The 230,686-nt window shown below is 50.0% G+C and carries 203 protein-coding genes and 1 tRNA gene (2 of these 204 cut by a window edge); 105 read left to right on the forward strand and 99 right to left on the reverse strand.

Going from position 1 to position 230,686, the window contains the following annotated elements; all coding sequences use genetic code 11:
• Positions 1-209: the beginning of an NADP-dependent malic enzyme gene (locus BMZ51_RS06285; RefSeq protein WP_068004602.1), read on the reverse strand. It extends 2,074 nt beyond the left edge of the window; the window shows 209 of its 2,283 coding nt (coding positions 1-209); the start codon lies at positions 207-209; its stop codon lies off the left edge, out of view.
• A gap of 139 nt (positions 210-348) precedes the next feature.
• On the opposite strand from BMZ51_RS06285, the gene mutS reads away from it, so the two are divergent.
• On the forward strand, positions 349-3,087 hold the full coding sequence (gene mutS, locus BMZ51_RS06290) for a DNA mismatch repair protein MutS (protein WP_068004601.1): 2,739 nt from the start codon (positions 349-351) through the stop codon (positions 3,085-3,087).
• 526 nt (positions 3,088-3,613) lie between these two features.
• On the opposite strand, the gene BMZ51_RS06295 is transcribed toward mutS, so the two are convergent.
• Positions 3,614-4,435 carry a DODA-type extradiol aromatic ring-opening family dioxygenase gene (locus BMZ51_RS06295; RefSeq protein ID WP_068004897.1) on the reverse strand — a complete coding sequence of 274 codons (822 nt, stop codon included), beginning with the start codon at positions 4,433-4,435 and terminating at the stop codon, positions 3,614-3,616.
• Positions 4,436-4,646: 211 nt separating this feature from the next.
• Between BMZ51_RS06295 and dut the strand changes: the two genes are divergently transcribed.
• The 3 genes from dut to cysK all read left to right on the forward strand — a co-directional run bounded on the left by dut (position 4,647) and on the right by cysK (position 6,998).
• Complete coding sequence (dut, locus tag BMZ51_RS06300) at positions 4,647-5,093, forward strand: dUTP diphosphatase (protein WP_420848478.1); 447 nt, start codon at positions 4,647-4,649, stop codon at positions 5,091-5,093.
• Positions 5,094-5,109: 16 nt separating this feature from the next.
• The gene (locus tag BMZ51_RS06305; RefSeq protein WP_068004899.1) at positions 5,110-5,787 is read left to right on the forward strand and encodes an HAD family hydrolase; all 678 of its coding nucleotides are present in this window, start codon (positions 5,110-5,112) and stop codon (positions 5,785-5,787) included.
• A 245-nt stretch (positions 5,788-6,032) separates the two neighbouring features.
• The gene (cysK, locus tag BMZ51_RS06310; RefSeq protein WP_068004900.1) at positions 6,033-6,998 is read left to right on the forward strand and encodes a cysteine synthase A; all 966 of its coding nucleotides are present in this window, start codon (positions 6,033-6,035) and stop codon (positions 6,996-6,998) included.
• 86 nt (positions 6,999-7,084) lie between these two features.
• Here cysK and BMZ51_RS06315 read toward each other — a convergent pair whose 3' ends face one another.
• The 10 genes from BMZ51_RS06315 to BMZ51_RS06360 form a co-directional block, all read right to left on the reverse strand.
• Positions 7,085-8,410: a bifunctional folylpolyglutamate synthase/dihydrofolate synthase gene (locus BMZ51_RS06315; protein ID WP_068004902.1), complete on the reverse strand. Its 1,326-nt coding sequence runs from the start codon at positions 8,408-8,410 to the stop codon at positions 7,085-7,087.
• Positions 8,411-8,513: 103 nt separating this feature from the next.
• The gene (gene accD, locus BMZ51_RS06320) at positions 8,514-9,434 is read right to left on the reverse strand and encodes an acetyl-CoA carboxylase, carboxyltransferase subunit beta (protein WP_068004903.1); all 921 of its coding nucleotides are present in this window, start codon (positions 9,432-9,434) and stop codon (positions 8,514-8,516) included.
• 71 nt (positions 9,435-9,505) lie between these two features.
• The gene (trpA, locus tag BMZ51_RS06325) at positions 9,506-10,336 is read right to left on the reverse strand and encodes a tryptophan synthase subunit alpha (RefSeq protein WP_068004905.1); all 831 of its coding nucleotides are present in this window, start codon (positions 10,334-10,336) and stop codon (positions 9,506-9,508) included.
• Positions 10,337-10,647: 311 nt separating this feature from the next.
• A complete protein-coding gene (gene trpS / locus BMZ51_RS06330; RefSeq protein WP_068004906.1) occupies positions 10,648-11,733 on the reverse strand; it encodes a tryptophan--tRNA ligase in 1,086 nt (361 codons plus the stop codon).
• A 163-nt stretch (positions 11,734-11,896) separates the two neighbouring features.
• The gene (gene murJ / locus BMZ51_RS06335; RefSeq protein WP_068004908.1) at positions 11,897-13,450 is read right to left on the reverse strand and encodes a murein biosynthesis integral membrane protein MurJ; all 1,554 of its coding nucleotides are present in this window, start codon (positions 13,448-13,450) and stop codon (positions 11,897-11,899) included.
• Between the two features lie 23 nt (positions 13,451-13,473).
• Entirely contained in the window at positions 13,474-16,284 is a 2,811-nt protein-coding gene (locus tag BMZ51_RS06340; RefSeq protein ID WP_068004910.1) for a [protein-PII] uridylyltransferase, read from the reverse strand.
• A 58-nt stretch (positions 16,285-16,342) separates the two neighbouring features.
• Positions 16,343-16,714 carry a helix-turn-helix domain-containing protein gene (locus tag BMZ51_RS06345; RefSeq protein ID WP_068004913.1) on the reverse strand — a complete coding sequence of 124 codons (372 nt, stop codon included), beginning with the start codon at positions 16,712-16,714 and terminating at the stop codon, positions 16,343-16,345.
• A gap of 18 nt (positions 16,715-16,732) precedes the next feature.
• Positions 16,733-17,413: a Smr/MutS family protein gene (locus BMZ51_RS06350; protein ID WP_068004915.1), complete on the reverse strand. Its 681-nt coding sequence runs from the start codon at positions 17,411-17,413 to the stop codon at positions 16,733-16,735.
• A gap of 26 nt (positions 17,414-17,439) precedes the next feature.
• Positions 17,440-18,540: a murein transglycosylase A gene (gene mltA / locus BMZ51_RS06355; RefSeq protein WP_208979329.1), complete on the reverse strand. Its 1,101-nt coding sequence runs from the start codon at positions 18,538-18,540 to the stop codon at positions 17,440-17,442.
• Complete coding sequence (locus BMZ51_RS06360) at positions 18,537-19,283, reverse strand: Tim44/TimA family putative adaptor protein (protein ID WP_068004917.1); 747 nt, start codon at positions 19,281-19,283, stop codon at positions 18,537-18,539. Before BMZ51_RS06360 ends, mltA begins: the two co-directional genes overlap by 4 nt.
• 269 nt (positions 19,284-19,552) lie before the next feature.
• On the opposite strand from BMZ51_RS06360, the gene BMZ51_RS06365 reads away from it, so the two are divergent.
• The 5 genes from BMZ51_RS06365 (at position 19,553) to polA (ending at position 25,858) form a co-directional block, all read left to right on the forward strand.
• A complete protein-coding gene (locus tag BMZ51_RS06365; RefSeq protein WP_244271369.1) occupies positions 19,553-20,107 on the forward strand; it encodes an FxsA family protein in 555 nt (184 codons plus the stop codon).
• Between the two features lie 188 nt (positions 20,108-20,295).
• The gene (locus tag BMZ51_RS06370; RefSeq protein ID WP_068004919.1) at positions 20,296-21,342 is read left to right on the forward strand and encodes an acyltransferase family protein; all 1,047 of its coding nucleotides are present in this window, start codon (positions 20,296-20,298) and stop codon (positions 21,340-21,342) included.
• Between the two features lie 247 nt (positions 21,343-21,589).
• Positions 21,590-22,366 (forward strand): DUF2092 domain-containing protein, encoded by a 777-nt coding sequence (locus BMZ51_RS06375; protein WP_068004920.1) that lies wholly within the window; start codon positions 21,590-21,592, stop codon positions 22,364-22,366.
• On the forward strand, positions 22,363-22,845 hold the full coding sequence (locus BMZ51_RS06380; RefSeq protein WP_068004921.1) for a hypothetical protein: 483 nt from the start codon (positions 22,363-22,365) through the stop codon (positions 22,843-22,845). Before BMZ51_RS06375 ends, BMZ51_RS06380 begins: the two co-directional genes overlap by 4 nt.
• Before the next feature lie 70 nt (positions 22,846-22,915).
• On the forward strand, positions 22,916-25,858 hold the full coding sequence (gene polA, locus BMZ51_RS06385) for a DNA polymerase I (RefSeq protein WP_068004923.1): 2,943 nt from the start codon (positions 22,916-22,918) through the stop codon (positions 25,856-25,858).
• Between the two features lie 451 nt (positions 25,859-26,309).
• Here polA and BMZ51_RS06390 read toward each other — a convergent pair whose 3' ends face one another.
• Entirely contained in the window at positions 26,310-27,095 is a 786-nt protein-coding gene (locus tag BMZ51_RS06390) for a protein NO VEIN domain-containing protein (protein ID WP_161941212.1), read from the reverse strand.
• A 213-nt stretch (positions 27,096-27,308) separates the two neighbouring features.
• On the reverse strand, positions 27,309-29,117 hold the full coding sequence (locus BMZ51_RS06395; RefSeq protein ID WP_068004926.1) for a M2 family metallopeptidase: 1,809 nt from the start codon (positions 29,115-29,117) through the stop codon (positions 27,309-27,311).
• Between the two features lie 199 nt (positions 29,118-29,316).
• Here BMZ51_RS06395 and BMZ51_RS06400 point away from each other — a divergent pair, with 199 nt between their 5' ends.
• Together BMZ51_RS06400 and wrbA are read left to right on the forward strand one after the other, a co-directional pair.
• A complete protein-coding gene (locus tag BMZ51_RS06400) occupies positions 29,317-29,820 on the forward strand; it encodes a GNAT family N-acetyltransferase (RefSeq protein ID WP_068004928.1) in 504 nt (167 codons plus the stop codon).
• A 134-nt stretch (positions 29,821-29,954) separates the two neighbouring features.
• Positions 29,955-30,551 carry an NAD(P)H:quinone oxidoreductase gene (gene wrbA / locus BMZ51_RS06405; protein WP_068004930.1) on the forward strand — a complete coding sequence of 199 codons (597 nt, stop codon included), beginning with the start codon at positions 29,955-29,957 and terminating at the stop codon, positions 30,549-30,551.
• 37 nt (positions 30,552-30,588) lie between these two features.
• On the opposite strand, the gene BMZ51_RS06410 is transcribed toward wrbA, so the two are convergent.
• Both BMZ51_RS06410 and hrcA read right to left on the reverse strand, forming a co-directional pair.
• Complete coding sequence (locus tag BMZ51_RS06410) at positions 30,589-31,407, reverse strand: HesA/MoeB/ThiF family protein (protein WP_068004932.1); 819 nt, start codon at positions 31,405-31,407, stop codon at positions 30,589-30,591.
• A gap of 16 nt (positions 31,408-31,423) precedes the next feature.
• Positions 31,424-32,491, reverse strand: coding sequence for a heat-inducible transcriptional repressor HrcA (gene hrcA / locus BMZ51_RS06415; RefSeq protein WP_068005265.1), 1,068 nt, complete (start codon positions 32,489-32,491; stop codon positions 31,424-31,426).
• 209 nt (positions 32,492-32,700) lie between these two features.
• On the opposite strand from hrcA, the gene rph reads away from it, so the two are divergent.
• From rph to BMZ51_RS06450, 6 genes are all read left to right on the forward strand, one after another.
• A complete protein-coding gene (gene rph, locus BMZ51_RS06420; RefSeq protein WP_074881877.1) occupies positions 32,701-33,420 on the forward strand; it encodes a ribonuclease PH in 720 nt (239 codons plus the stop codon).
• Positions 33,420-34,061: an RdgB/HAM1 family non-canonical purine NTP pyrophosphatase gene (gene rdgB / locus BMZ51_RS06425; RefSeq protein ID WP_068004933.1), complete on the forward strand. Its 642-nt coding sequence runs from the start codon at positions 33,420-33,422 to the stop codon at positions 34,059-34,061. Before rph ends, rdgB begins: the two co-directional genes overlap by 1 nt.
• Before the next feature lie 23 nt (positions 34,062-34,084).
• Positions 34,085-35,248, forward strand: a complete 1,164-nt coding sequence (gene hemW / locus BMZ51_RS06430) for a radical SAM family heme chaperone HemW (protein WP_068004936.1) — start codon at positions 34,085-34,087, stop codon at positions 35,246-35,248.
• A 331-nt stretch (positions 35,249-35,579) separates the two neighbouring features.
• Positions 35,580-37,139 (forward strand): polyhydroxyalkanoate depolymerase, encoded by a 1,560-nt coding sequence (gene phaZ / locus BMZ51_RS06440; RefSeq protein ID WP_074881881.1) that lies wholly within the window; start codon positions 35,580-35,582, stop codon positions 37,137-37,139.
• Between the two features lie 107 nt (positions 37,140-37,246).
• Positions 37,247-37,660, forward strand: a complete 414-nt coding sequence (locus tag BMZ51_RS06445; protein ID WP_068004945.1) for a DUF2852 domain-containing protein — start codon at positions 37,247-37,249, stop codon at positions 37,658-37,660.
• Positions 37,661-37,825: 165 nt separating this feature from the next.
• Entirely contained in the window at positions 37,826-38,569 is a 744-nt protein-coding gene (locus tag BMZ51_RS06450) for a M48 family metallopeptidase (protein WP_068004948.1), read from the forward strand.
• A gap of 37 nt (positions 38,570-38,606) precedes the next feature.
• Here BMZ51_RS06450 and BMZ51_RS06455 read toward each other — a convergent pair whose 3' ends face one another.
• The 7 genes from BMZ51_RS06455 to rsmI all read right to left on the reverse strand — a co-directional run bounded on the left by BMZ51_RS06455 (position 38,607) and on the right by rsmI (position 48,902).
• Positions 38,607-41,009: a transglycosylase domain-containing protein gene (locus BMZ51_RS06455; protein WP_244271370.1), complete on the reverse strand. Its 2,403-nt coding sequence runs from the start codon at positions 41,007-41,009 to the stop codon at positions 38,607-38,609.
• Positions 41,010-41,288: 279 nt separating this feature from the next.
• Positions 41,289-42,131, reverse strand: coding sequence for a l-ornithine N(alpha)-acyltransferase (gene olsB / locus BMZ51_RS06460; RefSeq protein ID WP_139201357.1), 843 nt, complete (start codon positions 42,129-42,131; stop codon positions 41,289-41,291).
• Positions 42,132-42,490: 359 nt separating this feature from the next.
• Positions 42,491-44,737 (reverse strand): PAS domain-containing hybrid sensor histidine kinase/response regulator, encoded by a 2,247-nt coding sequence (locus tag BMZ51_RS06465; RefSeq protein WP_208979332.1) that lies wholly within the window; start codon positions 44,735-44,737, stop codon positions 42,491-42,493.
• Positions 44,738-44,802: 65 nt separating this feature from the next.
• The gene (locus BMZ51_RS06470) at positions 44,803-46,329 is read right to left on the reverse strand and encodes a YifB family Mg chelatase-like AAA ATPase (protein WP_068004949.1); all 1,527 of its coding nucleotides are present in this window, start codon (positions 46,327-46,329) and stop codon (positions 44,803-44,805) included.
• Between the two features lie 177 nt (positions 46,330-46,506).
• Positions 46,507-47,490, reverse strand: a complete 984-nt coding sequence (gshB, locus tag BMZ51_RS06475; protein WP_074881884.1) for a glutathione synthase — start codon at positions 47,488-47,490, stop codon at positions 46,507-46,509.
• 115 nt (positions 47,491-47,605) lie between these two features.
• Positions 47,606-48,016, reverse strand: coding sequence for a YraN family protein (locus BMZ51_RS06480; RefSeq protein ID WP_082825598.1), 411 nt, complete (start codon positions 48,014-48,016; stop codon positions 47,606-47,608).
• Positions 47,979-48,902 carry a 16S rRNA (cytidine(1402)-2'-O)-methyltransferase gene (gene rsmI, locus BMZ51_RS06485; RefSeq protein ID WP_068004950.1) on the reverse strand — a complete coding sequence of 308 codons (924 nt, stop codon included), beginning with the start codon at positions 48,900-48,902 and terminating at the stop codon, positions 47,979-47,981. Before rsmI ends, BMZ51_RS06480 begins: the two co-directional genes overlap by 38 nt.
• 260 nt (positions 48,903-49,162) lie before the next feature.
• On the opposite strand from rsmI, the gene BMZ51_RS06490 reads away from it, so the two are divergent.
• From BMZ51_RS06490 to coaBC, 3 genes are all read left to right on the forward strand, one after another.
• Positions 49,163-50,395 carry a penicillin-binding protein activator gene (locus BMZ51_RS06490; RefSeq protein ID WP_068004951.1) on the forward strand — a complete coding sequence of 411 codons (1,233 nt, stop codon included), beginning with the start codon at positions 49,163-49,165 and terminating at the stop codon, positions 50,393-50,395.
• A gap of 157 nt (positions 50,396-50,552) precedes the next feature.
• A complete protein-coding gene (locus BMZ51_RS06495) occupies positions 50,553-50,918 on the forward strand; it encodes a VOC family protein (RefSeq protein WP_068004952.1) in 366 nt (121 codons plus the stop codon).
• Between the two features lie 148 nt (positions 50,919-51,066).
• Positions 51,067-52,269, forward strand: a complete 1,203-nt coding sequence (gene coaBC, locus BMZ51_RS06500; RefSeq protein WP_068004953.1) for a bifunctional phosphopantothenoylcysteine decarboxylase/phosphopantothenate--cysteine ligase CoaBC — start codon at positions 51,067-51,069, stop codon at positions 52,267-52,269.
• 56 nt (positions 52,270-52,325) lie between these two features.
• On the opposite strand, the gene BMZ51_RS06505 is transcribed toward coaBC, so the two are convergent.
• The 4 genes from BMZ51_RS06505 to BMZ51_RS06520 all read right to left on the reverse strand — a co-directional run bounded on the left by BMZ51_RS06505 (position 52,326) and on the right by BMZ51_RS06520 (position 57,261).
• Entirely contained in the window at positions 52,326-53,975 is a 1,650-nt protein-coding gene (locus BMZ51_RS06505) for a GMC family oxidoreductase (RefSeq protein ID WP_068004955.1), read from the reverse strand.
• A 253-nt stretch (positions 53,976-54,228) separates the two neighbouring features.
• Complete coding sequence (locus BMZ51_RS06510; RefSeq protein ID WP_068004957.1) at positions 54,229-54,729, reverse strand: MmcB family DNA repair protein; 501 nt, start codon at positions 54,727-54,729, stop codon at positions 54,229-54,231.
• 74 nt (positions 54,730-54,803) lie between these two features.
• A complete protein-coding gene (locus tag BMZ51_RS06515; protein ID WP_068004959.1) occupies positions 54,804-55,877 on the reverse strand; it encodes a hypothetical protein in 1,074 nt (357 codons plus the stop codon).
• 19 nt (positions 55,878-55,896) lie between these two features.
• The gene (locus BMZ51_RS06520) at positions 55,897-57,261 is read right to left on the reverse strand and encodes a DEAD/DEAH box helicase (protein ID WP_068004961.1); all 1,365 of its coding nucleotides are present in this window, start codon (positions 57,259-57,261) and stop codon (positions 55,897-55,899) included.
• Between the two features lie 332 nt (positions 57,262-57,593).
• Between BMZ51_RS06520 and BMZ51_RS06525 the strand changes: the two genes are divergently transcribed.
• Positions 57,594-57,911, forward strand: coding sequence for an ArsR/SmtB family transcription factor (locus tag BMZ51_RS06525; protein ID WP_068004963.1), 318 nt, complete (start codon positions 57,594-57,596; stop codon positions 57,909-57,911).
• Between the two features lie 10 nt (positions 57,912-57,921).
• Here BMZ51_RS06525 and BMZ51_RS06530 read toward each other — a convergent pair whose 3' ends face one another.
• Positions 57,922-59,925, reverse strand: a complete 2,004-nt coding sequence (locus tag BMZ51_RS06530) for a bifunctional DedA family/phosphatase PAP2 family protein (RefSeq protein ID WP_068004966.1) — start codon at positions 59,923-59,925, stop codon at positions 57,922-57,924.
• 323 nt (positions 59,926-60,248) lie between these two features.
• Here BMZ51_RS06530 and pap point away from each other — a divergent pair, with 323 nt between their 5' ends.
• The gene (gene pap / locus BMZ51_RS06535) at positions 60,249-61,757 is read left to right on the forward strand and encodes a polyphosphate:AMP phosphotransferase (RefSeq protein ID WP_068004968.1); all 1,509 of its coding nucleotides are present in this window, start codon (positions 60,249-60,251) and stop codon (positions 61,755-61,757) included.
• Between the two features lie 117 nt (positions 61,758-61,874).
• Here pap and BMZ51_RS06540 read toward each other — a convergent pair whose 3' ends face one another.
• Positions 61,875-62,858: an aldo/keto reductase gene (locus BMZ51_RS06540; protein ID WP_068004970.1), complete on the reverse strand. Its 984-nt coding sequence runs from the start codon at positions 62,856-62,858 to the stop codon at positions 61,875-61,877.
• Between the two features lie 55 nt (positions 62,859-62,913).
• On the opposite strand from BMZ51_RS06540, the gene BMZ51_RS06545 reads away from it, so the two are divergent.
• Positions 62,914-63,864: a LysR family transcriptional regulator gene (locus tag BMZ51_RS06545; protein WP_208979333.1), complete on the forward strand. Its 951-nt coding sequence runs from the start codon at positions 62,914-62,916 to the stop codon at positions 63,862-63,864.
• 48 nt (positions 63,865-63,912) lie between these two features.
• Here the strand turns inward: BMZ51_RS06545 and BMZ51_RS06550 are convergent, their stop codons facing one another.
• The 3 genes from BMZ51_RS06550 to amaB all read right to left on the reverse strand — a co-directional run bounded on the left by BMZ51_RS06550 (position 63,913) and on the right by amaB (position 67,973).
• Positions 63,913-65,097: an NAD(P)/FAD-dependent oxidoreductase gene (locus tag BMZ51_RS06550; protein WP_068004974.1), complete on the reverse strand. Its 1,185-nt coding sequence runs from the start codon at positions 65,095-65,097 to the stop codon at positions 63,913-63,915.
• A 125-nt stretch (positions 65,098-65,222) separates the two neighbouring features.
• Positions 65,223-66,422 (reverse strand): acyl-CoA dehydrogenase, encoded by a 1,200-nt coding sequence (locus tag BMZ51_RS06555; protein ID WP_068004975.1) that lies wholly within the window; start codon positions 66,420-66,422, stop codon positions 65,223-65,225.
• A 12-nt stretch (positions 66,423-66,434) separates the two neighbouring features.
• On the reverse strand, positions 66,435-67,973 hold the full coding sequence (gene amaB, locus BMZ51_RS06560) for an L-piperidine-6-carboxylate dehydrogenase (RefSeq protein ID WP_068004977.1): 1,539 nt from the start codon (positions 67,971-67,973) through the stop codon (positions 66,435-66,437).
• A 309-nt stretch (positions 67,974-68,282) separates the two neighbouring features.
• Here amaB and BMZ51_RS06565 point away from each other — a divergent pair, with 309 nt between their 5' ends.
• Complete coding sequence (locus tag BMZ51_RS06565) at positions 68,283-69,206, forward strand: LysR substrate-binding domain-containing protein (RefSeq protein WP_068004978.1); 924 nt, start codon at positions 68,283-68,285, stop codon at positions 69,204-69,206.
• Between the two features lie 106 nt (positions 69,207-69,312).
• Here BMZ51_RS06565 and BMZ51_RS06570 read toward each other — a convergent pair whose 3' ends face one another.
• Both BMZ51_RS06570 and BMZ51_RS06575 read right to left on the reverse strand, forming a co-directional pair.
• Positions 69,313-69,750 (reverse strand): PaaI family thioesterase, encoded by a 438-nt coding sequence (locus tag BMZ51_RS06570; protein WP_068004980.1) that lies wholly within the window; start codon positions 69,748-69,750, stop codon positions 69,313-69,315.
• A 38-nt stretch (positions 69,751-69,788) separates the two neighbouring features.
• Positions 69,789-70,643, reverse strand: a complete 855-nt coding sequence (locus BMZ51_RS06575) for a GNAT family N-acetyltransferase (protein ID WP_068005281.1) — start codon at positions 70,641-70,643, stop codon at positions 69,789-69,791.
• A 232-nt stretch (positions 70,644-70,875) separates the two neighbouring features.
• Between BMZ51_RS06575 and mtnA the strand changes: the two genes are divergently transcribed.
• The 10 genes from mtnA (at position 70,876) to gyrB (ending at position 83,009) form a co-directional block, all read left to right on the forward strand.
• A complete protein-coding gene (mtnA, locus tag BMZ51_RS06580) occupies positions 70,876-71,982 on the forward strand; it encodes an S-methyl-5-thioribose-1-phosphate isomerase (protein WP_068004982.1) in 1,107 nt (368 codons plus the stop codon).
• Positions 71,983-72,072: 90 nt separating this feature from the next.
• A complete protein-coding gene (locus BMZ51_RS06585) occupies positions 72,073-72,846 on the forward strand; it encodes an enoyl-CoA hydratase (RefSeq protein ID WP_068004984.1) in 774 nt (257 codons plus the stop codon).
• 178 nt (positions 72,847-73,024) lie between these two features.
• On the forward strand, positions 73,025-73,291 hold the full coding sequence (rpsT, locus tag BMZ51_RS06590) for a 30S ribosomal protein S20 (RefSeq protein WP_068004985.1): 267 nt from the start codon (positions 73,025-73,027) through the stop codon (positions 73,289-73,291).
• Between the two features lie 679 nt (positions 73,292-73,970).
• A complete protein-coding gene (locus BMZ51_RS06595) occupies positions 73,971-74,405 on the forward strand; it encodes a rhodanese-like domain-containing protein (RefSeq protein WP_068004987.1) in 435 nt (144 codons plus the stop codon).
• A 177-nt stretch (positions 74,406-74,582) separates the two neighbouring features.
• Positions 74,583-76,052 carry a chromosomal replication initiator protein DnaA gene (dnaA, locus tag BMZ51_RS06600; protein ID WP_068004989.1) on the forward strand — a complete coding sequence of 490 codons (1,470 nt, stop codon included), beginning with the start codon at positions 74,583-74,585 and terminating at the stop codon, positions 76,050-76,052.
• A 256-nt stretch (positions 76,053-76,308) separates the two neighbouring features.
• Positions 76,309-77,427, forward strand: coding sequence for a DNA polymerase III subunit beta (gene dnaN / locus BMZ51_RS06605; RefSeq protein WP_068004991.1), 1,119 nt, complete (start codon positions 76,309-76,311; stop codon positions 77,425-77,427).
• A 64-nt stretch (positions 77,428-77,491) separates the two neighbouring features.
• Positions 77,492-78,622 (forward strand): DNA replication/repair protein RecF, encoded by a 1,131-nt coding sequence (gene recF / locus BMZ51_RS06610; protein ID WP_068004994.1) that lies wholly within the window; start codon positions 77,492-77,494, stop codon positions 78,620-78,622.
• Between the two features lie 277 nt (positions 78,623-78,899).
• Complete coding sequence (locus BMZ51_RS06615) at positions 78,900-79,532, forward strand: LysE family translocator (RefSeq protein WP_068004996.1); 633 nt, start codon at positions 78,900-78,902, stop codon at positions 79,530-79,532.
• 13 nt (positions 79,533-79,545) lie between these two features.
• A complete protein-coding gene (locus BMZ51_RS06620; protein ID WP_068004999.1) occupies positions 79,546-80,166 on the forward strand; it encodes a LysE family translocator in 621 nt (206 codons plus the stop codon).
• A gap of 389 nt (positions 80,167-80,555) precedes the next feature.
• On the forward strand, positions 80,556-83,009 hold the full coding sequence (gene gyrB / locus BMZ51_RS06625; protein WP_068005001.1) for a DNA topoisomerase (ATP-hydrolyzing) subunit B: 2,454 nt from the start codon (positions 80,556-80,558) through the stop codon (positions 83,007-83,009).
• Positions 83,010-83,273: 264 nt separating this feature from the next.
• Here gyrB and BMZ51_RS06630 read toward each other — a convergent pair whose 3' ends face one another.
• The 6 genes from BMZ51_RS06630 to betI form a co-directional block, all read right to left on the reverse strand.
• On the reverse strand, positions 83,274-83,990 hold the full coding sequence (locus BMZ51_RS06630) for a GntR family transcriptional regulator (RefSeq protein ID WP_068005003.1): 717 nt from the start codon (positions 83,988-83,990) through the stop codon (positions 83,274-83,276).
• A 365-nt stretch (positions 83,991-84,355) separates the two neighbouring features.
• Positions 84,356-84,793: a PaaI family thioesterase gene (locus BMZ51_RS06635; RefSeq protein ID WP_068005005.1), complete on the reverse strand. Its 438-nt coding sequence runs from the start codon at positions 84,791-84,793 to the stop codon at positions 84,356-84,358.
• Positions 84,794-84,826: 33 nt separating this feature from the next.
• Positions 84,827-85,231, reverse strand: coding sequence for a MarR family winged helix-turn-helix transcriptional regulator (locus BMZ51_RS06640; protein WP_068005007.1), 405 nt, complete (start codon positions 85,229-85,231; stop codon positions 84,827-84,829).
• Positions 85,232-85,781: 550 nt separating this feature from the next.
• Positions 85,782-87,278 (reverse strand): betaine-aldehyde dehydrogenase, encoded by a 1,497-nt coding sequence (betB, locus tag BMZ51_RS06650; RefSeq protein ID WP_068005283.1) that lies wholly within the window; start codon positions 87,276-87,278, stop codon positions 85,782-85,784.
• A 15-nt stretch (positions 87,279-87,293) separates the two neighbouring features.
• Positions 87,294-88,943 carry a choline dehydrogenase gene (gene betA / locus BMZ51_RS06655; protein WP_068005009.1) on the reverse strand — a complete coding sequence of 550 codons (1,650 nt, stop codon included), beginning with the start codon at positions 88,941-88,943 and terminating at the stop codon, positions 87,294-87,296.
• A gap of 37 nt (positions 88,944-88,980) precedes the next feature.
• Positions 88,981-89,580: a transcriptional regulator BetI gene (gene betI, locus BMZ51_RS06660; protein ID WP_068005011.1), complete on the reverse strand. Its 600-nt coding sequence runs from the start codon at positions 89,578-89,580 to the stop codon at positions 88,981-88,983.
• A 272-nt stretch (positions 89,581-89,852) separates the two neighbouring features.
• Here betI and BMZ51_RS06665 point away from each other — a divergent pair, with 272 nt between their 5' ends.
• The 6 genes from BMZ51_RS06665 (at position 89,853) to BMZ51_RS06690 (ending at position 96,256) form a co-directional block, all read left to right on the forward strand.
• Positions 89,853-90,809, forward strand: a complete 957-nt coding sequence (locus BMZ51_RS06665) for a choline ABC transporter substrate-binding protein (protein WP_139201347.1) — start codon at positions 89,853-89,855, stop codon at positions 90,807-90,809.
• Positions 90,810-90,923: 114 nt separating this feature from the next.
• Positions 90,924-91,772, forward strand: a complete 849-nt coding sequence (gene choW, locus BMZ51_RS06670; protein ID WP_068005013.1) for a choline ABC transporter permease subunit — start codon at positions 90,924-90,926, stop codon at positions 91,770-91,772.
• A complete protein-coding gene (choV, locus tag BMZ51_RS06675) occupies positions 91,769-92,812 on the forward strand; it encodes a choline ABC transporter ATP-binding protein (protein WP_068005015.1) in 1,044 nt (347 codons plus the stop codon). The genes choW and choV overlap by 4 nt, the downstream gene beginning before the upstream one ends.
• Positions 92,813-92,986: 174 nt before the next feature.
• Positions 92,987-94,147 (forward strand): DUF898 family protein, encoded by a 1,161-nt coding sequence (locus tag BMZ51_RS06680; RefSeq protein WP_068005017.1) that lies wholly within the window; start codon positions 92,987-92,989, stop codon positions 94,145-94,147.
• A 2-nt stretch (positions 94,148-94,149) separates the two neighbouring features.
• A complete protein-coding gene (locus tag BMZ51_RS06685) occupies positions 94,150-95,268 on the forward strand; it encodes a M48 family metallopeptidase (protein ID WP_068005019.1) in 1,119 nt (372 codons plus the stop codon).
• Between the two features lie 115 nt (positions 95,269-95,383).
• Positions 95,384-96,256, forward strand: coding sequence for an N-formylglutamate amidohydrolase (locus BMZ51_RS06690; protein ID WP_208979334.1), 873 nt, complete (start codon positions 95,384-95,386; stop codon positions 96,254-96,256).
• A 55-nt stretch (positions 96,257-96,311) separates the two neighbouring features.
• On the opposite strand, the gene fabF is transcribed toward BMZ51_RS06690, so the two are convergent.
• The 3 genes from fabF to BMZ51_RS06705 form a co-directional block, all read right to left on the reverse strand.
• Complete coding sequence (fabF, locus tag BMZ51_RS06695) at positions 96,312-97,586, reverse strand: beta-ketoacyl-ACP synthase II (protein WP_068005023.1); 1,275 nt, start codon at positions 97,584-97,586, stop codon at positions 96,312-96,314.
• 842 nt (positions 97,587-98,428) lie between these two features.
• On the reverse strand, positions 98,429-99,598 hold the full coding sequence (locus tag BMZ51_RS06700) for a glycosyltransferase (RefSeq protein ID WP_068005025.1): 1,170 nt from the start codon (positions 99,596-99,598) through the stop codon (positions 98,429-98,431).
• A gap of 565 nt (positions 99,599-100,163) precedes the next feature.
• Positions 100,164-101,291: a CPBP family glutamic-type intramembrane protease gene (locus BMZ51_RS06705; RefSeq protein WP_161941213.1), complete on the reverse strand. Its 1,128-nt coding sequence runs from the start codon at positions 101,289-101,291 to the stop codon at positions 100,164-100,166.
• Positions 101,292-101,830: 539 nt separating this feature from the next.
• Between BMZ51_RS06705 and BMZ51_RS06710 the strand changes: the two genes are divergently transcribed.
• Positions 101,831-102,718: an ABC transporter six-transmembrane domain-containing protein gene (locus BMZ51_RS06710; RefSeq protein WP_068005030.1), complete on the forward strand. Its 888-nt coding sequence runs from the start codon at positions 101,831-101,833 to the stop codon at positions 102,716-102,718.
• Between the two features lie 82 nt (positions 102,719-102,800).
• Here BMZ51_RS06710 and BMZ51_RS06715 read toward each other — a convergent pair whose 3' ends face one another.
• Positions 102,801-103,379, reverse strand: coding sequence for a TetR/AcrR family transcriptional regulator (locus tag BMZ51_RS06715; protein WP_068005032.1), 579 nt, complete (start codon positions 103,377-103,379; stop codon positions 102,801-102,803).
• A gap of 172 nt (positions 103,380-103,551) precedes the next feature.
• Here BMZ51_RS06715 and BMZ51_RS06720 point away from each other — a divergent pair, with 172 nt between their 5' ends.
• A complete protein-coding gene (locus BMZ51_RS06720) occupies positions 103,552-104,682 on the forward strand; it encodes an efflux RND transporter periplasmic adaptor subunit (protein WP_068005034.1) in 1,131 nt (376 codons plus the stop codon).
• Between the two features lie 3 nt (positions 104,683-104,685).
• Positions 104,686-107,901: an efflux RND transporter permease subunit gene (locus BMZ51_RS06725; RefSeq protein WP_068005036.1), complete on the forward strand. Its 3,216-nt coding sequence runs from the start codon at positions 104,686-104,688 to the stop codon at positions 107,899-107,901.
• Positions 107,902-108,104: 203 nt separating this feature from the next.
• Here the strand turns inward: BMZ51_RS06725 and BMZ51_RS24840 are convergent, their stop codons facing one another.
• On the reverse strand, positions 108,105-108,356 hold the full coding sequence (locus BMZ51_RS24840; RefSeq protein ID WP_139201348.1) for an EamA family transporter: 252 nt from the start codon (positions 108,354-108,356) through the stop codon (positions 108,105-108,107).
• A 203-nt stretch (positions 108,357-108,559) separates the two neighbouring features.
• Positions 108,560-109,258, reverse strand: coding sequence for a helix-turn-helix transcriptional regulator (locus BMZ51_RS06735; RefSeq protein WP_068005039.1), 699 nt, complete (start codon positions 109,256-109,258; stop codon positions 108,560-108,562).
• Between the two features lie 55 nt (positions 109,259-109,313).
• On the opposite strand from BMZ51_RS06735, the gene BMZ51_RS06740 reads away from it, so the two are divergent.
• Positions 109,314-109,679 (forward strand): VOC family protein, encoded by a 366-nt coding sequence (locus tag BMZ51_RS06740; RefSeq protein ID WP_068005041.1) that lies wholly within the window; start codon positions 109,314-109,316, stop codon positions 109,677-109,679.
• A gap of 717 nt (positions 109,680-110,396) precedes the next feature.
• On the opposite strand, the gene BMZ51_RS06745 is transcribed toward BMZ51_RS06740, so the two are convergent.
• Positions 110,397-111,461 (reverse strand): tyrosine-type recombinase/integrase, encoded by a 1,065-nt coding sequence (locus BMZ51_RS06745; RefSeq protein WP_068005044.1) that lies wholly within the window; start codon positions 111,459-111,461, stop codon positions 110,397-110,399.
• A 329-nt stretch (positions 111,462-111,790) separates the two neighbouring features.
• Here BMZ51_RS06745 and BMZ51_RS06750 point away from each other — a divergent pair, with 329 nt between their 5' ends.
• The 4 genes from BMZ51_RS06750 (at position 111,791) to BMZ51_RS06770 (ending at position 115,585) form a co-directional block, all read left to right on the forward strand.
• On the forward strand, positions 111,791-112,216 hold the full coding sequence (locus BMZ51_RS06750; RefSeq protein ID WP_161941215.1) for a helix-turn-helix domain-containing protein: 426 nt from the start codon (positions 111,791-111,793) through the stop codon (positions 112,214-112,216).
• Positions 112,217-112,727: 511 nt separating this feature from the next.
• Positions 112,728-113,441 carry a restriction endonuclease gene (locus BMZ51_RS06760; protein ID WP_068005049.1) on the forward strand — a complete coding sequence of 238 codons (714 nt, stop codon included), beginning with the start codon at positions 112,728-112,730 and terminating at the stop codon, positions 113,439-113,441.
• A 145-nt stretch (positions 113,442-113,586) separates the two neighbouring features.
• A complete protein-coding gene (locus BMZ51_RS06765) occupies positions 113,587-114,627 on the forward strand; it encodes a thymidylate synthase (protein WP_068005053.1) in 1,041 nt (346 codons plus the stop codon).
• A gap of 16 nt (positions 114,628-114,643) precedes the next feature.
• Entirely contained in the window at positions 114,644-115,585 is a 942-nt protein-coding gene (locus tag BMZ51_RS06770) for an alpha-glutamyl/putrescinyl thymine pyrophosphorylase clade 3 protein (RefSeq protein ID WP_068005054.1), read from the forward strand.
• Here BMZ51_RS06770 and BMZ51_RS06775 read toward each other — a convergent pair.
• The 10 genes from BMZ51_RS06775 to BMZ51_RS06825 form a co-directional block, all read right to left on the reverse strand.
• Positions 115,582-116,691, reverse strand: coding sequence for an ImmA/IrrE family metallo-endopeptidase (locus BMZ51_RS06775; protein WP_068005060.1), 1,110 nt, complete (start codon positions 116,689-116,691; stop codon positions 115,582-115,584). The genes BMZ51_RS06770 and BMZ51_RS06775 overlap by 4 nt on opposite strands.
• A gap of 548 nt (positions 116,692-117,239) precedes the next feature.
• Positions 117,240-118,379 carry a MobF family relaxase gene (gene mobF / locus BMZ51_RS06780; RefSeq protein ID WP_068005063.1) on the reverse strand — a complete coding sequence of 380 codons (1,140 nt, stop codon included), beginning with the start codon at positions 118,377-118,379 and terminating at the stop codon, positions 117,240-117,242.
• A gap of 12 nt (positions 118,380-118,391) precedes the next feature.
• Complete coding sequence (locus BMZ51_RS06785) at positions 118,392-120,200, reverse strand: type IV secretion system DNA-binding domain-containing protein (protein WP_068005064.1); 1,809 nt, start codon at positions 120,198-120,200, stop codon at positions 118,392-118,394.
• Entirely contained in the window at positions 120,201-120,500 is a 300-nt protein-coding gene (locus BMZ51_RS06790; RefSeq protein ID WP_068005066.1) for a hypothetical protein, read from the reverse strand.
• Positions 120,497-121,597 (reverse strand): helix-turn-helix domain-containing protein, encoded by a 1,101-nt coding sequence (locus tag BMZ51_RS06795; protein ID WP_068005067.1) that lies wholly within the window; start codon positions 121,595-121,597, stop codon positions 120,497-120,499. Before BMZ51_RS06795 ends, BMZ51_RS06790 begins: the two co-directional genes overlap by 4 nt.
• A 256-nt stretch (positions 121,598-121,853) precedes the next feature.
• Positions 121,854-121,930, reverse strand: a tRNA-Arg gene (locus tag BMZ51_RS06805).
• Between the two features lie 111 nt (positions 121,931-122,041).
• Positions 122,042-123,214 (reverse strand): DUF1513 domain-containing protein, encoded by a 1,173-nt coding sequence (locus BMZ51_RS06810; RefSeq protein ID WP_068005071.1) that lies wholly within the window; start codon positions 123,212-123,214, stop codon positions 122,042-122,044.
• Complete coding sequence (locus tag BMZ51_RS06815; RefSeq protein ID WP_068005072.1) at positions 123,195-124,292, reverse strand: imelysin family protein; 1,098 nt, start codon at positions 124,290-124,292, stop codon at positions 123,195-123,197. Before BMZ51_RS06815 ends, BMZ51_RS06810 begins: the two co-directional genes overlap by 20 nt.
• Positions 124,292-125,836 (reverse strand): di-heme oxidoreductase family protein, encoded by a 1,545-nt coding sequence (locus tag BMZ51_RS06820; protein ID WP_068005074.1) that lies wholly within the window; start codon positions 125,834-125,836, stop codon positions 124,292-124,294. Before BMZ51_RS06820 ends, BMZ51_RS06815 begins: the two co-directional genes overlap by 1 nt.
• Positions 125,837-125,966: 130 nt before the next feature.
• Entirely contained in the window at positions 125,967-127,235 is a 1,269-nt protein-coding gene (locus tag BMZ51_RS06825; protein ID WP_068005075.1) for an imelysin family protein, read from the reverse strand.
• 434 nt (positions 127,236-127,669) lie between these two features.
• Between BMZ51_RS06825 and BMZ51_RS06830 the strand changes: the two genes are divergently transcribed.
• Together BMZ51_RS06830 and BMZ51_RS06835 are read left to right on the forward strand one after the other, a co-directional pair.
• Positions 127,670-129,520: a glycerophosphodiester phosphodiesterase gene (locus BMZ51_RS06830; protein ID WP_068005078.1), complete on the forward strand. Its 1,851-nt coding sequence runs from the start codon at positions 127,670-127,672 to the stop codon at positions 129,518-129,520.
• Between the two features lie 25 nt (positions 129,521-129,545).
• Positions 129,546-129,944 (forward strand): hypothetical protein, encoded by a 399-nt coding sequence (locus tag BMZ51_RS06835; protein ID WP_068005079.1) that lies wholly within the window; start codon positions 129,546-129,548, stop codon positions 129,942-129,944.
• Positions 129,945-129,980: 36 nt separating this feature from the next.
• On the opposite strand, the gene BMZ51_RS23880 is transcribed toward BMZ51_RS06835, so the two are convergent.
• The 10 genes from BMZ51_RS23880 to mutM form a co-directional block, all read right to left on the reverse strand.
• Entirely contained in the window at positions 129,981-130,172 is a 192-nt protein-coding gene (locus tag BMZ51_RS23880) for a hypothetical protein (protein WP_139201349.1), read from the reverse strand.
• An 80-nt stretch (positions 130,173-130,252) separates the two neighbouring features.
• Complete coding sequence (locus BMZ51_RS06840; protein ID WP_068005081.1) at positions 130,253-131,110, reverse strand: carbohydrate ABC transporter permease; 858 nt, start codon at positions 131,108-131,110, stop codon at positions 130,253-130,255.
• A complete protein-coding gene (locus BMZ51_RS06845) occupies positions 131,107-131,985 on the reverse strand; it encodes a carbohydrate ABC transporter permease (protein WP_068005082.1) in 879 nt (292 codons plus the stop codon). The genes BMZ51_RS06840 and BMZ51_RS06845 overlap by 4 nt, the downstream gene beginning before the upstream one ends.
• 74 nt (positions 131,986-132,059) lie before the next feature.
• Positions 132,060-133,349 (reverse strand): ABC transporter substrate-binding protein, encoded by a 1,290-nt coding sequence (locus BMZ51_RS06850; RefSeq protein WP_068005084.1) that lies wholly within the window; start codon positions 133,347-133,349, stop codon positions 132,060-132,062.
• Between the two features lie 62 nt (positions 133,350-133,411).
• Positions 133,412-134,503 (reverse strand): ABC transporter ATP-binding protein, encoded by a 1,092-nt coding sequence (locus BMZ51_RS06855; RefSeq protein WP_068005085.1) that lies wholly within the window; start codon positions 134,501-134,503, stop codon positions 133,412-133,414.
• Positions 134,500-135,282, reverse strand: coding sequence for a DeoR/GlpR family DNA-binding transcription regulator (locus BMZ51_RS06860; protein WP_175485000.1), 783 nt, complete (start codon positions 135,280-135,282; stop codon positions 134,500-134,502). The genes BMZ51_RS06855 and BMZ51_RS06860 overlap by 4 nt, the downstream gene beginning before the upstream one ends.
• A 199-nt stretch (positions 135,283-135,481) precedes the next feature.
• A complete protein-coding gene (locus BMZ51_RS06865) occupies positions 135,482-136,126 on the reverse strand; it encodes a GntR family transcriptional regulator (protein WP_068005089.1) in 645 nt (214 codons plus the stop codon).
• A gap of 168 nt (positions 136,127-136,294) precedes the next feature.
• The gene (gndA, locus tag BMZ51_RS06870) at positions 136,295-137,722 is read right to left on the reverse strand and encodes an NADP-dependent phosphogluconate dehydrogenase (RefSeq protein WP_068005090.1); all 1,428 of its coding nucleotides are present in this window, start codon (positions 137,720-137,722) and stop codon (positions 136,295-136,297) included.
• A 198-nt stretch (positions 137,723-137,920) separates the two neighbouring features.
• Positions 137,921-138,865, reverse strand: a complete 945-nt coding sequence (locus BMZ51_RS06875) for an L-lactate dehydrogenase (RefSeq protein ID WP_068005092.1) — start codon at positions 138,863-138,865, stop codon at positions 137,921-137,923.
• Positions 138,866-138,989: 124 nt separating this feature from the next.
• Positions 138,990-139,892: a bifunctional DNA-formamidopyrimidine glycosylase/DNA-(apurinic or apyrimidinic site) lyase gene (gene mutM / locus BMZ51_RS06880; protein ID WP_068005093.1), complete on the reverse strand. Its 903-nt coding sequence runs from the start codon at positions 139,890-139,892 to the stop codon at positions 138,990-138,992.
• A gap of 108 nt (positions 139,893-140,000) precedes the next feature.
• On the opposite strand from mutM, the gene ubiE reads away from it, so the two are divergent.
• The 3 genes from ubiE (at position 140,001) to BMZ51_RS06895 (ending at position 143,351) form a co-directional block, all read left to right on the forward strand.
• The gene (ubiE, locus tag BMZ51_RS06885) at positions 140,001-140,804 is read left to right on the forward strand and encodes a bifunctional demethylmenaquinone methyltransferase/2-methoxy-6-polyprenyl-1,4-benzoquinol methylase UbiE (RefSeq protein ID WP_068005095.1); all 804 of its coding nucleotides are present in this window, start codon (positions 140,001-140,003) and stop codon (positions 140,802-140,804) included.
• Between the two features lie 6 nt (positions 140,805-140,810).
• The gene (gene ubiB / locus BMZ51_RS06890) at positions 140,811-142,394 is read left to right on the forward strand and encodes a 2-polyprenylphenol 6-hydroxylase (protein WP_068005097.1); all 1,584 of its coding nucleotides are present in this window, start codon (positions 140,811-140,813) and stop codon (positions 142,392-142,394) included.
• A 294-nt stretch (positions 142,395-142,688) separates the two neighbouring features.
• The gene (locus BMZ51_RS06895; RefSeq protein ID WP_068005098.1) at positions 142,689-143,351 is read left to right on the forward strand and encodes a TetR/AcrR family transcriptional regulator; all 663 of its coding nucleotides are present in this window, start codon (positions 142,689-142,691) and stop codon (positions 143,349-143,351) included.
• A gap of 19 nt (positions 143,352-143,370) precedes the next feature.
• On the opposite strand, the gene BMZ51_RS06900 is transcribed toward BMZ51_RS06895, so the two are convergent.
• Complete coding sequence (locus BMZ51_RS06900; RefSeq protein ID WP_068005100.1) at positions 143,371-143,991, reverse strand: alpha-ketoglutarate-dependent dioxygenase AlkB family protein; 621 nt, start codon at positions 143,989-143,991, stop codon at positions 143,371-143,373.
• Positions 143,992-144,126: 135 nt separating this feature from the next.
• Between BMZ51_RS06900 and BMZ51_RS06905 the strand changes: the two genes are divergently transcribed.
• From BMZ51_RS06905 to pnp, 30 genes are all read left to right on the forward strand, one after another.
• Positions 144,127-145,620, forward strand: a complete 1,494-nt coding sequence (locus BMZ51_RS06905; RefSeq protein ID WP_068005101.1) for an FMN-binding glutamate synthase family protein — start codon at positions 144,127-144,129, stop codon at positions 145,618-145,620.
• 291 nt (positions 145,621-145,911) lie between these two features.
• The gene (dnaK, locus tag BMZ51_RS06910) at positions 145,912-147,825 is read left to right on the forward strand and encodes a molecular chaperone DnaK (protein WP_068005104.1); all 1,914 of its coding nucleotides are present in this window, start codon (positions 145,912-145,914) and stop codon (positions 147,823-147,825) included.
• Between the two features lie 350 nt (positions 147,826-148,175).
• On the forward strand, positions 148,176-149,306 hold the full coding sequence (dnaJ, locus tag BMZ51_RS06915) for a molecular chaperone DnaJ (RefSeq protein ID WP_068005106.1): 1,131 nt from the start codon (positions 148,176-148,178) through the stop codon (positions 149,304-149,306).
• 66 nt (positions 149,307-149,372) lie between these two features.
• The gene (locus tag BMZ51_RS06920) at positions 149,373-149,978 is read left to right on the forward strand and encodes a class I SAM-dependent methyltransferase (protein WP_074881888.1); all 606 of its coding nucleotides are present in this window, start codon (positions 149,373-149,375) and stop codon (positions 149,976-149,978) included.
• 162 nt (positions 149,979-150,140) lie between these two features.
• On the forward strand, positions 150,141-150,731 hold the full coding sequence (locus tag BMZ51_RS06925) for an NADPH-dependent FMN reductase (RefSeq protein WP_068005108.1): 591 nt from the start codon (positions 150,141-150,143) through the stop codon (positions 150,729-150,731).
• A gap of 123 nt (positions 150,732-150,854) precedes the next feature.
• Positions 150,855-151,403, forward strand: coding sequence for an ATP-dependent protease subunit HslV (hslV, locus tag BMZ51_RS06930; protein ID WP_068005109.1), 549 nt, complete (start codon positions 150,855-150,857; stop codon positions 151,401-151,403).
• 145 nt (positions 151,404-151,548) lie between these two features.
• On the forward strand, positions 151,549-152,610 hold the full coding sequence (locus tag BMZ51_RS06935) for a hypothetical protein (RefSeq protein ID WP_068005111.1): 1,062 nt from the start codon (positions 151,549-151,551) through the stop codon (positions 152,608-152,610).
• 11 nt (positions 152,611-152,621) lie between these two features.
• The gene (gene hslU, locus BMZ51_RS06940; RefSeq protein ID WP_068005113.1) at positions 152,622-153,926 is read left to right on the forward strand and encodes an ATP-dependent protease ATPase subunit HslU; all 1,305 of its coding nucleotides are present in this window, start codon (positions 152,622-152,624) and stop codon (positions 153,924-153,926) included.
• 93 nt (positions 153,927-154,019) lie between these two features.
• A complete protein-coding gene (locus tag BMZ51_RS06945; protein ID WP_068005289.1) occupies positions 154,020-154,514 on the forward strand; it encodes a universal stress protein in 495 nt (164 codons plus the stop codon).
• Positions 154,515-154,629: 115 nt separating this feature from the next.
• Complete coding sequence (locus BMZ51_RS06950; RefSeq protein WP_068005115.1) at positions 154,630-155,190, forward strand: NifU family protein; 561 nt, start codon at positions 154,630-154,632, stop codon at positions 155,188-155,190.
• Between the two features lie 131 nt (positions 155,191-155,321).
• The gene (gene tsaB / locus BMZ51_RS06955; protein WP_068005116.1) at positions 155,322-156,002 is read left to right on the forward strand and encodes a tRNA (adenosine(37)-N6)-threonylcarbamoyltransferase complex dimerization subunit type 1 TsaB; all 681 of its coding nucleotides are present in this window, start codon (positions 155,322-155,324) and stop codon (positions 156,000-156,002) included.
• Positions 155,999-156,472, forward strand: a complete 474-nt coding sequence (rimI, locus tag BMZ51_RS06960; RefSeq protein WP_068005118.1) for a ribosomal protein S18-alanine N-acetyltransferase — start codon at positions 155,999-156,001, stop codon at positions 156,470-156,472. The genes tsaB and rimI overlap by 4 nt, the downstream gene beginning before the upstream one ends.
• A gap of 151 nt (positions 156,473-156,623) precedes the next feature.
• Entirely contained in the window at positions 156,624-157,049 is a 426-nt protein-coding gene (locus BMZ51_RS06965) for a Fur family transcriptional regulator (RefSeq protein WP_068005291.1), read from the forward strand.
• 9 nt (positions 157,050-157,058) lie between these two features.
• The gene (gene olsA / locus BMZ51_RS06970) at positions 157,059-157,874 is read left to right on the forward strand and encodes a lyso-ornithine lipid O-acyltransferase (RefSeq protein WP_068005119.1); all 816 of its coding nucleotides are present in this window, start codon (positions 157,059-157,061) and stop codon (positions 157,872-157,874) included.
• 156 nt (positions 157,875-158,030) lie between these two features.
• Entirely contained in the window at positions 158,031-159,443 is a 1,413-nt protein-coding gene (gene miaB, locus BMZ51_RS06975; RefSeq protein WP_068005294.1) for a tRNA (N6-isopentenyl adenosine(37)-C2)-methylthiotransferase MiaB, read from the forward strand.
• 48 nt (positions 159,444-159,491) lie between these two features.
• A complete protein-coding gene (locus tag BMZ51_RS06980; protein WP_420848480.1) occupies positions 159,492-160,583 on the forward strand; it encodes a PhoH family protein in 1,092 nt (363 codons plus the stop codon).
• A 9-nt stretch (positions 160,584-160,592) separates the two neighbouring features.
• Complete coding sequence (ybeY, locus tag BMZ51_RS06985) at positions 160,593-161,105, forward strand: rRNA maturation RNase YbeY (RefSeq protein ID WP_068005123.1); 513 nt, start codon at positions 160,593-160,595, stop codon at positions 161,103-161,105.
• A 42-nt stretch (positions 161,106-161,147) separates the two neighbouring features.
• Positions 161,148-162,308: a CBS domain-containing protein gene (locus tag BMZ51_RS06990; RefSeq protein WP_068005125.1), complete on the forward strand. Its 1,161-nt coding sequence runs from the start codon at positions 161,148-161,150 to the stop codon at positions 162,306-162,308.
• A gap of 45 nt (positions 162,309-162,353) precedes the next feature.
• Positions 162,354-163,961 (forward strand): apolipoprotein N-acyltransferase, encoded by a 1,608-nt coding sequence (lnt, locus tag BMZ51_RS06995; protein WP_068005126.1) that lies wholly within the window; start codon positions 162,354-162,356, stop codon positions 163,959-163,961.
• A gap of 235 nt (positions 163,962-164,196) precedes the next feature.
• The gene (locus BMZ51_RS07000) at positions 164,197-164,607 is read left to right on the forward strand and encodes a helix-turn-helix domain-containing protein (protein WP_175485005.1); all 411 of its coding nucleotides are present in this window, start codon (positions 164,197-164,199) and stop codon (positions 164,605-164,607) included.
• A 147-nt stretch (positions 164,608-164,754) separates the two neighbouring features.
• Positions 164,755-165,939, forward strand: coding sequence for a methionine adenosyltransferase (gene metK / locus BMZ51_RS07005; RefSeq protein ID WP_068005130.1), 1,185 nt, complete (start codon positions 164,755-164,757; stop codon positions 165,937-165,939).
• A gap of 66 nt (positions 165,940-166,005) precedes the next feature.
• Positions 166,006-166,707: a tRNA (guanosine(46)-N7)-methyltransferase TrmB gene (trmB, locus tag BMZ51_RS07010; protein WP_068005132.1), complete on the forward strand. Its 702-nt coding sequence runs from the start codon at positions 166,006-166,008 to the stop codon at positions 166,705-166,707.
• Positions 166,708-166,920: 213 nt separating this feature from the next.
• Entirely contained in the window at positions 166,921-167,541 is a 621-nt protein-coding gene (rimP, locus tag BMZ51_RS07015; RefSeq protein WP_208979336.1) for a ribosome maturation factor RimP, read from the forward strand.
• A 118-nt stretch (positions 167,542-167,659) separates the two neighbouring features.
• Positions 167,660-169,378 carry a transcription termination factor NusA gene (gene nusA / locus BMZ51_RS07020; protein WP_068005133.1) on the forward strand — a complete coding sequence of 573 codons (1,719 nt, stop codon included), beginning with the start codon at positions 167,660-167,662 and terminating at the stop codon, positions 169,376-169,378.
• Positions 169,379-169,508: 130 nt separating this feature from the next.
• On the forward strand, positions 169,509-170,156 hold the full coding sequence (locus BMZ51_RS07025; protein ID WP_074881891.1) for an RNA-binding protein: 648 nt from the start codon (positions 169,509-169,511) through the stop codon (positions 170,154-170,156).
• A 7-nt stretch (positions 170,157-170,163) separates the two neighbouring features.
• A complete protein-coding gene (infB, locus tag BMZ51_RS07030; RefSeq protein WP_068005137.1) occupies positions 170,164-173,172 on the forward strand; it encodes a translation initiation factor IF-2 in 3,009 nt (1,002 codons plus the stop codon).
• Positions 173,173-173,272: 100 nt separating this feature from the next.
• Positions 173,273-173,707 (forward strand): 30S ribosome-binding factor RbfA, encoded by a 435-nt coding sequence (gene rbfA, locus BMZ51_RS07035; RefSeq protein ID WP_068005139.1) that lies wholly within the window; start codon positions 173,273-173,275, stop codon positions 173,705-173,707.
• A 53-nt stretch (positions 173,708-173,760) separates the two neighbouring features.
• On the forward strand, positions 173,761-174,738 hold the full coding sequence (truB, locus tag BMZ51_RS07040; RefSeq protein WP_068005141.1) for a tRNA pseudouridine(55) synthase TruB: 978 nt from the start codon (positions 173,761-173,763) through the stop codon (positions 174,736-174,738).
• Between the two features lie 348 nt (positions 174,739-175,086).
• The gene (gene rpsO, locus BMZ51_RS07045; RefSeq protein WP_068005143.1) at positions 175,087-175,356 is read left to right on the forward strand and encodes a 30S ribosomal protein S15; all 270 of its coding nucleotides are present in this window, start codon (positions 175,087-175,089) and stop codon (positions 175,354-175,356) included.
• A gap of 323 nt (positions 175,357-175,679) precedes the next feature.
• Positions 175,680-177,818 carry a polyribonucleotide nucleotidyltransferase gene (pnp, locus tag BMZ51_RS07055; protein ID WP_068005147.1) on the forward strand — a complete coding sequence of 713 codons (2,139 nt, stop codon included), beginning with the start codon at positions 175,680-175,682 and terminating at the stop codon, positions 177,816-177,818.
• Positions 177,819-178,457: 639 nt separating this feature from the next.
• Here the strand turns inward: pnp and BMZ51_RS07060 are convergent.
• Positions 178,458-179,348: a DMT family transporter gene (locus BMZ51_RS07060; protein ID WP_068005149.1), complete on the reverse strand. Its 891-nt coding sequence runs from the start codon at positions 179,346-179,348 to the stop codon at positions 178,458-178,460.
• 294 nt (positions 179,349-179,642) lie between these two features.
• On the opposite strand from BMZ51_RS07060, the gene dapB reads away from it, so the two are divergent.
• The 5 genes from dapB to BMZ51_RS07085 all read left to right on the forward strand — a co-directional run bounded on the left by dapB (position 179,643) and on the right by BMZ51_RS07085 (position 183,741).
• Positions 179,643-180,458 (forward strand): 4-hydroxy-tetrahydrodipicolinate reductase, encoded by an 816-nt coding sequence (gene dapB, locus BMZ51_RS07065; RefSeq protein ID WP_068005151.1) that lies wholly within the window; start codon positions 179,643-179,645, stop codon positions 180,456-180,458.
• A 113-nt stretch (positions 180,459-180,571) separates the two neighbouring features.
• Positions 180,572-181,198 (forward strand): 2,3-bisphosphoglycerate-dependent phosphoglycerate mutase, encoded by a 627-nt coding sequence (locus BMZ51_RS07070; protein ID WP_068005152.1) that lies wholly within the window; start codon positions 180,572-180,574, stop codon positions 181,196-181,198.
• 481 nt (positions 181,199-181,679) lie between these two features.
• On the forward strand, positions 181,680-182,417 hold the full coding sequence (locus tag BMZ51_RS07075; protein WP_208979337.1) for a hypothetical protein: 738 nt from the start codon (positions 181,680-181,682) through the stop codon (positions 182,415-182,417).
• A gap of 18 nt (positions 182,418-182,435) precedes the next feature.
• Positions 182,436-182,987 (forward strand): pyridoxamine 5'-phosphate oxidase family protein, encoded by a 552-nt coding sequence (locus tag BMZ51_RS07080; RefSeq protein ID WP_068005156.1) that lies wholly within the window; start codon positions 182,436-182,438, stop codon positions 182,985-182,987.
• A gap of 91 nt (positions 182,988-183,078) precedes the next feature.
• Positions 183,079-183,741 (forward strand): 2,3-bisphosphoglycerate-dependent phosphoglycerate mutase, encoded by a 663-nt coding sequence (locus BMZ51_RS07085; protein ID WP_074881894.1) that lies wholly within the window; start codon positions 183,079-183,081, stop codon positions 183,739-183,741.
• Here the strand turns inward: BMZ51_RS07085 and BMZ51_RS07090 are convergent.
• Both BMZ51_RS07090 and BMZ51_RS07095 read right to left on the reverse strand, forming a co-directional pair.
• Positions 183,731-184,735, reverse strand: a complete 1,005-nt coding sequence (locus BMZ51_RS07090; RefSeq protein WP_068005158.1) for an adenosine kinase — start codon at positions 184,733-184,735, stop codon at positions 183,731-183,733. The genes BMZ51_RS07085 and BMZ51_RS07090 overlap by 11 nt on opposite strands.
• 84 nt (positions 184,736-184,819) lie before the next feature.
• Positions 184,820-185,710 (reverse strand): prephenate dehydratase, encoded by an 891-nt coding sequence (locus BMZ51_RS07095; RefSeq protein WP_068005160.1) that lies wholly within the window; start codon positions 185,708-185,710, stop codon positions 184,820-184,822.
• Positions 185,711-186,267: 557 nt separating this feature from the next.
• Between BMZ51_RS07095 and BMZ51_RS07100 the strand changes: the two genes are divergently transcribed.
• From BMZ51_RS07100 to BMZ51_RS07125, 6 genes are all read left to right on the forward strand, one after another.
• Positions 186,268-186,816, forward strand: a complete 549-nt coding sequence (locus BMZ51_RS07100) for a c-type cytochrome (RefSeq protein WP_068005161.1) — start codon at positions 186,268-186,270, stop codon at positions 186,814-186,816.
• 310 nt (positions 186,817-187,126) lie between these two features.
• Positions 187,127-188,959 (forward strand): extracellular solute-binding protein, encoded by a 1,833-nt coding sequence (locus tag BMZ51_RS07105; protein ID WP_082825604.1) that lies wholly within the window; start codon positions 187,127-187,129, stop codon positions 188,957-188,959.
• A complete protein-coding gene (locus BMZ51_RS07110) occupies positions 188,959-190,830 on the forward strand; it encodes an ABC transporter substrate-binding protein (RefSeq protein ID WP_068005163.1) in 1,872 nt (623 codons plus the stop codon). The genes BMZ51_RS07105 and BMZ51_RS07110 overlap by 1 nt, the downstream gene beginning before the upstream one ends.
• Before the next feature lie 15 nt (positions 190,831-190,845).
• Positions 190,846-191,955: a microcin C ABC transporter permease YejB gene (locus tag BMZ51_RS07115; RefSeq protein ID WP_068005165.1), complete on the forward strand. Its 1,110-nt coding sequence runs from the start codon at positions 190,846-190,848 to the stop codon at positions 191,953-191,955.
• Positions 191,956-191,961: 6 nt separating this feature from the next.
• Entirely contained in the window at positions 191,962-193,146 is a 1,185-nt protein-coding gene (locus BMZ51_RS07120) for an ABC transporter permease (RefSeq protein WP_068005167.1), read from the forward strand.
• A gap of 17 nt (positions 193,147-193,163) precedes the next feature.
• The gene (locus BMZ51_RS07125; protein ID WP_068005168.1) at positions 193,164-194,798 is read left to right on the forward strand and encodes an ABC transporter ATP-binding protein; all 1,635 of its coding nucleotides are present in this window, start codon (positions 193,164-193,166) and stop codon (positions 194,796-194,798) included.
• A gap of 102 nt (positions 194,799-194,900) precedes the next feature.
• On the opposite strand, the gene BMZ51_RS07130 is transcribed toward BMZ51_RS07125, so the two are convergent.
• From BMZ51_RS07130 to BMZ51_RS07160, 7 genes are all read right to left on the reverse strand, one after another.
• A complete protein-coding gene (locus BMZ51_RS07130) occupies positions 194,901-195,233 on the reverse strand; it encodes a hypothetical protein (RefSeq protein WP_068005170.1) in 333 nt (110 codons plus the stop codon).
• A 153-nt stretch (positions 195,234-195,386) separates the two neighbouring features.
• Complete coding sequence (locus BMZ51_RS07135; RefSeq protein ID WP_068005176.1) at positions 195,387-195,848, reverse strand: methyltransferase family protein; 462 nt, start codon at positions 195,846-195,848, stop codon at positions 195,387-195,389.
• Positions 195,849-195,891: 43 nt separating this feature from the next.
• Entirely contained in the window at positions 195,892-196,503 is a 612-nt protein-coding gene (locus tag BMZ51_RS07140; RefSeq protein ID WP_068005181.1) for a LysE family translocator, read from the reverse strand.
• A gap of 127 nt (positions 196,504-196,630) precedes the next feature.
• Entirely contained in the window at positions 196,631-198,166 is a 1,536-nt protein-coding gene (gene ftsY, locus BMZ51_RS07145; RefSeq protein WP_068005183.1) for a signal recognition particle-docking protein FtsY, read from the reverse strand.
• Positions 198,167-198,196: 30 nt separating this feature from the next.
• Positions 198,197-199,465: a tRNA (N(6)-L-threonylcarbamoyladenosine(37)-C(2))-methylthiotransferase MtaB gene (mtaB, locus tag BMZ51_RS07150; protein ID WP_068005185.1), complete on the reverse strand. Its 1,269-nt coding sequence runs from the start codon at positions 199,463-199,465 to the stop codon at positions 198,197-198,199.
• Positions 199,462-200,367: a diaminopimelate epimerase gene (gene dapF / locus BMZ51_RS07155; protein WP_068005187.1), complete on the reverse strand. Its 906-nt coding sequence runs from the start codon at positions 200,365-200,367 to the stop codon at positions 199,462-199,464. Before dapF ends, mtaB begins: the two co-directional genes overlap by 4 nt.
• A 151-nt stretch (positions 200,368-200,518) precedes the next feature.
• Positions 200,519-201,091 carry a L,D-transpeptidase family protein gene (locus tag BMZ51_RS07160; protein ID WP_074881897.1) on the reverse strand — a complete coding sequence of 191 codons (573 nt, stop codon included), beginning with the start codon at positions 201,089-201,091 and terminating at the stop codon, positions 200,519-200,521.
• Between the two features lie 198 nt (positions 201,092-201,289).
• Between BMZ51_RS07160 and BMZ51_RS07165 the strand changes: the two genes are divergently transcribed.
• Both BMZ51_RS07165 and BMZ51_RS07170 read left to right on the forward strand, forming a co-directional pair.
• Positions 201,290-201,973, forward strand: coding sequence for a response regulator transcription factor (locus BMZ51_RS07165; RefSeq protein ID WP_068005189.1), 684 nt, complete (start codon positions 201,290-201,292; stop codon positions 201,971-201,973).
• Positions 201,974-201,998: 25 nt separating this feature from the next.
• Positions 201,999-202,505, forward strand: a complete 507-nt coding sequence (locus BMZ51_RS07170; protein ID WP_068005191.1) for a cyclic nucleotide-binding domain-containing protein — start codon at positions 201,999-202,001, stop codon at positions 202,503-202,505.
• On the opposite strand, the gene BMZ51_RS07175 is transcribed toward BMZ51_RS07170, so the two are convergent.
• Positions 202,502-202,972, reverse strand: a complete 471-nt coding sequence (locus BMZ51_RS07175; protein WP_074881900.1) for an Lrp/AsnC family transcriptional regulator — start codon at positions 202,970-202,972, stop codon at positions 202,502-202,504. The genes BMZ51_RS07170 and BMZ51_RS07175 overlap by 4 nt on opposite strands.
• A gap of 90 nt (positions 202,973-203,062) precedes the next feature.
• On the opposite strand from BMZ51_RS07175, the gene BMZ51_RS07180 reads away from it, so the two are divergent.
• Positions 203,063-203,686, forward strand: a complete 624-nt coding sequence (locus tag BMZ51_RS07180) for a LysE family translocator (RefSeq protein WP_068005193.1) — start codon at positions 203,063-203,065, stop codon at positions 203,684-203,686.
• Positions 203,687-203,751: 65 nt separating this feature from the next.
• Here the strand turns inward: BMZ51_RS07180 and leuD are convergent, their stop codons facing one another.
• Together leuD and argC are read right to left on the reverse strand one after the other, a co-directional pair.
• On the reverse strand, positions 203,752-204,357 hold the full coding sequence (gene leuD, locus BMZ51_RS07185; protein WP_068005197.1) for a 3-isopropylmalate dehydratase small subunit: 606 nt from the start codon (positions 204,355-204,357) through the stop codon (positions 203,752-203,754).
• A gap of 44 nt (positions 204,358-204,401) precedes the next feature.
• The gene (gene argC, locus BMZ51_RS07190) at positions 204,402-205,349 is read right to left on the reverse strand and encodes an N-acetyl-gamma-glutamyl-phosphate reductase (RefSeq protein ID WP_068005199.1); all 948 of its coding nucleotides are present in this window, start codon (positions 205,347-205,349) and stop codon (positions 204,402-204,404) included.
• Positions 205,350-205,706: 357 nt separating this feature from the next.
• On the opposite strand from argC, the gene BMZ51_RS07195 reads away from it, so the two are divergent.
• A complete protein-coding gene (locus BMZ51_RS07195) occupies positions 205,707-210,515 on the forward strand; it encodes an NAD-glutamate dehydrogenase (protein ID WP_068005201.1) in 4,809 nt (1,602 codons plus the stop codon).
• Between the two features lie 126 nt (positions 210,516-210,641).
• Here the strand turns inward: BMZ51_RS07195 and BMZ51_RS07200 are convergent, their stop codons facing one another.
• The 9 genes from BMZ51_RS07200 to hisB all read right to left on the reverse strand — a co-directional run bounded on the left by BMZ51_RS07200 (position 210,642) and on the right by hisB (position 217,561).
• Complete coding sequence (locus BMZ51_RS07200; RefSeq protein WP_068005203.1) at positions 210,642-211,403, reverse strand: GNAT family N-acetyltransferase; 762 nt, start codon at positions 211,401-211,403, stop codon at positions 210,642-210,644.
• Positions 211,404-211,543: 140 nt separating this feature from the next.
• Positions 211,544-212,506 (reverse strand): hypothetical protein, encoded by a 963-nt coding sequence (locus tag BMZ51_RS07205; protein ID WP_068005205.1) that lies wholly within the window; start codon positions 212,504-212,506, stop codon positions 211,544-211,546.
• Between the two features lie 328 nt (positions 212,507-212,834).
• Positions 212,835-213,800 (reverse strand): type I pantothenate kinase, encoded by a 966-nt coding sequence (gene coaA / locus BMZ51_RS07210; RefSeq protein ID WP_068005207.1) that lies wholly within the window; start codon positions 213,798-213,800, stop codon positions 212,835-212,837.
• 54 nt (positions 213,801-213,854) lie between these two features.
• Positions 213,855-214,178, reverse strand: a complete 324-nt coding sequence (locus tag BMZ51_RS07215) for a phosphoribosyl-ATP diphosphatase (RefSeq protein ID WP_068005210.1) — start codon at positions 214,176-214,178, stop codon at positions 213,855-213,857.
• A 54-nt stretch (positions 214,179-214,232) separates the two neighbouring features.
• On the reverse strand, positions 214,233-215,012 hold the full coding sequence (gene hisF, locus BMZ51_RS07220) for an imidazole glycerol phosphate synthase subunit HisF (RefSeq protein ID WP_068005213.1): 780 nt from the start codon (positions 215,010-215,012) through the stop codon (positions 214,233-214,235).
• Positions 215,009-215,752, reverse strand: a complete 744-nt coding sequence (gene hisA / locus BMZ51_RS07225) for a 1-(5-phosphoribosyl)-5-[(5-phosphoribosylamino)methylideneamino]imidazole-4-carboxamide isomerase (protein WP_068005215.1) — start codon at positions 215,750-215,752, stop codon at positions 215,009-215,011. Before hisA ends, hisF begins: the two co-directional genes overlap by 4 nt.
• 41 nt (positions 215,753-215,793) lie before the next feature.
• A complete protein-coding gene (gene hisH / locus BMZ51_RS07230) occupies positions 215,794-216,447 on the reverse strand; it encodes an imidazole glycerol phosphate synthase subunit HisH (protein WP_068005218.1) in 654 nt (217 codons plus the stop codon).
• Between the two features lie 13 nt (positions 216,448-216,460).
• The gene (locus BMZ51_RS07235) at positions 216,461-216,934 is read right to left on the reverse strand and encodes a DUF2628 domain-containing protein (RefSeq protein ID WP_068005220.1); all 474 of its coding nucleotides are present in this window, start codon (positions 216,932-216,934) and stop codon (positions 216,461-216,463) included.
• Between the two features lie 33 nt (positions 216,935-216,967).
• Entirely contained in the window at positions 216,968-217,561 is a 594-nt protein-coding gene (hisB, locus tag BMZ51_RS07240; RefSeq protein WP_068005222.1) for an imidazoleglycerol-phosphate dehydratase HisB, read from the reverse strand.
• Between the two features lie 203 nt (positions 217,562-217,764).
• On the opposite strand from hisB, the gene pyrF reads away from it, so the two are divergent.
• The 3 genes from pyrF (at position 217,765) to BMZ51_RS07255 (ending at position 219,843) form a co-directional block, all read left to right on the forward strand.
• A complete protein-coding gene (gene pyrF, locus BMZ51_RS07245) occupies positions 217,765-218,481 on the forward strand; it encodes an orotidine-5'-phosphate decarboxylase (RefSeq protein ID WP_068005224.1) in 717 nt (238 codons plus the stop codon).
• Positions 218,482-218,631: 150 nt separating this feature from the next.
• Positions 218,632-219,300 carry a pyroglutamyl-peptidase I gene (gene pcp, locus BMZ51_RS07250; protein ID WP_068005225.1) on the forward strand — a complete coding sequence of 223 codons (669 nt, stop codon included), beginning with the start codon at positions 218,632-218,634 and terminating at the stop codon, positions 219,298-219,300.
• Positions 219,301-219,426: 126 nt separating this feature from the next.
• A complete protein-coding gene (locus tag BMZ51_RS07255) occupies positions 219,427-219,843 on the forward strand; it encodes a hypothetical protein (protein ID WP_139201350.1) in 417 nt (138 codons plus the stop codon).
• A gap of 19 nt (positions 219,844-219,862) precedes the next feature.
• Here the strand turns inward: BMZ51_RS07255 and BMZ51_RS07260 are convergent, their stop codons facing one another.
• Positions 219,863-220,801, reverse strand: coding sequence for an alpha/beta hydrolase family protein (locus tag BMZ51_RS07260; RefSeq protein WP_068005228.1), 939 nt, complete (start codon positions 220,799-220,801; stop codon positions 219,863-219,865).
• Between the two features lie 303 nt (positions 220,802-221,104).
• Between BMZ51_RS07260 and BMZ51_RS07265 the strand changes: the two genes are divergently transcribed.
• The gene (locus BMZ51_RS07265) at positions 221,105-221,614 is read left to right on the forward strand and encodes a DUF2867 domain-containing protein (protein WP_068005235.1); all 510 of its coding nucleotides are present in this window, start codon (positions 221,105-221,107) and stop codon (positions 221,612-221,614) included.
• A 173-nt stretch (positions 221,615-221,787) separates the two neighbouring features.
• Here BMZ51_RS07265 and rsgA read toward each other — a convergent pair whose 3' ends face one another.
• From rsgA to secB, 5 genes are all read right to left on the reverse strand, one after another.
• Positions 221,788-222,828, reverse strand: coding sequence for a ribosome small subunit-dependent GTPase A (gene rsgA, locus BMZ51_RS07270; protein WP_068005237.1), 1,041 nt, complete (start codon positions 222,826-222,828; stop codon positions 221,788-221,790).
• 244 nt (positions 222,829-223,072) lie between these two features.
• On the reverse strand, positions 223,073-223,873 hold the full coding sequence (locus BMZ51_RS07275) for a protein-L-isoaspartate O-methyltransferase (RefSeq protein ID WP_068005239.1): 801 nt from the start codon (positions 223,871-223,873) through the stop codon (positions 223,073-223,075).
• 206 nt (positions 223,874-224,079) lie between these two features.
• Positions 224,080-224,511 (reverse strand): lipocalin/fatty acid-binding family protein, encoded by a 432-nt coding sequence (locus BMZ51_RS07280; protein WP_208979340.1) that lies wholly within the window; start codon positions 224,509-224,511, stop codon positions 224,080-224,082.
• Between the two features lie 26 nt (positions 224,512-224,537).
• Complete coding sequence (locus BMZ51_RS07285; protein WP_068005245.1) at positions 224,538-224,984, reverse strand: hypothetical protein; 447 nt, start codon at positions 224,982-224,984, stop codon at positions 224,538-224,540.
• Positions 224,985-225,149: 165 nt separating this feature from the next.
• Complete coding sequence (gene secB / locus BMZ51_RS07290) at positions 225,150-225,656, reverse strand: protein-export chaperone SecB (RefSeq protein ID WP_068005246.1); 507 nt, start codon at positions 225,654-225,656, stop codon at positions 225,150-225,152.
• A 231-nt stretch (positions 225,657-225,887) separates the two neighbouring features.
• On the opposite strand from secB, the gene BMZ51_RS07295 reads away from it, so the two are divergent.
• Together BMZ51_RS07295 and BMZ51_RS07300 are read left to right on the forward strand one after the other, a co-directional pair.
• Positions 225,888-227,243: an ActS/PrrB/RegB family redox-sensitive histidine kinase gene (locus tag BMZ51_RS07295; RefSeq protein ID WP_068005247.1), complete on the forward strand. Its 1,356-nt coding sequence runs from the start codon at positions 225,888-225,890 to the stop codon at positions 227,241-227,243.
• A gap of 131 nt (positions 227,244-227,374) precedes the next feature.
• Positions 227,375-227,920 (forward strand): ActR/PrrA/RegA family redox response regulator transcription factor, encoded by a 546-nt coding sequence (locus tag BMZ51_RS07300; RefSeq protein ID WP_068005252.1) that lies wholly within the window; start codon positions 227,375-227,377, stop codon positions 227,918-227,920.
• An 87-nt stretch (positions 227,921-228,007) separates the two neighbouring features.
• On the opposite strand, the gene BMZ51_RS07305 is transcribed toward BMZ51_RS07300, so the two are convergent.
• Positions 228,008-228,646 carry a septation protein A gene (locus BMZ51_RS07305; protein WP_068005253.1) on the reverse strand — a complete coding sequence of 213 codons (639 nt, stop codon included), beginning with the start codon at positions 228,644-228,646 and terminating at the stop codon, positions 228,008-228,010.
• 280 nt (positions 228,647-228,926) lie between these two features.
• Here BMZ51_RS07305 and BMZ51_RS07310 point away from each other — a divergent pair, with 280 nt between their 5' ends.
• A complete protein-coding gene (locus tag BMZ51_RS07310) occupies positions 228,927-229,379 on the forward strand; it encodes a DUF1499 domain-containing protein (RefSeq protein ID WP_068005255.1) in 453 nt (150 codons plus the stop codon).
• A gap of 204 nt (positions 229,380-229,583) precedes the next feature.
• Here BMZ51_RS07310 and BMZ51_RS07315 read toward each other — a convergent pair whose 3' ends face one another.
• Positions 229,584-230,291, reverse strand: coding sequence for a class I SAM-dependent DNA methyltransferase (locus tag BMZ51_RS07315; protein ID WP_068005256.1), 708 nt, complete (start codon positions 230,289-230,291; stop codon positions 229,584-229,586).
• A 176-nt stretch (positions 230,292-230,467) separates the two neighbouring features.
• Positions 230,468-230,686, reverse strand: the 3' end of a protein-coding gene (locus BMZ51_RS07320; RefSeq protein WP_068005257.1) for a GNAT family N-acetyltransferase. The gene runs 303 nt beyond the window's last position; the window shows 219 of its 522 coding nt (coding positions 304-522); the start codon falls outside the window, past its right edge; its stop codon occupies positions 230,468-230,470.

The following is a 230,686-nucleotide window of genomic DNA, read 5'->3' on the forward strand; positions in this document are numbered from 1 at the left end:
TAGTCGTAGGCTCGGCTTGGGTCTTCTGCAATTGCCAGCACTGGTACAGCAACACCAGGAGAATAGGCCAAGCTCAGGTCACGTTGAGTAGCCATTGGCTTGGTTGGAGAAATCTCAAGCTTGCCTGGCTTTCCCTCCTGGTGAAAGTTCAGCGCGTCCTGATCAGTGAAGCTGACCTGAGAGCTTGCTGTTTTATCCGTGGTTGGCATATGAAAAATTCCTCACCCTTATGTGCAGCGTTCTTTTCAAATATGGTTGGTTGACATTATCCCCGTAAATTCACGTTCTCAAGCGATGAACTAAACTGAACGGGTGAAACACATAGAACCATTTGCTAGTGTCTGCGCCATGACTACTGCAGATATTGAAAAGCCTTCCTCAGCTAAAGGCCGCGTCACACCCATGATGGCGCAATATATTGAAATCAAGACAGCCAACCCGGACAGTCTTCTATTCTACAGAATGGGTGACTTTTACGAGCTGTTTTTTGAAGACGCCGAAATTGCGTCCCGTTCGCTTGGCATTACGCTGACCAAACGTGGCAAGCATGATGGTGAAGACATTCCCATGTGTGGCGTTCCTGTTCATGCAGCTGATGACTATCTGCAAAAGCTGATTGGTCTGGGACATCGTGTCTCTGTTTGTGAACAGATGGAAGACCCGGCAGAGGCCAAAAAACGCGGTTCAAAATCTGTGGTCCGTCGAGATGTTGTCCGTTTGGTAACGCCCGGCACAATCACTGAAGACCGTCTTCTGGATGCAAAGCGGAACAACTTCCTTGCCTCATTGGCCCGCGTAAAAGGGGGCAGCAACTCGCACGGCAATACCTACGGCCTTGCCTGGATTGATATGTCGACCGGCACATTTCGCGTTGCCGAGAGTGATGATGTCCGCCTTGCAGCGGCTCTTGCACGCATTGACCCTTCAGAGCTGGTGCTGGCAGATGCCCTGTTGCAAGAGACCGAGCTTCGAGCGACAGTCGAAGGACTTGGCGCTGCTCTTTCTCCCGTTCCTCGTACATTCTTTGACGGTGCAACGGCCCAAGACCGTCTTTCCTCTTACTTTTCAGTTGGAACACTGGACGGTTTTGCAAACTACACGCGTGCAGAGCTGATTGCCGCCAGTGGTATTCTTGCCTACATCGATAAAACCCAGCTGGGTGAGCGCCCTCCTCTGGAACCTCCCGTTAAAGAAGCTGCTGCTGGTCAGCTGCTGATTGACCCTGCCACCCGTGCAAACCTGGAACTTACCCGCACGCTCTCCGGTGAGCGACGTGGCAGTCTTCTGTCTGCCATTGATAAAACAGTCACAGGTGCAGGCTCTCGCTTGCTTGCAAGCCGCCTTGCTGGCCCGCTCACGGACCCGCAGCAGATCTCACAGCGTCAAGATACGATTGCGTTTTTTGCTTCCGATACTATGCAACGCGAAGATATCCGCAGCCTGCTGAAATCCGCTCCAGACATGTCGCGGGCGTTGTCGCGTCTGGCGGTTGATCGCGGCGGCCCACGAGATTTGCAGTCCATTGCTTTTGCGATGACCTCGGCCCGTGAAATTGCTGGGTTGCTGGCTTCCGGCGGTGCATATCCTCAGGAAATTGCCGATACCGTCCAGCGTTTGGAGCAAGCTCCGCATGCGCTGGGTGAAAAGCTGATGCAGGCGATTGCTGAAGAACCTCCTCTCCTAAAGCGGGATGGAGGGTTTGTTGCACCGAGCTATCACGCTGATTTGGATGAGCTAAAATCGTTGCGCGACCAAAGCCGCAAAGTGATTGCTCAAATGCAAGCTGACCTTTCGGCAGAGCTTGGCATTCGTTCCTTGAAGATCAAGCACAACAATGTGCTGGGTTGGTTCATGGAAGCCCCGACAGCACAATGCGATCCGATGAAGGATGACCCAGCGCGGTTTATCCATCGCCAGAGCATGGCTGGAGCGATGCGCTTCACCACCACAGAACTGGCTGATTTGGAGAGCAAAATTTCAAGTGCGGGCGAACGCGCGCTGGCAATTGAGCTGGAAATCTTCAACGAGTTGACCAAAGCTGTGGTTGAAGCAGGCGCACACATCAAGTCCGCTGCAGAGGCCCTGGCTGTTTTGGATGTTTCTACATCCCTTGCAGTGCTGGCAGAGGCTGAAAACTACATACGTCCGGTTGTTGATGAAGGTCTCGCCTTTACTATCGAAGGTGGGCGCCATCCTGTTGTTGAGCAAGCCCTGCGTAAATCTGGTGAACCGTTTGTAGCCAATAATGCAAACCTTGGACCGCTGGAAAGCTTTGAAAACGGCCAGATCTGGTTGATTACGGGCCCTAACATGGCTGGTAAATCAACCTTCCTGCGCCAAAATGCATTGATCGCTGTACTTGCTCAGATGGGTAGTTTCGTTCCCGCAACGAAAGCACATATCGGCGTTGTTGACCGCCTTTTCTCCCGCGTGGGTGCAGCTGATGACCTTGCGCGTGGGCGCTCAACCTTTATGGTTGAGATGGTGGAAACAGCAGCCATTCTCAATCAGGCAACGGACCGCTCGCTTGTTATCTTGGATGAAATCGGGCGCGGAACAGCAACGTTCGATGGCCTTTCCATCGCATGGGCTGCAATCGAGCACCTGCACGAAACAAATCGTTCTCGCTCCCTCTTTGCCACCCACTACCATGAAATCACAGCGCTTTCTCAGCGCCTGGAGCGCCTCAACAACGCAACCGTGCGTGTGAAGGAATGGAAAGGCGATGTTGTCTTCCTGCATGAAATTGTGGAGGGCGCAGCGGATCGCTCCTACGGTATTCAGGTCGCAAAACTCGCCGGTCTTCCCAAGTCTGTAGTAAAGCGGGCTCAAAAGATACTCGTCCAGCTGGAAGAGCAAGACACCAATAAACCAGCCGAAAAACTGCTGGATGACTTGCCGTTATTTGCATCTTTCTCACAGCCGCTTGATACAATTCTGGAGCCGGAACAAGAGTCAGAAGGCGTTGTATCTAATGAGCTTTCAGTACTTCTGGAAGCGCTTGATCCAGATGATATGACACCGCGACAGGCACACGAAGCCTTGTATGCGCTTAAGCAAAAGCAAAAAGAACTGAGCTCGCACTGAATGAGACTGTAAACTCGTCACAAGCTATTTTAGCACCGCTGGACCTGTCCGGCGGTGTTTTCGTTTGACCCGTAAAACGGGGTGGCAAGGTGAGCAGGCAATACCTGCGCTACTTATTTAAAATAATTCTTCGGCATTGGCTGATCACCTTACCTGGGCGTTTTTGTATGAAACAAGGTCATCCCCGACAGGCATTGTGAGTAAATAACTGTTTGTGACAGTTACCTACCAGTGCCGACACCCATCAGGTTGACCAGCTTCCGCTTGGCCTCTGCACTGTTGGCTTTCAAGGGGTGTTTCAACGAACCCGCCGAAAGATACGTTACTTCTTTCAGTAGCTCCGCCCAGCTCACGCCGCACTGACGGACGGTCCGCCAGCTGCCCGTTTACGTGAGCACAGGATTTAGAATAGGGGGGCTTTGGCCCAGGGGAATAACTTTTCCCGCACTCACCCGCCTTGTTGGTTATGGTTCCCGGCTCTGCGCTTCGCTTGTCTGCGAGCACATTGGTGGAGGTCGCTGATGACTCAAGTGAGGGGGCTGGGGCGAGTTGAGCTGGTGGTTTCGGTTGGCTTATTTGCATGAAACCGGAATGCGCTCATGCTGATTGAGCGGTAGGTAAAGCTTTCGTGCAACTTTTCACCATATGCCCCCTCGCCTGCTGCACCATACGCAACCAGCAAAGGCAAAAAATGCTCGTCTGTTGGCAACGCCTTTTTGTAGTGTTTGTGATTGCTTGATGAAAGCAGCGCACAGGTTTCGCCGTTTTCTGCAAGGCGGGTAATCCATTGGTCAAATTCCAGTGCCCATGCAGGAACATCTCCGCTGTCAGCTACCTCTGAAAAGTTATGCGTCACCGCGCCACTGCCAATAATAAGAATTCCTTCTTCGCTCAGCGGTGCAAGCGCGCGTCCCAGATTGTAGCTTTCTTCGCTACCGTATGAATAAGGTAATGACACCTGTAAAACCGGAAGATCGGCTTCTGGATAAGCGAGCGATAGTGGCACCCAGGCGCCATGATCGAGCTCGCGGGTGTTGTCTTCATTAACAGTTAGACCATAGCGGGTGATGGCATCGTGCACCCGGTGTACAAGCCAGTTTGGCGTGCTTGCTGGGTACTCAATCTCATAAAGTTGGCGCGCAAAACCCCGGAAATCGTGAATGGTCTTTAAAGGCCCCGCAGATGTTATCGTCAACCGCTCTGTTTGCCAGTGAGGAGAGATCACAAGGATCGCTTTGGGCTTAGTCTCTGTATTCGCAACGGTTTTTAAAAACTGATGTGCTTGAAGCTCTGGCCTTATGACCAGGTCTGGTGCTCCATGAGGCAAAAATAGCGAGGATTGTTTCATGTGAAACGCTTTTTGTTTCGGTTTGTTTATGAAGTTCTTGTCAGATTGAGTCTATTACATCAGCGAAACCCCACCAATACAGTAAAGTTGATAGTACTGTTCACTATTTGCAGTCCAATTATAAACCATTTCGTAAATTCATGCGTCGTCATCACTGGAAGGTTTGGCCAAGCCTTGCTAGAGAGTGAGCTGATTATGAATGGGGCTCTTTATGACACCGAGACTAGAAATAACGCGTCTTTCCCACGCGGAAGGGATAGAACTGCCCGCCTACCAAACTAATGAGGCGGCAGGAATGGATTTACGTGCTGCAAACGCTGATCCAATTGAGTTAAAATCAGGAAAACGTGCGATGGTTCCAACCGGCCTTACAGTCGCTTTGCCCTCTGGCTACGAGGGGCAGGTCCGCCCTCGTTCGGGTCTGGCAGCTAAGTTTGGCGTCACCGTACTCAATACCCCGGGCACCGTAGATGCGGATTATCGTGGCGAAGTAAAAGTGATCCTCATCAACTTAGGCGAGGAGGCATTTGTGATTGAACGCGGTATGCGTATCGCACAAATGGTAGTTGCTCCTGTCACCCAAGTGCAAATTGAAGAGGTAACGGAGTTGGAAACCACTGAGCGTGGTTCTGGCGGCTTTGGCTCTACTGGATTTTAAAAAATAAGGAAGAGAAATGCGGCCGGAATTGGTGATCTTCGATTGTGATGGTGTTCTTGTCGAAACTGAAACTATAGGGAATAAAATCCTTTCTGGTTTCATGAAGGAAATCGGCCTGAACTATTCTGTATTCGATTGTTATTATCGCTTTACCGGCTGTGCCATGGAAGTCATTAAGGAAGAAGCTGAGCGTTTAAGCGGAAAAACGCTTCCAGCTGACTGGCCCACGCAGGTGCGAAAAGCCTATCTAAAAGCATTTGAAACCGGCATAGACCCAATTCCCGGTGTTATGGATGTCGTCACGCAGCTAAAAGCAGAAGGCGTTTCCTTTTGTGTCGCCTCTTCAGGCCGTTATGAAAAAATGGAAGTGACACTTGGCTCCTCAGGACTTTGGGAGACCTTTAAGGACGTGCTGTTTTCTGCGCAGGATTGCGAGAGAGGTAAACCTGCGCCAGATATCTTCCTCTATGCAGCCAAAGGTATGGGCTATAAGCCAGAAAAGTGTGCTGTGATTGAAGATAGCATCGCCGGAATTAAAGCTGCATTGGCTGCACGCATGCGCGTGTTTAATTACACCGGAGATGTTAATGCAGATATCGAGAAAGCACGTTCACTAGGTGCAGTTACATTTGGTCATATGGCAGAGTTACCAGCCCTCTTGAGTCTCAAGACGCTTGAGAATCCGCGTGCTTAAGGCGAAAACAGTTCTTTTTTGCAAAAGAGCATGCTAATTCTTGAGTCACGTAGAACAGTTTTCTTCATATTTCGGTAAATTTGCAACTCGTTTCTATTTGCTCTAAATTCCATGGTTTTTGAAACCTCGAAAACCCCCCTGACACTACCTACATTTCAGTGCAGATTTTGAAGAGTTCGAAGCTAGGTTTTGTATTGCCTCAGCCGCACTCTTACTGAAATAATGAATATTGCGAGGGAATTTCGATGAGTACTTCCAAACCAGGCCGTGGAAAAATTTACTCTTCCATCACCGAGACAATCGGGAATACACCAATCGTACGTCTGGACCGTTTGGCAAAGGCTCACGGTGTAAAAGCTAACCTGCTTGCCAAGCTTGAGTTCTTTAACCCAATCTCCAGCGTTAAGGATCGTATCGGTGTCGCCATGGTGGAAGCTATGGAAGCGGCGGGGCAGATCGTTCCAGGCAAGACAACTTTGATTGAACCAACATCAGGGAACACCGGTATTGCACTTGCATTTGTTGCAGCTGCAAAAGGCTATCGCTTGATCCTGGTTATGCCAGAAACGATGTCAATCGAACGCCGCAAAATGCTGAAGCTTCTGGGCGCTGAGCTTGAATTGACTGAAGGTCCAAAAGGAATGAAAGGCGCCATAGCGCGCGCGGAAGAGCTTCTTCAGGAAGTTACGGATTCAGTCATCCCGCAGCAATTTGAAAACCCAGCCAATCCGGAAATTCACCGCACCACGACGGCAGAAGAAATCTGGAATGATACGGATGGCAACGTGGATGTGTTTGTGTCCGGCATTGGCACCGGCGGTACCATCACTGGCACCTCACAGGTTCTGAAAAAGCGTAACCCTGACCTCCATGTTGTTGCCGTAGAGCCTGCTGACAGTCCGATTTTGTCAGGTGGCCAGCCAGGTCCGCACAAAATTCAGGGCATCGGTGCTGGTTTCGTACCGGGCATCTTAGATACTGAGGTCTATGATGAAGTGGTGACCGTTTCAAATGAGGATTCGTTTGCTCTGTCTCGCGAACTGGCAAGAACGGAAGGTGTTCCGGTTGGCATCTCTTCCGGCGCTGCGTTGAAAGCTGCAATCGAAGTTGGCAAGCGTGACGAGATGGCGGGCAAAAACATCGTCATTATCATCCCAAGCTTCGCAGAGCGTTACCTGTCGACGGCCCTGTTTGAAGGTTTGGACGCGTAGCCCTAACCAAATACCTATGAATTTAAGGGAGGCAGATGCCTCCCTTTTTTGTGTCATGATCGTTTCGAGTCTGAAACGATCAAGGATCACTGCGGAGGTGTGCCGTTCTTATCCAAAACTTCGCCAGCTAAATACAAAGAGCCACCAAACAGAACCCGAGGTGCCTCTCCCTCTTCCGTAGAACGCTGCACAACTTCCAAGATGGCGTCATCGATTGCGTCGTGCGCTGAGGCTGATAGTCCCGCTTCTCGCGCAATTTCAGCCAGCTCAACCGGAGAGCGACCCGCGCTGGAGGTTGAAAGGGGAACGCACAGCACATGCTTTGCCAGTCCTTCGAACTGCTGGAAAAAGCCCTTTGGATCCTTGGTCGTCATCATGCCCATGACCAGATAGGTCGGGCGCGATGCTTTGTCGGTCAAATCCGCAAGGAAAGAGGCAATCACTTTTGCCGCGCCCGGATTATGCCCGCCATCAACCCAAACCTCACTTTGAGCGGGAAGCTGGTCCAGCAATGCGCCCTCATATAGCGGTTGCATGCGAGCTGGCCAGTTTATGGAGCGTAGGGCCTTGTCGCAGGCAGAGCGCGCCGCTTCGCTTTCAAGCAGTCCCGCCGCCCGCAAGGCAGCCAGCGCAAGCCCTGAGTTTGCGATTTGATGGAACCCGGCAAGCTTCGGCGGTGCCAGATCCATGAGGCCAGATTCATCCTGATAGACAAGCCGCCCGCCCTCTTCCCAAGCGGAAAACTCCTGTCCCTGGATTGAGATGGGCGCCCGTTTTTGCGCCGCTTGCCTCTCAATCACACCCCTTAGAGCATCGATCTGCGTGCCGACAACGACAGGACGCCCCGGCTTGATAATTCCGGCCTTTTCAAGAGCAATGCCCTCAAGGTCATCACCAAGGAAGTTCTCATGGTCTTTGGAGATGGGAGTGATGACGCTGACCAGCGGTTCGTCGATGACATTGGTGGCATCTAAAACACCGCCAAGGCCAACTTCCAGCACGAGAAAGTCTGCAGGACTGTCAGCGAACAAACAAAAAGCAACTGCTGTCGTTGCCTCAAAAAAGGTTAGCTCATGGCCGTCATTGGCAGCCTCTACCCGCTCAATTGCAGCAAGCAATGGCGCGTCATCCACAAACCCGCCAGTATTACCCAGCCTAACGCGCTCGTTGAAACGCACAAGATGGGGAGAGGAATACACATGAACAGCCTTTCCCTGCGCTTCCAAAAGCGCTCTGACTGAGGCTCCAGTCGACCCCTTGCCATTGGTGCCGGCGATATGGAAAACAGGCGGAACGCACTTCTCAGGGCTCCCGAGTGCCGCCAGAACCCGCTTCATGCGATCAAGAGACAAATCAATCTCGTCAGGATGAAGTTTCATCAAGCGATCAAGGGCGGCATTGACTTTGTTCATTGGGTATCCGCTTTCAAATCGTGCTGGGCATCTGGATAAAGAAAAAGCCCGGCACGGTATGCCGGACTTAAAATTTAACGTGCAAGTCCTCAAGCTTAATGGCTTAGGATGTTGCAGAAACCTCGGTGCTGTCTTCTGGTGCCGCTGGTTTTTCTTCCAGCGTTGGCAGCTGCGCTTCGCGCTTCATCAAAAGGTTACACAGGTTGGAAATGGTTTCTTTCAGGTCATGACGATGCACAACCATATCGACCATCCCGTGATCACGCAGATACTCAGAACGCTGGAACCCCGGAGGGAGCTTCTCGCGGATGGTCTGCTCGATCACACGCTGCCCGGCAAAGCCGATGAGAGCATTTGGTTCAGCAATCTGCACATCACCAAGCATCGCGTAGGATGCCGTCACACCACCAGTGGTCGGGTTTGTCAAAACCACGATGTATGGAAGGCCCGCTTCGCGCAGCATCTGTACGGTTACAGTTGTGCGTGGCAGCTGCATGAGCGACAAAATACCTTCCTGCATACGAGCACCGCCAGAAGCAGCGAACATCACAAAAGGTGTTTTGTTTTCAACAGCATGTTCCATGCCGCGAATGATTGCTTCACCAGCCGCCATACCAAGTGATCCGCCCATGAAGGCGAAGTCTTGTACAGCGGTGGTCATGTCGTAGCCATTGACCTTACCGTTGGCGACAATCACAGAGTCGTCCATTTCGGTCTTGGCTTTAGCGTCTTTCAGACGATCAACATATTTGCGTTGATCGCGGAATTTCAGCGGATCCATAGCAACTTCAGGAGTCTCGATCTTGGTGAAATCACCGTTATCGAAAAAGTACTCCAGGCGCTTCTTGCTGGAGAGGCGCATATGAAAATTTGAGTTCGGCACCACCCACTGGTTTGCCTCCAAGTCGCGATGGAAGACCATCTCGCCGGATTCGGGGCATTTGATCCAAAGGTTTTCCGGTACTTCGCGCTTTTCAAGAAAGCTGCGGATTTTCGGCCGAACGACGTTGTTAATCCAGTTCACGGCAGCCGCCTGTCTCTAATTCTGATTTCAGTTTTTAATGACCATTAAAGTGATCATACGTAAAGCAATACTTATTTCCGAGCTTTTTCTACACCCACACGTAGTGAGCTCACAAGATCGGTAACAGCAGCTTGTGTCTGATTTGTGGCCTTACCATTCTCATCAAGGCTCTTGCGAATAGCCTCGACAAGGATAGACCCAACCACAACGCCATCGGCATATTTGCCAATTTCTTCAGCTTGTTCTGCGGTTTTAATGCCAAACCCAACAGCAACCGGAAGGTCACTGTGAGACTTGATAAGCTTAACTGCTTTGGAGACACTTTCTGAATCCGCAGCAGCTGCGCCAGTAACGCCAGTAACTGAAACGTAGTAAACGAAGCCTGAAGTATTCTTCAGGACAGTTGGCAGACGTTTATCGTCAGTTGTTGGGGCTGTCAGGCGGATAAAGTTTACGCCGCCTTCAATTGCCGGAATGCAGAGTTCATCATCTGCCTCGGCAGGCACATCAACAACAATAAGACCATCAACGCCAGCTTCTCGTGCTTCTTTCACAAACGCAGCGCTACCGCGCACATAAATCGGGTTGTAATAGCCCATCAGAACGATTGGTGTTTCATCGTCCTTTTTGCGGAAATCACGCACCATCTGAAGCGTTTTGTCCATCGTATGGCCATGAGCCAAAGATCGCTGGGTCGCCAGCTGGATCGGAACGCCTTCCGCCATAGGGTCGGAAAACGGCATACCAAGCTCAATAACATCACTTCCGGCTTCTGGAAGTGCATCCAAAATTGCCTGTGAAGCGGCGAGGTCAGGGTCTCCTGCCGTAATAAAGGTTACGAGCGCAGGACGTCCTTCAGCCTTGAGCTTAGAGAACTGTCGATCAATACGAGTTTCAATCATTAATCCGACCATCTGATGTATTGGGGCGTACCCGACCTATCAATCAGCAAGGATGTAGGGGTGCAACTAGCCCTCTGTCAATAAACACAGTGCAAATAGAGCATGTTTCGGGCCAATTTTCTGAGAAATAGCCAAGTGCTCCAGAGAATATCCAGCGATATAGACTCCTAAGGCCACCATTTAACCATTACGTCAAGCAATCTATTGCCTTTTTTGATCTTACCTTCGGTGCAAACAGAAGTTTGAAGAGGTACGTAAAACAGAAAAAGCCGCAGATGATCCGCGGCTCTTTCTAAAGTGGTTTGCACTGACTATGAGCTGCGGCGGCTTTCAAGAAAGCCCACGATGCGGCGAACATCATGCAGCACTGGCTCAGCAATCGCAGCAGCGCGCTCTGCACCATCGCGAAGAACAGCATCAACACTTGCTGTATCATCCATGATACGACGCATCTCGTCGGTCATCGGCGCCAGCTTTTCAACGGCCAGCTCAGAAAGCGCTGGTTTGAAGGCAGAGAACTGCTGTCCACCAAACTCAGTCAAAACGTCCGCTTTGGTACGATTAGCAAGAGCTGCATAGATACGAACAAGGTTGTCAGCTTCCGCGCGCCCTTCAAGGCCATCAACTTCACTCGGCAAGGCTTCCGGGTCTGTCTTTGCCTTTTTGATTTTCTTTGCAATTGTATCCTGATCATCGGTCAGGTTAATGCGGGAAAGATCAGAAGGATCAGACTTTGACATCTTCTTGTTGCCATCACGCAAGCTCATGATGCGGGTCGCAGGACCGGTAATCATTGGCTCTGTAACTGGGAAGTAGATCTCGTCAGGTGCTTCGTGAGTTGGCTCTGGGTTTGGAACACCAAGGCCTAGCTCTTTAATACGATCGGCAAAGTCGTTGTTAAACTTCTGCGCAATATCGCGCGTGAGCTCAAGGTGCTGCTTCTGGTCATCGCCAACCGGAACATGGGTTGCACGGTACGCCAGAATGTCCGCAGCCATCAGGTTAGGGTAAGCGAACAGCCCGACAGAAGCATTTTCCGCGTGCTTTCCTGCCTTGTCCTTAAACTGTGTCATACGCTTCAGCCAGCCCATACGAGCCACACAGTTGAAAATCCATGCAAGTTCAGCATGTTCTTTCACCTGGCTTTGGTTGAAAATGATCGACTTCTTCGGATCAACACCGGCAGCAAGGTAAGCAGCTGTGACTTCACGGGTCTGCTTCATCAGCTCGGCAGGGTCCTGCCAAACAGTGATTGCATGCATGTCAACGATGGAGAAGATAGTCGGCATCTGGTCCTGAAGCGGAACAAAGCGGACAATAGCACCGAGGTAGTTACCAAGGTGGAGGTTTCCGGTTGGTTGAACACCGGAAAAAACGCGAGGCTGAAACGCCGTCATAATAATATATCCCTAGGCTGGGGCCTGTTGGAAGGGCCAATGGGTTGCGCGCGCATAGCTTGAATGGGTGACAAACAAACTAGATCAGCTCGCGCAGATTAAGCTTGGTGGTTATGACGGCGCTTTTTAGGGAGCGCAAGAGGATTCCTGATTAGCTTGGCTTTTATCGCCGCAATTTCTGTATCTGTGCGCGAAAATCCACGGTGCCAGTCAACTGAACTAGAATTCCAAAGGAAATCAAACCGATAAGAACGAGCAAGACAAGTTCGCTGGCCCGCACGATAAAGAAGTGAGAGGTCGATAAGGGCTCCAAAACAAGAGTGCCACCGTAAACGACCACGCCCATCAGCGCGCTCGCAAGACCTAAAAGCGGAATTCTCTTTAGCAATGCGGTATCGACCACAAAGTGCCCTCTCCGCCATAGCACAAATGCCAAAAGCGAGGTGTTGACCCAGCCCGCAGCCGTTGTGCCAATTGCAATACCAACATGTTTATAGGCCGGAAATAGCAAGATAGAGAGCGTAACGTTCACCATCATTGCAACGCCCGCAAAATACATCGGTGTTTTGGTGTCTTCCCGAGCAAAAAAGCCCGGAGATAGAACCTTGTTTACCACAAATGCTGGCAAGCCAAAGGCAAACGCCATTAGTGCTAAAGCGGTCTGTTCAACCGCAGCATCAGAAAACTGACCACGCTGAAAAAGAACAGCAATCACAGTGTCTGGGATAATCACAAGCGCAACCGCAGCTGGCAATGTCAGCGCCAAGGCAAACTCCATGGCCCGGTTTTGGCTGTGATAAACCTGCGCTTCCTGACCGGAGCGAAGTTGGCGCGTCAAGCTTGGTAAAAGCACAACGCCGATTGCAATACCAACAACACCAAGTGGAAGCTGGTAAATCCGGTCTGCATAATAAAGGTATGAATTTGCACTGCTTTCTAGCGAAGCAATGATGGTGCCAACGGTAATGTTGATTTGCGTAATGCCACCAGCAATGACCCCAGGCACTCCGAGAACAAGCAGGCGCTTAACACTAGGGGTCCATCGCGGGCGCATAATAGGCACGCTGAACCCAAGCCGCTTTAACCCAATCGCAACAACGCCAAGCTGAACAACACCAGCAACTGCCACTCCGCTCACCAGCAGAACACCAGTGGTTTGATCGGGCTCCATTCCATAAATCCCAATCGCAGCCAGAACCGCTATCATGACCACATTGAGCATTACAGGCGCCAACGCAGCGGCGAGAAAACGCTGAAACGTATTTAATATTCCGCTGACGAATGCCAGCATCGACATGAACAGGAGATAGGGAAACGCAATGCGTGACATTAAAACAGTGAGGTCAAACTTTGCTGGGTCGGAATAATAGCCTGGCGCAAGCAAGTGTACGAGAAGCGGCATGAAAACTTCTGCAAGTGCAAGGATAACAATCAGAGTCCAGAACAAACCGGCTGCGATTTCACCAGCAAATTTCCGAGCCCCCTTCTCGCCGTCTTCTTCGACGGAGCGTGCAAACAAGGGGACGAAAGCGGAGTTGAATGCGCCTTCGGCAAACAACCGCCGAAACAGGTTAGGCAAACGGAATGCAACCACGAACGCATCTGCTACAGGCCCGGTCCCGACGAAGGCAGCCAGCATAACATCGCGCCCAAAACCACAGAGGCGGCTTAGCATTGTGGCGCCACCAACCGTGGCGAAGCTTCTGAAAAGGCTCATAAAAAATCAACTACCTGCAAGTTTTAAGCTCTACGACGCGAGCTCATAGGTGCTTTTTGTGGTTTTTTACCGTCAAAGGCGTTTTTTAATCTATCTCTAATGGAATCCTGCCGCCCGACATTGTGAACCTTTTGCCCCGTTAGATCCGTTATATAGAAAACGTCAACAGCCTTTTCACCAAACGTTCCTACATGCGCACTGGCAATGTTCAGGTTCAACGCAGAGATTTCTGTCGTCAGATCAGACAGTAATCCAGGGCGATCAAGGCCAGTTACTTCAAGGACCGTATAACTTTCCGACCAGGAATTACTAACAAGAACAGTTGTTTGTAACGTAAAAGCCCTAGTTCGCGCCTTGCGTTTTTTAGCTGCCGCTTTCACCTCAGGTATCGGTGAGGTTCCGCGGAGTGCCTCCTTGATCAAGCTACTGATCCGTTCGCCGCGCCGTTGCTCATCTGCATCCGCTGGCAGCTCCCGGCTGATGTAGATTGTATCAAGCGCCAAGCCGTCCTTAGTGGTGTCGATGTGCGCATCTACAATGTTGGCACCTGCTGCAAAGCAGGCCCGCGCAATCGTCGAAAGCAGGCGTGGGTGATCCGGCGCAAGAACAGTAATTTCTGTAACACCTTCAAACGCATGAGGCTCAACCGAAGTTGCAAGATGTTCTTCTTCTGCGTCCGTCATACGAATGAGGTTTGCGTGATTGATTTTGCTCTTCAGGTCAACGCGAAGCCAATAGGCGGGGTAGTGCCTGTCCAGATAACTGTCCAGCTCATCATCTCGCCAGCTCACCAGCTGCTCTGCAAGCTCTCGCTTCGCAAAATCAACATGCTGCTGTTGGCTCATGCGCCCATGGCCACCACTGAGAATGGTTTCACTCTCATAGTAAAGCGTGCGCAGCAACTGGCCCTTCCAGCCATTGAAAACACCCGGCCCAACAGCGCGGATATCTGCAACGGTGAGGATAAGAAGCAACTGCAATCGCTCAAGGCTTTGCACTTTGCGGCAGAAATCCTTGATGGTCTTTGGGTCACTCAAATCACGTGATTGGGCGACGGTGCTCATTTCTAGATGCTGCTCTATGAGCCATGCAACGGTGTCGGTTTCCGCAGGAGACAATCCAAGACGGGGGCAAACCTTGCGCGCAATCTTAGCGCCAGCGATTGAATGATCTTCTGGCCTACCTTTCGCCACATCATGCAAGAGCATTGCAACATAAAGGACTTTGCGGCTGTGAACCGATTTGATGAGGTCCGTTGCCAAGGGGTGGCTGTCGCCCCCCATTCCCCGTTCAATTTCAGAAAGCACACCAACTGACCGGATCAAATGTTCATCAACCGTGTAGTGATGGTACATGTTGAACTGCATCATCGCGACAACTTTGCGGAACTCAGGCAGGAACTGACCAAGGATAGATGACTCGTTCATTGCCCGCAAAACGGTCTCAGGGTCACTCCGGCTGGTAAGAACTTTCAAGAACAAACGGTTTGCTTGTTCATTCTTTCTGAACTCAGCTTTGATCAACCGGCGAGACTGTCGAACCATCTTCAACAGCTCTGGATGCATATCCAGATTGGTTTTGTCGATGAGATAAAAGATACGAATGAGATTGATGGGATCTTTTTCGAAGACATCTGCGTCGGCGGCAACGATACGCCCGTTTTGAACAAAGAAATCCTTGGTTCCTTTAATTGGCCTGCGCTTGTGTTTGTTGCCGGGAACAAAGCTTCCAAGGAAACGGGATATGCTTGGTGCCGACTTAACGTGCTGTTCTTCAAGCGCGGCAGCAAAAATGCGTGTCAGGTCGCCCACGTCCTTTGCAACTAGGAAGTAATGCTTCATGAACCGCTCAACAGCCCGCATGCCGGGATGGTCCAAATACCCGAGCCGATCAGCAATCTCTTTTTGCACATCAAAGCTCAAGCGTTCTTCGGGCCGGTCAGTCAGAAAATGAAGGTGACATCGCACAGCCCAAAGGAAATCCTGGCTTTTGCGGAACTGAGCCAGCACACGCCCGGAAAAAACACCCTTCTCAACGAGGCCCAGCCCGTTAGGAGCACGGTAAAAATACTTTGCGACCCAAAACAGCGTGTTCAGGTCGCGCATTCCGCCCTTGCCTTCTTTTACATTTGGCTCAACGAGATAACGCGTGGCGCCGTGACGTTCATGGCGTTCGTCACGTTCAGCCAACTTTGCTGCAATGAACTCTGACCCTGTGCCCGATACTATTTCCTTATCAAAGCGCTTGGTCAGCTCCTGAAATAAGTCTGCATCTCCCCAAACATAGCGGGCTTCGAGAACAGCTGTGCGCACCGTCATATCTTCGCGGCACTGCCTCATGGTCTCATCAAGGTTGCGTGTTGAGTGACCAACCTTAAGGCCCATATCCCACAGCATATAAAGGATGAACTCAACGACCTGATCGCCCCAGGGCGTTTGCTTGTAGGGCCACAGGAACAGCAGGTCTACATCAGAGTGCGGCCCAAGGGTCCCGCGTCCATAACCTCCAACGGCCACGACACTAATACGCTCGGATTTCGTTGGGTTTTCAACCGGGTAGACATAGGTAACGGCAAACTCGTAAATCGTCTGAATGATCAGGTCCTGAATACAGGAAAGTCGCTCGGCACACCTGCGCCCTTTCCCTTCATCCATAAGGAGCGCCTCTACCTGGGTGCGCGCTGCCTTATGTGTATCTTTCAGCTTAGTCAGGACCTCACTTCGCAATTTGAAGCTGCTGCCATCGCCGTCATACTTTTCAACCAACCCTTTGAGTTCGTTGAGAAGCGAATGAGGGTCAACAAGTTGATCCACTTTGAGTTCTTTTGGCGTCATATCAGCAGTCCACTTCAAGAGTCAGCACAGTGACCTTATAGAGCTTTGTCTGCTTCGACTAGATATTGTCGCGAGAGCTAACGACTCTTAATTGGTGAATGAGGTGCTCAAGCGATTCCTCAGATAATCCATTGATCTTGGCGGCGAGCATATTGGTCAGCTCAGTCGCCCTTGGCGTTAAACCACCAGTATCGATCGTTATCTTGGGGTCAGAAAGTTCTGCAAGCCGCTGAAGCTCCTCCGCCTCATCCCAAATGACGTTGAAATACGTGATGATACGCTGAACCATATACCAGGTTGGGGTGCCACGTTTGCCATGTTCAAGCGCACTGAGATAAGCAGAGGAGACTGAAAGGGCTTCTGCCATTTCTTTCAAAGTGATGTTCTGCTTAGCGCGCAGCTCTCTTACCTTGGCTCCAAAAGGCGTCATCTTGCTGAAATTCCTGCCTTATTTCTTGTGCTTGCGGATGCGAACATAAAGTGCACCACTGCCTCCATGCGAAACATGTGCTTGGTCGAAGCCTACCACACAGCTGCGCATGTCTGGAAGAGAAAGCCATTGCGGAACCATCCTGCGTAGAACGCCACGATCATCGCCGTAGGGACTACTATTGCTATCCATGCCTTTCCCGGTAATCACAAGCACAAGGGAATATCCAATAGCTTGAGATTGATAAATGAAGGAGGTTAGGCGTTGGTGCGCTTGGTACTGCGTCAATCCATGCAGATCGATACGCGCATCGATGTAGCCCTTCCCACCACGAACAACCTTTTTGCGCTCTTTCTTGTTAAGCGGACTCAGAGGTGGAATCGAAGGTACCACTGGTTTTGGCGGGGAGTAATCCGGCGCAGTTTTGCTATTGAAACCACGAGCCTTTTTCCCGTGAGGTGCCTTTGGTCGAAGTGGTGAAATCAGTTGTGGCTTGAGCTGGGGCTGAACCGCAGAGGCTCTTTGAGAGTGGGTCAGCTCCTGTTCCGGTTCAGATAATTGGGTCGTTTCTTCAAGCAAGTCGGCCAAACGGTCTTTGTGAAGCGGTGTCAATGTTGCTTTAACACGGGCCCACAGCTTCTCGTCTGCTTCGCTCAGTTGCTTTGATTTGGGTCGCTTTGAGCGATCACCATTCGTCATCTATCCGATCCGTCCGCAATTATTTATTATTTTGGAACAAGGAGATAGAAATCCGCACGGTGACGGATATTCCCGGCAATTGCACCTGCCTCTGCACCACTTCCAACATAGATATCTCCGCGCGCAGCCCCTTTGATTGCCGATCCAGTATCCTGCGCAACCATAAGTCTGGCGAAGTGATCTCCAGATTTGTCGTATCCCCTTAAATCACTGGAGACGAAAATTAAACTGCCATATGTGTGCAGATCATCATCAATTGCGAGTGATCGAAGGTCAGTCAATCCTGTTCCGGCGCCTCCGACGGCTGTAACCTCGGAGGTTTGCGGGGATTGTAGCTCGAAGAAGATGTAGGATTTATTGTGCCGAAAGACATCGTCGCGCTGGGATGGGTTGTTGGATAACCAGGTGCGCAGTGCATCCATTCCCATGTTTTCCGTGGAAATTGCACCCCGTGCTATAAGCAGCCGCCCAATCGCTGAATAGTCGTGGCCCGATTTTCCTGCAAATGCAAGGCGGCGTAACTCACCATTTGGCAGGCGAACGCGCGCAGAGCCTTGGATGGCTGTAAAGAATGCATCGACCGGGTCTTTCACCCAAAGAATTTCAAGGCCCATACCGTCCAACGCACCATCCATCACTTCCCCGCGTGTCGGCATGACCTTGAGGTTGTCGGGGTAGCGGTGAAGTGGGGTAGTATACTCTCCCGTGCGGATGAGCGAGCCAGCTAACTCTGGCATGTAATAGCCGGTAACAAACCCATCATCTATCACGTGATGAAACGTAAAGTTCTGTTCCAAAAAACTTTTTGCATGGACTGCTGGGCTTTTGAGTGCCTTGGCGCAAATCATGCGTAAATGTGCATCTGCGACGCCAGAGGCCTTTGTTTTCTGGGTTTGAGCGCCACTTTCCTTGCAGTGAGCCACGAATGCGGAAAGGGCCGCAGAATGATCATCTGCAGCCCATCCATCAATTTTGTTTGGATCAAATGGCTCGGAGAGCTTCACGCTTTGCATGGACCGACGATCTTTTGAGAGGGCTTTCCCAGCTGTCGCAGCAGAACATATCCCTGTCGCGATGCAGAGCGCTATAAAGAAACTCATTGCATCGCGAGAGAAAGAAAACGTCATGCAGACTCAGTTGCAACCAGCTTCCAGTTAGGGTCATTTGCAGTGGTTACACGAGCAAATGTCCAAATGTCGGTCAGATCGCTTACAGCAGTTGGATCTCCATCCACGATGCGGTTTTCAGAGTCGCGTGTTGCCGTAATCAACTGACTCTTGAAGCGAACAGTTACCTCTGCCAGATCATCCTTTTCATTGAAGATCGCTTCAACGATGTCTGCTTTGTCTATACCCACAAAAGTGGATTCAACGCGTTCGTTCCGGCTTTCACGATCATCAATCGCACCTGAGAACCCGGAGAAAACATCCGGTGAAAGCAGCTCTTGAAGTGTGTGGCGGTCACCTTGCGCAAAGGACATGAGGATGATCTCATAAGCGCTTCGCGCACCCTGAGTGAACTCGCTTGGATTAAACGATGGTTCAGCTTTCCAGATTTCACGAAGGCCGTGATTCAGGTCAGTGCCCTTTTTCGCGACCTTGTCGATTTCAGCCTCGATCTCTTCGCGTGCTTCACGCTCTGAGCGCTCAGGGTCATGGTGAGCATGTTCACTACCAGGGAGCGGAATGACGTTGTCGTCATTCTCAGGTGCCTGAGGTTTCTTTGAATCCTGTTTTTGTGAGGCAGAATACGGGTCATAAGACTGACGCTCGTTACCGGTGCGATTGCCCAACACGGAACGCAAGCGCAGAAAAATAACAACTGCCGCAATCAGGAAAATGATGTTGTAGACGTCGAATATTTCGTTCATTCCGAGTACCGACCGGTCCTTTACTCGTTGGCTGCCAAGAGCCGATGATCAAATGCTTAGATATCTAGATAAGCAGCTCTAGCGCATTTTTACAGGCTCTGTCACTAATTTAAGGTTTCTATCAGCAACATCCAGCTATTTCGTGGTCATCCCAACGCCTTTTTAAGGTTTTACCACGCAAGTATAAGCTCAAAGCAGTCATTGCAATTCAGCAAAGACAACCCACTATATGAAAGATCACTTCACAAGAGGTGATCAAGAAACAAAAATTGACCTGGACAAACGCGGACGCCATGCCTCTCGGACTTATCATTTTAGCCTGCTTCATTCTTTTGCCAACCATAGAGATCTACCTCTTTATTGAAGTTGGTAGTATCATCGGGGCAATTCCAACAATTTTGCTTACCGTCGCGTCCGCCGCAGCCGGTACATTTATGTTGCGCCAGCAAGGTCTCTCGCTCCTAATGCGCATGCGTGCAGAAATGGATGCAGGCAGAGTGCCAAGCCATGAGATGATGCACGCCGCTATGATCGTCTTTGCAGGGCTAATGCTGCTGATTCCAGGCTTCTTTACCGATGCGATCGGGCTTTTGCTGTTTATCCCTCCGCTGCGTGAGGTGATTGGCTCGTATTTGGCACGTCATGTGAAGGTACAAAACATCAACGTTAACCCCGGCTACCGTCGCCAGGACGGTACTGTGGACCTTAATGAAGATGAGTGGAGTTCATCACGTCATGGTGAAGAGGATGACCCAACTCACCCTCGCTCTAATGACCCTGAGCAGATCAGCCCGTGGACCTCTGATGATGACAAACGGCGATGATGAAAGCTACTTGTCTGTAACCAGTGGCGATTGAGTCCTCATCATTCTTGCGCCATTTTCTATCAGCGTTTGAGGTGAACGCTATCGCTGATAGAAAATAATTAAAATTTTAATTATCACTAGTAGCAATCGCTTTGAATTAACCCTATAATTGTAAAATCAACGGATATAATGGCGGGCGATAGTGAATGGTAGCGCACCAAACTTCCGATCGCGTGGATTGGGTAGATTACGCGAAAGGTTTTTGCATTTTTCTCGTAGTCATGATGCATTCTACGCTCGGGGTTGGTGAGGCAATCGGCGAGACGGGCTTTATGGGTGCAGTTGTCGCCTTCGCTAAACCCTTCCGTATGCCAGACTTCTTCATGATTTCAGGTTTGTTTTTGGCGTTGACCATTGATCGAGACTGGCGCCTGTATCTCGATCGCAAACTTGTCCATTTCTTCTACTTCTATATTCTTTGGCTGACCATTCAGTTTACCGTGAAAGCTCCATCCTTTGCAGCGCAAGCAGGTTGGGACGGCGCCCTTTCTGACTACCTTCTCGCCTTCGTGCAGCCCTTCGGAACCCTTTGGTTCATTTATGTTCTGCCTGTCTTCTTCGTAATCAGTAAAGTGCTGCACGCTTTAAAGCTGCCATGGCAGGCAACCTTACTCGTGGCCGCAGTGCTTCAGATAAGCCAAGTGCATACCGGGTCGGTCTTGATTGATGAAACTGCATCACGTTTCGTATTTTTCTTTGCCGGGTATGTGTTCGCGCAAAAGCTCTTCGTTATTGCAGATTGGGTGCGAGACAACACCGTGAAAGGGATGATGTTTTTGGCGCTCTGGTGCGCTGTAAATGGTCTTTTTGTTGGCTACGGATATGCCGACCTTCCGTTTGCCTCGCTTGCTCTGGGCAGTGTGGGTGCACTGGCCGTGATCGTTGCATCAGCATTGCTGTCCAAAGTGAAGGCGTTGAGCCTGCTGCGCTACATGGGCCAAAACTCTATCGTGATTTATCTGTCCTTCTTTTTCCCCATGGTGGTGACTCGCATGTTCCTTTTGGCCTTTGGAAATGCTCAGTACGCAGGTCTGATGTCGCTCATCATTACCTGTACAGCCACCGTTGCCCCCATAATCCTTTTTGGGATGATCAACCGTTGGGGCTATGGCCAGTTTCTGTTTTCACGGCCAGCCTGGGCTTACGTGGCAGATAAACCGATCGCAAAAACCGGCGTAATCTCAACCGCATGATTTTATAGGTCTCCAGTCTTCGCATTAGTCCGAAGAAATGCAGGCGAAGGCCTGTATCTGCAGCCTGCCCTCGGCAATCGCTAATTTTAGTGGTTGAGTTCAGAGGGTCTTTCAAGTCTTTGCATAGGCTAACAGAACATCCCCGAAGAGTGAGCATCAGTTTTCGGAGGAATACTCGCAACAGGCACAAACTGCTTTGGTGCATGTACCTTAAAAAACACGAAGCCAGGCCAGGGAATACCCACTCATGAAGCTCCGGTCACTCAAGGTTCTGCTGTTTCTTGTTGTTCTGTCCTTTGTCGGATGGCTGGATCTGCGCCCAATTCCGGCGACGGCCGAAGAGCCGGACAAGGCAAAGCAAATACTCAACCAGGTCTTGGAGAAGTTCAAAAACATTGGAGCAATGCAATTCACGGTCTACGCGAGCGAGGAGCGTATATTTAAGGACCTGGTGCCTCTGAATTTTGTTTTTGAGTATACCGTCCGTATCTTCGGTCCGGGGGACTTGAAAATTGACCTCCCGCGCCCGGACGGCCTCAGCGAAATCTATCTAGATGATGGCATCATCACCTATTTCGACAAAACCCGGAATATCTACACGCAGGGTGATTTTAGGGGGACAGCTTCAGATTTCATAACGGTATTGCAAAATGACTTCCAGTTAACCCTGCCGGGAATTGCCTTGGTAAACCCGAAGCTGGACCGGGTGGTCGAAGATATTACCACTCGGGCAATCTATGTTGGGCGCGAGGTCTTACCAATGGGCAACGCACATCACCTCGCCTTTTTCAGTGATCTGCTGGATTGGCAACTCTGGGTGTATGAAGACACCGGCCTGCCCGGGTATCTGATCATTACTTACAACAAAATTAAGGGGCTACCTCAAACGCACCTTTCTTACCGAGGCTGGGACCTGGATCCTCAGTATGAGAGTAAAGACTTTGAATTTCATCCTCCAGAGGACGCAGAACAATTTAGTCTCCCTCCCTTTCGGGGGGCAACAAACCACCGGAGTGTAGAATGAGTTACTCCACCGCAAAAAGACCTGTCCTACAAACGCTCAACTACTTGATGGTAATATCAATATTCTCATGGGCGGGCGCACTTGTCGCGTTTGCACAGGAGGTGCCGGTGCCGCCAAAAAAAGCCACCCCCGCAGCTGTTGCAGCCTGCGAAGAAGAGCACATGAAGCGTGAAGGTGTTGAAGACCTTGGCAGTTCGCAGTACAGAGAGAAAATACGAGACCTATGCAACAAATCCGTGTTGGGCGCGCCCAATGTTGAGGTTGGAAAAGAACCGGCAACCAATGATTATTATTATAGCGCTGACGGTGGTGGTTTTGTTTATGAGCTTAGTGAAGACTGTGATCAGGTTCGCATTCAAAATGAGCTGATCTTCATCTGCCCTGAAGGTAAATTCAAACCGGTCATACGCAACAATCAGTCTGGTTTTATGCCTTATGAAGAGCCGAAACCTACTGTAAAACCCAGTGAGACGCCGTAAGGCGGTTGCGATTGCTAAAACATCATTGAAAAAGGGTTAATTGCTCTTTCCTTGAGAGTGATTGACGGGCATGATCCAGCCCATGTCGACACATTCCCTTGCCCAGGCTCTCACAGAGAACGATCACCTTATCCTGATCGATGGCTCTACCTTCATTTTCCGCGCGTATCACGCGCTGCCCCCGCTCACCCGTAAACCCGATGGGTTGCCCATCGGTGCGGTTTCCGGCTTTTGCAACATGCTCTGGAAGATGATGCAGGAAGGCCCCACCAAAGAAAAAGGGGATGAGCCTACCCACTTTGCCGTGATTTTTGATAAGTCCGGCAAAACATTCCGAAATGATTTCTACCCTGAATACAAAGCTCACCGTCCGCCGCCGCCAGAAGATTTGCGCCCACAGTTTGGCTTGATCCGTCAGGCGACACGCGCCTTTGGCGTTCCTGCCATTGAGCAGCAGGGCTATGAGGCCGATGATTTGATCGCGACCTACGCACGTCAAGCCGCGGCGCAAGGCGCCCGGGTGACCATCGTTTCCGGTGATAAAGACCTGATGCAGCTCGTAACCGACAAAATCGGCATGGTTGATACCATGAAGAACAAGGTTATTGGCAAACCAGAGGTTTTTGAAAAGTTCGGCGTTGGGCCGGAAAAAGTCGTCGAAGTGCAGTCCCTTGCAGGTGATAGCGTTGATAACGTTCCTGGCGTTCCTGGCATCGGCCTGAAAACCGCTGCGTTGCTGATCAACGAGTTTGGTGATCTGGAAGCTCTGCTGGAGCAGGCTGGTACCATCAAGCAAAAGAAGCGTCGCGAAAACCTGATCGAGTTCGCTGATCAAGCCCGCGTTTCCAAGCGCCTCGTGCAGCTGGAAGAAAATGTGCCGGTGGAAACCCCGGTGGAGAATTTTTCTGTCTGTGATGTCGATGGACCGCAGGCTGTTGGCTTCCTCAAGGCGATGGGCTTAACAAGCCTCACCAAAAAAGTTGCGGACATCACCGGTGCTGTTCTGGAGAACATTGAACCAATTGAAGTCACGGTTGAAGGGTGGGAAAGCCCGGTAAAACCAGCTGCCCAAGCTGAGGATACATCCGGACAGCCTGAGGATAAAATGTGGTCCGCAGGACCTGTTGCAGAAAAGATTGCATCAGAAATATCAGCGATCCCGATAGATAGTTCCGCATACGAAACGATCTCATCCGTTGAGCGTCTTCAAGAGTGGATAGCGCAAGCCTATGAAGTTGGCTATGTGGCTGTGGATACCGAGACAGACGCCCTCAATGCTATGGAAGCTGGTCTGGTTGGTGTTTCTCTTTCCAGTGTCCCCGGCAAAGCCTGCTACATTCCACTGGCCCATGTCGATGGCGATGGTGATTTGCTGGGCGGTGGCGGCTTGCTGGAAGGGCAAATCCCGCTCAAGGACGCCATAGCACTGCTCAAACCAATGCTGGAAGACCCAGCGGTCCTCAAAATCGCACAGAACATGAAGTACGACTGGCTCGTGCTGGCGCGGTACGGTGTTGAGGTTGCCCCGTTTGATGACACCATGTTGCTCTCTTACACGCTGGATGCAGGCGTGGGCGGGAATGGCATGGATGAGCTGTCCCAGCGCTGGCTCAACCACACGCCGATTCCGTTTAAAGAAGTGTGTGGTTCAGGAAAGTCCCAGATCAGCTTTGATAAGGTGCCGTTGGAAAAAGCGACAGCCTATGCGGCTGAAGATGCGGACGTCACCTTGCGCCTTTGGGAAATTCTCAAACCACGCATCGCTGCTGAGCAGATGAGCGTTGTTTATGAACGGCTTGAGCGCCCAATGGTCGAGACTTTGGCCAAAATGGAGCGCCGCGGCATCTCCATTGACCGGCAGATGCTTTCCTTGCTCTCCGGTGATTTTGCCCAAGGCGCTGCACGGCTTGAAGCGGAAATCCATGACGTTGCGGGCGAAATCTTCAACGTTGGCTCACCTAAACAGCTTGGTGAAATCCTGTTTGGTAAAATGGGGCTTCCAGGCGGTAAAAAAACTAAGACCGGCGCATGGTCCACCTCAGCTTCTGTGCTGGATGACCTCGCTGCCCAAGGCCATGAGTTGCCGAGCAAGATCGTGGAGTGGCGTCAGCTCAGCAAGCTGAAATCCACCTACACAGATGCCCTGCCCGGTTTTATCAATCAGGAAACTGGCCGCGTCCACACCTCCTTCTCGCTGGCTGCGACCACGACGGGTCGTCTGTCATCTTCTGAGCCAAACATTCAGAACATCCCGATCCGCACAGCAGAAGGCCGCAAAATCCGTCAGGCGTTCATCGCACAAAAGGGCAAAGTGCTCATTTCTGCCGATTACAGCCAGATTGAATTGCGCGTGCTCGCTCACATGGCCGATATTCCGCAGCTCAAACAGGCGTTTGCTGATGGTCTCGACATTCACGCCATGACAGCCTCTGAAATGTTTGGTGTTCCGATTGAGGGCATGGATTCAAGCGTTCGCCGCCGAGCAAAAGCCATTAACTTCGGCATCATCTACGGCATTTCCGCGTTCGGACTGGCAAATCAGCTCAGCATTTCCCGTGGTGAAGCAGGTGACTACATCAAAACCTACTTTGAACGCTTCCCCGGCATCAAAGAGTACATGGAAGAAACCAAAAAGTTCGTCCATGCAAACGGTTACGTCGAAACTATCTTCGGTCGCCGTGCGCATTACCCTGATGTAAACACCAAGAACCCGAATATGCGTCAGTTCTATGAGCGTGCCGCTATCAACGCCCCAATTCAGGGGTCCGCAGCAGATATCATCCGCCGTGCCATGGTGCGGATGGATGAAGTGCTGGAAACGGCGGGTCTAGACGCACAAATGCTGTTGCAAGTGCACGATGAATTGATCTTCGAACTGCCAGAAGAGCAAGCTGAAGACACGAAAAAACTCGTCGTCAGCACTATGGAAAAAGCAACAGAACCAGCCCTCCAGCTCTCCGTCCCACTCAAAGTGGAAGCCGAAGCTGCAACCAACTGGGAAGAGGCGCACTAGCGTCTTTTTTCCTTCTGGGCCAAGGCACCAAGCCAAACTCCTTCATACAGATGTTATCCCGGGCAAAGCAAACCGCAGGCCCGGGATAAACGAAACGGCACCTCCAGAAATGCTCTGCGGATGTACCCTTCCACCTGCAAACCTAACGGATCCTGAACACGCCACCCACCAGTGTCATCCCGGCCCCCGAGCCGTGACCCATAAGGCGTCAACAGCACGCCCTTGCTTTCAACGGCACACACTGGGTCGCACCCTGCTCATCAATCCTGAACAAAACTATCAAGCGCAGCTCTAGGTCCCGGATCTTCGCTTCGCTCGTCCGGGATGACAGGGGAGGAACATTAGCTACTAAACTCACATCAGCCCGCACTGCTTTTGGGCTGGAGCACTGAAGTCACATAACTTTTGTGGGAGCGGCATTATCAGTTTTAGGGAAGGAAGGTCCTGCAATCTATTTGAAGGAGGCTTTGTAGATTGTTGGCGTCAGCTCAACATGATCCTCAAGTGGCACCTGCAGTTCAAACACCTTTGGATTGGTAGAGAAATCATAGACCCGCATGAGGATGTAATTATTGGGTTCCTCCGCAGCAAAGTCCACTTCGTTTTGGCTAATAAAAAATGGTGTTTCACAACCACCATTCGTTGTCTTCACTTCAATAAAGCGCTGCTTGCCATCCTCACTATACGACAAAATATCGTAACCAAGGCCGTCGCCCTGTTCCTTTGATGCCCAGATCACCTTTTCAGCAAGTGTTGTAGAACCTGCAGCATCTAAACGCTCCTTCTCAGCTTGGAGAATAAATTCTTCACCAAGCTTCCCAAGCTCGCGGTTATTTGCATCTCGCTTAGCATAATCTATAACTTGAGGTCTTCTAGTGAAGGAAGCCGTCGCTTTTGGTTTAATGGTCAATGCTTGGGGTAGCGCCGGAGGGGTATATTCAGCAGATACTTCATCTATTTCTATGAAGGACTGAGAAATATCCTCAAAACTTATCTCATTTTGATGGTTCAAAAACCGCTGCACGGCCTCAGCAAGAGAGCCCTGATAGTTCTTCGCGGGTCGAAGGCCGGTCACCCATGGGTGTTGGAGCCCTTCAAGTACAGCACTCACGTTTTGCTGCTTAAACTCGATAGCCTTGTCGGAGCGGGAAATTGATAGGGTTAAGGCTCGTCGACGAGCGGCTTTATTGAAGGCTTGACCACGAAGGTCTAGCCTCAGCATTTCAAAATAGTCCACGACGAGAAGATCATTTTCCTCATCTGTCCAATCACTTGCACTCATAAAAATCTCAAATCAAACATTGTTTAAATCAAGATTACCATATTGCAACTGCAACTATAAGTGGTTCAAGCGCCTTCCTCAAAACACAAACCCCGCCATGAAAGACGGGGTCTGATCGTATTCGGTATGGCTCAACGATAACGAGGCTTGGCAGAGTTGCCTGCCTATCTACCAGCCGCAGGAATTTCCTGAGTTTTGCTCGTCCAGGTAAGATTGGAGCGGTGCAAAGTACTCAAGGATTGCTGTTGCATCAGCTTTCCGGCTTCCGGTGAAGGCTTCCAGGCTATCTTGCCAGGGCAAAGCTGCTCCGGTTTCCAGCATCGCGTTGAATTTCTTGCCAACTTCCTTGTTGCCATAAATGGAGCAAGCTGCCAGAGGCCCTTCCCACCCTGCAAGGCGGCATGCCTCACGGTAAAACTGGAACTGGAAGATATGCGCAAGGAAGTAGCGGGTATACGGCACATTGTTTGGAATATGATACTTTGCACCAGGGTCAAACGCATCATCGCTACGGCTTATAGGGGCTGCGACGCCCTGATACTTTTCACGAAGCTCCCACCAACCCCGATTGTAATCCTTAGGAGCATACTCGCCGTTGAACACTTTCCAGCGCCACTGGTCCACCATCAACCCAAACGGCAAAAATGCGATCTTATCCAGTGCCTGTGCCAGCAAGATACTGGTGTTCACTTCCTCAGAGGCATCAGGCGGTAACAGCCCAATTTGCTTGAGGTACTTTGGGGTGATGGAAAGGCTCACCATATCGCCAATTGCCTCATGGAACCCATCATTCGGGTCATCCTGATACATAGGCGATTGCTGATTATAAGCGCGCTGGTAGAAATTGTGCCCAAGCTCGTGGTGAACGGTGTTGAAATCTTCCCCTGTTACCTCAGTACACATCTTAATGCGCAGGTCGTTCTTTCCGTCCACATTCCACGCAGACGCATGGCACTGTACATCCCGGTCCCGCGGCTCAGTGATCAAAGAACGCTCATAAAATGTCTCAGGGAGCGGGTCAAAGCCAAGCGATGTAAAGAAACCCTCAGCGGTTTGAACCATCTTGCGCGGCCCATAGTTCTGATCTTCCAGCAGCTTAGTCAGGTCGTACCCTGGCTCCGCGCCTTCCGGTGCCACAAGCGGATAAATGTTACCCCAGGATTGCGCCCACATATTACCCAGTAAATGTGCGGGAATCGGCCCATCAGAGGGTACCTTGTCGGCTCCATACTCATCCACGAGCCTGCCGCGCACATAACAGTGCAAGCTATCATAAAGCGGTTTTACCTCACCCCAAAGCCGATCCAGATCCTGCCGAAAATCATCAGGGTCCATGTCATATTTGGACCGCCACATGGAGCCGGTGTCTTTAAAGCCAAGCTCGCGGGAGCCTTGGTTGACGATTTCAACCATCTCCGAATACATGTCTTTCATTGGCGGCGAAATGGTGCGCCAGCCTTCCCATGCTTCCAGTAGCTTGTCGTAGTCGCGGCTCGTTGCCATGATTTTGCTGAGCTTTGAGAGAGAAAGTTCCTCGCCATCAACCTCATACTTGCCAGTGCCGTAAATGGTTTCCATTTCTGTATTGAGCTGGGCAAGCTGCTTGATCTTTTCAGGGTCATTTTCCGGTGCAGGCAACGTCAAGCCAAGTTTCAGCAGCTTCATTTTCCGCGCAAGGTCTGGCGGTAAATCCAGCTCAGCAAACTGCTTGGTTTGATTGGCGAGCGAAACATACAGTTTGGTTGTCCGTTCAGACATCAGCGCATTGAGCCAATTCGTATCGTAAGTGATAAAATTGGCGTTTACCCACGCAATACGGCCCGCTTCCTCGCTGATTTCCTCTATGGCTTTCTCTGAGGATTTGAGAAAGGCCCTAGCATCTTCAACCGTGACCTTTGACTCTGCAAAGGACGCTGTAGAGCTGAATGAAAATAGGGCGAGCGAAAGCGCTGGCAAAGCCGAAAATACTTGCTTCATGACAACCTCCCAATTGGTCACGACAAAAAAAATATCGGATGTATTTTTGATACATAAACTTTTGGTTGTGCCGCAACGGTAAGGGTTTTATTGTGTATGTCTAGCCCAATTTAATGAGATAATTCTCTTATTTTTTAATCATATGAGCAAAAATATTGCGATCCCGAGAAGAGGCTTCTGTAATGCTGAAGAGATCTAAATGACCGCAATTCCAACATTAGAAACACAGCGATTGATTTTGCGTCCCCCATGTATGGAAGACTGGCCAGATAATCTGGCGCTTATGAGATCTGAACGCTCAAAGTTCATGGGTGGGCCTGTGCCGCGCTATGTTGCATGGGGGATTTTTTGCCACGATATTGCGCAGTGGAGCCTCATGGGGCATGGCGCATTGATGATAGAGCTTAAATCCACAGGTTCATGCATCGGACAGGTTGCCATCAATCACGGCCCGCTGTTCCCAGAGCATGAGCTTGGCTGGTTTCTTTATGAGGGGCAAGAAGGCAACGGTTACGCTACAGAAGCAGCAACAGCGTTACGGGGTTGGGGGTTTGACGCGTTTGGTTTGAAGACTCTTGTCAGCTACATCGACCGGAAAAATCAAGGCTCCATTCGTATCGCAGAGCGCTTGGGCGGAACACTCGATCATGAGGCACCAAGAGAGGACCCAGAAGATCTGGCCTATAGATATTCGCCAGTTTGAGGTTAGCGCGTGTCCTGACCCTGTTTGATCTCTTAGCCCCATAATCTCTGGATATGACTGAAACGAAGAGTTTGTAGTGTTGCATGGCTGATGGCAGACGAATCTGGCCGTCGTTTATCCATGCAGGAGTAACAATGACCAAGGTTTTGATCCTCTACTATTCAACTTATGGGCACATAGAAACGCTTGCGAATGCGATGGCTGAAGGGGTTTCCGCCGCAGGTGCAACCGCTGTTGTAAAGCGCGTTCCTGAATTAACGCCGGAAGAGGTTGCACGGGCTCATCATTTTAAAATGGACCAACAAGCACCCATTGCTGAACCAAATGAGCTGGCAGATTACGACGCCATCATATTCGGCACACCAACCCGGTTTGGAAACATGGCATCACAAATGCGTAGCTTTCTAGATCAAACCGGTGGGCTCTGGGTTCAGGGCAAACTGGCGGGCAAAGTGGGCAGCGTGTTTGCATCTACGGGGACAGGATCAGGCAATGAGACGACGATCAGTTCATTTTGGAGCACCCTTGCTCACCAGGGAATGATCATCGTTGGGTTGCCTTACACATGCCCGGAAGTCGCTGACATTTCTGAAGTATTGGGTGGCTCTCCATATGGCGCTGGCACAATCGCAGGCGGGGATGGTTCTCTCAAACCTAAGGAGAAAGAGCTGAACATGGCGCGCTATCAGGGCAAGCACGTTGCAAACATAGCGACAAAGCTCACCTCTTAGCAGTGACGGCCCAAATTTTGCAAACAGCCCTTGCAGCCTATTTGTGCTCCTCCTCGAGCATTTCAGACCATGTTTTCGGGTTATCACCGTTCAAAGGGTTCTTCGGCGAGCGTTTGTATTTGATACTCTCAAAATGCATGCTCAGCGTATCTGCCAGCAGCAAGCGGCCAATCAGGCCTTCTCCAAAGCCAACCACTTCCTTAATCACTTCCAGCGCTTGCAAGGTGCCAACAAGTCCAGTCAAAGCGCCCAAAACACCAGCCTCTGTACAGGTTGGAATAGAGCCTGCCTCTGGCTTGTTGGGGAAAAGGCAGCGGTAAGTCGGGTTGACGTAATTTCCGTCGTCATCCTGCATAAAGGGCTTAAGCAGGGTGATTGAGCCATCAAACTGCCCAACTGCAGCTGTCACCAAAGGTCGGCCAGCATAGAAACAGGCATCAGAAACGAGGTAGCGTGTTGCAAAGTTATCTGAGCCATCAACCACGACATGATAGTCGTTGATCAACGCCATCGCGTTTTGGCCATTGATACGCGTTGGGTGCGGCACCACACGTACATTGGGGTTTAGCCGTGCAATGGCTTCAGCCGCACTGGCAACCTTTGGCTCGCCCAACTTCTCTGTATCGTGAATAATTTGCCGTTGCAGATTGGAAAGTGACACAACATCATCGTCCACAATGCCGATTGTGCCAATGCCTGCCGCTGCTAGATATTGCAGTACCGGTGCACCAAGGCCACCTGCCCCGATCACTAGAACACGGGCTGCTTTCAGCTTTTGTTGTCCAGGTCCACCCACATCCCGCAATACGATGTGGCGAGCATAACGTTCCAGTTCAGCAGCTGTGAGGGAAAGCACCAGAAACTCCAGTATTCTAGCCGAGTAAACGGCTTACAAGACGGGCTGTGTAGTCCACCATGGGAATAACACGCGCATAATTGAGGCGGGTTGGGCCAATAATACCAAGAACACCAACAACGCGCTGTTCACTATCGCGGTATGGAGAAACGATCAAGGAAGAACCGGAAAGCGAGAACAGCTTGTTTTCTGACCCGATAAAAATACGTACACCTTCACCATCCTTTGCAAGGTCAAGAAGACGGATAAGCTCGCTCTTATTTTCCAAGTCATCAAACAACAATCGAATGCGCTCAAGGTCTTCTTGCGCGCCAACGCCTTCTAGCAGGTTGGAACGCCCGCGGACGATCAATGTGCCTGAATCGCTTTTATCACCTCCCCAAACCGCAACGCCAGCATCAACAACCTTTGCGGTGAGTGTATCAAGCTCGGCCTGAAATTCATTTCGCTGCCGAACAAGCTCAGCCTGCGCCTCGGCTAGAGTTCGTGTTCTGATGATGGAGTTCAGGTAGTTAGAGGCCTCTGTCAGGGCAGAAGGCGGCAGGCCGGGAGGCAGGTCAACCACGCGGTTTTCCACCGAGCCGTCTTCGCTGACGAGTACGACCAATGCTTTAAGCGGTTCAAGCTGAACAAACTCTATGTGACGAAGAATGGCGTCAGTTTTGTTGGAAAGGACAAGCCCTGCCCCGCGGCTCAACCCCGAAAGCATCTGGCTGGCCTCCGTCAGAACCTGTTCAGGCGTCTTCTCGCTGCCTTTTGCCTTCACCTGAACAGCAATTTGCTCGCGCTCATCCTTGGTAAGGTCGCCAACCTCCAAAAAACCATCAACAAACAGGCGCAGTCCCGTTTGTGTCGGCAAGCGCCCAGCACTGGTATGGGTTGCATAAAGCAAGCCATGGTGTTCCAGATCAGCCATCACATTGCGAATAGAGGCAGGGGAAAGTGGCTTTGAAAGGCCGCGCGCAAGATTGCGCGAACCCAACGGCTCACCGGTTTCAAGGTAGTTTTCGACAATTCTCCGGAAGATCTCGCGGGAACGCTCATCAAGATCCTCAAGAGGCACAGAAGGAGGAACACTCGTCACGGTGCCAGTACTCCAGATCAACAGCAGGTTTTGGGCAAAGCCCTTGTGCAATCCCTAACACAGGACAATTGAACAGCCAAAATGCATTTTTCGCAGAAAATCGCCTCTCAATCTAAAACCAGCCTTTGCGCTAAGGGCAAAGCACGGCTAAAAGACCAGCAATATCTATCGTAACTTTGTAGCTACTAAGCAATTTGAGGGAGCTTACCTTGAACCGTCCATCCAAACGTACACCAGATGAAATGCGCGCAGTTAGCCTTGAGCGTGGCGTCTCTAAACATGCAGAAGGCTCCTGCCTGATCAAGTTTGGCGACACACACGTGTTGTGTACCGCAAGTTTGGAAGAGCGGATTCCACCGTGGTTGCGCGGCCAGAACCGTGGTTGGGTCACTGCTGAATACGGCATGTTGCCACGCGCAACAAACGATCGTATGCGCCGTGAGTCCTCGGCTGGCAAGCAGTCTGGCCGTACCCAGGAAATCCAGCGCCTCATTGGCCGCTCCCTGCGTGCTGTCGTCGATCTGGAAGCCCTCGGCGAACGCCAGATCACAATCGATTGTGATGTGATTCAGGCCGATGGCGGCAGCCGTACAGCCTCAATCACAGGTGCGTGGGTTGCGCTTCATGATTGTCTGGCATGGATGGAAGCGCGCGACATGGTCAAGGTTGAGAAGGTTCTCAAAGATCACATCGCTGCAATCTCCTGTGGCATCTACGAAGGTACGCCGGTTGCTGATCTGGATTACATCGAGGATTCCTCTGCCGATACAGATGCAAACTTTGTTATGACTGGCAAAGGCGGCATTGTCGAAATTCAGGGTACTGCAGAAGGTGAGCCATTCTCTGAAGAGGAACTCGGTCAGTTGATGGGCCTTGCAAAACAGTCCATCAACAAGTTGGTTGAGCTGCAAAAACTAACGGTGCTCTAATGCAAGCTGAAACCTTAACAAACCGCCGTTTAGAGCCGGGCAAGCTTGTGCTTGCCAGCCATAACAAAGGCAAGCTGCGTGAAATTCACGATATGCTTGCCCCGCATGGTTTCACGGTAATTTCTGCTGGTGATCTGGACCTGCCAGAGCCGATAGAAGATGGTGACACATTTGAAGCTAACGCAGCAATCAAAGCGTTGGCTGCAACAAAAGCAACTGGCCTGCCTGCATTGGCAGACGACAGCGGTTTTTGCGTGAGTGGCCTCAACGGTGATCCTGGCATTTATTCTGCGCGTTGGGCTGGTCCAGGTAAGGACTTCGGCATGGCAATGCAGTCTGTACAGGACAAGCTGACAGAATCTGGGTTGGCAGATCGCGGAGCCTTCTTTGTTGCCGTGCTGTGCATTGCATGGCCCGATGGGTACCTCCAGTATTACCGCGGCGAAATCCATGGCGACCTGGTGTGGCCTCCTCGCGGGCTGGAAGGTTTCGGTTACGACCCTATGTTCGTTCCAGAAGGGTATGAAAAAACCTTCGGCGAAATGGGTAAAGAAGAAAAACACAAAACAAAAGAAGGCGAGGCCGTTTCTCACCGCGCCCGCGCTTTTGTTAAGTTTCAAAAAGAGTGCCTGCCGGAATAGTTCTGGCAGACAAAGGAAAAAGAATGACTGTGTCTCCGGTTGGCGGTTTTGGAATTTACGTGCATTGGCCTTTTTGCCTCGCAAAGTGCCCGTATTGTGATTTTAACTCTCACGTTCGCCACCAACCGGTTTCACAGGAACTCTATGCCAAAGCATTGGCCAAAGAGTTGGCGCGATACGCGCAGATGGTTCCGGGCAGAACCGTGGACTCGGTCTTTTTTGGCGGCGGCACTCCATCCTTGATGGAGCCTAAAACCGTTGAGACCATCATAAATGAGATCGCCCGGCTATGGCATTTGCCGGGTTCAGCCGAAATCTCCATGGAAGCCAACCCAACCAGCGTAGAAGCAACCCGTTTTGCAGGCTATCGCTCTGCTGGTGTGAACCGGCTTTCTGTTGGCATTCAAGCGCTTGATGATAAAGAACTGAAGATTTTGGGGCGCCAGCACTCTGTATCGGAAGCGATTCAAGCCGTTGAGATTGCGCGCAATACATTCTCTCGAATTTCGTTTGATCTGATTTACGCGCGTCCAAACCAAACTCTAAAGGGCTGGGAAGAAGAGCTCAACCGTGCCATTGATCTGGCAGCAGATCACCTTTCAATGTACCAGCTGACCATTGAAAGCGGCACAATGTTCCAGCGTCTCTATGCGGCCGGAAAGCTGGAGATGTTGGACCCTGACCTTGCGGCCGACATGTACGATCTCACCCAGGAGGTAACCGCCTCACGCGGCTTGCCGGCCTATGAGGTGTCCAACCACGCTGCGCCAAACTCCCAATGCCAGCACAACCTGATTTACTGGCGTTATGGAGACTATGTGGGTGTAGGGCCCGGCGCGCACGGCCGTTTGACGCTGGAAGATGGGGCAAAACTGGCAACCTCGACGGAAAAACACCCTGAAACATGGCTCAACTTGGTTGAAGCCAAAGGCAATGGAGCGATCTCGGAAGAGGTTCTCGTTCGCGAAGCACAAAGTGATGAGCTGCTTTTGATGGGCATGAGATTACACGAGGGGATCGATGTGCCCCTTTATGAGCAACTCTCAGGTCGTTGTTTTGACCCAATGCGATTGCGCCATTTGCAGGAAAACGGCATGGTGGAATGGGTTGGCAACAGCCGCATACGTGCAACGCAAGCAGGTTTTCCTCTATTGGATGCGGTAATTGCTGAACTTGCCTCTGACTAGCATATTTCAAGAGAATTCATTACCAATTTTGACTTAATGAAATAACCTCATCCGAATTACTTGATTCGACTGAACTATTAATTTGCGTATTGTGCAATGCAGCATACTTAGTTACACTGGGGATTACCTTAGTAGCTATGAGAACATATTGATCTGCAACGTAAGTTGAGATCGCTTTGTATATCTCCATGAGTATATGTTGCTGAAAAAGCATAGGGCCGCCTATGCTTTTGCGCTGCACCACTTCTCAGTGAAGTGTCTTTGTGTAGCAAAAGACCAAATTTGATAAAGTTGAGTTAGCTGAAACGAGCATTTGGGAAGGGAACATTCTGTGCTGTTCTACCATTTTTATGAACTGAACCATGCAGCGATGTCACCTGTCCGGGCTGCTGTGGACATGACACGGTTGTACTTTCAAAACCCGTTTAATCCAGTGTCCTATACGCAGGCTGGCCGTACAGTTGCCGCCTCCTGCGAGATGATGGAGCGTGTAACGCGCCGCTATGGCAAGCCTGAGTTTGAGTTATACTCGACCGTTGTCGATGGTGAAGAGATCAAGGTCAGCGAAGAGATCATCTGGTCTAAGCCATTTTGTGACATTCTTCATTTTCAAAGAGATTTGCCCGAAGATAGACGTGCTGACCCAAAAATGTTGATTGTCGCACCTATGTCGGGCCACTACGCGACTCTTTTGCGCGGCACGGTTGAAGCGCTTCTCCCCCATCTGGAGATCTACATGACCGACTGGGAAGACGCCCGGCAGGTGCCTGTAGCTGATGGCAACTTCGATCTGGATGATTACATCGACTATGTAATTCAGATATTGCATTTCCTCGGTCCGAACACGCACGTTTTGGCAGTATGCCAGCCTTCAGTGCCTGTTTTTGCCGCAGTGGCGCTGATGGAAGAAAAAGCAGACCAGTGCGCGCCAGCAACGATGACACTCATGGGCGGGCCAATTGATACCCGTGAAGGCCCAACAGCTGTGAATGATCTGGCAGTTGAAAAAGGGATCGACTGGTTCAAGCGCAATGTAATCATGGACGTTCCGTTCCCTCACAAAGGGTTTGGTCGTCAGGTTTATCCAGGCTTCCTGCAACTTTCCGGGTTCATGAGCATGAACTTGGACCGTCACATGGTGGCACACCGCGACTTCTTCCAGCATCTCATCGAAGGTGACGGAGATAGTGCGGAGAAACATCGTGATTTCTACGACGAATATCTCGCTGTGATGGATCTGACCGCTGAGTTCTATCTGCAGACGGTTGAAACGGTGTTCATAGAACATGCACTGCCAAAAGGTGAGCTGATGCATCGCGGCGAGCGTGTGGACCCTAAGAAAATTACTGGTACAGCCCTCCTGACTGTTGAGGGAGAAAATGATGATATCTCCGGTCTTGGTCAAACGCAGGCCGCGCAAAAACTTGCCGAAAACATCCCTGCCAACCGCAGAATGCACTACGTTCAGCAAGGCGTAGGCCACTACGGTGTATTTAACGGCTCGAAGTATCGCGCTGAAATTGTACCGCGCATTATTAAGTTCATCGAAGATAACGCGAGCAATGCCCGTTTACAGCAGGCTCCAAAGCGTACTGTCAAAAAAGCTTCCCCGACGGGTTTCTTCAAAAAGCTAAGGTCAGACCCGCTTCGTAAAATTCTGCTCTCTGAGCCCAAGGGGACGGCGGATGATTTGAAGCAGATCAGCGGTGTTGGGCCAAAGTTAGAAAAGGCTTTGAATGGAGTTGGTATCTTCCATTACTGGCAGATTGCAAGCTTAACTGAAGATCAGGCAGCTGCTTTGGATGATCGCCTCGATACCCGTGGGCGTTTGACACGTGACAGCTGGGTTGAACAGGCACTTCGTCTCAATGAAGAAGTGCATACTAATTAACGTTGAGTGGATGTTCCCTGATTTATAATAAAATATGTGATTGTCACTTGAAAACAAAATAAATCCTCCCCACCTCAAGACTGTTGATTTGAGAAGGGGTGAATTTAATGACTGTAAATACAATAAAGCCGTCGTGGAACCCACTTAGTATTGCACTAATGGTACTTGGATTCGTATTATTCTGGCCGCTAGGTCTTGCTATGCTTGCCTATATCTTGTGGGGTGACAATATGACTGGATGGAAGCGCGAAGCTAAGTGCCAGTGGGATCGCAGTAATTTAAAAAATGTGATGGATGGCATGCAAACCACAACACGTAGCGGAAATGCTGCTTTTGACGACTATCGTGAAAAAGAGCTGGCCCGCTTGGAAGAAGAGCGCAAAAAGCTTGAAAGCATGCGCAAAGAATTTGATGATTACATGGAAGACCTGCGTCGTGCAAAAGATCAGGATGAGTTCGATCGGTTCATGAGAAATCGGCATAATCGAACCGGTGAACCATCCGCAGGTGACGCAATTTGACGCTATTCCATCTTAGATAACAAGCCTCCGGTGCTCTGTTTTAACAGGGCACCCTTTTCTGTATCTAAGGGCACTTGGAGGACTTAAAGCAAATCGCATTGATTGACTTTCAAATCACTCCCTTCTCTGCAATAACGAGAGCAATCACTGCGACTTTGAGGTATTATGGGGTTCTTCGCGACAAAGGCTTTGCCTGAGTTTATCGAGGTGGATTTGGGCCATAGGCAGCAACGGATCCGTCTAAAGCGTAACTTACGCGCTAAGCGCTATATCTTAAGAATGCCACCAGGTGATCCGACGCCTATAATTACTGTTCCTGCGCGTGGCACTCTGAAAACCGCTCTAGATTTTGCGAGCCGCCATGCGGGTTGGTTGACGGAAAAATTGAACTCTCGTCCTGCGTCAATCAAGTTTGAAGAAAATGCCCGTATCCCCGTGCGCGGCGTGCTGCACACTTTGCGTGCCTCAGGAAAATTGCGCGGATTGGCTCAAGTCGATCGCGAGGAAGAGGCCGGCGAGCTTTTGCTTATGTTGCCGGGCGAAACGCAGAGCTTTCACCGCAAAACAAAAGATTTTCTGCGTAAAATTGCCAAACAAGACATTGAAGGACACGTAGAGCGCTTAACCAAAGAACTTGGACGCGGCTATCACAGTATCACGCTGCGCGATACGAAAAGCCGGTGGGGTTCATGTTCGGTGGATGGCAAGCTCTCGTTTTCGTGGCGGCTCGTGATGGCACCGCCAGATATTTTGGAATATGTGGCAGCCCATGAAGTCGCCCACCTAGCAAAACTGGACCATTCCCCTGAGTTTTGGCAGATCTGTGAGCGCCTGGCCCCACATACAAAGCAAGCTCAACGCTGGCTCAAAGAGCACGGTTCTCAGCTGCACCTATACGGGCAAGATTAAAACTACAGAGTCCTAAGGAAGGGCTATGCGATCCGCATCACCCGCCACCAAACAACCTACCGAGCAGGTTAAGTGGGCTGGTGCTGTTTTCTTTTTGCGGCGGGGCAGATGTTGCTTGAACCGCAGGCTGGGCAATCTGCGGTTTTTGAGGTGCAGCTACAAGCGCAGGCTGGCGTCGCACGCGCACCGTACCCGGTTTTTGCAATGGCGATGTTTCAGCAAGGTTGATCGGGACGCCCGGTAATCTGGCAATCGGGATATTTTGATGCTGTGTTTCCATCACCCAAGCCCAGATTTCTGCGGGCAACGTCCCGCCGCTTACTTTTTTCATTGGCTTGTTGTTGTCGTTGCCAAGCCAAACAGCAGTTGTGAGCGAGTTTGTGTACCCAATAAACCAGGCATCCTTATAACCCTGTGTGGTGCCGGTTTTACCACCAGCCGGCCTGCCTGCCATTAAGGCCCGTTTGCCAGTACCGCTATAAATGGTCTGCGCCATCATTGTATTGATTTCGCTCAGCTTATCACCACGAATAACCCGCCCGGTGCCATCGCCAGAACGACGATAAAGCACCTCGCCCTTTTCATTGCGTATCTGGCGCACGATGTGAGGAACAACGCCGTAGCCTCCATTTGAAAATGGAACATACGCAGCAGCAATTTCCAGTGGAGTAACCTCCGAAGTGCCAAGTGCGATAGATGGGTTCGATTTCAGCGCAGAAGTAATGCCCAGTCGGCGGGCTGTGCGCGCAACATTTGCTGGGCCAACCTCATGCGCAAGCTTGGCTGCAACTGTGTTGATCGAGTAGGCAAGCGCTTGGGTCAGAGTTACGTCGCCATAGTAACGCTTGGTGTAATTCTTAGGCTTCCAGCCTCGATAGCTGACTGGTCCGTCCTTACGGATAGTTGTGGGGCTCATCCCGCGCTCGAGCGCAGCGAGATACACAAACGGTTTAAAAGCAGAACCAGGTTGCCTGCGTGCATAAACAGCGCGATTAAATTGGCTTTTGCGATAATCAACGCCGCCGACAAGTGCTCGAATTGCCCCATTACGGTTCAGCGTCACCACCGCTCCCTGAGCGACGTTAAGCTCTCGACCAGCCTCCGAAATGCGCGAGATAAGCGCTGTCTCAGCCGCCTTTTGCATATCCCAGTCAATCGTAGTGTCGACAATAATGTCTTCGCGAATGGAGCCTGCATAGCCAGGGAGCAGCTCCATCACATAGTCAGCAACGTAATTTCCACTGCTGCTGTTATGGCTGGAAACCACATGTGCGGGATTGAACAGCGCATTTTTTGCATCGTCAGCGGTTATGAAGCCGGCCTGATGCATTGCTGCAATTACAACTTGGGCTCGGCCCTCTGCTCGTGCTGCGTTGCGCGTTGGTGCATATTTGCTAGGTGCTTTCAAAAGCCCAGCAATGGTGGCAGCTTCTGCAAGGTTAATTAGGTGCGCGGACTTCCCAAAATAAACCCGAGAGGCTGCATCAACGCCATAGGCACCTGCACCAAGGTATACCCGATTCAGGTACATTTCCAAAATTTCGTCTTTGCTGTAGTTCCACTCCAGCCAAAGCGCCATCACTACCTCTTGCATCTTACGCTGCATGGTGCGTTCAGGCTTCAGGAACAGATTTTTTGCAAGCTGCTGGGTAAGTGTGGACCCTCCCTGCACAGTTCTGCCATTGGTGTAGTTGGTGATTGCTGCACGTACCAAGCCAATTGGATCGATTCCGAAATGATACCTGAATCTCCTGTCCTCAATCGCCATAACCGCCTTGGGCAAATAGTCTGGCAACTGCTCCAAACGTACAGCTTCGCCCCCAGTATCACCACGGTTGGCAATCAATGTTCCGTTTGCAGAAACGATACGCACATTGGGTGGGCGCTGCGGCACGGCCCATTCAGAAGCTGGCGGCAAATGAGCAGCATAATAGGCTAGTATGCCGCCAACGATCACGATGCCCCATATGCCCAGTACGACGCTCCAGTACATGGAGAACCGGAAGGTCCTCCAGAGGAACCTTTTGAACCTCCCGGTGGTTTTCGGCTTGCCGGAAGACGTTGCAGCATTCAGCGCGGCAAGCGTTTGTCGCTTTGCCTTACGTGTTGGTTTTTTCGTGATCCGCTTTGGCGAAGAAGCTTGCGAAGCTGCTGGGCGTTTAGCAGCTGGTCTTTTCGGTTGTTGATGTGCACGATGAGCGTCATGCCCACCGCTCGCGCGAGCTGACTGCTTACTGGTTGCAGCAACTCGGTTCGGGCGGCGGATATAATCTTCTTCCTCATCAGAGCGCAGAGCAACACCTTGCAATTGCGGGCGTTGAGGCTGAGCTGGTCGCTTAGGCGGCTGCCCTTCAGCACGTTGAGGAGGTCTGCCGGAAGGGCGCTGTCCGGGGCGCATTGGCCGCCGTTGCTTGCCATTTCCTTTTTGGCGTGTCGCCATCTCTCTCAACCACCTTAGTACCAACCTCACTCGATCCGGGGCGCAATATCGACATTTAAGATTGAGCCTACCTGAACAAGTGCAGGCTGCAATTCTACCTGAAAAGGAGAATGCGGCCCGAATATAAACACTTTAGATTTTAGGGAATCTCGCTTAATCGAGCGTTAAGCCATTCAAGCGAATTAGGTGCTTTGAGTTGCAAAAACTCAAGCAGGGCGGGTTTTCACACCACGAAATGCCAAAAGGAGCGCAAACCGCCCCTTTTATCGCACCGGTTGGTCAGCTTGCATACCGGCTGGCATCTTGACCATAGTAGTTGATATAGCGTGAGTTCAATTTGGACACAGGCATAATAATCAACACGTCGGTTGTGCCAAATTGATGGTCAATTACCGCTCCGTCACCGATAAAGGCTCCGAGACGCAAATATCCTTTGATCAATGGCGGTAGTGAACGAAGGGCCGCACGTTGATCGACTTTGTCTTTTGCGATCCGGTTCATGTCGACATATTGATCTGGAAGCGCTGCAACTTGCCACTCTTCCGGCGCACTGGCAAAATGATGCAGGAACGAAAGCTGCTGGGCCAAAAGGTCTGGATCAGTGCCTTCAATAGAGGCGCAGCCAATCATTACATCCACATTATGCATCAGCACATAAGACCAGATGCCGTGCCAGAGTAATTCAACAGTCTTCTTGGTGCGGTACGGTTTGAGAACGCAGGAGCGCCCAAGTTCCATGAAGTTGAGATCACTGTGGCGGTCCAAAATGCGCTGGATATCGAACTCGCTTGCCGTGTAAAAACCGCCATTCAATTCCGCAAGCTCCTGACGTAGCAAGCGATAGGTGCCAACGATCTGTGGCTTAAGTTTGGAAAATGGTTTGTTTCTAACCTGGCTGTTGTGGTCGACCACCAGCATGTGATCGCAAATATCATCGTAACTGTCGCGGTCAAGGCGCGTGAGCTGCGTTTGCGCATCAGCAATCGCCGACATTTCCTTGTAAAAAACGTCAAAGCGCAACCGCTGCGACATCTTGAGCTCTTTAGCACCATTAGACAGACGGACCTCAAGCGGACCAACTTTACCGAGGCTCTGCCCTGCCTCCGGCATCTTTCCAAGCATTGCCTGTGGGATCCACCGAGGTGCAGGTCGGCCTGCTAATTTGTTTGGTGTGATTTTTCTTACGATTTTCATCGGAGAAAGAATTCCAGACCCAGCCATACTGATAATATCTCATATTGCATTGGTATTTTAAAAACGAGCAATAGTGAGAACGCCTTTCTAAATTTGCACTAATTGAGTTACCCATGTCAATTTCAGGTAGTTAAATCTAAGTATAAGCCCATTTTAGGACATTTGAGTGACATTACACTAACATCTATCCATCTGGTCAGGCTCGTGTTTCCTCAACAATGCTGCTACCTCGGTTAATCTGAGTATAATCACCGCTTACTAATATTAAATAGGCTAAATATACCAATTTATCTTTTTGCATAGAGTTTTAGAACAGCCTCGAGTTCTTGTTGTTTCAGTGGCTTACCCAAGAAACCGTCTGCGCCCACCCTTATTGCTTTTTCTTTTGCCTCAGACATAACATCGGCAGAAACAACGTAAATTGGAATTTGCTCAGCTGTTTTATGTTTGCCGTCCCTGATTTGCGAAATCGCTTCTAACCCATCTAGACCGGGCATGTGCAGGTCCATTAATACGATATCAAAGGAACCGTTTGCGCACATCGAGACGGCCTTATGCCCATTCTCTGCCAGTTCAGCCTCGTGTCCCAATTTGTGGAGCAATGCCTTGATCAGCATCCAGTTGATTGGGTTGTCCTCTGCTACAAGAACGTTGAGGCTGGTCTTTTCTGAGGATGAGGTTTGCTCTGTAGGGTCGTCCAAAGGAGAGCATTCCCTTGGGTTTTTGGGGTGTGAGGCCGGTGTCGACGGTGAGAGTAACCGTAGCAACGAAGCGCGACGAACCGGGCGAGTAAGATAACCTGAAAACTCTCCCGTTTTAATGTCAGCAATCCGAGCTCTTTCCTGTGGTTTGATAAAGACAAAGACCTCCGGAGTGTCCCCAGTAGCCTGTCCCAAGAAGCTACGCATGTGTTCGACACACTCTTCGCCGACCAGAAGGCGACCAAACCGGGCGGTCTGAAAGTGCTCTTTTAGGCCATCAAGCCGGAGTATTTCTGCATGCAAGTACCCGCTGCTTTGGAGTGTTTTCTGCACAAGTTTAGCTTCGATATGATTGTCAGTCAGGATTGCAATCCGGTCTGTTTTCGGTTCTGCAACGTATTCACAAACCTGATCAATAGGCATTTCCAATAGAAACGTTGAGCCAGCACCTGGTTCAGTGTGAACGACCAGTTTGCTTTCCATAAGTTCGGCCAGCCGTTTTGAAATAGCGAGCCCTAAACCCGCGCCATCGAGTTTTCGATCACGGCCATACTCTCCTTGCTCAAACTCGCGGAAAATACGGGCAGCAGTCGCACCGTCCATTCCTGGGCCAGTGTCTTTAACGGCAAATTCCAGTAAATGTTTGCCAATTGCATTTCGGGAGACCTGCAAAGTCAGGGAAACACCGCCCTGCTCTGTGAATTTAATCGCATTGCCTACCAAGTTGTACAAAATTTGCTGCAAACGGGCCGGGTCGCTTTGGATCATATCTGGAACGGATGGGTGGATAAATGAACAGATTTGCAAGCCCTTTGCATGTGCTTTGGGCGAAAGCAGCTCCACAACGCGTTCTACCATTGGCACAAGGTCCACCTGGCCAGGTTCCAACTCCAGCTTTCCAGCCTCAATTTTGGAGTAGTCGAGCACCTCGTCGATAAGCATCAGGAGCGAGGACCCTGAGGCCTTGATTGCGTTAATGTAATTTTCCTGTTCGGCAGTCGTAGATGTGTCATCAAGGAGATCGGCCATTCCCAGAACGCCGTTCAAAGGTGTCCGGATTTCATGACTAACCATAGCTAGAAAACGAGACTTCGCCTCACTTGCATGGGCGGCAAGGTCGCGGTCTTCTCGCAGCTTTTGTTCAGCATGCCGCCTATCCGTCATATCAGTCAAAATCCACTGAATGATCGGAGCGCCGCCGCTTCCATCACGAACGCTGAGCCGAAGAAGAGAATACCAACGCGTTCCATGATTGGTGCGCAAGGCGACATCTTCTGTCGTGCCGCTGTTAGGCTCTTCCAGTTGCGGTGTGAAATTTTCAGCATAAGGCAGACGGATGCCTGTGCCGACTTCGATACCAAACCCGGAGGGAAAGCTCTGCCTTCCCGCATCATTAACGGAAAGAACCAGTCCACTGGTGTCGCAGCGTATCACAATGGCACCCAGAGCATCCAGAATGGAACGATGGCGCACATCTGCCTCTCGTAACTGCCAATCAGCGTCGCTGAGCAGTCCTGATGGATCCTCAAGCTGTTCCACCTCGCTCTGAATTTGGGCAGTATTCCAGCTCTGGGCGAGAATATCGCTCGCTGGAAAGCGACGAAACAAAATAGCACCTGCACCAAAAGCAAGCAAAACACCGTAGATACCCTGTGCAGATTGCAGTTCCGTCAGGGCGAGCGCAAAAAAAAGGCAGATACCACCAACGAGAATCGAGAGGATCTTCAAAATAGAAGAGGACGTTTCATTGGTTTGTGTCTGTTCAATTAAGGATGCGCGAGCATTGGAAACGACATGAGCACTTCCACTGGGTTTAAGTCTCTGTTTCAACACCGCTTTTGTTCCGCCCAAACTATCTTAATGTACCAATAACATGCAGAGAGTTAGGATATCACAGATTAGGCTGCTGCCAAGGTCGCTGAAGAGCGTTTGAAACTGAGTGCTTCTGCCAGATGAATCCGCTGAACAGCCTCAGAACCGTCCATGTCCGCGATAGTGCGCGAAAGCTTCAAAACGCGGTGGTATCCGCGCGCAGACAGGCCAAACTGCGTAGAGGCCCTTTCAATCAAGGCCTTACTCTCATTATCCAGCGCAACAATTTGCTCAATAATTCGGGCATTGGCGTGGGCGTTTACGGTGATGTCCAGCCCCATGGAAGTAAAGCGCGACAACTGAGTAGCGCGTGCGCGTGCCACACGTTGGGCTACAATGCTTGAGCTTTCTGACGGCTGAGGGCTAATCAGATCCTTAACGGAGACAGCAGGAACGTGAACTTGCAAGTCCATTCGGTCAAGAAATGGGCCTGATACCCGAGCCTGATACGAGCTGGCACACTTGTCGCCCCGCCTGCAGGTATGCCCTGGTTCTCCTGCGTAGCCGCATCTGCACGGGTTCATTGCTGCGACCACCTGCACCTTGGAGGGGTAGGTAACGCGGTAGTTGGCCCGAACGATCGACGCCACACCATTTTCAATTGGTTGTCGCAGGCTGTCCAGAACGGGGCTGTCAAATTCAGGTAACTCGTCGAGAAAGAGCACGCCATTGTGGGCCAATGACACTTCACCGGGTTTGGCTTTCATCCCTCCGCCAACCAATGATGCCATGGATGCTGAATGATGAGGCGCGCGGAATGGGCGCTGATTACTCAAGGCCCCGTCTTCCAGCTCGCCAGATATCGAAGCGACCATAGACACTTCAAGCAACTCACGTGCTGAAAGTGGGGGTAATAAGGAGGGTAACCGACTAGCCAGAAGGGTTTTTCCCGACCCTGGCGGGCCTACCATCATCAAATTGTGAGAGCCAGCTGCCGCGATTTCAAGCGCACGCTTTGCTGTTTCCTGGCCGCGAATATCAGCAAGATCAAGGGTGGGTGCAGCCTGCGGAGAGCTACGTGGTTTTGGATCGGAGAGCGTGATGTCCCCCTTGAAGTAACGATAAAGCTGCACCAGAGATTGAGCAGCGACGATTTTTAGATTTTCGTCAGCCCATGCTGCCTCCGAACCACAACTGGCGGGGCAAATCAGCCCTTTGTCTTGTGAAACAGCTGCGATTGCAGCGGGCAAGGCGCCATTTACGTGAGAAATACTGCCATCGAGCGAGAGTTCCCCCAAGACAAGATAATCCTCAACCACCTCTGCCGGAAGAGCCCCCATGGCGACCAGTAAACCCAATGCGATGGGGAGGTCGTAATGGGAGCCTTCTTTGGGCAAGTCAGCGGGTGCAAGGTTCACTGTTAAGCGTTTGGCGGGAAGTGCCAAGCCGGAAGCAATCAATGCAGACCGCACGCGCTCCTTACTTTCTGCAATGGCCTTATCTGGAAGGCCAACGAGTGTGAAGTGCACGGAACCAGAACTGATCTGGACCTGAACGTCAACATTTGCCGCGTCGACGCCCTGAAAGGAAACGGTAGAGATGCGAGAAAACACCAGACACTCCTGCAGCCACGAGCAAACCTCGCCATTGCAGTAATTAAGCAGGAACGAATAGGAAACTCACAAGCCTTGAATACTCAGAAATACGAAAGCCCCCAACAGAAGCCACCTATTAGTTTTAGGTGATATTCTATCGGGGGCTTTGGGAAAAAACATAACGGCTTAGTGTAGTCAGCCTTCTTTATTTTTCAGTTTCGTCTCAAGTACATCCCAAACCATAGCGGCGACATTAGGTCCACCGAGTTTTTGGATGGCCCGAATACCAGTTGGTGCTGTCACGTTGATCTCAGTCAGGTTGCCATCAATCACGTCAATACCAACGAGTATGAGACCCTGCTCTTTTAACGCAGGGCCAAGGCGAGCGCAGATCTCTCTTTCGCGTTCTGTTAGGTCGCTGTCTTTGGCAGAGCCTCCGCGCACCATGTTCGAGCGCAAATCACCAGCAGCTGGCACACGGTTTACGGCTCCAGCGAACTCTCCATCCACAAGTAGAATGCGCTTATCGCCATGTTTCACATTGGGCAAAAACTTTTGAATCACCCAGGGCTCTCTGAATGTGACGGAAAAGAAATCGTAGAGTGAGCCATAGTTGAGATCGTCTTGGGTCACACGAAAAACAGCAGCCCCACCATGCCCGAAGAGCGGTTTCATCACGATATCGCCATGGATATTGCGGAACTCGTCGATCTCTTCGCGATCATGTGTGATGAGGGTCGGCGGCATCAGGTCCGCAAACTGAGTCACAAACAACTTCTCAGGAGCGTTGCGCACGGAGATAGGGTCATTCACAACAAGCGTTGTCTTGCTGAGTTTTTCGAGAATGTGGGTTGCCGCAATATAAGCCAAGTCGAACGGTGGGTCCTGACGCATCAGAACAACATCCATTTCAGACATATCAACCCGCTGCGGTTCTCCGAAGCTGAAATGATTGTCAGCTTCGTCTTTCACTGAAACGGGTTCAACACGACACATAACCTTTTCGCCCCACATGGCCAGTCGCTCTGGCGTGTAGTGGTACAGTTCATAGCCACGATCTTGCGCTTCCAACATCAGAGCAAAAGCACTGTCTCCTGTAATGTTGATTGTGGAGATGTGGTCCATCTGAACAGCGACCTTAAGTGGTCGCTTGGCACCAGAAGAAGCTGGTTGTGACATAAGGCACTCCGAAAATACTGCGGGGTAAAATCCAATTAGAGATAATGGAAGTTAGAGGTTGATATGTGCTTGGAAAAGCAGTTTGTCTACATTTCGGAGATAAAATAATTATTTGTTAAAGAATTTCGGCTTCAAAAAAGTTTGGAAAATGCAGTGCTTTTCCTTGCCTAGGCAAAATAACTGCATCAAATCTAAGCGTTTTTCCCACCACATCGTTGTGGTAGGAAACCCACTCACGCGCTGCGTTTGCTATTCTTTTTTGTGAGCGGGGCGTAATTGCATACAGCCCCTCTTCTACATTTCGTCTCGCCTTAACCTCAACAAACACGATTGTTTGGTCTTGTTCGGCAATCAGATCGATCTCGCCCTGCTTGGTTTTGTAGCGCCGCTCCAAGATCTGCCAGCCTGCCTGCCGCAGCAAAATTTCAGCTTTAAGCTCAGCTTGCAGTCCTTTTCGGTAGGCGACTTGCTTCTTGTGCAGTTTGTTATCAGTCGCTTTTTGAGCCTTCGTCAGCGGTTCCTGCATTTTTAAGCTCCATAGCTCGGGTGTAAATCGTTTTTCGATCCACCCCGGTTGCTTTGGAAACTTTTTTGGCTGCAGTGCTCACCGGCATATCTTTCAATGCCTCCAGCAAAAGCGCGTCTGCATCAACCTCAGTGAGCTCTTTCTCTTCAGGTGGTGAGATCAGGATAACAATTTCTCCCTTTGGGCGATCCCCCGAGAAGAAGGCACTCAGTTCTGAAAGAGTTCCACGTTGAAAAGTCTCGAACCGTTTGGTGAGTTCGCGAGCAACAACGGCAGCGCGGTCACCAAGTGTTTCTTCCATATCAGCAAGTGAAGCACCCACTCTGTGCGGGCTTTCATAAAAGACGAGTGTTGCTGGAATATCCTTGAGTTCCTCAAGTCTTTTCTTCCTACCATGGGTTTTGTTTGGCAGAAAACCGGCAAACAGGATCGTGTCAGACGGCAAGCCTGCTCCAACCAACCCGCTAAGCATTGCAGATGCACCAGGAATAGGCACAACTTTATGGCCCTGCTCAACCATATCGCTGACGAGGCGGAAGCCAGGGTCTGAAATCAGCGGAGTTCCCGCGTCAGAAACCAGTGCCACAGCCTTGCCTGCCGTCAGAGCCTCCAAAATTTTAGGGCGCTGCTTTTGTGCATTATGCTCATGGTAGGTCATCATCTGGGTGCGAATTCCGTAGCGTTGCAACAAGACACCCGTCACTCGGGTATCTTCGCAGGCGATAAGGTCGCTGGCTGCAAGCGTTTCAAGAGCTCTGATTGTGATGTCTTGCAAATTTCCGATCGGAGTCGAAACGATATGAAGCCCCGGTTCAATCCGTTTAGCCGTAAGCGAATGGTCGCCTATGTAGTATTTCCGTTTGGATGCAGCTTCGGAATGATCCATGATCGCCTCGTGAGAGCTCACAAAATGTGAGTAAGTTTTGCACAGTAGAGAGTGCACATCTAACCAACAAACCGCAAAATGACTAATTACAACGGGGAGTTTTTGACAGAATCCTGAAAAAACTCGGATTTCCGAGGGTTGAGACTGTATTAAATCCGGCGGATCTGTAGAAATAAACCAAACTAATTGTAAATTGCCGGATTTTATTCCTTACAAAACGAGGGATTGATCGAACGGCCTTCGGAATAGATGGGGCAACCATGAGCTTAGGAACAGCCACTGTGCGTGGAATGAGCTTCCGCAAACTCGTGACAGGAGCTACTCTCGGTATCTCGGTCCTGTTAGCCGGTTGCGTTAATTCGCCGAACTATTCTTCGGTGAATACGCCTTATCAACCTAATTTAGACCCTAATATGCAGCCGGGCTTAGTTTCTGGACGCACCATTGGCAACGGCTCCGTACGTGTTGGTTTGCTGTTGCCATATTCGGGTGATGGGCAATCAGCCACTTCTGTTGCAACCCTCTTTGAGAACTCAGCAAAGCTCGCTCTTGAAGATTTTCAGGGGGCCGACATTCAGTTGCTCGTAAAAGATACGGGCGGGACAGCGGAAGGGGCAAGCCTTGCAGCTCAGCAGGCAATCAGTGAAGGTGCTGAGCTCCTGATTGGTCCAGTGTTCGCATCTGCCGTAAAAGGGGCATCAACAGTTGCACGCCGCTCAGGGGTGCCAATTGTTGCATTTTCATCAGATACCAACGTTGCTAAGTCGGGAACTTACTTACTGAGCTACCTGCCGGTATCCGATGTAAATCGCATCGTGTCCTATGCAGCAGAACAGGAGCGTCGTTCCTATTCTGCGCTCCTACCTAATAATGCATACGGTGCTGTTGCAGAAGCCGCATTCCGTCAGGCTGTTGGGCAGACAAGTGGCCGCATTGTCGCCATTGAGCGCTACTCGCCAGGTAATGCAGAAGACATACGTGCTCGTGTTTCCAGTTTAAGCCGCTCTATTTCTCAGGTGGACACGTTATTTGTGCCAGAAGGAGGCGGCGTTCCTCCATTTGTGATGCAGGTTATGACCGAGATGGGCGCAAGCCTGGGCGAAGTTAAAATGATTGGCAGTGGGCAGTGGAACACACCCGACATACTCCAATCTCCGGTTATGGTTGGGAGCTGGTTCCCGGGCCCAGATAACCAAAGCTTCGAACGCCTTGCAACGCGTTATCGTGAGGCATTTGGTTCACAGCCGCCGCGAAACGCTTCTCTTGCATATGATGCAACAATTCTGGCTGCTGGTCTGGTGCGTTCAACGGGACCAGATCGCTTCTCAAGCCGTGTTTTGACCAACCGTGATGGCTTCCTTGGGATTGACGGTATTTTCCGTTTTCAGCAAAATGGCCTAAACAACCGTGGTCTGGCCGTTTATGCGATTTCGGGCAAGGGTGATGCAGAGCCGATCGCACCGGCACCTCGCAGCTTCACTGGCCAGTTTTAGGTCACTAAATTTTCGTAAAAGGCCTCCCTCGTAAGAGCGAGGCCTTTTTTACGTCTGCATTGGCTCCAATTGAATTGGTTATATTTGCCATGCAGTTATGTGGAGCATTTAAGTTCTATCCGCGAACGCGCCATTTCAAAAGCTGAGGCAAGTTGCGATGCAGGAGCTACGTTTCCATCACGTTGGCATTCCAACCAACGAACGATTGCCAAGAGCTGACCACAACGAAAAGCTCAAGCTCACCGCAACCGGTTACTTTGACGGCCCCTATGCCGTTGAATGGATGAACTTTGACGAGGATAATTCACTTCCTGAAATCATCAAATCAATCCCGCATGTTGCCTATGTGGTTGACGATCTGGATGAAGCTCTTAAGGGTAAGAACGTCATTCTACCTCCGCAAAGCCCAACGGAAAATGTTCTGGTTGCATTCATATTGGAGGGGAGAAATCTGATTGAGCTGATGCAATTTGACAAACCTGAACAAGAAATCTGGCCACATCCCAACAAATTCAGGCTCTAAAAGGTTGCTGCGAAGCCGCAATTTGCTCAATGGGACGAACGGCCTTTAGGAAACTAATGAAATTGCTCGGGAAAACAGATAGAAATACCCCAGTATATGAGTTGGCGGGCCTGGCGATAGTAAAGCCTGCACAAAAGGTGGTCTTAAAATGCTTTCAGACAAGCGCATTCTTCTCATCATAACTGGCGGTATTGCGGCTTACAAATCGTTGGATTTGATCCGCCGGCTTCAGGAGCGAGGTGCAAAGGTTCGGGCAGTTCTCACCAATGGCGGGTCACAGTTCATCACGCCGCTGGCCGTGGGTGCGCTAACGGGTGATACAGTGTTTACCGAACTGTTTGACCGAGAAGCAGAGCATGACGTAGGCCATATCCGCTTGTCGCGTGAAGCCGATCTTGTTGTTGTCGCACCGGCAACTGCAAATATTATGGCAAAGATGGCACATGGACTGGCAGATGATTTGGCCTCTTGTGTGTTGCTTGCAAATGACAAACGAGTCCTGGTTGCTCCTGCGATGAACTCAAAGATGTGGAGCCATCCGGCAACGCAGCGCAATATCGTGCAGCTGAAGGCTGATGGTATCAACTTCATTGGCCCGAATGCAGGCGAAATGGCAGAAAAAAGCGAGGCAGGCTACGGGCGCATGTCTGAGCCACTGGAAATTGTCGCTGAGATTGAAGCCCTGCTTTCTCCAAAAGAGCAACCCTTAAAGGGAAAGCGTGTTGTCATCACAGCAGGGCCAACGCTGGAGGCAATTGACCCTGTGCGCTACATCGCCAACAGATCCTCAGGCAAACAAGGTTATGCAATTGCTGAAGCCGCGGCTGCGGCTGGAGCGCAAGTGACCCTTGTATCTGGTCCGGTCAGCTTGGGAGACCCCCGAGGCGTTGAAACCATTCGCGTGGAATCTGCAAGCGCCATGCTCGCGGCTGTTAAAAGCGCTTTACCTGCTGACGTTGCGGTGATGGCAGCAGCTGTTGCCGATTGGCGCGTTGCCCATGATAGTGATCAGAAAATTAAGAAGGACGGCAGCGGGCTCCCACCTGCCCTAAATCTTATTGAAAATCCAGATATCCTGAAAACGGTCGGACACCTACACGAGGATCGTCCGAAATTGGTAGTTGGTTTCGCTGCCGAAACGAATGATTTAATTGAGAATGCGCGCGGGAAACTGGAACGCAAAGGTGCTGACATGATTGTAGCTAACGATGTCAGCCCTGAAAATAACGTCATGGGCGGTGATAACAACACTGTCCGCCTTGTGACCCGTGACGGTGTCGAAGATTGGCCAAAAATGGCTAAGGAAGATGTCGCAAAGCAGCTGGTCACAAAGATTGCTGAGCTTTCTTAAACTGGCGGTCCTTTACGAGTGAAAAGGCCGGTTTAAGAAACCGGTCTTTGTTTTCGTTAGGCAGTCGTACCCTGTTCGCTCTGGCTCTCCGCCCTCAGTATCGGCTTGCCGAGGATCAAATCAGAGGCCTTCTCCGCAATCATCATTGTTGGCGCATTGGTATTGCCAGAGATTAGGGAGGGCATTACAGAGGCATCAACAACGCGCAATCCGTGAAGCCCATGAACCTTTAGGTCTGGCCCGACAACAGCCATCGCATCCTTGCCCATCTTGCAGGTTCCGACAGGATGATAAATCGTTTCGGCTCGTTCACGCACAGCATCTTTGATGCTTTGTTCATCTTGTCCAAGCTCATGAAGCGGTTTTGTCCGATACTTGGATAATTCTGGCGCTTCCAGAATATCCCTGGTGAGACGAATACCCTTGACCAGAACATCCAGATCTTCTGGATCTGTGAGATACTTTGGATCGATCCTTGGGGCATCGAGTGGGTTTGCCGATTTTAGGCCAACTTCACCTGTTGATTTGGGGCGTAACGCACAAACGTGACAACCGAACCCATATCCGTAATGAAAACTGCGGCCATGCTGATCGATGATTGCAGTCACGAAGTGCAGTTGAATGTCAGGACGATCTAAATCGGGGCTACTCTTCAAAAATGCGCCACCTTCTGCGCCAGGTGAAGCCAGCATCCCGGTACCATCTTTCCGCCACCTGAAGGCTTCTTTAACCACCTGAATGGCACCCGAAATGCATAAGCCCAGCATGCCTGGGTCTTTTGAACGGTAGCTTAGCGTATAATCCAGATGGTCTTGAAGGTTTTTGCCCACGCCTGGAAGGTCGTGTACGACCGGAATATTGTGCTTTGCCAGCTCATCAGAGGGACCAACCCCAGATAGCATGAGAAGATGTGGGGATTGGAAGGCCCCGGCCGAAAGGATCACTTCTCGCTTGGCTTTAACAGTCGAAAGCTTGCGTTTATGGCGATACTCCACGCCAACGGCCTTTTTCCCTTCAAAAACAACTTTTGTGGAACGAGCACGCGTGATTACTGTTAGGTTTGGACGCTCCATAACAGGATGCAAATAGGCCGCCGCAGCCGAGCAGCGCTCCCCTTTTTTGTCCGCCTGATGGAACTGGGTAACCTGATAAAGCCCCGCCCCCTCTTGGTCGCCATTGTTGAAATCATCGTTGCGTTTGAACTGCTGGCCTTCAGCTGCAGCAACAAAGGCATGAGAGATAGGGAATGGAGTGCGTTGGTCTGAAACATGAAGTGGTCCTGTCCCGCCATGCTCTTCACTTTCGCCATGCTCATAGCATTCGGATCTCTTGAAGTAGGGGAGAACGTCCTCGTAGGACCAGCCATCTGCGCCCTGTTCAACCCACCCGTCGTAGTCTTCTTTTTGGCCGCGAATATAAAGTTGGGCATTAATGACGCTCGAACCACCAAGGGCCTTACCACGTGGCTGGTACGTTGTTCTATCGTTCAGTTCTTTCTGCGGTTCGCTTTCAAAAGACCAGTTGTTGATTGGAAACGGTCGCCCTGACACTGTGGCAGCAATGCCAATGGGAGCGCGCACGATCACAGATTTGCCCTCTCCACCTGCTTCCAATAGGCAGACAGAAACTGACGGGTCTTCAGAAAGACGTGACGCAAGCACGCTACCTGCCGAGCCACCGCCCACAATCACATAATCAAAATCCATAGCGCACCTCCCCAGGAACGTATCCTCGCTTCCGAAAGGTAGGTTGTACCTTTGAAACGAAAACGCAAATTCACCTCAAATACTTTGAACTGTCTGCCCTTGTAGAAAGCAGTAGTGAACTTTGATGTTAGAGAGCCTTTACCTAAACGGAAACATGGACCTTCTGGTGAATAACAGCTCGAACCAAAAAAATAAAAGGAGTTGATCTGAATTTATGTTTAATTATAAGTATTTACGCCCATTGCTCCCCAGCTTATCCCCTGCGTAAATTTTGTTGATTTAGGTCAGTCAGATCGTGCAGTTTGTTGGCTGCGACCTGTGCAAACCGCAAAATAACTGCCTTTCGTGTTGCCGCAGCTAGCTTATGCTCGGGCGCTTCTCGAATAATCTCTGCCATATAATCGTCAGCTAAGAGAAAACCAGCCTCTTCAGGAAAAATCTCCTGCGGCACGTCTGCGCTGGTCGCAAAAAACAAACGGTCACAATATTGGCGGTATTCATGCCATTTCTGATCGGCTTTGAAATCTTCAATTGAAGACTTGATTTCGATGATCCATATCTCTGATTTCTTGCCAATCACCACCAGATCCGCTCGCCGCCCAGAGGCTAGCGTGACTTCCGGCAGGCTTGAAAGACCAAGCACACGCATGTACCGCTGAACGCCGCGCTGAATTTTGAGTGCGCGTTCCGACTGCCGACCATCAACGAGTGGGTTATCGAGCTGAACTCGATTTGATCCCTTCACAAATTCCATCGCTTCGTTCCCAGTTTGTTCTTAATATATTAGCAAGCTGTTGAACAAATTCAATCCAATATTGGTTTTAGCATTCAGTAAATTTTGGGCAGCACGACTTTGAGCCGGATGGCAAGGTCTGTCATGCGTGCGTCTATTGGAAAGAGCCCTGTGCACTCAAGCAGCGCATCCTTCGCCCGTTTGATGTCTGAGCTGTGCTCGTAAAGCTCCGCAGCGCGTATGAGGAATTCCTTGCGCCAACGTTTTGGTGTTGTCATCATCACGGCGTCATTTTGTATCGCTCGGTGCCACTTAAAAAGCAATTGAGCGCCCTCATATGGCTTCTCATGAATGGCCAATCGCTCCGCCTCCAGTTTGCCGTAGCCAGGGTTGCCTAAGATCGATGCCATAGTTTCTTGCACAACGGGCGCTTCATTTTGGGCAAGCCTACGCCCCAAGCTTACAAGCGCTTCACACTCGTCCATACTTGGCGCGATCATTAGTTGCCGGGCTAAAAGAAGCTCAGGAACATTGCGGTTGAACGTCTTTATGAGCTGGCGAATAATGTTGAGTGTGTATAGCTGGTCATGCAAAGCATGAGGGCCGGCAAGTCCATAACAATGCCTATTCTTATCCCATGGAAGTCGCTGAATATTGAGATATCCGCTGGTGTCCACCCAATCGAATAATCCAAAAAACAGGTGAACGGGGTACTCTTGTGCCTGTGATAGCAGTGCGTGTAGTACGGATGTGTCGGGATAAGGTTGCTTCACATAAGCAACGCTTTGCGTACCCGCAGCGCCCAGCTCCAACTCTGGTGAAAACGCGAAAATCTCGCCGTCTCCGCGGCGAAGCCCGGTGATTAGGGCGCCGTAAGCCCCCATAGATGCGCCGTAGTATATAATTCGCTTCGGCTCTTCACGTGCAATCGCGTCGTCAATCGCAGCGTCGATTTCGTGCTCGGCATTGAGATACCATTGAGAGCCAATGTCATTCAAAAACACAAGCGAGTGCTGCGTCTTGGCAAATAAACGCTCAAGACCAAACTTTCCAGAAGGTATCCGCACCTGTGAGAAGACAACAACCAGCACTCCGCTGCCTGCACCGAGTTGGAGTTTTACCTCCAGCCCGCTTGGTGACGTGTCTGATGCAGCGAAATGCTCTAGCATGTGCCTGAAGCGCTTAAGACTACTTGCGCTTTAGATAGACACCGCTGCCGCCAGTTGGCGAGGATGTATTATCAGATGGCTTGCTCGGCGCCCGGCGTGGTGGTGCTTTCGGGCTAGATTTTGCAGTAGGTTTGCCCTTCGGCTTTTTAGTGGCCTTCCCACTTCCCGCACCCTTGCGCGCTCCGCCACCTTTTAGTTTCTTGCCCGCTAATTGTGCGCTTCCGCGTGCGCTTTTGGGTTCGCGGTCGGATGGGAAGAACGTGTAGCCTTCCATTTCGGCAATTTTCTTGCCAATCAGCTTTTGAACAGCGCGTAACATGCCGCGATCTTCCGGCAAGCAAAACGTAATTGCAGTACCGCTTTTTCCAGCGCGTGCAGTACGTCCGATGCGGTGAACGTAGTTTTCAGTAGCATTGGGCATGTCATAGTTGATGACGTGCGAAATGTCTGAAACATCAATTCCACGGGCTGCCACATCAGTGGCAACCAGTGTTTTCAGGTTCCCGCGTTTGAACTTGTCGAGCGTCTTTTGGCGTTCGGCCTGAGACATGTCACCGTGGATGGCCTCAGCAGGTATACCCTCAAGATTGAGCCGTGCTGCCAGACGAGCGCTACCCTTTTTGGTGAGTGTAAACACCAGTGCGCGTTCGCAGTCGTCTTTTTCAATCAAGCTCTTGAGTAAAGCGTACTTGGCATCAGCTTCCAAGTGGGCAATCTGCTGAATAACGCTTTCAACAGTCGTCGCCGGTGGTGCCGTACTCACTTCAACAGGATTTGTTAGAAAGCGATCAGCCAGATCATGGATTTCTTTTGGCATCGTGGCAGAAAAGAACAGCGTCTGGCGTTCTTTAGGCAGCAGATAAGCAATCTCTTCCAGTTCAGCAATAAAGCCCATGTCCAGCATCTGGTCAGCTTCATCAAGAACGAAGATCTCAAGTTCATCAAAACTGACACCGTTTTTGCGGTGCAGATCTAGCAGGCGGCCCGGGGTTGCTACCAGCACATCCAGCCCACGCTGAAGAGCGCGAAACTGCGGAGGAAATGGCACGCCACCAACAACACAGCTGCTGTACATTTTTGTACGGCCAGCATAGGCCTTGATGTTTTTGGTAATCTGATCTGCCAGTTCACGTGTTGGCGTCAGAATAAGGCTGCGCACACTTTTGGGTGCCGCCCGAAACCGGCTCTCAAGCAAGCGCTGTAGAAGCGGCACTGCGAAAGCTGCGGTTTTACCTGTTCCAGTCTGGGCAAGACCAAGCAGGTCCCTTCCTTCCAGAATAGATGGAATAGCATTTTCCTGAATAGGTGTTGGCTGGCTGTAGCCTTTGGCTTTCAGCGCAATCTGAAATGGTTTTGCAACACCAAGTTTGTCGAAGTCGGTCAAACAGTGATCTCTCAAATGAGCAGAATATCCGATATTGGCTCTGCTGATATCATTGCGTGTCTAGGTAATTTTGCAGGAAGAAGTCTCTGCAATTTGTTTTGTTGGAGCTATTACCATAGACCCGCCATGTTATGCTAGAATTATCGCGAGAGAGCATAATATTCCAGCTGTCTCGCGAAGAAAAAAATTGAAACTTGGTTAGATCAGTTCAACTACTTGAATGTTTCGTGTTCTTCGTTATGTATGAGTGTCAAGAAAAATGATGCCGCTATTTTGGCCTACATCCTATAGATGCCGTGCTGCTGTTAACATTAAAGATTAGGGTTCAAGCTTTGATTGACGCAAATTTTGAAGATTTGGAAGAAAACGCTGAGGAAGCTGCGCGGCTTCTTTCAAATATGGCACATCCGAAGCGTTTGATGGTGCTCTGTCGTCTTGTCCAGGGCGAATGTACTGTAGGTGAACTGGCCGAGGTTGTTAATTTAAGCCAATCAGCGCTTTCACAACATCTTGCAAAAATGCGCGCTAGCAATCTGGTTGCCACGCGCCGCAGCGCTCAAACGATTTACTACTCCTTGGCAAGTAGAGAGGTCGAGGCAGTATTGCAAACCCTTTATGGCCTTTACTGTGCTCCTCAGGAAAACGCCTGAGATAGGTTGATCACGGTCCTGCAATAATCACTGAGCTACCATCCCATCTGAGTTTTTCTGATGCGTTTGGTAGCTTCATGAACATTCTTAGATCGATCGGGATCTCTTCCCCAGACGTGAGGCCAGAAAACTCACCGAAAAGCCGGACGGTTTCTTCATCCAGCGCTCCCCCAATATACAAATCAGATAGTGTTCCGTTAACATCGGAGAGCTGGAAACGGGTTTTCCAGAGCCAGAAGACTTGCCTGTGGTCCTGATCGCTTTCATAAACCATCGTCAGCGCAGGCAGGAAGCCAGCATTGGTGTGTGGCACTGGTGGTAAGTCTCCCGCTGGGGTTTCGCCCTTCAGGTAACCTGTTGCTGTCGGCAAAGACCATTCTGGGGCTCTGTGCCAGCCGAGTTGTACAAGGTAATGTTCCAACTCCTGCGGCGTGCCGGACCATTGCAGATTGATCGGCTCTTCAAGTTCCCCAGTGATGGAAATGCGCTTGGCTGGCAGCAAGCGCCAGTCCTGCGTGCGCCAGTTGGTTTTCTGGATAACGACAGACTTGCTGCGAGGCTGGTAGGCTTCACTTGCAGTTGTGTAGTTCATGCTGATGTGCCAGAGCGAGGCAACAGCAAGCGCACTGATTGAGATGATCGTAAGTGCTGTTCTTCCCACTTTCTCGTTATGGATATGCCCGAAGACAAACGAGAAGAAGAAGACCGTACCTGAGCCAAACAGCAGGCCGGCAAGAACGTCAGAAAGCCAGTGCGCGCCAAGGTAAACGCGAGAAAAGGCAATCAAAATCGCAAAGGTCGCAGCCAGAGAATAAATGATTGTCTTTGTCAGGCGGGATCTTTCATGGGCGATCAGAACGGCAACAACACCAATCAAAACCGTGTTGATCGTTGCATGGCCGGATGGAAACGAAAAAGAGTCGGCACCCGAATAGAGTTCAATTGGGCGCTCTCTTCCGATCAGGGCCTTTGTGATAACCACGAAAATTGAGGAGCTGACCATTGCGATGGCAAAGCCAGTTGCTCGGCGCCAGGCTTTGCGTGCAAATAGATAAATGCCCACCGCAAGGGTGACAGTTGCAGTCACACTCCCATCACCCATCATGGTGATCATGACCATCACTTTATCAATGATAGGCGTGCGTGCTATCTGGAAGAAATTGCTGATCGCAAGGTCGGCGCGTGCCATGGGCATGCCTGGAGCAACTGCGCCTGTGAACCAGATAAAGCCGGGCAAGGTCACAAGCAAAAAGAATGCAGACACCAGCATACCGACGCTGCGTGGGTTCTCTGGGTCGTATGTTCTTGCGATCCAACGGCTGAAATGGCCAGGTCGCCGGCCAAGCCAGTTTACAATTGCTTGATGTGAGCCGCCAACGATTGGCAAAATAAACATAATCAGCCAGCGAATAAGCGCGACGGCTATCAGAAGGACTAACAAAAGCGCGCCAAGGATGATTGCAAGACGTGTGTTTATTTCGCCAATAGCAAACAAGGCAGAGCCAGCCATAACACCTGGTATTAAATGCAGGGCTGACCAGGCAAACGCAGAGGTAATGTTGAAGAATGTGAAGCGGCCAAAGCTCATATCCGCCATTCCGGCAATGCCGGGTACAACAGACTTCACACCCGGAACAAAGCGGCCGATAAAAATGCTTTTACCGCCGTGCTTGGCAAAATAGTCTTCGCCGCGCTGTAACCAGTCTGGATACCTGCTCAGCGGCCATATACCCCGCACTTTGTCCTTGTAAAAGTAGCCAAACCAGTAGGAAAACGCGTCACCAGTCACGGCGCCAGCTGTCGTCCATAAGAAAATACTCAGGAAATGCAGTTCCCCAAGGCCGATCAGTGTTCCTGCTCCAACAAGAACAACCGTACTTGGAAAGACAAGCCCTATCAGAAACAGCGCTTCGCCCATAGCGACAACAAAACAGATCAGGCCAGCGAAAGCTGGGTTTGCCGTAATAAAATCTACTATATGGTTGAGGAATGTGGTGACGAAATCGACGTTCACTGAAAAGTCTCTAGCTCTTTCATAAATCACTTAGATCGCTGGGATGACCCTCTAAAACGTATACATGGCGCTAAGGTGACCAAAATATGGCCTACACACTGATACATTTCTATGCAGGGATCTGGCCTTTCGGGAGGGAAATAACAAGCCCTAAAATCTGCAAAAAGCATAATAGTCCCACTAATCCAACCCATACGTTAATTCAGATGACGAAAAACATTGTTTAGCTCTTTAAGCAATAATACAGAATGGTTATTCTTGCGCTAAGCTGAACGAGCTTAAATGAGAATTCAACGCTATGCCCAGACGCGAAGGCCAAGTGCATGTTTCAATCTGCAAACATTCCTCAAACTGTGAGTAAAGAGCTGCTTCAGCAACGCCTGCCAGAGCTGCGTGAGGAATTGTTGGAAGTTCAGCATAAGTTGAAAGAAAACAAAGCTTTTGCAACAATCATTTTGCTTGCCGGAGTTGATGGTGCAGGAAAAGGCGCCGCAATTTCGCGGTTATATGAATGGATGGACGCGCGGTATCTGTTTTGTAACGCCTACCATGAAGAGCGCAGCGAGTCTGAACAAGCGCGCCCAAAGTTCTGGCGCTACTGGAGGGACCTGCCTGCAAGAGGCGAAACGTCTATCGTGTTTGGTTCCTGGTACCAGGAACCCTTGCGCGATGCGGTTATGGGTAAGATCGACGATTCTGAGTTGGAACGTCAGCTATCGACCATCAACCGTTTTGAAAAAATGCTTGCCAATGAAAATGTCCTTCTTTTGAAGTTTTGGTTTACTCTTCCAAGAGAAGAGCAGCAGGAGCGGCTTCATGATATCGAGGTGGCAGGCAAAAAAGGACGCCATTTCCTTGAGGAATGGGCAAGTGTAGAGCATTACCGCGCTGCCCAGACGGCAGGTGAGAAAGCCTCGCTACAAACCAGCACAGGGTATGCGCCATGGTTTGTGATTCCCTCCCAGGATCCAGACGTTCGTGACCTTGCCCTTGCTGAAACTGTCGCCCAATCCATGACTAAAAAGCTGGAAAGCGCGAACAGCACGCCGGTTGCTGCTCCTGCAGTGGTCACGACCTTGTCTCAGGCCAATGCTGTTGATGCGATAGACCTGTCCGCAACAATCTCCAAAGAGGACTACAAAGAAGAGCTTGACGAGCTTCAAGAGAAAATTGCGTATCTGACAGATCGTAAACGCTTTAAAAAATTTGGGTTTATTTCTGTTTTTCAGGGCAACGATGCTGCTGGCAAGGGCGGATCAATCCGACGCCTCACCCGTTCGATGGATCCGAGAAACTATAAGGTACATCCCATTGCAGCACCTTCATTGGAAGAAAAGCTGCATCCTTACCTCTGGCGGTTTTGGCGCAGGTTGCCAAAAAAGGGCCGCAGCGCAATCTTCGACCGCTCCTGGTATGAGCGTGTTCTTGTTGAGCGAGTTGAGGGCTTTTGCTCCGAGGCCGATTGGATGCGTGCCTACAACGAAATAAATGCCTTCGAAAAAGAGCTGACGGATTCTGGTTTCGTCCTATGTAAGTTCTGGCTTGCTATCTCTGAAGAGGAACAGTTGCGCCGGTTTAAAGACCGTGAAGAGACAGCCTACAAGAACTATAAGATCACAGAGGAAGACTGGCGTAATCGTCTGAAATGGAAAGATTACGCCGTTGCCGCGGGTGACATGGTGGACAGAACATCGACGCGATATGCACCGTGGACGTTGATTTCTTCAGAAGACAAACGCTACGCCCGTATACAGGTCCTTAGAACGACCGTGGACGCCCTTGAAAAAGCGATGAAGAAGAAAAACAGCAGTAGCAGTGACGACAGCTCATAACAGGTGTTGGAGCAAAATTTTGAAGAGCCGGTTTGGCAAGGTCAACAGCCAGTTCCTGAGCCAACCTAAGCACTGAAACCAATGCCGGCCCCAATGATCAGGGGCTGGCATTGTTATTTATGCATCAACGCCTTTCATGCCTTCTGGTGTGTATCGCTCGCCTGCAATAGGCAGTTGTGTAAGCTCCGATTCCAGCTCACTCACTTCATCTGAAGAAAGCTCAACTTGGGTTGCTGCGGCGTTTTCTTCCTGATAAGTCATTCTTTTCGTTCCAGGAATTGGAACGATGTCGGTTCCTTTTGCAAGTAGCCATGCAAGAGATAGTTGTGCGGGACTACAGTTCTTGTCAGCTGCAAATTCAATGATCACACCCGAGATACGGCGATTGATAGAAATAGCGTCTTTTGTGAACCGTGGCAGGTTTGGACGAAAATCGCCATCTTCAAACTTTGCATCCGAGTTAAAGCTTCCAGTTAGAAAACCTCTGCCCAACGGTGAGTAAGGGACAAAGCCAATTCCCAGTTCGCGGCAAGTAGGAAGAACTTGATCTTCTACATGGCGAGACCACAATGAGTATTCAGTTTGAACTGCCGAGATTGGATGAACCGCATGTGCGCGGCGTAGTGTTGTGGCACTGACTTCGCAAAGTCCAATATTCCCAATCTTGCCCTCGTCCACCATACGAGAAAGTTCGCCGATTGTCTCTTCGATTGGGTGCTCAGAATTGACACGATGAACGTAGTAAAGGTCGATGTAATCGATGTTTAGACGGCGAAGAGATGCTTCACATGCATGCCGCGCATAAACGGGAGTGTTATCAATTGAACGCCTGTATTCGCCTGGCTTTCGCACAATACCAAACTTAGTAGCGATCTTAATCGGGGCGCTTGTTTCCTTCAGGAACCGGCCGATCAGCTCTTCATTGTGATGTGGCCCATACATGTCGGCTGTATCAAAAAAGTTTATGCCCAGCTCAGCTGCGCGGGCTAAAACGCGTAAGGATGTTTCGTCGTTACGGGGACCGTAAAACTTACTCATCCCCATGCATCCAAGGCCGAGTGCTGAGACTTGTAGTTGGGATCCTAATTGCCGTTTTTTCATCAGAAGGTTCCTTGTTTTGCCGCTTAAGAGTTGGCATATTCCAAAAATGGAAAAAATGGACAATATTGAAAACCAGCTTTCCATAATTGGAAAGCAACTGCCGCATGACTTGCTGTGGGATGACATAAAGGCTTTCTTAGCTGTCGCCAGAACAGGGACGCTCAGCGCTTCAGCTCAACTTCTCAATCTTGGTGTCGCCACTTTGTCGAGGAGGGTTGATAGGCTTGAAAAGGTTCTTAAAATCCCTCTGTTTGTCAGGCATCAATCCGGCTACCGGTTGACAGAGGATGGCCGAGACCTACTGGAAAAAGCGGAAGTGATGGAAGCCGCAGCGCTGGCCTTAGCTGCAGGAGCGAGCGCCGCGACCGGAGTTTCTGGTAAGCTACGTCTTGCCACGGCCGCAAACCTCGCGACAGGTATGATTTTACCTGCATTGCCAAAATTTCGCGCCAACTACCCAGACCTCTTGGTGGAAGTCGTCACCGACATAAATTCAGTTAACTTGCACCGCAGAGATGCTGATTTAGCTATTCGGATGGTGAAGCCTGAGCGAGGGAATCTGATACTCCGGCGCTTGGGAACACTCGGCTATGGCCTTTACTCAAACTCAGAATATGCTCTTAAGCGAAAAGAGCAAATAGACTATGGAAGCTTTGAGAATGATGAGTTTATCTCCTGGTGCGAAGCACAGTCACACCTTCCAGCTGCGCAATGGGTTGAGCGTGTCTTAAGAAGCCGTCAGCCTGCTGTCACCACATCCTCACTGGCGACCCAAGTAGCTGCGGCAAAAGCTGGACTTGGGCTGGCCGTGCTACCTCACTATTTGGCATCAAAAGCAGGGTTGACTTGTCTAGTGCCCGATATTGGTGTCGAACAACCAATTTATCTGGTCATCCAATCTGATCTGGCCCAGTCGCGGCGCGTTAGGGTTCTGGCAGATTTTCTCTCTGACCTTGTGATCAAAAATCGAACTAAGTTAAGTGATCCGCCAGAAAAACAGCAATAGAGCCGATATATTCATGCAGATTGCGCCATGCTTCCAGCATGTCGCAATTCACACCACATTTCTCTCAATCAGTGGTTTGTTGCGGCCGAGGCGTTCAACTCCAAGCTCGGAAAGGTCCAGTGTTTCATAGTGACCGGTTACAATGTGCTCGGCAATGCCGCGTCCAACAGATGGGCTTTGTTGTAAGCCATGTCCTGAGAACCCCAGAGCGATATAAAAATCCTCAATGCCAGGTACTGGCCCCACAAAAGCATTGTGGTCAAACAGGTTCATATCGTAATGGCCAGCCCATGCCGCGCCCGGCTTGATTGCTTCAAACGCCGGAACTCGGTTTGCCAGCGTGGGCCAAAGGTGTTCCTCAAAGAACGTATAATCAACATCGTAGTCAAAGCAGTCCAGATCATTAGCCTCGGCGGGCGCACTGCCGCAAATAAAGCCAGCTCCCTCTGGTCGTACATAGGTGCCACTTGGGTCGATCAGGAGTGGTAGATTGGGAACCTCTTCTCTGCACTCAAACGTGAAAATCATGCGTTTGCGCGAGTGAATTGGGATATTCAGGTCCGCTTCCAGGCAAATTTGCATCCCACCAGAGGCTCCAGCGGCATTGACCACAACACCAGCTTCCATCTGTTCACCGTTGGAAAGTGTCAAGATCCAGCTGCCACCCATGATCTTTTCCAGATGAACAACCTGCACTGGCTCATAAGGCACTCCCAAAGAGCGGGCTTTACGGCGAAACGCCTGCATCAGGCCGTATCCGTCAAACCACCCTTCACCGGAAAGACCATGGCACCCCGCTGTAAGGTCAGACACGTTGAGCCATGGAAACTTTGCCTTAAGCGCATGCGCTTCCAGAAAACCGATATCCGCACCCTTACTCTGCTGAAGAGCATGGTTTTCTACCAAAATACTGCGTTTGTCAGTCGTTGCCAAAAACAGGTAACCAGCCTCAACCAGATCAATACGTGGTTTGTCGCCATCAACTTCCAGAAGCTCGCCAATATTGCGCAGAAAGTCGATACCGTGCAGAGAGATATCGATGTTTATGGAAGAAGAGAACTGCTGGCGTATGGATGCAGCAGACAGTGCTGAGGCACAACGCTGATACGACGGGTCTTTTTCAAAGACTGCAATGGTTCCTTTGAAGTCGTTGCGCTGAGCAAGGTGGTATGCCACCGATGACCCGATGACAGCGCCTCCAATAATAGCAACATCAACTGAGGCTATCGCCATAGTCACACCTGATCACACGAGAGAGAAGGAAAGCAAAAAAGAACCGACGCTCGAATTTAAGGGCGGGAATTTACGAGCGCCGGTTTTATCAGGAGGCAGAGAAACAGCCTCCTAAAAAGTTAGGCTCAAAAGAAAGCCTGAAGGCCAGTCTGCGCACGACCCAGAATAAGGGCGTGCACATCGTGCGTGCCTTCGTATGTGTTGACGGTTTCAAGGTTCTGCGCATGGCGCATGACCATGTACTCCTCAGAGATACCGTTGCCGCCGTGCATATCGCGTGCCTGACGAGCGATATCCAGAGCCTTGCCGCAGTTGTTGCGCTTGACCAGAGAGATCATCTCGGGAGCAACTTTTCCCTGATCAAACAGCTGGCCAACACGAAGCGAGCCCTGCAAGCCAAGTGAAATCTCGGTCTGCATGTCTGCAAGCTTCTTTTGGAACAACTGAGTTTGTGCCAAAGGACGGTTGAACTGTTTACGGTCCATGCCGTACTGGCGCGCGCGCATCCAGCAATCTTCGGCAGCGCCGAGCGCACCCCAGGAGATGCCGTAACGAGCACGGTTGAGACAGCCAAATGGGCCTTTCAAACCAGAAACGTTTGGCATCAAAGCATCTTCACCAACTTCAACGCCATCCATGACGATTTCACCGGTGATGGACGCCCGCAGAGACAGTTTACCGCCAATTTTAGGAGCGCTCAGGCCCTTCATGCCTTTTTCAAGGATGAACCCACGGATCTTGTTGTCATGCGCTTCCGACTTCGCCCAAACCACAAATACATCTGCGATTGGTGAGTTGGAGATCCACATTTTGGAACCGGTAAGACGGTAGCCGCCGTCGATCTTTTCAGCTCGTGTACGCATGCCTGCCGGGTCAGAACCTGCATCCGGCTCTGTTAGGCCAAAACAGCCAACAAATTCACCAGAAGCCAGCTTTGGCAAGTACTTCATCCGCTGCTCTTCAGAGCCGTAAGCGTAAATTGGGTACATCACCAGCGAAGACTGCACACTCATCATGGAGCGATAGCCACTGTCAACGCGCTCAACTTCGCGAGCAACAAGTCCGTAGGCGACATAAGACGCGCCGGAGCCACCATATTGCTCAGGAAGAGTTACGCCTAAAAGCCCCTGCTCTCCCATCTCGTTAAAGATAGAGCGGTCCGTTTTTTCTTCGCTGTAGGCTTCAATTACACGCGGCAGCAACTTTTCTTGAGCATAGGCGCGCGCGCTTTCCATAATGAGAACTTCGTCTTCGCCCAACTGCTCGCGCAGCAGGAACGGGTCTTCCCAATTGAAAACACCACCGCCTGTTGGATCACTACTCATTCTGAAAATTCCTTATTCAACGTCAAACTTTACACCCTGCGCCAACGGAAGGGCGCCGGAGTAGTTGATGGTGTTTGTGGCGCGGCGCATATACGCTTTCCAAGCATCAGAGCCAGCTTCGCGGCCACCACCGGTTTCCTTCTCACCACCGAATGCACCGCCAATTTCAGCGCCGGATGGACCAATGTTGACGTTTGCGATGCCGCAATCAGAGCCAACAACGGAGACGAAGGTTTCAGCTTCACCGATATCTTTGGTGAAGATAGAAGAGGATAGGCCAGCCCCTACGCCGTTCTGAATTTCAATTGCCTCATCGAAGTCAGTGTAGCGAACAACGTAAAGAATAGGCGCGAAGGTCTCTTCAAGAACCGGCCCCACCTGCCCTGGCATCTCAACGATTGCAGGCTGAACGTAGTATGCCTCTGGGAATTCTTTGCTAAGGACGCGCTGACCACCATGTACTTTGCCACCAGCTGCCTTTGCAGCTTCCAGGGCTTTTTGCATGTTGTCGAAAGCGTCTTTGTCGATGAGCGGACCAATCAGCGTGTCATCTTCAGTAGGTACGCCAATTTTTACGGAGGAATATGCTTTGATGAGGCGCGGGATCAGCGCGTCATAAACGCTGTCATGGGTGATGAGGCGGCGCAAAGTCGTGCACCGTTGACCACATGTGCCCATCGCAGAGAAGGCAACGCCGCGTAGTGTCAGGTCGAGGTCGGCAGAAGGCGTGACGATTGCAGCGTTATTGCCACCCAGCTCTAGAATGGACTTACCAAAACGCTCAGCCACACGAGGACCAACTTGACGGCCCATACGCGTTGAGCCTGTTGCGGAGATCACCGGAACGCGTTTATCGTCCACGAGTGTCTCGCCAACGTCGCGCCCGCCCTGAATGACTTCCATCAGACCAGCCGGTGCTTCTTCGCCGAATTTTGCTGCTGCACGCTTGTATAGCGCTTGAACAGCCAATGCCGTCAAAGGTGTCTTCTCTGAAGGCTTCCAGACAACTGAGTCGCCGCAAACAAAGGCAAGGGCTGCGTTCCAGGACCAAACGGCTACCGGAAAGTTGAAGGCAGAGATCACACCAACAACACCAGAAGAGTGCCAAGTTTCCATCATACGGTGACCTGGGCGCTCAGTTGCAATGGTTAAGCCGTATAGCTGACGGGAAAGCCCCACTGCGAAATCGCAGATATCGATCATTTCCTGCACTTCACCGAGGCCTTCAGAGGTGATTTTACCTGCCTCAAGACTTACCAGCTTACCAAGGTCGTTTTTGTAGGTGCGAAGTTCTTCGCCTAGGAGACGAACCAGCTCACCGCGACGAGGGGATGGCAGTTTACGCCACTGTTTGAAAGCATCATGCGCACGGCCAATTGCAACGGAGGTTTCCTCAACGCTGTCTTCCTTCACCATCGCCAGAGTTTCACCGGAGATAGGGGAAGTTGCAGCAAGCGTACCACCTTCAAGGCTTGCGCGGGTGACACCCATGCGCTCCATGAGTTCAATTGTTTCCTGCGTGAATTGCGCGGTATCCAGACCTACGGTCATGGGAGCCTCCAAACTGTGAGCAACGGCTGGTATCAAATTTAGAAGGAGTTTCACTTGTCCTGAGCGTTCATAAAAGCTACGTCTTTTCCAGTATTCATGCGAATATGGAATGACTGCGAATCTCGTATGCATCTTGTGCTTGGAAGAAAAATATTTAAAATCAGTAGGATATGTATGTTTTTAGGTCTGTTTGGTGTTCTGCCATTCTAAGGAGATGATGCCAGATGGAACGAAATTTGTTCGTGATGGGTGTGCCTAACCTTGCGGTTTTAAGTGTGTTTGGCTGTTTTGGTGTCATGAGAGGTTAGGATGAAGCGTGGATTTATACCTCCGATCGATTGTTTGATCGCTTTTGAGAGCGCTGCGCGGCATGGCAGCTTCACGCGAGCAGCAGAAGAGCTTTTCCTAACTCAAGGAGCAGTAAGCAAACAAGTTCGTCTGCTTGAGGGGCGTTTGGGCGTTGAATTGTTTAAACGCATTCGCCAGCGCATCGTCTTGACTGATGCTGGACGCATTTACCTGCATGATATTCGCGGTACACTAGAAAAAATGACCAGCGCGACCCGTCAGGTTATGTCCTTTGCGGGTAGTGAAGACGTTTTGAATGTCGCTGTTTTGCCAACATTTGGAACCCGCTGGCTGTCTCGCCGCCTACCTCGGTTTCATGAGCGCTATCCAGAAGCCAGCTTTAACCTATCTGTCCGTCTTCGGCCCTTTGACTTTTCTATAGAGCCATTTGACGGTGCAATTCATTACGGAGAACCTGTCTGGGCAGGCGCAATAGCTGAACCGCTGTTTCAGGAAGAGGTCATTCCAGTTGCCTCCAGAGCATTTAGGGATCGCCATGGTCTGCACAAACCGGAGGATTTGGTGAATGTGATGCGGCTTCACCAGTCAACGCGGCCAGACGCATGGCAAAAGTGGTTTTCTATGGCTGAGGTAGAAACAGACAGCGCATTTCAGGGGCCGCGCTTTGATCAGTTTACGATGATCGCACAAGCAGCAGCATCTGGCCTTGGCGTCGCATTGGTTCCAAAGTTCTTTATTGAAGAAGAACTCGCCTCTGGCACATTGGTTCGCCTGTTCAACATCAGCTTGAAACTCTCCTCCGCCTACCACTTCGTCTACCCGGAAAACCGGACCCTGCGCCCAGTGGTGAAGTCTTTCAAAGCATGGCTCCAGGAAGAAGCGCACGAACAGCAACTGGACCGAGAGACATTGTTGCCTCAGTAGGGGCTTTAAGCGACCGCTTAGAGATCGTAAGGTACGGAAAGCTATCAGTTTAATCCGCCTAGGCCGGGTTGGTACATCAACCCCAACCCGCTTATATCTGGTGAGGCTATCTTGTTGGTGCTGGCTTTGAAATTTTTCGAATGAGCGCCGTTGCAGAGGAGCGTGCTACGAGCGCGCCATCTTGCACCAACTCTCCTTCTAAAACGCAGACCGTTCCCCCTTTTGAGATAATGCGGCCGTAACCCGTCAGTTTGCCAACGCGTGCAGGAGCGATAAAATTAATTTTCAGCTCCAAAGTGGGAGCAAATTCATTTTCGCCAAGTGTCGCGGTTAAAGCAGGGCCCATAGTGTCATCCAGCATTGCAGCTAGAAAACCACCCTGTAAATTCCCAACCGGATTGGTGAATGCTTCTTTGCCATCGAACTCGACAACGATACTGCCAGCGCTCGGGTCTACGTCAACAATATGTGCGCCAAGAGTTTCTGCAGCTCTGGGAAGCGGCAGTGTGCCATCCAGCATTTTTTGAAAGATACCTGCACCCATGTTTCCCCCTAATTGCAATAAGCCAAGTTCGCCCGAAACTACCCTAGTTCATAACTCGCAAAGCTGTAAATGTTTTTGAGCGGAAGGTTGGGGTCCTGCCCTTTGTACATTCGGGCCGTAGAGGATACGGGAGACAGGTCATAGCGCTCAGCCAATTCAACTGCATCTTCGTTGGGCAATGGCAGGTCTATGCTGACCATTTCGCCCTTCACACTACCGGCAAGCCCGCGAAACAGCAGGTCTGCTCCTCTAGGCGTTTCGGCAAAGAGAGGCCCAATACGGTATCCATCGATGGCGGCGCGGATGACACCGTACCCCTGAATAACCCCCTCTTCAATCAGATAGAGACCCCAGCGCATAGGGTTCATAGGCTCAAGCCAGCGGTTCAGAAAATCAGCTCGCTCTGTCGGAAAGTAATTGCTGTCATACTTCACGAGGCTCGGAATAATGCCGTTGCCGATGATGGAAAGCCGCTGATCCATTGGTATGTTAACGTTTGGCATGCCGGAATATCGCATGTTTTTATGAACCAGCTTGAAGCCTGATTTCTCATAGTTCTCCTGTAGCTCAAGAACCCCATCAAGCCCGACCGTATGCCCTTCCAGCAAGCGCATCGCCTCACGCCATACGAGTGAGCCATATCCTTGTTTGCGGAATTTTGGGTGCGTGATGTAAAAGCCCAAAAACCCGAAGGATGGACTGTATTTAACTGCTGAAACCATTGAAACAAGTTGGTTATCCAAATAGCAGCCGAGATAACCTTTTGGGTCAGCTGCAAAGTATGGCGCAGCATCGTCGACGCCTGGATTCCAACCTTCTCTTGCCGCCCACTCCAACATTGTCAGAAGGCCATCTTCACCCATCATAGGGATTCTAGCATTTTGAGGGGTCATCATAGGCCTCCTTCATCAATACAGCCTATTTGAGGTGTAAACTAGCACTCTAGCATAGTTCGCTAAGGTTAAAGAGGCGCTGAAACTATCAATTAAATTGATGGGGCCATCTGAGGTGTGCGAGCCAAACTTTTTGAGGAAAAGAAACCGGAGACAATAAAATGCAGGTTAGCTCGCGGAAAACTTCGATAACGTAGGTTGTACATCGCATACAGGGGTAGGAGACGTTCTGATGAAAGTGCATGGCAAGGCATACCGATCCATATGGCCGTTAGAAATTGGAAAATCGGTCGGAATTATCGACCAGACACGCCTTCCTCACCACTTCGTGGAAGTCGAGTTGACCAATCTGGGAGAGGCTGCCAAGTCCATCAAGGACATGTGGGTGCGCGGTGCCCCGCTCATCGGGGCGACAGCGGCGTTTGGTATGGCTCTGGAAATGGCACGTGATCCGAGTGATGTAGCCTTAAGCAACGCATGGGACGTTCTTCATGCTACTCGCCCAACAGCAATTAATTTGCGCTGGGCGCTAGATGATATGCGCCGGTTGCTTGCCCCCCTCGCCCCTGAGCGCCGTGCTGAGGCAGCTTGGAAGCGCGCTCTGGAAATCAGCGAAACGGATGTTGCCTGCAATGAAGCGATTGGTCAGTATGGACTGAGGCTGATTGAGGAGATTGCGGCACATAAGCCTGATGGTGAACCTGTACACATTCTCACACATTGCAATGCAGGCTGGTTGGCGACTGTGGACTGGGGCACGGCAACCTCGCCGATTTATCAGGCGCACAACAAAGGCATCAAGGTCCATGTTTGGGTTGATGAAACACGTCCACGCAATCAAGGCGCAGGTCTGACGGCATGGGAGTTGGGTGAGCACGGGGTACCGCACACGCTGGTGGTCGACAACGCTGGCGGACACCTCATGCAGCACGCATTAGTGGACATGTGCATTGTGGGAACGGACAGAACCACAGCTCACGGCGATGTCTGCAATAAAATCGGCACCTACCTGAAGGCGCTTGCAGCTCATGACAATGAAATCCCGTTTTATGTCGCACTCCCCTCCAGCACAATCGACTGGACCGTTGGAGACGGCGTGAAAGAAATTCCAATTGAAGAACGCGATGACGAAGAAGTGGCTTGGATCTCAGGGGAAACCAGAGAAGGCGATGTTAAGAAGGTGCGCATTTGCCCGCCTGAAACGCCAGTTTCCAATTTTGCGTTTGATGTGACCCCTTCAAAATACGTCACGGCATTAATCACCGAGCGCGGCGTGTGCGCTGCGAGCAAAGAGGGGCTTGCGGCTCTGTTTCCAGAGCAAGCTATGCTTCTCAGCTGATTGAACTACGACAAACGGATACCTTGCCGCTGAGCAGGCACTCTTCAATGTTAGAGCAGAAATCCAAGGTGAATTTATTGGGAGGGACGTATGTCCTACGAGAATATTTTAGTCGAGACTCGCGGCAAAGTTGGGCTGATCACACTCAACCGTCCGAAAGTCCTGAACGCGCTGAACAGCGACCTTATTGCTGAGCTGGACGAGGCTTTGAATGTTTTTGATCGTGACCCTGAGATCGGGGCAACGGTGATCACCGGATCAGAAAAAGCCTTTGCTGCTGGTGCAGACATCAAGGCTATGGCGGACTACGAGTACCCGCAGACCTATATGATGGATTATATCACCAGCTGGGACCAGATCGCGCAAAAGCGCAAACCTGTCATTGCAGCCGTCGCCGGTTTTGCGCTGGGCGGTGGATGTGAGCTGGCAATGATGTGTGATTTTATTCTGGCAGCAGAATCGGCACAATTTGGTCAGCCAGAAATTAAACTTGGTGTTATGCCAGGTGCAGGTGGTACACAAAGACTAACAAGGTTTGTTGGTAAGTCCAAAGCGATGGAAATGTGCTTGACAGGCCGTATGATTGATGCATCTGAAGCTGAGCGCTCAGGCCTTGTTTCACGTGTGGTCGCCAATGATGACCTGGTCGACGAAGCAATCAAAGCTGCTGAAAAGATTGCAAGTTTCTCTACTCCAATTGTTATGATGACAAAGGAAAGTGTAAACCGTTCTTACGAAGTAACACTTGCAGAAGGTATTCGTTTTGAGCGTCGCCTGTTCCATTCTATGTTCGCAACAAGCGATCAAAAAGAGGGAATGAAAGCCTTTATGGAGAAGAGAAAACCTGAATTTGAAGACGGATAAGGTCTTTTTAAGCAGGACTACTCCTTTTTTCGTTGACGAGGCTAAGACTCCCAACTATAAGCGCTCCACAACCGGTGACGGGTTTTGTCCGTCACTGAATTCGTTTGACCGGGGCGGCTCTGGGCGGCCTCGTTCGCGATTTGAAAACAGTTCTTACTGACAGATCAGGACAGAGCCCATGGCCAACACTCCTTCGGCCAAGAAGGCGGCACGTAAAATTGCTCGCCAGACGGCCACTAATAAGGCTCGCCGTAGCCGTGTACGTACATACGTACGCAAAGTGGAAGAAGCAATTGTCGCGGGTGACCAGACAGCTGCTAACGAAGCATTCAAAGTTGCACAGCCTGAAATCATGCGTGCATCTTCTAAGGGCGTTATACATTCGAACACTGCGTCTCGCAAAGTGTCTCGTATGAATGCCCGTATTAAGGCACTCAGTGCCTAATCCAAGTATTTTGGACTAAAAAAGCCCGGTCGCATGGCCGGGCTTTTTTGTTAGCTGGATAAGCTTTCCCTAGGATGAAACTGGGGCATTTTCTGGGCGGTTCGCCTAATGGGAACTCTCAGAGCCTGTCAAAGAAAGGCCTTTAAAAACAAAAGGTTGGTTCTAGGTTGATTTTGTCGCAGGCTAAATGAGCAGATTCTTGGCGAGTCAAGAGATTGCCGAATAATTTTTTTTATTTGCTTCCCTGACCCGTCATTAACCAAGTGCATATTAAGAAAGTTGTTGAGTTCACTGCTTTTTGCCGAACTTAACCGTTGACGAGGTATGAGCTTGACCCCGCGTAATAGAAAGGGCATTTGCGTTTTGTAAACTTTCCGCTATTGCGGGACCAAAATCGGCTGTGTATGGTCAAGAAGAAGTCGGGTTACTATCCGATCCCAGCATACAAGTTAGAAGAACCGAACGAGGGTCAAGCAAGGCTGGTCAGAAGTCGTAAAGTCTAGATGTCGCAGGTCATAGTATTTGCTTTCTAGGTAGCTAGGTTTTTTACGTCAGCTGACTTTTAATATTGCTTTCCGATGTTGATTTTTCTTGAAATTCGATTTTGAGTCTTTTTATAGTGACCCACTCAATTGGGTGAGTTAACGGAATGCGTTTAGGTTAGTAAATGGAAGATTCTATGCAAGCGGCTTATGCAGGTGATCGAAGCGTTACGGAAGTCTTCGAAAGCTTGAAAGCTGATAGTTCTGCAACTCTTGTAGATGTAAGAACCAACGCTGAATGGACCTTCGTAGGTATACCGGATCTTTCCATGATTGGTAAGGAAGTCGTACTCGCTGAATGGCAGGGATTTCCGTCCAACGGTCCTCATGAGGGCTTTGCGAACCAACTTTCTGACGCTTTGATGCAAAAAGGACTTGACCAAAACGCTGCAATCTTCTTTTTGTGCCGCTCTGGTGTTCGAAGTAAGGCAGCAGCGATAGCAATGACAGCTCTTGGCTATAAAAAATGCTACAACATAGCAAACGGCTTTGAAGGCGGTCATGACGCTGAAGGTCATCGAGGGTCGGTTTCCGGATGGAAGGCACAAGGCCTTCCTTGGAGCCAAGGATAGCTCTCAAGAAATATTAGAATTCAGCAACGGTGTGTGGGCGTCGCACCGATGCGATGTTTTTGTCTAATGACAACCTAAAACCATAAGCGTCTGGTACAACCAAGCTCAAAATGAGCATAATAGATTTGAAGGTTGGGTATCTGTGGCGGAATACCCAATGGCTGCAAGGAGGCGAGCATGCACGTTCAGGAAGCTCCAGGGCCGGAGCAATGGGATCGCGTTAAGAAGCGTCTACGAGCGGAACTGGGTGAAGACGTATTCACCAGCTGGTTTGCACGCGTAGATATGGAAGGTCACACCAACGGCACTGTTCGTTTGTCTGTACCGACCCGGTTTCTTAAGCAGTGGATCCAGTCTCATTATTCAGAGCGTCTGATGGGACTTTGGAAAAACGAATGTGACGACATTCATAAGATTGAACTCACCGTTCGTGGTGCCATTCGTCCTCGTCCAGCATCGGCAAAACCAGCTGCCCGCCCCGCATTGGGTGGAAAAACTGCTGATATGCGTCCAATTCAGGTGAATGATCCTGTTGGATTGCGGGCGACTTCTCCGGTGCCTGCAATGATGGGTGGTCGGGCTGGTCGTTCTGACTTGTCTTCCAAAGATGTGCTTGAGGGCGCTTCTCTCGATCCGAAATACGTATTTGAGAGCTTTGTTGAAGGCGAGTCCAACGTTTTGGCGCTTGCTGCGGCTAAGCAGGTTGCAGGCGGCGGCGTAGTAACGTTTAACCCTCTCTACCTTCATGCATCTGTTGGTCTTGGTAAAACCCACCTTATGCAGGCGATTGCCAACCAGGCTCGCATGGCAGGGCGCCGGGTTTTGTATCTTACTGCAGAACACTTCATGTATCGCTTTGTAGCTGCATTGCAGGCACAATCTGCAATGTCCTTTAAAGATACTTTGCGTTCTATCGATCTTCTTTTGATTGATGACATGCAGTTTCTTCATGGAAAACAGGTGCAGCAGGAGTTCTGCCACACTCTTAATGCATTGATTGATGGTGCCCGTCAGGTTGTTGTTGCAGCTGACCGCGCTCCGGCTGAATTGGAAAGCCTGGATGATCGCGTTCGCTCCCGTCTGGCAGGTGGTCTGGTCGTAAATATTTCCGAGCCAGATTTCCAGCTTCGTCGCGCTATCATTGAAGACCGCATGCGCGCTCAGCAGCGCTCATACCCGAACTTTACGGTGCCAGAAGCTGTTCTGGATTACGTTGCACGCAACGTGACATCTTCAGGTCGTGACCTGGAAGGTGCCTTGAACCGTCTCGTTGCGCATAATCAGCTGACTAACTCTCCGGTAACACTGGAGATGGCTGAAATCACTTTGCGTGATCTCATCCGTGCAGCTGAGCCTCGTCGTGTGAAAATCGAAGACATTCAGCGTATAGTTTCTAAGCACTACAACGTTACAAAAGCTGATCTGCTTTCTGCGCGTCGTACCAGAACGATCGTACGCCCTCGTCAGATTGCCATGTATTTGGCCAAAATGATGACACCGCGTTCTCTGCCAGAAATTGGCCGTCGCTTCGGTAATCGCGATCACACAACCGTGCTTCATGCTGTTCGAAAAATCGAAGAGCTTTCCAAGGCGGATAATGGTCTTGCCCAGGAGCTGGAGCTGTTAAAGCGTATGCTAGACGCGTAATGAGCTTTCACTAATACAGGAGTATAAGCGCTCCTTGTCGGAAATTGGTGATTATTGGGGCGCTGCTTGCAGCGCCCCTCTTGCATTTTGAAGGCGAAACGTGCAGTTTGGACGACCGTACTGAAGCTCAGATTTTTTGTTGCGGACTGCCCGCGCAAACCGGAGTTTTGGGCGGGCAAACGGGCAGTTTATATTAGTAATTCGCGGAGTTCGTTGCACCGGAACGTGGCTCCGCCCAGAAGAATGGACGTTTCGCATGAAAGTGACACTTGAGCGGACCGAGCTTTTGAAGTCTCTGACCCACGTACACCGTGTGGTCGAACGGCGTAACACCATTCCAATCCTCTCCAATGTTATGTTGCAGGCAGAAGGTGGCAACCTGAACCTGAAAGCAACCGACTTGGATCTTGAGGTCGTGGAAAGCATCGCTGCAATGGTTGAGGTGCCAGGCGCAACAACTGTGCCTGCCCATATGATCTACGAAATCGTTCGCAAATTGCCAGATGGCTCCCAAGTTGTTTTGGAAACGTCGGGTGACGACAGCACCATGGAAATTCGTGCCGGGCGTTCCCGTTTCGCGTTGCAGATCCTTCCAGTAACGGACTTCCCTGACCTGACGGCTGGTGAGTTTTCTCACAGCTTCACAATGACAGCAGGTGGCATCCGAAAACTGATCGATAGCACGCAGTTCGCGATTTCAACGGAAGAAACACGCTACTACCTCAACGGCATCTATATGCATTCTCTGGAAGTTGACAATGAGCTGCGTTTTCGCGCTGTTGCAACGGATGGACACCGCCTCGCTCAAGCTGAACTTGGGGCACCTGAAGGCTCAGAAGGTATGCCGGGCATTATCGTTCCGCGCAAAACCGTTGGTGAAATCCAAAAGCTTCTTGATGAGCCAGAAGCCGAGATCAAAGTTGAAATTTCCGAAACCAAGATCCGCTTCACCATTGGCGATATCATTCTCACATCCAAACTGATCGACGGGACTTTCCCGGATTATGAGCGTGTTATTCCAAAAGGAAATGACAAGGAATTGCGCGTTGATCGTGATGTCTTCAAAGAAGCAGTTGATCGTGTTTCTACCATCGCATCTGACCGTGGCCGCGCAGTTAAAATCTCGTTGAGTGAAGGTAAGATTGTTCTGACCGTCACCAACCCAGATTCCGGCACTGCAACAGAAGAAGTTGCGGTTGAGTACGACGACGAAGAGTTCGAAATCGGCTTCAACTCCAAGTACCTTCTGGACGTTGCAGCTCAGCTGGAAGCAGACACAGCGCTCTTCACTCTTGCAGATTCCGGTTCTCCAACTCTTATCCGTGATGAAGGCAGTGACGAAGCAATTTACGTTTTGATGCCAATGCGCGTTTAAATGTTTAGCCCTCAACTTAGTCAGTTGAGGGCTTTTTTCGTTCATGTAACCAAAGAGAGCCTGAATGTCGGATCCAGTGCCTGTGGCGCTTTCTCGCCTCGCGCTAACGGATTTTCGGAACTACAGCGCCGCCAGCGTTGAGTTGGGCAGCCGGATGGTCGCTTTTGTGGGCAACAACGGCGCAGGCAAAACCAATATTTTGGAAGCGATTTCCTTTCTGTCTGCAGGTCGCGGGCTTCGCCGTGTTACACTTGGCGATATCGCGCGGGCTGACGGGGCTGGTGGCTGGGCTGTCAGCACTGTGTTGGATGGAGAATATGGCGAAACCCGCATCGGCACTGGTCTGACGGCTGGAGAAGCTGGGCGCCGCGTTCGTATTGACGGCGAAGAAGCCCGTTCTTCCGAAGCTCTGCTGGAATACCTGCGCGTCTTATGGCTTGTTCCGTCTATGGATGGTTTGTTCACGGGGTCAGCCTCTGACCGGCGCAAGTTTCTGGATCGGCTGGTTCTTTCCCTCAATCCATCCCATGGGCGCAGCGTTGCAAGCTTTGAAAAAGCGTTGCGTCAGCGAAATCGCTTGCTTTCTGATGGTGGAACCCCAGAATTTTTGGATGCGATTGAAGCGCAGGTCGCAGAGTTGGGGACTGCTGTGGCTTTGGCACGCAGTGAAACAGTAAGCCTTCTTTCCAAAACCCTTGATAACCAAAAGCAGCTTGGTCTCCCCTTCCCGACGGCAGAAATCCATCTCCAAGGCGCTTTTGAAGCTGCAACGATTGGGTTGTGTGCTTCAGATCGTGAAGATTGCTATCGAGCGCTTTTGGTCGAAGGTCGCTTTAGAGACAGGGCGGCTGGGCGCACCCTTGATGGACCGCATCGTTCTGATCTTTACGTGGTTCATTGTGAAAAGCAGATGCCAGCGTCTCAGGCATCAACGGGCGAGCAAAAAGCACTTCTGATCGGTCTGGTTCTAGCGCACGCCGACTTGACTGCGTCGATTTCAGGGATGACGCCTATATTATTGCTGGATGAAGTAGCAGCACATTTGGACCCCGGGCGCAGGGAGGCTCTGTTTACAAGGCTTGAAGCCTTGGGCGGACAAGTGTTTATGACAGGGACCGATCAGACCCTTTTCAAGGATCTGCCGAGCGGTGCCCAGATTTTCGAAGTTGCCAACGGCACCATCTCACTCTGTTAAAGCTTGCGATTGAACAGTCTGCTAAGATTTTGGAAGTGCTGGTTCACCGAGAGTAATCGGTATTTTAATTGAGCTGACCTGTACGCTACGCGCATTTATCTCGCTTGTTAGCTGAAACTCTATGTGATTATCCTCAGGCGCGCCTATCCAAATAGTGATGCCGTTTTACGCGCGAACAGGCATATACGTTAAATAGTTTATGGCAAATTGAGTTGGCTAGCTCCAATGCAAACTGTCTTACCTGTTTAGTCCCTCCTCTTCTAACCTGTGTGATATCATGGACTTGCAAACCCTCCTTATCTTTGGGGCAACCCTGTTCGTTGTGGCTATTACGCCGGGGCCAGCCATTACAGCGTTGGTTTCGCGCACACTAGGCTTTGGACTGCAAGGCACATTTACATTCGTTGCAGGCATGTTGCTTGGAAGCATAAGCTTGTTTTTGCTGGCAATTTTGGGCCTGGCGAAGCTTGCAGCGACATATGCGACGGCCTTCATCGCTGTGAAATATGCTGGCGCGGCCTACCTGCTTTTCCTTGCTTGGAAACTCTGGCGAACCAGTCGCTTGCAGACACCGTCCTTGCTTACGCAGGCTGATGTTGCACCTGAAAAGGCCAAGGGTGGAGCCAAAACGCTTCTTTCAGGCATGCTGATTACACTATCGAATCCAAAGGGCGTGCTCTTTTATGCAGCTTTGATGCCGAGTGTGGTTCCAATGGAGGCGCTGACAGCAGCGGGCTCTATGGGGCTTATGCTTGTGACCTTGAGCGTATTATTGGTGGTATTTGCGTTGTATATCGGCATAACGGTGAAGGCGAGAAAGCTCTTAACGTCGGAAAGAGCGGTCTCCCGTTTGAACAAGAGTGCTAGTTTCGCAATGTTTGGCGCAGCAGCAGCAGTCGTCACACAATAAGAAGAGCAACATAATGGATTTGGCTATACTTTTGTTTTTTGCAGGAACTTTGTTCGCTGCTGCAATTACCCCCGGCCCGGGCGTCGCCGCTCTGCTTGCGCGTATCTTCGGACAAGGGATGCGCGGAACTCCTGTTTTTGTAATAGGCATGATCTGTGGGGATCTATTCTGGTTCACGCTGGCGATAACCGGGCTGGCAGCCATTGCAACCAGTTATGCCGTGGTCTTTGTCGTGCTTAAATGGGTGGGGGCTGCCTATCTTCTCTATGTCGCGTGGGGAATGTGGAATGCAAAGGGCGTCGCGCCAACTCAGGCAGATGCAGTTGCCGTAAACGCTTCATCTCGAATGACCGCATTGCTTGCCGGCCTATCCATGAACCTTTCGAACCCAAAGGTAGTGATTTTCTATCTGGCTTTGATGCCAAATATTGTTCCGATGGAAAAAATCAATTTACTCGCATATTGGGAGCTTGCAGCCACGATGGCCTGCGTGCTGTTTTCGGTGTTCGGCATATATGCTTATCTGGCCGTCTCTGCAAAGAAGCTGATGTCTTCTCAAAAAGCATTTCAGCGCCTTAACAAAGGCTCCAGCATGGTAATGGTTGGCGTCGCTGCAACCATGGTAACGCGCTAGCAACAAGAGTGAACAGTGCGGCTGCTAAAGGCGGAATGCTGTAGAAGGCTGCCGTCTCACGTTTATGGTGGGGCGGTTTTTTCGTATGGTCACCTAAGGCTCTTACAGCGATCAATGACATTCATGGCTGTTGAAAGTGCCTGTGTCATGTGGCCAAAAAACAGTTTTTGATTTTGTAAAAAAGATGCAGGTAAAAACAGAAACTTAGAGCACAGTGAGCGAATGTGAATGCATGAGAGGCACACCTAGTAAATTATCCCCCCACAAAACAGAGTTTGTGCTATATTTCCCTTGGTTTACGAGCGGTTCACTCCCCAGATTGCTTGAACCATTTGCCCAACCAATTATAACATTAGTTTCAATGAAAACCGTAGTGTGAAGTGATTCGAATGAGCGAAACGTCGACCCCAGAAAATGGCGGACCTGAGCAGGAAAATGGCACAGGCGAATACGGTGCAGATTCCATCAAAGTGCTGAAAGGCCTGGATGCTGTACGTAAGCGCCCTGGCATGTACATCGGGGACACCGATGATGGCTCTGGTCTGCACCATATGGTCTATGAGGTTGTCGACAATGCCATCGATGAAGCGCTCGCAGGTCATGCCGACCATGTGACTGTTACGCTCAATGCAGACGGCTCTGTTTCGGTGACAGATAATGGCCGTGGCATTCCGGTTGATATTCACTCCGAAGAAGGCATTTCTGCTGCCGAAGTGATCATGACGCAGCTTCATGCAGGCGGTAAATTCGACAGCAATTCCTACAAGGTATCCGGCGGCTTGCACGGCGTTGGTGTATCCGTTGTTAATGCGCTCTCAACAACATTGGATCTGCGTGTTTTCCGCAATGATAAAGAGCACTTCATTCGCTTCCATCACGGAGAGGCTGCAGCGCCACTTGAGGTTGTTGGTGACGCTCCTGGCCGCACAGGGACTGAGGTTACATTTACGCCGTCTCAGGAGACCTTTACCAATGTTGAGTTTGATTACGACACACTAGAGCACCGCCTCCGTGAATTGGCGTTCCTCAACTCTGGTGCACGTATCATCCTGACAGATAATCGCGGTGTTGAGGCGCGCCAGGAAGAGCTCTTTTATGAAGGTGGCCTAGAGGCTTTCGTTCGCTACCTGGACCGCGCAAAACATCCGCTGATTGAAGAACCAGTTACAATGATGGCCGAAAAAGATGGCATCACTGTAGAAGTTGCGATGTGGTGGAACTCCAGTTATCACGAAAACGTTCTTTGCTTCACAAACAACATTCCCCAGCGCGACGGCGGTACACACCTTGCCGGATTCCGAGCAGCTCTGACACGTCAGTTGACTGGTTACGCCGACAGTTCTGGGGTTTTGAAGCGTGAAAAAGTGAGCCCAACAGGCGAAGATTGCCGTGAAGGTCTCTCCTGTGTTCTTTCGGTAAAAGTTCCAGATCCAAAGTTCTCTTCTCAGACAAAAGACAAGCTGGTTTCTTCAGAAGTTCGTCCAGTCGTTGAGAACCTTGTTGGTGCGGCGCTGTCCACGTGGTTGGAAGAAAACCCGCAGCCAGCTAAATCAATCGTTTCCAAAGTGGTTGAAGCAGCTAGCGCGCGCGAAGCAGCTCGTAAGGCACGTGAGCTTACGCGCCGCAAAGGAGCGCTGGATATCGCCTCCTTGCCGGGTAAGCTAGCTGATTGTCAGGAGCGTGATGCTTCTAAAGCCGAACTCTTCCTGGTGGAGGGTGATTCCGCTGGTGGCTCTGCCAAACAGGGCCGTGACAGATCCAATCAGGCCGTCCTTCCTTTGAAAGGTAAGATCCTCAACGTCGAACGCGCTCGTTTCGATAAGATGATCTCTTCCCAGGAGATCGGAACCCTTATCACGGCGCTTGGTACCGGTATTGGTACTGAAGAGTTCAATATTGATAAGCTGCGCTACCACAAAATCATCATCATGACAGATGCTGACGTGGATGGAGCGCACATCAGAACTCTTCTGCTCACTTTCTTGTTCCGTCAGATGCCGGAATTGATTGAGCGCGGATATGTCTACATTGCACAGCCTCCACTTTATAAAGTGAAGCGTGGTCAATCCGAGCAATATTTGAAAGATGAAGCGGCACTGGAAGAATACCTTGTCAGAGCTGGCTTGGATGACACATCTTTGACCTTATCCGGCGGTGAAGTTCGCATGGGAGAGGACCTTCGCGGTGTCGTAGAAGAAGCTCGCGATATTTCCAACGTTCTTAACGGCTTACATTCTCGTTATGATCGTGCGGTTGTTGAGCAAGCTGCAATTGCAGGTGCGCTTAACCCAGATAACATGCACGACCGCGAAAAAGCGCAGGAAGCTGCTGCTTACATTGCGCGCCGTCTGGACATTTTGGCTGATGAATTTGAGCGTGGCTGGGAAGGCGAAGCAACTGAAGAGGGTGATTTAATCTTTACCCGTACTGTTCGCGGTGTAAAGGAAGTCACCACAATTGATGCTGCATTGCTTGCCTCAGCAGATGCGCGTCGTCTGGCTTCTCATTTCAAACATTTGGATGAAATTTACCACAAGGCAGCCTCGCTGAATCGCAAGGATAAAACAATTGAAATTCGGGGCCCTCAAGCTCTGTTGAGTGCGGTCTACGCACAGGGGCGCAAGGGCATTTCCATGCAGCGCTATAAAGGGCTGGGCGAGATGAACCCAGAGCAGCTTTGGGAAACAACGCTGGATCCAAATGTACGCTCCTTGCTGCAGGTTAGAATTAAAGAAGCTGATGCAGCCGACGATATCTTTACCAAATTGATGGGAGATGAAGTTGAGCCACGCCGCGACTTCATCCAAACAAATGCACTTTCTGTTGCAAACCTCGACGTTTAGGTAAAACGCTCAGATATAACGTCCAAAGAAAAAGCCGGGGTGCATGCGCACCTCGGCTTTTTTCTTGCGCTGTCGCCTAATGTCCCGAGAGTGTGATTGATACTTGGCCCTGACCCGCATAAGTGGGAGCACGCTAAGAGAATTGAACGGGTAAAGGCTCAATTGAAAGGGCCGCAAATCATCGCGCTCTTCTAAGGGAAGGGCTAGGTACCCTGCAATATTGTCCTGGCAAAGGGCTCTCTACAAAAAATCAAAGAGAGTTCTTTAGACTGATAACTCTCGAAATGTGTGCTCTGACATCCAGCGGTCAAACAGGAAGCTAACATGCTCTCGTGCAGCTCTTGCTGCTTCTTCCGGCGAGCCCTTGCAATGGCTTTCTATGATCGTAATATGTTTTTCATGGATACTCGATCCATCAAGCGGGATATCTCTGTGCGATAGTGTTACGCGGTGCATGTGCAGCGCGCAACGCTCCAAAATAGGCTCGAGCCCCTTTAAGTTTGCTTGACTAAACAGTGTAGCATGGAAGAGCCGATCATATGCACTGCACAGAAATATCTCATTGTCATCAGCAGCTTGGCACATGGCATCTAAAATTTCAAAGAGCCGGTCGCGCACCGTACTTGAAATTTTTGAGGCAATCATGCGTCCAGCTTGCTCTTCCAGTTGCATGCGGATTTTTACGATCTCGACCGCTTCTGCATGGCTGATCCCAGCAATGCGTGTGCCTTTGTAATCATGGCGAACCACTAAGCCTGACTGCTGCAGTTTAAATAGAGCCTCACGTACGGTTCCCTGCGCGCAATCACATGCATCTGCCACTTGTTGCTCAGCAATCGCGTCGCCCGGTTTGAGCGCGCCAACAATTATCTGTTCCTCCAGATAATTATAGACTGCGTCGCTTTTCCGGTTGCTGGAAGTTGACCAGGGAGAAATTCCAAAGCGGGAAATAAGGGATCGGTCAGAGTTCGAGTGCAACATGGTTCAAACCGCTTTGTTTTGGCATGAGGTTATTCCGAAAGCGCGTTGGGGAAATTTAACGTCGGAGTTCTCAATGCAGGATTACACGCAGCACGTATAGCGTGTATTGTCATATATATGCAATTGTAAAATATGACCTGCTGCAGCGCGGTGTATTATTGCGCTTCTATCTGATTGTCTTATTGATCACTTCTGGCGTGCGATTATATCAGGATCTTTATGCTAAAATATTGTAATTTTAGGTGAATTCTAATCTCTACTTCAATTTCTGCTAGTCATGGGAATAATTAATTAAGCTGGCTAAGTTGTCCACAATAGGAGAAGCACATAGAGGTTAGTATGTGCTTCTTTTCCGATTTATACACCTAGTCTTCTGGCTTAATCATGACAGTTCCGGAAGCATAGGCATAGATTTTCCCATTTTCATCGATGATTTCACCTACAGAAATGCCTGTTTGGCGCGTCATGCTGATAACGCGAGCTTCTGCGTAAAGCGCTTGACCGACTGAAATTGGTCGGATGTACTTGACGTTGATTTCAGAGGTCCCACGAAAACTGAACGCGTCCTTAAGTTTGGTCTGAACCGCGAGGGAGATCACAGTATCCAAAGCTGTGGCTGCGTAGCCCCCGTGGACAGTGCCGCCAGGATTAACATGATCGTTAGTTGGAGTGCATGTCATCCGGACAAATCCATCCTCAATGCGGTCCATGTCCACGTTCATAGTCACCGCCATTGCCGGGCGGTTCCCTGTTTTTTTTAAGCTCTGTAGGAAATCCAGACCTGATATAACTCTTGCATCCATTGTTCTAATCCGTCCTCTTGAAAATTTCTGCGATTAAAAGCGCCTCAGAAATGCCTTAAGTTCATCCTTATCGTCGTCGTTCAGACCGCTAAGAAATTTTGAGTTTGCGTCTTCGGTTAAACTGTCGAGCAAACTGGCAATGCTGCGACCCTGCTCAGTAAGTAAGATATGTTGGGTACGTCGATCCTCAGGGCTTGCCCTGCGCTCAAGGTATCCGGCGGGACTAAGCCGATCTAACACTCCTGTTAGTGTGGCATTGTCCAGCTCAGATGCTTTGCTGAGCTGTGAAGTCGTGCAACCGTCCTGCAATGCAAGCGCTTGCAACACCATTGATTGAACCGGTGTAAGTCCAAGCCCTTCAAGCTGCTTTTTATAAAAGCGGGCGCTACGCCTGGCACTGCGTGAGAGCAAGTAAAAAATGCAGTCATTTCCGTGCATGGGCGGCCCTTATATATTTTGTATGCCAAATATTTGCATACAAAATATATTGCAGTAAATGATACTTTGGAGGAAGAGAGAAAGCGACAGGCGCACCTGACGCCTCCGCCCTATGAGCGGTTAGGACGCTTTTCGAGTTTTAGGCAGCATGACTTCAAAACCTTCAAAGCGAGGCCCACCAAGAAAGAATTTGGCGCGTTGAGCGGCTCGCTTTTCGTTGGCCTTATAGAGGTGTCGGCTCACCGTTGTTTTATGGCGACAAACAAGAGCGCAAAAACCATAAAACAGAATCCCATAATCATACTCACTGCGATTGTTAACATAGCGTCCTCCCTAAATGCGCTAGTCGTCTCTTCTAGGTTGGACCGAGATAAGCACTGGGAATATTAGCAATGTATGTGGATTGAATTTCAGGGATTGCCTAGGGCGTTTTGCAATAAAACCGAAGCTTCAGCAGTCGCATTGCCTCAGTATTATTAGGCCTTTAAAATGAAAATAGGAGCCGAAGCCCCTATTCTCTTGTGTTTATCTTGGTGCGTGAGTAACTCGCTTACCAGCCAGCCTCAACATCTCCCATCTCAACATAGATACTTTTGACCTGAGAGTACTGGTCCAATGCCCACTGGCCGTTCTCGCGTCCAATACCGGAATTTTTGAAGCCACCAAACGGCATTTCTACTGGTGTCAGGTTGTAGTTGTTGATCCAGCATGTGCCAGCTTCCAACTGATCAATAACCCGGTAAGCGCGCTGAATGTCTTTGGTGAACACCGCAGCTGCAAGACCGAATTCGGTGTCGTTAGCGCGGCGGATGACATCTGCTTCACCATCAAAGTCCAGCACACACATCACGGGACCAAAGATCTCTTCGCAAGCAATGCGCATGTCGTCTTTAACTTCGGTGAAGACTGTTGGTGCAACAAAGAGGCCTTCGCCTAAACCGTCGACCTGTGGCCGGTTGCCTCCAGTAAACAGCACCGCACCTTCGCTTTGCCCAACACTGATGTAATCCATCACTTTGTCTAGCTGCGGCTTGGAAACCAGTGGGCCAAGCTGAGTATCTTCATTCATCGGGTCACCAATGATGATTTTCTCAGTCCGCTCTTTGAGGCGCTTGAGGAATTCAGCTTTGATAGAGGAGTGAACAAAAACACGTGTGCCGTTAGAGCAGATCTGACCGGTGGAGTAGAAGTTACCGTTCATTGCTGCTGCAACTGCGTTGTCGATATCGCTGTCTTCAAACACGATGATAGGAGACTTGCCGCCCAGCTCAAGGCTCATATGTTTAAGCTGTGAAGATGCTTTCTCAGCAACCTTCTTGCCTGTTGGTACAGAACCCGTCAGGGAAACCTTGGCAATCTCAGGGTGAGCGACCAACGTAGCAGCGGCATCCCGGTTTGCTTGTACAACGTTAAACACACCATCTGGAAGCCCAGCTTCACGGAAGATTTCAGCCAGTTTAAGCGCAGACAGGCAGGTCACTTCAGAAGGTTTGAAGATCATTGCATTGCCAGCGGCCAGAGCCGGTGCAGCCTTCCATGCTGCGATCTGGATCGGGTAATTCCAAGCGCCGAGACCAAGGCAAATGCCCAATGGCTCACGCTTTGTCATGGCGTAAGAGCCGCCCAGATCAATGTGCTCACCGTTCGTCGTTGCAGCAACACTTGCAAAATACTCCAGCGCTTCCGCACCAGAAGCAGCATCTGCTACGAGAGTTTCTTGAAGCGGCTTGCCCGTATCAAGCGTTTCCAACTCGGAAAGCTCGCGGTTGCGCTCACGCATAAGGTCGGCTGCTTTGCGCAGAACACGGGAGCGCTCGGAAGGTGCGGTAGAACGCCAGATCGCAAACCCGGCACGTGCAGCAGAAACGGCCTTGTCCACGATTGAAGGCGTTGCGGAGTGAACCCGCGCAATCACTTCCTGTGTTGCAGGGTAAAGGCTCAGGATCTCCTCACCCGTTGTATCTTCAACGTAAGTGCCGCCGATGAAGTGAGAACCACTAGGCTGAGCACGTAGGGTTTCGTTTGTCAGAGTATCTGTTTTCGTCATTTTTAAATCCAACACTTACCGTTGTTCTGTCTGCCAGTTTGGGTGTACCCATGCCTGCTGGTCACTGGCAGGAAGCATACCTTTTCCTAAAATATGGTCAGCAGCCTTTTCGCCAACCATGATTGAAGGTGCATTGAGGTTGCCGTTTGTAATCTGCGGGAATATGGAGCTGTCTGCAACGCGCAAGCCGTCGACGCCAATGACGCGACATTCGCTATCAACCACCGCACTTGCGTCAGAAGCATCGCCCATTTTACAGGTGCCACATGGGTGGAAAGCACTTTCCGCATGCTCTTTGATGAAGGCATCAAGCTGATCATTCGTTTGAACATCACTGCCCGGCTGGATTTCCTTACCGCGGTACTGGTCAAATGCCTTTTGTCCAAAGAGCTCGCGCGTCAAGCGGATGCACTGACGGAAGTCTTCCCAATCGTCTTCATGGCTCATGTAGTTAAACAAGACGTTTGGTTTGTCCATAGGGTCTGCTGATTGCAGTGTCACGGAGCCGCGAGACTTTGAACGCATTGGACCAACATGAACCTGGTAACCGTGCCCCTCTGCTGCTGCCTGTCCGTCATATCGGACCGCAAATGGCAAGAAGTGGAACTGAATGTCAGGGTACTGCACACCAGCTTTGGAGCGAATAAAGCCGCAAGTTTCAAAGTGGTTTGTTGTGCCCAGTCCAGCTTTACCAAACAACCACTGTGCACCGATCAGGCCTTTAGAAATCAAATTCCAGTGCTTAAAGAGCGTAATAGGCTGCGTACAGGCCTGCTGAATGTAAAGCTCCAGGTGGTCCTGAAGGTTTGCACCAACGCCTTTGCGGTCCGCAACCACATCAATTCCAAGAGCAGAAAGAGCACTCGCATCACCAATACCAGAATGCATTAGCAGTTTTGGTGAGTTGATTGAAGAAGCTGAAACGATGACCTCGCGGGTGCATTTGAGCTGATGCACCTGGCCTCCTCGCATGTATTCAACACCAACAGCGCGTTTGTCTTCCATAAGGACACGCAGTACGCGCGCTCCGGAAATGGTCTCCAGGTTTTTGCGACCTTTGATCGGCCATAAATATGCGTTGGATGCAGACCAGCGGCGGCCCTTGTGCACCGTCATTTCCATATCGCCAAAGCCTTCTTGGCGATAACCGTTGTAGTCTTCAGTACGGGCGTATCCAGCCTCTTCACCTGCCTGCACGAATGCATCGTAAAGTGGGTTCCAGCGTGTGCCACGAGAAACATAAAGAGGTCCGGACTTGCCGCGCCAGCCAGCCTCGCCCTTTGTGTTCTCAAGACGCTGGAAGTAAGGGAGAACATCCTGGTAGCCCCAGCCCTTCGCACCCATCTCTTCCCAGGTGTCAAAGTCGCAGGCATTACCGCGCACATACACCATACCGTTAATGGAGGAAGAGCCGCCAACCACTTTTCCGCGTGGCAACGCAAGCTTTCGTCCACCCAGATGTGGCTCGGGCGCACTCTCATAGCCCCAATCATAACGGGACATGTTCATAGGGTAAGACAGCGCCGCAGGCATCTGGATGAAGGGGCCGATATCCGAACCACCGAACTCCAGCAAAACGACTTTGTTCTGGGGATCTTCAGAAAGCCGGTTCGCCAGAGCGCATCCAGCAGAGCCTGCACCTATTATAATGAAATCTGCGGTCATTGTTTTCTCTTGGGCTTATTAGCCGTATTCCGGTTTATTATGGGGTCTCGGGAGCGTTAAAGCTCTTGAGGCATTTCTGGACGTAATCCTGCACCAATATGGTCGCTGGAGCGCCATCTGAGTGACTGGTCGTCAGCACACATTGCAGCCAGAGTCCGTCAATCATCGCCGCGGTGCCCTCCGCGGCTGCAATTGCTGCGTCGCGGTCAGTTAGGCGATGGTATTCTGCGGTGAGGTTGGAGATCAGCCTGCGATGGTAGATCTGCAAAAGGCGGCGAGTTTCCGGTTCAATGCGTGCGACAACATAAAATGCAAACCATGCTGAGATGATTGAGGGCTGGAACTGCTCGTTGCTAAAGTTGGTATGAATGATCGCGTCGATCCGTTCTACCGGTGACTTTGCTTTTAACAAACGCTTTCGAGACTGCTTGCTCAAGTCCTTAAGCAAATAGCTCATGGTTGCATTGAAGACAGCTGCTTTTGAGCCAAAGTAGTGATGCGGAAGACCCGTTGAAACAACAGCATTCTTGGCAATATCTGCCATAGTGGTCGCAGCGTAACCCTTTTCATGGATAGCTTTGATAGTGCCCATGATAATCGAGTTTTTGCGTTCCTCTTCCATTCCAACTTTAGGCATGTGCAGCACACTCACTTCGGATTTATTTTTATTGAACGTTCAATCAATAAAAATAGTTCTTAGATCATTTTGGAGCATTTGAAAAGTAAAGCCTTCGATTTCATCGTAATTTATATATCGGCAAGTCCTTGCCTTTAGTCCAGCGTGTGTTTATTAGCTTATGTGAACCACGAAATTTGAAAATTTAATTGTTTGACAGGGAATGGTTAGGCTGTGTTTTCTACCAAAAATTCCTGTTTTACTGAATAAATATCGAAAATGGGGATATATACATGGGTGTTGCTAGTAAACTGATAAAGAAACTGTCCACTTCTGCTTCGGTACTATTACTAATCACTGGATCAACTTTCGCCGCAGAAGCAGAAGCCTGTAAAACGGTCCGCTTCTCCGACGTGGGCTGGACTGACATCACAGCCACCACAGCAACTGCAACATCAGTTTTGGACGCGCTTGGTTATGAAACAGATGTAAAAGTACTATCTGTTCCAGTGACTTATGCATCCTTAGCAAATAATGATATCGATGTGTTCCTTGGCAATTGGATGCCAACAATGGAAGCTGATATCACCAAATATCGTGAAGCTGGTACCGTCGATACTGTGCAAACCAACCTGGTTGGCGCCAAGTATACTTTGGCTGTTCCTAAGTATACCTACGATAAGGGTTTGAAGGACTTTGCAGACATCGCAAAATTCTCTGGAGACCTTGATGGCGAGATTTACGGCATCGAAGCTGGTAACGACGGCAACCGTTTGATCCTCGATATGATCGAGAAAAATTCATTCGGTTTGAAAGAATTTGATCTGGTCGAATCCTCTGAGGCTGGCATGTTGTCCCAGGTCGCGCGTAAAACTCGCAAAGACCAGGACATCGTCTTCCTCGGCTGGGCACCGCATCCAATGAACTCCAATTTCGAACTGAAGTACCTCACCGGTGGTGACGAGTTCTTTGGCCCGAACTTTGGTGGTGCAGACGTTCTTACCAACACGCGCGCTGGCTACTCTGCTGAATGTGCGAACATGGGCAAGTTCCTTCAAAACCTCACCTTCTCCCTTGAAATGGAGAACGAGATCATGAACGGAATCCTCAATGATGGTGAAGAGCCAACAGACGCTGCAACAGCTTGGATCAAGAAGAACCCTGAGTCTCTTGATAAATGGCTTGCTGGCGTGACTACTTTTGACGGTAAAGATGGCTTGGCTGCTGCGAAAGCTGCATTCGGCCTCTAGGCATCATTACTGAGAATAGATTGTGAGGCGGATGCGATGAAATCGCGTTCCGCCTCATGCCGTTTTCCATGGCGCAAATGCGCTGACACACAATAATAAAATCTGAGGTTTCCCGTGGAGTGGCTGACAGAGCACAAACTACCTATCGGCAAATGGGCCAAATGGGCAGTTGACTGGCTCACTGACAATGCAAGTGGCTTTTTTGATGCAATTTCCGTTGCAATTGAATGCCTTATCGAAAGCGTCCTTTGGCTGTTACAAGCCCCTCACCCGCTCGGGATTGTTGTTATCGCAACAGGCCTTGCATTTGTTGTCAGACGGTCCTTTGTTTTCTCTGCGTTTGTCGCGCTCAGCCTGTTGTTGATCATCAACCAGGGATACTGGGACGAAACGACAGAAACACTGGCGCTTATTCTAAGCTCCACCTTCATTTGTATGCTGATCGGCATTCCGGTCGGTGTGTATTCCGCTCATCACCCCAAGTTCTTCTCTTGGGTGCGTCCTGTTCTGGATTTGATGCAGACAATTCCGACCTTTGTTTATCTGATCCCTGCCCTGATCCTGTTTGGTCTCGGTGTTGTTCCAGGTCTGATCTCGACAGTGGTCTTTGCTTTGCCTGCTTCTATTCGCCTGACACAGATCGGGGTGGCCTCTACGCCGCAACATTTGCTGGAAGCTGGCGAAGCCTTTGGCGCGACTTACTGGCAAAAGCTCTTCAAAATCGAGCTTCCATTTGCGCTGCCTAATATCATGGCTGGCCTGACACAGACCATCATGTTGTCCCTGTCCATGGTTGTGATCGCCGCCCTTGTTGGCGCGGACGGCCTTGGCGTGCCAACACTTCGTGCATTGAACACAGTGAACATCGCAAAAGGATTTGAAGTTGGTATCGCAATCGTTCTGATTGCTATTGTGCTCGACCGTTTCTTCAAAAGCTCAGAAGATAAGGGTGGCAAAAAATGACCAATCCTGTTGTTTCCTTCAAAAACCTTTCCATTGTTTTCGGCGATCAGCCTGACGCTGCCCTGCCCTTAATTGACGCCGGCAAAACCCGCGCTGAAATTCAGGACCAAACCGGCCAGCTGGTTGGTGTTGCCAACGCAACCTTCGACATCCAGCAGGGCGAACTTCTCGTTCTCATGGGCCTGTCCGGTTCTGGCAAGTCCACCCTGCTCCGCGCCATCAATGGACTTAACAAGGTCTGCCGTGGCGAAGTGCTCGTTGCTGATGATGGCGAGCAGGTCAACCCAACCACCTGCTCTACCTCGCGCCTGCGTAAACTACGCCGCGAACGTGTTGCCATGGTATTCCAGCAGTTCGGCCTTCTGCCTTGGCGTACAGTGCGTGATAACGTCGGTTTTGGTCTGGAGCTTTCCGGCATTCCAAAAGCTGAGCGCTTGCAGCGTGTTGAAGAGCAATTGGAACTTGTTGGCCTTGGTGACTGGGGCGATCAGTATGTGCATGAGCTTTCTGGCGGTATGCAACAACGTGTTGGCCTTGCGCGTGCATTTGCAACAGATGCGCCAATTCTTTTGATGGATGAGCCCTTCTCAGCGCTGGATCCCCTTATCCGTAGTCGTTTGCAGGATGAGCTGCTGGAGCTGCAGGAAAGACTACACAGAACCATCGTGTTCGTGAGCCATGATCTCGACGAAGCTGCCAAAATCGGCAACCGCATCGCGATCATGGAAGGTGGTCATGTAGTGCAGATCGGTACTCCGCAGGAAATCGTGAAGAAACCAGCTGATGAGTATGTTGAGTCCTTCGTCGCACACATGAACCCGCTCAATGTTCTGCATGCAGAAGACGTCATGACTGATCTCTCGCAGATGAGTGCTGATGTGATCGTGGGCGTTGAAGAGATGCCAAAGTGCACAGCAAAGCAGATGATCCGCGAAGTGATTGAAATGAAACGCCACAGCGCAGGTCCAATCGCGGTTTATCGCGGAGACCGCCCGGTCGGTATCATTCGCGAACAGGAAATCATGGACTGCTTCGTTTAAGAGGCAGAACATGCATCGATTCGACACAGGCGCATCTGCAAAGATGCGCCTGTTTTCGTTAGCCTAAGAGTTGCTTTAGAAGAATAATGCTCACTCAACCCTCGGGTGTTTGCGTAATTTGACGAGTGGAATTACAGAGAAAGACGTTTTTATTTAAATAAATTGGATCGTGCCATGACTATTGAAGTTGCTCAGGAAAATCCGGGTTCACCAAAGCGGAGTTATATTCTCTTTTCTGGTGGTTTGTTCTTCGGACGTATTATGGCATGGGTCACTCTGACGGTTGCCACGCTGGGTATTTATCGCTTCTGGGCGATGACGGGCCTGCGCAGATCTCTTTGGTCCGCGACCCACCTGGAAGGTGATCATCTTCGCTACCATGGCACGGGCAAAGAGCTTTTCATTGGTTTTCTGATTGCTCTGGCGATCCTGATACCATTCTACGCGCTTGGTTTCGGCCTCCAGTTTATGGGGCCGATTGCAACAATCGTTGGTTTCGGTATCATGTTTGTTGTTGGTTTTCTGCTGACACCCTACGCACTGTTCCGCCGCCGCCGATACCTGCTGACCCGTACAAGCTGGCGCGGCATTCGCTTCCACATGCAAGGCTCTGCATGGCGTTATGTAGGCGCATGGCTTTTCTGGACTATCTTGTCAGTCATTACTTTGGGTATCGCTTTACCATGGCGCATGGCCAAGCTGGACAGAATGCTGACTGAAGTCAGTTACTTCGGAAACCAGCGTTTCAGTTATTCAGCGACAGCGAAGGACTACTTCCGGGCATTGGTACTTGTTTATGCGATCTTGTTTTTCCCAGGTATCATTTTGTTATTGGCAACAGTATTCACGCAAGGTAAATCACTTGCCTTGCTGCCTATAGTTCTAGTCCTCGCAGTGTTCTTAATGCCTCTTGCTATGGCAAGCATCTTCCGCCTGCAAGTCAACTCCACAAAGATCGGCGATGTCGGCTTTGAGAGCTATATCGGCGCTTCCAAATTCTACGGTGCCTACATTATTCATGGCGTGCTCGTCGGCGTGGGTGTTTCAATTGTAGGTGCGATTGGTACTGTGTTGGCTCTAACCGTTGGAGTCCAACTAGAGCCGCAGAATGGCTTTTTCAGCCTGGCTTTCCTGCCAGTTTTTGCCCTTTATTACGGTGTGCTTCTCTTCGCAAACATGATGGTTTTGCAAGTTATGCTGTTTGAGTGGAAGATGAGCAGCATGGTAGTCATCAACGCGCACAGCGTAAAGGATGCAATTGCTGCTGGTGATTTGGAAAATGCAGTCGGCATGGGGCTCGCTGATACACTTGATGCAGGATTTGAAGTGATCTGACCATGAAGCTACTGCTTGGAAACGCTGAGTTCTTTGACGGCATGTCTGCAGCTGTACGCAACTGTCAGATCTGGTTTGACTATGATGAGATGGTCCTGACAGATCAGGCGGGCGATCAGGAATATGTGCGCTGGCCTGCTGCGAAACTGCACTGTGATTGGAGCTCTCCAACGGTTATGCTTGTAGAGCAAAACTCGGCCCGAACTACCGCTTACATCAAGATCACTGAGGATGAACTCGCTAAAACCGTTGAGCGGAAAATCCGCTTGGTGGCAGGCCTTCCAAAGCGGGAAAACACCAAGAAGATCGTGTTTGGCAGCCTGGCATCCATCGCTCTGATTGCTGTTGCGCTGATTTACTTCCTCCCTGCATTCTCCAAATACGCCGTCCACAACGTTCCGAAGTCCTGGGAGGAAAAGCTTGGCAAGAATGTAGAAGAGACGCTGATCCCCGCGTTCAGCGAAGAGAAGATCTGCAACGCCGCCTCAGGACAAGCCGCGCTTGAGCAAATGGCAAAGCGCCTCACAAAGGGTATGGAGTTGCCGTTTGATCCGGTGATGACAATGGTTGAAAGCAAGATACCCAACGCTCTTGCCCTTCCCGGAGGTCGGATCACTATCCTTTCAAAGACGCTTGAAGTGGTTGATAGTCCGGATGAACTTGCAGCAGTGCTGGCGCACGAGCTTGGTCACGTCAAACACCGCCATTCCATGCAGCGGCTCATAAATGTAGCTGGAACCGGTATTGTCTTTTCCATGTTTATCGGAGACTTCACGGGCGGCAGCATCATCGCCAGTGTGGGTGAAGCTATGCTCGATAGCTCTTATTCCAAAGATATGGAGCGTGAGGCAGACTTATTTGCGGTTCAGATGCTGAAAAAAGCTGGTGTTGATCCCACTGGATTGGCCAGTTTCCTGCAGAAAGTCTCGCAAGGGCATGAGCACAACAGCGCGCTGAAAGAAGCTCTGAGTTTTCTCTCCAGCCACCCATCGACGCAAGAGCGCGTTGATACTCTAAATCAAATTTCACACCCGCAGAGCGCCAATACGCCGACCCTGAGCGACCCGCAGTGGGAAAACCTGAAAAACATCTGCTCGAAGACTTCCGACCTGAGCGCTTAAGAGTCTGAGGTTGGGAGGAACCCTCGCCAATCCTAAGGAGAATTGCCTCCTGTCCTGTTTTTGCTTGCCGCTTGAATGACGGTTGGTGAGCTTCAAGTTACGAGAGGGATACAGATTGCCTCAATCCATTAAGAATATTCTCCAAGTTCACCGCCCGACATCAGTGACCAGCCCATTGGTCTTCGACTCTCCTCATTCTGGTGAATTTTATCCTGATGACTTCAAGGCGTGCGTACCAGCATCACTTTATAAACGTGCGGAGGACCGCTATGTCCATGAACTCTTTGAGAAGGCACCAGAAACGGGCGGTGTTTTTCTGGAGGCATTGTTCGCGCGGATATATATAGATCTGAACCGAAGCTCGGATAACATCAGTCCGCAGAGGATCAAGGGCTGGAGGAGAGAGACAAAACCAGATTCCCGCAGTGATCTTGGTAAAGGCTTAATCTGGACAGAAGCGTCACCAACAGGTGAGGCTCTATATGACCGAGAGCTGAGCGTAGGTGAGATTGAAAACCGGATTGATAGCTACTACACGCCATATTACGACGCACTCACACGGCTGATGGAGCAGGCTCAAACAAAGTTTGGTGTCGCTTACCATCTCGATTGCCACAGCATGCAGCAATTTTCGACCGTTATGTATGAAGACGGGGCAGGGCAAAGGCGTCCTGATATCACCCTGAGCGATCGCGATGGTACGACGTGTGACCCTGAATATATCCAAGCAGCTCGAGATATTCTTAACAGTCTTGGATACGATGTGAAGATCAATGACCCATACAAAGGGGCCGAACTGATTATTCACACAGGACGCCCATCCCAAAACTGGCACGCAGTTCAAATCGAGGTCAATAGAGGCCTATATTTGAATGAAGAGACACTTGAAAAACTCCCGAACTTTGAAAACCTTCAACGTGACTTAGGTGCCTTCGTGATGCAGCTATCAGCCTATACAAAACAGAAAATCCACCAGCCTCAGTCATAGAAAGAAAAGGGGCTCCAACCTGTTTGATGTGGAGCCCGCTCTAAAACGCCTGAACCTATGGCGCGTCTATCGCTTTGACAACCAAAGAGGCGTTCACTCCACCAAAGCCGAAGGCATTACACAGGGCGTGGTCGATTTTGGCTGTCCGTCCCAAGTCCGGAATAAAGTCCAGATCTTCGTTTCCAGCATCAGCGGACTTGAAGTTAAGCGTTGCCGGTAATTTTCCGGTTCGCACTGCAAGTGTGGAGAAAATCGCTGCAACACTACCAGCTGCACCCAAAAGGTGGCCCGTCGCTGACTTGGTGGAGGAAATAGGCGTACTGGCTAAGGACTCGCCAAAAATGCTGCGCAGGGCGGCTATTTCTCCAGAATCGCCCACGGGCGTGGAAGTTGCATGGCCGTTGATATAGCCAATTTGGTCTGCCTTACACCCGGCGTGAGATAACGCCCGCCCGATCGCCAGCGCATGCCCGCTACCATCTTCCGGTCCAGCGGTCAGGTGGTAGGCATCGGCGCTCGCGCCATAGCCCGCAAGGATGACAAGCGGTGTGGCTCCACGTTTTTTCGCGTGGGAGAGCTTCTCAATGACCATCAACCCTGCACCCTCTGAAAGCACAAAGCCTGAGCGCGTGCTGTCGTAGGGCCGTGAAGCTGTTTCCGGATTGTCATTTTCCGTAGAGAGAGCGCGGGCAGCATTAAAACCACCAATCGCCAGCCGGTCCACACACGCTTCTGTTCCGCCAACAAGGGCAACATCAGCTTCACCATTGGCGATAATGCGCATGCCGTCGCCAACACCCTGAAGGCCCGCTGCACAAGCTGTAACCGGTGAGCCAATCGGCCCACGGAAACCATAGCGAATGGAAATATTGCCTGCAGCAAGGTTGCCGAGAAACTGCGGGACGACAAAAGGAGAGAGCCTGCGTGGGCCTTTGCTGTCGAGGGTGCGAACCGCTTGCGTAATGGCTGGAAAGCCGCCGATGCCGGTGGCAATAATTGTTGCTGTCCGGTCCTTTTGCGTCTGTGTTGCAGGAGACCAGTTTGCCTGTGTCAAAGCTTCCTCAGCCGCGGCCAGCGCATAGAGCGTGAACAAGTCGATCTTTTTGCGATCCTTCACACTCACAACACTATTTGGATCAAGGCCAAATTCATTTTCTGTGTGGTCAGGAATAAGACCGGCGATACGGGTTGGCAAATCATCCGTTTCAAAACGGTCATTGGCTCGTATGCCGGATCGACCACTTAATAACGCTTCCCATACAGGATCTACCCCACACCCGAGAGGAGTTACGAGTCCCATACCGGTGACAACAATTGGATCCTCAGACATCTTATCTCCTTATAGTGTATGCGCCATAATTACCTTCAAGAAAGTCATAAACACATGAAGGAGCGCAATCACATGTGATTTTGGAAGACCTCATAAAGTAGTTCTCATCTATACCTGTGATGCAAACATACCTATGAATTTCTATTGTGTAGTTTTACTCTAAAATCAGCATCCATTTTATGGAATAGGCCGCGAAAATGGCCAGCTTATCTGCAGAATCTCTACGGAAGTCGGTTCCGATCATTCCCTAAAGTATATGTAGCAAAAAGCCTGTTTCAAGTATGACACCCTAAACAGGGCGCAGATTTGTCTTCGTCGAAGGGGGTAAACAGCAAACTCTTCATGGCGTGGCTTCAGGCGAAACTTGCGGTTAGATATTCAGGGTGGGGTCACATTTGAAGCGCGACAGCGATACAAATCAGTTAGTTGGATTTTTGTTCTAACCAGTTATTATAAGAAGGACTAGCTGCTTGAGGCGTATCTGCCAAGGTGAGCTGAGGCGCAGCTTTCTCGCCGCTATTTTTACTAAGCTGATAGTCTCTTCACACCTAAGCAGCCTATGCCGCCCACACATGGTAACCACCCTTAGCTTCATTTCACCCACCGCTGATTGCGCCCAACACTCCACAACACTGCTTGCAAACAGAATTTACATTAAGACGTTGAGTTTAATGAGGAAATATGGTGCACCCGGCAGGATTCGAACCTGCGGCCTCTGCCTTCGGAGGACGGTTACCGATGTGAAAGTTGGCGATTTCTCTATAGGTTTCACAGCTTTGAATATGTTCTTACTCTCCAGCCACCAGCGGAGGGAACTTGGGCCTCATGCCAGAAGTAAGCTGCTAATCTGGGTTTCGTTGCTCAATATCTTGTGAGATTTGCTTTAGGATCGATTTGATTTCAAGATCTGATCTAAAGGGAGAAGCTCTTCTTTTCTGATCAGGAGACCAATTCTCCAACATCCTGTTTAATTTAGGTAATAGATCATCATGGTTGGCATAGTGCTCACCTCTCCCGAGGCTCTCTACAAATTCCACATTGGGAACTTCTTGCGGCAACGTTGTTTTATTGAGTTCTAATAGGACATCATTACCCTTGGCGATCGCTTCTAATGCAGCTCCAGGACCAGGCTTTCCTATCATAATTGAGCTGAGCTCCATGATGCGGTCCACATGTTTGATAAAACCAAAAGTCAACTTTGGATATGATAATTCCATCTTATCGATCTTTCTTTGGATATGGCTAGAATGTCCGCAAAGAAAGAGTACCTGTATAGGTCTTGATGCGTTTTCAAGACACTTCGCAATATTGTACATCTTCGGAGAGCCATACCCTCCAAAAAAAACAACGATGGTCGCTTTGTCCGAATGCAATTTGAGTTTAGCGGCTAATCTTTTGGAGTGAATTGGGTGCTGGTGAAAGAAAGGTGTTCTCAAGACGGGGCCACTTAATAAAAACGGCTTCTTGATATCTCTTTTCTGCGATATTTTGTAGGCAGAGCGACCAAAGGTACAAAAATAATCCGCTTTATGAGGGATCCATGTATCGGCGTATATTTCTTTTAGATCACTCATGACGACTAAGAACGGGATGCCTAAAGCAGAGGTTTGCTGTCCCAAAATATCGTTGAAAATTGGGATAACGCTGATCACTAAATCAGGCTTTTCATGGGATAGATAATCAAGAAAAATAGCATTAATGCGTGTAGTGTTCTTATCTAGAATGTATACTGAGAGTGGCCCTAAAATACGGTGTAATGGACCGAGAAACTTTAGGTTGGATAGCGTGGTATTATAAATTCGTTCTCCCATTATGCCGGTGATTGAAATGACAATATCAGAAAGCGAAAACTTTCTTCGTTTTAGGTGGGGTGATGATGGTGAAAATATCTCCTTGTATGGGTTAACAAGAGAGATACCTTGCCGCATATGTTCGGGAGCACATTGTACTAAGCCTTTTGCAGTAGCCCGATGACCACTTCCAGCATCTGCGACAAATAATAGGGTTTTCATCGACGGTCTCTCTTATTGGAGGTTGTCGCAATCCACAGCATGAATTGCCCTCCTTTTCAAGGAGAATTATTTTTGTTATTTAAGTAAAACAAATATATATGTAAGGTAATAAAGTTTACCTTGTTATTCTGTGTAATTAAAAATTACATATTGTAAATTATTTCATATTTTATGCTTATTATGCAGAGTGCAACTTGCTTTTGTGATGTGGATACTCTTATGAGATGAAAATATATGCAGTAAAGCGCATTAAATATTTTCAAATTACACAATATTTTGAGAGTAAATGATCGTTGGAGGGAGCGTACTTACAATTCCGGTATATAGAAAAAGTGCCAGTGTGCGGTCAAAGCTAGATGTTCTAGCGCGTTGGGGATGTATTGATTTGAACAGTGTGTAACCTGCTTGCCTAAGGCGCTCTTTGATAGAACTGCATACCAGTCTTGTTCAAAGACAAAGTTTGAGGCATCGAGATACTCAACATAGCACACCAGGCGCCCCTAAAACCCAGCGACCATTATTGGCTCTTTGGTATTCCTAGGCTTTATTGCAAAGAATTTGCGCCCTAATTTGGTCTGATCAGTCCAAACCAATAAAATGCAGCAGTGCCTAAGAGGATATGGCTTACAATAACCATGAGAAGTGAGCGTTTCCGTTGAAAAATCCAACCCCAATATAAGCTGATTGGAAACGTCAACAGAACTGCCCAGACATTAAACATAATGTGAGATACTGAGAAGCATATTGCGATAATTAGGTTCGAAAGAGGCATGGAGTAAGGTTGGCGCGCGCCCAGAACAGTTTCCAGTGAAACCTGCAGGCAGCTACGGAATAGAAATTGCTGAATCGGAGCTAGAAAGAAGATGTAGCCTAGAAACCCAAGGTTGATGAGCCATAGGGTTTCATATTTAAAATGGGTCTCATCTGAAAGGGCAAAGATCGAGAAAGCAGCTTCAGAGGGATAAAGTAACATTCGCACACCCACCATTGCGACAAAGGGTGGCAGGCTTATAAGTAGTGCCCAGACAAGCTGCGTTGATATGTTGAAAAAATACAACCCTCTCATAAGCTTAGGAAGTCGCATTTGTCGTGTATATACGTACAAAATCGGGGCTGTGATCATAGCAAAGGCAAATGGTGTGATCTGAGTTACGTTGCTATATTCATGAATGTCTAAGATATAGCGGGTTGAGAATGTGGAGATCACATTCAGAAATGAGAGCGCAACAACAGTGACCATCATAATCATACCGAAAGCGCGCAAACGTTGCTCACTCAGTAGAAACTCTTCCAAAAGAAAGTGTCTTTGGAACACGGTAAGTGGCTTTTCAAGTGAACCTATTTGCTCAGATATAAGTCGGTTGCCCTGATCCGATACAGGGAATTTTCCATTTCTGTCCCATTCAATGTATGCGATGATGACATCGTCTTCTGCAACGAGCCTTCTGGTTGAGCATTGAAACTTTTGAGCAGCCATAATGTAGGAAACGCCACCAATCAGCCCCCCTTTATGCACTTTGCGTCTGACCTCACCTTCCTTACCCTGTTCTCCCGAGTGTAAGCCTACGGTGCCAGAAATGACCAGAATGAGTGTGTCAGCAGGAAAGCCAAACTCAACAATGCATTGACCTTTTGGTACACGATAGAAGCGCAAATGAACCTCAAGCTCTTCTAACGCGTTTCGTAATGGCATTGCTTGATCTCTAATGAGCCGGTTTGCATCCTCTCTGATCCTGGTGAGTTCCTCACCCTCCGTGATTTCAATGCAATTGAAATATTTCCTCATAATGGATCTGGCTCCGGGTCATCAGTGAGACAGCAATTTCGGCCCATTTTGGGCCAGCGTGACTTCCACCCTTTGGGACCTGTGAAAGACTAGAGGCCAGTTTTGATTAATTTACTAATATAGCTGCTTAACTTTTCTGATGAAGTCACCTGCCAGGTCCATATTATAAGCAAATGCACGGTTAGCCTTTGATCTATCGGATTGAAGAAGTGTCCTGTTTGCGCAGGTGACCGTCGTTTATAAGTGGCTCCGCTCCTACTGCGCACCCGTGCTTCTTAGAAATACGAAAAAATTAACTTAAGAAGTGTTGGAATTGTCCAGTTTGACTTTCTAGACAATACAAGCACACCAATAAAAATGAGACATATTTGTCTTGATTTTTCACTATGAGACGAATATGTCTCATTATTAACGGAATTAACTTAGTCTGCTTTGGGTGTTGAGTAATGCTTGGTGAACATGTTCTTTGGTCAATTTTTAGGCGTTTCAAAATGCCCTTAGTATTCATATTCACGCTGCTCAGCATCGAGAATGTGGTTATGGTGTTGACCCCTTTTCTACTGGGATTGGCAATTGACGGGCTGTTATCCGGTAATTTTACGCCTGTTTTCTGGCTCGGTAGTTTGCTTGTTAGCGGTATTGTTGTCGGAACGGGTCGCAGGTTCTTCGACACACGATGTTACGGCAGCATTTATGCCAAGCTTGCCTCTGAAAATGCGGTCAATGGTTGGAATAAGGGACAGTCGGTCTCCTCATTGTCTGCTCGATCAGAGCAAATCCACGAAATGGTGAGCTTTGTCGAAGTAGAGCTGACGCAAAGTTATAATGCTGTGATCAAGATTGCCGGGGCGCTGCTGATGCTTTCCATCGTGGACTTGTACCTTTTAGTCGGTTGTTTGATTTCTGCCGGGATAATCGGGCTTATCTACATCATCAGCCACAAGCGCATCTTCCGACTTAATCGTGGGCTGAATGATCAGCACGAAAAACAGGTTCTGACGTTGGAAAAGAGAAATGCACTCAAGATGCAATGTCATTTCAAGTGTATGACGCGCTGGTCCATTCGCCTCTCGGACCTTGAGGCGCGCAATTTTGCACTGATTGACCTGGTTGCAATTGCCCTTGTGCTTGGCTCGCTCTGGGTTGCCGCATCTGGTGGGCAGGCAACACCTGGTTCGATCTTCGCCATCCTCGCCTATGTTCTTGAATTTGTCGAAGGAAGCTACTTGCTGCCATTGGCCTTCCAACAGTTTGTCAGACTGAACGAGATCACCTCACGCCTTACCATTTCGCCCTCTCGTTCAGAGGAGACACTTGATGAGCTTCCTTCTTGAAAAATCCTTTGGCTCGCTGCTTTGGAGAAAAAGTGATGAAGCCTTGATATTACTGTCGATAGTGAGAACTAGCTTATCTGCCCTAAGCTCTTGCAGGCTTTACCCCAACACCTTCAAAAAAAGTAGTGGCCAGGAGAGCCGTCATTTCATCAGTGGTCACTTCACCTTCGGTAACCAGCTCCCATGCAGAGAAGATGAGCGCGTCATAACAATCAGCAATCCAGCGAGTTGGCAGATCTTTGCGGATATCGCCGTCTTCTTTTGCTTGCTCGACTGCCTCAATAGCTGCCCCATCCAGCCACTCGGCGCGGTAGTCTTTACTCAAAACCTTGTCCGCCTCTACCCAAAACGTAGCCATGAACCGGATCCGGTCTGCTAGGGGTAGCAGCAGCTCAAGCCCGCGGATCATCGCCCGCTTCCCCCGTAGGTTCTCTTTGTCCATCGGGGCCAAGGCCTTGATGATATCCTCAAGACTCACCTTCAAAATCTCTTCAATCAACACCTCACGAGAGGCAAAATGACGATAAAGCGTAGCACGACCAATACCCGCAATCTCTGCAATTTCCGTGAGGGTTGCAGAAGGATTTTGCGGCAGTTCGGTGATACCGGTTTCGATCAGGGCCCTGCGAGATTTAACGACTCTTTTGTCACGCAGTAACATATCCACTCCTCTTTATGAGACGTACTTGTCTCTTTACTTAGTGATGTGATACAAGATCGTCTCACAAATAGAAAGTCTAGACAATCAACGTGCGCTAGATGAAGCCTACTGCCTCGCTGCTGGGCAGTTTTCTCATAAAGAAGCCTTTGTGACTTTTGCTCGGGAGCATTGAATGTCAAAGCGAATTCTATGGTTTTTAGCTGCACTTGTGTTGTTGGCTACTGTAGGTACCTACGTTTCTTTTTTGGAAGATACAAGCGATGTGAATGATGGTGCTGCAGAAGCCGCTCTGCCGATCGTGAGCTATGTTTATGCACAGCCATCAGACAATGTGGGTTACATTTCAGTGTTTGCCGAGGTTCGGCCCCGTTGGAAAGCGGATCTGAAAGCGCGCGTGTCTGGCACATTGCTCTCCGTTTCACCAAAAGCTCTTGAAGGTCGGCAAGTGACGGAAGGGCTCGTGATGGCGCAGCTTGACCAACGCATCTACGAAGCGCAATTGGACAATGCAAGGTATCAGCGCGCTTCAGCTGAGTTCAATCTGAAAAAAAAACAGAACAAGCATCTTCTTGCCGTGAAGAACTGGAACGCTTTGCACCCGGGCAAGCAACCTCCGGAAATGGCGGTGCATATTCCAGAGCTGCGCGTTGCGGAAAAGGCATTGCAAGCGGAAGTCGCACGTGTCGAGGTCGCTCAGTATGATCTGGATTCAACAAGTATAAAAGCACCGTTCTCAGGTTTTGTAACCAAGAGGCATCTGAGCGTGGGGCAGAGCATTTCTGCTGGTGACACTCTCTTTACTTTGTTGGATGCAGAGCAGTTGGACATCACGGTCTCACTGGATCAGAAACAGTGGGACCTGTTGGAGAAAGAATGGCAGGACAAACCGGCCCGCATTTTCAATGAAGCAAAAGAGTTGATTGGTCTTGCGCAAATTCAACAAGGTGGGGGTTTTCTCGACCCTGTATCCAGACGCTATCAATTGTTTCTGGAGGTGCTTAACACACCGGAAATGACTGTGCTGCCTGGTGAGTTCGTAACAGTTCAACTGCAAAGTACAGTCATCAAAGATAGTCTGAAACTCCCTGCTTCATCTCTCACACAAGAAGGTTACATTTGGTTTTTAGACCAAAGGGACGAACTGCAGCGGTTTGAGGCATCCATTGTTTCCCGCAATGATACCCAAATCACTGTTAAAATGCCGGAAGTTCTCCGCAATCAAGAAGAACTACGTTTTGTTCACTTGCCAATGGCTGCGTTTTTGCCAGGTCAGCACGTGACACCAACACCAGCGGGGCACTAATTCATGAATTGGCTTACAAACTGGTTCATACGCAACCCGGTTGCTGCGAACCTGATAATGGCATTTATCCTGATTGCCGGCGTGTCTTCTTTGATGACAATCCGTATCGAGGGGTTTCCTAAGCTTCCAGCGGATACAATTACAATTACGACAACCCTGCCCAACGCTTACACTGAGCAAGTTGACAAGCAGATTACCCGCAAGATCGAAAAGGCATTGGAAGACCTGAGCGGGGTGAAGAACGTAAGCTCTATCTCACAGCCAGGTGTTTCTGTCATTTCTGTTGAAAAGACCAGCAATACAAAGCTGACCACATTGCTTGATGATATCCGCCTGAAAGTGGACGGTATTTACAACCTGCCCAAAAAGGCGGAGCGCCCAGTGATCGAAAAGAACAACATGGATATGCCAGCCATGTTTGTTCAGGTCTATGGAGCAGCAGACTTTAAGACACAACAACGTATCGCGCGACAGCTGCGTAACAAACTGCTTGCCAGCCCGGAAGTGTCACGCTTGCAGCAGTGGGGTTTGCAGACCGAGCAAATTAAAATTGGTCTGGAACCTTACATGCTGGAGCGCTTGAACCTCACGCCTGTTCAGGTGATGGAGAAAATTCAGGAGTCTTCACTATACTTCCCGGGAGGCACGCTGAAGACTGAAGGTGGCTATATCTCTCTGCGTGCCGACAGTCAGGCCTACTACAAAGCGGATTTCGAAAGCATACCGATCATCCAATGGGAAGATGGCACCACAACAAGGCTGGGTGACATTGCAACTGTTGAAGATGCGTTTGCTGACATCGATATGGAAGCTCGATTCAACGGCAAGGAGTCCGTTGGTCTGGAAATCCTCATTGGTCGGAAAGATAACCTCATCAATGTTTCTGAGGATGTTAAACGGATCATTGCAGAGTTCAAGAAAACGCTGCCGTCAGGCGTAGAAATCGGCATCTGGGGTAACTCAAGCGATTACATCGAAGACCGCCTAAGTCTGCTCAGCTCAAACGCCCTGCAAGGTTTAGCCCTTGTATTGCTGATGCTGTCATTGTTTCTCAACGTCAAACTGGCCTTCTGGGTAGCTATGGGTATTCCCGTATCGCTGGCTGGCGCATTTGCTGTGGGTACCCTTGGTTGGATTGACTATTCGTTGAATGACATCACCACCTTTGGCCTCATCATTGCCCTTGGCATCCTCGTGGATGACGCTGTGGTGGTAGGCGAAAGCGTGTTCGAGCAGCGCAAGCGCTACGCCAATCCGCTTAAAGGTACAGCGGAGGGTGTTCGCAAGGTAGCCGTTGCAACCGTTTGTGGTGTGCTGACAACAACAGCTGCGTTCTTCCCAATGCTGCTTATGGGGAGCCAGCTTGGTAAAGTACTGGGCAGTTTTGCCGGCATTGTTATCCTCGCGCTGATGTTCTCGCTGTTTGAGAGTAAGTTCATCCTGCCAGCACACCTGGCATACATCTCTCTTGAGGAGAAAAAAAAGAACCCAATGTCCAAAGCCTGGGGCAAAGTTCAGGGCTTCGCTCGGGGGGGCTTATTCTGGTTCCGCGATCACATTTATGTCCACGTTTTGGGGTGGGCGTTACGCCAACGCTATGCTGTGTTTGTTGGCTTCATTGCTGTGGCGGCGCTTGTGTTTGGTCTCATGTATAAGGGTAAGATCCATTCTGTGTTCTTCCCGGAAATTCCAGGGCAGTACATTGTCGTAAACATGGAGATGGACCCACGCGCACCATTTGAGTTGACAAAGCGAAACATCACCACCATCGAGGACATGGTACAAGCCATCGATCGTTCATACAAAGAGGAGCGACCGCACGCTGGAGGGGTCTTGCAAAATGTCTTCCGCGTGGTCTCAGACAGCAACACAGCTGCAATTTATGCAGAGCTTCGTCCTCTGGATGAGCGTGGGGATGCCAAAACCGTAGACATTCTGAACCAATGGAAGCAACGCACCGGTACTTTGGAAGGGGTCTCCAAACTCACGTTCTCAGGCTTTGAAGAGATTGGGGGTGGTTTCAAGATCCGTTTGATTGGCGAAGACGTCGATCAGTTGCGCCTGGCAAGTGCAGAGCTAATTGCAGAGCTGGAAAAGCGTGATGGTGTGAATAACCTTCGCGATAGTTTCAAAGCTGGGCAACCCGAGCTACGTTTGACGTTGAAGCCAGAAGCGCGTCATCTGGGCTTTACCGCTGAACGACTTGCAAGTCAGGTCTCACATCAGTTTGGTGGCGGTGAAGCGCAGCGTATTCAGCGTGGCAACAACGAAGTGCGCGTTGTCGTTCGCAACACACTGGATGCACGTGATGCTATTGTTGATTTGCTGCAAACTCGTCTGAAAAGCCAAACGGGAACATGGGTCACTTTGCAATCAATTGCGCAAGTTGAAGCCCGGTATGTACCTGGACACGTCTATCGCCGCAATGGCGATCAGGTCACGACTATTGAAGCTGACATTAACAAACAGATCGTTGCTCCGGCCGAGCTTGGTCAGGAAATTTTTACCGTTGTTGCGCCCCAACTCCAACAGCGGTACCCTGGCGTGAAAGTGGAGCGGGGCGGCGAGCTGGAGGAAATGGGTGAGGTTAAAGGAAGTATGAACCGCGCCATTATCATCACCTGTTTCCTCATCTTCGTTTTGCTAGCAATTCCATTGAAGTCCTACTTCATGCCACTTATTATCATGTCTGTGGTGCCCTTTGGTATTGTTGGAGCTGTGCTTGGTCATGTCATTATCGGCATCCCGTTCAGCCTCATGTCCATCTTTGGTTTACTAGCGCTCATAGGGGTGATCGTTAACGACTCTCTCGTCATGGTCACCCACTACACCCACCTGCGTGAGGATGGGGTCGACCATCTTGAGGCCACACAGCGTAGCGGGACAGATCGTTTTCAGGCGATCTTTCTGACCACCGCAACGACTGTAGCAGGCCTTATGCCACTGATCCGTGAGACCTCAGAGCAGGCTATGTATCTAATCCCCGCAGCTGTTTCACTTGCTTACGGCGAAATCTTTGGAACACTGATCACCCTGATCCTTATCCCGGTACTTATTGCGATTGCAGAAGATATTCGCGTCTTCTTATTCGGCAAACGCAACAAAATGCTGGAGTACGCACAAATGGAACGCGAGGAAACCCGGGAAGCGGAATTTCGGGGTCACACTGCTATTGATCGTAACGATGTGTTTCAAGGCTTTGAGAGGGAGAAAGCCTAGCAAAACTGTTGGAGCATTCCCTTCAGCATATCACTCAGTTCTGAGACCATTATATTTGATGGTTAGATAGGGGGGCTCAGCGGCGCTGGATTGGCCTAAGAAAAGCGGAGAGCCTTTTGCTTGTTGCGGTGCGCGCAAGCGCATTTGGCCAAAGCTGTGAGTGGTGGAGTGCGCTAACCTTTGCGGGTGTTGATATGCTAGCGTTAATACCCCAAGTTAAATGAGTTCCGTTTAAATTGTGCCAGCGCCATAGAGACCGTTTCGCCAATCCCTATCACTGCAGCTGCAAGTACAGTTTCAGTGATGTGGGGGCTCAGAATGAGGAAGGTCAGGAAAATGACGATGAGCGGTTGAACTGCGCCGACTGTTGCGGCAATGCCTACTGGCAAGCGGTGGGCGGCAACGAAAAGCAGCGTCCAGAACAAGGTAAAGTTGAGAGCACCCAGAACAGACACGCGCGCCAACCAGGAGAGGACACCGGAGAGTTTCCTTCAAGGGGTGACCGGTCTTTGCAGATGAGATTACGCTCGCTTTCTAAAGAGCTTCTCCCAGCATACGATAGCGCGGATACTAAATAAGAAATTAAGTAATTAGAGCCCGAACTACTGATTGTTGCACTTTACATGCCGGCAGATAAATAACTCAAATGGTCTAGAGTTCAACGCGTTGATTGTCCGTTCTGCCACTCTATGTACAAATCACTTCGTCTTCGGGGGAACCCGTCTTGCAACTGCACGCGGAACTGAATGCGGTCTGTACGAAAATGTCGGAAACCTTCGCTGACTTCGCACCAGCCGACCAAAACCCGGCTATTTGGAAAATATCCGATTGCAATGGGCCAAATGATCCGTTCAGACGCTACACCCGCTGGATTTTTGTACCTGATCTTCAGCTTGCGCTCACGCCGTATTGCCTCCCTTAGATCACCCAAATCTTCTCCTGTAAACGTTTCTTCGGCTGGATTACCAACCCCGTTTGGTATCGCCGCAACTGCCTCCAGCACAGTCTCCGGCACGACCCGTTTAACTTTAGCAATTATCTGTTTTGATGCCTCGCTAAGAGGCTTATCACCAAACCTCGAAACCCACTTCATGCCGAGCATTAAGGCGAACATTTCCTCCTCGGAAAACATCAACGGGGGTAGGAAGAAGCCTTGGTTCAGGACGTACCCGACGCCTGGCTCGCCCTCAATGTCAGCACCTTCGGCTTGGAGCGTTGCAATGTCGCGATAGAGGGTCCGAAGGCTGGTGCCCAGTTCCTGAGCGAGTTCACGACCGCACACGGGGTATCGGGACTTTCGGAGGATCTGAAGCAGACGGAGCAATCGAGATGTGCGCATAGTGAAAGATACTGCCATTATTTGGCAGTGTCACCTGTAAAGTTATCTCATCACTAACCACGAGGACTTTAAAATGCTCACTCCAAACCTATTCATCCTGTATGTCTCCGACCCGCTTGAAAGCGCAAAGTTCTACGAACAAATAATCGGAGAACCGCCTGTTGGTTTCCCGACATATCAGGCTTTTGAGTTCGATAATGGCCTTATATTTGGTCTTTGGTCGACCAGTGCGAAAAATTTTGTATCTGGCGGTGAGGGCCATCGTTCCGAATTGGCGTTCCAAGTCGAAAACGAAGAAATCGTGAGAAATCTTTACGCCCAGTGGCGCGAAATTGGCGTCGAAATCGAGCAAGAATTGGAAGAAGCCGTATCTGGCCTCACCTTCGTTGCGCTCGATCCAGATGGACATCGTATCCGGGTAAACCTGCCCGATGGTTAGAGCATCACACTACACCTGGCGTTGGCATTGCCTGCTAGAGCAATGCCTCCTTCGGCTCTTTGACATTCATGTAAAACCAATCGCGTGTTTTTGAAGATGCTGGCAAATATACCGTAAGCAAAACGATCTTGAGATTAGACGCCATTGGATCCACTTTGTCCTGCAAGTCTTAATCCCGAGCTCAGCGAACTTGTACTTTCAGCTTTTAGGAACAAGTTTGATGTGATCGCCTTGGAATTGATGCCTAGTTACGGCAGTCTGTGCAGCAAAAGGCCAAATGGCAGCTAAGGTCACTGAGCAATATGCTACGTTCACGACGCCCAAGACCAGAGAAAGGCTGCAACGATCCGAGTGTGACACACTGTATTCGTTGAAGCTTGTGGTCTTATGGGGCTGGTATGATTGGTTTTCGTAGAAAACGACTTCAACCAGGAGCATACCTGCATTTTATGTCACTGTCGCTACCAGCCTTCAAACGTTAACGAGCTTTGAGGGAGGCGGTGCAGGCAAGGCCAAATTTGGCAGTGTTGATTGTGATTCTAAGTCATTGAAAAATATGGTGCACCCGGCAGGATTCGAACCTGCGGCCTCTGCCTTCGGAGATAAGATGTCCATTTATTATCCTTTAAATTCAGTATGTTATTATTTTTTATGCGGTGATTTAGTGCGTTTTGTGCTGTTTTGCTCCGTACAACATCCGGAACAAATCCGGAGACATTAAAATGCCTCTGCCGCCCCTTTTTCGAAGTCTGGATGGTGATGTCCGTAAACTCGGATGAGTGTTTCGACCGACATTCCTAGAAAACCTGCAGCTACGTGATGATCTACACCTTTTTGCATTAGCCAAGTTGCGCAGGTGTGCCTGAGTGTATGGGGCACTATTGTCTCATCACCGTCTTCGCCACCAAAAGCTTCTTTTACCGCAGCTGCAAAACCCTTCCTCACATCCTTGATCGGCTTACCTTGGTAGGTGATTACATACTCGTCATCGGGATATTTCTTTCTTCTGGCGATTAGGTATTTTCGTAGACGCTTTGGTATCTTATTCTTTGGCCGCCGCTTTGTTGTCCTTCGCCTGCCAACTGGGTTCCAGTCGATGTAATTTGACACAAAGTCGATGTCACTCCATTTAAGGGAGAGAATGGCTTCTTTCCGCTTCCCTGTTAGCACAGCGATCTTGTAATAAAGTTCTAAATGCTCGCCAGATTTTGGTCGATTTTGGATCGCTCGCAAGAGCGCTTTCGCCTCTCGAAAGGTCAAAAATCTCGTCCTACCCTCTTCTTTTGGGGGAAGATAAACCTCCACATTGCTTGTAAGTAGCTTACCTACGGATTTGTTGATGGCGGCCCTTAGAACACCCAAGTCACGGCGAATTGTTTCGTTAGCACTTTGGCGCCACTGTACGAATTCTTCACAGGATTCTTCATCGATTTCAGACACGAAACGGCCTTCCCAATATTTCGTCAGTGGGATAGCGGCATACTGAGCACGCTCGAAACCTGCCTTTTTCGTTGCATCTTTTTCCGCCACATCGCCTAGTCGTGTCAGATATTTGGCGATGACATCAGTAATTAGAACTTCCGAGCAAGGTAGAGCATCCCCTCGGCTATAGTTTCTAATCTTCCACTCTGCGAAGATTAAGTCCGCCGCCTTGCGATCTTTTGTACGAGTCGAGCGCTCTCGGCTCCCTTTTCCTTGTTCAGTCCAGAAAATGTACCAATTGCCAGTTTTTGGGCTCTTTCTGTCTCTTTCGAGGTAGGGATTGATGATTTTTCCGTGCATGCTTTCACCATATTTTCTTCGATACAGCGTTCCCAAGCTCCGGATGGAATCTTGGGATTTCTGCGTCCGGGAGTTAAGTAAATGTGATCTAGTTGTTGAGCTTTAATCAGCAAGCGAACCGCAGAGACGGGGACACCGACACGAGCAGCAAGTTCTTTGGGTGTTTCAAGGCAACTCACAGACACCTCCAAGAAATTCGTTTAATTTTGTGAACTGCTGTTTTACAATGTTAGCAGTTATACAATAATGTCTACATACGTATTTATTGTAACAAAGTCAATGAATTTGTAGACGTATTTGTATGTATGTATACATTTGTGGAGTTTGTAGTGTCGAATGAAGATCTAGGCGCTAGGATTGAGGCCATAAGAAAAAAAGCAGGACTGAGGCAGTTGGACTTCTGTAAAGTGCTTGGTGTGAGCCGTGCTTCGCTTCACAATTATATGAAAGGCGAACGCGATCTTCCTTCAAGTATATTGCTGACGTTGCACCGAGAATTTCAAGCAGACCCGAGCTGGGTTTTGTTGGGTGAAGGCGAGAAGAGTCTTTCTGAGCATGAAAAAATAATCGCAGAAAATACCTTGCTTATAGGCAAGGTTGTAGATGAGAGAATTCTTGAATTAGGGATGACTGTACGCCCGGAAAAGCGCGATGAAACTGTTCTATTCTTTTTGGCTGAATTCAAAAAGAATAGAACGGGCTATACACTCGAAGTTGAAAATGTTGACCGAGTTTTGAGGCTTGTGGCAGCATGAGGCGTTTGAGTGAAACAGAGGTTAGAGCCGCAGTTCGAGGGGGTGTCTCTCGGGATGGTGAAATCTCGCGCCCCCTAGAAAACGATGCGACGGCTATAAAATGCTTTGGCTGTGGTCAAATGGAGTACCGCGCTCGTGAAGTTTGCCGATGTGGATACTATCTGAGAGGTCAGCTCGAGGCTGAACGTCAGCGCAATGCTGATGATTATCTATCGAGAGAACGTAATCGATTTAATCAATTGCGAAAGAGAAGAAATATATCTTTAGTCGCGTTTATTTTAGCACTTTTTCTGGGAGGTTTATACGTCACCGGGAATTTGACAATGATAGGTGATACACTAGCGCGATATGCCTTCCTTGTTTCCGTGGTCTTCGTATTTGGATCTTTAAAGATAATCAGAGAGCTTGAGCGGCAAATGGTAGAGCTGTCTAAAAGGCTGAACTGAAACAAAAGGAATTGAGGGTAAAAGTAGAACTTTAATTGCTTGAAACTAAAGGATATTTTTGAGTAATGAAAATACCTGATTGGAAAAAATATCAAGAAGACACAGCCGAATTCTTCCGATCACTAGGACTTGAAGCTAAAACTGATTATGCGATTGAAGGTGTGAGAACTAAGCACGATATTGATGTGTTTGTTGTCTCGAAGCTTGTCGGCTTGAATGCTATTTGGTTGATTGAATGTAAGTACTGGGCTCGACCAGTTTCTAAACTGCATGTTTTGGCACTGAGGGAAATTGTTTCTGATGTAGGAGCTGACAAGGGCATAATATTGTCAGAGAATGGGTTTCAAAAAGGCGCTGTCGAGGCTGCAAAATTTACAAACATTGAAGTTAACTCATTGGCAAAGCTAAGAGGCCAACTAGAAACCGTGGTCTACTCGATAAGGCTTCGCAATTTAGCGGCTAGAGTGACTGCTTGTGAGAAAAAATATTGGAGCTTACCGAAAAGTAAACGAATCGAGTTTGGACTTAGGCCACCGGGAGGTATTGGATTTGGATACAACGGCGGTTCGGTAATTGATGCTTGCCGAAACTTTTTATTCGAAGCTGCGACTAATGATTTTCCATTCAGTACTGGTCTCTATTTTGATATGCCAGATATGTTGGGTGTTCGTGTACCTGAAGTATTAAAATCAAATCAGGATGTAAATAATTGGATTGAGCCGATGGTTGAGATTTTGGAGAAGAAAATCGAAACTGTGCCTATTGCTTCTCATGACTAAAAAGCAATAGTTCGGTGCGAATAAACGTCTCTTAAAGCAACCAGAGGTTGATAAGCGGGGCTATCACTCATAAGTTCATTCTATCCGCAATCGCACTTGGCCTTGTGAAATGTATTCTGTTAGCGCTGCAAATCTAGATGAGCTAATGAACTCGGTTTACTCTCGTTTATTAAACGGTAAGGGAGTAGAGCGAGTAGAATCCTCTACAAAAGGAGCTAATACCGAAGTATTCGGAGCTTTGCTGGAGTTAAGGAACCCTAGAGCTCGGCTCAGTAGGTCTCAAAGTCGAGGTAAGGTGTTTAGTGCTTTAGGTGAGCTAACTTGGTACCTTTCTGGAAGCCAACGTATTGATTTTATTAAATATTACCTGCCAAAGTATCATGAGTTTTCTAATGATAAGATAACAGCCAACGGGGCATATGGACCCCGTTTGTTTGGTTTAGATGGCGCTGCCAGAAAAAGCAAAGAAAGCCAATGGGACAGAGTTATTGAAACTTTGAGAACACGCCCTGATTCAAGAAATGCAATCATTCAAGTTTTTTCTAACGATGACGCATTTGACGAAAATAAAGATAAGCCCTGTACCTGCACCCTCCACTTTGCGATTAGGAACAAAAAATTACAACTTCATACGCACATGCGGTCCAATGATGCTGTAAAGGGCCTCCCTCACGATATATTTTCATTTACGATGTTGCAGGAAATAGCGGCCAGAGAGCTCGATGTTGATCTTGGCAGATACAAGCATTCTGTGGCCAGTCTACATATATATGACGATAAACCAGAGAGCGAAACAGAAAGCGCTGATCTCTCAAGATCTGCAGCTCAAAATTTCTTAAAAAGTGGCAAATTCGAGCATATTCCAATGCCTCATATGCCGGCTGGTGACCCATGGATTGGAGTTCAAGAGTTGCTTAAGGCTGAAAGCCATTTCCGTAGGGGAGATTTCGATTATGCTGTGCCAAATACCTTAGATGCATACTGGAAGGATTTAGCCTCTTTGCTATTAGCTCATTCCCTATTCAAGAGAACAATCAATTTGGAAAGCTCTCGTTCTGAGTACATTAGCTTGCTGCGTAGGATTGCTAGCATTGCGAGATCAATGACTTCACAGGTGTATCGGTTGTATATTCAAGACAGACTTGCGCACAGAGATGTTCCTATTAGGGACTTGTTCTCGAGATAATTGGGAGGGAAAGTAGTTGGCAGTTGGCTTGCATAGGCAAAGATTTAAAGAAATCCTCGAGAACTTAGAACGTTATGAGAATGATCACGGTCGATTGCTAGGTTTGTCTAGCTTAGCTCGTCGAAAATGCTTAGCTGAGCAGATGGTCTCGAGTATCCGTAGAATTGAGTTTGTTCGTCAAGTCCTTGGTAGAGGTGTTGGTCCGTCGAGAGCCGATCCGCATTCTTCTATGTTTGATCCAATTAAAGGCGCTATTCATTTAACTAGAAATGGCGATTATGATGGGGCAGTCTGGCTGGCTTTTATTCAGACTCATTTTGGTAAACACGCTGACGATGGTTGGAAGTTAGCTGCTAATGTTTATGGTTCATTCGGGGGAGGTCCAGTTTGGGACTTTTCTACCTATGGAGCGAATCTTGGTGGCTTCCTTGAGATGTTGCAAAAGAACACTGCCCTTCTCAATCAGAAAAGTGTGGCTGGAAGATTCTCCAATCATCGAAAATATCAAAGTAAGCAGCCCCACAGAATAGCTGAAACTTTCCGGACCTATTATGAGTGGCAAACTCAGGCTGGTGGCTTTAGAGATTTAGTTCAGCAGATCCATAAGGAAAGAGGGCAACATCCTGCTGAAGCCTTTGATGGATTGTATAAGTCAATGCGAGGGGTGGCAGGGTTTGGTCAAGGACGTCTAGGACGCTTCGATTTTCTAACAATGCTCGGCAAGCTAGACTTGGCTCCAATAGAACCGGGGTCTGTTTATTTGGATAAGGCCACAGGACCGCTTGCTGGTGCACGCTTGCTGTTTTTCGATAATAGAGATTACAATATCACAGGTAAAGTACTGCAATCGCGTGTTGATAGTCTCGATGCATACTTGCAAACAGGCAAACAGGTTATTGAAGACAGTATATGCAACTGGCAAAAAAGCCCTGAGCGATTTGTTTATTTCCGAGGCTAGCGAACTACAGGAACGTGTGGATCGCTTTCCCATCGATACCTTCTCTTGAGGTCATTAAATTGATTTTGGCGTAAAGTTCCCAGCTTTTGAAGTTGACCTACTAAAATACCGGGTGTGATACCGGCTTTACGGGCAAAACTTCGAATAGTTGCCCGATTGAGTGACGTCCGTAGTATCTTTGCGCGAAGCTCGGGCTCAATCAAAATATCTTGCGAGAATGTATCAGCTTCGGCTTCAGAATTTTGATATCCAAAGGGTGAAGGATCGGTTCCATCTACATCGATATGGTCGCCACCATGAAGAACTATGTGGGCAGCCTCATGGAAAAACGTAAACCAGAAATGATCTTCGCTTAAATATCTGAAGCTTAATAAAATTATTGGATTTCCGTTTGCATTTCGCCAAGATGCTCCACTTGCGCGGCATCCCTCTAATGTTCTCGAGGTGACAAGAGCTACGCCAGTTTCAGCGCATGCTTTTTGAAGTTTTGACAAAAAGATCGATGGATGCTTGTAGGCACAAAGTTGCTTTATATATGGCAACAGTTCTTGAAACTCAGAAGCGGAGTATGAAGGTAGATTGATATTTTCCGTGTCTTTTTCTGCTGTACGCAACCATGCCAAAGTAGAGAGTTCATTTGCTTCAAAGGCAAAAGAGGTTCGAAAAGCGACAGCGCCAATTCCACTAGAGTATCTACTATTCCAATCGTGCAAGTCTTTGCACCCAAAGAAGTTTAAGATCTCAGAGCCAATATGCTTCCTGTTGACGTGCGTGGGAAGCCAACCTAGTTTTTTAAGTGAGGAAACTGGGAATTGCTTAGACCATTCAGCCAGATCAGTTTTTTTTTCCGCGAGTTCTAAACGGCGATTGTCATGTATGTATTCAGCATACCGTTTACGCCAGAATCTTTCGGATGAACCTAGTGTTGTTGATAATGCATTTGCGAGGGAAGCTGATATTTCTAGCTGGCCCTCCATTAATTTTTGAAACTTATCATCACTTATGCCAATGCGTGATGCAAGTTCGCATTCATCAATGTCTGCCAAGATCATCATTCGTAGAATGGTATCGCCCGGTGGTGATGCCCATTGTGGTTCTAATGTCATTTGGCTTCGCTCCCATCAACCACTAAATAGTCAATGTGTATTCTGTACGCATCCTTCCAACTACTTGTTGTTACACCGTCAGTCAACGTAACTAATGTACAGCCGATGTCGAAAGGCCAAATCAGCTTATAATTTCCTTGAACTGAAGATATAGTCGTTGGACCACCCGGCACCTCCCCCGCAAAAAATGCAGTTCTAAAGTCGGCCAAAAGCCCAATTAGCAATCGCCCTCTTTTTTCCCCCAGTTCACGGTAGCACAGGTCTTTATCGCACAGCTTCGCCTTTAAGCTGTCTGTAGAAAATGATAGTTCCAACTATAACTTACCTACTCTTGTGACTAAGAGAGCGCCCACGTTCGGTCAAGAAAACTAACTATTTAGGGATGTTTCTTATTTTGCAGCTTAGCGTTGTGTTACTGAGATTTGTAAGAAATATGCGTGTAACCCACCATTTTCTGACATACCGAAATTTTCACACCCCATGCACCTGAAGGTGCATTTTGCGAATGTTGCTTCTGCATGTCGTTGAAGTATATCCTGTATTCTTGCTTACAAATTGTATGACGTTATGCTCTGGTCTTGTGTTACTTTCACAGGTCGCTGAGGCGTATTAGAAAGGACTTGTTGTCGGTGTTTTCGTACTAATCCAAGTTTATTCATCGCGGCGCGGAGCAACTTGACTGTCGAACTTAGAGGCCTCTGCGTTGCTCCTTGTGCTGTGAGTGCGTTGAGGCGCTTTAAGGCGCGATCAAAGCGTCTCTGTGGGGATGTTGGTTCAGTGATGAGTGCTTGATCTTGTCGGATACGCGGTGCTGGTACCTTAATCTCGAGTTTCTTAGCTCGCGCCTGCCACGCCTGAAAAAGGGTAGGTAGTGGGAGTTCTCGTTTGCGTTTCCTAGTCTTCAGTGCGATCAGCTCCATTTGCGACGCAGTGCGATTTTGGATCAGCCTTGCTGCTTGAAGTATCTCTAAGCGTCGTTTTGAAAATGAAAGCTCTGCTTCACGAGAGACCCCGCTGATCTGAATGGTCTCTTGCTTCACCTCCGCTTCATAACCCAGTTGAACAAGTTGTTCGGCGAGTGCCTTACGATACTGTGCTCCGAGTTGCTTTTGCACTTGGTAGAGTGGCTTTGAGAGAATAGCGCCCCAAGTGGTATCTTGCCGCTGTGCCACGTTGAAAATATAGCAGTGCGTGTGAAGTTGCGGATCAAGATCCCTACTAGAGAAGTGTTGAAAGCGAGCAGCGACCATACCAGCAACATTTTCTTTGATGCGTCCACCTTTACCACGCCGACAAATGACATGGTTTTCTTCAGCACAACTCAAAGCTTTTGCAACGGCTCTCTGATGGCCTTTGAGGATGTTGCTTCTATCCTCCCCCGCTGTTAGTGCCCAAAGAACGCTAACGCTCTTAGGGGCGCTAAAAACGAGATCATGACCTGCCGTATGTGTTCGTTTCTTACCACCAACGACTGCAAGCCGCTCTTGTGTTTGCGGATGTAGGCCATGTAACAGCGCAGCAAATTGCTCCTTGCTTACAGATCCTTGTAAATCGAGTGCTTCAGCTCCTTTGCCAAGCCAAAGCCCAGAGCTTTCGTTGCCTTCAGTGTAATACGGTTCACTCTCAAGATGGAGATAATAGTGGGCCGCAGTAACAGCGTTGCCGCGAGCCGCGATTGTAGCAACCATGGGCTAACCTCTTCAAGGCTGCTTTTTATTAAGCAAGCGTTCGAGTTTTTCGGTTTTCAGTTGAGCAGTTTTAGGTGCTGGCACTTTGACCTTACTTGGGCTTTGTGGTGTTGACCGTTGAGGGGTTTGCTTAGATTTTGCCCGCTTCAAAGGGACAAAAGTTTTTCTAAGTTTGGGCAGTGTGATGAAACTGTTCCAGAAAATGTAGGCGTTTGCATCAATGCCAAATAGCAAAAAACTATAGCCTGTTTCGGTGACTTGAAGCTTAGAGAGCAGCTCATTGGGCTTGATAATTGGCCGTGACTTCTTCACCCATTGTTTTGAAGTCGAATTGCCGTTTGCACTGGAGTTTTCAGTAACTTGGAGTTCCTCGATCTCCTGCTCACCAACACTACGCGAAACTTCGTCATTGGAGGGACCGGGCCCCAAACGGCAAACAATGTGATTGCCGATTGTTGAAAGCCAACCATTTGCGACGTCTGAGCCATAAACCTGCTTTAACTGGCCTATGTCCTGTATCACAAGCGCTGCACATAACCCTTTGGAGCGCCCCATATTGATAGCCGACGCAAGCCCCGGCATCTTCGGTAAGTTCCCAAACTCATCGAGAGCAAGGTTTACGCTCTTTGCATCGCTTTCAGGTATATCGGGACTAGCGATGTAACTACCCATGAGGGAGGAAAAGGCGGCTACCCATGAAGCCGATACCTCTCGCGACTTCTCACTCCAACCTAGTATGACTAAGCGCTGTTTTGCTTTGCCCTTTTTCAGCCAATGGCGCATGGCAAACTTTGGAGTATTCCTGCCCCATGCGTGCGCCAGCAGCCGAACTGTTACGAGATTGGTGCTTAAGGTCGATAAAACGTCCATGGTTGAAGAGCGGCTATCGCCTTCAAACAAGATTGCTGATTGCGGAAAATACCGTTTACAGATCGCTCCAAGCTCATCTGGTGTCAGGCAAATATGCGCGTAAAGATCTTGCCAGCTCCATTTGCGCGGCTTCTCTGCCTGAAGTTTCAAAATGATCGCAACTAAAATGTTTTGCGCCGCTTTTGAGAAGAAAGCATTTTTCTCTGATTTCGGTATGAGGTGATTTGCAAGCTCGTGCGCATCCGCTTCATCGGTACAGTCATAGCCAATGAGCCACTCATGGGAGCGGGCGTCTCCGGGGCTAAGTAGGATTGGCTTCGTTGGACCTTCATTGCTTCCCAGTGTGCTTGTAAGAGCGCCTTTTAGATCAAGGGCAATCACAGGCTCTTGCTTTTCGATCCAGTCGCTTACAAGCCGCAGCATAACTTGTGTTTTGCCGCTGCCAGTTCCGCCGCGAATGAGATAGTGACGAAGCTCTTGCTTGAGCGATGAGTTTACGCCCTCAGCGACCGCTGCTCCTTCTCCATTTTGTTGAAGTTGCGGCTTAAGAGAGCTTTGAAACACGCGCAAAGCTTCACGACCTTCAAGCAACCGGCCTCCTGAGGTAACTCTCAATGTTTGTGTAGAGCTTTCAGAGTGTAACAGGTAAGCCCAAACCCCACTTGCAAATGCTATGAGCGTAGAGATTTCTAGTGCATAGATACGAGGCCAAACCGACCACAGAATATCGTATTTGATAAGAAAGTTCTTGCATGAGCCCCATTCTGCTTGAGCATTCACATCCCAGAAAGATTGAAGATGGGCACGTATACAGTTGAGCGCCCCGAACTCTCTGCTGAATGCGACGAAATTTGCCTGCGCTGGAAAGAATTCGAAACCTAAGGTGTACACTCCGACTGCGATGAATCCAGAGCACATTGAGATGAAAACCAAGCGGTAAAACAAAGGCATTTATTGATCCTCCGAACTGGAGTTGAACAGATGCGCAGCGGATAGTGCTAACTCGATAAGTGCGTCGAGTTTTTGGATGTTTTCATCAAGTTGGATTGTAATTCTGTCGAGAAGTTCATCAGACACAGCTCTAGTCCCACTCACATTGAGCCCATCATGAATGAGTTGCCTTGCAACGACGGATTTAGTCGTTCCTAAGGCAAGGGCTCGCACCTCAAGCGAACATTCAGTTTGCTCTTCCAGCCTCACTGAGAGGGTCGTGGTGGTTTTGCTGTTCCTAGCATTGCCTCTGAAAGTCATGATGGTTGGCCCCAAAAGTCGTTTCGGAAAAAGAGACGAGAAAGAAATTGAGGCTCGGCGACAGCCTTGCGCACTAGTTGGTCAAAACAGGCATTTCCAAATTTCACATGAGCACTGTGTTCAACGGGTAGCTGGTGGTTTTTGTAAAGGATCGACGCTAATGTTGCCGCAATAGGTCGGCTGAGCTTCTGACAGGCTTGAGCCCAATTCTCATCGCTGATGCGTAATTGCCGCCTAAGCAAGCTTGCAGTTTCGATGAAGTTGGCCAATGTGTAGCCACCTAGAATATGCATGTTCTCAAGAACGTCAGGATGTGCGTGATCTAGGCATCGCTGAAGCGAGATTTCAACAACGCTTGATCTACTGTTCTGAATATGTGTTTTTTGAATAGTTTTAGATCGTGCGGACATTTTGTCCGTCCGAGACGGCGCTTTTGTCTGTCCCAAATGCCGCTCTTCAACAGGGTTTTCAACAGAGCGTTTCTTGAAAAACGACAGAAGGGAAGAGAGGGCCGTTTTGATATTATTGAGTTGCTCAATTCCACGAACTCGTGAGAGGCGACCAAATGGTAAGATCGTTAGCGCACGTTCCAACGCTTCAGAGCAACTCAGTAAACGGATTTCGCCAAATAGACGCTTGGTGTCTGATTGAAGCACAACAAGCTCTTGTTTGGCCTCTTCGCGCTCTTTAGCCAACTGAAGGAGTTTTGGAACTTTGTTATCGATGAGAGGTTGAAGGTTGATGCCAGAAGTCCAAGCAATGCGTTGATCACCAGTCTTTTCTCTATGCCCATAACGTCGGCTTTTGGGTGCATTTGTCTTAAGGAGCCAGCCTGCTTTAATGAGCCTATTTTCAGCACGAGTAATTGCTCGCTCGTTCAGGTCGAGTTCTTGAGCTGTAACTGGAAGTCTTTGCCAAACAGCGCAGATACGACCCTTCTGAAAATCGTCATCGCGGACTTTCAGTACATAGTGCTTTAGTACCTTGATGTCTGTACCGCTGAGGCCTGCTGCTGGGCCGAACTTGTCTATGAGGGTGAGGACATCAGCGCGAGCGGTGTCTTCTGGCAAACCGTTGTGAGTGAGAGTGAGGCTCATGCGGCACCTCCATCAAGGAGATGCGCTTCATTTGTTGAACTGAGCGGTGCCATGCGGTAAGCTTTTTGTGCAAATTCAAAGTATCCGTTGAACGCGGTGGCAGCCCCTTTGGCGGATTTTTTGTTAGCTGGTAGAAATGGATTTGAAGAGCTGGCATGGCTCAGGAAGTCCGAGCCAAATTTAGGCAAATCCGAAAACGGTCCGGAAGAACCATGTAAGGTTTGCTCTGGAATGTTAGCTAAGCTATTGAAAAATATGGTGCACCCGATAGGATTCGAACCTATGGCCTCTGCCTTCGGAGGGCAGCGCTCTATCCAACTGAGCTACGGGTGCCTTTGGGGCTAGGGTGCCCTTGAGGTGTTGTAGTCTTTACCCGATCCGGACGCGCCCTGCAATGCGCCAATTACAACAACCCTCGAAAATGTGGAAAGGCTCGGGAAGAATTTAGGTTTTGCTCAAGATGCCGAGTGCTGTCAGATGGTTATCCCAGCTGATGCCTGCATTTTGGCTTATAATTTCCGTCACTTCGTAGGATGCATCGCCATACCGGATGGCGCCGTTTCCATCACTAATTGCAAAACTGCCGACATCCAGCGGTGCAAGGCCGCAGCCGTCGGTAACTTGTTGGAAGCCGATGAAGGAGCGCCTTTCAACATCCCAGTAGAGGATCTTGCCGCCACGCGGGCAGGAGGCTGCGATCACGTCGCCGTGCCTGTTCATCTCTACGCTGCCGACATAATTGCCAAGCCCTTCGCTGACGCCGTCTGGCATATCCAGCAGGGTTGCAGCTTTATCGCGTCCCAGATGCACCATGAGCGGAGGTGTTGTATCTTTGGGGCCTTGAAACTGCCCGCCAACCCACACATCACCGTTGCCGTCAAAGCTCATGTGGCGCAGGGAGAGCTGATGCAGGCCAGCCTCCAGCGTATGCTGGGCAAGCAGATCCCCAGTCGCGATATCAATAAAGGCAACCGATGGCTTCATACTAGCGAGATTGAGCTTTTCGCGACCATTATCTGGGTGGGTCTGAATGCCTCCGTTGGCGACAACGAGATGAGATCCATCTGGAGAAAGCAGCAGATCATGCGGCCCAACTCCATAGCTTTCAAACTCTCCAATACGCACTGGTTGCTCACCGGAAACATCATAGATGCCGATGACGCCACGTGCATTTTTAAAATCATTTTCTGGCGCAAATGCCAATCGGCTGTCTTTTGAAAAGACTCCATGCCCATAAAAGTGGCGATCGGCAGGAGATGTGAAAACGATTGGTTCCCGCTTCCCCGTCAGGTCAGCAAGCACAGCAAAATTCTCTGGTCTGCGCGCAAAGGAAAGCAGGCGCATATGCTTGCTATCATAGGCTATGGCGTGACCACGGTCAGGAAGCGGAATTTGATAGAGGATCTCTCCATCTTCGCTAAAGACCGCAATACCATAACCTCCGGTCGGCGTGCGCAGAGCACTGGCAAATAGCTGCAAATCTTCTGCTTCTGAGAACGGCAGGCTATTGGCAAACGCCAGTGATGCAGATGTGTTTAAAACCGCGCCTGAGGCGGCCAGTCCAACAAGGAACTGACGTTTGGATAAGGAGATAGGTTTAGTCGCCGTCCAACGCATTGAAGCCTCCTGCAAGACCAAGGTAACCGGCGAGGTCTTCTGACATCACATCTTTTATCCCGCCGAGGACCGTGGACAGATAAAGCAGCTTGTCACGTACATCTGGGGTTTTTCCGGTGTCCTGAAGTGGTTTAGGTAACTGAGAAAGCACTCGCGTTGTATTGGAAAACTCAAAACCTAACGAATTTGCTACCCAGCTTTGCTCATTGTCCAGCACCTGCGCATATCCGCCAAGCTCATAGGCGCCTTGCAACCCAGTCAGGCTGGCAGAAAGATAGGTGATCGCATTGCCGCTGCGGGCAAATGGAGCTTTCTTCGGGTTGGCTTTTTTCTCTGTCTTGCCAAGGACAGAAAGCAGGTACTGGTCTTTGTTAACTGTCAGACCTGTTGTGATGGCGTTAAAAACCAGCTCAGCAGCTTCTTTGTGGGTATGCACCACACCACCACCTTCACTTGGTTCAAGAAGAACTTTGGAAAAGCCCTTGGGGTCTGCCCATTCAGCTTCCAACGTCTGGCCTGCACCTGCCAGATTTATGCTGATACTCTGCGCATAATCACACAGGAATTTTTTGTCTTTGCCGGTACCAAGCGTCAACTTGCCGTCGCTGGCATAGGCGATGCGCTCTAACGCAGTCAGGCCCTGCAAGGCAACGCTCTTGGCAGAAAGAGAAGCAGGTGTAGTAACGGTACTTTCTTGCTTTGCAACGATCTTGTTGATCTGCCGCCGTACAACACCGCGGCTATCTGGCAAGAAGGCAAGGCGCTGAGCAAGGTTATCTTGCGCCATTGGCCCAAACCGTAGGAAGTCGACGCCTGCAATAGCGGCAACTGCGGTGCTGAAGGCATCCTCAAAAGCAGCTGAGTTGCCGGGATCTGAGGTGATGCAAACTTGCTGTGTACGCTCTTCAAGCTCCCTCAACGATCCGGTAAGTTGTTTGGTTGCCGGCCGAATGTAGTTCACGACAGTGGATCGCGTGAACTGGGCATAGTTGGAAGCATCTGCCGCTAAACCAGGCGATGAGACAGTCGCGAGCGAGACGATGAGCGCGCTGAAAGAGACAGCAGTCTTAAAGAACATCAAAGGGACTCCAGGAACCGGATCAAGTTTGCGCGATCTTTGGCAGGCATTTCGATCACATTGGTTTTGGCTGTTTCAGCTTCTCCGCCATGCCATAATATGGCTTCCAGAAGCCCGCGAGCGCGCCCGTCATGCAGGAAGAACCTGTGTTTATTGACAGTTTCAGTCAGACCAATACCCCAAAGCGGCGGCGTTTTCCATTCATTCCCGCTTGCTGAGCCAACGGGGCGGCTATCCGAAAGGCCATCACCCATGTCGTGCAGCAACAAATCGGTATATGGCCAGATCAATTGGAATTGATGTGCTTTTGTCTTCGTGTTGCGGCTGGTGACGTATTTGGGTGTATGACAGCTGATGCAACCGGCCTCGTAAAACACTTTCTTGCCAGCCAGTACGTCAGGGTCATTCACATCACGGCGGGCAGGCACAGCAAGGTTTTGAGAATAAAAGGTGACAAGATCCATGACTGGATCGGGAGCTTCAGAAACGCCCAGATGTTCTTGCTCACCTGTTGCCAGCTTTAAACACTCGGTTTGCGGCTGTGTGCAGTCGCCATAGTTGTTCGGCTTGTAGGGGGTAGAAATTCCGATGTCGCCGGAAAAGGCTCCAGCCGTTTGTGACTGAATACTCGAGTTGCTGCCCTTCCACCCAAAACGGCCAATTGCTTTTGGCGCTTCATCAGCAGAGTTAACCCAACTTACACGGCCAGAAATACCGTCAGCATTCGTATCTTGCGGGTCAGCCTTGGAAAGTATGTCAGATGGTGCGATCGCTTCCAGCAGGCCAAGGCCAATCATTGGCGGGGCAACACGCGGGGATATCAATGTGTGTTCCGAAAGCGGGCCGTATGCCAGGTTCTGTATTGTGTAGGTGGGCTTGCGTAAAGATGCAGTTTCCCCGCCAGAAAGCTTAACTTCAATCTCTTTATAGGAGATTTTCATCTCACCTTCGCCAGCCAACCCTGGAACGCCAAAGTTCTGCAATTGGCCGCCGTATGTTGGCTCTGGGATAAGCGGCAGTTCGCCACTTTCAATCAGGTCGCGCTCTTCCTGTGTTGAGGGGGCAACTGAAAGGCGGAGGAACATGGAAACTGGTCGCTCATCGCCAATTGGCGGGCGCCCGCGTCCATCCTTCAAATGACACCCTTGGCAAGACCGCGCGTTAAACAGGGGGCCCAGGCCATCGGAAGCCTTGGTGGAACTTGGAGAGGATACCCAGAGCTTTTTGAAGAGCCCGTTACCGAGCTTGAATCTCTGCTCCTGCTCAAAGGTAAGGTTCGCACTTGGGTGAGAAAATGAATCTCGGTTGAGGTGTTTGAGTGAAGTTGCCTTGCCCGCCTGCATCATTTCAAATTTTTCAGCTTTAGAAAAATCTGCCGGAGCGTTCAAAACCTGGTGAACCTTGGTTTTGTCTTCAACGCTGAGATCGGTTCGCTGGTCCAGATCAATGGCATTGGCAGCCGGAATAGCGATGCTGGCAAAAATGGCGGTGGTGGCTATCACTCCGGCGCAAGCGCGAAGTATGGCTGGAACCTGTCCTGGCATAGTTGGTGCCTGTATTGTCAAAAGCCTTCACAAAAACGCTGTTCCGCGCAAAACTGCGCAAACTTCAACGCAAGCGGAAGTAAAGGAGAGTAAGTCCCGCATAAGCAAGCTTGATGCGGGACCTGGTTTCTTATTCAAACACTGCAGAAGGGTCATCAAGGCTGTCGGAGCCTTCAAAGGCAACCTTCTCCAGCTTCAGCACTTTTACAGCGCGCTGAATGGAAGTGGTCTGATCGATGAGGCTATCAATAGCGGCTTGCACAACCGCATTGCCTTCAGTGTTACCTTCTCCGATCATCTGATCGTAGGACTCGGTGGTTTCTGCGCGGGTTTTCAGTGCTGTAAAGGTGCCAACGGAAGCGTTGAGCTTACCTTCCAGCTCTGCTGAAACTGCGGAATCTGCTTTTGCAAGCAAGTCCTTAAGAGAAGCGCCTTCAACAACAGAACCATCAACGCGGGTGTACTTACCCTGGAAGACGTTATTGATGCCAACCACATCGTTATAGTGGGACATATGAGTGTTGTCAGAGAAGCAATCGTGCTCTTCTTCAGGATCATTCAGCATCAGGCCCAGCTTCATCCGCTCACCAGCAAGCTCGCCGTAGGAGAGGGAGCCCATACCAGTCAGGATAGTCGCGATACCGCCGGCTTCACCCTTGTCGGCTAGGTCCTTGCGTGCTGCACCGCCGGTATTCCATGCGTCAGCCATCTCTTCCAGATCGGTAATAAGAAGCTTGGTTGCAGCCTGAAGGTAGTCAACGCGGCGCTCACAATTGCCACCGGTACAGTTCTGGGTGTCAAAATCTGTCGCCGGGCGGTTGCCAGCCCCTTTGCCGGTCCCGTTAAGGTCCTGCCCCCACAACAAAAATTCAATTGCGTGATAACCCGTTGCAACATTCGCCTCAACTTCACCAGCTTCCTGAAGCTTTTCAGAAAGCAGGGCAGGAGTGATTTCGGTTGCGTCGATTTCTTCTCCAGCAACAGTCACTTTAGCGTTTGCAATAATGTTAGCTGCATACAATGGGTTTTCTTCAGACTCGCTGCCGTAAGAACCGTCAACGTAGTCGATCAAACCTTCATCGAGTGGCCATGCGTTGACCTTGCCTTCCCAATCATCAACCACAGCGTTGCCAAAACGGTACACCTCGGTCTGCTGGTAAGGGTTACGAGCGGAAACCCACGCACGCCGCGCCAGCTGCAGGTTTTCTTCGGTCGGCTCAGAAACAAGCGTGTTGATTGCACCTTGCAAGGCTTTTGCCGTTGTCAAAGAATCTTCGAATGCGGCCTGTGCGATGTCGCCGTAGTTTGTAAGAACGTCTGAAGGAGTTGCCGCAACAGCAACAGTTGAAAGGCTGCCGAGTGCGACAGAACCGAGCAGAACGCCACGGATAAAGCTCATTGTGATCCCCTTAAAAGTGCAGTGCTTTTGGTTTGTGCTACAAGCAAACAGTTCGAGCTACACGAATTCATTCAACAAAGGTATTCATGCCCGATAGCATGAGAAAGCTGCCGCTATTTCATATTTATGAGTGTTCTTGTCAAGTTTTAAACTTCACAGTTTCAATAGGTTAGATTAATTCTAAATATGATTATTTGATGCAACTTATTGGATGAAATAGCTTTTCGCCACTTTTGCTCTTGCAAATCATTCGCAAAATAGAACTGGATAAATTCAGAAACGCACCGGAATCCACGAGCCATTCGTTACTGTTTGTTTGTCATATCTTGACTTCGTTTTGCCTTTGCGCTTTTTCGGAACCTTCATCAGTTACAATCGATTTAATTGGTCCCAATCAGTCCGTCTGTCTGCACCAAAAAAGATAAGAACAAAGTATGGCAGCACGATTACACACGCTTGCTCAATTGGTTATCCGTGGCTGGAGCGCAAATGCACTTCGCATGTTGCTGGTTCATTATGCCTTTGTTTTCTTGGGCGCTGTTGCAATCACGCCAATTGTGCTTGGTCTTGGAAACTTTGTGATCGGGTTATCCGGTAGTGCGGTGCTGGCTGATTACGAGATTGCCTCTTTCTTTTTTACGCCGTTGGGTCTGTTGGGAGCGTTCGTTTTTACTGTTGTATTTGTTGCAATGGCACTGCTGGAACTGGTTGCTTTGCTCGCGGTGCTGGATAGACCGGAAAGTACCGTGCCTGCCGCGCGCAATGCTTTGCTTTCAACGTTGGGCATGTTCCCGCGCCTTGGCATTTTCACTTGGCGGCTGACACAAAGATTGCTGGTCGCAATGGTTCCCGGCGTTGCGGTTATTGTTTTGACTGTGTTTGCTTTCCTGCAAGATCACGACATTAACTATTATCTTCAATACCAACCCGTAGAGTTTTGGCTTGCCGCATTCTTCGGCGGAATTGGCTTGTTCCTTGCGATTATTATGCCTCTTTACGCAATTCTTGTGTGGGGGCTATCGCTGCCACTTGTTGTGTTGAGAGACCATCCGGTGGGCTCCGCATTCTCGCGAGCAAGATTTCTCTCTCGCGGCTTACGGCCAGTGTTTGCAGGTGCAATTTCCTTGTGGTTGCTAATCGACATACTGGTCCATGCACTTTTCCTTGTTGCTTTGGAACAGGTTGGCTCCTACGCGATTTCTTTCGTGTCGCAATCCGCTGAGATGTTGGCTGCTATTCTTGGCAGTTTGGTTGTGCTGCTTTTCGTTGGGAACACTTTGATAAGTGGGGTAATGCTGGGAAGCTTAGCATTGATCTTAAAAGCTGCTCTGTACTTGGCAGATGGGAAGGGGCACAGGTTTTCTGAGGTACCTGACACGCCAAAACTGGAGAACAAATGGACCATTGCCCTGACCCCTTTTCGTCTTGGTTGTGTGATCGCCCTGTTAGGGACCATTGTTGTCCTCGCTGGAACCTATTGGGTGTCAACGGACTTGCCACAAAAGGACGTTTTGGTCATAGCCCATAGGGGAGCCTCCGCGCATGCACCAGAAAATACAATAGCGTCTATTGAGCAAGCAGTTAAAGACAAAGCAGATTGGGTTGAGGTGGATGTTCAGGAGACGGCAGATGGGGCTGTGATCATCGCACATGACAGCGATTTTATGCGGTTGATTGGCAAGCCTGCCCATACCTGGGAGCTGACACTGGCTGAAATGCAAGCGTTTGATGTGGGAGGCTGGTTTTCAGCTGAGTTTGAGCGACAAAGAGTACCAACTCTGCAAGAGGCCCTTGAGGCGGTCAAAGGCAAGGCAACTCTCCTTATTGAGTTGAAATATTATGCCGGCAGCCTTGTCGAAAATTTGGAGGAAAAGGTCGCCCGCATTGTCACTCAAGCCAAAATGGAAAACGAAGTCGCGATTATGTCTCTAGAGCGCTCTGCGCTTAAAAGAATGGGGAAATTAGAGCCCTCGTGGAATATAGGCCTTCTTACGGCCACATCTATCGGAGACTTGTCAGAACTTAACGGAAATTTTGTAGCTGTCTCCTCTGCCTCTGCGTCTTTAAGCTTCATAAGAAGAACACAAGAGACCGGAAAACTCGTTTTTGTTTGGACGGTTAATAATCCGTCTACCATACTCCGCTACATATCCATGGGCGTGGATGGAATTATCACGGATGATCCTGCACTGGCGCGTAAGACACTGGAAGAATATAAAGAAATGAACCAGTTCGAGCGGTTATTACTTCATACCTCTGTCCTTTATAACCTTAGCTTGAACTAACATTTCGGCCATAAGAAACCTGTATATGCCTTATATTGTCTTAGTATTCTTGGGTGCGTTGCTCACTGCGCTTTCTATGATCAACCCTGCAACGTCGAAACAGCCTGTCTTGTTGCATGGAGATCGTCAGACGGTGAATGCGATAATTGCCGAGGTTAACCTACCTGATGACCGTCGCGGCCTTGTGCATGTGATTTTGGAAGACGCGCGTGTAAGAGCTGAGCGATTGGACGGCAATTTTCAATTGATTTCTGCAAGTGCTGAAACGCTCTCTGAGCTGCCTGTTGAGACTTTCACGCTCGAACAACTGGACGCCGAGACCAGAAATGAACTTGTCGAAGTTCTGGACGAAGAACAAATGACAGAGCTGCACCGCGCGATTGAAGTGGTTTTGGCAGAACATAAGACTACCAGCGAGAATTAGGTTCTAACGACTTATTATCTCGCTGAATGTTAATCGCTATTCATCGTCATCACTATCGGGAATTGCAAGATCTACTGCGCCTCCGACGATACTCGTTCCCACTTTTGCTGTTGTTGTAACAGCTGTGGTGGCAACTGAAACGGCAGCCCCTCCAACTGAAACTACCGCACAACCTGAAATGCCAAGTAATGCTGCAAACATACTAGTTGAAACTACGAAAATTCTCATCACTTCCCCCAAAATAGCCTTCAGCCTCTTGAAAGGTCACTTATTTTAGTTAAATTTTGAGGGTATTAATTGCAATTTTCCTACTTAATCCCTGCCCTCATGAAACTCTGCACAAATTGTCTTTGAAAAAGAAGAAAAGCAATTAGAAGTGGACCTGAGGTCATCAGAGTTGCAGCATTAATGACGCTCCACTCGACACCACCATCTACTGCTGCAAATATTGAAAGCCCAACGGTCACCGGGCGCGTTTCAACAGAGTTTGTGATGATGAGTGGCCAAAGAAAATTGTTCCAGTGATGGCTAACAGAGACAAGCCCATAAGCTAGGTAGGTTGGAATTGCCAGCGGTACATAAACCTTCCATAGCACTGTTAATGGGCCAGCGCCTTCCACGCGTGCGGCTTCATCCAATTCCTTTGGGATGGTTTTGAAGGTCTGGCGCAGCAAAAAGATCCCAAAACCAGAAGCCATATAAGGTAGGCCTATTGCCACAATCGTATCCATAAGTCCTAGAGTACCGATCATCTTATAATTCTCGACGATGAGTATGTCTGGCATCACCAACAGCTGCAGAAGCACTAGGGTAAACAAAAAACCAGAACCAGGAAATTCAAAGCGTGCGAAGGCATATGCAGCCAAAGTCCCCAAAACGAACTGTGCGATCAAAATGATCGTCACCAACATGAATGTATTGAGGAAATAGCGTGCAAACGGTGCTGCCGACCACGCCTTGCTGAAATTCTCTAGGGTCACGGGCGCAAATAACTCAAAGCGTGCTTCGTAAGCTGCCGGATGGAAGGCAGTCCAGATCGCATAAAGCAACGGGAGCGCCCAAAGTAATGCAAGCGTCCATGCACCTAGACTATTAAAAAATCTGTCATAATCGAACTGGCGTGGGGGCGCTGTTTGGGTGGGCTCAAGAAGAGAAAGGTCGCTCATTTGTAATGCACCCTACGATCCATGAAAAAGAATTGGCCGATGGCAATGATCGATAAAATGGCCAACATGACGACTGTCAGCGTTGCTGCATATGAAGTCTGCCAGTACTTGAACGCGACCTCATAAATGTAAAATAGCAAAAGGGAAGACGCATTGTCTGGCCCGCCACCTGTCATCGCAAAAATGTGGTCCACCAGCCGGAAGGAGTTAATAACAGCGTTGATAGATACGAACAAAGTTGTTGGCATTAACAGTGGAAAGGTAATCTTCCAGAAGAAAGCCCAACGGCTTGCCCCTTCAATATCCGCGGCTTCTTTGTAAGAGGGCGGAATGGCCTGTAGGGCGGCGAGATAAAATATCATGAAGAACCCAGCTTCTTTCCAGATTGTCACGATCATCATGCAGATGAGCACAGTCTCCTGGCTCCCAAGCCATGAGTTCTCTGGTAGCCCGAAGACACCCATGCGGATCTGATCAATTAGACCAAAGCCCGGTGTGTAAAAAAACATCCATATATTTGCGACTGCGATCAGTGGTAAAACCGTCGGAGCGAAGAACGACATGCGCACAAGACTGCGGCCTTTGAGCTTGTCATTCACCCAAATTGCCATCAACAAAGATATGCCAATGGAGGCGGGGATGGTTGCCAGTGCGTACCATAGGTTATTGACCAGCACTTTCCAGAAGGTTGGATCGGAAATGAGCTCCTCGTAGTTACGCAGGCCAACAAACTTTGCAGGTCGGCGTCCGCGTGACGTGGAGAAGAAGCTATTGATGATGGTGGTGATGGCCGGGAAGTGTGTGAAGGCGAACAACATCACCATTGCTGGTGTCAGCAATAGCCATCCGTAAATCCACTGCATGCGTTTGGTCATCTGATCCCCCGTGGAAAATGCTAGGACGAGGCGCAAGGGAAAGCGCCCCGTCAACTCATGTGACGACAGACCAATTAGCGATATTCAGAAAGAATACGGTCAGCGTCCTTTTGAGCACTCTTCAGCGCGTCCTCAGCAGACTTTTTGCCGGTAATGGCAGAATGTAGCGCGTCGTTGAAGATGCGCGTCACGCGCTGGTTTTGATAGGTCGAAAGCTCTGCAACAGCGTGGTCCAACTGCTCTCGGGCAACCAGTGCTGGAGGGAAGTCAGCAACATAGGCTTTCATCTCATCGGTTTCCCAAGCTGCAGGAGATGGAGCAACATAACCCGTTGCCATAGACCATTTAGCAGCCTGCTTCGGAGCCGTGATCCACTTTACAAAGTCGATAGAAGCTTTTTCCTGCTCTTCACTGGAATCTTTAAAAATGTAGAAGTTTCCGCCTCCGGTTGGTGCGCCGCGGCGTTTGTTTGCTGGCAACATAGCAACGCCAAACTCAAAAGGTGCATTGTTGCGAACATTGGTCAGGTTGCCCGTGGAAGTCCATATCATCGCAGTGTTGCCCTCAAAGAACGCCTTTGGAGTTGCGCCCCACTCGATGATACCCGGCGCCATCACGCCATGCTTGGCGGACAGATCGACAAGGTACTCAAGCGCTTCAACAACCTTCGGGTTGTCGAAGTCGGTTTGGTTTCCGTCCGCGTTTGCCAAGATAACATCATTCTCGGTGGTCAGACCTTGAAACAGCCAATAAGGAAAACCGGAGGAAGGGATGCGCACGCCCCATTGGGTTACATTACCGGAGGCATCTTTTTTAACCAGCACCTTACCCATGGAGACCATTTCTTCCCATGTAGCAGGTGCTTTTTCAGCATCTAAACCGGCAGCCTTAAATGCTTCCTTGTTCCAGTAAAGTACCGGAGTCGAGCGCTGGAATGGAATGCCGTAGGTCTTACCGCCAGTCTGCGAATTCTTCATGAAAGCTGGATAGAAGCTGTCCAGCCACTTTTTGTCTTCCTCTGAATTTGCGATGTCATCAAATGCAAGGATAACGTCCTCGTCGATCAGGGTGAACATGTCTACAGACAGGATCACGGAAAGCTGAGGAGGGTTGCCGCCACGAGCGGCCGTCAGGGCCTTTGAGACCGTGTCTTGATAGGATCCAGCGTAAACTGCATCAATGTTTACATCAGGATTTGCGGCAGCATATTCAGCAGTTAATTCTTCAATCGTTTGCGCGGCCATTCCCCCAACGGCCACTGGGAAGTAAAACTGGAGATCAACCGCGTAAGCGCTGATCGCAGTACCTAGAGTAAAAGCTGCTGTAGATGCAGCAAGGCGTAAAGACTTGAAAATGAATTTCATAGGTTTATACCCTTTAATTGCCCTTTTTAAACGGGGCACTCCAATGCGCGTCAGCGCGTTTCTCAAGCCGGTTCGAATTGCACCTCGGCCGGCTTGATTTCCTCCCGGCGCTTGCCGGTATCCCCATGGAAAGTTGCGGGAATTTCCGCATCCCAAGTTAGCCCAACTGTCTGGCCCGGTTTCAGTTCTGTTGTGCCTTTAACGCGCACAAGCATTTTTTCGCCACCTACAGAACAGTTAGCCAGCGTATCAGCGCCCATGTACTCAAGGCTAAGGACCTGTCCTGGAATACCGTTTTCACCAGTTAGTCTGATGTCTTCAGGACGAAGCCCCAGTCGTGATCCAACAGACGTTTTGGGCAACAAGTGCTGTACTGTTAATGGTGTTACGGACCTAATTGCATCCAGCGAGACAATATTCATTGGTGGTGTGCCGATAAACCGGGCAGTAAACACACTCGCTGGGCGTTCGTAGATTTCCTTAGGGCTGGCCGCTTGCTCAACCTGTCCATTGTTCATCAGCACAACCTGATCAGCCATGGTTATGGCTTCAGTCTGGTCGTGGGTGACATAGACCATCGTCAGGCCCAACTGTTGCTGGAGCGCTCTAAGTTCAACACGCATTTCCTGACGGAGTTTTGCGTCAAGGTTAGAGAGAGGCTCGTCCATAAGGCAAACGGGTTTTTGGGAGACAATTGCCCGGCCAAGAGCAACGCGCTGTTGTTGCCCCCCAGACAACTGCGAGGGCTTCCGCTCGAGTAAATGTGAAATCCCAAGAAGGTCGGCAGCGTGTTTAAGGCGTCCATCTCTCTCTGCTCTGCCAACTTTGCGAACTTTCAAGCCAAATAGAATGTTTTCAGCGACAGAAATATGAGGAAACAGCGCGTAGTTCTGAAACACCATCGAGATGTCTCGCTGAGCAGGGGAGCGGTGGGTCACATCTCGTCCGCCAATGCTGATTTGTCCAGAAGTTGCCTCTTCCAACCCTGCAATTAAGCGCAGGGTGGTAGATTTTCCGCACCCGCTAGGGCCTAAGAGAACTGTAAAACTTCCACCCGTTACAGATAGGTTGACCTGATTTACTGCGGTTGTATCTCCCCAGGATTTGGTCAGGTTTGAAAGTTCCAGATGGGCTGGGTGCTTCAGGTGGTTCATAAACCTGACTCCTGTTTGCAAACAACAAGTTCTGCAGGCGACGTTTCGATGATTGCAAGGATGGCGGCGGGAGGGTTTTCCTCGCAGAAAATCTTGGTCACATCTGTTAGGGAGCCTGACCGGACATGGGCCTGACGACCAAACTTGGAGCGATCCACAACAAGGAACGATTGGCGGCAATTCGCCATGATTGCTTGCCGAGCGGCAGCCTCATCCTCGTTGAAGTCGAGCAGTGTTCCGTCGGCGTCTACGCCCGCAACACCAAAGATACCAATATCGAACTTGTAGCTTCGGAAAAAAGCCTCTGCATTGGAGCCCAAAACGTCCAGGTCTCCGTGACGGAGCCTTCCGCCTGTAATACTAACCTCATTTGAGGTGTTCCTAAGAGCTGTGATCGCTACGTTGATGTTGTTTGTGAAGATTTTTAGGGCTTCGTGACCCTCAAGTGCCTCCGCAACAATCTCAGGTGTGGTTCCGATTGAAAATGCAAGTGTTGCGCCATCGTCGATATAGTTGGCCACTGAAAGTGCAATGGCGTTTTTGGCGTCCAAATTTAAGATCTTGCGGGCTTTATAGGTAATATTTCCGCGATTGGGCGGCACCTCTACACCGCCATGTACGCGCCTTAACAGTCCCAATTCGCTCAACCTATTGATGTCGCGGCGGATTGTCTGGGTGGTTACTTCAAACTGCGTTGACAAAGACTCCACGCTCGCGAACCCGCGTGAACGTACAAGAGAGATGATCTCTGATTGCCTGGTTGAGAGTACTGCTTCCATCACAAAATCTGCTTTATGCTGCAAATAATTCGTTCATATGAACACCTACTATGTTCATATGAAACTTATGTGATATCTCAGATAAATAAAAGTAAAGCTTTTTTAGCAATAAATTCTAGGTACTTATACCGAGCCACCCAACAAAAAAAGCGCGCTCTGCTTGCAGAACGCGCCTCAAATTCATTTAGGGTACACAGACTCAGGTGAGCTGAGTAAAGAACTTCAACCGTGCTTTGTGCGCCTCTGCAATGTGATGGCGTGCCGCTTTATCTGCTCGCTCACAGTCACGTTTAGAAATTGCATCTACAATTTCTGCATGCTCCTCAATTGCAAGGCGGCGGCGGTCATCATCTGTCAGCGTCGTACCTGCAAGAAGCAGCAGGGATAAGCGCATGTGATCGATCTGCTCAACCAGATACCTGTTGTGCGAAGCAAGATAGAATCGACGGTGGAACTCGCGATTGGTCTTAATCAGGCGCTCCGCATCTGCAAGGTTTTGCATATCGGAATCAACCATTTCCTGCAGGATTTCAATTTCCGCAGCGGATGCGTGTTGCGCGGCGAGACGACCAGCAGTGCCTTCAAGCACCTCTCGAAGAAAATAGAGCTCACTGATCTGGTTATGATCCAGACTTGGAATGACCATTCCACGGTTTGGCTCGTGAACAGCAAGTCCTTGTGCCTCAAGCCGTTTTAGACCTTCGCGGATCGGTGTGCGACTGACGCCGAATTTCTCCGCCAGTTCTGCTTCCCGCAAGCGACTGCCCGGTTTCAGTTCACGGCTTTCAATAGCTTTAATGAGACGACGATAAATCTCAGCTCCGTTGGGTGAATTGGCGCTCACATCTTATTCCCGGGACTAGTAAAGGCTTGGTTTGCAGCTCCCACAGTGCCAGCCTCGTCAAAAAAGGACAGGCAGGGCCGCAAGACGGTCCTGCCAGTTTCTACATGAAATTACAATAAGGCATAGCACAGCCTAGTTAATAACTAGCATGCTTAAGTTGTTTTGTGCTTATGCACCACCTGCAGGCCAAGGGCCGTGATAACCGGAACCATCCTTGTCGGTGCGCTCAAAGCCATGCTGACCGAAGAAGTCGCGCTGGCCCTGAATCACATAGGCTGCAGTGCGCTTTTGGCGGATCATGTCAAAAGAGCCTAGAGCAGATGAAAGTGCAGGTGTTGGGATTGCATTACTGATACCCATGCACAGAACTTCGCGAAGACCCGGAACAGCATCTTTCATGCGCTCTGCGATGGTTGGCGCAAGGTAAAGAGACTCCAAAGTTGGGTTCTCATCATAAGACTGTGCGATTTCATCCAAAAAGCGGGAACGGATAATGCAGCCCTGACGCCAGATGCGGGCAATATCGCCCATCGGCAAGTCCCAGCCGTTTTCCTTGCCACCAGCTGCGAGGACAGCAAAGCCTTCAGCGTAGGCAGCAATTTTACCTGCAATCAATGCGCTCTCACATGCATCGATGCCTTCCTGTTTCTCTTCCCAGCTAAGAGTTTCATCAAGCTGTGGGTAGACCTCAGCAATCTCCTGACGCAGCGAACGGCTTGCAGACATGCAGCGCGCAGCCACAGCAGCATCAATACCGGTTGCAGGAACGCCAAGTAGGTGGGCCTCAACAGCTGACCAGCGACCAGTGCCTTTCTGGCCTGCAGTATCAAGGATAATGTCGAGAATTGGCTTGCCGCTCTCTTCGTCGATCACACCCATAACATTTGCTGTGATTTCAATGAGATAAGAAGCAAGTGGGCCTTCGTTCCATTTGGAAAAGATCTTTGCCTGTTCCTCAATGCTAAGGCCAAGTGATTTAGTCATCACTTCATGTACTTCGGCGATCATCTGCATATCGGCATACTCAATACCGTTGTGCAGAGTCTTCACGAAGTGGCCAGCACCTTCAGGTCCCATCAGTGCAACGCAAGGCTCGTCATTGTGCTTTGCCGAAATAGCCTTGAGAATTGGCTCGATGCGGCCATAGGCAGCTTCGGAAGCGCCAACCATGATGGAAGGTCCAAAACGAGCGCCTTCTGCTCCCCCTGAAACACCCATTCCAACAAAGGTGAAAGGCGTGTCTGCCAGCTCTTTGTAACGACGGTTGCTATCATGAAAGTCGCTGTTGCCCGCGTCGATCAGAATATCGCCGTCCTTCAGATGCTCTCTCAAAACAGAGATCTGCTGGTCAACAGGAGCGCCTGCAGGAACCATTAAAATGATAGGGCGGGGGGCTTTGATGTTTGCGACCAGCTCTTCTGAGCTGTAGCAAGGGATAAACATGTCTTTGAGGTGCCCGGCTTTTTCCATAAATGCCTGGGTGCCCTCTGCAGTGCGGTTGTATACCGCCACCTTATAGCCATTGTCCGCAATGTTGAGAGCTAGGTTGGCTCCCATAACGCCCAGCCCAACAAGGCCGATGTCTGCCTGTGTCATCAATACTCTCCGCGCTGCATATGGTGCACAGACACGCGCAAAACTACCCCAATAGATAACTTGGAGATCGTATGCGCTTGTGCATTAGAAACTAGGTCAGTGGCATAGGTGAAAAACGAGTTTTTGCCAAGCTACGAATAAGAAAATTCCGCAATAGCCTAATAAAACTGCAGAAATAGCGCTTTTTTGGAAGCTTCCTTATTTCATGGATATCGAAAGCACCTCTTTTGCAGCTATCTCCAGCGCCACAGCTGACTCCTGCAACTGACTGCGCTCCAGATCGTCCATACTTGGAAAGAGCGTCGCCTCAATACCGTCTGCACCCAGAACGCGTGGAACGGATAGCGCTGTGTCCTTCACGCCAACAATCTCCTCATTGACGATCGAAAGGCTGATCACAGCGTGTTCGTTGGTCAAGATGGCTTTTACAATGCGTGACAAACCAGCGCCGATGCCATAGTTGGTCGCGCCCTTGCCTTCAATGATGGAGTAGGCGGCATAGCGTACGCCATGATCAATGCGATTACGGACTTCCTGCGTAATTGGCTTGTTGATTTGTTCTGCAAAGGTGAACAGGGGCGTGTTGCCTGCTTTTGCACCAGACCAGATGAGAACCTCGCTGTCACCATGCTCGCCAAGAACGTCTGCATGGACAGAGTTTGGTGTGATGCCAAGGTGTTTGCCAAGCAAGGTACGAAAGCGTGCAGTATCCAAAATTGTGCCAGATCCGATAACACGGCTGCGCGGTAGGCCGGAAATTTCGGTCGCAATCTGAGTCATGATATCAACGGGGTTAGTTGAAATGATCAAAATGGCATTTGGTGCATATTTCAAAACTTCTGGAATGACGCTTGCAAACACGCCTGCATTGCGGGCCAGAAGCTCAATACGCGTCTCGCCCGGTTGTTGGCTGACGCCAGCTGCAATAACAACAACCGTAGCATTTTTCAGGTCGCTGTAATCACCGCTGATAATGCTCATTGGGCGGGCAAAGGGAGTTGCATGAAGAATATCTTCTGCCTGGGCAACCGCTAATTGAGGGTTGTAATCGACGAGTACAATTTCGTTGCCCACACCGTTCAGAGCCATGGCATAGGCTGCGGTACTTCCAACTGCGCCAACACCAACTACACCGATCTTCATAGGCTATCCTTTTTGTTATCGCCTGCCGGGCCCACAGCCCTTGGCAAAGTATTATGAAAGTCTCCTAGTCATTCGCTTGCGGCAATGCAATTGGATGACGCGTGACATATCAGCTCGGCTGAGATCATTTTTGACATTTCGGGCAATAAAACGTTGAACGTCCATTATGTACTTTCCGCTCAATTACGCCCGTGCACCCTGGTGTTCTGCAAGCCTCTCCCTCGCGGTCGTAGACAGAAAAGTTATGCTGGAAATATCCCAATGAGCCATCAGCCTGTCTGTGGTCTTTGAGAGAGGAGCCTCCCGAAGCAATGGCTTCTTGCAGGACTTCTCGAATGTGATTGGAAAGTTCATCAGCCTTCTGGCGTGGTTTCCCACTCTTACTTGTAAGAGTTGAGGCGCTGTGAAACGGGCTCAACCCAGTTCTCCAAAGCGTTTCACACACATAAATATTCCCAAGCCCTGCAACGAACTTTTGGTTGAGCAGTGCAGCTTTTAAAGAAGTCTTGCGGTTGTGGAACAAATTGGCAAGATATGCGCCATTGAGCTCATTCCCCAGTGGTTCAATCCCCATGCTGGCAAACATTGGGTGCGTGGCCAACTCACTCCGTGGTATTAGGATCATGAACCCAAAGCGACGAGGATCGTTGTAAATTATCTTGACGATCGTTTCCCGGTCAGCGGGTCGCACGTGAAAAATTATGTGATCATGCTGGGGGTGCTTTCCAGTTACATGATACATTTCAACCGTTTGCGTTGGCTTAAGGTCCTTGGTTTCGATCCAGCGAAATGAACCGGACATGCCAAGGTGCATCACCAAAACATCACCACTGTCGAGATCAAGCAGTAAGTATTTGGCGCGTCGACTGAAGGAAACGACCTTGCGATTTTCCAGCCGATCTACAAAATCGTTACCAAATGGAAAACGAAGGTCAGGTCGGCGTTGTTCAACTCTGCAAATTGTTGCATTGTCAAAAAAAGGAGCTAGTCCGCGGCGGACTGTTTCAACCTCCGGTAATTCAGGCATAAGATATCCGTTGGTACAGTGGTTTGCTGCTGGGCAAAGATTGCGTTCTATAATAGCGCTTTGCAACAAGCTGTACTATGTTCGCCCGCGAAATGGAGTGATTTGATTATGGCGCGTGAGTTCTCAACCCCTGAGCAGGCTTCGGTAACAGACCCGTCCGAAATGGCGACAAGCTTCGGTTTTCGTACCGTTCGTGAAGGTGAAAAGCAGGATTTAGTGGATGATGTTTTCCACAAGGTAGCTTCGCGCTATGACCTGATGAACGACTTAATGTCTGGTGGATTGCACCGTCTTTGGAAAGACGCGATGGTTTCCAGCCTGCGACCTCCCAAGAGTGGCGCCCGCGAATGGCGACACCTGGATGTCGCTGGAGGAACTGGCGATATCGCAATGCGTACAGTCGAACGCTCCAATCGCACTGTGATGTCAACGGTTTGCGACATCAATGGTTCAATGCTTGGCGTTGGCAAAGACCGCGCAGCAGCTGCGGGCCTGTCGCAAAACATTGAATTTGTGTTGGGAAATGCGGAAGAGCTTCCCTTCCCAGATAAGCACTTTGATGCTTACACGATTGCTTTTGGTATCCGAAACGTACCGCAGATCGATAAAGCGCTACAAGAAGCACATCGCGTTTTGAAGCGTGGTGGCCGTTTTATGTGTCTGGAATTTTCTCAGGTGGACGTACCTGCGTTCGACAAGCTGTATGATCTTATGTCATTCCATGCCATTCCAAAAATTGGACAGGTTGTGACAGGTGATGGAGATGCCTACAGCTATCTTGTCGAATCTATTCGCAAGTTTCCAAATCAGGAACGTTTTGCGCAGATGATACGGACGGCAGGCTTCGAGCGTGTCACATATCGCAATTACACCGGCGGCATCGCTGCTCTTCACTCCGGCTGGAAAATCTAACCAGTTATGATCGCAAATATTGTGCCCTTTATGCGTCTGGTTTTCGCAGGCTATGTTATGGCCCGCGAAGGTGTGTTTGGACTGGCTTCTTTGCCGGAACTTCCCCCTGGCCCGCGCCTTGCCATCGGGATGGCCCGCATGGTGGAGCGGCGCGGCATCGAAAAGAAAGATGCCGCCGCGCGCCTGACAGACGCTTTGAACCGGTTAGGCCCTTCCTACATCAAGCTCGGGCAGTTTCTGGCAACCAGACCTGACGTTGTAGGCAAGGAGGCTGCGAAAGAACTCTCCGCACTACAAGACAACGTACCTCCATTTGCTACGGAATATGCTCGTAAAACAGTGGAAGAGCAGCTTGGTAAGACGGTCGAAGATCACTTTGAAGAATTCGGAGAACCGGTGGCTGCTGCTTCTATTGCGCAGGTGCACCCCGCTTTCTTCCGTAACCGTGATGGAGAGTTGCAAAAGGTCGCCGTTAAAGTTCTTCGTCCAGGTGTCGAACGTGGCTTTAAAAGAGACCTGAAAAGCTTTTATCTAGCTGCCCGTATGGCCGAACGTTTCAGCCCGGCAAGCCGGCGCTTACGTCCTCTCGCCATGGTCGAAACCTATGAACGTGCTGTAGCCCTTGAAATGGACTTACGCATGGAAGCGGCAGCTCTTTCTGAAATGGGCGAAAACTCCAGGGAAGATAAAGGCTTCCGGGTGCCAGCCGTAGAGTGGACCAGGACATCTCGCTCCGTGCTTTGTATGGATTGGATCGACGGTGTAAAGCTCTCGAACGTTGAAGGTATCGCGGAAGCAGGCCATGATTTGGCTGAGCTTGGAAACAGAGTCATTCAAAGCTTTTTGCGGCACGCGGTGCGCGATGGCTTCTTCCACGCAGACATGCACCAAGGCAATCTGTTCGTAGAACCTGATGGAACGCTTGTCGCTGTGGATTTGGGTATCACTGGTCGCCTTGGCCTTGCTGAACGCCGGTTTCTTGCTGAAATCCTCTATGGGTTCATCACTCGTAACTATCTGCGGGTTGCTGAGGTCCACTTTGAAGCAGGTTACGTGCCAGCAGATCAGGATGTGGATGTGTTTGCTCAGGCGATCCGAGCGATTGGTGAGCCGATCCATGGACATGATGCGAGCGAGATTTCAATGGCACGCTTGCTAACGCAGCTGTTTGAAGTGACTGAGATGTTTAACATGCATACTCAGCCTCAGCTCATTCTTCTTCAAAAGAATATGGTTTTGGCAGAAGGTGTCGCGCGTTCTTTGAACCCGCATCTTGATATGTGGAATACAGCTGATCCTGTTGTAACCAGCTGGATTCAAAGAAACCTTGGCCCGATGGGACGTATTTCTGACCTTGCAACCGGCGTTACAGTTCTTGGGCGCCTTGCAAGTGATTTGCCGATTATCGCAGACCGCGCCAGCAAATTCTCAAATCAGCTTGAGCTAATGGCTAATAACGGTTTGAGATTCGATGAGGCAACAGCAGATGCGATTGGTAAGGCGGAAGCCAAACATAGTCGCTCCGGTCGGGTCGCCTTGTGGGTCATCGCGATTGCCCTGTCAGTAATTGCTTTTGGAACCTACTTCTAGCGCCTTAATTAAGACTGATAGAAGCGGGAACCTCGTCGGTTCCCGCTTTTTTTGTGCCTAGTGGTTCTTCGAAATCTAGAGATAATAAGAATACGCTAAGTTACTGCATAAATTTATCTAAGTTTTATATAGTCATTGCAATTGATGCTATGAATTGTAGGCGGGTTGTTGTCCAGTAAAACGTGTTAAAAGCAAGGTGTATTGAGAGAAGTATTTGAGAATTCTATGCTCTTACAAGAAATTTAGTAGGGCGCTCAGTGCATTTGTGAAAACACTCTTCTTGGAGGTGCCGCTATGCCAGATAGTTCTGAAATGGGGACCCGTGAACGGTTAATTGATGCCGCTGAACGCTTGCTCGCTGAACATGGTCTTGCTGAAACCTCTGTAAGAATGATCACGGAAAAAGCAGATGCGAACGTTGCTGCCGTTAACTATCACTTCGGAAGCAAAGAGGATTTGATAAGAGCTGTCTTCATGCGGCGCCTCAGAGAAATCGATGATATGCGCATGCAAAGGCTTGATACGCTGGAGGTTGGCGGGCGCCAGCCAGATGTTGAGGAGATCACCCGTGCGTTCATGGAGCCCTTGATTGTTCAAGGCATTTCCAGAGATACCGGGAAGCTGGTTCCATTTGTGGTCCTTATTCGTCAGGTCTTTTCTGACCCAGAATCAGGACAGAAGATCATGCATTCATGGGAGCCACCCAAAATTATCCTTCGGATCACGAAAGCTCTGGCAAGAGCGACAGAGTGTGACATCCCAACAGGTCCGCGTGCGCAATTGCTGATGATGCTGATGCACAGCGCAACGCTGGAAGCTCTGTATGTGGTCACTGGAGCTTCCAAAGGCCCTTATGACGAAGAGATGGATCAGGACGAGATTGTCGAAGGAACGATCCGCTTTGTATCAAGTGGCATTCGCGCGTTCTTCCGCACAGATGCACTGCAAGAGGCCTGACACCGGTCTGAGGATGTCGCTAAAGTGGAGATACCCGCCGCAGTGTCAGGTTGAGTCTGCCTCCGTCTTTTAGCAGACTTGAACTGCCCCCTAGAATACGGTCGATACCGTGGTAGCAAAGACGTGCGTCTCCACCGAGCACAATTACATCCCCTGAGCTGAGTTTCATCGACTGTGTTGGCCCGCCACGCTTGGTGCCTCCCAGCCGAAAAACGGCTGTGTCGCCCAGGCTTACAGAAATGACAGGCGCCTCAAAAGCCTTCTCATCTCGGTCTTGGTGCATTCCCATTTTTGCTGTCGAGTTATAATAGTTCACCAAACAAGCTTCTGGTGGGGCAGCGCATTGGCCTACATGCCGCCATAGATCCAGCAACACATCAGGAATTGCTGGCCAAGGCGTGCCGCTTTGTGGGTGGTGCGGTTGGTAACGGTAGCCCGCCCGGTCAGATACCCAACCTAGTGTACCCAAGTTTGTCATCCGAACAGAGAAGGGCTTTCCTGTGCGCGGCATTGTGGGAGTGAAGAGAGGAGCTGCTTTGACAAGCCCACGCAAAAGGCCGGTCATTTCCTTTTGCTGTTCGGCCGAGAAGTACCCCGGTAAGTATTGGAAACCGCTTGGAAAACTGTCGTTTAGTTGCATTATAAAACCTCACTTCCCCCAAGTGTATCCTGTGAAAGTTACGCTTACAGAAAAAGCAAACTTGGAGAGAATTGTCGAAAGTGAATTTAACGCATAATCTTCAAGATAGAAGCTCACGGTTAAGGAGACCCACAAATGCACCCTCTTCCTCCGCTTCTGTCTACTGTGCTCAATATATTTGCAGCATTTGTATCTCTCTTCATTCTGCTCACTGCTATCGCCATTGTCGTGTTCTACTTTGTCGATCGCTTCCAGCATAAAGATGCGATCCGTCACAATTTCCCGGTCGTGGGTCGATTCCGCGCACTCTTTAGCTATCTGGGAGAATTTTTTCGCCAGTACTTCTTTGCCATGGATCGGGAGGAAATGCCGTTCAACCGAGCTGAGAGAAACTGGGTGGATCACGCATCAAAGGCCGAAAGCAATACGATGGCGTTTGGGTCCACCAAGAATTTGAGCATACCGGGTACGGCATTGTTTGTGAACGCTCCTTTTGCCAAACTTGAAGCAGAAATTGATGAGCCTGAGCCATTGCTGATCGGGCCTTACGTTGAAAACCCCTATGTTCCGCCAAGCTATTTTAACATTTCTGGTATGAGCTTTGGCGCAATTTCAAGGCCTGCGGTGCTTGCTCTATCTCGGGGTGCAAAAATGGCGAATTGCTGGATGAATACCGGCGAAGGCGGGTTGTCGCCCTACCATCTGGAAGGCGGGGCAGATATCGTTTTTCAGATAGGTACAGCAAAATATGGCTGCCGAAATGATGACAGCACTCTCAACGAAGATAAGCTGAAAAAAGTAACTGACCACGATCAGGTCAAAATGGTCGAGGTTAAGCTCGCCCAAGGGGCAAAGCCTGGTAAAGGCGGCCTATTACCTGGCGAAAAAGTAACGCCTGAAATTGCTGAAATTCGTGGGATTAAGGCTGGAGAACCCTCCGATTCTCCAAACAGACACCCTGAAATTAGCAATACTGGGGAACTGTTGGACTTCATCAGCCGCGTTCGAAAAATTGCTAAGAAACCAGTTGGTTTCAAAACAGTCATTGGTTCAAGCTCTTGGCTGGAGGAGTTGTGTACCGAAATTAACCACCGGGGAATTGAACACGCACCAGATTTCATCACAATTGATTCCGCTGATGGCGGCACGGGTGCAGCTCCGATGCCACTCATGGACAATGTGGGCCTTCGTATATCTGAGGCGCTTCCCATCGTTGATTTCGTTTTACGAAAGCACGATTTGCGTGATCGTATCCGTATCATCGTATCAGGAAAACGAATTACACCATCTGCGGTTGCCTTGGCTTTGTGTGCCGGAGCTGACTTTACAGTAACCGCCCGTGGTTTCCTGTTCTCTCTTGGGTGCATTCAGGCGATGCGCTGCAATAAGAATACTTGCCCGACAGGAATCACGACGCATAACAAAGCACTTCAAGCTGGCTTGGATCCGACTGAAAAGAGCCACAGAGTGGCAGCCTATTGCCATAGTGTGCGCATGGAGGTCGATATGATCGCACATGCATGTGGTGTAGATGAAGCGCGTCAGCTTTCGCGCAAGCATGTTCGCATCGTTCAGGGCAGCGGGCACTCAGTCTCCCTTGATGACCTCTATCCACAAACGCCGTCATAGAGGTGGGATAATGCAGTGCCGCCGGTGGCAATGAAGGTGTTTTGGTGTGGTTTTCCAAAGAAAAGTTCTTTTTCTTAACTCAAAATGAGCTTCCCATAGATCTTGTGTCGATATATCGGGTCCTCTCCCTTGCAGGGGCAGGGGACCCCTCTTATATAGCCAATTGAAGTTTTCTTGCGTGTTTGCGACAACTCACGCAAGTGCAATGTATTGGGGACCGGTTGGAAGCTGATCCGACAAGATCCGAAGGCCTACGGGGTTCGGGCGGTCTGCCGAAAGGAGAGTGAAAACATGGCAAAGGTCATCGGTATCGACCTCGGCACGACGAATTCGTGCGTATCTGTAATGGACGGCAAAGACGCCAAGGTAATTGAAAACGCAGAAGGTGCGCGTACTACCCCTTCTATGGTTGCCTTTAGCGATGACGGCGAGCGCCTTGTAGGCCAGCCAGCAAAGCGTCAGGCTGTTACCAATCCTACAGACACTCTGTTTGCTGTAAAGCGTCTCATCGGTCGTCGTTTTGATGATCCGACAGTCGCGAAAGACAAAAAGCTTGTTCCATACGAAATCGTAAAAGCTGACAACGGTGATGCTTGGGTTGAAGCTGAAGGTGAGAAGTACTCCCCATCTCAGGTTTCTGCATTTATCCTGCAAAAGATGAAAGAAACTGCTGAGAGCTTCCTTGGTGAAACCGTTACCCAGGCAGTTATCACAGTTCCAGCATACTTTAACGATGCTCAGCGCCAGGCAACCAAAGACGCCGGTAAGATCGCTGGTCTTGAAGTTCTGCGTATCATCAACGAGCCAACCGCTGCAGCACTTGCATACGGCATGGACAAGAACGATGGTAAAACCATTGCGGTTTACGATCTTGGCGGTGGTACATTTGACGTTTCCATCCTGGAAATCGGTGATGGCGTATTTGAAGTAAAATCAACCAACGGTGATACTTTCCTTGGTGGTGAAGACTTTGATATGCGCTTGGTTGACTACCTTGCTAACGAATTCAAAAAAGATCAGGGCATCGACCTTAAGAACGATAAGCTTGCATTGCAGCGCTTGAAAGAAGCAGCTGAAAAAGCAAAGATCGAACTTTCCTCCTCTTCCCAGACCGAAATCAACCTGCCGTTCATTACCGCTGACGCTTCTGGTCCAAAACACCTTACCTTGAAGCTGACCCGTGCGAAGTTCGAGCAGCTCGTTGACGATTTGGTTCAGCGCACCGTTGCTCCAATGAAAGCGGCACTGAAAGATGCAGGCCTGGCAACTGGCGAAATCGACGAAGTCGTTCTCGTCGGCGGTATGACTCGTATGCCAAAGGTTCAGGAAGTTGTTAAGCAGTTCTTCGGTAAAGAGCCGCACAAAGGTGTGAACCCGGACGAAGTTGTTGCAATGGGTGCTGCAATTCAGGCTGGCGTTCTGCAGGGTGATGTTAAAGACGTTCTGCTTCTCGACGTTACTCCGCTGTCCCTGGGCATTGAAACCCTTGGTGGCGTGTTTACACGTTTGATCGACCGCAACACGACCATCCCTACGAAAAAGGGCCAGGTGTTCTCTACAGCTGAAGACAACCAGACTGCAGTGACCATCCGTGTCTTCCAGGGTGAACGTGAAATGGCTGCGGACAACAAGATCCTTGGTCAGTTCGATCTGGTTGGTATTCCACCAGCACCACGCGGTGTTCCGCAGGTTGAAGTTGCTTTTGATATCGATGCGAACGGTATTGTAAACGTCACCGCGAAAGATAAGGGTACTGGCAAAGAACAGCAGATCCGTATTCAGGCATCTGGTGGTCTGTCAGACACCGACATCGAGCAGATGGTGAAGGACGCAGAATCTCACGCTGAAGAAGATAAGAAGCGTAAGGAACTGGTTGAAGCAAGAAACCAGGGTGAAGCACTGCACCACTCTACTGAAAAGTCCCTTAAAGACTATGGCGACAAAGTCTCTGAAGAGGACAAGGCAGCAATCGAAAGCGCACTTGCAGCTCTGAAGCTGTCTCTCGAAGGTGAAGACCTTGAAGACCTTCAGGCGAAGACACAGAGCCTTGCTGAAGTTTCTATGAAACTTGGCGAAGCAATGTACAAAGACGCGCAAGCTGAAGCTGGCGAAGAAGCCGAAGACGATGGCGAGCCTAAGCCTGTAGACGACGTGGTTGACGCAGACTTTGAAGAAGTTCGCGACGACGACAAAAAGTCCAGCTAACTTATACTTTTAGCTCGCAAGCTCATATTGGCTTGCGAGCTAAACTTTATTGAAGTATTCCCCGCTGTAGGGAAGATTTTAATGAATAAGAACTTTTGAAGTGCGGTTGCCTTCGAAGGGTCTACTTCTTACATACGGGTGGCTGGGAGTGTGTGCTGTGCTGAAAGCCGCATCTAAAAGACCAGCCGAACAGTAAATAGTATTGTTTTGAAGAAGAGTGCAGTCGGTGAGTAAATTCGCTGAAAAGCTGGAATGAGCTCTAACTGCTACCGCTAGCCTCAGATTGAACTTATGTTCTCCTGAAACTTCAAAACACAGATAGACATCACGTCTTTGGAGCTTATTTTATAATGTCTAAACGCGACTACTACGAGGTGCTGGGGGTAGCACGGGAGGTCGACGAAAAGGCACTTAAAGGCGCTTATCGCAAACTGGCGATGAAGTATCATCCAGATCGCAATCCTGGAGATGATGAAGCGGAAGCAAACTTTAAGGAAGTAAGCGAAGCTTACGAAACCTTGAAAGATCCGCAAAAGCGCGCAGCCTATGATCGATTTGGCCATGCAGCCTTTGAAAACGGCGGCTTTGGTGGCGGCGGTGGTGGAGCAGGTCAAGGCGACTTTGCGTCTTCCATGGCAGACATTTTTGATGAGTTCTTTGGCGGTGGCGGTGGTCGTCGCGGTTCTGGTCGTGAGCGCGGGGCTGATCTTCGTTACAACTTGGAAGTTTCTCTGGAAGAAGCTTACGAAGGCAAGTCTGTTGAAATTGAAGTTCCGACATCTGTAACCTGTGAGCCATGCAGTGGTTCTGGCGCGAAGTCCGGTACAAGACCTTCCTCCTGTCCAACTTGTGGCGGTGCAGGGCGTGTTAGAGCTGCTCAGGGCTTCTTCACCATGGAGCGGACATGTCCAACCTGTCAGGGGCGCGGAGAAGTCATTGCAGACCCATGTGATAGCTGTGGTGGCACAGGTCGCACGACAAAAGAACGGACGCTTTCTGTAAATATCCCATCGGGGATTGAAGATGGGACACGCATTCGCTTGACCGGCGAAGGTGAGGCTGGAGCCCGTGGCGGCCCTGCTGGTGACCTTTATATCTTCCTGTCTCTCCGTCCGCACGAATTCTTCCAACGCGATGGTGCCGACATCTTCTGCCGAGTTCCGATTTCAATGACGACCGCAGCTTTGGGTGGTCAATTCGAAGTCCCGGCTCTGGATGGCAATACTGCGCGTGTTAAGGTTCCTGAGAGCACACAGACTGGAAAACAATTCAGACTGCGTGGTAAAGGAATGCCAATTATGCGTTCTAGTCAAAAAGGCGACATGTATATTCAAGTTGCAGTTGAGACACCAACCAACCTGACGAAGAGGCAGAAAGAGCTTTTGTCAGAATTTGAAGGTGTATCATCTGGCGAAAACCATCCTGAATCTACAGGCTTTTTTGCAAAGGCAAAGGATTTTCTAGAAAATTTCAAGGCCTAGGCCTTTAAAATTCCTTCTAGTAGTAATATCTCTCTAGTATCCTATGTTGGTACAACGGAGAGTTGAATGTTTCACGAGACGAGGGCACGGGCTGAAAATGCTCTGAGCAAATTTCGTGAACCATCCAGATTTCTCCGGGCGTGGGTGGATTCTCCACTTACGACCGGGGCGCTCGCGCCGTCAGGCCCTGTTCTCGCCCAGAGAATGGCAGAATTTATTCCGATCCAATCAAATAACCCAGTGTTAGAACTCGGTCCCGGGACAGGGCCGGTCACCAAAGCTATACTCGATGAAGGTGTTTCCAAAGATCGTCTGACCTGCTTGGAGTACCGCGACGATTTCTGCGAGCATCTTAGTGAAAAATTTGAGGGCCTGCGTGTTGTGCAAGGTGACGCCTACAATATGCGTCCAAGCCTTAAGCATATTGCTCCCAATACCCTTTGTGCAGTTGTTTCCAGCTTGCCGTTGGTCTCTAGACCGATGAAATATCGCATGCAGTGCATTAAAGACGCCTTTGCACTCATGAGGCCAGGTGCCCCTTTTATCCAGTTTTCCTACTCGCTGGTTTCGCCAGTCACCTTGAAATCAACAATGTTTAGCTGGTCAAAAACGGGGTGGATTATCAAGAATATTCCTCCAGCGCGTGTCTGGATCTATCGAAAACCATTCTAAGAGATCAGGCGTTTTGAGCTGCCAAAGTACATACACATAAAAACGCACGTCTTCCATAAACCTTACGCTTGGGTAGTATGCGGTATTCTGCACGCCGACTTTTCCAAGGATCACCTCCCTCTTAAACTAGAGAGTGCTGAGCCGTGTCGTGAGGATAGCCTTATGAAACCAAAGATACTCGTGTTTTCAGGTTCGACCAGAAAAGGGTCCTATAACAAGATGCTGGCGAAGCTCGTGTCCAAGCATCTGACACACGCAAAGGCCGATGTGACAACAATCTGCCTCTCAGACTATCCGTTACCTCTATATGATGGAGATTTAGAGGAGAACGTTGGCATTCCAGAAAACGTATTTAAGCTGAGGGCGCTGATCGAAGCCCATCATGGCATTTTCATTGCTTGCCCAGAGTACAATTCCTCCATCACACCACTGCTTAAAAATACTTTAGATTGGATTAGCCGAATCCAACTGCCTGATGAAGAGCCTCTTCAAGTCTTTCAAAAGTCGGTTTATGCAGTTGGTGGAGCCACGCCCGGCGTCTACGGATCAATGAGGGGTCTGTTGCATTTGCGAACGGTCTTAGAAATGTCGTTGGGATGTCTTGTATTGCCGGAAATGATCTCGATAAACTTTGCAGCCAAGGCATTTGATGAAAATGGCGACTTGACGAAAGCACACCATGCCAAGCGAATGCAGAAGCTGGTTGAGCGCTTTGTGAAAGAAGCAAGTCACGTAAAGCTGCAGGATAACTGAGATTTTTTGATCGGCTGCATTGGCAAGGCGGTGATGACTACATACATACTGATGCAGAAACAAATTTGAAAATGAGTTGAGCGTGAGTTTGCTCCGCCGCCAATGAACTCTGGAGATAAATGAATGAGTGAACCTGAACAGTGGCACGGAACGACAATTCTATCCGTTCGTAAAGGCGGAAAGGTTGTTATCGTCGGGGATGGTCAGGTGTCTCTTGGGCCCACGGTCATTAAAGGCACTGCGCGAAAAGTTCGTCCATTAGCAAATGGCACCGTGATTGGTGGCTTTGCAGGTGCAACAGCAGATGCGTTTACGTTGTTTGAGCGTCTGGAGTCCAAACTGGAACAATATCCAGGTCAGCTCATGCGCGCATGTGTAGAGCTGGCAAAAGACTGGCGTACTGATCGCTACCTTCGTCGCCTTGAAGCAATGATGCTTGTTGCAGATAAGAAGAATTCTCTGATCCTGACGGGAACAGGTGATGTTCTGGAACCGGAAAATGGCGTGATGGCTATTGGGTCCGGCGGCAATTTCGCACTTTCGGCTGCGCGTGCGCTGGTTGATATGGATCTCACGGCTGAAGAAGTCTGCCGTAAATCCATGGCAATTGCTGCCGATATATGTGTTTATACTAATAACAACATTACAATTGAGACGCTCGAAGAAGAGTAACTGCATAAAAGAAGGCTGTGTCAGGAAGACTTGGATCAAGTTTCTCTGACACTTCGCCCAAGTGGATATTTTGAGATCAGCTTAGTTTGCTAAATCAGGCATATTTTGAATACTTAACGTTTCAGTTCGACTTGACGAGGATCTGATGATATCACGAGCATCCCTTACAGGAGCGGTCTCCTCAGGAATTATTAGCTCTGACCAAGCTGATAAACTTGTTTCCTATCTAACGCTCCAGGCTGACAACCTCGGGAAAATTCATGCGACTGAAAAGCTTCATGACCCAGAAGAAGTCCGTTTTACACGTGGCTTTCATGACATCTTTATCAGCCTAGGTATTTTGATTGTCTTTACAGGTTATTGCGTTGGCTTGTGGAGCCCGTTGAGCAGTAATGGTCTATCAACCGCCGCAGTTGCTGGCGTTGCCGCTGTTATAGTTTGGTTGCTTGCAGAGTGGTTCACCAAGAAAAAGAAACTCGCCCTTCCTTCAATTGTGCTTACTGGTATTTTTGGCGTTGCAATGGGTCTGGTGGGTTTTGGCTTGGCGACACAAGGTGTTTCTAAGAGTGCTTTAGATGGTACTCCGCTCACTGTGAGTTCGCTTTTTGCCTTGGCAAGTGCTGTGATCTTCTACTGGCGCTTTAAGGTGCCGATTACGCTAACGGTGATTATGGCTGGCGTTATGGGGTTGATCATTGGTCAAATTTCCTATCTGACAAATGGCCAAGTCAACGACTATCTGTCATGGGTTTCCTTGGTGTCAGGCATGCTTACATTCGCTTTTGCAATGTACTTTGATGCAAAAGATGTGAACCGCGAGACATTGAATACAGATAAGGCGTTCTGGCTTCATCTGCTTGCGGCCCCCCTTATTGTCCATTCCATTTTGAGCGATGCATATTTTGAGAATCTGACGGGATTATACGCCCTGCTTTCTATCGCGGTCGTCTTCGTGTTTGGGGCAGTTGCTCTTGTTATTGATCGGCGAGCAATGCTGGTGGCTGCACTGAGTTACCTTGGTTTTGCGCTCGCATATTTCCTAAATTCGGCTGATTTTTCAGCATCACAGCTCACTGCTACCTCCCTTGTTCTTCTTGGGAGTTTTGTACTGCTATTGGGTTCAGGCTGGAATGTGGCGCGACGGATTGTTATGCGCCCTCTTGCAGGAACCGCTCTCACTACATATCTGCCACCTATTCGGAACTAGAAAGTAAGAAAATGACAAATTTCTCTCCTAGGGAAATCGTGAGCGAGTTAGATCGCTACATCATTGGCCAACATGATGCGAAACGTGCAGTGGCGATTGCACTTCGTAACCGGTGGCGTCGTCAGCAGCTGGATGAGGACCTTCGCGAAGAAGTTCAGCCAAAGAATATTCTGATGATCGGCCCAACCGGTGTTGGTAAAACTGAAATCTCTCGCCGCTTGGCTAAGCTTGCGAATGCTCCTTTCACAAAAGTTGAAGCTACCAAGTTCACAGAAGTTGGTTATGTCGGCCGTGATGTAGAGCAGATCGTTCGTGATCTGGTTGAATCAAGCATTGCGCTTGTTCGCGAAACGAGCCGCAAGGACGTGGAAGCCAAGGCCCACGTTTTGGCAGAGGAGCGCGTTCTTGATGCTCTCGTAGGCAACAGTGCAAGCCCGGCAACGCGCGATTCATTCCGCAAAAAACTGCGCGAAGGTGACCTGGATGATAAGGAAATCGAAGTAGAGGTTCGTGCTAACCCACAAATGCCAAGCTTCGACATTCCAGGAATGCCGGGTGGAAGCGTCGGTGTCATGAACATCTCTGACATGCTGGGCAAGGCATTTGGCGGTCAGACAAAGCCAAAACGTACATCGGTAAAAGACAGCCATAAGCTGCTTTTGGCAGAAGAATCCGACAAGCTGCTTGATGATGAGAAAATTGTTCAAGAAGCTATCGCTCTGGTAGAGAACTCCGGCATCGTTTTCCTTGATGAGATCGATAAGATCTGTGCCAAGGATGGCCGTAGTGGTGGTGATGTCTCCCGTGAGGGTGTCCAACGTGACCTGCTACCATTGATTGAAGGTACTGTGGTTTCCACAAAGCATGGCCCGGTGAAGACGGATCATATTCTGTTCATCGCATCTGGCGCGTTCCATGTCGCAAAACCTTCAGATCTCCTTCCAGAACTTCAAGGCCGCCTTCCAATTCGCGTTGAGCTGAGAGCTCTGACGCAGGAAGACTTCCGCAAGATCCTGACAGACACAGAAGCAAGCCTCATCAAGCAGTATGTAGCATTGATGGCGACGGAGAATGTTAAGATCGAGTTTACCGATAATGCGATAGACGAAATCGCAACGATCGCAGTTGATTTGAATGCAACCATTGAAAATATTGGTGCGCGTCGCCTGCAAACGGTTATGGAGCGGATTCTCGACGAGATCTCTTTTAACGCTCCAGATAAGTCTGGCGAGGAAGTTGTCATTGATGCTGAATATGTGAAAACAAACATCAGCGAATTGGCGAAGAACGTCGATTTGTCTCAGTTCATCCTCTAACTGATCCAATAATCAGTCGGAAACTGAAAACCCAGTGGTATGCGGCAAGGAAAAATACTTGCCGCATACCACTGCAAGTGGCAGCATGCGCGCATGGTAGCTATTCGCAAAAGTAATGAAGAAGGTCACCACCGCAAGTTCCTGGTTGTCGTTGATGACACGCCAGAGTGTGGCAGGGCCATTGTTTATGCCTCTAAACGTGCCGCCCGTACGGGTGGTATCGTATTGCTTCTCTTCGTCATCGCACCGGGAAACTTCCAGCATTGGCTTGGGGTTGAGGATATTATGCGTCAGGAAGCGCGTGATACAGCGGACACGATCTTGGCAAAAGCGGCAGAAAAAGTAAGAGCTGCGGCACGCACAGAGCCAGAGCTTGTTATTCGTGAAGGTCACCAGTCTGACGAGATTATCTCATTGATTGAAGACGATGCCGACATCGCAATTTTGGTGCTGGCAGCCGGCACAAGTAAAGAAGGTCCAGGCCCGCTCGTTTCATCAATTACAGGGAAATCAGCTGGCACATTTCCTATTCCGACGACGATCGTTCCCGGTAATTTGGACGATGATGCGTTAGATGCCCTTGCCTGATCAGGTTTACCTATCATATAGAGCAGGAAACAGTAATTGCTGAGGATTTGAGTAGAGTACACTTTGCAAGAGCTGCTCACCCATTCTCTTTGGTATAAAAGTTGGAAACAAAGCCATGTTTATTCAGACCGAAGCAACGCCAAACCCAGCAACGCTTAAGTTTTTGCCAGGTCGCGTCGTCTTGCAAGAAGGTACGCGTGACTTCCGCTCGGCAGAAGAAGCAGGAATCTCGCCTTTGGCTGAGAAGCTCTTCTCTATTCCGGGTGTTGTTGGAATTTTCTTCGGTCATGATTTCATCACCGTCACCAAAGATGAAACCGACTGGCAGCACATGCGCCCGGCGATCCTTGGCGCGATCATGGAAAACTTCATGGCCAACACACCAATTCTGCGTGGTGAAGAAGCTGGCGATGGCGATACCGGCGAAGAATTCTTCGAGGCAGAAGACGAAGAAACTGTAACCATGATCAAAGAGCTTCTGGAAACGCGTGTTCGTCCAGCTGTTGCTCAAGATGGTGGTGACATAACATTCAGGGGATATCGTGAAGGTATCGTTTATCTGAGTATGCGTGGTGCGTGTGCCGGTTGCCCTTCATCCACAGCAACTCTTAGCCATGGTATTCAGAACCTCATGCGCCATTTCATTCCTGAAGTTCAAGAAGTTAAGCAAATGTAGTTTTTGCTAATGTTATTCCATTAGGAGGGGCTGCGCTGGCAGCCCTTTTTCGTGCAAGTCATAATAAACACTTTGGGTGTTAAACGAATTGGTTGCTCGACAATCAATTGCCCGAACGATAAGCCGAACTTATGAAGTTGCTTGCTATAGATACCGCACTAAGCACCTGTGCTGCCGCTGTTTTGAACGATGACAGCGGTACAATGGATATTGTCTCGCAATGCGAGGATCTGGGTCGAGGTCATGCAGAACGAATTATGAGCATGGTCGCGAGCGTGATGGCGGAGTCATCGACCACGTTTAATTCGTTGGATCGTATTGTTGTGAATGTGGGGCCGGGTAGCTTCACGGGGCTGCGTGTTGGGCTTTCAATTGCGCGCGGGTTCGGACTTGTTCTGGAAAAGCCTGTTGTTTCAGTGACCACACTGGCAGCAATCGCCCACGAGGCGTTGGATGCAACGCCTATAAAAAAGCCAATTCTGGTGGTTTTGGATGCGCGCCGCGACGAGGTTTATTGTCAAAAATTTGATGCGGCTGGTGCTCCTATCGGCGAAGCGAGAGTTTCAACCGTCAAAGACTTGGCACATGCCTTGGATGATGAGACAATATTAGCTGGCTCTGCCGCGTTGGCTGTCGCAAATGCTGCTGGCATTGAACAGTCGCGCGTCTGTAATGCTTCCGCCGCAGCGTCGATTGATTATATCGCAAAGCTAGGAAGAACAGCTCACCGTCAGGATAAAGCACCGATGCCCCTTTACCTTCGCGCGCCTGATGCCATTCCAGGAGAGAAGGGAAAGGTCCGCCGCCAATGAAGTCCTGGTGGTCATCAGAAAAGCCTCCGGTTATAGAGCGTGCTGAAAAAGACGACCTGCCCAATCTGGCAAGACTTCATGCTGAGTGCTTTCAGCAAAACTGGGGCACCCCAGAACTCACCACGCTGTTCGATCAAAAAGGTGTTTTCTTTCTTGTTGCCCGTGTATCCAAAGCCTCATTGGGTTTTGTCGTCATTCGCTCCATTGCTGGCGAAGCCGAAGTTTTGACAATCGCGGTATCCCCCAAACAACAAGATAAAGGGGTAGGGCGAAAACTAATGGAAGCTGCTATCTTCCAACTCTACTCTGATCGTACCGAAGCATTGTTTTTAGAAGTGGATGAGGCGAACGGCTCCGCGTTAAAGCTATACAAGAATTTGGGTTTTAAGCGGGTTGGAGAGAGAAAAGCCTATTATGCGGCGAGTGAAGGCAGTGGAACAGCGCTTGTTATGCGTTGCGATCTCCTTTAAGCGACACTACGCATGCCAAGATGAGGCTTTTAGCTCACGCTAAAACTAGGATACGGTGGAACATGTTCTTTTCTATCTCTCCAGAGGGAGGTAGGATATTGGAGTGGAGCAAAGCTGTAGCATGCGCGTGATTTTGAGGAATATGGGGCAAATGACGGCAGAAGAAAAAATGACGCTGATTGAAATGTGTGCTCACAAGGGTATGCGGATGACAGAGCAGCGTCGCGTGATTGCTGATGTAATTCAATCTGCTGAAGATCACCCAGATGTGGAGGAGCTTTACAGAAGAGCTTCCCAGATCGATCCGAAGATCTCAATCTCCACAGTCTACCGCACTGTTAAACTTTTTGAAGATTCGGGTATCATTGAACGCCACGATTTCAGAGATGGGCGTTCACGGTATGAGACTGTTTCTGATGAACACCACGATCACTTGATTGACCTGCGCTCTGGAGAGGTTATCGAATTTCGGAGCGAAGAGATTGAGAAGATGCAGGAAGAAGTTGCCCGCAAGCTTGGTTTCAAACTCGTTGATCACCGCTTGGAGCTCTACGGTATTCCGATAGACGAAAAATAGGAATCGCGCATGGCAGCTGTCAGAGCAGTTTGCACACTTGCTGCACTCACGCTTGTTTCGTTGCTTCTCATTCCTGCTCAGTGGGTGGCAGTGAAGCTGGGTTGGTCGATCCAGCGGAAAATTCCTCTGCTCTGGCACAAAACAGCCTCACGTTTGATCGGATTACGGGTTCATCAAACTGGTAAGATGGCAGGCGAACGCCCTCTTTTGGTTGCTGCTAATCACTGTTCATGGCTGGATATTGTCGCTCTTGGAAGCACTCAGCCCTTAAGCTTTATTGCAAAGTCCGAAGTGGCCGGATGGCCAGTGTTCGGCATGTTTGCCAAGCTTCAGCGCACTGTCTTTGTAAACAGGCAGCGAAGAACCGACACTGGGCGTGTCGCTCAGGAAGTTGCCGCACGTATGGCCCAGGGCGATGCAATGGTGCTGTTTGCAGAAGGCACCTCCAGCAACGGCAACGAGGTCTTGCCATTTCGCTCAGCCCTTATCGGAGCTGTGCATCAAGCCATGAATGTGGGAGAGAAAGACGTTGCCTATGTGCAGCCGCTTTCTGTTGCTTACGTGAGGCTGCACGGCATGCCGCTTGGACGCTCTTGGCGCTCCCATGTGGCATGGTATGGTGATATGGAGCTGGCTGGACATCTCTGGGCAATTATCAAAGAAGGCGGTCTGGACGTTGAGTTGACGTGGGGCGCTCCAATACAGATTGAAAAAGCATCTGACCGCAAGCGTTTAACCCGTGAATTGGAGGAACAGGTCAGGGGCATGACCATTGCAGCATTGCAAGGAAACGCCCCCATAGAGAACGTGCAGTCTCAGACCTGATGAAGACAAGGCTTCTCTTTTTGTGAAAAACAGAGTAAAGCTCTCCAAAATTCTGAGAGCGAAGAGTTGACGCTGCTGATAAGTTTGACACGCGCACTCAATCGCCAGGCATTGAATGCAGAAGATACAGTAGCTGCAGGTCCACTAGAGGATTTAATGGATAACCTAGTAGAAAATGAAAATCTGAGCCAATCCGAAAACTCTGCGGAGGCGCTTGAGAAAAACGATGCGACCCGTAAGGTTTTTATCAAAACCTATGGCTGTCAGATGAACGTCTACGATTCCGATCGTATGAACGATGCATTGACCAACGATGGTTACGTCAAAACAGAAAGTCCAGATGACGCGGACCTGGTTATCCTGAACACATGCCATATCCGCGAGAAGGCTGCCGAGAAAGTTTATTCAGAACTTGGCCGTATTCGAAAGCTGAAGGAAGCAAAAGCCAAAAACGGTAAGCAGATGATGGTGTCTGTAGCCGGTTGCGTTGCACAGGCAGAAGGTGCTGAAATTTCGCGCCGTGCACCGATTGTTGATCTCGTTGTTGGCCCGCAATCCTACCATCGCTTGCCTGATTTGCTGAAGAAGGCAGAAGGCGGCTCAAAAGTCGTTGAGACTGAGTTCGATATTCAAGACAAGTTTAAACATCTGGCAACGCCTTCCAAGGAAGCTGTTCGCAAGCGCGGGGTCACTGCGTTTGTGACAATTCAGGAAGGCTGCGATAAATTCTGCACCTTCTGTGTGGTTCCTTACACCCGTGGAGCTGAGGTTTCCCGCAAGGTAGACCAAATCGTCATGGAAACCGAGCGCTTGGCAGCAGCTGGTGTCCGTGAAGTGACATTGCTCGGCCAGAATGTAAATGCATGGCATGGAGAAGGCCCGGACGGTCGCGAGTGGGGACTTGGAGAGCTCTTGTTCCGCCTTGCTGAGATCGATGGTATCAAACGCTTGCGTTATACCACCTCTCATCCACGCGATATGGAAGATAGCCTGATCGCGGCACATCGCGACCTGGATATTTTGATGCCTTACTTGCACCTGCCGGTTCAGTCTGGTTCTGATGCAATTTTGAAAGCGATGAACCGTAAGCACACCCGTGATGACTATTTCCGCCTGATTGATCGTATTCGCGAAGCGCGTGGTGATATCGCGCTCTCAGGTGACTTTATTGTCGGTTTCCCGGGGGAGACAGATCAGGACCATAAGGATACTTTGGATTTGATCCGTCGTGTCACGTACGGGTCTGCATTTTCCTTCAAATATAGCCCTCGTCCAGGCACTCCAGGTGCCACAATCGAAGAGCAAATTGATGAGCGTGTGAAGTCCGAACGTTTGGCTGAGCTACAGGAATTGCTCAGCACGCAACAAAAAGACTTCAATGCGTCATTGATTGGCAAAACAATTGATGTACTCTTCGAGAAGGAAGGCCGTAAAGAAGGTCAGCTTGCTGGTCGTTCACCTTGGCTTCAGCCCGTACATGTAAATGCGCCGCGAGAGCTGTATGGTGAAATCAGATCGGTAGAAATTGTCGCTACAAGCGCAAATAGTCTGGAAGGTTGTCTTGTTTAAGTGCATGATGCTTTCAGATTCTCGCGCTAACGCGAACGGAGGCATTATTTGAAGGGCAGAGCCCAGACAACGTCCGCTTCAAGGGCGGCCACGCGCCCCATTGCTGCATCTGATATGATGCATGTGGTGTTGGCATTCGAAGACAATAGACTTGTCAGTGATCTGTTTGGTCAGTTCGACCAAAACCTTGCGCTGATCGAACAGCGTTTGGCTGTTGAGGCGATCGCGCACGGCAATCAGGTCACCATTCGCGGTAATAAAACCTCCACAGGGCAAGCTAAGCTTGCTCTGGAGTCGCTCTATACACGACTTCAGGGAGGACACGATATCACTCCCGGTGACGTAGATGGGGCAATCCGCTTGGCAGAAGTTGCAGAAGCGCAGCTTTCACTGCCAACAATGGAACCTAAGTCCCGTATGGCCTTCGCGCAGATTGCAACACGTCGTAAGACGCTTGTTGCGCGCACTGCTGCGCAAGACGCATATATAAGGGCGATGGATCGATCTGACCTGACATTCGGCGTTGGTCCTGCAGGCACCGGTAAGACGTTTCTGGCAGTTGCCTATGCAGCAGCTTTGCTTGAACGTGGTGAAATTGACCGTATGATTTTGTCTCGTCCTGCTGTTGAAGCTGGCGAAAGACTGGGTTTCCTTCCAGGCGACATGAAAGAAAAGGTCGATCCTTATCTACGCCCGCTTTACGATGGTCTCAACGAGATGATGCCACCGGAAAAGCTGGAGCGCGGGCTGGAAAGCGGCATGATTGAGGTCGCCCCGCTAGCATTTATGCGTGGACGTACTTTGTCGAATGCCGTGGTCATCCTCGACGAGGCGCAGAACACCACAACAATGCAGATGAAGATGTTTCTGACGCGCTTGGGTGAAAACTCCAAGATGATTGTGACTGGTGATCCAAGTCAGGTCGATCTACCAGCCGGCCAGATGTCTGGTTTGCGTGAAGCAATGAAGATCCTAGATGGTGTAGAAGGCATTTCTCGGGTTACCTTCACAGAAACAGATGTTGTTCGTCACGAACTCGTAGGACGCATTGTAAGTGCATATGACAACGAAAGTCGCCAGAGACTGGAAGCTAAAGAACGCAGGCAGGCTGCAGAAGCTGCCCAAGATAATAAAGAATAGGCTCCCGGAATGGATCTAAGTGCTGCTTGTCCGGTTCACATTGACCTGCTGATTGAAGCTGGTGATTGGGAAAGTGAAGAAATGTTGGAGACGATTGCGACAAAGGCAATCGAAGCCGCGTTTTCGACGAGTGACTTGAGTGTCATTGAAAACACCGAAGTGTCCCTTGTCTTTACAGATGATGCCCATATTCAGGAACTGAATAAGATGTGGCGGCAAAAAGACAAGCCTACGAATGTTCTTTCGTTTCCTGGAGACGATAAGGAAGAGCCCCCATATGGCCCGTTATTGGGTGATATTATTATTGCAAAAGAGACACTAAAGCGCGAAGCTGTAGAACTTGATATTCCATTTGAACACCATCTGACTCACTTGATTGTTCATGGAACCCTTCATCTTTTTGGATATGATCACCAAATAGATGAAGAAGCTGAGGAAATGGAAGCTGAGGAACGCCTGATTTTGGCAAAGCTCCAAATCCCGGACCCATACAAAGATGCGCCGTTAAAGGCAGATAACTGATACCCCCTTAGTCATTGGGACGATAGGGAGCACGAGAGAGAGATGAACCCGGAACCTCGAAGTACAGAAGGTGCAAGCACCCCCGTTCAGGCAGAAACAGCAGAAACAGCAGAACCTGCAAGTAGTACCGGCACCGATTTTGCCGAAGATACTTCTGAGCCACAAACGATGAGGCCTGGTATTTGGACCAGGCTGAAACCAAAACTGAATCTGTTCAGGGCGGTGCGAAGAAGTGCGGCCGTTTCATTGCGCGAAAATTTGGAGGATGAGCTCGCTCGTGGCGGTGAGGGGGCGGATGCAGCCTTCACTATGGACGAACGTGAGCTTCTGACAAACATTCTCAAGATGCGTGAATCTCGAGTTGAAGACGTCATGATCCCGAGGGCTGACATTGAGGCTGTGGAAGACACAACCACAATCGGGGAAGTGATGGCTTTGTTCCAGGCTTCTGGCCACTCACGCATGCCAGTCTATCATGACAACCTCGATGACCCCCGTGGAATGGTTCACATCAAGGACCTGATGTCCTATTTTGTTGAGCTGGCGGTGAAGGCCAAACAGAACGACTTGCCTGTCACGATTGTGAACCTTGAAAAAACTTCTGCTGAGAAAAGTGCGGAAGAAAAAGCACTCTTGGATCTGTCATGTGTTGACCTTTCAACGCCGCTGAATGCGACAGGCCTGATCAGGCCTTTGCACTTTGTGCCCCCTTCCATGTCGTCGTCCGATCTTATGAAAAAGATGCAGGTTACCCGTGTTCAGATGGCGCTGGTAATTGATGAGTACGGCGGAACCGATGGCCTCGTTTCTCTTGAAGATATCGTCGAGACCGTTGTTGGCGATATTGAAGACGAGCATGATAAGGACGAAGAAGAGCTTATCGTAACAGAGAGCCCCGGCATCTGGGTTGTCGATCCGCGTATTGATCTGGAAGATCTTCAGGAAGAGCTTGGAGCAGATTTTAAGGTCGGTGAGGAGCAGACGGAGGAAGTCGACACTCTCGGCGGTTTGTTGTTCTCTATTCTGGATAGGGTGCCCGTCAGAGGTGAGCTGATCATCGATAAAAGCCTCCCGGCTTTCGAATTTGAAGTCCTGGATGCTGACTTGAGGCGAATTAAGCGCCTTCGTATTTTAAAACGTCGGGTAGATCAGCGTACAGCGGTACAACGTATGCGGCCGCGCCGACCTGAGGCTGCGGAATAAGATTGAAATCACCACGGTTTTATCTTTGACATTTTGGAGAGGGAAATGGTCTCTGCCATTGATAAACCTCGAGCTCTGATAAGTAGTATTAGAGGGGTATCAGGGTGGAGACGCGCACTTCTAGCGTTTGCAGGGGGAGCACTAGCTGCCTTTGCCTTCCCCCCTTTTGGTGCCTTCCCACTACTATGGCTGTCCTTGCCCCTGCTCATCGTTCTTCTTGATGGAGCAAAAGCACAAACCGCGCAGCGAAAAGCCCGCTTTCTCTCATTCTTTTGTGTTTCCTGGGCGTTTTTCTTTGGATTTTTTCTGGTTGGACTCTTCTGGATCGCTGAAGCGTTTCTGGTAGACGCCAAGAGTTATGCGTGGATGATACCCATTGCCTTGTTCTCCCTGCCTGGTGGACTTGCACTCATTCCTGCTCTGATGATTGGAGCGGCATCCCTTTTTTGGGGCGAAGGACTGCGCCGAATTCTGGTTTTTGTGGTTGTTCTTGTGCTCTCCAATTGGGTGCGCGGCCACATCCTCAGCGGCTTTCCTTGGAATGTATGGGGCTACGCTTTCGCAGAAAACCTGATGCTGATGCAGAGCTTCTCTGCATTGGGTATTTACGGCGTTGGTTTTCTGGTTGCGTTTCTTTTTTCCATGCCAGTGGTGTTTATAGCGAAGATAGGCAAGGAGAGCGTTGCATATATCGCTACGTGTGCCGTTATTTGGGCGGGGCTTGTTGTTTACGGCGTGGAGAGATTGCAACTCCCTCAGCAGACGGTTGCGGGTCTCAGGGTGCTGGTTATACAGCCCAATGTGCCCCAGGCCGACAAATGGAAGCCAGAGAACCGGGAAAGGTTGCTCCCGCTATATCTACAACAGACCAAAGAGGCCCTTTCTGAGCGCGCGAATACTGGTGAGACACTGATTTTTTGGCCTGAATCGGCTTTTCCGTTCCTGTTAGATGAGGAGGAAGGTGCCTTAGAAGCGATTGGAACGGCACTTCCAGAGCATACAACGTTGATTACTGGTGGTATTCGAAGAGAAATCTCTGCGAACGGGAACCGGTTTTTTAACAGTACTTTTGTTGTATCGCACGAAGGTGCACTTATAGATATCTATGACAAAGTGCGTTTAGTGCCATTTGGTGAGTACTTGCCGATGCGTTGGTTGTTACAATCCATTGGTGTGGAACGTTTGGTTCCTGCTCCTGCGGACTTTACTGCTGGGGCGCAACATGAGAAAATAGATTTAAATAATTCATTTAAAATCCAGCCACTGATTTGTTATGAAGCAATCTTTCCGCAAACGATCCTTCCAGAATCTGAACGCCCTAATTTGCTTGTAAACCTAACAAATGATGGTTGGTTTGGCGAAACGGCAGGTCCTTATCAACATTTTGCGCAGGCAAGAGTTAGAGCAGTTGAACAGGGTGTGCCGTTGGTGCGCGCAGCCAATACTGGTATTTCCGGTCTAGTAGATTCGAATGGTAGAATACTCGCAGAAGTTGTTTTAAATAAAAAAGGTAGTTTCGACGGCGAATTGCCTAAAATACTAAGACCGACCCTTTACGTACGGGTGAGTGATTCAATTTTTTGGGGAATTATTCTATTAGTTGTTAGTCTCCTATTGGTGATGGAGAAATTATTACCTACGCGTAGAGATTGACGAATGCACCCAAATATCGTCATCTAATACACGTAAAGGTTTTCCTCTCACTTGTGAGTTTGAGTGAGGAGAAACTTATGGGCCTGCGGCCGATGCCTCACGCTGAGGCTGCTTTGGCAACTGTCAAAATGCAGGTTTGATGAATTGCGTTCTTGCGAGAGTTGCTGAATTGTACTCTCGTTTCAATAAAAACCCACGGTAAGGCACCGTAAAAAACCAAAGAAGAGGGCCTTTGATAATGCCCAGCAAAAAAGCACCAAACCCTATCGACATACATGTCGGCAGCAGAGTCCGCTTGCGCCGCATGATGCTTGGCATGAGTCAGGAAAAACTTGGTGAGAGCCTCGGTATTACATTTCAGCAGATCCAAAAGTACGAAAAAGGGACAAACCGGATTGGTGCGAGCCGTTTGCAGCACATCGCAACCATCTTGAAAGTGCCTGTAGCCTTTTTCTTCGAAGATGCGCCAGGCACACCGGATGAGACGCCAGGGGTTGGTGATAACCCACAGACAACCTATGTTGTCGACTTCCTGTCATCTTCTGACGGTTTGGCTCTAAACAAGGCTTTTGTGCGCATTGAGAACCCGAAAGTTCGTAAAAAAGTCGTCGAACTTGTGAAGAGTATTGCTGGGGATGAAGAGTGAGCTTGGGACCAGTAAATTTCGCATTTCTCTTGCAATTTTGATCTAAATCCCTTGACGTAACCGACATTCCTTGTTTGATGTAAAGCTGGAAGCGACGGAGATGCCGTCGCTTCGACCATATTTATCTTCCCAGAAGGACGTTTGCCAATGGCTCGTCAGAACTATGTGTTCACGTCGGAATCGGTTTCAGAAGGCCATCCCGACAAGGTTTGCGATCGCGTATCAGATACGATTGTAGACGCATTTCTAAAGGAAATGCCAGAAGCCCGCGTGGCTTGTGAAACTCTTGCAACAACGAATAAACTCGTTATTGCAGGCGAAACTCGCGGCCCAGCTATTCTTACAAATGAATATCTGGCGCACATCGCCCGTCTCGCCGTCAAGGATATCGGTTACTCTCAAGCAGGGTTTAACTGGAAAGACCTTGATGTTCAGGTCCTTCTTCATGGGCAGTCCGCTGATATTGCGCAGGGCGTAGATGCAGCCGGCAACAAAGATGAAGGTGCCGGGGATCAGGGCATTATGTTCGGTTACGCATGCCGCGAAACTGATGAGTTGATGCCAGCTCCAATCCTGTATTCGCATAAGATTTTGCGCCTGCTTGCAGATGCACGCAAATCAGGCAATGAGCCTTCGCTCGGTCCCGATGCAAAAAGCCAGGTGTCCATTCGCTATGAAGATGGCAAGCCGGTAGAGGCGACGTCCATTGTGCTGTCCACTCAGCATCTGGACGAAACCATGACGTCTGATGATGTGCGTTCTGTGGTTGAGCCATACATCCGCGCAGCACTGCCGCGTGACTGGGTAACCAACAATACAATCTGGCACATCAACCCGACGGGTAAGTTCGTAATCGGTGGTCCTGATGGCGATTGTGGTCTCACGGGCCGCAAAATCATCGTTGATACCTATGGCGGTGCAGCTCCTCATGGTGGTGGTGCCTTCTCTGGTAAGGATCCAACCAAGGTGGACCGTTCAGCTGCTTACGCTGCACGTTACCTCGCGAAAAACGTTGTCGCTGCAGATCTGGCTGATAAATGTACCATTCAGCTCTCCTACGCTATCGGTGTTGCAGAGCCACAATCCGTCTTCGTAAACCTGCACGGCACAGGCCGAATTGAAGGCGAACGGGTTGAGGCAGCAATTCGCGAAGTTATGAGTTTGACGCCGCGCGGAATTCGCGAGCACCTTAGCTTGAATAAGCCAATTTACGCGCGCACAGCAGCTTATGGTCACTTTGGCCGAGAGGCTGAAGGTGATGGTGGTTTCTCTTGGGAGAAAATCGACCTTGTCCATAACCTACGTGATGCTGTAGAGAAAGCCTACGCTTAACCTCTAACGCTAGAGAATGAATAGCTGGCCGGGGCGACCTCTGGCCAGTTTTTATTTATGAGAACGATGGTAGATCACTACAAAGGCTCCTTCTTCGGCCGCCGTGTCGGAAAGCCAGCAAGCCCACGACAATCACAATTACTTCAGGACGTCCTGCCAGCTTTGGCGTTGGACCTCACGCAGACCCCTCCCGCGGATCTGGCAGAGCTATTCCCCGTTCCGGTCAAGAGCGTTTGTCTTGAAATCGGGTTCGGTGGGTCTGAGCACCTGATACACCGGGCGCAGGAAAATCCTGAAATAGGCTTCATTGGATGTGAGCCATTTAGCACCGGCATTATCAAGGCTGTGACGAGCATTGAAACGCTTGGCCTTAAAAACATTCGCTTGTATGACGATGATGCAGGCAAGTTGTTGGACTGGCTCCCTGCGGCATCCTTGGATATGGCGTATCAGCTCTATCCCGATCCCTGGCCCAAAAAGAAGCATTGGAAGCGCCGGTTCGTTAATCAGATCAATCTGACACGCATTGCGCGCGCGCTAAAGCCAGGGTGTGAGTACCGGTTCGCCAGTGATATCGATACATACGTTGACTGGACGCTATCGCATTGTCGCCAGCACCCAGCATTCGAATGGAGCGCCGAGTGTCCGTCTGACTGGCGCACGCCGTGGCAAAATTGGCCAGGAACCCGTTACGAGCGTAAGGCGCATCGTGAACGTAGAATTGGCCGTTACTTGACATTTTTACGAGTTGAAGAGACGAAAACCTAAAGTGGTCTTGCTTTTGTCTGCGTTGATTTAGGATTTTCTGTTGCATACAGTGGCCAAATGACTATATTGCAGATAAGAGTTCTCTATCGGCTCAGTTAAGAGCATTGAGGAGTGGGCACCGAAAGGACCCGCTCTTTTTTATTAGCTAAGTCGGTATTGATGCCTGACTGTCGCAGTTCAGGTATCCGAAAATAACTGCCAAAGACACCAAGCATGTCTTTGCATCAAGACGATAGGTACCAAGTGGACGAAAACGATCCCCGGATTGTAAAGGAAAAGGGCCTCGAAGCCCGCGTAGCTGAAATTATCGAGCCGGTCATTGTTGATCTGGGCTACCGGTTGGTGCGCATCCGTGTGAACGGAAATAACGGCTGCACCCTTCAAATCATGGCAGAGCGCCCGGATGGGATGATGGCTGTTGAAGATTGTGAAGAAATCAGCCACGCAGTTTCCCCCGCGTTGGATGTGGACGACCCTATCAGCGGTGCCTATCATCTCGAGGTTTCATCTCCAGGTATTGATCGCCCGCTAGTACGCGCAGGTGATTTTGTGCGTTGGGCCGGACATCTTGTGAAAATCGAAATGTCTGTGCCGCAAGCTGGGCGCAAGCGATACCGGGGGCACGTCATCGGCGTTGAAGATGGATGTGCAGTAATCAGAATGACCGAAAATCAAGATGGTCAGGACGAAACTGTTCGCCTTCCGCTGGATGAAGTTGGATCAGCTGTGCTGGTTTTGACTGATGAACTGATTGATGCGGCATTGAAAGCCGATAAAGCCGCAAAAGCAGCCCGTGGAGAGCCCACGGACGATGACAGTTATCTCAATCACTGATTGGCTGTTCTTGTTGCGTAATGGGGTATGGGCGGTTCGATATTTTTAGAACCCCCCTTTTGTTTTGATGTTCCTGCTAATGTGAAGACAAGCAGGGCGTGGAAGGAGTTGACGAGGAATGGCTATCAGCGCAAACCGTTTGGAGCTGCTGCAGATCGCTGATGCGGTTGCCCGCGAAAAGTCGATCGATCGCAGCATTGTTATTGCTGCTCTTGAGGACGCAATCCAAAAAGCCGCTCGCTCCCGTTATGGTACCGAAACTGAAATTCGGGCCGAAATCAACCAGAAAACCGGCGAAATCCGTCTGCAGCGTCTGCTGCAAGTCGTTGACATTGTCGATAATATCTCCACCGAAATTGCTTTGGTTGATGCGCAAGAGCGCAACCCGGATGCAACGATTGGTGACTTCATTGCAGATCCGCTGCCGCCGCTGGACTTTGGCCGCATCGCTGCTCAGTCAGCGAAGCAGGTTATCGTGCAGAAGGTACGTGAAGCTGAGCGTGACCAGCAGTACGATGAGTTTAAGGATCGCATCGGCGAAGTTCTTAATGCTGTCGTTAAGCGTGTAGAGTACGGCAACGTCGTTGTTGATACCGGTAAGGGCGAAGCAATTGTCCGTCGTGACGAGCTGATCCCGCGTGAAATCTTCCGCAATGGTGATCGTATTCGCGCCTTGATTTTTGATGTGCGCCGCGAACAGCGTGGTCCGCAGGTGTTCCTGTCACGGACGCACCCGCAGTTCATGGCTAAGCTCTTCGCTCAGGAAGTGCCAGAAATCTATGACGGTGTTATCGAGATCAAAGCTGTTGCTCGTGATCCAGGCTCCCGCGCTAAGATCGCCGTATTGTCAAGCGACAGCTCGATTGATCCGGTCGGTGCTTGTGTTGGTATGCGCGGCTCTCGTGTTCAGGCCGTTGTTGGCGAACTTCAGGGCGAAAAAATCGACATCATTCCTTGGAATGACGATGCTGCAACCTTCATCGTGAATGCGCTTCAGCCTGCTGAAGTTGCAAAGGTTGTTCTGGATGAAGACTCCGAGCGTATTGAGGTTGTTGTTCCTAACGATCAGCTGTCTCTGGCAATCGGTCGTCGCGGCCAGAACGTACGTCTTGCATCTCAGCTGACTGGCTGGGGCATTGACATCATGACAGAAGCTGAAGAGTCTGAGCGTCGCCAGAAAGAATTCCAGGTTCGCTCTGATCTGTTCCAGAACACGTTGAACGTTGATGAAATGGTTTCTCAGCTTCTCGCGTCTGAAGGCTTTACTTCTGTCGAGGAAGTCGCGTACGTTGACATCGACGAAATCTCGTCCATCGAAGGCTTTGACGAAGACACCGCTGACGAAATTCAGGCTCGTGCACGTGAGTACCTGGAAGAGCAGGAAGCGAAACTTGCAGAAGAGCGCCGTCAGCTTGGTGTTTCTGATGAGTTGGTTCAGGTTCCTGGTCTTACATCTGCGATGCTCGTGGCGCTGGGCAAAGACGAAATCAAGAATATGGAAGACCTTGCAGGATGTGCTGCTGACGATCTCGTTGGCTGGACCGAACGCAAGGACAAAGAAACCATTCGCGTAGAGGGTACTCTGAGCGGTTTTGATCTGTCTCGTGCCGATGCTGAAGGCATCGTTATGGCAGCGCGTGTTGCGGCAGGCTGGATCTCTGCAGAGGACCTCATTGAGGTCTCCGACGAAGAGCTAGAGCTCTCAGATGACGACATCGAAGGCGATGAAGAAGGCTTCGAAGGCGAAACATTTGATGAGACTGTGGTTGACGTCGAAGAGGAATTGGCGCAAGAGAGCGGTGCAGAGGATGTCAAAGGCGAGCCATCCTCTGAATAATCTGTAGTCGACTGACTTCAGAAAAAAGTTTTAAGCGGGGGTGTGTTGGATTTGCAGTCTACGGCTGCAGGATTCTACATCCCCGTAACTGAATGAAAAATAACAATAATAGTTGAGTTGGGATAACGAAGTGCCGAGAAAAAATGAGCCGACAGAACGCATCTGCGCTGTAACGCGCGAAGTTCTACCGGTGACAGGTCTTCTCAGATTCGTTATGGCTCCTGACAAAACTGTTGTAGTTGATGTGAAAGGCACCCTCCCGGGACGTGGGGTTTGGGTGACGGCAAAGAAGTCTGTTTTGCAGGAAGCGATAAAAAAGCGCGCTTTCTCGAGAGGCTTTAAGGAGCAGGTTAACGCTGAAGACGGTTTGGCCGACCACACTGACAAACTGCTGGAGCAGGCAGCTCTGGGCGCACTGTCCATTAGCCGAAAGGCTGGCAACTTGGTTGTCGGGTTTTCGAAAGTTGAGGCCGCTCTCAAAAAGGAGAGTGTTCTTGCTCTGGTGCACGCTACTGAAGCCTCTGAAGATGGTGTGCGTAAGTTGGCGGCCGTAGCCGCTTCTAGATTTGGCAAGGTGGATCGTCTCAGCGTGATCCGCCTGTTTACCTCGGAACAGATTAGTACGCATCTGGGTCGAGAAAACGTTATACATGCTGTACTGCTGGCCGGCGAGGCAGGCAGAAACTTTGTGAAGCATGCGCAACGCCTTGCGCTATTCCGGGAAGTTTCTGTTGGGGCTGACGACGACGGTACAAAGGGTGCAGTGGCGCAGGACTGAAGGCAATATGAGCGATACCAAAAACAACGACGACAATCCCTCCGGCGGGGAAAAGAAAACGCTGGGCCTCAAACGCGGAGGCAGTGTTGAGAAGGGCACTGTTAAGCAGAGCTTCTCCCACGGCCGCTCTAAGGCAGTCGTCGTGGAAAAGAAGAAGCGCAGAGTAGTTGTGCCGGGCCAGGAAGGCTCCACAGCACCTGCTTCTTCTCCTGCGGCCTCCTCTAGTCGCGCCGAAAAGCGTCCGACTCAGGGTCAGGGCCCTCAGCAGGCACGACGCGGTTCTGGCGATGCGCAAAAGCGCGGTGAAGCCGGTGGTCGCAGCGGAAACCGCAACAGTAACCAGCGCGGCGGTCAGCGTCGTGGTGGCAACGGCGGTCAAAGCGGTGGTGCAGTCCTTAAAACCTTGACCAAGGGCGAAGCAGACGCACGTCTTGCAGCGCTGAAAATGGCGAAGGTTCGCGAAGTCGAGGACGCAAAACGCCGTGCTGAAGAAGCGAAGCGCCAGGAAGTCTTGGCAGCTCAGCGTGCTGTTGAAGCAGAAAAACAACGTGTAGAAGACGAAGCCCGCGCAAAACGTGAAGCTGAAGAAGCTGCCGTTCGTGCAAAAGCTGAAGCTGAAGCGAAAGCCAAGCGCGATGCAGAGGCCGCTGCAAAAGCTGCTGAAGCTCCAAAGCCAGCTCAGCGCGAAGAACGTCCTGCACGCTCCGGTGATCGCCCACAGCGTTCCGGTGACCGTCCACAGCGTTCCGGTGATCGTGGTCCTCGCCCAGGTGGCGACCGTGGTCCTCGTCCTGCCGGTGATCGTGGTCCTCGCCCAGCTGGTGATCGTGGCCCTCGTCCAGGTGGCGACCGCGGCCCTCGTCCAGCTGGCGATCGTGGTCCTCGCCCAGGTGGTGACCGTGGTCCTCGTCCAGCAGGTGATCGTGGTGGTCGTCCGCCAATGCGTGATGGTAAGCCGCCGAACTTGAATGGCCCTCGTCCAGGTGGTCGTCCAGGTGGCGTAACAGCTGCACCAGCTGAAAGCATGGAAACCGGTAAGGAGGTCAGCAAAAAGGCATTGAAGCCAGCTGCGCGTCCTAAAAAGCCGATCGTACCAGCTAAGCCAGCACCTAAAGGCAATGATGATCGCCGTAAGTCAAAACTAACGATTACCCGCGCCACTGGTGGTGATGAAAGTCGTAATCGTTCCCTGGCTTCCATGCGTCGTCGCCGTGAGAAAGAAAAACGTAAGGGCCAAAAGGTTGTTCGTGAGAAGGTAGCGCGTGAGGTAAAACTCCCTGAAGTGATTTCTATTCAGGATCTTGCTCAGCGTATGTCTGAACGTGCTGTTGACGTCATCAAACTGCTCATGAAGCAGGGCCAGATGATGCAGATCAACGACGTGATCGACGCTGATACCGCTGAACTGATTGCCGTTGAAATGGGTCACACGGTTAAGCGCGTATCTGAAGCGGATGTTGAAGAAGGTCTCTTCACCGTTGAAGACAACGACACTGATCTTTTCAACCGTCCACCGGTTGTTACGATCATGGGTCACGTTGATCATGGTAAGACATCGCTTCTTGATGCTCTGCGTAAGGAAAACGTTGCTTCCGGTGAAGCTGGCGGCATTACACAGCATATCGGTGCATACCAGGTCGAACAGAACGGCCAAAAGGTCACCTTCATCGATACCCCTGGTCACGCAGCATTTACTCAGATGCGTGCTCGTGGTGCTAAATCCACTGATGTTGTGATCCTGGTGGTTGCTGCTGATGATGGTGTGATGCCACAGACCAAGGAAGCTATTGTTCACGCAAAAGCTGCTGGCGTTCCGCTCATCATCGCGATCAACAAAATGGACAAGCCTGGCGCTGATCCTTCCCGCGTTCGCAACGACCTTCTCCGTGAAGATCTTGTTGTAGAAACCATGGGTGGTGACGTTATCGATGTTGAGGTCTCTGCTAAAGAAGGCACTAACCTTGATAAGCTGATCGAAATGATCCTGCTGCAGGCTGAGGTTCTTGAGCTTAAAGCTAACCCTAACCGTGCCGCTGAAGGTACAGTTATCGAAGCTAAGCTTGACGTCGGTCGCGGTCCAGTTGCTACTGTTCTGGTTCAGAAGGGTACACTCCGGGTTGGTGATGTTGTCATTGCTGGTTCCGAATGGGGTCGTGTTCGTGCAATGCTTGATGAGAACGGCAAGCCAGTTCAGGAAGCTGGTCCTTCCAAACCGGTTGAAGTTCTTGGCTTCCAGGCAACACCATCCGCTGGTGACATGGTTGCAGCTGTAGAAAACGAAGGCCGTGCTCGCGAGATTTCCGAATATCGTCACCGCCAGAAACGCGATCAGATGGCAGCACGTATTGCTGGGTCTCGTGGCTCTTTGGAAGCGATGATGAAGGGCTTGCAGGAAGAAGGCAAAAAAGAATTCCCGCTCATCATCAAATCCGATGTGCAGGGTTCAGCCGAAGCGATCCAGGGCGCGCTCGAAGAACTTGGCAACGACGAAGTCGGCGCACGTGTTGTGGCAGCTTCCGTTGGCGGTATCACCGAGAGCGACATCACTCTGGCGATTGCATCCAAAGCACCGATAATGGCGTTCAACGTTCGTGCAAACAAACAGGCTCAGGAAGCTGCACGTCGCGAAGGCGTCGAGATCCGCTACTACAGCGTGATTTACGACCTCATCGACGATGTGAAGTCCACCATGTCTGGCATGCTTGCTCCAGAACGTCGCGAAACCTTCCTCGGCTACGCAGACATCAAAGAAATCTTCAACATCACCAAAATCGGTCGTGTTGCAGGTTGTCTGGTCACCGAAGGTGTCGTTCAGCGTGGCGCACAGGTTCGCTTGCTGCGTGACAACGTCGTCATCCACGAAGGCGAACTGGGTACACTTAAGCGCTTCAAAGACGAAGTCAAAGAAGTTGAATCCGGTGTTGAATGCGGCATGAACTTCACCAACTACAAGGATATGCGCGTCGGTGATGTCATCGAGTGCTTCCAGGTAGAAGAGATTGCGCGCTCACTCTGATAAGAGATGAGTTCAACCAATCAGAATAATCAGCAGCGCCGGCGGGGCATACTCCGTCGGCGCTCTGCTGTTACTAACTCAAGGTAATTGAGAGAAAACAATGGCAAAAGCACGCGATGAATTTGCAGGCCAGCCGTCTCAGCGCCAGTTGCGTGTGGGTGAGCTCGTTCGTAAAGAGTTGTCAGATATCCTTACACGCGGCCAGATTTCAGATCCTGATCTGGATGGTGTGATCGTGACCGTTCCAGAAGTGCGCATGTCTCCGGACCTGCGTTGGGCTGACGTTCTCGTTATGCCTATGGGCGGACGTGATTTGAATGTCGTTTTAACGGCGCTGAAGCGCAATGCAAAATACCTGCGTGGTCAAGTCGCTCGCCGTTTGACCATGAAGTACACATGCGAACTGCGCTTTGTTGCAGATACGCGCTTTGATGATGATGACCTCATCACGCGTCTGCTTCATGAGCCAAGTATCCGCAGAGACTTTGCTGACGGCGGTATCGACGATGATCAGGGTGAAGATGACCGCGACTAATGCGCGGTATCGAACTCTTTCAAGCAGAATTTATTAAGTAAGAGCACAGCAGTATGGCGCGCAAGCAACAGCGACGCAGACCCCGTTTCCCGGTAAACGGATGGCTCGTTCTGGACAAGCCACTGACCCTGACCTCAAATGATGCGTTGGGCCAGTTGAAGAGAATATTCCATCCCGAAAAGGTCGGTCATGCAGGCACGCTTGACCCTCTGGCGACCGGATGTTTGCCGATCGCATTTGGTGAAGCAACCAAGACCGTCCCTCATGTCATGGATGGTCGCAAGGTCTATCGCTTTGAGGTGACCTGGGGAACTCAGACGACCTCTGATGATGCTGAAGGCGAAGCGGTTAAAACCTCTGATGTGCGCCCAACAAGCGATGAAATCCAAGCGGTTCTTCCCGACTTTCGCGGTCGCATAGAACAAACACCGCCAATTTTCTCCGCAATCAAAGTTGATGGCAATCGCGCCTATGATCTTGCTCGTGAAGGCGAAGACGTGAAGCTAGAGCCGCGTGTGATTGAGGTGCATCGTCTGGATCTCGTGGAATGCCCCGATCAGGACCGTGCGATCTTTGAAGCCGAATGCGGCAAAGGCACTTACGTTCGTGCCCTGGCACGTGACCTGGGCGAGCGCCTCGGGACCTGCGGATATGTGACTGATCTGCGCCGCCTGCTCGTTGGGCCGTTTGGCGAAGAGCAGATGGTTACGCTTGACGAACTGCGCGCTGCAAAAGATGCGATGGCGGTTGAATGCGCTGAAGGTGAAGAACCTCCGCTGCAAAACCCGCTTGAAAACGCAGAACTCATGGAAGCAATCAAACCCGTTGAAATTGCGCTTCACGAGTTGCAGGAACTGCGAATTTCACCAGATGCAGCAGCACGCGTTAAGCGAGGAAATTCAATCTTGCTGCGCGGTGCTGATGCCCCAATTGGCCCGGAAGAGATCTATGTGATCTCGGGTGGTAAACTCATCGCTTTTGGTGAAGTTGCTAAAGGCGAATTTAAGCCACGGCGCGTTTTCAACCTGTAAAACCATGAATTGAAAACGCTGTTGTGACCTCTTAAATATCTCCAGAATGTACCGCGACATGAAACATGTGTTTCTGGAACATTTTTAATAATTTTGATTTTCTAGGCGGGGAGGTCTCTGAAAAACACATCTTCAAGATTCCTCTGGTTTTTTTGAAGATTTTCAGTCATAGTCCCGCCGCTGGGAAGTGAATGCTTGCCCGGCCCACATGTGTTGGCCTGACCCTGCTAGACGACATCTTGGCACGGCCCGAGTTCAGCATATGGCTCTGTGAAAGAGCACCACGTCTCGTTGGGGACGTGAAAATACACGCAGTGAAAACTGCTCCATAATTATAAGGAAAAATCGATGTCGATTACGCCTGAAAAAAAAGCAGAACTGATCAAAGAATTCGCCATCAAAGAAGGTGATACTGGATCTCCAGAAGTACAGGTAGCTATCCTGACTCACCGGATTACAGTTCTGACTGAGCACTTCAAGGGTCACAAAAAAGACAACCACTCCCGTCGTGGTCTTCTGAAAATGGTTTCTCAGCGTCGTAAGCTCCTTGACTACGTTAAGGGCAAAGAAGTTGCACGTTACCAGACCTTGATTGAGCGTCTAGGCATTCGTCGCTAAGACGAAGTTTTTAAAGCGCGGCAGCGAAAGCTCGCCGCGTTTTGCTTAAGTCCCTCATATATCTGTTTTGGGTGTGTGAGGCAGATTATGGAAGAGACTGTTCTTTTCCAGATTTGAAACAGGCGAATGGGGACCTGGCAGGATTGCCAGAGGCTTATGAAGAAATGAGCTTCTTGTTGTCTTGCCCGCAATCGTTCCGCCTGAAAAGGCACCGCGCACCTTGGTACTCAAGGTTTGAAAAATATGCGCGCGTTGTCGGCAAATGACAGCCTCACACTTGATGACGACCATCAAGCCGGTGGGGCGAACGTTAGGATAGAGATATGTTTGATATACACCGCGTGGAAGTTGAATGGGGCGGACGTCCGCTCATCCTTGAAACCGGCAAGGTAGCCCGTCAGGCTGACGGCGCTGTCATCGCGACTTACGGCGAGACAAAAGTTCTCGCGACTGTTGTGTCTGCGAAGAACGCAAAGCCAGGTCAGGATTTCTTCCCACTGACAGTTAATTATCAGGAAAAGGCATACGCTGCTGGCCGCATCCCAGGTGGCTTCTTCAAGCGCGAAGGCCGTCCGTCCGAGCACGAGACCCTGACATCCCGTTTGATTGACCGCCCGATCCGTCCGCTGTTCGTAGATGGCTACAAGAACGAAACTCAGGTTGTTCTGACTGTTTTGTCTCATGACCTTGAGAACGCACCAGACATTCTGGCAATGGTTGGCGCATCCGCAGCACTCACCATTTCCGGCGTACCGTTCATGGGCCCAATCGGTGGCGCTCGTGTTGGTTACATCAACGGCGAATACGTTCTGAACCCAACAGTTGACCAGATGGAAGAAACCGATCTGGACCTGATTGTTGCTGGTACTAACGACGCTGTTCTGATGGTTGAATCTGAAGCACAGGAACTGACTGAAGAAGTCATGCTCGGCGCTGTAATGTTCGGTCACCGTGAGTTCCAGCCAGTGATCGATGCGATCATTCAGCTTGCGGAAAAAGCAGCAAAAGCTCCACGTGAGTTGAACCTGCCAGATCACTCTGAGCTGTTTGCTAAGGTTCAGGGCATTGCTGCTGAAGAACTCGGCGCTGCTTACTCCATCACTGTTAAAACAGAGCGCAAAGACGCTGTTGACGCTGTGAAGGCAAAAGTTATTGAAGCTCTTGTCACCGGTGAAGAAGGTGCTCCAGAAGCAACTGTTGTTTCTGACATGTTCAAAAAAGCAGAAGCTGCTATCGTTCGTGGCCGTATCCTTGATACTGGCTCACGTATTGATGGTCGTGACCTGTCCACCGTACGTCAGATCGTTTCTGAAGTTGGCATGCTGCCACGCGCGCACGGCTCCTCACTCTTCACTCGTGGTGAAACTCAGGCAATGGTTGTTGCAACACTGGGTACTGGTGAAGACGAGCAGTTTGTTGACAAGCTCGAAGGCACAACCAAATCAGCATTCATGCTGCACTACAACTTCCCTCCATACTCTGTAGGTGAAGCTGGTCGCATGGGTTCCCCAGGACGTCGTGAAATCGGTCACGGTAAACTGGCATGGCGCGCAGTTAACCCAATGTTGCCTGCTCACCACGATTTCCCATACACCCTGCGTGTTGTTTCAGAAATCACTGAGTCCAACGGTTCTTCCTCCATGGCGTCTGTCTGTGGTGCATCCCTGTCCCTGATGGACGCTGGTGTTCCTTTGAAAGCTCCTGTGGCTGGTATCGCAATGGGTCTCATCAAGGAAGGTGAGCGCTTTGCAGTTCTCTCCGATATCCTTGGCGACGAAGATCACCTCGGCGACATGGACTTTAAGGTAGCTGGTTCTGCGAACGGCATCACCGCGCTGCAGATGGACATCAAGATCGACGGTATTACCGAAGAGATCATGAAGGTCGCTCTGGAGCAGGCTAAAGGCGGTCGCGTTCACATCCTTGAAGAAATGGCAAATGCAATCACCGAAGCTCGTTCTGAGCTTGGCGAACATGCGCCACGCATCGAAGTGATCAAGATCCCAGTAGACAAGATCCGTGAAGTGATCGGTTCTGGCGGTAAAGTTATCCGTGAGATCGTTGAAAAGACCGGCGCGAAAGTGAACATCGAAGACGACGGCACCGTTAAGGTGGCTTCTTCTGACGGTAAAGCGATCAAAGCTGCTCTCAACTGGATCAACTCCATTGCTGCTGAGCCAGAAGTTGGCGTTGTCTACGAAGGTACTGTTGTTAAGACAGTAGACTTCGGCGCATTCGTAAACTTCTTCGGCGCACGCGACGGTCTGGTGCACATCTCCCAGCTTGCTCCTCGCAAGGTTGGCAAAGTGACCGACGTTGTTAAAGAAGGCGAAAAAGTCTTTGTTAAGCTGATGGGCTTCGATGAGCGCGGTAAAGTTCGCCTCTCCATGAAAGTTGTCGATCAGGAAACTGGCAAGGAGATTCCTCGCGAGGAAGCTGCTCCAGCACCTGCAAAAGACTAAGCTTTTCTAAATTAATGAGAAAAAGGCCGGTTCAGAAATGGACCGGCCTTTTTTGTGCTCAAAAGCCGAAGCGCCTTACCATGCGCAAACTTAATGCAGTCTCAGATTACGCAGCAAGATAAAACTTATTCCCCCCAGCACTTAACGGCCTAGTCTTAACCTCATGCCCACGTGACGGGCTTCTGGCGGACCGTCCGTCAGTGAGGCGTGGGCTGGGTGGGGCTACCGAAAGAAGTAACGTATCTTTTCGGCAGGTCCGTTGGATATGATTTTCAGACGTGACCGCATGGTCTGAGAGGAAGGGCCCAAGTCTGAAGGGCATCACGCGGTGACAGCGAACTGTTTTCTAACCGCTCGCTATCAAAGTTGGAGGAACTGTTTGGTCGGGGAAACCTGTCTGAATAAGCCACTGTCTTTCCAGGAAACTGGCCATCGTGTCTTTCAGGATAAGAGGCGAAAGTGTCCATATCAAAATGCCCGGGCAAGGCGACAGCTGATGCCGAAGAAACTAATTTATTAACATGCGCAGGTATCGCCTGCTCGCCTTGCTCACCCCGACCTTTCGGGGATCACGCTCTACCACCGCCGGAGAACTCCGAGCGGTGCTCTTCGTGCTTGTGCGGTTAAACCATCTTAGATTTAAGTCCGCTCGCTCACGCGTGTCGGGGCGCTTGATTTGCGCGTTGCGTTTGACATCAGGATGTACAATCCGCTCAAGACGATAATCGCTGAGCCTGCCAGCGTCATTGCATCCGCGCTTTCATCAAAGACCAGCAAACCAAGCATCAGCCCGAACAGCAGGCGAGAGTACCGGAAAGGGGTCACGACGGATACCAGTCCGGTGCGCATAGCCACTGTCAGCGAATAATAGGCCCCAATTCCGACAAGTGTTCCAGCTGCAATCATAAACCCGCTGAAACGGTCTGGTGACACAAAGCCGCCGGACCATAATGAGTAAAACGCTCCGGTTGGGATAAGCACAGCAAAGCCGTAAACACCAAGTTGCATGTTTGACAGGGCAGGGGGGGCGGCCCTTGTTGCAAGATCACGTCCGGCAAATCCGATCATCCCCAAAATCGCAAGGATTGAGGTGACCTGAAAGGCTTCAGAGCTTGGTTGTATGATCATGAGGACGCCGACAAACCCGATCATAATTGCAACCCATCGCTGCCAGCTAACTCTTTCTCCAAAAAGGACCGCAGCACCTAAAGTAACAGCAATTGGCGTCGCCTGGAGGATGGCCGAGGTGCTGGACAGGGTGTTAAGCGCCAGAGAAAGAAGAAAAAACAACCGTCCGAGAATTTCAAAAAACGCTCGTGTGAAAAGTGTTGCCTTGAGTGCTTGTGGCGTAAAAGCCCGCTCTCCACGCCGCCATGTGAGTAACAAGAAACCGAGGGTGCCCCCCATGCCAAACAGCATAAGAGTTTGCCCAACAGGTACAGACGCTGTTGCTGTTTTAAGGAGCGTATCCTCAATAGCAAACAGTAACATCGCAAGCACCATCCAGGCACTTCCTCTTATGTTATCCATAAATCCACCCAATTCTCAGAGAGTCGGTGCGCGTGATCTAATGCATCTGGTTGGACCCAGCATGAAACTAGTACGCTTAAAAATTGAAGACATGCTGAGACTAGGCAAAAAAACAGCTATGTCTACGATACTTAAGCTATATTGCAGGCATTTCTGCTCACGGCGCGGTGAGAAAAAACTCAAGGAACCTAATGGGGTGCATGAGCGCTAATCGGTTTGAAACAAAGCAAACTGCCTGCTATACCCACACTCACCTTAGGTTCGGAGGGGCTCATGTGAGCTCGGGGGATTGAGATGAGTGATATGCGACTGGTTGTAGTCGGCGCGGCTGGCCGAATGGGCCGGACTTTGATCCGCACCGTGACCGAGATGGACGGAGTTGTGGTTTCAGCTGCTGTTGAGCGAGAAAACTCCGAGCAACTTGGTAAGGATGCTGGTGAGCTGGCTGAATGCGGCAAACTAGGCGTAGCAATTACGTCAGATCTGGACGCTGCCTTTGAAAAGGCTGATGGAGTACTCGATTTTACTCTGCCAGAAGCGACAGTCGCGTTTGCTGAAGCTGCCGCGCGTCATTCCATTGCGCATATTATTGGCACAACAGGTATGACATCTGCACAGCTCGCGACTCTGGCCAATTCTGCGACATCGGCCCCTATTGTGAAGTCGGGAAATATGAGTCTGGGCGTAAACCTGTTGGCAGGCCTTGTGAAGAAGGCCGCAGCAGCGCTGGATGAAGACTTCGACATCGAAGTGCTCGAAATGCACCACAAGCACAAGGTAGATGCGCCATCAGGTACAGCCCTTTTGCTTGGCGAAGCCGCCGCCCATGGACGTGAAATCGATTTGGAAACACATAGTGTTCGCTCCCGTGATGGCATTACTGGTGAGCGAAAAAGAGGCGATATTGGCTTTGCAACACTACGTGGTGGTTCTGTCATAGGTGAACATACTGTGATGTTTGCAGGTGAAGGAGAGCGTATAGAACTCTCGCACATTGCAACTGACAGACAAATTTTTGCACGCGGTGCTGTTAAGGCTGCCATATGGGCACACAAGCAGCACCCGGGCCTCTACTCAATGGCCGATGTTCTCGGCCTGAACGACGAATGACACACAGCGCATACTCGCCGCCTCAAAACGTAATGAGCTATGCGCAATGATTATTGAAAGCAGTCTTCCAAGACATCTGTTTTCAAAAAAACACATAACCTCTCGGGGAGAGTTTGATGGAACGCCTTTTGGTTCTCGTCCGCCACGGACAAAGCGAGTGGAATCTGAAAAACCTGTTCACAGGCTGGAAAAATCCAGACCTGACGGAGCAGGGTGTTGAAGAAGCGACAGCTGCAGGCAAAAAACTCAAAGAAATGAACCTGACGTTTGATCTGGCGTTCACTTCTGACCTGCTGCGCGCTCAGCACACTCTTAAGCTGATCCTTGGTGAACTTGGTCAGGAAGACCTGCCGACATCGCGCGATCAGGCGCTGAACGAACGTGATTACGGCGATATCACCGGCATGAACAAAGACGAAGCTCGTCAAAAGTTCGGTGAAGAGCAGGTTCATATCTGGCGCCGTTCATTTGATGTGCCTCCTCCAGGTGGTGAAAGCCTGAAGATGACTGCAGAGCGCACTTTGCCTTACTACCGCTCTGACATTCTTCCAAAAGTTCTTGAAGGAAACCGGGTTATCGTTGCTGCACACGGCAACTCCCTGCGTTCTTTGATCATGGAACTGGAAGGCCTTTCACCGGAAGAAATCCTCAAACGCGAACTCGGCACAGGAAAGCCAGTTGTTTACCGCCTTGATGAAGACGGTAAGGTTCTTTCTGTTGAGGATCTGGCAGAAATTTAAACTGCACCAAGCAGTCTAAAATCAAACAAGGGCGGCCTCAAACGGGCCGCCTTTTTCTATTACTGTTAGCTTAAGAGCATAAGAAGAGAATCTGCCGAGAATGTTAAAACAAAATACTTATTAACACTCATAAAGCCCCATGAAATTATAAGTATATGAAATATAACGCGGGCTCTATTATCAATAATAGATAATGATTTTGCTAGTGTTATTTATCTTGCGCTGCGTAATTTTAGGTGCCAGCCTTCTCATGCATACAGAAGATGTATGACAATTAAAGAATTTGATTGAGAGGGTATCCTATGAAATTTTCAGTTGCAAACGACGGTCGTCCAGCATCCGCACAAGCTAAGCCAGCAAAGCTAAATGGCGGGCTTGCTCCTAAAGATGAAGAGAGCAAAAAGAAGTAATTTACTGTGTGAGGCAGTCTAGGCTGCCTCACAATCATTTGAGCAGAGCTTGTTTCTGCGAAGGAATTTCTGTGAAGTTTGTAAGAATGGTCAAGTCCGCCCCAGACGTGGTCAAGGCGGATGGAACGAACCTCGGCATGATGCCCGCCCGGGCAATGAAGTATTGCGAACCGCTCATTACCGCCTCTCGCCAAGGCTGGTATGTTTATCCTCCTGTTGATTTTTACCTGATGTGGACCGGCTCAGAAGTGCTTTACCGCCTCGGCTCTGATGGGGATTGGACCCTGTTGGACCGGCTTTACCTTACTGATTTTGTCGAGGATTACCGAGAAGCCTGCCCAGACGGATTGAAGGACTATTACCCGCCGTTTCTGGATGTATTTCCAGAAGGAGATATCGTTCAAATTGGAGCTGGCTATAGCTTGATTGGAGATGAAGGTCAGTGCCATTGGGTACGCGGACCGATTAATCTGCCTTCCAACGCAGGGTATGACTGTTTCGAGGCAATGATTGACTCCAGCTGGTTCTGTTCACCTTTGTTCATCAATGTGAAGCTGCGCAAACAAGATGTTCCAATCAGTTTTCCGCGCCATCGACCTTTGATGCAGGTGGTTCAGCTGCCAAACACGGTTCTGCCTAAGACGGTAATTGCTGCCCCAGAAATTGCTGAGATGGAGAATGTCCCGCCGGAGTTCTGGCAGTCTTGGGCAAGAGGCTATGATAAACGCAATGCAGGTCGCTCTGGAAGTTATGCCAGTGAACAACGCCGCATTAACACTCAATATGTAGACGCCGACTCGTCGGGTTAAAACAGAATCAAGCCCAAAATGATCAAAGCGAAGCGACTAAACCGCAGATTCCGACAACACATTGAAGAGCAAACTATGTTCTTCGTAGCCACCGCCGCGTCTACAGGGCATATCAACCTGTCACCGAAAGGTATGGATACGCTGAGAGTCCTAAGTGATGAGCGTATCATCTGGTTAAACCTAACTGGCATTGGCAACGAAACAGCTACTCATGTGAGCGAAGACGGGCGTATGACACTGATGTTTTGTTCTTTCGGGGAACAACGTCTTACGCTGCGAGTATTTGGGCAGGCAAAAGTTATCCACCCCAGAGACGCGGAGTGGGACAATCTGATTGAGTTCTTTCCAGAACTGCCCGGTTGCCGGCAAATCTTTGATCTGGATATTGAGTTGATACAAACATCTTGTGGTTCGACAGTCCCACGAATGGACCTCGTAGATACACGGGTTGAGAAGGAGTTCCTGCCTTACTACGAGACGATGGATCGCGAAGAGCTGGAAAACTACTGGCGCAAATACAACGCCAGCAGCCTGGACGGTTGGCCAACAAAAATCCTCGAACCAAGCTGAGAACGATCAGCCTTTCAACCATAGTCGAGTGTAGGCGCGTGAGCGAACCTGTATAAGGCACGTACATAAAACGGTATGCGGGGCGCCTCCTATGGGTTTGTTGGTGTTGGTACGTCACGGGCAGAGTGAATGGAATGCGCGTAAGATTTTTTCAGGACAGGGCAACCCTGACCTAACGCAGCAGGGCATCGCTGAAGCCAGAAGAACGGGGGGCCTTCTTAAGTCTCAGTCTATTCAGTTTGATCTAGCCTATTCATCCGGCCTCACACGAGCCAGAAAGACGCTGGACCTGATCCTGTCTGAAACCGGTCACACTCACTTGCATGTGAATGAAGACAATCTTCTTTTTGAAAGAGATTACGGAGAACTCACAGGCGTTACGATGCAAGATGCCTGCCGCAAGCATGGTGAGGAACAAGTCCGCCAATGGCGCCAGTCGCTATATGCAGTTCCGCCGGGCGGGGAAAGCCTGGAGATGGCAGCAAGTAGAGCCTCGGGTATGTTCACTCAAAGTGTGTTGCCTCATCTCAGCGCTGGCAAGAACGTCATTATCTCTTCGCATAGGAACACCCTACGCGGGTTGATTTCAAAGATATGTAAGCTTGACCAAGCAGAAACCGAGCGACTGCATATTGAAACAGCGCAGCCGCTCTATTTTCAGGCCAAAAGCGCAACAGAGATTGAGCCATTACTTACGAAAAAGGCGGCCCTAAAGCCGCCTCAACACTCGCTATTCACTGAAGCTAGAGCGTAAATCCGCTTTGCTCAGCAACTTGCATAAGTGGCTTTTCAGGGCGTGCACCCACGTGGCTGATAACTTCACCAGCACACAGGCAGCCAAGTTCGGCACAGGAGCTAAGGTCGAAGTCTCGCGCTAATCCAAACAGGAAACCAGAAGCAAAGAGATCACCAGCGCCGGTAAGGTCACGCACGCCGCCATCAATCGCAGAAGCTGGCACGTGAACAGTCTCTTCACGAGAGATCGCCATTGCACCATCAGAGCCCAATGTTAGAGCGGTCAACGTGCAATCTTCACGCACAAGCGCGATAGCTGTTTCAATATTTGCAGTTTGGTAAAGAGCTTTCAACTCATGCTCATTCGCAAACAAAATGTCGACTTTGTCATTACAGATGAGGTCAAGAAATTCCTCGCGGAACCGGTCAACACAGAAGCTGTCGGAAAGCGAGAGAGAGACAAGGCGCTCAGAAGCATGCGCGATCTTCGAAGCCTCAAGGAAAGCGCTCTTTGCGGCTTCCTTGTCCCACAAATACCCTTCCATGTAGGTAATTGCAGAATTGGAGACCACATCCTTGTCGATATCAAGAGCGGTCAGCTTCGTTGCCGCGCCAAGATAGGTGTTCATGGTCCGCTCGCCATCCGGCGTAATCAGGATCATAGAACGCCCAGAGGCAAGGTCATCATGCAAAGGCTCGGTGTTGAAGTGCGCACCGATGCTGTTCATGTCGTGGCGATACACGTCGCCAATCTCATCATCAGCGACTTTGCCGATAAAAGCAGGAGCACCGCCCAACGAAGCAATGCCCGCAGCTGTATTTCCAGCGCTACCGCCAGAAATGCGGGTGGTTTGGCCCATCAGATCATAAAGGCGCAGAGCCTCTTCTGTGTCCACCAGCCGCATTGAGCCTTTCACAAGAGATTGCTCAACGAGAAAGCTATCTTCCACATGAGAGAAGACGTCAGTGATTGCATTCCCGATGCACAACGCATCAAACTTGAATTCAGACATGTAAAGTCCTTGTAACTAGCCCGGCTCTTTGATGTCCGGAACGATACATAGGTGGCTCACCGCATGAGCAAGGCCTATCAGAGTTTATTTTCCAGGTGTCGGCCGTAAAGCTCGGTTAGCCTCAGGCTCCCGTATTTTTTCGCGGAACGGGCTGGCATTGTACACCCCAAGAATATTCAGTTCGGTCGAATAAAACGCCAGCTCTTCAAGTGCAAGGGCTACATTTGGTTCTTCTGGGTGTCCTTCGACGTCCGCATAGAACATTGAAGCGAAAAACTGGCCTGCAAACTGGTAAGATTCTAACTTAGTCATGTTCACATTGTTTGTAGCAAAACCACCAAGGACTTTATACAGGGCTGCAGAAACATTGCGCACGCGGAACACGAATGTTGTGATGATAGGCTGACCTGTATTTGCCGTCAGCTTCTCTTCTCGGGACAAAATTACGAAGCGCGTAGTGTTGTGAGCTGCATCTTCACAATCGCGCGCCAAAATATCAAGGCCGTAAACGTCGGCAGCAAGCTCGGGAGCAAAAGCTGCGACAGACTTATCGCCAGCCTCAATAACCTGACGGGCAGAACCTGCTGTATCTGCACCGATAATTGGCGTCAAACCGTGCTCGCGAATGAAGTTTCTACACTGCCCAAGGCCCATAACATGGCTCTGAACACTCTTAAGATCTTCCATCTTGGTGCCCGGAATACCCATCAGCTGAAAGCGGATTGGCATGAAATACTCACCAATGATGTGCAGACTGCTGCGCGGAAGTAAGTGGTGAATATCAGCAACGCGACCTGCTACAGAGTTCTCGATCGGGATCATCCCAAGCTCTGCATCACCGTTTTCGATAGCCTGGAAGCAGTCTTCAAAAGTCGGGCATGGGATAGCTTGGTACTCTGGATAGACACTATTACATGCCATATGGGAGTTGGCTCCCACCTCTCCCTGAAACACGACTTTACGCTGTTCTGACATCACTATACTCACAGGTATTTAGAAACGGGTTATGTTTAAAGGCTTTGCTCTGGTTAGCGAAGCGAAAACCTCTACAAAGTGCCCTAGATGTGTGTGAAAGCAAAACTAAAACCGTTTACTGCGGCGAAACATAAGGTGAGAAGAGCTCAAGAATGCTCAGAGCAGAGATGGAAGAAGGAAAAGAAACACGAAATCCCCAGATCTCTAATGGAATATCTGTGATATATTGTCGCAGAAAGTTCTACTAACTGAGCTTAGGCGCAGAAGGCGTTTTTTGAGGCTTCTCTCCAAGAGCGCGCTGTATTCTCGAAAATATCAGTAGTTTATAGTAATTTTAGACTGATCGCCGGTGGGGCGGGTAGCCTTATTCGTTTTTCTGAGGCCGCAAAGATCGGCTGGCGGTCCACACCACTGCAAAAGTCCTAGGAAAAACACTAATAAAATTATGGACAAACGCCCAAGCTTAACTGTAGTTTCCCAGCAAAATACACAGATCGTGTTAGGCGCCAATCCTTTCTGACTAGGCGAACCTAACCAATATTCGGAGCGTGTGAGCTATGAATTCGTTTGAACTGAACAAAATTGCGGGCGCAATTCTGTTCGCTTTGGTTGCATTCATGGGCCTGAATGTTTTGACGGAAGTCATCTTCGCGCCACATGAAGACGAAAAACGCGGTTTTGAAATTGAAGTTGCCGGTGCTGATGACGGTGCAGGCGATAATGCTGCGGAAGAAGCCAAGGTCGCGTCAATTGAAGAATTGCTCGCTACTGCTTCTGTTGAAGCCGGCGCAAGACAGGCCAGAAAATGTGCCGCATGCCATTCCTTTGACCAAGGTGGCCCAAATAAAGTTGGCCCTGCTCTTTGGGGGGTTGTCGGTCGCGCACCTGCAACGCATGCAGGCTTCTCCTACTCCTCAGCAATGCGGGAGTTTGGCACGAGTAATCCTGAATGGACATTCGAGCAGCTTAACGAGTTTGTTAAAGCTCCGAGGAAGCATGTTTCTGGCACGTCCATGGGTTATGCAGGCATGAAAAAAGATAGTCAGCGCGCTGATTTGATTGCCTACCTGCGGTCGCTTTCAGACAACCCAGTGCCTATCAACTAAGAATGAATTCAATTCACCCCTGTATATGGGGGTGGAAAGCTATCTAAGAGCCGGGATTTTGTCCCGGCTTTTTTATTGTCTACATTTGCGTGAATGCTAACGTTTTCCTCGTTTCTTCCAGTTAAATTTTTGTCATCTTCGCAAAAGCCATTGTCGCAGAAGCGTTTTAAGCCATAATCATAGCTTAGGTAAGACTGGAAACTGCAAGAAGAGTTCAATTTAAGGCGCCAGTGGTTTTCTACGCTAAAGATATTGATTGTATTTAAGGAGGATTGTTTTGCGCACCAGGCTCATTAGCTCTTTAACAGGTTTGGCGCTTGCAACTGCAAGCCTGACAGCTTCCGCCGCAATTGCTGAAACGAATGAACCTGAATGGCGGTACGCAGATTCCCTCATTAGCGAACCACAAATGCCAAAGGGATTTAAGCATTTCCCATATGTGAACCCGGAGGCCCCGAAAGGCGGGAAAGTTCGCCTTTCCTGGACAGGTACGTTTGACAGTTTGAACCCGGTAGCGACCAAGGGTGTTTTGGCGATTGGTGCTGGCCTTATCTACGATAGCTTAATGACGCCCTCCCTTAGTGAGTCCTCAACCGAATACGGTTTGATTGCGGATGCGCTTAAGTACCCAGATGACTTTTCCTGGGTGATCTACCGCTTGCGGCCCGAGGCGCGCTGGCATGATGGCAAACAGATAACCACAGAGGATGTGGGCTGGTCATTCGATCAATGGACAACGCTGGATCCATCGAGAAAATACTATTATCGACATGTCACAGGCTATGAAATCTTAAGCCCAACAGAGATTCGCTTTAATTTCGGTAAACCCGGCAATCGCGAAGCGCCGCAAATCCTTGGCTCGCTTTTTGTTATGCCAAAGCATTGGTGGACTGCGAAGGATAAGAATGGCAACCCGCGCGATATTTCGAGAAGTACGCTGGAGGTCCCTCTCGGCTCTGGAGCCTATCGAGTTGGTGAGGTCATACCGGGCCGCTCAATTAGTTATGAGCGTGTAAAAGACTACTGGGCTGAGGACCTGAATGTAAATGTTGGCTCTAACAACTTTGATACAATTTCCTACGATTATTACCGGGACGAAACGGTTCAATTAGAAGCGTTTAAAGCTGATCGGTTTGATTGGCGGACAGAAGCAACCGCGAAAAACTGGGCGACCGCTTACGATATCCCTGCAGTCAACGCAAACCATATTGTATTGGAAAAATTTCCGCAGACGTATCGCGGAAGCGGACTGATGCTGGGCTTCATCCTTAACACACGTAAGGAGAAGTTTCAGGACCAGCGTGTTCGCCGTGCCATGAACTATGCGCTTAATTTCCAGGAAATGAATCGCACAATCTTTTTTGATCAATACACGCGGTTCACCAGCTACTTTGACGGAACCAAGCTCGCATCAGTTGGACTTCCGGAAGGGCGCGAGTTGGAAACCCTCAAGTCTTTGAAGGCACCAGTGCCGGAACAGGTGTTCACCGAGGCCTATGAGAATCCGGTTTCAGAAGATACGCGCCAAGAGCGGTCTAACCTGAGAAAAGCTGTCGGCCTCTTAAAGGAAGCTGGCTATGTTCAAAAGCAGGGTAAGCTGATTGATAAAGAAACCGGTGAACCATTTACGATTGAGTATTTGTTGAATGGTGGCCGTTTTGAACGTGTTGCGCTCCGTTATCAGGCCTCACTTAAGAAAATAGGCATTGATCTGCAATTGCGCGTCGTTGATAGCTCTCAATATGTAAACCGGGTTCGCAGCCGTGATTTCGGCATGATTTACACTGGTTGGGCGCAGTCCCTTTCTCCAGGTAATGAACAACGAGAGTATTGGGGCTCCGATGCTGCAGATAGTGCAGCCTCTCAAAACTATGCAGGCATAAAGAACCCGGCCATCGATGAGCTCATTGATATCATCATCAACGCCAAGAACCGCGAAGACTTGGTTGCCGCAACCAAAGCTCTGGATCGTATCCTGATGTGGGAACAGTACGTTGTTCCAGGGTGGACATCCCCGTTCAGTCGTGTCGCCCGATGGGATCGTTTCTCACATCCAAAACAACTTCCTGAATTTTCCATCGGTTTCCCAACAGTTTGGTGGTGGGATGAAGCAAAAGCTAAGAAGATACAGGGGGCCAATTGATGACGATCGGTCAGATAGATAGGCGTAACTTCCTGCAGTTCAGTGCCGCAACCATGGCTGCATTTCTCGTTCCTGGGGGCGCCTTGCCAGTACAGGCAGGGACAGTAAGCCACGGTCTGTCTGTTTTTGGTGATTTGAGATACCCAGCGCACTTCAAGGCTTTTGACTATGTCAATCCTGAGGCGCCTGTTGGTGGCAAGATCGCAATGACTGCGCCAAATTGGACCTTTAACCAGAACCCACAGACCTTCAATACATTCAACTCCTTTATCCTGAAGGGTGATGCCCCGCCGCGAATGGAGCGTTGCTTTGATAGCCTGATGGTGCGCGCCTTTGATGAGCCTGATGCGGTTTACGGGCTGGTGGCAGAAAGTGCGCAGGTTTCTGCAGATGGCAACTTCGTCATCTTTAAAATTCGTCCAGAAGCCCGTTTTCACGATGGGTCTGTGCTCAACGCAGAAGATGTCGCCTTCAGCTTGAATACCCTGAAGGAAAAAGGCCATCCGATCATCAGCCAATCCATCAAGGAGATGGTTTCTGCAACAGCACCTGATGAGCACACCGTCACCGTTGCTTTCTCGGGAAACCACAGTCGGCAGCTTCCTTTGCTGGTTGCAACGCTGCCGATCTTTTCCAAGGCCTACTACACCCGCTACAAGTTTGAAGCTTCGACCCTGACACCACCCCTATCGTCTGGCCCTTACATGGTCGGGCGATACGAAATTGGCCGGTTTATTGAATATTCAAAGGTTGAAAATTATTGGGCGAAAGATCTCCCTGTAAAAAAGGGACATAATAACTTTCAGGTCATTCGCCTCGACTTTTTCAGAGACCGTCAGGCAACCTTTGAAGCCTTCAAGAAGGGCCGTTTGACGTTCCATGAGGAGTTCTCCTCCAAGACTTGGGCAACTGAGTATAACTTTCCTGCTCTGACAGAAGGCCGTGTTGTTAAAAAGGAATTTGCCATCCGCTTGCCTTCAGGGGCTCAGGGCTGGTTCTTGAACACACGCCGTGAAAAATTATCTGACCCAAAGGTCCGCAAGGCTCTTGGTTATGCATTTGATTTTGAATGGTCAAATGTGGCGCTTTTTTACGATCTTTACACCAGAACCCAGTCTTACTTTGAGAACTCAACAATGAAGGCAGTCGGCTTGCCAAGTCAGGCTGAACTTGCGTTGCTTGCGCCTTACAAGCAAGACCTGCCAGAAGAGGTCTTTGGAGAGGCAATCATACAGCCAATTTCTAATGGATCTGGTCAGGATAGAGTGCTTCTTAAAGAAGCATCTGTTCTGCTGGAAGAAGCAGGGTATGAGCGTAGCGGCGAGCAGCTGGTTGGCCCTGATGGAAAGCAACTGGAAGTGGAGTTTCTCTCCAACTCACCTGCTTTCGAGCGAATTGTGTTGCCCTACATTAAAAACCTCAGGCTACTGGGTATTGAAGCAAATCTACGTGTTGTAGATCCGGCACAATTCCAGAAACGCTTGGATGATTTTGATTATGATATTGTCGGGCACCGTTTTTCGCTAAGACCAACACTTGGTCCAAGCATTCGAAACTTCTGGACGTCAGACTCTGCTGATACGTTTGGATCCTACAACCTTTCCGGCATTAAGATGCCCGTTGTAGATGATTTGGTGGAGAAAGCGCTGAATGCTGCCTCTCGTGAGGAAATGATAACTGCTGCCAGAGCATTGGATAGAGTCCTACGTGCTGGTTATTATTGGGTGCCGCAATGGTTCAAGGCATTCCATACAGTGGCTGTGTGGGACATGTTCGGTATTCCAAATGACATGCCAGCATTTGACTTCCCCGTTGAAACAACGTGGTGGGTAGATCTGGAAAAAGCTGCTCACATCGACATGGAAAATTAGGGACAAAAGAAGCCCATGGGCGCCTATATTCTGCGTAGATTGCTTTTGATGATCCCGACTCTGATCGGCATCATGGCAATTAACTTTGTTATTATCCAATTTGCACCGGGTGGGCCGATTGAGCAGGTTATTGCTCAATTGCAAGGGGATAATGTGTCTGCGACCAGTCGAATTTCTGGTGGGGGAAATGATTTAGGAAGCTCACCTGCTGCCAATCAGGGCGGTGGAGACAGTGCTGGATCAAAATACCGCGGTGCGCAGGGACTTGACCCGGAGTTTATCAAGGAACTGGAAGTTCAGTTTGGTTTTGATAAGCCGCCGCTGGAACGTTTTGGGCGTTTGATTTTGGATTACGCCACTTTTAACTTCGGTGAGAGTTACTTTCGTGACATCGCAGTGGTTGATCTGATCATCGAAAAACTACCGGTGTCCATTTCTCTCGGCCTTTGGATGACCCTTATTTCCTACGGGATCTCAATCCCTCTCGGAATTCGCAAGGCAGTAAAGGACGGGACTTCCTTTGATGTTTGGACATCAACAGTCATAATTATTGGCTACGCTATTCCAGGGTTCCTCTTTGCGATCATCCTGATTGTTTTATTCGCCGGTGGCTCTTTCTGGGATTTCTTCCCCTTACGTGGTTTAACCTCGGAAGGCTGGAGTGATATGTCCTGGCCGCACCGTATTTTGGATTACTTCTGGCACCTGGTCTTGCCGCTGACCGCTATGGCCTTGTCAGCTTTTGCAACAACAACTCTTTTGACAAAGAACTCCTTTCTGGATGAGATCAGAAAGCAGTATGTGCAGACCGCCCGCGCCAAGGGCCTTACAGAACGGCAAGTTCTTTACGGGCATGTTTTCCGCAATGCCATGCTGATTGTTGTCGCAGGCTTCCCCGGAGCCTTTATCTCAGCATTCTTTGCAGGCTCGCTACTCATTGAGACGATCTTCTCTCTGGATGGGCTTGGCCTATTGGGGTTTGAATCTGCGCTGAACCGAGATTACGCGGTAATGTTTGCAACGCTCTACATCTTTTCGCTTATGGGGTTGATTGTGAACCTTGTCTCCGACCTCACCTACACCTGGATTGATCCCCGGATCGACTTTGAAAGCCGGGAGGTGTAACGCGCAATGGATTCGCAACTCGAAAAACGCCTTCGCGATCAGGGCTACGAAACGATAAACCCACTCCCAGAACAAACCCAGCCACCTGAAAAGCGGCAAAGGCTATCTCCGCTTAACAGTCGCCGACTGCAAAACTTCAAGGCAAACAGGCGGGGATACTGGGCGCTTTGGATCTTCCTCTTCCTGTTTTTAACAACGCTCTGCGCGGAATTTATAACGAATGATCGGCCATTGCTGGTCTCGTACAAAGGAGAGATCCTAGCACCGATATTCGTTGACTATCCTGAGGAAAAGTTCAACGGTTTCCTTGCAACAACCGACTATCGTGATCCGTTTATACAGGAGGAGATTGATGCTAATGGCTGGATTCTATGGCCGCCAATCCGCTACTCCTATCAAACGGTAAACAATGAAATCCCGGTTCCTGCACCAGCTCCCCCGAGCTGGATGATGGACAAAGAGAAACGCTGTGAGCGCTACCCGGAAGGTGTGAACGACCCGAACTGTACGATTGGGAACTGGAACTGGCTTGGCACCGATGATCAGGGCCGCGACGTCCTTGCAAGGCTGGTCTATGGGTTTCGTATCTCCGTGCTCTTTGGCCTTGCTTTGACACTGGCATCCTCTGTTATCGGCATTGGGGCAGGTGCGGTGCAGGGCTTTTATGGTGGCTGGGTTGATCTTGGTATGCAGCGTTTCATAGAAATATGGACGGCAATGCCGACGCTCTATCTCATTTTGATTATTTCGTCGGTGTTAACGCCAGGGTTTTGGATTCTCTTCTCCATTTTGCTCGCCTTTTCATGGGTCGCATTAGTGGGGGTGGTGCGCGCCGAATTCTTGAGAGGCAGGAACTTTGAGTATATCTCTGCTGCCCGCGCGCTGGGCGTTTCAAATACAACACTCATGCGTCGTCACCTGCTGCCAAATGCAATGGTCGCAACACTCACGTTCATGCCATTCATTCTAAACGGCTCTATTTCCACGCTGACAGCATTGGACTTCCTCGGTTTCGGCTTACCTCCTGGATCGGCCTCTCTGGGTGAGCTGCTCAAGCAGGGCAAAAACAATTTGCAAGCTCCCTGGCTCGGGATGACGGGTTTCCTTGTCCTGTCGATCATGCTCAGCCTGCTAATCTTCATCGGGGAAGCGGTTCGTGATGCCTTTGACCCTAGAAAAACGATGAATTGAGAAAGGGAGGATCGGACATGAGTGACAATCAAACGCTTCTCTCTGTTGAGAACCTGTCAGTCGCATTTCGCCAGGGCGAGAAGTTGAATCTGGCCGTCGATGGAATCTCCTTTGATATCAAAAAGGGTGAAACCGTCGCTCTGGTGGGTGAGAGCGGATCGGGTAAATCGGTCTCAGCACTTTCCGTGCTCAAGCTTTTGCCGTACCCAACAGCAAGTCACCCAACCGGGAGGATTCCCTATCAGGGTGAAGACTTAATCGCTGCAACTGAAAGCGAAATGCGTAGGGTGCGAGGCAACAAGATCTCAATGATCTTTCAAGAGCCAATGAGCTCTTTGAACCCGGTGCACACCATTGAGCAGCAAGTCGCCGAAATCCTGAAGATCCATCGTGGGTTGGGTGAGACTAGCGCGAGAAAACGTGTGCTGGAACTGCTGAGCCAAGTCGGCATTCCAAACCCGGAAGAACGATTGAAATCGTACCCGCATCAGCTGTCTGGTGGACAGCGCCAGCGTGTCATGATTGCTATGGCACTGGCAAATGAACCGGATCTCTTGATTGCTGACGAGCCAACAACCGCGTTGGACGTAACAGTCCAGGCGCAAATTCTACAGTTGTTGAAGGACCTGCAAAAGAGCACCGGCATGGCGATGCTCTTCATTACCCATGACCTTGGCATTGTTCGCCGGATCTCTGATCGCGTCTGTGTGATGACGCAGGGCAAAATTGTTGAAAGTGGTCACACCGACGATATCTTCGAAAGCCCGCAACACAACTACACGAAACACCTGCTTGCCGCAGAACCAAAAGGCTCTCCTCCTTCAAGTGATGCAAGTCAGCCCATCGTCGTTGAGGCGAAAGACCTCAAGGTCTGGTTCCCGGTTAAACGCGGATTTCTGCGCAAAACCGTGAGTCACATCAAAGCGGTGGATGGAATTGATGTCACGGTGCGCCGCGGGCAAACGCTTGGCATCGTTGGTGAAAGCGGGTCTGGTAAAACAACGCTCGGCCTTGCAATCCTGCGTATGATCTCATCCAATGGGCGGATTAGCTTCAGTGGCTCCGAAATTCAGGAGTATTCTTGGAAGCAGATGCGCCCGCTGCGCAGAGATATGCAGATCGTGTTTCAAGACCCGTTTGGCTCTCTATCTCCGCGCATGTCGGTCTCTGAGATCGTTGGCGAGGGGTTGAAGGTTCACATGCCAGCGCTTTCCTCAAGTGAGCGAGAAGCCAGGGTTGCCTCTGCACTGGAAGAAGTAGGCCTCGATGCAGCGACACGCTTCCGTTATCCGCATGAGTTTTCTGGCGGGCAACGTCAACGTATCTCGATTGCACGCGCAATGGTGCTTGAGCCTAAATTTGTGATGCTGGACGAGCCAACCTCTGCTTTGGATATGAGCGTTCAAGCTCAGGTCGTAGACTTGCTTCGAGATCTGCAAGAGGCCCATGGCCTAGCATATCTGTTCATTTCTCACGACTTGAAGGTTGTTCGCGCGCTTGCCAATGATGTGGTTGTTATGCAGCACGGCAAAGTGATGGAGGCAGGCACGTCAGATGAGGTCTTCGACACCCCTCAAACCGATTACACCAAAGCACTCATGGCTGCCGCATTCCGCATGGAAGCGATTGAAGGTGGTGTAATTGGAACGTAGCAGCTGACTGAAAAATGCTGCGGTATAGAATAGCTACCCAAACATAGTATCATGGCCGCTCGTTCGGCCATGATAACCTGTGGTGGTTGAGATGGACGACAATTAAGATGCCACGACGACATCCCGGCCAATTTTCAAGGAAACTTTCCCGCTATCATACACCAGTTGAATGACGACACGCTCGGCTGCCGCCTTCAACTCTTTGCCATAGCCCCCGTCAGAGTGGGTGAATTTGGCTTCAAATTTTTTCAGCTTAGAGTCGTTGTTAACTTCTTCTAGAAATTTATCTTCCGCCCGCGAGCGTTTGGAGACAAGCTCCTTCATAAAAGCGGTAGAGTTTGATTCATCAACCTTTGCTTTTTTCAAAGCACCCTCAATTTTGCTTTTGTCTTTGTAGACCTGTGCTATGCCTTTAAACTTCATCAGTATGGCCATCGTGTTTTCCTTTTATTTGTTTTCTTAGGTGAATGGCCCGAAAACACACAGGAATACTAAATACGCCCCGTTACCAACAGGTAACGATGGTCTTCCTAGCTTGAAGCAACTGAGAATCGGCTACGCCGGTGTCTGAAAAAGCTTGCCAATAAACTACATCCAGCGGCGAACGCGGGCTTTGTATTTAAGATACTCTTCACCAAAGTTCTCTTCCAAAATGGCTTCCTCCGGTATTATTTGAAAAGCGGTTATGTAAGCGGCAAAGCCAAGAGCAACGGGAATTGCAAACAAATTACCCTGATAGATGGCCCAGCCCAGCAATATAAACTGCAGCCCCAAATACATTGGGTTTCGGGTCTTGGAGAAAATCCCTTCACAAACAATTGCGCTGGCGTTCTCAGGGTGAGTAGGGTTTGCTGTTGTTCTGGCCCTTCTGAATTCTGAGAGCCCTGTAACACCGAAATAACCACCAGCGCCGATGCCAATTACCAGAAATGCCGTCTCCACTCCGTGTAGTTGTACATTGCCTGGCAAGAACAGCGCCGTGATCCAAATGAGAATGGCAAAGCCAGCGAAAACCAAAACTGGCGGGAACCTAAGCTTAAAATAATCCATTATGTTCCAATAGCTTATTTCTATCTAGCGAGTAATCCGCCAGTCAGCTTTCAAAGAGTGCCAGCTTGACACCAAGAGCGCCAAACGTAGCTGCAAATCCCCGTTTGAGCCAAGCCATGACTTTTGGGCGGTTGATCACATAATCGCGGGTCAGTGATGCTGTGACGCCGTAGCATATAAAGACAAGAAGGGTGAGGCCCATGAAAACAAAAGCATGCAAAAGCAGGGCGTATGTCGCATTCTCACTGTTGGGTGAGACAAACTGAGGAAGAAAGGCCAGGAAGAACATAGAGAGTTTCGGGTTCAGCACATTCAGCAAAACCCCGTCAAGAACGGTGCGATATAAACTGCGCTCACGCTCCTCACCACTTACTCCAAGAGCGTTGCCGCTACGTAAAATGCTCCAGGACATATAGAAAAGATAAGCAACACCGAGATATTTGAGGATCTGAAACGCCAGCGCGCTGGTGTGAAACACAGCTGCAACGCCAATGATGCTTGCAAGCGCTGCTGGCACGATCCCTAACGTACATCCAAACGCAGCTGCGATACTTGGCCGGAACCCCTTACCCAGTCCAACTGCGACCGTATAAAGCACGCCTGTACCGGGCAGAAGGATAACGACGAAGGATGTGAGAATGTATTCTAAGCTCATAGACGGGCCTCGGGAGATCGCAGGGTAGGCTTTGAAAGCCTACCTTATCTGATCCCTTGCAAGCGTCCAACGAACTTACGTCTAATGTCGTCTTGAAAATTGAAAGGGGCTTTAAGCCCCTCTATTGTCAATCTAAGGCTTCGTCTCTGCCAGCAATTGCGGCTGCGAAGTCTTTGGCAGAGAAAGGCTCCAGGTCTTCCACGCCTTCACCTACGCCGATGAAATGCACTGGAAGCTTGTATTTACGGGCAATGGCAACAAGAATACCGCCACGGGCAGTGCCATCCAGTTTGGTCATCACAAGCCCTGTAACGCCAGCAATTTTTCCGAAGACTTCCACTTGTGAGAGCGCATTCTGGCCAGTTGTCGCATCAAGCGTCAAAAGTGTCGTATGCGGTGCATCTGGGACGCGCTTTCTGATCACGCGAATGATCTTTTCAAGCTCATCCATCAGCTCGGCTTTGTTTTGAAGTCGTCCGGCAGTATCAATCAAAAGCACATCTGTACCGTTGGAAAGAGCTGTATCAACGGCATCATAAGCAAGGCCTGCAGCATCTGCTCCGGTATCACGTGCGACAACTTCGGCGCCAGTTCGCTCACCCCATACTTTGAGCTGCTCAACGGCTGCTGCGCGGAATGTGTCTCCCGCCGCGAGCATCACCTTTTTGCCTTGGTCACGCAGCATAGAAGAGAGCTTGCCGATCGTGGTCGTTTTGCCGGTACCGTTGACCCCCACCATCAGGACGATATGCGGTTTGTGCCCACTTTCAAGATCAAGCGGGATCGCGACTGGTTCCAGAACGCTTTCAATTTCCTCAGCAAGAATTGCGCGGACTTCTTCGCCCGAAATTTCTTTATCGTACCGGCCATCTGACACGCGATCCGTAATCGCGATTGCGGTATCAATACCAAAATCAGCTTGAATAAGGATGTCTTCCAGCTCTTCCAGCGTATCTGCATCCAGCTTCTGCTTGGTGAAGATGGAAGAGATGCCCTCGGTCAGAGCATTGGAGGAGCGGGATAGACCGGCTTTGAGGCGTTGGAACCAGCTTTTCTTTACCGGAACAACTTCTCCAGTTTTTTCAGCTCGTTGAGCTTCTCCTGCTGCCGCAGTTTCTCGAGGTTCTTCTCTGCTTTCTGCGTCTCCGAAGTCTCGAACACTTTCAAAGCTTCCTGCTTCTTCTGGTCCTTCAGCTTTTCCAGATGCTTCAGGGACCTCTGGTGCGAGATCGGATTCTCCATCGGCAGTATCCTCAGCAACAGGAGCAGCCACATCGCTGTCCTTGGAGGAAATTATATCTTGCTCTGGCTCAGCGTCTGCTGAAATATTTTCATGAAGAAGGTCATCATCCAGATAAGCCGTCTCTTCCAAGGCTTTGGTTTCTGCCTTGTCCAAATCATGAGGCTTATCGGTATCTTCTGGTTCTTGAATGACCTCAGGCTCAGCATCATGCTCTGGATTTTCCAGATCAAGAGTTTCATCTGCGACGGCTTCGGCCGTTTCTTCAAGGCCCTTTAGGGGATCAAGCGGAACGGATTGAAGGCCTTCAACGGACTCGCGCAGCTCCGAGCTGGTAGGCGCAATATTCTCTTGCTGGTCCTGTGTTTCTTCTGAGGAGCCGCCAAACAGGCGACTGAAAAAACCGCGTTTCTTTTCGCTCATGCTGGAAAGATACCTTTGAGATGTAAAAACTTAAGCTGCTTTGCCAATTGGTTCTGCAATCAGATGTCTTTCGGTATGCCCTGTAATGCGTGCTGAAACAAGGGTTCCTGCTGTATCCGCATCCAGTTCAACCTGAGTAAATTGCTCAGTGCGACCAAGTCCCTCACGCTCAATGAGGATCTCGCGCTCCTTGCCGACTTCCGCACGAAGATGAGCCAACAAAGCTTCCTGCCCCTTTTTACGAAGACGGGCGGCGCGCTCTTTAATGATCTTACGATCAAGCTGCGGCATACGTGCTGCTGGTGTACCTGGGCGAGGGGAGAATGGGAACACATGCAAGTGTGTTAGCCCGCATTCATCAACGATACGCAGGGTGTTCTCGAACATCTCATCAGTCTCAGTCGGGAAACCAGCAATGATGTCAGCGCCAAATACAACATCCGGGCGCATCTTGCGCACGTCTTCGCAGAACTGGATAGTGTCCTCACGAGAATGCCTGCGCTTCATGCGCTTCAAGATCATGTTGTCGCCAGCTTGCAAGGAAAGGTGCAGATGCGACATCAACCGATGATCATGCGCAATCACTTCCATCAACTCATCATCAGCTTCAATGCTGTCGATAGAGGACAGACGCAGGCGCTTAAGATCTGGAACCATCTTCAAAATCTTGGAACAGAGAGTGCCTAGCTTTGGCGCTCCCGGCAGGTCTGCGCCAAAGGAGGTGATATCAACGCCTGTCAGAACGATTTCGCCATAGCCGTTGTCGACAAGGCGTTTGATCTGGTCAATGACCACACCCATCGGCACAGAACGTGAGTTACCTCGGCCAAAAGGGATGATGCAGAAGGTGCAGCGATGGTCACATCCGTTTTGAACCTGAACAAACGCACGTGAGCGTCCCTCAAGCCCATCGATCAAATGGCCTGCGGTCTCACGAACGCTCATAATGTCGTTGACGCGTACCTTCTCGGTTTCTTCAATGCCGAACTGAGCGACACGGCCATAAGAGGCGCGCTCCAGCTTTTCAGAGTTACCAAGAACCAAATCCACTTCACCCATCTCAGCGAAGGTTTCAGATTCTGTCTGGGCCGCGCAGCCGGTCACGATAATGCGTGCGTCAGGGTTTTCCCGGCGGGTTTTGCGAATGGTCTGTCGTGCTTGGCGGACAGCTTCGTTGGTCACGGCACATGTGTTGATAAGCACGGCATCTTTAAGGCCTGCGGCCTCAGCTTCGCGCTTCATCACTTCCGACTCATATGCATTCAGTCGGCAGCCGAATGTCACAACATCAATGCTCACTTCAATGGCTCCATTGCCGCGTCCCCCGAAGCGGTTTTTTTATAGGTGAGGGAGTTGAGATCAAGCTCACCCTCAAATTCGATTGCGGTTTCACCGGTCATAATGATGTGGTCATTGTCTTCTCGCCACTCAATACCCAGCGGTCCTCCCGGTAAATGAACTGTGCACTTACGTTCTGTCCGGCCCGTCCGTGCTGCAGCAACGCCAGTTGCGCAAGCAGCGGTACCACAAGCGCGCGTTAAGCCAACACCACGTTCCCAAACCTTCAGGCGGATTTCGTTTTCGCCAATGATCTGAGCAAGAGAGATATTCGCCTTTTCAGGGAACATCGGGTGACATTCAAGCAAAGGCCCGAACCGTTCAAGGTCATGGGCTTCAATATCATCCACCCAGAAAATTGCATGCGGATTGCCGACATTTACAACACTTGGTGAATGCAGAACAGGCGCATCAATCGGCCCGATCTGAAGCTCAATGGCGCGCGTATCGGCAAACTCTTCAGCCAGTGGAATTTGGTCCCACTCAAGGCGAGGTATACCCATATCAACGCTCACCAGCGTTTCTGTGTCAGAAGCATGTGCAATCAACAAACCAGCGTTGGTCTGAATAGGAACGCTGGGAGTGCCTGCCTCACCCATGAGCAGGCGGCCAATGCAACGTGTTGCGTTACCGCAAGCATCGACCTCACTGCCATCACGGTTGTGAATGCGCATGAATGCATATGCATCGGATTTTGTTGGCTCAACAGTGATCATTTGATCAAAGCCGATCCCCTTAGTCCGGTCCCCGATCACAGCGATCTGCTCAGGCGTTAAGGTGACATTGTTCTCGCGTGCATCGAACACCACGAAATCGTTGCCAAGACCGTTCATTTTTAAAAAGGGAACCAGCATATCTGTCATTCGCTTGTTTCCATCCGCATTAATCTGTCAAGAACGCACTATATGGAGGAAAATACCTTGGATTACTAGGAAAAATACAAGAGAAACCGTCAGTTGGGACAATTGAACCCGCAGCTTTAAAGTCCTCCTAATGTAATCAATGCGTTTGGGGCTAATCCGGGCACGTTTCAAGGACGTCACCGGGTGCCATTTCCTCCAGAATTTGATGCATCACTTCCGGATAAACCGCAACACAGCCTTCTGTTGGCAAAAAACCTTCTCGAGCAACATGAAAGAAGATGGCGCTGCCTTCCCCTTTGATGCTGGGGTACATGTTGTAGTCCAGCACAACTACAATGTCGTAGAGGCGATCATCGCGCCACATCTTTTCATGGCTCGGCGTAAACGGCAGGTCTACTGGGCGATTATAAAGTGTCTCCTCTTGAGAATCACACCACCCATCATGGGGAGAGAGCGGAGAAACCGGCAAATATGTTACTGGACAGGACCCACGATCCGCTCGGTAATACACATTTAGCAGTTCAAAACGCCCGATCGGCGTTGCTCCATCGCCTTCTTGTTTTGTGTGCGTTAAGCCAGATCTACCCAGCGAACACGCATATGTTACCGCACCGAGAGTGAGCGTTCCTTCGTGCGGGTCGTTACCTGTATGTCTTACAAACAGGGTCTTTTGGGTCTTTTTACGCAGTTTTGCGGGTGGGGTGGGTACGGCCAGAGGTAGCATTTACAAACCTGTTGTCCCTAGGAAGGTGCTGGGATAATTGACCCCGAATAAAGTGAGGGTCACTTAAGCGTGAACTAGATTTTACGAAAAAAAATCAGATTTACTATGTTTTTGCTCGCCTTTTTTGGGGCAACCCGCCATGTATTTGTGAGATATAGTTTTAGAATTAGCTGCACAGCTCGGTGATTGGATGAAAATATGACTGCACGTAAAATTCTGATTGTTGATGATGATAACGACCTGCGGGAAGCTTTGGTAGAGCAGCTGTCACTCTATGATGAATTTGAAACCATCCAAGCTGACAATGCAGCATCGGGTATCAAGAAAGCGAAAGAAGATCATTTTGATCTTGTTTTGATGGATGTAGGTCTGCCGGATATCGATGGCCGCGAAGCCGTGAAGCTTTTGCGTAAGGCTGGTTTTGGAGCTCCGGTTATTATGCTCACGGGGCACGATACCGACAGCGATACAATTCTTGGTCTGGAAGCTGGTGCAAACGACTACGTGACCAAGCCATTCAAATTTGCGGTTCTTCTGGCTCGCATTCGTGCACATTTGCGACAGCACGAGCAAAGCGAAGACGCCGTGTTCACCATTGGCCGTTATGCATTCCAACCTGCAGCAAAATCAATGCATGACGACGGCGGCGCAAAGGTACGTTTAACCGAGAAAGAAACGTCGATCCTGAAATTCCTTTATCGGGCTGGTGAAAAGCCAGTGACCCGTGACGTATTACTACACGAGGTTTGGGGATACAATTCGGGCGTGACCACGCATACCCTGGAGACGCATATTTATCGTCTGCGTCAAAAAATTGAGCGTGATCCATCCAATGCGGAGCTTCTGGTTACAGAAGCCGGTGGATATAAGCTTGTACCTTGAGGCATAAGGGGCTAATCCAATTGCTATGAGTTTAGTCCGCGACATCGAAATTTTAAGACGAGTACCTCTCCTCGCTCAATTTACCGAGGACCAATTGCGCCTGCTCGCGTTCAGTGCTGAAACGTTGCAGGTGCCAAAGGGCGGAACCGTTTTTAACGAAGGTGAGCGGGCTGACGGCGGCATAGTGCTAACAATTGGTAATGTGCAGCTCGAAACCGGAATGGGACGCGTGGCTCGTCCCAGAGGAACCTACGGCCCTGGGACGTTGTTCGGCGAAAATGCGCTGATGGCCGAAGGCAAGCGTCCGGCCCGTGCTGTTGCTCTTGAAGACTGTGAGCTTATCCGCATCCGCCGTGCCCTCTTTTCGCGCATGCTTCAGGAATTTCCAGAGACCGCACAAAAGCTTTACGTCGATCGAGCAAACCAGTTTACCCAGGCAACTGCGGCACTGGCGCGCGTGGGACGACGACTGGATGAAGTTGAGGCGCTCAGCGAACGCCACAAGAAAGAAGTTGCAAGCAAACGCAGCTAAAGCGGCTTTTGGACCCTGTTCTCTTTGAAATCATAGATAATAGAGCTTTCGATCTTGGTGATATAAGCTCGCTTTGTGAACTTTTCGAAGGCAAGACTCTTCAAGTGATCGATGTCTCGCACACGAAGATGAGCAACAATGTCGTAAGCCCCGCTGATTAAGGCCACAGACTTCACCTCAGGCAGCTCAACCACCTCCTGCATGAACTCCTCGACCAAAAGCGCTTCGTGTCTATCCAGTTGTATGAAAAACATCGCCTCAAAGCCGACGCCATAGGCTTTTGGGTCGGCGACTGCGTGGCTGCTTTGTAAAATACCGCTGTCTTTCAATCTCTTAATGCGCTCATGGCAAGCAGACGCGCTTAAGTTAACCTCAGCCGCAATCTGTTTGTTAGGGCGCAGTGCATTGTTCTGCAAAATCTCCATTATGGCGAAGTCTGTTTGGTCTAGCTGTATAGTATTGATCATATTTCGGAATTGTTTCGATATTCTGAAGAAGGTGACCGGAGTATATTCGGAAAAAATACTAAATAAAACCTAGATCGAATATGATACTCAATGGCAACAAATACTCTTCTCTTTTTAATCACCATTCTAAGTCTGATTGTCGTCCCTGGCCCTGATATGCTTTATGTAACGAGCAGGGCACTGGCCAGTGGAAGACCGGCAGCTCTTAAGGCCTCACTCGGCATTTCCGCTGGCTACCTTGTGTTTACAGTTTTGGTCGCGGCTGGGTTTCAGTCTCTTTTCATGGCTGAACCCAGATTGTTTCAGGCGATCAGGTGGGTCGGGCTCGCCTACCTTATGTATCTGGCTTACCGCTTGTTTTTTGCCCAGGGAATGTGGACCTCAGATGAGGAGCCGCAGGCGCCTGCGCACACTAATGACCTGAAGTTCGGCTTTCTGACAAGTCTGCTGAACCCAAAGGGGATGTTGTTCTACTTCTCCCTTTTACCGCAGTTTTATGTGCCTGAGGCGATGCCATTTTGGATCTATGCGCTCGTGTTTGGTTTCCTTGCCAGCCTGTTGTGTTTAATCGTCTACTACGGGATTGGGAGCCTTGTCTCAGGACCAGCAAGGCTATGGCTGGCAAACAGTGATAACGGTAAGCGCGTTTCTATGCTCGCGAGCCTCTGTGTTTTTGCAGTTGGAATCTCCATGGTGGTTGCCGATATGGCGTAGACCCAGTCAGGCAGCAAAAAGGGCGCTTAAGGCGCCCTTTCTTTCATCAGCAACTAAACGCTCGATCAGTGCCAAGGATGGCTGTCGTCGAGATTTTTCTCGTAAGTGTCGATTTTGTCGGTTTTTCCCAGTGTCTGCCCAATGTCATCAAGGCCATTGAGGAGGCAATGTTTGCGATGCGGATCCAGATCAAACTTAACTTTGTCACCATCGGAGCCGTGCACTTCCTGAGCTTCCAGATCAACCGTCATGGTCGCATTGGAGCCTCTGGAAGCGTCATCCATCAGCTTATCAAGATGATGTTGCTTAACAATAATTGGCAGAATGCCGTTCTTAAAGCAGTTGTTGTAGAAGATGTCAGCAAAGCTGGTCGAGATCACACAGCGAATGCCAAAGCCCAATAAGGCCCAAGGTGCGTGCTCACGAGAGGACCCACAGCCAAAGTTATCGCCAGCGACCAGGATCTGGGCTTTCTCATAGCTTGGCTGGTTCAATACAAATTCGTTGTTTTGGGTGCCATCGTCGTTAGTGCGCATTTCATGAAAAAGTGCAGTACCAAGCCCTGTGCGTTTAATAGTCTTCAAAAACTGCTTAGGGATAATCATATCCGTATCAATATTGATTAACGGCAGGGGTGCAGCAACGCCTGTCAATGTCTCAAATTTTTGCATGGGCTATTCTCCTAGAATCTCTGGAATACATTACAGTGTTGTTGCTAGGCGATGCAGAGATCGACATTCTCATTCAAGCCCATCATAATATTCAAGTTTTGGACGGCAGCTCCGGAGGCACCCTTTCCAAGGTTGTCGTAGATTGCCACGAGCAGCGCTTGCGCTTTATCGTCGTTTGCAAACACATGCAGGCGCATATGGTTCGTACCGTTGAACATTTCCGGGCTTAGGTCTTCAATCGCATCCACACCTTCGAATGGCGCGACTTCCACGTCACCAGCAACGCTGGAGAAATGGTCAGCAAGAGCTGCATGCAAGTCTTTGCCTTTTGGTGCTTTGCGCAGCTGTCCTAGTTGTAAAGGCACAAATGTCATCATGCCTTGCGCGTAGTTTCCAACTGATGGCTGGAACAAAGGCGCATGCGCTAGGTCAGCATAAAGCTGAATTTCTGGTAGATGCTTGTGTCCAAATTGCAGGGCGTACGGCCAGAATGGTGAAGACCGTTCGTTGCTTTCATAACTCTCAATCATCTTGCGCCCGCCTCCAGTGTAACCTGATACAGCGTTCACAGTTAGCGCGTGGGTAGATGGAATCAGTCCAGCTTCCAGCAAAGGGCGAACCGTTGCGATTACACCTTGCGGGTAGCACCCAGGGTTGGAGACAAAACGTGCCGTAGAAATGATGTCGGCTTGGTCCTTCGTCATTTCTGGAAAGCCATAGGCCCAATCTGGGCTCACACGGTGTGCGGAAGAGGCATCAATCACGCGAGTGCTGTCGTTCTTGATCATCGAAATGCTTTCCAGCGCCGCATCATCTGGCAAACACAAGATCGCAACATCAGCAGAGTTCAACAAGTCTGCACGTGCTTCCAGCTCCTTGCGCCGCTCTGGAGCGATACTGAGGATTTCGATGTCACGGCGGCCAGCTAAACGCTCGCGGATCTGCAGGCCTGTCGTTCCGGCTTCTCCATCTATGAACACGCGCACCGACATTTATGACTCCTTGGAGCTTGAAATTGGAATAAGGTTCAGAGCTTGTACAACGTCCTCCGACCATTGTCACAGATTTGGGAGCGTTTTTTTAGGCCTCTGTCCTCAATTGGCAGTTGAGGATGGCTCAAGCAACCTTAGGTTCAAAGGAGGGGCTTATCGAATATTACAAGAATTCGCGTATGATACTCACATTCGAAAACATTCTGCTGAAATTGACTTTTTTGCGGGGGGCTTATCGTGTTTCGCATTGAAAATTTGCACAAATGCACCTTAATAGGTTTCAAAAGCATAGGCCGCGTCCATGTGGCATGTTTGCGCAGCCTGTGCCGACTATAATGTTGGATGAGGAACGCCTGAATGTCTGAAACGACAACCGAGGCTAAAGCTGGGCTTATCGCCGATACCTGTGCCCTGCTGATTGATGAAAATAAAGACGAAGCAAGGTTTGCCGAAGACCTCTTCAGTCACGCTGATGCAGAAGATCTCCTAAACTATACCCCTTCTGAGCTAGCAGTCCTTTCGCAGGAAGCTTGGGCGGACTTTGCAAACCACCCGCTTGGAACTCACCGAATTCGGGTGTTTAACCCGCAGCCCAATGCTGACGGTAAGCAACTAGAAGACATCACCGTCGTTGAGATCGTCAACGATAACATGGCCTTCCTTGTTTCCTCGGTAATGGGAGCCATCCAGACTGCAGGTCACGAAGTGCGTATCGTGCTGCACCCGCTCTTTGTGGTGGAGCGTGATGACAATGGTAACTTGCAAGAGTTCCACGGAACAGTTGGGCAAGGAGGTCCATCAGTCCGACGTGAAAGTCTCATCCACATTCATCTAACACGCTTGAATTCTGAAGAGGACAACAAGGCACTCGAAGAAGATCTCGAGCTTGTTCTCAATGATGTTCGACAGGCAGTGAATGACTGGCGCCCGATGCGCGACAGAATTCAATTGGCCGTCGAGCAGTACCAGCAGGTCCGTAAAAAGGCAGATAACAAACAGTTTGACGAAGCAATCGCTTTTCTTGAGTGGATGGCTGCTGATAACTTCACCTTGCTGGGCGTTAGAGAATTTATCTTCGATGATACCAGTGACATTGGCGAACTCTCCCTGATCAAAGGCTCAGGCCTTGGTATCTTGGCAGACCCGAACGTGCGCGTGCTGCGCAAGGGCGCCGAGTTCGTTGTGATGACTCCGGAAATCAGAGAGTTCCTGCTTAAGCCGGAACCGCTGATTATCGGTAAGGCCAATATCCGTAGCCGTGTCCACCGTCAGGTGCACATGGACTACATCGGCGTGAAGCTGTTTGATGATGAAGGCAAGCTTCGCGGTGAACTGCGCATTGTTGGTCTCTTCACCGCAACGGCTTACACGCGCTCAACCGGTTCAATTCCATACATTCGCCATAAGACAGCGAAAGTCATGAAGAAACATGGCTTTGATCCAGAGAGCCATAGTGGACGTGCACTGCGCAATATTTTGGAAGGCTATCCGCGTGATGACCTGTTCCAGGTTGATGCTGAAACGCTGTCTAACTTTGCCGATGCTATCTTACAGTTGACTGAGCGACCTCGCATTCGGTTGCTCTCCAGAACTGACAAGTTTGATCGCTTCGTATCCGTTATTGCGTATATTCCGCGAGATCACTTTACCACGAATATTCGTGAGCGAGTTGGCAAGTACCTTGCAAGCGTATACGAAGGCCGCATGTCTGCATGGTATGCGAGCTTTCCGGAAGGCCCGCTTGCCCGTGTGCACTTCATCATAGGCCGGTATACCGGAGAAACTCCAAATCCGTCTCAGGCAGAGCTGGAGGCCGCAGTTCAGGAGATTATCCGCACTTGGACTGACAGCCTGAAGGAAGCTCTGCGCTCGGTTTATGGAAATGTGGTCTCTGGTGCGTTGTTGAAGCGCTATGGGTCTGCGTTTGATGGCGAATACACGTCCGCAACACCTGCTGCGACGGCAACCAAAGATATTCGCCGTATCGAACAACTCAAAGAGAAGCGGCCGCTTGTCATCAGGTTTTATAAGCGTGAGCGAGAAGGCAAGGGCCAAATTTCGCTGCGTGCATATCACCTTAACAAGCCAATCCCGCTCTCTGCACGTGTTCCGATGTTGGAAAACCTTGGTTTCCGTGTCATCAATGAAAGAACTTACCGGATTACGCCGGCAGATCGCGAACTGAGCTACCTGCACGACACAACGCTGTATTTGGACGAAAAGCACTTCCGCAATTTCTCCGAAGCAGACATTGAACGCTTGGGCGCGTTGTTCCTCGCAGTGTGGAATAAACAGGCTGGAAATGACGGATATAACAGGCTGGCATTGACCGCTGGTTTGGCATGGCGCGACATCGCCATGATCAGAGCACTCTCGCGCTATTTGCGTCAGGCTGGAATACTCTATTCTGAAGATTATATGTGGCGAACTCTTAACCGATATCCACAGATCGCTCAAAGACTGGTTCACCTGTTCTATACACGCTTCGATCCTGCACTTGCAGCCTCAGAGCGTGCGGCACAGGAGGGGCGTCTGATTGATGAGGTTTCCGCAAGCCTTGATGAAGTAACAAGCCTTGACGATGACCGAATCCTACGTCGTTTCCAAAACTTGATTCTGGCAACATTGCGCACCAACTTCTTTCAGTTGGACGAAGACGGCCAGCCGAAATCTACATTTGCCTTCAAGCTTGATCCGCACAAAGTAGAGGGTCTTCCAAAGCCGCTGCCGTATCGCGAAATCTTCGTTTACAGCCCGCGCGTTGAAGGTGTTCACATGCGCTTTGGCCCGGCAGCGCGTGGTGGCCTGCGTTGGTCTGACCGTGCGCAGGACTACCGCACAGAAGTGCTTGGCTTGGTAAAGGCACAGCAGGTCAAGAACGCCGTGATTGTTCCGGTCGGCGCTAAAGGCGGATTCCTGCCAAAGCAGCTTCCAAAAACTGGAAGTCGTGATGAGTGGATCGCAGAAGGCACGGAGGCCTACAAGATCTTCATCTCCTCCCTGCTGGATCTGACAGATAATCTGGATGCTGATCTTGTTTTGCCGCCAGAGTTGATGGTGCGTCATGATAAGGATGACCCATACCTTGTTGTGGCAGCTGACAAAGGGACTGCAACCTTCTCAGATACCGCAAACGCCATTTCCGAAGACAAGGGGTTCTGGTTGGGCGATGCCTTCGCATCCGGTGGTTCTGCTGGTTATGACCACAAGAAAATGGGCATCACGGCACGCGGCGCATGGGAAGCTGTAAAGCGCCACTTCCGCGAAATGAATCGGGACATCCAGAAAGAGCCGTTCACCGCATGTGGTGTTGGCGATATGTCGGGAGATGTGTTCGGCAACGGCATGTTGCTTTCCAAAGCAACCAAGCTTGTTGCAGCGTTCGATCACCGTGACATCTTCCTCGATCCAAACCCGGATCCGGCGGCGACTTGGGATGAACGTAAACGTATGTTCGACCTTGGGCGTTCTTCATGGCAGGACTACAATAAAGAGCTGATTTCTGAAGGCGGCGGTATCTACTCGCGCTCTGTAAAGTCAATTCCGCTGACAATTCAGGTTCAAAAGCTGCTGGGTCTTTTTAAGTCCAAAGCATCACCGCAGGAAGTGATGACTGCGATCTTGATGATGAAGGCAGATTTGCTTTGGTTCGGCGGCATCGGAACATACATTCGCGCATCTGATGAGAACAACAACGATGTTGGTGATCGCGCGAACGATGCGATCCGTATCACGGCTTCTGAAGTTGGCGCGAAAGTGATCGGTGAGGGTGCAAACCTTGGGATCACGCAGAAAGCGCGTATCGAGTTTAGCCGTGTTGGGGGACGTTGTAACTCAGATGCGATCGATAACTCAGCTGGTGTGAACTCCTCGGATATGGAAGTGAACATCAAGATTGCGCTGGGCGCAGCTGTTAAAAAGGGCATCCTGACCGTTCCAGATCGCAATGTGTTTCTTGCAGATATGACGGATGAGGTCGCTGATCTTGTTCTGCGTAACAACTACTTGCAGACACTCGCGATCTCCCTTTGTGATCGCCGTGGCCTGGAAGATCTTGGGTATCAGGTGCGTATGATGCGCCAGCTGGAATCTCAGGACCTTCTGGATCGTGCGGTTGAAGACTTGCCGGATGATGCAACGATCGAAGAGCGCGAAAAAGCTGGCCAGCACCTGTCCCGCCCAGAGCTGGGTGTGTTGCTGGCATACGCAAAGCTCACGCTTCATGACACATTGCTTCACAGCTCTGTGCCCGACGACGCTTATCTGGGTAAGGAGCTGTACCGCTACTTCCCAGAACAGATGGCAGAAACCTACTCTTCGGAAATTGAAGGACACCGACTGCGCCGCGAAATCATCGCGACCATGTTGGCGAACTCCATAATCAACCGAGGTGGCCCTGCCTTCCTGACCCGCATCATCGATCAGACCGGTGCAGCCGTGACGGACGTAGCGCGTGCATTTGCAGTTGTTCGTGATTCCTTTGGCTTAACCCAGTTGAACGAAGATATTGATCGTCTCGACAATACGATCTCAGGCGAGCTACAGCTTGAACTCTACTCTGTGGTTCAAGACCTTGTGCTTGGTCAAGTGATCTGGTTCCTGCGCAATGTTTCCTTCGAGGGTGGACTAGAGGCAGTCATCAGTCGCTTCCGTGACACTGTTAAGTTGCTGTCGCCGCGTCTGGAAACATTCCTCTCAGAAAAACAGGCCGAAACGCTCAAAGTTGAAACCAACCGTCTGGTAGAGGCTGGCGTACCGGTCATGATTGCGGCACGCATTGCTCGTCTCATCGGTGAAATGGTCATTCCAGACATGGTTCTCGTTTCTGAGAAGGCAAATCGTAATGTGGATGAGGTGGCTCAATCTTACTTCCGCGTTGCAGAGCACTTCCGGTTTGGAATGATCGAAGAGCTGGCGCGTGAGTTTGCGATCCGTGATTACTACGACGGCCTTGCTCTTGATCGCTCTCGTACGGTGCTCGTAGAAGCGCTGCGTAACTTGACCGCTCAAGCGCTCGAAGACGAAAATGGCTTCGATGGCTGGCTAGAACGCAACGGTGCTAAAGCTGAAAGAACGCTGAAAGCAACCAATGAGATCTTGGAGAATGACTTGTCTGTCTCCAAGTTCTCGGTCGCTGCAGGCATGCTTGCAGAGCTGACACACTAATTGAAAAAGCCCCGGTGCAGCTGTCTGCACCGGGGCTTTTTTGCTTTAGGCCAGAGCACTGCGCGGCGCGTCCGCTCGCAATATACTCCTAGTATAAAACCAAGTTGGTATCCTGCGACAACGCGATCAGCCTGCCCGCAATGCAAGAGCCTTAATCTGGTATGTGGTTTCTTCTTTAGCGATTAACTCAGGCAAGGAGGTCATACGCTTGCCCTCTGCATCGAAGTTATCTTGCGCCAACCATCCCTCAAATGCTGCTTTAAGAACCGGCCATTCGCTGTCAATCACAGAAAACCACGATGTGTCTCGGTTTTTGCCTTTGACAACACCAGCTTGCCGAAAGGTTCCCTCATAGCTAAAGCCAAGGCGCACAGCCGCTTCTCGCGAGGCTGTATTCAGAGAGTTACATTTCCACTCATAGCGCCGGTACCCCCATTTTTCGAAGACATTTTTCATCATCAAAAACATGGCTTCAGTCCCGCCAGGCTTGCGCTGTAGCAAAGGGGAAAAGTGAATGTGCCCAACCTCAATACTACCAGCATCAGGTGCAACTCTGAGATAGGTCGCTATGCCAACAGCGCTCCCGCTTTCAACATCAATAATGGCGAACGCCAACGGGTCAGAGCCGCTAGCAAGATCTGTCACGTGGTCAAGGAAGTCAGGGTAATTGTCAAATGGACCATAAGGTAGATAAGTCCAGCCACGGCCGTCCTGATCGGTGCTGAAGGCCTCATAGAGCTCTACTGCATGGGCAGCCGGGAGAAGGCGTTCCAGTCGGCAAAAGTTCCCCTCCATCGTTTCATCTAAGGGAAGGAGGGCAGGCGTCCAGCTGGATAAGTCGGCGCCTACGATCTGGCCTATAGTATTTCGGTTGTTTTGTGTTGCCATCTTGGTCGTTCCCTAAGATCAATCTACAGTAAAATATGCAGACAAACCGGTTCAGGGAAAACGTCCAGTTTCTGGAATATTGCAGTACCAAAGTGGCAATGACCTCACGTCGCCGGAAGGTCATTTACCACTTGTCTGTTCTACTTGCGTTCGGAAGGGTCGTTCTTCCTTATGAGAGTGGAAGTCCCGCGTTTATCCTTTGGCTTTTTGTCCTTAGAGGACAAAGAGGCCCAAAAGCTGCGCTTTACATCGCCTTTCGCAAAGCAGTCGTAGAAATCACGGCGTCCGTACATTGAGTTCTTGTTGCAGCCGTAGCCGAACCAATAGCAAGTATCGCTCTTTTTTACTTCAATGTGGCCATGACGGTTACGCTTATCGCGATCATACACGCAGATGGAACCAACTGGCGCACGATCCGGGCTGCTGACGCGAAGGCGCTTAAACCCGTACTTAGGAAGGGATTGGATCGCCATATAAGCAGATCCACCTGGAATGTAGGTATCAACCAAGCCCTCAGAAATAAGGTGCTTTTTCACATAGCGGTAGCAATACGTCATTCCGCGGCGCTTACGAACAGAGCGTCTTCCGCCAGAACGTGCTGCAACCACAGCCGAAGCGTACCCAATGTAGCTGTCTTCTTCGCTACCTGCGATGTTGTTCGCCTCATCACGACTTAGCTTTGTTGCTTCACTCAATCCGTAAGTCGCAAAATCAGCCTTGGAAACGAAAATATCGGAGGCTGCCTCACCGGCTTCCTCTGGCTCGTCGACACCCAAACGCACAAGTTCGCCCTTGGTGTCGTCGTTCGCCCAGTCCAAAACACTCAGTTGTGTCCCGACAGGAAGAATTTGTTGCAGGGAATCACCTGCTGTTCCGTCCTTATTTGTTTCCCACCCCTTTGCAAGGATCGGCGTAGAAACGCTGTAATTACCGGAGGTCGTCATCTTATTTTGAGGAAGAGTATCTTCCCCGGAAAGCAGAGAAACAGGCTCATCAGATGAAAAACTATCACCAAATGAAGCATTTGGTTCAGCTATAACTGCTGTCGTAAGCAGCATAAAACTCAGCCCCGTAAACGCGGAAACCTTGGCAAGCTGTAACATTATTCCTCCGAAAAGCATGTTTTAAGCACAGCTGCACCGGTTCCCGCGCATGTTGCATCGCGGGATTACAAATTTAGGCAATAGGGAACGGTCGGTGCGCTTTCACGCTCCGCAGTTCATGCCAAAATGTCGGTGGTGCGCAGCTGTTGTTTTACTGTCGCAAGTAACCTGCACGGCAAGCATCGCGCATGCCGACAGGCGCAGGTGGTATGCAAAGACACCATTAAGTGCCAAGCAAACCAGTGACGCGCTCACAAAACACAACACACCGACGCTTTGCCAAAAGCGTCGCCTGTTTGTTCTATGACTGTTGAGCGTCTCTGCCCGGTTAAATCTTACGAAGCGCAACCTTTTCGATGCTGTGGTCCGTACCCTTGGTCAGGATCAGATCAGCACGTGGGCGCGTCGGCAAGATGTTCTGGCGAAGGTTCTCCAGATTGATGTTTTGCCAAAGATCCTTCGCGATCTCTTGCGCCTTATCGTTCGAAATTGTGGAAAATTTATGGAAATATGAACCAGGATCTCTGAACGCCGTCTCACGCAGGCGCATGAAGCGCTCCAGGTACCAGCGCTGCAGCACCTGCTCTTCCGCATCAATGTAGATGGAAAAGTCAAAGAAATCAGAGACAAAGGGCACAGCTTTCGCTGCTTTTGGCTGATGAGATGTCTGCAAAACATTCAGCCCTTCGACGATCAAAATATCGGGCTGATCGACCGCAACATGCTGCCCAGGCATCACATCATAGAAGAAATGCGAGTAAATCGGGGCACGCACATCGCCCTCGCCACCTTTAATATCGGTGAGGAATTTGAGGAGGGCAGAGCGGTCATAACTCTCAGGAAAGCCCTTCCGCCGCATCAGGCCTTCTGCTTCCAAAATAGAATTAGGATACAAAAACCCATCTGTGGTGATCAGATCAACCTTCGGGCTTGCAGGCCAGCGAGACAGCAAAGCCTGCAACAAACGCGCTGTCGTAGATTTGCCGACAGAAACGGAACCAGCGATACCGATAATGAACGGCGTCCGGTCAAGTTTCATGCCCAAGAAGCGTTTGGTCGCAAACTGTAAGCTTTGCGAGGCTTCCACGTAATAAGCAAGCAGGCGCGAAAGAGGCAGGTAAATGTTCTTTACCTGCTCAATGGAGACGTAGTCATTGAGTGATTGCAGGTCTTTAATTTCCTGCAACCGCAATGTCATGGGAGTGTCTGCTCGCAGCGACGCCCATTCGCTCTCTGTAAAGACAGAGTATGGAGAAAGGTCCAGTTCTTGCACTGGAGCAATTTCTTTTTGCATAGCGTTAGCGCTCAAGGCTCGTCGTGCCTCCCACTTCGCGTTTGCTGGTAAGAATTAGCCGTCTTTGCGAGAGGCCTTCTCTTCCAGTCCGGTCTGTCCGGTACGTGCTGCCAGCTTGGCCATAACCTCGTCCAGAGGCACGTCGGAAACCCTTAGTACAACAAGTAGATGATAAAGCAGGTCAGCTGCTTCGCAAGCAACCTCATCTCTATCACGCTCTACAGCGGCAATTGCTGTTTCAACGGCTTCTTCTCCAAGCTTTTGCGCGCACTTGGAAACACCCTTGGAAATCAGCTTTCGTGTGTAAGACAGCTCATCATCACTGTTCGCACGTGCAGCGATGATAACCTCTAGGTCCGAAAGGGTGAAATTGGTCATTTGACTAGCCTTTTTGAGGCCGCTGCAGATAGATCCATAATACCTGAGCGAAATTTACTTATCCAGACGCATCGGAATTCCAGAATCGGCCATGTGTTGTTTGGCTTCTTCAATGCTGAAAGTTCCAAAATGGAAGATCGAAGCTGCAAGCACTGCTGTTGCATGCCCATCGCGGACACCCTCGACAAGGTGATCCAAAGTGCCAACGCCACCGGAGGCAATCACTGGCACATGTACAGCATCGGCGATCGCGCGGGTAAGTGGCAAATTGTAGCCCTCTTGCGTGCCATCGCGGTCCATAGAGGTGACCAGAAGCTCACCAGCACCAAGGTCCACAGCCTTTCTGGCAAACTCAACAGCATCGATACCAGTTGGCGTACGGCCACCATGAGTGAAGATTTCAAACCGCTCTGGTTCGCCTTCAGAAGAGACGCGCTTGGCATCAATGCTGACGACAATACACTGGCTTCCAAACTTTTGCGCAGCTTCCCGAATGAACTCAGGATTTTTCACCGCTGCGGTATTGATTGAAACCTTGTCTGCACCAGCAATGAGCAGCTTGCGAATGTCTTCAACAGTGCGTACACCGCCGCCAACTGTTACGGGCATGAAGCAGGCTTCAGCAGTGCGCTGCACAACATCATAGATGGTGTCACGGTTGTCGCTTGATGCTGTGATGTCCAGAAACGTAAGTTCATCTGCACCAGCGGCATCGTAGGCTTTTGCAGCCTCAACAGGATCACCAGCGTCGATCAGGTCAACAAAGTTGACGCCCTTCACAACGCGGCCATCCTTCACATCAAGGCATGGAATGATACGCGCTTTTAGGGTCATGAAAGGGCCTCCCGGCTCTTTTTGATCAGCGCAAGAGCTTCATCTGGGTCAAGGCGTCCATCGTAAAGTGCACGACCGGAAATCGCACCCTCAAGAATGTCACAATCATGCTCAACCAAGCGCTCAATGTCTTTGATGTCTGCAAGGCCGCCGGACGCAATCACAGGAATAGAAACAGCGTTTGCCAGTTCCAAAGTGCTAGGAATGTTGAGGCCTTTTAGAACGCCATCGCGGTCGATATCGGTGTAGATGATCGCAGCAACGCCAGCGTCTTCAAACTGCTTTGCCAGATCAATCACGGTCAGCTCAGAGGTTTCAGCCCACCCTTCAACAGCAACTTTACCGCCCTTGGCGTCGATGCCAACAGCGATGCGATCAGGGTATTTTATGCAAGCTTCCTTCACCAGATCAGGGTCGCGCAAAGCAACAGTGCCAAGGATCACGCGGGCAACGCCCTTAGCCAGCCAGTTGTCGATGTGCTCCATGGTGCGGATACCACCGCCCAGCTGAACTGGGTTGCTGGTATTGGCAAGGATCGCATCAACAGCTTCGCCGTTCTTGCTCTCACCGGCAAATGCACCGTCCAGATCAACAACGTGTAGCCACTCAAAACCCTGGTCCTGAAACGCTTTCGCCTGTGCGCCAGGGTCATCATTGAAAACAGTCGCCTGTTCCATGTCTCCCAGTTTTAAACGCACGCATTGGCCGTCTTTAAGGTCAATTGCAGGAAAAATAATCATAGGTTTGTCCTTGGACTTGTCAGTGGTTCAGCGGGCAGCCCTTACGGCGCCCAGCTGAGGAAATTGGAGATAAGGGAGAGGCCGAGTTTCTGGCTCTTTTCAGGGTGAAACTGCGTGCCGATTATATTGTCTCGTCCCACCATAGCTGTGAACTCGCCAGCGTAATCAAAGCTGGCAATGCGGTGCTCTGGGTTTGCGACTGCGAAATGGTAGGAATGCACGAAATACGCATGCAGGCCGTCAGGTCCGGTCTGAATGCCGTCCAGAACCGGGTGGCTGTTGGGCCTAACATTAATCGTGTTCCAACCCATATGCGGAATTTTGAGGCTCGCATCCTCCGGCTTCATGGCTGTTACATCGCCAGAAATCCAGTCCAGCCCTACAGCTGGTTCAAACTCCAAACCGCGGGCTGCCAGAAGCTGCATGCCAACACAGATCCCGATAAGCGGCTTCCCTTTGGAAAGCACGGCTTCAGCCAGCGCATCTTCCATGCCATCGAGAGCCTGGAGGCCCCGGCGGCAATCTGCAAATGCGCCTACGCCCGGCAGGACAATACGATCCGCTTTTGCCACAACATCAGGGTCAGAGGTGACCTGCACATCATGAGTATGATGATGATTATGGGCTGCATGCTCGAACGCTTTTGCAGCGGAGCGCAAGTTACCAGAACCATAATCAATAATTGCCACACTCATGAAGGAACTCCTGTTATCGTTTGAGTGTCATTCCAACGACGTCTGTGTCGCTGGTTTGTGGGGCCAGTGGCCCCTGTGGAGGCCGCGCTTCTCTTTTGTTTTTAGAAACACGGTCAAAGAAACGGATTTCTGCCTCATCCAGATTGGCGGCAGAAACAAACCCGGCAACCTGCCAGTTTTTGCGTTGCAGGCTCCAGCTTTTCAAAAAACCAGCTTCCATCGCAAAGAGGAGCGTTGCCAAAAGGGTGATGAAGCCACCAGTTGTTGAACCAAAGAGTTGAGCCAAGAAAACAAATGCAACAACGGCTGCCAGATAACCAAGGAAGACCAGCCACATGCGATTATAGAGAGCCCAAAGGAGAGGGAACAGCATCGCCCACCAGGAAAAACCGTCTTTCACGAACATGATGTTTCGTGATTCCGTGTCCTTTAGGTGATTAAGGGAAACCTCAGGTTCGGTCATGACATAGTAGACAGCCATTTGCATTCTCCATAACTGACAGAGCTGCGGCCAAAAAGGTTAGCCGCCAAGCTGACCTTTTGTTGTCGGCACACGACCACTCTGGCGCGGATCTGGTTCGATAGCTGTGCGCATAGTACGCGCAACTGCTTTAAAGCATGTCTCCGCAATATGATGACAATTAGTGCCATAAACGTTTGCAATGTGCAGAGTAAAACCTGCATTCATGGCAAACGCACGGAAAAACTCTTCAAAAAGCTCAGTATCAAACGTGCCAATCTTGTCCCGTGGGAAGTCCACCTGCCAGACAAGGAAAGGGCGACCGGAAACATCCAGTGCCACACGGGTCAGGGCTTCATCCATTGCAAGATGAGTGTCTGCGTAGCGCGTAATACCGCTCATGTCGCCAAGCGCTTCTTTAAACGCCTGCCCCAGAGCAATACCCACATCCTCGGTGGTGTGGTGGTCGTCAATATGGTTGTCACCATCTGCGCGAATGGTCATGTCAACGAGCGAATGCCGGGAAAGTTGCTCCAACATATGATCAAAGAAACCAACACCGGTTTTGATGTCGTACTTACCTGTGCCATCCAAATTGACGGAAACAGAGATCGTGGTTTCTTTTGTGCCGCGGGCGATATTGGCCTGACGCATACTATGTCCCTTGATAAATATTGGCCCCGATACTCACACAAAACCCCTGCATAAGCATTTATGGACGCGCCGTTTTAACAGGCTAAGGGATCGCTGCAAATACCTAAACAAGAAAAAGCTAGGATCTGCTAGTCCCTCTGGTATTTCTCGGCACAAACTGTTAGGAACTGAGCCGTTTATCTATCAGATATTTGGAGCCTCGCATGCCTTATCGCCCAGCAAATGCAACTGATCGCCTGATCCTCCCGCTGGATGTCCCAACGGTTGATGAGGCCCGCCAGCTCGTCAAGCAAACACAGGGGCTCGTTGGTACATACAAAATCGGCATGCAGCTCCAGTTCGCAGGCGGCCTTCAGTTCGCTGAAGAGATGGCGAAGGAAGGGCACTCCATCTTCTTGGATGTGAAATTGCTGGATATCGACAATACCATCACCAGCGCGGTGAAAAACGTTGCAAAGATGGGCATGAAATTCATGACCGTGCACGCTTACCCGAAAAACATGCGCGCAGCCGTAAAGGCACTGGAAGAAGTCGGCAACAAAGACCTTTGCCTGCTTGGCGTCACCGTGCTCACCTCCATGGATGAGCAAGACCTTAAAGATGCAGGCTATGTTGGCCCTACAGCAGCGCTTGTTGAGCAACGCGCTCTTGATGCCGCCGCTGCTGGCGTTGGGGGTATCGTCTGCTCGCCAATGGAATCTGAAGCCATGCGCGCCAAAGTGGGCGACAAGCTCTGCATCGTAACACCAGGCGTCCGCCCTAAAGGCGCTGATGCTGGCGACCAGCGCCGCGTGATGACCCCATACGATGCCATCAAAGCAGGCTCCGATTACCTCGTCATAGGCCGCCCTATCTCCCGCGCCGAAAACCCACGGGCAGCTGCTGAAGCCGTCGTGGCTGAAATTGAGAGCGCTCTGTAAGAGCGGCCAGTTCTAAAGAACAAGAGCCTCTGCCAATCTCTGTCTGGCAGGGGCTTTAAACTTTCTCCATCTGTCTTTGTCTTTTGCATAATCGCTTAAGCTGCTCCCGATACCATTGGCACAAACGGTATAACTGGGAGCACACACCCGATGGACACCATCCTCATCACAGGCTTCGGAGCCTATGCCAATACGCCCACCAATCCGGCAGAAAAGCCGGCATTGTCGTTGGATGGCGAAGAGATCGCCGGTGCAAGGATCGTCTCACGCATCGTCTCCGGGGCGTATTTCCGCTGCATTGAAGAAACCGTCGCCGCTATGGAAGAGCTGAAACCCAGCGCCGTCCTGATGCTCGGTGAATATGGTGGTCGCTCCATGATCACGCTGGAACGCATCGCCCAAAACCTCAATGACTGTGCCCGATATGACGTCACCGATACGGCAGGTGTCACACTTCAGGGTGAATTGACCGCACCAGACGGACCCGTCGGCTACTACACAACCGTGCCCATAAGAGCTATGACCCAAGCCATGCGCGATGCAGGGGTGCCAACGGATATCTCTGACTCAGCCGCTACGTTCTGCTGTAATCACCTGATGTACGGTGTCCTGCACCATATCGCAGAAAACAAGCTTTCGGTCCGGGCAGGCTGGTTGCATCTGCCTCATCTGCCAGAAGTGGCCGCGATGATCCAAAATCTGGGAGCTCCCAGCATGTCCGTTGATACCCTGGTCAAAGGCATGCGGGCAGGAATTGAAGCGTTGCAGGAAAACTCTGAAGACCAGAACATCAACATCATCTCCAAAATGTTGATCTAGAGCACTTTCCAAACCACATCAGCATGGCACCCCGTGCCTGTCCTTTTGCCTGCCTCAACGGGCGAACTTAGGAGTATGTTCGCCATTTTACTGTATCATGTAGTCAAATTGATAGGATGGTTTGTCATGCCCCAAATGACGCCACAAGCACTTATGGTAAAACTCGGGTTGGATGGCGAAGGCGCGCCTGTCCTTAACAAGGATGGTGGCTACTCATTGCGGGTTGATCATACAGAAATTCGTATACGGGTGTACGGTAAGCGATTGAAAATAATGGCCTACCTGTCAGAGACAGCCCAGATACCGCAACATCTGATGGTTCAAATGCTGCTTGAAAACCATAGCGCAAAAAACAACTACACTTTCATCCCGGTGTCGCTCGGCCCTCCAGCTGTCGTGTCATGTATCGCTCTTCAGGGTCTGGACCTAGCGGAACTGAGGGCGTTTATTGCAGAATTTAAAGAGGTCGTTGGCACGTGGAAGGCAAAGTTTACCGCTGCCTCTGATCACAGGGAAACATGCGAGACACAGGAGCTGTCTTAGACGAAGGTCAGCGTCAACTTCAATGAAGCGAGTACTGTTGTGCCAGCCATGCTTGAATGTCTGAGATGACCTGATCCACCATAAAAACGCCCTCAGTGCCCTTAAAGGAATGGCCCATTTCTGGATACTCTTTGTATGTGATGTTGTTTTTGTGCAGTGCTTTGAGCTTTGTGATTTGCTCTTCAACCGCTTTGGGAGAAACACTTTTGTCCTGTCCGCCCTGCACAATCAAAAGGGGACTATCAATCTGGGTGAGGACTTCGAGTTGATCAAGCTTCAGCGCAATATGCCACCATTGATAACCATGAGCGCTCATGTTGAGTTCAAATGGTTCATGAGTGGTAACGCGCTGCGCAAAGCCTTTAAATCCTTCTGATGCCTCTTTAAAAGCATCCTCCGACATATCAGTGAACTGCATGCTGTGAAGGACGTCGTCAATGAAGTGACGTCCGCCAGCATTCAACGCAATGCTGGCTGTTACAAAATCAGCTCTGGCAGCAATCATATTCGCAACAACCGCGCCCTCGCTGCCACCAAGTAAAACCACCCGCTGGTATTCCCCACCTTCTTTAAGGTGTTTGATAGCTTTAATGTAATCCGCTGTTCGTCGCTCCAGTGAGTCATATTCGATGTAATCCGCTGGACAATCGTCTCGTTCGTCAACCTGCTTCCAAACAAGGTCCGAGGTAATGCCGTACTTCTCAACTGTTAGAACATCCGCTTCGGGCAGAGCCTGAGAGAACTGTTCATTGATCAGCGCGTTGTTTGCAACGCTGTTACAATCAGAGCCTTGAATGAGAACGAGTAGGTCAGATGCTTTTGCCCCGCTTTGAGACTTCAGATAGGCAGTGATCTCACTCCCGTCTTCTCGCTGCAAATGAAGGTCGGATGCAAAAGAAGTATGCGATACGGAAAGAACCAGGCACGCAACAAAAGCTCTTATGAAACCAGATTTCATCATACCCTCACTGGTAGATCTGACGGATGGCTGAAGCAGCACCAGCACGCAGCGCTTGGAACGGACGCCCAAAACGGGTTTGTGAGCTTGGATACCTTGTCAGAAATTGCGATACATCACACTAATTGAGTGCGTTTTAAGTTTCATGCATCCATAAGGCGAAATAATGACGCGACAGAGAGAGGACTGAACCCATGTGTAAGCTTTAAGCGTTTATCAAGTGCATTGTGAAGAGAGAGCTACTCTAAATTATGATAGCAATTATGTTCCATTGCTGTGTGCCATGTTCAAGGTCATTTAATCATGCCAGAAACGTCCTCCCTACCGGCTTCAACGCTGATAGCCCCGAGATCTGAGCTCAATTTCTTTCACGTAAACACCCTTAAAATAACCAGTAATCCAACCGCTTTGGATGTTTACCGTGCAATGACGAACAACCCTCCGCGCTTGCTCACCTTAGCGTTTTGGGTAAGAGACCAGATCTCTGCATCGGCAGGCATCGCAAAAATCAAGGGGTTTGGCGCACAACAAGAAACGCTGTCACCCAAGGTGGGCGACTATCTGGACTTCTTCCTTGTTGAACAGATTGATGACCGCCAACTTGCACTCACCTCCAGAGACAAGCACCTATCGGTGATGACCACCGTCAATGTCGATCCGATTACTGGGGGCGCATTGGTGCGCATCACATCCTCAGTTATCACGCACAATTGGTTCGGCACTCTTTATATGATCCCTGTTGGACCAGCTCATAAGCTCATTTCCGCACATATGCTCCAAAATGTAACCGCGGTTCATTCATCAAAAGGCTAACGGTGCCTCCTGTTTATTCTATGAGTATATGGAGCAAAGCGGCCAGAAGCCTCCCCAACATACAAAGTATGCCGGGAAGGTGCTTCCTAAGTGCGTTAAGGCAGGTTTACATTAAGCAGGGCGTTCCGGGCGTATGCCAACGCAAACCTCGGCCTTAGAGACGCAGAAGAACGCTAGTAATCGCCTTTCATATGGCGGCTACCAGCATGTGTGCGCTTGATCATCTTGCCAAAGTCCTTTGTGCGAGCACGAGACTGCGCAACGGTCTCGCTGTTGTATTGCTCTTCCCGCTCCAGTTTCTGCCAGCGTTTTAAACGGCCAGAATCAAGCTCTCCAGATTGGATCGCTGATTGAATGGCACATCCTGGCTCTGTACCGTGACTGCAATCAGAAAAACGGCACTTGCCTGCAAGCTCAACCAGATCCTGAAAGACTGCTGAAACACCTTCTGACGCGTCATGCAGGCGTAACGCACGCATACCCGGCGTATCCATCAACCAGCGCCCGTCGCCCACTGGGTACAGGCATCTTGATGTGGTGGTATGGCGCCCTCTTGCATCATCCTCGCGAATTCCAGCGGTCTTGGCTGAAGAACCGCTTAAACTGTTGAGAATGGTGGATTTACCAACACCAGATGAGCCAACCAGCGCGGCTGTTTGGCCAGTTTTCCACCAATCGAAAAGAGGGGTGATTTGTGTCTCGTCGCGCGTATCCAACGCGATGACTGGCAAAAGCCTGTCGATTTTCTGAACTTCGCACTCATAGGTGCGTGTATCTTCCACAAGGTCCGCTTTCGTCAGCAAAACGACGGGTTGAACTCCCGCTTGCTGCGCCAATGCTAGATATCGCTCCAGCCGCGCAACGTTGAAGTCCTTATTGCAAGAGGTTGTAATGAAAAGTACGTCCAAATTGGCGGCAATCAGTTGTGTGCGAACATCTTCTCCTGCTGCCCGCCGGCCGACTTCGGTGAGTCTGTCCAACATGCGAACAACCTGAAGGTGCTCGTCAAAGACAACCCAGTCACCAACGGCGTATTCACCGGTAGAGCCGTGATTTGTAACGCTTAAAGAGAGTTCGCCCTCATTGCTAATGCCGATTAACTGGTTTCTATGAACCTGCGTAATCCGCGCAACAGGAAAGGTTTGCAGCTCATGCTCATGAAGCTGCATCATAAAGTGAGCTGACCAACCCAGCTCATTCAATTTATGGGACATTTATTTGCCTGAAAAAGAAGATCACCAAAAGGACACCGTTGCAAACGCATACGGCCCCTAAAGTGGGTCAGGCAGGCAAGGCGTGTTGCCTACTTAAACGAACCTGCCTGAGGCACCTTTATTTCAATCATTAAACACCTCCTTTGGCTACGTTTCGGGGCATCACACTCTTGTGCAATAACAATGAGCTTATAGAGCTGTTTGGTGTTTGGCAAGCAGGATTACGATGTGGCAAATTAGCAATTTAGGGGTGTGGCTTTGCCGCAAGTGCAAGGTGGATCATGCGGGCGATATCCAGAACATTTTCATCCAGCGCCTGCTCTACAATCTTGATGTCCACCGACATATCAAAGAGCCTGCCAAGCGAGCTCGCATAAGGCGTGTGCCGATAATTGCGGCTAATGACAAAACCGCATGAGGGCCCCACTTTCAACTCACAGCTCTTCTTTTTCTTCTTAAGGCTGACAATGCAACCATGGCCCCAGTCATCGGTAAAGGGAAATACGATTTGCCCTTTCACCTTGGTGTTGAGGTACAATGAAGCGGGAACCGTTGTTGTCCCATAACAAAGGTAGGCACGGTCTAAGAGCGCTCCGTTGTAATCAGCATGGATATTCTCAAAGCCCTTCAGGTTTTCCTGGCATTTATCATGGAGTTGTTCATGTGGCTCGTCGAAATAGACAACACCTTCTGGGCCAATGACATGAGCAATAATAGCCGTGAAGTAGCCAAGCCCGGAACCTGATTCAAAAACCGTCATGCCTTTCTTTAGAGCGGACCAATTGAAGATCTGCGCCCACAATGAGGGCTGACCCGTGTTGATGTTGGCGCCTTGAATCAGCTCCACCAACATATCTTGATAAAGGTCCTTAGGATCATCCAAAACAGCCCTACGGCCATACCCAGGTGTTGTAATAGCCACGTGCCACGGAGGAGGGAACAGGAAGTTCTCTTTGCGAATGTTGGCAAAAGCGTCTAGCAGCAAGGCGCGATTTCCACCACGCAGATTGTAACAAACTTCCTGTGCGTATGCGCGTTCAGACATTGCAGAAGTGTCGCTGCCTTAGAAGAAAAGGTTCGAACTTTTAAGCGCTCTCAGAACAATTGAAGTCCAGTTGAAATGAGAGGCCAAAGTTCAACAGTGGCTTGTGTGCGGAGCGAGCTGTATTGCCAGTTGCAGCAAGAAGCATATCTCTCAGCACTCTTTGAATAGTAACACTGAGTTCCCAGTTGATGAACAGCTGGCACAGATCACTCAGCCTGGGGCTTTTGATAGTTGTAAATGGCACAAAGGTTGGGTTGGCTATCAAGGTTGCTGTCAGAAACGGGGGGCGAGTCGCCTTGAAATACGTTCATGCTAAGCTCGTCAGCAGTCGGATAGCTCAAGACAATATAGCCATCTGTCGTGTTGGTCATGCAAAAGCTGTTGTCGCGGATCAGTTTTAGCTTATCTGCACCCGTAAAACGGTAAAGATGAGGGATGTCGCCCTTTACGGCCTCAATCGGTAGAACACTGCCGGTGCTCATGGTGATCGCTGTGGGAGACACCTCAATATCACCCGTAATGCTCATGGCGGTGGTGCTAAAGGCAGCCCACTTTTCGCTAGCGTTACTTTCCGCCTGTGCAATCGGTGTTGGAATAAGTGCAAAACAAAAAGCGGCGAGGACTACTATATTTTTCACGGTTCTGATCCCTTTCAGCAGCCTTTCTACGACTTGTTGTAGGTGAACGAGCCGCAGAATCCGGCTTGCTGGTCAATGCTCTTGCCTGGTTCAGGTGGTTTGTCTCCGCCAAAAACATCAATGACAAGAAAGTTCGGCTGAGACTTGTCGATGATCATGTACCCACTATCAACGCCCTCCTCGCAGAAAACCTTGCCCTCTGACAGCTTGAGAGAGGATGCTCCGGAGAAAGAGAACAGGTTGGGTGTATATCCTTCAACACCGGTAATTTTGAGGACGCCTGACGTACCCAGCTCCATCGTGCCGGGAGCAAGAATAATATTTCCGGTGGTCTGCTCAGCAGACAAGCTGTACGCGTGCCAGTTCTCCGGGCTGGTGATTTCCGGCTCTTGGGCGATGGAGCTGACAGGTGCTGTCATAAGGGCAGTAATGCCCAGCGCGCCAACGATATTTCGAAATCTTGGATGCCGCATTGTCAAGTCTCTTGGGCCTGTAAATGGTTGTCGTGGCGAGTCTAGGTGGCGAACATAAATATCTTCCTAGATCGAAATATCGAATTGCATGCAAAACAAAAGCCACGCTGGAACCCAGCGTGGCTTTGTAAGAGTGTCGGCGAAAATGCCTGAAACTCGAAATTCTTAGTTTGGCTTTGCTTCGCCATTTTCGCTAACAGTTGCCTGTTGAGCGGAAGATGCCTGTGCAAGGTTCTGACGGTACAGAGCTGCAAAATCGATTGGGTCCAGCAGCAGTGGAGGGAAGCCACCATTGCGTGTGGTGTCTGCAAGAATGTTGCGAGCAAACGGGAACAGCATGCGTGGGCACTCGATCAGGATGAACGGATGCATATGCTCTTGTGGAACACCAGTAATCTGGAAAACGCCACCGTAAACGAGCTCAACAGCAAACAAAACTTGCTCAGGAGTGTTGGCTTTTGCGTTCAAAGTGATAATGACTTCAAACTGGTCTTCGCCAATTGGGTTCGCACCAACGTTTACATTGATGTCGAGCTTTGGCTGTTCACCAGGCTGCAAAGATTTAGGAGAATTTGGGTTTTCGAAAGACAGATCCTTGATGTACTGGGCAAGGATGTTCATACCTGGAGCAGCTGCTTCGCCCTGTTCACCAGCAGTATTGGCTTCACTCATATCGTTTTTCCCGTGTCGCAATAAAAAACACTGGTACAACTTACTGTCACTCTTAAAAGAATGTTTGCCGTACCTGCGCAACTAGATGGTGGCTAGCATGCCCCAGAAGAGGATACAAGACTATGCTCACATTTCAGCGGCAAAACAGCATGGTTCTGCCATATAACCCATTGGCAAGTGGATCACCTGTGATTTATGAAGGGCATCTGTGAGATGTTGGAGCGAGAATAAATGTTAAATACACAGGAAGGGCAGCCGCGACTGTTAGACCCGCAGATCAAGCTGGATACGCTTGTGCGTCTGCGCTGGCTGGCAGTGGCTGGGCAAACTGTCTCTTTGCTGGTGGTGCATTACCTTCTCAACTTCCCACTTCCTATTGGCTATGGCTATGTTCTGGTTGCTGCTTCGGCATGGCTAAACGTCATTTTGAAAATCCGTTGGCCGTCAAGTACACGTATTTCCAAAAACGCAGCAGCACTGCAGCTCGCCTACGATATCATCCAGCTCGGTGGTCTCTTCTACCTCACAGGCGGGCTGGGCAATCCGTTTTGTTTCCTCATCCTCGCACCCGTGGTGGTGTCTGCAACAGCATTGTCGTCCCGCAACACTATCCTTCTTGGTGTTTTGGCTGGCGCAATCGTCACACTGCTCACCGCCTTTCACATGCCACTGCCATGGTATGATGGCACACAGATCGACCTACCCCCGTTGTATGTGGTGGGCGTGTGGTTCTCGCTCATGTGTTCGATGTTCTTCATGGCAACTTATTCTCTCAGGGTCGCTGAAGAGGCACGCCAGCTGTCCAATGCGCTTGCAGCAAGTGACATGGTTCTGGCGCACCAAAAGCATTTGTCGGCTCTGGATGGGCTTGCAACCGCCGCTGCGCATGAACTAGGCACACCGCTGGGCACGATCTACCTGACAGCAAAAGAACTCTCCACCGAGTTTGAGCAGGGAGATCCACTGCGTGAAGATGCAGAACTGGTCTACTCTCAAGCCGCCCGCTGCCGTGAAATCCTGAAAAAACTCACCAGCCTGTCCAGCGATGCAGACAAGGTATTCCAGCGCATGCCGATTTCGTTGCTGCTGGCAGATGTGTCTGAACCTCACCGCGGCCTTGGTATTGATATCAAGCTCCAGTCAGAGGGTATAGGGCCAGAGCCAATTGGCCTTCGTGACCCAGCAATCAGCTATGGTCTGGGCAATCTGCTGGAAAATGCTGTCGACTTTGCACAAAGCACGGTTCTCTTCGAGGCGAAGTGGGACGAAAAATTCGTAGAAGTCTTCATCGTGGATGATGGCCCCGGCTTTGCACCTGACGTGCTCGCAAGAATGGGCGAGCCCTACGTTTCAAAACGGACAGCCCCGGCAATCTCTGAAGGGGAAGCCGATGAGCTGGAGTTAGAAATCGAACGCCAGTCAGGCGGTGGCTTGGGTCTTGGGTTCTTTATTGCAAAAACACTGCTTGAACGATCTGGCGGAAGAGTTATTTTCCATAATCGAAATGCACCCGATCACGGTGCTTTGGTTCATATCCGCTGGCCACGTGAAATCATGGATCAGGGCGGGCAGACTCCGCAGAGCTGAGAGTAAATCTCTAGGCATCCTAGTAAAATTACTTTAGCGAAATCTGGCTATAAAAGCCCTTGAGAACTTCCTTTAACTGAAAAATATACTAGAGTATCCTGTATATACCGTAGATTAATCGGACCTGGAAAATGACAGAACCAGAAGCTGCACCTCTTGGACGCCTTCTAATTGTTGATGACGATCGTGCATTTCAACAGCGTTTAGAGCGCGCGATGGAGAAACGGGGTTTCCAAACGGAAACCGCAGATGGCGTCAGAGAAGCGCTGAGTAAAGTTGCAGTGCAGGCACCTGATTATGCAGTCGTTGATATGCGTCTTGAAGATGGCAGCGGTTTGGATGTCGTCGAAGCAATCCGCATGAAAAAGCCGGATGCTCGCGCCATTATCTTGACAGGTTATGGAAACATCGCGACCGCCGTTACTGCAGTAAAACTTGGCGCTATTGATTACCTTGCAAAGCCAGCTGACGCTGACGATATCCTGGCTGCGCTAACCCGCCGCCCAAACGAGAAAGCCCCACCGCCTGAAAACCCAATGTCTGCTGACCGGGTTCGCTGGGAGCATATTCAACGCGTTTACGAACTATGTGATCGCAACGTTTCTGAGACGGCTCGTCGCCTGAACATGCACCGCAGAACACTGCAGCGCATTTTGGCAAAGCGCGCACCGCGCTAAACCATCGCGACATCATTATATGAATACAAAAGCGCGGCCTTAAAACCGCGCTTTAAATTTGTTTGTTGGAGAGAAATGTAGAAGCGTTTAGCTTTTCTCTTCGCTCTCAATGCTGTGCTTTTGGATCAGCGGCAGTTGGAACATAGTGAAGACCATTGTGATCGGCATAAAGCCAAACACCTTGAAATCCACCCAGAAGTCCGTTGAAAAATTGCGCCAAACGACCTCGTTTATCACCGCAAGAACAAAGAAAAAGACGCCCCAGCGAATAGTGAGTTTGCGCCAACCTTCCGCGTCCAGTTTAAATGCACTGTCGAAGACATAACCAAGCAGCGATTTTCCGAAGAACAGCCCGCCTAGCAAAATTGTACCAAACAGCGTGTTTACGATGGTCGGCTTGAGCTTAATGAAAAGCTCATCCTGCAAATACAAGGTGAGAGCACCAAACACGAGCACCACGACCCCCGAAACAAGCGGCATGACCGGTAGGTGACGGGTGAGTGCATAGGAAACGCTTAGAGAGATCGCAATGGCCACCATAAATGCAGCTGTAGCGATAAAAATAGGTTGGCCTAAGGCACCAAGTGCTGGGAAGAGTTCCGCCAGCTGTGCGCCTCTGGAATTGGCAACAAAGAAAACGCCCAATGGTCCGAGCTCAAGGGCCAGTTTCAAAAGTGGCGAAACGTCTTGGCGCTCAGTTGTCTGCGTAGAGCGTTCTGAATTCATCTGCAAGGGCTTCCTGTTGTTGCTTTTCTCCTGACCTGAGAGATTTAAGCAGCAATTTTGCTATTAAAAGGGCAATTAAGAGCGAATTTGTCAAATCGTCAAGTTTTATACCTGCCGCCCTCAATGAACTACGGTAACGTGCAACAATATGACCACAGCAACCCTTATGGTCTAAACCTAAGAAAAATACTAGGATTTGACTGTGGTGCCCTAAGATGGAGCTTTTGTTTACGCTAAAACGAGATCTCACCTAACGATGATATTTGAAGGTATTTCTAAAATGGCTGTTATCGCAATTCTTCTGGTCGCGCTGGTTATTGGCGTTACTGCTAAAATGGTCTGGCAAAATATAAAGGTGCCTGCGTATGTGGGAATGCAAGACGGCAAGTTTGCCCCACTGCCAAGTTCACCGAATGCAGTTTCCTCTCAAACCAACGAGACAGCTCGCAAAGTGGAGCCTCTGCCAACACGGGCGACGCTGGAAGAAACTCGCAACGCGATAACGCACACCCTATCGCAATTGGGCAAGAACAAGATCATCACGTTAGAGGGCTCTTATGTGCATACGGTCTTCACAAGCGCTCAGATGGGTTACAACGATGATGTTGAGTTTTGGATTGATCAGGATGAAGGCGTCGTTCACTACCGCTCACAATCCCGCGTAGGCTATGGCGATATGGGTGCAAACCGTGCGCGCTATGAAAACTTCAAACGGATCTATTCGGCCAACTAAAGTGACTCTTAGGCAACTTACAAAAATGTAAGTCTCGCAGAGTCATTACAATGTTGAAATGACTCATGTTTTTCATTTTTTAAAATATTGTAAAGCCAAGCTTTAGCGCGGCATCCTGACGGAGTTTAGAGACGATTTTGACTCGCTAACAATTTTGTTAGCTACTCTAAGTATCAGAAAATAAACGTATAACTGGAAGGTGGGTTAGGGGGCGTTGAGGAGCTGGCATTTGAAGAAAATGAAATTCGGGTTCTTTGAAAGCTTCTCGTAGTGCGCCGGAGACTTCGCTTTCATTTCTTCTGCAGGTGTTCCCTCCTGCAAGTCCACCACACACATACCTGCGTTAGAAAGCCAGCGGAACAGCATGGAAAGAGGTCGTCGGTAAAAACTCACTTTGACCGGCTGGCCGATTGTGTGCCACTCCTCCGTAACATGCTCTTGACATAGGTAGGACCCACTGGGGGAGCATTGCGCATCAATGAGAGGGTGATGCGTTGAGAAGATAAAACACCCGCCCGGCCCCAGCACATTCCCAATATCAGAAAACAGCTTATTCAGATCTTTAATGTAGTGGATCATAAGAGGGCAGATCACCAGATCAAACGGGCCTTGAACCTGCGATGGTAATCCTAAAGACAGGTCAGCTACATGGCACGTTACATCTCCACCCAGCTTGGCATTCACCAGCTTCAACATCTGCTCAGAGGCATCTACGCAAGTCACATCCGCTCCACGCTCATGCAAGACCTGAGCATAGACACCAGGCCCGCAGCCAAGATCCAGAACCTTCAGCCCCTTCAACGCAGGTAACATGCCCAGCAGTGTCGGGCGTTCCAAAAGAGCGTTGTAAATGTTCTCCTGGATCGCCTCATCATATTGCGCAGCAAACTCGCTATAGAGTCGAGATGACATTCAAAAGCTCCTTATCTGGCATACGTCTTTTGAAAGTTGAGGTCGGTTTTTAATTCATAAAAAGCAACGAAAAGGCAAGTTAGAGCCTTTGGGCAGATCACAAGAGGCAATGACCCGGTATCTGGAGGCAGGCGAGTTGCTAAGGCAAATGATTTGGGCTCACATCCAAAGCTGCCTCACACGAAATCATAGCGCTTGCAAATTTTGTCAATCAACGTCCCGTCGGAGAGTCTCGCATTCTTCAGCACCTTGTAATCTTGGAAGCCACAAGAACGGTAGTACGCAAGGCCGCCAGTATTGTCAGCGCGGATCGTTGCATTGATGGCGACCATGCCTTTGCCGTCCAGAGCTGCAAGCGTTGCTTTGAAAAGTGCGCTGCCAATGCCACGGGTCTG

The sequence above is a fragment of the Pseudovibrio axinellae genome (assembly GCF_900110875.1).
GTDB classification, from domain to species: Bacteria; Pseudomonadota; Alphaproteobacteria; order Rhizobiales; family Stappiaceae; genus Pseudovibrio; species Pseudovibrio axinellae.

Coding starts and splice junctions, on each gene's coding strand:
- mutS (WP_068004601.1), top strand. CDS start 349: ATGACTACTGCAGATATTGAAAAGCCTTCCTCAGCTAAAGGCCGCGTC.
- BMZ51_RS06295 (WP_068004897.1), bottom strand. CDS start 4,435: ATGAAACAATCCTCGCTATTTTTGCCTCATGGAGCACCAGACCTGGTC.
- dut (WP_420848478.1), top strand. CDS start 4,647: ATGACACCGAGACTAGAAATAACGCGTCTTTCCCACGCGGAAGGGATA.
- BMZ51_RS06305 (WP_068004899.1), top strand. CDS start 5,110: ATGCGGCCGGAATTGGTGATCTTCGATTGTGATGGTGTTCTTGTCGAA.
- cysK (WP_068004900.1), top strand. CDS start 6,033: ATGAGTACTTCCAAACCAGGCCGTGGAAAAATTTACTCTTCCATCACC.
- BMZ51_RS06315 (WP_068004902.1), bottom strand. CDS start 8,410: ATGAACAAAGTCAATGCCGCCCTTGATCGCTTGATGAAACTTCATCCT.
- trpA (WP_068004905.1), bottom strand. CDS start 10,336: ATGATTGAAACTCGTATTGATCGACAGTTCTCTAAGCTCAAGGCTGAA.
- trpS (WP_068004906.1), bottom strand. CDS start 11,733: ATGACGGCGTTTCAGCCTCGCGTTTTTTCCGGTGTTCAACCAACCGGA.
- murJ (WP_068004908.1), bottom strand. CDS start 13,450: ATGAGCCTTTTCAGAAGCTTCGCCACGGTTGGTGGCGCCACAATGCTA.
- BMZ51_RS06340 (WP_068004910.1), bottom strand. CDS start 16,284: ATGACGCCAAAAGAACTCAAAGTGGATCAACTTGTTGACCCTCATTCG.
- BMZ51_RS06345 (WP_068004913.1), bottom strand. CDS start 16,714: ATGACGCCTTTTGGAGCCAAGGTAAGAGAGCTGCGCGCTAAGCAGAAC.
- BMZ51_RS06350 (WP_068004915.1), bottom strand. CDS start 17,413: ATGACGAATGGTGATCGCTCAAAGCGACCCAAATCAAAGCAACTGAGC.
- mltA (WP_208979329.1), bottom strand. CDS start 18,540: ATGACGTTTTCTTTCTCTCGCGATGCAATGAGTTTCTTTATAGCGCTC.
- BMZ51_RS06360 (WP_068004917.1), bottom strand. CDS start 19,283: ATGAACGAAATATTCGACGTCTACAACATCATTTTCCTGATTGCGGCA.
- BMZ51_RS06370 (WP_068004919.1), top strand. CDS start 20,296: ATGGTAGCGCACCAAACTTCCGATCGCGTGGATTGGGTAGATTACGCG.
- BMZ51_RS06375 (WP_068004920.1), top strand. CDS start 21,590: ATGAAGCTCCGGTCACTCAAGGTTCTGCTGTTTCTTGTTGTTCTGTCC.
- BMZ51_RS06380 (WP_068004921.1), top strand. CDS start 22,363: ATGAGTTACTCCACCGCAAAAAGACCTGTCCTACAAACGCTCAACTAC.
- polA (WP_068004923.1), top strand. CDS start 22,916: ATGATCCAGCCCATGTCGACACATTCCCTTGCCCAGGCTCTCACAGAG.
- BMZ51_RS06395 (WP_068004926.1), bottom strand. CDS start 29,117: ATGAAGCAAGTATTTTCGGCTTTGCCAGCGCTTTCGCTCGCCCTATTT.
- BMZ51_RS06400 (WP_068004928.1), top strand. CDS start 29,317: ATGACCGCAATTCCAACATTAGAAACACAGCGATTGATTTTGCGTCCC.
- wrbA (WP_068004930.1), top strand. CDS start 29,955: ATGACCAAGGTTTTGATCCTCTACTATTCAACTTATGGGCACATAGAA.
- rdgB (WP_068004933.1), top strand. CDS start 33,420: ATGCAAGCTGAAACCTTAACAAACCGCCGTTTAGAGCCGGGCAAGCTT.
- hemW (WP_068004936.1), top strand. CDS start 34,085: ATGACTGTGTCTCCGGTTGGCGGTTTTGGAATTTACGTGCATTGGCCT.
- BMZ51_RS06445 (WP_068004945.1), top strand. CDS start 37,247: ATGACTGTAAATACAATAAAGCCGTCGTGGAACCCACTTAGTATTGCA.
- BMZ51_RS06450 (WP_068004948.1), top strand. CDS start 37,826: ATGGGGTTCTTCGCGACAAAGGCTTTGCCTGAGTTTATCGAGGTGGAT.
- BMZ51_RS06455 (WP_244271370.1), bottom strand. CDS start 41,009: ATGGCGACACGCCAAAAAGGAAATGGCAAGCAACGGCGGCCAATGCGC.
- olsB (WP_139201357.1), bottom strand. CDS start 42,131: ATGCTTGGAAAGATGCCGGAGGCAGGGCAGAGCCTCGGTAAAGTTGGT.
- gshB (WP_074881884.1), bottom strand. CDS start 47,490: ATGTCACAACCAGCTTCTTCTGGTGCCAAGCGACCACTTAAGGTCGCT.
- BMZ51_RS06480 (WP_082825598.1), bottom strand. CDS start 48,016: ATGCAGGAACCGCTGACGAAGGCTCAAAAAGCGACTGATAACAAACTG.
- rsmI (WP_068004950.1), bottom strand. CDS start 48,902: ATGGATCATTCCGAAGCTGCATCCAAACGGAAATACTACATAGGCGAC.
- BMZ51_RS06490 (WP_068004951.1), top strand. CDS start 49,163: ATGAGCTTAGGAACAGCCACTGTGCGTGGAATGAGCTTCCGCAAACTC.
- BMZ51_RS06495 (WP_068004952.1), top strand. CDS start 50,553: ATGCAGGAGCTACGTTTCCATCACGTTGGCATTCCAACCAACGAACGA.
- coaBC (WP_068004953.1), top strand. CDS start 51,067: ATGCTTTCAGACAAGCGCATTCTTCTCATCATAACTGGCGGTATTGCG.
- BMZ51_RS06505 (WP_068004955.1), bottom strand. CDS start 53,975: ATGGATTTTGATTATGTGATTGTGGGCGGTGGCTCGGCAGGTAGCGTG.
- BMZ51_RS06510 (WP_068004957.1), bottom strand. CDS start 54,729: ATGGAATTTGTGAAGGGATCAAATCGAGTTCAGCTCGATAACCCACTC.
- BMZ51_RS06515 (WP_068004959.1), bottom strand. CDS start 55,877: ATGCTAGAGCATTTCGCTGCATCAGACACGTCACCAAGCGGGCTGGAG.
- pap (WP_068004968.1), top strand. CDS start 60,249: ATGTTTCAATCTGCAAACATTCCTCAAACTGTGAGTAAAGAGCTGCTT.
- BMZ51_RS06540 (WP_068004970.1), bottom strand. CDS start 62,858: ATGAAAAAACGGCAATTAGGATCCCAACTACAAGTCTCAGCACTCGGC.
- BMZ51_RS06545 (WP_208979333.1), top strand. CDS start 62,914: ATGGACAATATTGAAAACCAGCTTTCCATAATTGGAAAGCAACTGCCG.
- BMZ51_RS06550 (WP_068004974.1), bottom strand. CDS start 65,097: ATGGCGATAGCCTCAGTTGATGTTGCTATTATTGGAGGCGCTGTCATC.
- BMZ51_RS06555 (WP_068004975.1), bottom strand. CDS start 66,422: ATGAGTAGTGATCCAACAGGCGGTGGTGTTTTCAATTGGGAAGACCCG.
- amaB (WP_068004977.1), bottom strand. CDS start 67,973: ATGACCGTAGGTCTGGATACCGCGCAATTCACGCAGGAAACAATTGAA.
- BMZ51_RS06565 (WP_068004978.1), top strand. CDS start 68,283: ATGAAGCGTGGATTTATACCTCCGATCGATTGTTTGATCGCTTTTGAG.
- BMZ51_RS06570 (WP_068004980.1), bottom strand. CDS start 69,750: ATGGGTGCAGGTATCTTTCAAAAAATGCTGGATGGCACACTGCCGCTT.
- BMZ51_RS06575 (WP_068005281.1), bottom strand. CDS start 70,643: ATGACCCCTCAAAATGCTAGAATCCCTATGATGGGTGAAGATGGCCTT.
- mtnA (WP_068004982.1), top strand. CDS start 70,876: ATGAAAGTGCATGGCAAGGCATACCGATCCATATGGCCGTTAGAAATT.
- BMZ51_RS06585 (WP_068004984.1), top strand. CDS start 72,073: ATGTCCTACGAGAATATTTTAGTCGAGACTCGCGGCAAAGTTGGGCTG.
- rpsT (WP_068004985.1), top strand. CDS start 73,025: ATGGCCAACACTCCTTCGGCCAAGAAGGCGGCACGTAAAATTGCTCGC.
- BMZ51_RS06595 (WP_068004987.1), top strand. CDS start 73,971: ATGCAAGCGGCTTATGCAGGTGATCGAAGCGTTACGGAAGTCTTCGAA.
- dnaA (WP_068004989.1), top strand. CDS start 74,583: ATGCACGTTCAGGAAGCTCCAGGGCCGGAGCAATGGGATCGCGTTAAG.
- dnaN (WP_068004991.1), top strand. CDS start 76,309: ATGAAAGTGACACTTGAGCGGACCGAGCTTTTGAAGTCTCTGACCCAC.
- recF (WP_068004994.1), top strand. CDS start 77,492: ATGTCGGATCCAGTGCCTGTGGCGCTTTCTCGCCTCGCGCTAACGGAT.
- BMZ51_RS06615 (WP_068004996.1), top strand. CDS start 78,900: ATGGACTTGCAAACCCTCCTTATCTTTGGGGCAACCCTGTTCGTTGTG.
- BMZ51_RS06620 (WP_068004999.1), top strand. CDS start 79,546: ATGGATTTGGCTATACTTTTGTTTTTTGCAGGAACTTTGTTCGCTGCT.
- gyrB (WP_068005001.1), top strand. CDS start 80,556: ATGAGCGAAACGTCGACCCCAGAAAATGGCGGACCTGAGCAGGAAAAT.
- BMZ51_RS06630 (WP_068005003.1), bottom strand. CDS start 83,990: ATGTTGCACTCGAACTCTGACCGATCCCTTATTTCCCGCTTTGGAATT.
- BMZ51_RS06635 (WP_068005005.1), bottom strand. CDS start 84,793: ATGGATGCAAGAGTTATATCAGGTCTGGATTTCCTACAGAGCTTAAAA.
- BMZ51_RS06640 (WP_068005007.1), bottom strand. CDS start 85,231: ATGCACGGAAATGACTGCATTTTTTACTTGCTCTCACGCAGTGCCAGG.
- betB (WP_068005283.1), bottom strand. CDS start 87,278: ATGACGAAAACAGATACTCTGACAAACGAAACCCTACGTGCTCAGCCT.
- betA (WP_068005009.1), bottom strand. CDS start 88,943: ATGACCGCAGATTTCATTATAATAGGTGCAGGCTCTGCTGGATGCGCT.
- betI (WP_068005011.1), bottom strand. CDS start 89,580: ATGCCTAAAGTTGGAATGGAAGAGGAACGCAAAAACTCGATTATCATG.
- BMZ51_RS06665 (WP_139201347.1), top strand. CDS start 89,853: ATGGGTGTTGCTAGTAAACTGATAAAGAAACTGTCCACTTCTGCTTCG.
- choV (WP_068005015.1), top strand. CDS start 91,769: ATGACCAATCCTGTTGTTTCCTTCAAAAACCTTTCCATTGTTTTCGGC.
- BMZ51_RS06680 (WP_068005017.1), top strand. CDS start 92,987: ATGACTATTGAAGTTGCTCAGGAAAATCCGGGTTCACCAAAGCGGAGT.
- BMZ51_RS06685 (WP_068005019.1), top strand. CDS start 94,150: ATGAAGCTACTGCTTGGAAACGCTGAGTTCTTTGACGGCATGTCTGCA.
- fabF (WP_068005023.1), bottom strand. CDS start 97,586: ATGTCTGAGGATCCAATTGTTGTCACCGGTATGGGACTCGTAACTCCT.
- BMZ51_RS06700 (WP_068005025.1), bottom strand. CDS start 99,598: ATGAAAACCCTATTATTTGTCGCAGATGCTGGAAGTGGTCATCGGGCT.
- BMZ51_RS06705 (WP_161941213.1), bottom strand. CDS start 101,291: ATGCCATTACGAAACGCGTTAGAAGAGCTTGAGGTTCATTTGCGCTTC.
- BMZ51_RS06710 (WP_068005030.1), top strand. CDS start 101,831: ATGCTTGGTGAACATGTTCTTTGGTCAATTTTTAGGCGTTTCAAAATG.
- BMZ51_RS06715 (WP_068005032.1), bottom strand. CDS start 103,379: ATGTTACTGCGTGACAAAAGAGTCGTTAAATCTCGCAGGGCCCTGATC.
- BMZ51_RS06720 (WP_068005034.1), top strand. CDS start 103,552: ATGTCAAAGCGAATTCTATGGTTTTTAGCTGCACTTGTGTTGTTGGCT.
- BMZ51_RS06725 (WP_068005036.1), top strand. CDS start 104,686: ATGAATTGGCTTACAAACTGGTTCATACGCAACCCGGTTGCTGCGAAC.
- BMZ51_RS06735 (WP_068005039.1), bottom strand. CDS start 109,258: ATGGCAGTATCTTTCACTATGCGCACATCTCGATTGCTCCGTCTGCTT.
- BMZ51_RS06740 (WP_068005041.1), top strand. CDS start 109,314: ATGCTCACTCCAAACCTATTCATCCTGTATGTCTCCGACCCGCTTGAA.
- BMZ51_RS06745 (WP_068005044.1), bottom strand. CDS start 111,461: ATGCACGGAAAAATCATCAATCCCTACCTCGAAAGAGACAGAAAGAGC.
- BMZ51_RS06760 (WP_068005049.1), top strand. CDS start 112,728: ATGAAAATACCTGATTGGAAAAAATATCAAGAAGACACAGCCGAATTC.
- BMZ51_RS06765 (WP_068005053.1), top strand. CDS start 113,587: ATGAACTCGGTTTACTCTCGTTTATTAAACGGTAAGGGAGTAGAGCGA.
- BMZ51_RS06775 (WP_068005060.1), bottom strand. CDS start 116,691: ATGACATTAGAACCACAATGGGCATCACCACCGGGCGATACCATTCTA.
- mobF (WP_068005063.1), bottom strand. CDS start 118,379: ATGGTTGCTACAATCGCGGCTCGCGGCAACGCTGTTACTGCGGCCCAC.
- BMZ51_RS06785 (WP_068005064.1), bottom strand. CDS start 120,200: ATGCCTTTGTTTTACCGCTTGGTTTTCATCTCAATGTGCTCTGGATTC.
- BMZ51_RS06790 (WP_068005066.1), bottom strand. CDS start 120,500: ATGACTTTCAGAGGCAATGCTAGGAACAGCAAAACCACCACGACCCTC.
- BMZ51_RS06795 (WP_068005067.1), bottom strand. CDS start 121,597: ATGAGCCTCACTCTCACTCACAACGGTTTGCCAGAAGACACCGCTCGC.
- BMZ51_RS06810 (WP_068005071.1), bottom strand. CDS start 123,214: ATGCGTTGGACGGCGACTAAACCTATCTCCTTATCCAAACGTCAGTTC.
- BMZ51_RS06815 (WP_068005072.1), bottom strand. CDS start 124,292: ATGTTCTTTAAGACTGCTGTCTCTTTCAGCGCGCTCATCGTCTCGCTC.
- BMZ51_RS06820 (WP_068005074.1), bottom strand. CDS start 125,836: ATGCCAGGACAGGTTCCAGCCATACTTCGCGCTTGCGCCGGAGTGATA.
- BMZ51_RS06825 (WP_068005075.1), bottom strand. CDS start 127,235: ATGAGCTTTATCCGTGGCGTTCTGCTCGGTTCTGTCGCACTCGGCAGC.
- BMZ51_RS06830 (WP_068005078.1), top strand. CDS start 127,670: ATGGCAGCACGATTACACACGCTTGCTCAATTGGTTATCCGTGGCTGG.
- BMZ51_RS06835 (WP_068005079.1), top strand. CDS start 129,546: ATGCCTTATATTGTCTTAGTATTCTTGGGTGCGTTGCTCACTGCGCTT.
- BMZ51_RS23880 (WP_139201349.1), bottom strand. CDS start 130,172: ATGAGAATTTTCGTAGTTTCAACTAGTATGTTTGCAGCATTACTTGGC.
- BMZ51_RS06840 (WP_068005081.1), bottom strand. CDS start 131,110: ATGAGCGACCTTTCTCTTCTTGAGCCCACCCAAACAGCGCCCCCACGC.
- BMZ51_RS06845 (WP_068005082.1), bottom strand. CDS start 131,985: ATGACCAAACGCATGCAGTGGATTTACGGATGGCTATTGCTGACACCA.
- BMZ51_RS06850 (WP_068005084.1), bottom strand. CDS start 133,349: ATGAAATTCATTTTCAAGTCTTTACGCCTTGCTGCATCTACAGCAGCT.
- BMZ51_RS06855 (WP_068005085.1), bottom strand. CDS start 134,503: ATGAACCACCTGAAGCACCCAGCCCATCTGGAACTTTCAAACCTGACC.
- BMZ51_RS06860 (WP_175485000.1), bottom strand. CDS start 135,282: ATGGAAGCAGTACTCTCAACCAGGCAATCAGAGATCATCTCTCTTGTA.
- gndA (WP_068005090.1), bottom strand. CDS start 137,722: ATGACACAGGCAGACATCGGCCTTGTTGGGCTGGGCGTTATGGGAGCC.
- BMZ51_RS06875 (WP_068005092.1), bottom strand. CDS start 138,865: ATGAAGATCGGTGTAGTTGGTGTTGGCGCAGTTGGAAGTACCGCAGCC.
- mutM (WP_068005093.1), bottom strand. CDS start 139,892: ATGCCTGAATTACCGGAGGTTGAAACAGTCCGCCGCGGACTAGCTCCT.
- ubiE (WP_068005095.1), top strand. CDS start 140,001: ATGGCGCGTGAGTTCTCAACCCCTGAGCAGGCTTCGGTAACAGACCCG.
- ubiB (WP_068005097.1), top strand. CDS start 140,811: ATGATCGCAAATATTGTGCCCTTTATGCGTCTGGTTTTCGCAGGCTAT.
- BMZ51_RS06895 (WP_068005098.1), top strand. CDS start 142,689: ATGCCAGATAGTTCTGAAATGGGGACCCGTGAACGGTTAATTGATGCC.
- BMZ51_RS06900 (WP_068005100.1), bottom strand. CDS start 143,991: ATGCAACTAAACGACAGTTTTCCAAGCGGTTTCCAATACTTACCGGGG.
- BMZ51_RS06905 (WP_068005101.1), top strand. CDS start 144,127: ATGCACCCTCTTCCTCCGCTTCTGTCTACTGTGCTCAATATATTTGCA.
- dnaK (WP_068005104.1), top strand. CDS start 145,912: ATGGCAAAGGTCATCGGTATCGACCTCGGCACGACGAATTCGTGCGTA.
- dnaJ (WP_068005106.1), top strand. CDS start 148,176: ATGTCTAAACGCGACTACTACGAGGTGCTGGGGGTAGCACGGGAGGTC.
- BMZ51_RS06920 (WP_074881888.1), top strand. CDS start 149,373: ATGTTTCACGAGACGAGGGCACGGGCTGAAAATGCTCTGAGCAAATTT.
- BMZ51_RS06925 (WP_068005108.1), top strand. CDS start 150,141: ATGAAACCAAAGATACTCGTGTTTTCAGGTTCGACCAGAAAAGGGTCC.
- hslV (WP_068005109.1), top strand. CDS start 150,855: ATGAGTGAACCTGAACAGTGGCACGGAACGACAATTCTATCCGTTCGT.
- BMZ51_RS06935 (WP_068005111.1), top strand. CDS start 151,549: ATGATATCACGAGCATCCCTTACAGGAGCGGTCTCCTCAGGAATTATT.
- hslU (WP_068005113.1), top strand. CDS start 152,622: ATGACAAATTTCTCTCCTAGGGAAATCGTGAGCGAGTTAGATCGCTAC.
- BMZ51_RS06945 (WP_068005289.1), top strand. CDS start 154,020: ATGGTAGCTATTCGCAAAAGTAATGAAGAAGGTCACCACCGCAAGTTC.
- BMZ51_RS06950 (WP_068005115.1), top strand. CDS start 154,630: ATGTTTATTCAGACCGAAGCAACGCCAAACCCAGCAACGCTTAAGTTT.
- tsaB (WP_068005116.1), top strand. CDS start 155,322: ATGAAGTTGCTTGCTATAGATACCGCACTAAGCACCTGTGCTGCCGCT.
- rimI (WP_068005118.1), top strand. CDS start 155,999: ATGAAGTCCTGGTGGTCATCAGAAAAGCCTCCGGTTATAGAGCGTGCT.
- BMZ51_RS06965 (WP_068005291.1), top strand. CDS start 156,624: ATGACGGCAGAAGAAAAAATGACGCTGATTGAAATGTGTGCTCACAAG.
- olsA (WP_068005119.1), top strand. CDS start 157,059: ATGGCAGCTGTCAGAGCAGTTTGCACACTTGCTGCACTCACGCTTGTT.
- miaB (WP_068005294.1), top strand. CDS start 158,031: ATGGATAACCTAGTAGAAAATGAAAATCTGAGCCAATCCGAAAACTCT.
- ybeY (WP_068005123.1), top strand. CDS start 160,593: ATGGATCTAAGTGCTGCTTGTCCGGTTCACATTGACCTGCTGATTGAA.
- BMZ51_RS06990 (WP_068005125.1), top strand. CDS start 161,148: ATGAACCCGGAACCTCGAAGTACAGAAGGTGCAAGCACCCCCGTTCAG.
- lnt (WP_068005126.1), top strand. CDS start 162,354: ATGGTCTCTGCCATTGATAAACCTCGAGCTCTGATAAGTAGTATTAGA.
- metK (WP_068005130.1), top strand. CDS start 164,755: ATGGCTCGTCAGAACTATGTGTTCACGTCGGAATCGGTTTCAGAAGGC.
- trmB (WP_068005132.1), top strand. CDS start 166,006: ATGGTAGATCACTACAAAGGCTCCTTCTTCGGCCGCCGTGTCGGAAAG.
- rimP (WP_208979336.1), top strand. CDS start 166,921: ATGTCTTTGCATCAAGACGATAGGTACCAAGTGGACGAAAACGATCCC.
- nusA (WP_068005133.1), top strand. CDS start 167,660: ATGGCTATCAGCGCAAACCGTTTGGAGCTGCTGCAGATCGCTGATGCG.
- infB (WP_068005137.1), top strand. CDS start 170,164: ATGAGCGATACCAAAAACAACGACGACAATCCCTCCGGCGGGGAAAAG.
- rbfA (WP_068005139.1), top strand. CDS start 173,273: ATGGCAAAAGCACGCGATGAATTTGCAGGCCAGCCGTCTCAGCGCCAG.
- truB (WP_068005141.1), top strand. CDS start 173,761: ATGGCGCGCAAGCAACAGCGACGCAGACCCCGTTTCCCGGTAAACGGA.
- rpsO (WP_068005143.1), top strand. CDS start 175,087: ATGTCGATTACGCCTGAAAAAAAAGCAGAACTGATCAAAGAATTCGCC.
- pnp (WP_068005147.1), top strand. CDS start 175,680: ATGTTTGATATACACCGCGTGGAAGTTGAATGGGGCGGACGTCCGCTC.
- BMZ51_RS07060 (WP_068005149.1), bottom strand. CDS start 179,348: ATGGATAACATAAGAGGAAGTGCCTGGATGGTGCTTGCGATGTTACTG.
- dapB (WP_068005151.1), top strand. CDS start 179,643: ATGAGTGATATGCGACTGGTTGTAGTCGGCGCGGCTGGCCGAATGGGC.
- BMZ51_RS07080 (WP_068005156.1), top strand. CDS start 182,436: ATGATCAAAGCGAAGCGACTAAACCGCAGATTCCGACAACACATTGAA.
- BMZ51_RS07085 (WP_074881894.1), top strand. CDS start 183,079: ATGGGTTTGTTGGTGTTGGTACGTCACGGGCAGAGTGAATGGAATGCG.
- BMZ51_RS07090 (WP_068005158.1), bottom strand. CDS start 184,735: ATGTCTGAATTCAAGTTTGATGCGTTGTGCATCGGGAATGCAATCACT.
- BMZ51_RS07095 (WP_068005160.1), bottom strand. CDS start 185,710: ATGTCAGAACAGCGTAAAGTCGTGTTTCAGGGAGAGGTGGGAGCCAAC.
- BMZ51_RS07100 (WP_068005161.1), top strand. CDS start 186,268: ATGAATTCGTTTGAACTGAACAAAATTGCGGGCGCAATTCTGTTCGCT.
- BMZ51_RS07110 (WP_068005163.1), top strand. CDS start 188,959: ATGACGATCGGTCAGATAGATAGGCGTAACTTCCTGCAGTTCAGTGCC.
- BMZ51_RS07115 (WP_068005165.1), top strand. CDS start 190,846: ATGGGCGCCTATATTCTGCGTAGATTGCTTTTGATGATCCCGACTCTG.
- BMZ51_RS07120 (WP_068005167.1), top strand. CDS start 191,962: ATGGATTCGCAACTCGAAAAACGCCTTCGCGATCAGGGCTACGAAACG.
- BMZ51_RS07125 (WP_068005168.1), top strand. CDS start 193,164: ATGAGTGACAATCAAACGCTTCTCTCTGTTGAGAACCTGTCAGTCGCA.
- BMZ51_RS07130 (WP_068005170.1), bottom strand. CDS start 195,233: ATGGCCATACTGATGAAGTTTAAAGGCATAGCACAGGTCTACAAAGAC.
- BMZ51_RS07135 (WP_068005176.1), bottom strand. CDS start 195,848: ATGGATTATTTTAAGCTTAGGTTCCCGCCAGTTTTGGTTTTCGCTGGC.
- BMZ51_RS07140 (WP_068005181.1), bottom strand. CDS start 196,503: ATGAGCTTAGAATACATTCTCACATCCTTCGTCGTTATCCTTCTGCCC.
- ftsY (WP_068005183.1), bottom strand. CDS start 198,166: ATGAGCGAAAAGAAACGCGGTTTTTTCAGTCGCCTGTTTGGCGGCTCC.
- dapF (WP_068005187.1), bottom strand. CDS start 200,367: ATGACAGATATGCTGGTTCCCTTTTTAAAAATGAACGGTCTTGGCAAC.
- BMZ51_RS07160 (WP_074881897.1), bottom strand. CDS start 201,091: ATGCTACCTCTGGCCGTACCCACCCCACCCGCAAAACTGCGTAAAAAG.
- BMZ51_RS07165 (WP_068005189.1), top strand. CDS start 201,290: ATGACTGCACGTAAAATTCTGATTGTTGATGATGATAACGACCTGCGG.
- BMZ51_RS07170 (WP_068005191.1), top strand. CDS start 201,999: ATGAGTTTAGTCCGCGACATCGAAATTTTAAGACGAGTACCTCTCCTC.
- BMZ51_RS07175 (WP_074881900.1), bottom strand. CDS start 202,972: ATGATCAATACTATACAGCTAGACCAAACAGACTTCGCCATAATGGAG.
- BMZ51_RS07180 (WP_068005193.1), top strand. CDS start 203,063: ATGGCAACAAATACTCTTCTCTTTTTAATCACCATTCTAAGTCTGATT.
- leuD (WP_068005197.1), bottom strand. CDS start 204,357: ATGCAAAAATTTGAGACATTGACAGGCGTTGCTGCACCCCTGCCGTTA.
- argC (WP_068005199.1), bottom strand. CDS start 205,349: ATGTCGGTGCGCGTGTTCATAGATGGAGAAGCCGGAACGACAGGCCTG.
- BMZ51_RS07195 (WP_068005201.1), top strand. CDS start 205,707: ATGTCTGAAACGACAACCGAGGCTAAAGCTGGGCTTATCGCCGATACC.
- BMZ51_RS07200 (WP_068005203.1), bottom strand. CDS start 211,403: ATGGCAACACAAAACAACCGAAATACTATAGGCCAGATCGTAGGCGCC.
- BMZ51_RS07205 (WP_068005205.1), bottom strand. CDS start 212,506: ATGTTACAGCTTGCCAAGGTTTCCGCGTTTACGGGGCTGAGTTTTATG.
- coaA (WP_068005207.1), bottom strand. CDS start 213,800: ATGCAAAAAGAAATTGCTCCAGTGCAAGAACTGGACCTTTCTCCATAC.
- BMZ51_RS07215 (WP_068005210.1), bottom strand. CDS start 214,178: ATGACCAATTTCACCCTTTCGGACCTAGAGGTTATCATCGCTGCACGT.
- hisF (WP_068005213.1), bottom strand. CDS start 215,012: ATGACCCTAAAAGCGCGTATCATTCCATGCCTTGATGTGAAGGATGGC.
- hisA (WP_068005215.1), bottom strand. CDS start 215,752: ATGATTATTTTTCCTGCAATTGACCTTAAAGACGGCCAATGCGTGCGT.
- hisH (WP_068005218.1), bottom strand. CDS start 216,447: ATGAGTGTGGCAATTATTGATTATGGTTCTGGTAACTTGCGCTCCGCT.
- BMZ51_RS07235 (WP_068005220.1), bottom strand. CDS start 216,934: ATGCAAATGGCTGTCTACTATGTCATGACCGAACCTGAGGTTTCCCTT.
- hisB (WP_068005222.1), bottom strand. CDS start 217,561: ATGCGTCAGGCCAATATCGCCCGCGGCACAAAAGAAACCACGATCTCT.
- pyrF (WP_068005224.1), top strand. CDS start 217,765: ATGCCTTATCGCCCAGCAAATGCAACTGATCGCCTGATCCTCCCGCTG.
- pcp (WP_068005225.1), top strand. CDS start 218,632: ATGGACACCATCCTCATCACAGGCTTCGGAGCCTATGCCAATACGCCC.
- BMZ51_RS07255 (WP_139201350.1), top strand. CDS start 219,427: ATGCCCCAAATGACGCCACAAGCACTTATGGTAAAACTCGGGTTGGAT.
- BMZ51_RS07260 (WP_068005228.1), bottom strand. CDS start 220,801: ATGAAATCTGGTTTCATAAGAGCTTTTGTTGCGTGCCTGGTTCTTTCC.
- BMZ51_RS07265 (WP_068005235.1), top strand. CDS start 221,105: ATGCCAGAAACGTCCTCCCTACCGGCTTCAACGCTGATAGCCCCGAGA.
- rsgA (WP_068005237.1), bottom strand. CDS start 222,828: ATGTCCCATAAATTGAATGAGCTGGGTTGGTCAGCTCACTTTATGATG.
- BMZ51_RS07275 (WP_068005239.1), bottom strand. CDS start 223,873: ATGTCTGAACGCGCATACGCACAGGAAGTTTGTTACAATCTGCGTGGT.
- BMZ51_RS07285 (WP_068005245.1), bottom strand. CDS start 224,984: ATGCGGCATCCAAGATTTCGAAATATCGTTGGCGCGCTGGGCATTACT.
- secB (WP_068005246.1), bottom strand. CDS start 225,656: ATGAGTGAAGCCAATACTGCTGGTGAACAGGGCGAAGCAGCTGCTCCA.
- BMZ51_RS07295 (WP_068005247.1), top strand. CDS start 225,888: ATGTTAAATACACAGGAAGGGCAGCCGCGACTGTTAGACCCGCAGATC.
- BMZ51_RS07300 (WP_068005252.1), top strand. CDS start 227,375: ATGACAGAACCAGAAGCTGCACCTCTTGGACGCCTTCTAATTGTTGAT.
- BMZ51_RS07305 (WP_068005253.1), bottom strand. CDS start 228,646: ATGAATTCAGAACGCTCTACGCAGACAACTGAGCGCCAAGACGTTTCG.
- BMZ51_RS07310 (WP_068005255.1), top strand. CDS start 228,927: ATGGCTGTTATCGCAATTCTTCTGGTCGCGCTGGTTATTGGCGTTACT.
- BMZ51_RS07315 (WP_068005256.1), bottom strand. CDS start 230,291: ATGTCATCTCGACTCTATAGCGAGTTTGCTGCGCAATATGATGAGGCG.